The following is a 230,686-nucleotide window of genomic DNA, read 5'->3' as shown; positions in this document are numbered from 1 at the left end:
TTCGAATTCACCTCTTTCTTCAAATGCTTCAATAGCAGTACCAACACCAAAGAAACCAGGAACGTTCTGCTTAAGCTGCGACCAGGACCCTACAAAAGGAATAGCACGCAAATCTGAAAAATCTAATTTATCGCTTTGACCACGTTTACTGGGTCTACTACCTATATTGGTTTTAGCATAATATTTCAACGTACTCATACGCTCTAAATATCCTAAGAATTTAGGATGAGCTTTAAAGTCTGAATAGGTCTTATAACTAATTTCAGCAAGCTCTTCCATGGTTTTGCGATCTGCATCCGGGAAAGCTTTTGTTTTTTGGAAGAATACTCCATTGAAAATACCAGAACTCAACAACTGCTCTAAGTTGTATTGACAGGAATCTGGCGTACCAAAATTAGAACTAATGGTTTGTCCTTGTACGGTTAATTGAATTTCCTCATCTTCAATAGTTTCACCTAAAGAAGCATAGAATTGATGTGTTTTACCCCCACCACGTGCTGGAGGTCCACCTCTACCATCAAAGAATATTACTTTGATCCCAAACTCACGAGACACTTTTGTAAGCGCTTCTTTAGCTTTAAAAATACTCCAGTTAGCCATCAAATACCCACCATCTTTAGTACCATCACTAAAACCAAGCATAATGGTTTGCTTCATACCGCGCTCTTTAAGGTGTGCAGCATATGCAGGATTGGTATACAACTTACGCATCACTTCATGCGCAATTTTTAGATCTGGTACTGTTTCAAATAAAGGAACAATATCTACTGTAGGGTTCTCCCAACCGGTAAGATGAAACATAGAAAAGGCCTGCATGACGTTAAGACCAGTCTGATTGTTACTTATTATATAACGGTTACAACTGCGCTCCCCGTTTTGCGCTTGAATTTCACGCACAGCATACACACTCTCTAAAGTTTTACGAGCAATATCATCTTCTAAAGTTGCCGGATCTACTTCACCCTTAACATTTTGTAAAACTTCAATTTGCTGAGCTTCATCAAGCTCTAGATAATTATCAGGGAAAATACCCAGGTTATCTTTAGCACATTGTTTTACAATTTCTTCCATCACGTGCATATGCACTCTACTATCCTGACGGATATCTAAAACAGCAAAATGATAACCAAACATGGTTATTTTATTGAGTAGATCGTCAATTTCTTCTAAGAATAAACTTTCATGACGATCAATAACCAGTTTTCTGATTCGTTTAAGGGTAGCTTGCAATTCTTCTAATGAAACTTTTACCTCTGCATCTTTGACAGCAATACTATCAAACAGTCTGCGCTCTAAATCAGCAAGCGGCTCTTCGGTTCCATTAAATGTGATGCGACGACGCAACTTACGCACATCTCTATAGTAATTTTTAATAATAGTACTACGCAAACGAGAAGCGACTTTAAGTGTGATCTCTGTAGTTACAAATGGATTACCGTCGCGGTCACCCCCCGGCCAGAAACCAAGGTCGATCACTTCGTTATCAAAAAATTCTCCTTTGAAGACATTTTGATGCAGGTAGTTATAAATGTGGCTTGAAGCTTTATAAAAAACATTCTCCAAATACCAGATAAGACTTACAGCCTCATCATAAGGTGTAGGTTTTTCTTTTTTGAAAAACGGCGTTTTACCCAACTGAGATAATAACTTCTTGATCATCTCAAGATTGTTCTCACTAATAGCAGCACTCAGATCATTGATGATCCCAAGAACTGCCCCAGGATAAAATTGCGTGGGATGCGCTGTTAATACAGGACGAATTTTAAAATCTTGAAGATATGCTTTTAGATCTTCGGTTTTAGACTGCGCCTCTGCCTCTTCTTTAATGTTACGCAGGGTTCCGCGACCGTCCATATTGTTTACAGTGCGGTAGGCAGAATCTTCAATAGCATCAAAAAGCACGACTTGTCTTTCTATATACTGAATGAATCTAAACAATAAATCATAGCGGTCTTCTTCAGATACATCACGTTGATACTTTTCAAAGAAATAGTTTACAATTTTTTCTGGATTGTATTTGTTATCATAACCCCGAGTACAGATTCTGTCAAAAAGAGGTAACAACACCCCTGTATCTGTAATTCCGTGAAACGGAAGAGTCATAAATAAACTGTTGTAAACCTGGTACTTGGATTTTACCTGGTTATTAAAACGTTCTAGTTTTGGTTGTCTTGACATAAGTTAGTTTCTGATTTATAGTAAATAAAAAACCCTTTGCCAGTAAAGCCAAAGGGTATATTATATTAAAATATTCTTTGGTTTACTTTAAAGGTCTTGAAAAATACTGTGCATTAAGCGCTTTTTATCATTGATGCTTTCATCAAGAGATATCATCGTTTCGGTACGATAAACACCCTCAATATCATCTAACATAAAGATAATGTTTTTAGCATGCTCAGTATTCTTAGCACGTACTTTACAGAAAATATTGAACTTCCCGGTAGTAACATGTGCTACCGTAACATAAGGAATTTGATTAATACGCTCCAAAACAAATGTAGTTTGACTTGTTTTATTGATGTATATGCCTACATAAGCGATAAAAGAATAACCTAGTTTAGCATAGTCAAGCGTTAACGATGATCCTACAATGATACCAGCTTCTTCCATTTTTTTTACACGTACGTGAACCGTACCTGCAGAGATTAATAACTTTTTAGCTATATCTGTAAAAGGTGTTCTGGTATTCTCTATCAACATATCTAAGATCTGATGATCAACCTCGTCTAATTTGAATTTTGCCATTATTAATTGATTAAATTATATATAAATCAAAAATAACACAAAATCACTGAACAATTCACAATATATTGTTGCTTTTTACCGAAAACGTTGTAGGTAATTTGCCATTTACTTGAATTTCTTCAATAATATTTCCGATTTCAAAACTAAAATCAGCTGGAACACGTGGTTTTTTAGAGGCTAAGTCAATTTCTAAATGACCAATAAAGTCAACCAATTCAGCTATTTGCGCAATTTTAGGGATGAAATTCAGCTGATCTCCAACTAGTTTTTCTTCAAATTGAATGGCTATATCTGTCACTCCTATTTCGGGTAAATCTATATTGCGAATGATGTAGTCAAAAAAGCATTTTTTGTTCTCAGGAATAGAAAAATAGGAATTTGAGGAGGGCGTTTCTTCAGATTTAAGCAATAAAACCGACTCAAAAACGCGAATTAATGATAAAAACATAAAAACTCGGGTCGTTTCTCGGTCATAATCTCCCGGAAAATGACCCGCTTCAAAAAGTATAGTGGGTATATTTTTATGTTGAAGCGTATCGCCCACGCAATTGATATTAAAACCATCATCATACCGCCCTACAGAATCAGGTATAAACTCCTGAAGCATTTCGTTTAAATCGGAAATTATAGCCATACCCTTCTTTCGAGAATGGGTTACAGTACGCAGTGCATCCTGAGAAGGTGACAAAAAGGAAACTATTGCACTCTTGGGAGGCTTGCCAACTCCAAATATTGTACGCTGCCCGTGTAGGTTGAGACAGTAATCAGGTTTTAAGGAGGTGTAAAGCTCTTTAAGAATAAGGCTTTCTGGTTGTGTGCAATCTTGCGCATCCCGGTTAAGATCAACTTTATTTGCATTGATGCGTGTATAAGCCTCAGCTCCGTCAGGATTCAGCATAGGGACCATCGTGAACGTAAATTCAGTTAGAAGCCTATTAACCGTAGATTCTTCTTTATTACTATCAAACCAGTGAAAAAGATCAAAGAGCGCCTTGGTAGTTGTACTCTCGTTACCGTGCATCTGAGACCATCCTAGGATATTTATTGGCCCTGTACCAAATGTGACTTTAGAAATAGGTCTGTTTTCAACAGAATATCCTAAAACTGCTACAGAGAATAAGCCAGATAGCTTGTCTATTAAAGGTTGAATGTTATGGAGTGTAATATACCTCCCAATAAGGGCAGACTCTTTATGGCTGTTATGCCAATCTTTTAAAGCAGAATAATTCATCATAAAAATTGAATTACAAATGTAAACATTCAATTATTTACAATTGTAAACAACGTGGTTCAAGCTCTTTGTTTACAACTGTAAATGATTGCGAGCAGGTGTTTATGCATAATATCGGAAATATTCCTTAAGCTACAAATATGCATCTTAATTGATTTGTTTTAAGGATATTAATCAGCACTAATTGATGTATTAATTCAATGTATAAACTTGTAGTTCACAAATGTAACGTGTCAAATGGAATTATTTATTTTACATTTGTAACACTTAAAAAGCAATACCTATTTTACAATGGTAAACAGTGATCAATTTAGTAAGCGACTGCAAAAAGTGATGGACGAGTATGATTTAAATGCTACATCATTTGCAGATGCAATAGATGTAGGCCGTTCTTCTATATCGCATATTATTTCTGGTCGCAACAAACCAAGCTTGGAATTTGTCATGAAGATCATTGCAGCTTTTCCTGAAGTTGAATTGTATTGGTTATTGAATGGTAAAGGAAGTTTTCCTAAAAAATCTGCTGTAACTATCCCTCCTGGGAAAAACAGCGCGAATCAATTAGAAGCAAATTTTGAAGAGCAAAAAGAATCTGAGCAAAAAGAAACTAAGTACCAAACACCTCAGGAATATCAAAATCAGCCTGAATTAAGAACTGACTCAAATTCTGAAATAGAACGAATTGTTATATTCTATAAAGATGGAACCTTTAAAAATTTCTTACCCTAATCTCTAGTGTATAATTATCAGATCTTGATCATTAAGCCGTATTTTTACAGCACTATGATTAAGAGATTTATTTTACTACTTATAGCCCTGGCAACCTTAGTGGGTTGCTACGATCAGGAAAGAAATTGTACTGATTTTAAAACGGGTAAGTTTGAGTTTGAAACGTATTTGAATGGGGAAGTAGTCAAGACTACTTTTACGCGCAATGATACCCTTGAAATTGATTTTTACCAAGGCCAGGCAGATTCTTCAAATATTAGATGGATTAATGATTGTGAATACATAGCAGAAAAGATCAACCCCAGCTCTATGATAGATCACAAAGCGATCCACTTTAAAATATTAACTACCAAAGAAAACACCTATACGTTTGAATATGCACTTGTAGGTGAAACCAAAAAACAAAAAGGTACGGTAACAAAAATTGAATAGCTTCTGTAGCTAGGGTGTTTTGAAATACTATAAGCGGTTATACTACATTTCTTGAAGTGGAACCAAAATAATCTTCAATAACAGCGATTAGCTTGTTTTTATCTATAGGTTTAGTTAGATAAGTACTCATTCCGCAGCTCATACCTTCATTGATTGAATTTAAAGTAGTGTCAGCAGAAAGCCCCATTACTATAGTGTTTTTTTGAGTGCTTTTTATTTGCCGGGTAGCCTCAAAACCATCAATATCTGGCATATGTATATCCATAAAAATCAAATCATAATTTTTAGCTTTGGCTTTCTCTACGGCTTCAGTTCCATTATAAGCTATATCTGTACATAAGCCTATCTTTTTGAGAAGTTGAGATAAAATCACAACATTCAATTTATTATCGTCTACAGCTAAAATGTTTAGCTCTGGCAACGCTCTTTTGAAGTGCTCCTCTCTTTTTTCAGTTGGTGCTTGCAAACAATCAAATTTAAGATTGATTATAAACTCTGATCCTTTACCTTCTTCACTAGTGACTTCTATGTTTCCATTAAGAAGTTGAGTAAGATGTTGAGCGATCGCTAAACCTAATCCCCCTCCAGAGTGTTTTTTACGAGTGCCGGTATCGAGTTGTATAAAGCGTTCAAATATCTGACTTATTTTTTCTTTAGGTATCCCTATACCCGTATCTTTTATGGTTATTTTAAGATCTATTTGCTCATTAACCTCCTTTTCATCATATATAACGAGAATACTTCCTGAATTGGTAAACTTAATAGCATTGCTAAGGATATTGGTGATAATCTGTTCAAACTTAGCACGATCCCCCAAAGCAGTTTTACTTTTTGAAGAATTGACTTTCAAAGACAGATCAAGACCTTTATGTTCTATTATTTGATTGTGAAAAGAGACTATACTTTCTAATACAGAGGCGGGACTGAATTCTATATGAGCAACATCTACAAAACCAGACTCAATCCTGTCTAAGCGTAAAATATCATTGATTAAATTGAGTAAGGTTTTAGAAGACTTTTTTAAAAGTTCTAAATAATGTTCTTCTTCAAAATTAGTATTCCCAGAGTCTATAAGGTCTGTAATACCCACAATTGCATGGAGTGGTGTTCGTATTTCATGACTCATGTTAGATAGAAATTCTGACTTGGCGACAGATGCTAACTTTGCGTTTTCAGTTTGTTGTTCTAAAGCTGTGTTAACCAACTGTAGTTTTTTGTTGGTTTCCAGGGCCTCTTTAGTTGCAATGCGTGAATTGCTATTGAAGAATTGTAACAGCCCTATGCATAATGATAGTAACAAGCCAAATCCAAGTGCCAAATTAGCAACCTTAAGCTTGTCTGCAAAAATAGTAGGATCTGCAAATGTTAATTGAAAATGCCAAGATTCTTCGATGTCAGAATCCATAACCATCGAGGTATCAAAAATATATTGAGGATCATTTTGAGCGGCATCAAAGTTATTAAAGCTATAAAAAGCCGTTCCCTCTTCATCTTCAATTTTAATAGCAAAATCCTCTAAGTAATAGCTCAAACGATCAAATTCTGCATTAAAATTCATTCCACCAGTTACAGTTCCATCAAAAGTGTCATCAAAGTAAACAGGCACATCAATAAGAAAAGAATTACCCCCCTGTGATAGCTGTAGCCATTGCGTAATATTGGTAATTCCTTTTTTAGATTTTGTTTTCCAATCTGAATACCTATAGTCTAGCTTAGTGATATCAAGACCTATTGCAGATTGATTTTTCACTCTTGGATAAATGTCCTTAACAATACCTTCTTCAGAGATTAACTCTACAAAAGTGAGAGACTCATTTTGTCTAAGTAAGCGCTTTGCATCTTGTTTCCAAAAGTCATAATATTCACCATCGGTTTCTTGTATACGTTCTGCCAGATTATGAATGGCCTGTACATTGTTTCGAACCGTACGTTTAAAATCTTGAGCCGCAAGGCTCCCTGTAAGTTGTATTTGATCAGAAAGGTGTTGCGGTAGATCTGCCTTAAAATTCATATAAATAGAAATACACAGGCCTGCCGGTACCAAAAAACAGAGGAGGGAAATCCAATAGTGTTTCGTTGCTATTTTTTTGATCATTATATCCCCTGTACTTTCTGTTAATTAAAACTAAAATACTGAAATATTATGTAGTTCAGCAAAGAAAAAGGAACATTAATCGATTTGATTTTTTAAGACTTAAAACACATCTTCTATTTAGAATTATTCTTCGTAAGAATTCTATTTTGCTCCTCAAGAAGCTCATTCATCTTAGCAAGTAATTGAATGTTTTTAGGTGTTTCTACAGTTGGATTTTTCTCATCTTCACTCTTAGCTCGTAAGCTATTCATAAGCTTAACTATAGTAAAAACGACTAATGAAATGATGAAAAAATCTATAAAAACCGTGATTAATTCTCCGTATCCTATTGCAACTTGCTCAACTTCAGACCCATCAGTTTTTGTATAGGCCTCCCTTAAAATCAGTTGCTTGTTTGCAAAATTAACTCCGTCGGTAAGCAATGTTAAAGGCGGCATCATAACCTGCTTGACTAAAACATCTATAACTTTTTGAAAAGCCGCTCCAATTATGACACCTACGGCGATATCAACCATATTGCCTTTTACGGCAAAATTTTTAAACTCTTGTATTAAACCCATATCTTAAAATAATGACCCTTGAGTAGCGTCTCCTGTATCTTCATCGGTATCGTGACTAGATGAGCTTTCAGAATGTGAAGTTGATTCATCGGTAGTTTCTGATTCTTCAGGAACTTCCTCTTGGTAAGGCAGCGGGTCAAGTAAATTTATTTGTTTAAGTTTTTCTGTATAAAATTGATTTCCTAATGCATTGATTCCTTTAACTGCAATAAACTCTTCGATATCAACAGGTTCATTAGGTTTTTGATCTTTATTTCGTTCTTTGTAAAACACCATTTCTACCACAGGTCTGTATTGAGTTGAAATAAGCTCCAATTGCGTGTCAGCGTGATCAGAAACAAAGAATTCTTCTTTCTCAGGATTTTCAATAAGAAAACGTTTAACGTAATAACGCGCTCTGTTCCCGTCCCAGTAAATTGCTGATATTGGCTTCTCTGGAATCCATTTCTCAAGAACGATCATTTTATCGTCAAAACGGGTGGTCAATTCCGGAGTTATTGTTTTTGCAATTCCTTCTTGCGTTATGATAAGCAATCGGTCTTCTCCTTTAAATTCACCAAGCAGCTCCCCGCGACCATCAACATTTAGACGTTGAACCGTATCATCAAACCAAATTTTACGAGGTTTAAGTGTGGAAACTCCTTTCTCTTTTAGATCGATAGTTTTTACAGAATGCTTAGTAACCAGGTTTCCGTTGGCATTTCGACCTTTTATTAAAATATCTGAAAAATCAAGATCAAACTTCAGTTTCTTCACGTTTCCTACAGATCGTAAATACACCGAAACCACTTCAGCTTCACCATTAGGATTTGCAGAAAAATATAAGACCTGAGAACCCTTTTTCCCTTTAGTCATCGGATATTCCCGGTCACGTGTGGTGCTGGTAACATTAAAACGCTTCACATAAGTAGCTCCTCCTTTTCCGTCTCTATAAATCATATTATAGATGGTGCGCTTGTCTTTCTTCTTATATACTGCTACATGAATAATATCTTTCCCTATAAAAGTTTTACTATCCACTTTGGTTACCATCATATTACCTTCTTTGGTAAAAACAATGATATCATCAATATCTGCACAATCTGTAACGTACTCATCTTTTTTAAGCGAGGTACCTATAAAACCTTCTTTACGGTTTACATACAGCTTGGTGTTACGAATAATTACTTTTGAAGCTTCAATATCATCAAAAAGCTTGATCTCTGTTTTACGCTCCCTTCCTGCTCCATATTCTTTTTTAAGTCTTTTGAAATATGCGATGGCAAAATCAGTAAGATTTGCTAAATGATGCTTAACCGCTGCAATCTCATCTTCTAAGGCTTCTATTTTTTGCTGGGCCTTATCAATATCAAATTTTGAAATTCGCTTGATTCGTATCTCGGTTAGGCGTACCAGATCTTCTTCGATCACCGGTCTTTTTAAATGCGCTATGTGCGGCTTTAACCCTTCATCTATTGCATTCAACACACCTTCCCAGGTTGTTTCTTCTTCAATATCCCGGTAAATTCTATTTTCTATAAATATGCGTTCTAAAGAAGCATAATGCCATTGATTTTCTAATTCCTGAAGTTGAATTTCTAGTTCTTGGCGTAAAAGATCTTTAGTACGATCTGTAGATATTCGAAGCATTTCGGTAACACCTACAAAGAGCGGTTTATTATCTTCAATAACACAACCTAAAGGCGAAATAGAAACTTCACAATTGGTAAAGGCATAAAGTGCTCCAATTGTTTTGTCTGGAGAAAGACCTGCAGGCAAATGAACCAGTATCTCAACTTCTGAAGAGGTGTTATCCTCTATTTTTTTTACTTTAATCTTTCCTTTATCATTAGCCTTTAAAATACTATCGATCAGCGACGTAGTGGTTGTGCTAAAAGGGATTTCTGTTATGACTAAAGTGTTCTTATCAAGCTGACTGATTTTAGCTCTAACCCGAACTCTTCCGCCGCGCTTTCCATCTTTATAATCACTAAAATCTGCTTCTCCTGCAGAAGGAAAATCAGGTAAAAGTGTAAATTTTTTCCCCTGAAGATGTTTTATAGAACCGTCAATAAGTTCGTTGAAATTATGCGGTAAAACTTTTGTGCTTAAACCTACCGCAATACCTTCGGCTCCCTGAGCTAAAAGCAACGGGAACTTCACCGGAAGATTTATAGGTTCTTTGCGACGCCCATCATACGAGGATTGCCATTCCGTAATTTTTGGACTAAATAATACTTCAAGCGCAAATTTTGAAAGCCTGGCTTCAATGTACCTTGATGCTGCAGCGCTATCACCGGTTAAGGTGTTTCCCCAGTTTCCCTGCGTATCTATAAGCAAATCTTTTTGCCCCATTTGTACCATTGCATCAGCAATACTTGCATCTCCGTGGGGGTGATACTGCATGGTGTGCCCTACAATATTGGCCACTTTATTGTAACGCCCATCGTCAAGATCTTTCATGGAATGCATGATACGACGTTGCACGGGCTTAAAGCCGTCTTCTATTGCAGGAACTGCGCGCTCTAAGATTACATACGAGGCGTAGTCAAGAAACCAGTCTTTAAACATACCCGTTACCCGGGTAATGGTTTCGCCTGAATGTTCTTCTTCTGGATTGTCTAAATTTGGATCTTCGTAATTTTCGCTCATAGCTGTTTATCCGGGTAGATAAATATGGGGATTTTTAGCGTTTTAGTTTTCTAAAACGGGATCTAATTCTACTTTCAGGTTATTGATGATAAATTTTTGTCTGTCTGGGGTATTTTTACCCATATAAAACTGCAAAATTTCTTCGATTGATATGGCCTCATCAAGCATAATAGGTGCTAAGCGTATGCTATCACCTATAAAATGTTTGAATTCGTCCGGCGAGATTTCACCCAAACCTTTAAATCGGGTGATTTCTGGTTTACCGGTTAATTCTTCAATAGCATTTCTACGTTCCTGCTCACTGTAGCAGTATATGGTTTTCTTCTTGTTACGCACTCTAAAAAGTGGCGTTTCTAAAATATATAGATGTCCTTCTTTGATCAATTCCGGGAAAAACTGCAGGAAAAAAGTAATTAAAAGTAATCGAATATGCATTCCATCAACATCGGCATCTGTTGCGATCACAATATTATTGTAGCGCAAATCACCCATAGATTCTTCAATGTTGAGGGCAGATTGTAAGAGGTTGAATTCTTCATTCTCATATACGATCTTCTTACTCATATTATAGGAGTTGAGCGGTTTACCGCGCAAACTAAAAACCGCCTGTGTATTCACATCTCGGGATTTGGTTATAGACCCAGAAGCCGAATCTCCCTCAGTAATAAATAAGGTACTTTCTAAATTTCGCTCTTTTTTACTGTCGGTCAAATGAATACGGCAGTCCCGCAATTTTTTATTGTGAAGACTTGCTTTTTTAGCACGTTCTTTAGCCAGTTTTCTAATGCCGCTAAGTTCAGTACGTTCCCGCTCTGCCTGTAAAATCTTACGTTGCAGCTTTTCTGCCGTCTCCGGATTTTTATGCAGGTAATTATCAAGTTTGGTTTTTAGAAAATCATTTATATAAGTCCTTACGGTAGGCAGATCACCACCCATATCTGTAGAACCCAGTTTAGTTTTAGTCTGAGATTCAAAAACCGGCTCCATTACTTTGATACTTATTGCCGAAACAATAGATTTTCTAATATCTGAAGCATCATAATTTTTATTGTAGAATTCCCGTACCGTTTTTACCACCGCTTCACGAAAGGCTGCTAAATGCGTACCACCCTGAGTGGTGTTTTGACCATTTACAAACGAGTGATATTCTTCTGAGTACTGGGTTCTGCTGTGTGTAAGCGCAACCTCAATGTCGTCACCGCGTAAGTGAATGATAGGATATAAAATATCGGTCTCAGCGATACGATCGCCCAATAAATCTTTTAGACCGTTTTCTGAATAAAATTTTTCCCCATTAAAAACAATCGTCAATCCCGGATTGAGATAAACGTAGTTTTTAAGCATTCGGGCTACATATTCATTTCTAAACTTGTAATTTTTAAAAATCGCCTCATCCGGAATAAAAGTAATTTTAGTACCTTTTCTTCGTGAGGTTTCTTCTAAAAACTCTTCATCCTTTAGATTTCCGCGTTCAAACTCTGCTGCGGCAGATTTCCCGTCACGACTGGATTCTACTCTAAAATATTCTGATAAAGCATTAACCGCTTTGGTACCTACCCCGTTTAGACCTACAGATTTTTTAAATGCCCGGGAATCGTATTTACCACCGGTATTCATTTTAGATACTACATCTACAACTTTCCCCAGCGGGATACCACGACCATAATCCCGTACAATAACGCGAGTTCCCTGTATACTAACCTCTATGGTCTTACCAGATCCCATCACAAACTCATCAATAGAGTTGTCTAAAACCTCTTTCAATAAGATATATATACCGTCATCTGCACTCGTACCGTCTCCCAGTTTACCAATGTACATACCGGGTCGCATACGTATATGCTCCTTCCAGTCAAGAGATCTAATATTATCCTCGGTGTATTTTGTTTCTTCTGCCATAAATAAAGGGATGTACGCTAATATAGGACTTCATAAACGTTTATAAAAGCCGAAAAAGTCAAAGTAATTAACAAAGTTTTCAATATAAAAAAATGAAACCTTAAGTTGCTGAATATTAGAGGATACTTTCGCCGTTTAAATCTGTAGTTAAAACCTCGCTCATATAATCAAAAAACGGAAGTAAAAGTTTAAAGTGTGCTACTAGGCGTTCTTGAAAGTCATCAGCCAGTACTTCTTCATCGGTAAAGGCGTGTCTAACAAAGAAGTTTTTATTACGAATCAAATCTATATTAGCATCCTCTTTACTGAAACCCTTAGGAGCGGTCTTTACCTGACTCTCGGTATTGAACCCTCCATAAGCCTTTTTAAATTTAGCCTCACTAAGTATCTCGCGAATGGGTTCTGAATCGAGTTCAAACTCTTTTCTAATGCGTAACAAATCTACAGGCTCCGGCTTAAAAAAACCCCCACCTACAAAACTGGCCCCCGGCGCTATCTGAAAATAATAACTACCTCTACGGTGTACACCTTCTCTTGAGAAAATTGCACTACGTGTGGTTTTATAGGGCATTTTATTTTTACTGAAACGCACATCTCTATTGATTCTAAACACTTTTACACGCGCTATCTGATCAAAAGTATTCAGCTCATCAACTGTTGCTTTGCAAAAAGTTTTAAAATCACTTTCAAGATTTTTATACACATTTTTGTGAGCATCCATCCAATCTTTATGATTGTTTTCTTTCAATTCTTTTAAAAAAGGAAAATACGCTTTTGGAATTTGTACAGACATATCTGAATATAAATTAAGATGCTATTTTAATAAATTGAGGTTGTTTTGCGATAATTTACAACTGAAATATTTTTATTAGCTTAGTAGAATCAACCAAAAATAAACTATTATGACCACAATTAAACCTTCTAAAAGCTTCTGGATCGTTTCCGTAATTGCTGTCATATGGAATCTAATGGGCATTTTTGCTTTTATGAGTCAAGCCTTTATGAGCAGCGCTATGCTTGCAGAATTACCCGCTGAGCAAGCTGAACTTATTAGAAGTACACCGCAGTGGCTGACTGGTATTTTTGCCATTGCAACAGTAACGGGGTTGATAGGAAGTTTACTCCTCATGCTTAGAAAAAAGTCTGCTACTACCCTATTTTTCATTTCAGTTATTGGGGTTTTAATACAAATGGTGTATTCCTTTTTTGCTACTGAAGCGCTTCAGGTTTATGGTGTTGTTCAGGGGCTTGTAATGCCTCTAATGGTAATTATCATTGCCGTTTACCTCTATTTTTTCAGTAAAAAGAGTGCTGAAAAAGGATATTTAAATTAGAATTTCAAGTGAACCACCCATGTTCATTATAGCCATTTTTTTCGTTTAAAATAATAAAGTAATCCTATAAATACAGTGATCATAGCTCCCCATAAATAGAAATAACCATATTTAAAATGGAGTTCTGGAATGTAATCAAAATTCATCCCGTAAATACCGGCCATAAACGTTAGGGGGATAAAAATACTAGCCATAATGGTCAGCACCTTCATCACTTCGTTCATTTTATTACTTATGGTGGTCATATACATATCCATAAGCCCCCAGGTCATCTCCCGGTAAATATCAATACTATCCGTTACTTGCGTTACGTGATCGTATAAATCCCGAATATACGTGATCGTTTTTTCATCTATTAACGTACTGTCTATCTTCTCGAGTCTGTTTACCACTTCCCTAAAAGGAAATACAGCTTTTCTCAACCGCAAAACTTCGCGCTTTAACTCCTGAATATCTTGTGTGATGTCTTGTTCTGCAGTATTTGCAAAAAGAATATCTTCGAGAGATTCTATGCGATCGCTCATCGCCTCTATCAATGTAAAATAGTGGTCAACTACCGCATCCATAATTGCAAACATCAGATAATCAGAACCGGCATTTCGAACACGGCCTTTAGAATTTGCAATACGCTGCCGCAAGGAATCAAAAACATCACCATCTGCCTCCTGAAAGGTTATCAGAAAGTTTTCTCCTAAAACCAAACTGATGTGCTCGTTCATAAACGTACCGTGCTCATCATAATACAGCATTTTAAAAACGATAAAAAGGTAGTCTGGGTATTCATCTATCTTAGGCCGTTGATTGGTATCAACGATATCTTCGAGAATAAGCGGGTGTAAATTATAATGTTGGCCTAATTTTTCAATCTGATCAATTTGACTCAGACCATTTACATTGATCCACGATATATCACCGGGCAACTGCTTGTTAAAAGCTTTTGAAACATCATCAACTGTAATCGCAGTATACGTATTGGGAGAATAATCTATAAGCTCAACACTAACGTGTTTCTGTTCTTTAAATCCTGTATAGGTTAACGTACCCGGCACATCGTTCTGAATGATCTTATGTGCTCTTTTAATTTTGGGAAGTTTTGGAATTCTAGGCTTCTTGATCTTTAAACGCTTATTCATAGCTTTCATTTAATGACTAAAAATAGAAAAAGTCCGTCGAATGACGGACTTTAAATATTCTATATATTCAGAAATTATGCGTGTTGTAAGTCGTGCTTACCTTCGTTGATTTCTTCAATTACTTTTGCATTAAATGCGGGTAAATCATCTGGATTTCTACTAGTCACTAATGCTTCATCTACAACCACCTCTTTATCAACCCATAATGCTCCTGCATTTTGCAAGTCTTTCTTAATAGAGTTGAAAGAAGTTAATGTTCTGCCCGCTACAACATCTGCACTGATTAGTAATTGTGGCGCGTGGCAAATAGCTGCTACCGGTTTGTGTTGCTTGAAGAAATCTCTAATAAACACTAGTGCATCCTCATTACGACGCAATTTATCTGGATTTATTACTCCGCCTGGTAATACTAAAGCATTATAATCTTTAGCAGAAACTTCAGATAAGGTTTTATCTACAGTATATTCTTTTCCCCAATCTGTTGAAGCCCAAGCCTTAATTTTACCTGATTCTTCACTCACTATATGTACTTCAAATCCTTCTTTTTTCATCGCTTCTAACGGAGAAGTTAATTCTACTTCTTCAAATCCGTTTGTTGCTAATATGGCTACCTTTTTCATAGTTATATATATTTTGTTGGTTAAAATTTTAGTTCAATCCAAAGGTATGGCGCAACACCATCTTATGGGGTTAATGCCGGGTTAAAGCTTTTATTTACAAGGTTAAGCTTTGTTAAGGATTAGACGGTTTAACTTAAATTATAAAAAGGGATCAATCTAAAGTTACATTTTGAAGGATCAAGCCAGACGCTTGTGCAACATGAGTTAATTGATAAGGTATAGAACCGTCAAGACTTTTTTTAAAATTACTTAAAGACATTTCCCCGCTTCCCAGATCAAAAAGTGCTCCCATCATCAAACGTACTTGATGTCTTTTGAAACCAGCCCCCACTACCCGAAAAACATAAGAAGTTTTCGGGAAGAAATTAGCGGTATAAAGTGCATTGACCTCAATGACACAGTTTTCAATATGCATTAGCGTTTGCGCTTCAGGCGAAGCTTTATAAGCATAATTGCGGTAATCGTGTGAGCCAATCATCAGCTCAGCCCCTTTTTGCATGAGTTCGATATCAAGATTATGCTTATAATTTATCATAAATGGCGCACAAAATGGATGATTTTTAGTTCCAAAAGAAAACAGATAGATATATTCTTTAAGCTTGGGAGCTTGTATAATATGAGTAAGCTCTTTTTTAGGCGTTATCTCAAGTAATCGAATATCCTGCGGAAGGTTATCATTAAACGCATCAAAAAAATTTTCCATAATTAATGCTTCCTCTCTAAGAATGAGCTCAACATAGGTTTCATTTACCGAAACTTTGGAATCTGTACGTCCGGCTGCAATGAATTTAAAATTATTACGACCCAGTACATACTTTAAAGTACGCTGCATCATGCGTTCGACCGTGAGCAAATCAGGTTGTTTTTGCCAACCATGATATCTGAAACCCAGATATTGTATTTTGAGTAAATAGTAAAATTCTTTTCTAAACATATTTCAAAAATAAGATTATTCAAGCGAATGACTTTTGAGTTTAAAAAGGGAAAAATTCCCCCGCGGAAGGGGCTTTTGTACAAATACTATTCTATAAATTTGAAACTAAGACCAGAATGGTTTTATAGTATTACTAATTGAAACTAAAAGCTGAGTAGATTAATGCTCAATCAGTGCTTAACTTAGAAGATATGGTGAATAAGATTGAAATCGTAAATCAGATACGGGCACATAAGCAAAATGCAAATCTCAATTTCAGATTAAAGGAAGATACACACCGCTTTACCAAAGAATTATTTGCAACGCTTTTTAATTTTCCTAACGAATTGGAAGAAGATCTGGATCGGCTGGAGCGTTTGTTTGAAAATCTTGTAGAGCTTGCTTGCTGGGAACTCGATAAAAAATGCAGTAAAGTCTGGGATGATTATGTTGCTCAGCTCCCTGAAATACTAAGAAAACTGAATCTCGATGCAGAAGCTATCTATAAAAACGACCCTGCTGCAACTACCATTGAAGAAGTTTATTTGGCCTATCCTGGTTTTTACGCGATTGCTATTTACAGATTGAGCCACGCGTTGTATAAAAAAGGCTTCCCTATAGTTCCCCGTCTTATGACCGAATATGCACATCACGTTACCGGTGTAGACATCAATCCGGGAGCGGTAATTGGAGAACACTTTTTTATGGATCACGCAACCGGAATAGTAATTGGTGAAACTGCTATCATAAAAGATCACGTGAAATTATACCAAGGGGTGACTTTAGGCGCATTAAGTGTTGCAAAAGACTTGCAGGCTATTAAGCGTCATCCTACCATTGAAGATCACGTAACAATCTATGCAAACGCTACTATTCTTGGCGGAGACACCGTTATAGGAGCAAACAGTTTAATAGGTGGTAATGTCTGGCTTACTAAATCGGTACCGCCCTACTCTCTGGTTTCTCACAAACCCGAAATTCTTATTAGAGAACTGGAAAAAAAATAGGGGTCTTTTAAATTAAATTTCATGAACTATTCTATAGAACGCCTTATTGGCAATACACCTTTAGTTGAATCTAAAGTCTTACAGACCAACCCAAAAGTTAAACTATTATTTAAACTAGAAGGTCAAAATCCCGGTGGTAGCGTAAAGGACCGCGCGGCATTTAATATGATAACCGCTGCAATGGAACGCGGAGAAATTAATAAGGAGACTAAACTTATAGAAGCCACAAGTGGAAATACGGGAATTGCTCTGGCAATGATCGCCGCTATGTATGGTTTAGATCTTGAGATTGTAATGCCCGAAAATGCAACTAAAGAACGCGTACAGACGATGCGTGCTTATGGTGCAACGGTGATTTTAACTCCAAAAGATGTGGGTATTGAAGGAGCACGGGATTTCGCAGAAGCAAAAGTAAAAAATGAAGGCTATTTTATGTTCAATCAGTTTTCGAATCCTGATAATTGGAAAGCACATTATAAAACAACTGGTCCTGAAATCTGGAATGATACCGAAGGGAAAGTAACACATTTTGTTTCTTCTATGGGGACTACAGGAACAATTATGGGGACTTCTACTTATTTGAAAGAACAAAACGAATTCATACAAATTGTAGGCGTACAACCTACCGATGAGTCCAGCATTCCCGGTATTCGTAAATGGCCTCAAGAATATTTACCAAAGATATTTGATGCTGAAAAAGTAGATCAGGTTATTGAAGTTAGTGAAGCAGATGCTCGTGAGATGGCTAAGCGACTGGCTAAAGAAGAAGGCATTTTTAGTGGAATGAGCAGCGGTGGGGCTACTGTAGCAGCTTTACGCCTTTGTGAACAGCTAGAAGAAGGTATTGTCGTCTCGATTATTTGTGATCGCGGAGATCGCTATTTATCTTCAGATCTTTTTGATTGATCAGTTCTCTGCAACAACAATATATAGGATTTTTAAACACTCCGCAGTTACTGTTTAACCCGGATGAATTTCCGTATTCAAATTTTCAACTAACTGAAGTAAAAGAAAATCTTCCAAAAGATTTTAAAATGCCAGACTCTATTCGACTGGGTCAGCGTATGGAAGTTTTGATGGAAGCGGCATTAAGTTCTCACAGATATCAGATTTTATCAAAAAATCTTCAGGTTATTGCCAAAAAACAAACGCTGGGCGAGCTCGATTTTATAGTTAAAGATCTTACTTTAAAAAAGACCATTCATCTAGAAATGGTTTACAAGTTCTACTTCTACAGACCTGAACTAACCGGAAGTTGGATTGATAAGCTTATAGGTCCCAATGCTAAAGACGCGTTGCGTTTTAAATTAAATAAACTGAAATCTCATCAGTTCCCTATTCTTTATAGGACAGAAACAGCAAACTACTTGAAAACTTTAGATCTTAAAGCTGAAAAATTACTTCAACAGATGAGCTTTAAGGCTCAAATATATTTACCCCTAAATCATAAAATAAATGAGGTGAAAATCTCAAAAGACCCTATACAAGGTTTTTATTTTAGATTAGAAGAACTGAAATTTTTCAACAAAACTGATTTTAGTTTTTATATACCGTCTAAAAATGACTGGGTCTCCGCTCCTATTTTAAAAACAACACAAACAGACCGCTTTTCAGTTTTTTATAAAAAAATAAACGCTGCTCTAAAAGAACAGCGTTCGTGTATGTTTTGGGTTTTTGAATCTGATACTAAAGTCCAGAGACATTTTGCCACGTGGTGGTAACTAAATTTTACTTACACGTACAGCATTCATCCCTTTCTGACCACGCTCCAATTCGTAAGCCACTTTATCATTTTCATTAAGTTCGCCTTCAAGAATTCCACTAACGTGAACAAAATACTTTTCTTGATTTTCTGTATCTATGATAAAACCAAAACCTTTAGAATGGTCAAAGAAAGAGACTTTACCTTTTCTAAATTTAGCTTCTTCAGCTGCGATTTTATCTTCTTCAGTAGTTTTAGGAACACTAATCTGAATATCTTCGATATCTACTTCAACTTTCATTGCTGGATCTGGAGGAGTATCAGTTAGATTTCCATTGTGGTCAACGTAAGCAATCATATCTTCAAAATTTCCTCCTGTTGAGTTTGCTTTACGTGCTTCTTTGCGCTTCAATTTCTCTTCACGCTTTTTAATACGTTTTTTTTCTCGTTCTGTCTTACTATAGGTCTGTTGTGATTTAGCCATTATCTGTTTTAGGTGAATAAATAAATTAGTTTGAGAGAATTGAAAAGTACTGAAACGTGGATACTTTGAAAAATTGGAGACTGATCTAATATCTGATGCTGTCAAGAACTGCTTAAGCGGAATGCTTATAAAACTCAAACTGATGTAAAGATACGCTTTTTAAGCTTCACATTGACAGAACTCTCAATATAGATTAAAATACTACAATTATAGAAAGACATTAGATTTAGGCTCAATATTTGATATTAACCATAAAAACTTGTTTATAAGCTTATTTATATTAATTTTACAAGTTTAAAACCCAATTCAATCGATGAAAAACACTACCTTGTCAAAAATTTTAACAATTGTTTTTGTATTTATAGCTACCGCTTCTTTTTCACAGGATCGTGGAGTTGGTATTGGTACATTAGAACCACGTGCTACCCTTGAGGTTGCTGGTGCTGCTACATTGAGAGATGGTTTTGATATCAAAGTGATTGAACCATTAACCGATGAAGACAAATCTTCGTTTTTGATGCAAGAAAATAATTCCAATATTAGAAAATTAGATGTTAGTAATCCTACCGGTGCAGCTTTGGGTTATATTCAAAAATATGAGATTTACAATCCAAATGAAGACTGGGTGCGAGATCTCGATACTAGTATTGATGCCAATGATTTTGTAGTAAATACTATTTCTGCAAATTATGACCGAGAACTCGATATTGGTAATTATTCAACGATACCTTATTTCGCGGCTATCATAAAAACAAATTCTGATGGATCTTCAACTTGGCATATTACTGCTGATTTTCCCGCAGCAAACAACCTGGATAGTGATGAAATAGGAACGTGGACCATAACAACTTTAATTTACTCCAGAGATTTATCAAAGCAACTGGGCAAAATAGAGTACAATATGAATAATACGACTACCGGAAGCGTTTCAACCCCTATTATTAATTGATTATGCCTAAACCTCTATTATATATACTATGCTTGAGCAGTTTTGTTACCTATAGTCAGGTAGGTATAGGCATAACTAATCCCGAAGCAGCTTTGCATATTAACGGCGATATGCTCATCCAAAAAGAATTGATTAGAAGTCAGATAGATGAAGTTACTGCTACCGATGAGGAATTTAAGCTGTTAACACGTTTAACAAACTCAACTCCTATAGGAGAAGTGACCTATTTGGATCCTGATGATTTAACTGTAGCCCCTATAAATATTGTTAACTACCGTTTTTTTAATATAAATAGCGATAATCTTGAAAATGTTAATTTACAATACGATACAAGCAAGTATGTGATTGCTATATCAAATTTTCAATATATTGGTGACGGCATCGATAAGGGACCTAGTAACAGTATAGGAGCATTTGTAACGCGTGTTTTTCAGGAAAATAACACATGGCATTTAGAAATTAGAAACCGCTTTCTTGATCTGGCAGATACTAAGAGTGTTGAGTATAGACTTACACTTATAGTTTATGATAAATCGTATTATAAAGAGCTTCCTACAATTAGAGTGGATTTAAAAGGTAATAATACAGGGAGCACTACGGCTCCTGAAAACTTAAATTAATGCATTATAAAATATTCATACTCGTCACTTGTATTTGCGCTGCATTAAAAGTTTCTGCACAGGTAGGGATTAATACAACTAATCCGAGTACAGATGTAGATGTTAATGGTTTTACTATTATTGAAAAAAAACTATACCTCGAAGATCCTGGTGAATCAACTCAGATTAGAGGTTCTCGGCTTCTAATTCAGCGTACAGATAACTCCATAGTCCAATACAATCTCGATATAAGTAAATATGGACCAATAAACTATGCAGAACTTGTTCTAAAAGCAACAAACAAGAATGGAGTAGAAGATTTTGACACTAAGATCCCTATAGACCCTTATAATGTTACACTGCAAGGATACTATTTTTTAGATAATAATAATAATGGAACCTCAGTTATCACGCAGAGTACAAATGGTGACGATAAAATTGAAGGCTTTCAAGCGTACGCGTATAAAGGTTCTACAACTTGGCATATTAAAGTATTTGTCAACAATAGTATTTTCAGAGTAGCTGGAAATAATGACATAAAAGTTGATATTTATATTAACCTTATCATATTTAGAAAAGGGCTTTTAGCTAAAGAAATGAACGCTGTTGAAGTCGATTTAGAGAACAAGATAAATGGAACCGCTGAATTACCATCAGGCTTCTAAATCACGCTAAAGCTTCGTGTTCTTCTAAATCTTTTTGGAGGTCTAATTTTCTGAATTTTGGAGAAATGATTCCTGTAAAAACAACGGTAATAAGAGTCATACTTCCTCCAAAAACAACTGCTGTAACCGTTCCCATTAATTTTGCAGTCAATCCGCTCTCAAAAGCGCCTAACTCATTAGAACTACCTACAAACATAGAATTAACAGAAGCTACGCGTCCGCGCATAGCGTCTGGTGTTTTTAGCTGAAGTATGGTTTGCCTGATGATCATAGAAATCCCATCGGTTACACCGCTCATAAATAAGGCTGCTACAGACAACCAGAATGTGGTAGATAAACCAAATACGACAATACAAACTCCAAAACCAAAGATTGCCGCAAGCAATTTCATTCCCGCATTTTTGTATAAAGGAAAATAAGCCGAAGTAAACATAGTTATCAATGCGCCTACAGCTGGTGCTGCTCTAAGGATTCCAAAACCTTCAGGGCCTACTTCAAGAATATCTTGTGCATAAATCGGCAGCAGAGCCACAGCCCCACCAAAGAGAACAGCAACCATATCAAGGCTCAGTGCTCCAAGAACAGCTTTACTATTTTTCACAAAATGAATACCTTCTTTTAGACTTTGAAGAATAGGCTCTCCTAGTTTAGTATTCATTATAGGTTTTCTTTCAATCTGAGACAAACAAATTAAAGCAAATAGTGAAAAACCAAATATGACACACATCGACCAGTGTACTCCTATTAAGTTTATAGTAAAACCTCCTGCCGCAGGACCAACCACAGCTCCCATTTGCCAAACTGAACTGCTCCAGGTCGCTGCATTAGGATAAATCTTTTTGGGTATGATCAAGGCGAATAAGGAAAAGATCGTTGGGCCAAGGAATGCTCTTACGATCCCCCCTAAAAAAACAAGAAAATAAATAAAATACAGCGTGTTGTGAGTATCCAAGAATTGGGTAAACCGCGGCCAGGTCAACAAAAACAAGCCCATGCTAATTACCGAAAAACCTAATAAACATTTAAAAAGTAAGGAGCGCTTTTCGTTTTGGTCTACGATATGACCGGCAAATAATGCAAGAGATACTGCTGGTATAACTTCCATCAAGCCTATAATTCCAAGAGATAGCGGATTTTTTGTAATACTATATACTTCCCATTCGATGACCACAAATTGCATAGACCACGCAAAAACCATGGCAAATCGCATCAACAGAAACACATTAAACTCACGATACCTAAGTGCGGCATACGGATCTTTCTTTGCCATAATAGCTCAAATATATTTTGCGAAATTAGCGCTCAAATTATGAACGCTAAAGTAAATCGTGACAAGTTTTTAGCAGCAACCATTCCCCGGAATGCAAGGATCTGAAGCTGCATCCATTAAAGGTGTTGTTTGTTTACGATTAACTTTTTGTTTTTCATTAGTTTTAGACTCATCTAGCACTGGTAGAAGTTTAAAATACGTTTCTGACCCTTCAAGTTTATATAAAGTTGTGCTTTCAGCTTCGTAAGCAATTAAGACCGTTAACTTTTCAACATCAAATGATTGTTCAGCCAGCTTTAAAAGCTCTAAGAGTTTCTCCGGATGCAATCTGTGGTTAAAAGTTCCAAAAGGTTTTAGCTGTAGAACTAGATAGCTCTGCTTTTGAAATTTTCCATTTAAATCAATACTATTAGTGATCTGCTCCCCTATTTCTGTTATAGTAAAATGATTGGGAACTAATTTTCCGTTAGGCAATTCAAAACCTATTTTATAGGACTTACTTAGTAGCTTTTTAAATTCAGAAAAAGTGATAGACATAAAGTTTTATTAGAAATGAGCATATCGTTTCTCCTAAATTAGAAACTAACTCTGCTACTGGTGTTAAGTTATTGCAAAAAGATTCAAAGGTTAAATAAATATCTGTTTGGATAACTACCTTTACTATACCTAATTTAAAAGGTTTCGATTAAATTACATTTCATTAAAGTAAAGCCATGAACGTTGATAAGCAAAAACACCATGAAGAGCTCGTAAATACTCTTCAAAAATTACTCGTAAAAAATTATGACGCCGAGAAAGGTTTTATAAAAGCAATGCAAGAAATAAATCACACTGAACTCAAAGGTTTTATGCAACGCCAGGCCGCTAAGCGCAATCAATTTGCAAATGAACTCGACAAAGAATTACACGCCATTAATGCTAGTCCTGAAAATGAAGGCAGCATTGCCGCTAATCTTCATAGGTTCTGGATTGATGTAAAGAGTATTGTGAGTAAAGATGATATTTCTTCCGTTTTAGAGGAATGTCTAAGAGGTGAAAAAATAAGTGCTGAAGAATATGAGAACGCTTTAAAAGATTTTGAATTCTCTACGCACCTGCGTACACTAATAAATAATCAACTTTCTAAAATCTATAGAACTATTGAAGATTTGCAGCAACTAGAAGATATTTCTAAATTGCAATAACCTTATTTTAAAATATAATACCAAAGCCTCTGACGATTGATTTTCAATTATTAGAGGTTTTTTTATTTTTTTAAACACCCTAAACACATTATTAATTATTCAATAATTACTTAGCATATTTTTTAAATAAACATTTAAAAGGTTGTTTTTTACGGATTTAATACAATAATCATAATTTCATTTTCATAAATTTAAAGGAATCCAAAATAAATTGTGAATTATGAACACTTCTCAAAATCCTAGAAGAGATTGGTTAAAGAAAATGGCGTTTTCTGTTGGCGCAATTGCCGTTGCCCCTACTGCTTTATGGGCATCAACTGTAGAACAAGCACAACGAAATAATCAAAAATTCTTATATAAAAACACTGTATTTGATGAGTTTACACCGCCTAAATTCCCAGATCTGAGCACGGTTAAAGCTCGTTTAGTATGGAATGAGAATCCGTACGGTCCTTCTAAACTTGCTGCAAAAGCATTTCAGGAAGGGGTTTGGGATGGCAATCACTATTCATGGTCTTCTTTAGGGAGCTTAGTGCAAAAAATTGCAGATAAAGAAGGGGTTACTCCAGATCATATTATGATGGGGCCTGGTTCTTCTGATCTTTTAGAAAAAACAGCATTGGTATTATTTCAAGATGGCGGAAATGTGATCAGTGCAGATCCTAGCTATATGTCGCTGGTAAGCGTGGCAAAAGCTGCAGGAGGTTCCTGGAAAGCTATCAAATTAACTGCAGATTATCAGCACGACCTTGATGCAATGGAAGCTGCAATTGACGAGGATACTAAGTTGGTTTACATCACGAACCCTAACAACCCTACTGCTACCTTAACTGATACCGAAAAACTGAAAGATTTTTGTAGAAGAGTTTCTGATAAAGTCCCTGTTTTCGTCGATGAAGCCTATCTGGAATTAGCTCCAGAAGGTTTAGACGCTAGTATGGCTCCATTAGTTGCTGAAGGGAAAGATGTTTTTGTGACACGTACCTTTTCTAAGATTCACGGTATGGCAGGCCTTAGAATGGGGTACATGCTAGGTAAAAAAGAGTCACTTGAAGCTATAAATGAAATTACGCGTGGCGGTATGGGTATTACGGGACCTACCATTGATGCAGCTTCTGCCAGTATGGATGATTCTGAATATTTGACCATGTGTAAAGAAAAAATCAAAGAAGCAAGAGAGCATACTACTGCGTATTTAGACTCAAAAGGCTTTGACTATATGCCTTCTTCAACAAACTTTATCATCTTTCCAATAGATATGGAAGGTGATGTATTTTTAGAAAAAATATATGATAAAAGCGTTGTCGTGAGAGCTTTTAAATTTTGGGATCAAAACTGGTGTCGTGTAAGTATGGGTACTATGGAAGAAATGAAATATTTTACGGATGCTATAGACGATATACTGGTTTAATTATGGATGTCAATGTACAAAAGACATTGCTTTTCTTACTTTTTATAGGTTTAGGTTTACTTCTAAAATTAAAAATTAAGGAGAAAAAAGAACTAGCCGGTATCAAGATGATTATTTTAAATCTGGCACTTCCGGCTACAATCTTTATAGCACTGCTTTCGGTAAATGTAGAGGTATCTCTACTTGTTCTACCCGGTATAGCATTAGTACTCAATTTTTTTTTATTTCTTGTCACCCCTTTTCTTTTTCCATTTATTGGAATAAAAAAAGACAGTCCTAATTACAGAACTGCACAAATGCTTATCCCCTCTTTAGCACCGGGGTTGAGTTGTTTTCCTTTTATATTGGAGTATCTGGGCGAAGGCTTTCTTGCTAAAGCAGCAATGGCAGATCTTGGGAATAAACTATTTGTGCTTTTAATATTGTATTTGGTGGCGATGAATTGGCATTATAAAACCCAGAACATCACAAATAGATCTACCGGAGCAAAATTTAAAAGCCTTTGTATGGCAATGGTCTCTGAGCCTGTAAATCTTTTTATAGCTGCTGCGCTAATCCTTTTGTTTTTAGGAATAAATATGAACAGTATTCCCTTTTTATTCAGTGAGAGTTTAAGCAGATTGAGTTTATTAATGACTCCGCTTGTTTTGTTATTTATTGGACTTTCAGTAAACATCAAAAAACGTCAATTTGCTGAAATTATTTCTTTACTTCTTGTAAGAGCTGGTATCGTAGTTTTTTTAGCTATAGGATTAATAGTATTTGCAGATATAGGTATAGCTGAAGATAGATTGCTGCTTTTGGCTTTTGGATTGAGCGCTTGTAGCTTTTGGCCATTTGCACATATAGCTGCAGTTGACGCTCAGGAAAAGCGGGTTTTGAATAGCAGAAAAACATTCAATCAGAATTTTGCGATTAATATTCTGGCATTGTCGTTTCCGCTTTCTGTTGTTTTGATTTTAGGAATTTTATCTGCCGGAAATCAGATAGCAGACCTCTATACCTTGGTTATCTTAGCTTTAGGGCTTTTAGGATGCGGACTCATATACCCCCTATTTACAAAATTCAATCAAAAAAAGAATACCGAAGAGCTTCCTAATGTAACGGAAGCTGAGCAGCTATATAACCTTAAAAGAGTTTCTGAAAATTAATTTTAAAGATGCTATGCTAAATCTTTTGAAAACAAAAAGACCGGCAAATTGCCGGTCTTTTAATATTGATAGTTAAATCCAATTATCTCGGATCTAAAATAAGATCTATACGCTCTCTCAAATCTTGTAAATGATAACGACTTAAGCTATCACCTGTGCGGCTAATAGCACGAGTTACTAAACTTCTTAACGTATTTAACTCTGCACGAGAAACTGCTCTAATATCAGACTGACTCACATTTACACGAGTTGCGTTGCTACGGCCCTCTTGCTCTTTAGTCAATAAGTACTCCAGACGTTCTACATAAGCACGTTGTAAATTACGACGATACGTATCTATTTTTTTACCACTACGTAATTCACTAAAAATACCACTTCTTAGATCATTCATCATTTCAGTTAGCGTATATGCAGATTTTCCGTTTAAGGTTTCATTTTCAATCATACGCCCCATTCTTCCAAAATCTAGAACATTGTTCAATGTACGCTCCTGTACGCTTCTAACGCGCTCAAGATTTCCGTCACTTTCAATTCGATTTAAAATTTGGGTATCTACCATCCACTCTGGTGTTGTAAAAAGTTGGTTTTGTAAAAACTCCATACTTTCTTTCTGTCGTTCTTTTGGTACTGGTATGTAAACTACACCTTCTTGATCGTAGGTTTTGTTATACTCATAAACACCACCTATATTATTACTCACATGTCCCATATAGCGGTTAAACTGAGCTAAAACCTGACCATAAAGTGTTTCTAAATCATCATAATTTTTACCATCTTCAGCGGTCCACTTTATCAAATTAGGAACAATACGTTTTAAGTTCTCAATACCATAATTACTGGCTTTAACAGCATCATCACCAAGATCTTCAGTCTGAGAGCTTGGGTCAACTATATCCCACTGCTGTGCTCCAAAACGATACATAGGGTCACCGGCATGTTCTAAAATCCACTGATCCAGGATGGGTTTTTCTTCCATTCCTTTTTTATCAAGGATAGGTCTATAACCCCAGTTGATAGCATATTTATCATAAATACCAATGTTAGGCATCATAGAAACGCCCTCATCACCCGGTTGTGCGATGTAGTTAAAGCGTGCATAATCCATAATTGAAGGCGCTGTCCCATATTTTTCTGTAAAACTTTTAGAACGCAATGAATCTACAGGATAAGCAACACTGCTACCCATATTGTGAGGTAAACCGAGTGTATGTCCTACTTCGTGAGAAGAAACAAAACGAATTAAACGTCCCATAATCTCATCTTTAAAGGCCACACCGCGTGCTTCAGGATTAATTGCTGCGGTTTGAACGAAATACCAGTTACGCAAAAGCGTCATAACATTGTGATACCAGTTGATATCAGATTCTAAGATCTCACCACTACGAGGGTCACTTACGTGTGGTCCATTTGCATTAGGGATAGGTGATGCTAAGTAACGTACTGTAGAAAAACGAACATCCTCCGGAGACCATTCTGGATCTTCTGCTACAGAAGGAGCCTCTTTTGCAATTATCGCATTTTTAAATCCGGCTGCTTCAAAAGCTACCTGCCAGTCTTCGATCCCTTGCTTAATAAATGGAATCCACTTTTTTGGAGTTGCACGGTCTATGTAATAAACGATCTGCTTCTTAGGTTCTACCAGTTCACCAGCTTTAAATTTAGCCTCGTCTTCTGGTTTTACTTCTAACCTCCAGCGGTCTAAGTAACGCACTGTTTTACTTTCTTGAGCATCAAGACCATAATCTACCTGACCACGTGCAAACCAACCTACCCTCTTATCAAAATAACGACGCTCCATAGGTTTTTTAGGTAATAACACCATACTGTTACTCATTTCTACAGTAATAGAACCTACACTTTCATTACTTGGAGGGTTACCAGCATTGTATGTTTTTACGTGCCGTGCTTCAATATTTAAAGGATAACTTTTTAGACTTTCAATATAGCCTCTTCCTTTATCTACATTACGCACTTTATATTCTTCCCGATAATAGCTAGGAATGCCCATTGCCTGAACATCATCGGTATATAAATCATTAACCTGAATTACCGTACTCGTTGAATCTTTTCCTACTGTTTTTACATCAAAAGAAAAAAGTACCGGTTCAAAATTAGAATTGTTTACAGCCTCATGAATAGGTAATGAATCTGCAGCAAAAATCTGATGAGAGACAACACGCAATAAAACCTTCTTGTCGCGTTTTTCCCAACGTAGAACCTGAGTATTTGCTTTTCCTCCACCAAAACCTAAGCCTGATGCGGTCTTAGCAATACGGCTTACCATGAGCATCTCACGAGTAAATAGGCTATCTGGTATCTCGTAGAAGTAATCTTCATCTACTTTGTGAATAGTAAAAAGACCAGAATCTGAGACAGCTTCTTTGGTTATGACTTTATCGTAAGGCTTTAAGTCATCTTTTTTGTCTTTTTTTTCTTCGGAAGTTGCTGCGGTACCGTTCTTTTTATTTTGTTTAGTACTGGCGCATGAAACAACCGTAAGCATTGCAAACGTAAAAGCTGCAATAGGGTAAAGTTTTAATTTCATTTTTTTATATTAGAGTTGCGCCAATTTAAGACTCAGCAAAAAGAAACGCTGTTAAGAAATTCTTAACAGCGTTTCTTAAATTTAATAAAATGTAATTTTTAACAGTTTTATACGCTTAAAATAAATTTTCTACAATCTTTTTAGCGACCAACGGTATTTTTTTCACGACTTACTTTCTCTAAAATCTGTAAGTCTTCAGCATCAAAATTCAATTTTAGAGCTTCATCAAATGCTTTTAATTGAGATTCTTTAGTAGCGCTTACAATGGGTGCGGAGATTCCGGGTTGAGCCATGGTCCACGCAATACTTACGCCAGCTTGAGAGCAATTGTATTTATCTGAAAGTGTTTTTAAAGCTTTTAAAACAGCTGTTCCTTCATCATTAAAATATTTCTTTATAAAACGCTCTCGCTCTTTTCCCGAAGCATCAGCTGTATCAGTATATTTACCGGTAAGGAAACCACTTGCCAGAGTGAAATAACTAATTACCCCAAGATTATTTTCAATACAAAAGCGCTGATATTCCCCCTCAAAATGAGAACGCTCCAGTAAATTATATTCTGGTTGAATAACTTCATATCGTGGCAGGTTTTCATCTTCAGAAATCTGTAAAGCTTCTCGTAAAACTGCCAACGGAAAATTAGAAGCGCCCAATTCACGAACTTTACCAGAGTTGATCAGCGAGTTATAGGTTTTTAAGGTTTCGAGTTGTGGCGTACTGTCATCATATTTATGACTAAAATACAGATCGATATAATCTGTTTGTAAACGCTGTAAACTTAAATCTATTTGCTCATTGATATACGCATTAGAAAGGTCTGGACTTCCCTTTCCCATAGGGCTTCCTACTTTAGTTGCAACAATAACTTTATCGCGGTTTTTCCGTTCTTTCATCCACTCGCCTAGTATGGCTTCACTCTCTCCTCCTTCGTTTCCTTCAGCCCAATAAGAATACACATTGGCAGAATCAATAAAGTTTAAACCACGCTCTACTAATGCATCTAATAAATAAAAAGACGTTTTTTTATCTGCCGTCCACCCAAATACGTTGCCACCAAAAACTATCGGCGGTACGTATAAAGATGAATTTCCCAATTGTTTCAATTCCATAATTTCATATTTGAATTTTAAAATTACGAAATGCCTATAACTGCCTACATAAGGCTTATATAAAGTATTGTTAATCTGTATAAAACATAGCAACCACTAATAGAATGATATTATATTAGCGGATTACTTAACTAATTAATAGACATTATGAAAAATATAATCAGAGCTTTAATCGCCGGTTATGGTGCAAAGAAAATTGGTGGTGGAAGATGCGGTTGTATTGGTACAATTGTAGTTTTTGCAATACTTTACTGGTTATTGGGATACGTTTTTAAGGTTTTCTAAAATTTAAACCTAAAACTTTAGTCAAGTTCACTAAGGTGAAAATTAACCCGATCTCCCGGTTTCTTTTGAGCAAGTTTGCAAATTCCCATTTCTGAAATTTGAAGCACACGCGGATAACCACCAGTAACTTGACAATCTCTCAACAATGCGATAAGATTCCCGTTTGGTGTGAGCTGTACCGTTCCCGGTATCACCGGCCCGGTTAGAATACCTTTAAGATCGTTTTTAAATAATTCCCTAAATGGAATTGCCATCCGGTTTCCTTCTGGAGTTAATGTGAAATTATCAGTAAAGAGTTTTTTCTGAAGTTTTTGAGGTAATAACTCAAATTCAGGTCCTTTAAAAACGGGTATAGTATTGCTGAATAATTCTTGATCCTCAAAATTAACTCGAGCGCTCGCAATAGCTAAATTCCCAAGGGAATCTATTTCTAATTCATCACCATTAACAAGTCGTGAAGCAGAAGTTATGGTGGGGTATTGACTTCGACTTTCTAAAACTACCTCAGTCTTGACACCTCCCTGCACAGCAAAATAGCAACGCAATCCTTTTTTTAAGCCGCCAAAACGTAAAACAGAACCAGAATTAACCTGAAATGCTTTAGCATTTGTTATGGGCTCCTCATCTAAATACATGTCAAAGATGGCTCCACAGACCGCTATTTGTGTTTTAGATTGAAATTTCAATGTTGGGCCAGTCATCGTTATCTCTAGAACAGCAGCATCTGATTCATTATTAAGAAGTAAGTTTGCTTTTTTTGCTGAAAAACTATCCATAACACCACTCTTGGGCACACCATATTGAGCAGCATGCAACCTCCCTAAATCTTGAATCGTAGTGTAAAAACCAGCTTTTATGAGTTCAATTTTAGGCATGAGATTCTGGTTTTAATTCAAATATTCCATCCTCTATTTTCTGTTTAATTTTAGCGTATTCCTGTTTGGAAACTGAATAAAATTGAATTTGATCGCCAGCTTTAAATGGACACGGATTTTCAGTGTGTGCATTGAATAATTCCACAGGGCAATTTCCTATAATTTGCCATCCCGCCGGACTGCTATTCGGGTAAATTCCTGTTTGATTTTCGGCGATTCCCACAGCACCTTTTAACACCGATTTTCTAGGCTCATTTTTACGTGAAATCTTAAGCCGTTCATTCATCCCACCCAGATATAAAAATCCTGGTAAAAAGCCCATAAAATAAAGTGTATAAATAGGCTGTGTATGCAAGTGTATTATTTCTGATATAGTTAATGAATTTCTTCGCGCAAGTTCATCTAAATCCAACCCAAATTCAACATCATAACAAACCGGCAGTCTGTAAAGCTTGCCTTTAAAATCTTCAGAACTAATCCCTGTAAAGTCATAGCTTTTTAAAGCTCTAAAATCATTATAAATATTTTCTATTGAATAGTTGTAAATTATTAATAATGAATTATATGTGTTCACCACTTGAACTTTTGATTTAACTATTTGTTGCTGTAAAATTTGTTTTACGCTCAACAACCAGTTTAAGTTTTCTGGCGTTATATTGAAGTCCCACTGCAATAAAATCGCCTTTTCCCCCAGTCTGTTTATGCTTGGTTTTATTTGCAAATTACTGTTTGTATTTTCAGGTTATTTTTCTCTAATTGTTGCTTTAAATAACACGCAAGAGTTACCGCTTTTGGAGTATCTCCATGAACACAAATTGTATCGATTTTTGTACTCAAAACAGTCCCAGAAACGGTATGAATTTCATTCCTTTTCACCATGTTTAAAACGTGCTTAAAAAGCTTTTTTTCATCTTTGATTAACGCGTGGGGTTTGGCTCTAGAAACAAGGCTTCCGTCTGCTTCATAATTCCGATCTGCGAATGCTTCAAAGAGCAGTTTGATTTTTCCCTGAGCCCGTTGAGATAGTATAGAATTAAATGGCACATAAACCGGTGTATCAGGATAAAAACGAGCTATAAAATCAATAAAAAATTCAGCATAAACTGCGTGACTGGCACACAAATTATAAAGAGCACCGTGTGCTTTTATGTGATGCATCTCGATTTTATGAGTTTGACAAGCTTTCTTAACGCGATCTATTTGTTCTTTTAAAGAGCTTTCAAGTTGATAAAAAGGTATTTTGAGTTCAACACGTCCAAAATTAGCTCGATCAGGAAAAGAAGGGTGGGCTCCTACTCCAACAGCATTGCACTTAGCCAGCTTGACAACTTTATCAATTGTTGCTTCGTCCCCAGCATGACCTCCACAAGCGAGGTTACACGAACTGATAAACGGCATTAAATCTGCTTCGTTACCTATACCTTCTCCTAAATCACAATTGACATCTATTGTCGTCCTTATACTCATATCAATCCAAATACATTTAGAATTGCTCTTCCACCCAAAATAACAGTTACTACTAAAATAAAAATACTGATTGTATTTTTTAATTTAGAATTTCGATAAGATCCCAGTAGTTCACTTCTGTTTGCCAACCAGATCAGAATACCGGCGATTACGGGAAGTAAAATTCCGTTAGCAACTTGAGCAAACTGTATGACCTCAACAGGTTTGATTCCAAAAGCTGCCAGACCAACTCCCAAAATCAAAATGATCATCCAGGTCATTCTAAAATAAGTAGACTTTAAACCTTCACCCAATTTGAGACATCCCTGAGCCACATAAGCTGCCGCCAAAGGTGCTGTTATTGCAGAGGTTATACCGGCTGCAAATAAGCCTAAACCTATGCAATACCTTGCCGCACTCCCATATAAAGGCTCCAGGCTCTGCGCGAGACCCGTTGCTCCGGTAACGGCAGAACCGTTTAAAGCTGAAGCTGCTACAATGACACACATAGAGACCAAACCACCCAAAATAACGGCGACAATGGTATCACGTCTTGCTGCTGGTAAATCCTTTTTATTTTTCCATTTTTGATTAACGAGAGATGCATGCAAAAACAAGTTATAAGGCACTACAGTAGTCCCTACTAAAGCCACGATCATCAAAATACTTCCGTCAGGAAATGAAGGAATCAAGCTTCCTTTTAATAATGCTAAAAGATCAGGTTTTGTCAGGATGGCGGTTACCACAAAAGACACACTCATCAAGATGACCATAATCAGAAAGACTTTTTCTAAAACTTTATAATTTCCTATAAATAATAACACAAACGCTATAGCCCCTATCAATAAACTATACCAATTGATCGAAAATGAACCCATGTTAAGAACACCATTATTTCCAAGGGCTTGTAAGCCTAAAACCCCACCGCTGATGTTTCCGCCCTCATAAGCGGCATTTCCTATAACAATCGCTGCTAATACCAATCCTAAAATAAACTTGCGTAAAATCCCATCAGGTAATTGCGCTCTTAAAACTTGAGAAAGCCCTTTTTGCGTCACCAGACCTATACGAGCAGATGTTTCTTGCAAAACTACTGTCGCGATAATAGAAAGTGTCATCGCCCACAAAAGCGCAAAACCAAACTGAATCCCCGCTAGGGTACAAACGGTTACAGTCCCAGGACCTATAAATGCCGCGGCAACTAATGCCCCCGGACCTATATTTTTTAAAGGATTTCGCATATAAAGGCTTAAGCTCTTAAATATAAAAATTATGAAGCTACAGGACTAATGATAAGGCTATAAAAGGTTTTACAATAATTGAAAAACCTTGCATTTTAGATATAACTTACTCAATTTTAAATCCTTAATTTAGAAAGGAAAAGTAAAAACATGCGCTAATGAAAGATCAAAAGTCACAAACGCTAAGTGAATCGCTCAACCTCAATTACGCTTCAGATAATGGAGTTTGGTTACACCAGGGTAAAACGCTGCGTAAAATTGTGGGTACAGCGGGGATGCTGCTTCCTGTTTTATTATTAGCAAGCTCTCTAACGGTATTTGAAATGACCGGACCGTTAGAATCTATAAGTCATTATTATTACACACGCGCTGCTACTCTATTTACGGTGACTGTTAGTCTTATAGGTATTTTTCTAATTGTTTACAGCGGTGAAGAACCGGTTGATTTTTGGGTTTCTAATATCGCAGGGGTTGCTGCATTGTGTGTTGCATTTTTCCCTACTAATAATCTTGCAGAGTTGTGTTGCGATGCAGCAATGCCTTATGCAGTCACATATTTTGACGAATCACAAGAAGGTTGGAGATCGACTTTTCATTATGTAGCCGCAGCTGTATTTTTAGTTTCATTGGCTTTTATGTCGCTCTTTTTGTTTGTAAAATCAAAGATCCCAAAAGGGAAACGCTGCGAAGAGAAAGTACGTCGCAATAAAGTCTACCGCATCTGCGGAATCGTTATGATCGTTGCGCTTGTTGTTATTATTTTAGGATTGACTGACATTATATCTCCGGAAACTTACAACCGATTAAAACTTACATTCTGGATGGAAGCATTAGCGGTTGAAGCTTTTGGTTTCAGTTGGCTGGTAAAAGGAGAAGCCATTATGGGAGATAAACCGAATTAACAATTATTAAGAATAATTATTGTCGATTAAGAATTACTTTTCGAGCTAGAAATATAAAATAGTTTGATGAAGAATAGCCCTTTACTTTGGTCACTTTTAGTTATAATTTTATTTATAAGTTGCGATACTTCTGACGATTCAGAAGAAATTTCTGTACCTGAAAATCCTGCACTAGTTGTACAAATTAAAACCAATACTGCTACTCCTTTTATTGATTATATATTAGAAGTAGAGATTACAACGTCAAATCCTATTCAAGAAATTGAGGTAACTGATGATGGCAATGTATCCAATTCAGCAAAATCATCAGGAGAACCCAATGGTTTAGGAACTTCGGTTAAGCTTTATTTTAGCTATACAACATTAGGAACGCGCAATCTTGATTTTTTGGTCACAGATATTTACGGCCAGGTTGTACCCTTTAGTGAAACCATTACTGTTACTCGTGGAAACGCCGTACGCATTTTGTCTGCTGAAGTGATCTCGTTCTACAGAATGAATGAGACCTGGGATCCGGAGTTTACAGATACAGATATAAATAGGCTCGCAGATGTTGGGATTGCACTTCACAGATCAAAACTTAACGATCGTTTTGGCGGCACAGAGTATTCAAATTACAGATGGTTTACATCAGACTCCTACCCGAATCAATCTAATCTCTTTTTTGATTTTAGTGAAGAAGAACTTTATATAGATTTAAATAAACAAATTAGGGTAGGTATTGGAGACGATGATGGCGGAAATATGGGACAATCTTTATTCCCTGACTTTCCTGATTATAGAATTCTAGACCTAAAAGAATATAATATGATTCGCCCTAGTGAAATCATTCTAAAAGATGAATCTGTAAATTTTGAAATCAAATTTCGGGTTGAATGGCCTCAAAATTAAAGGGTAATGAAGAACAGTATTTAGATCTTATAAAATAATTATTTTTTCTAAAGTCCCTTAGACACAACCTTTAACCTTATAAGGCATCTTTAATGAAACGCAAAAGATGAATCTAAAATTGTCAATAATCGCTTTACTATTTATGTTCATAGGATGCGATGTGGAAAATGAAACTCAAAATGAGTCTGAAGAGCTAATAAATGGTATCTGGCAAAACACAGAAGCTTTTATAAGTTCAGGTGGACCTCAATATTGGATTGAGATAGAAGATGGAGAAGAAATTCAATTTCTATCAAATGGCACCTTTTCTTCTAATCGTTATACAGAATGTACTCGGGGAACTTTTTCAATAGAAGATTCTACATTGACTTTAAAATATGTTTGTCCTGATTTTGAGCCTACAGCAGCAAATGAAGATGGATTAATAACTTATTCTATAGCATATGAATCAAAAACTTTTTTACTTACTCCTACTAGCGGTCCCATTTGTACCGAGGGCTGTAGTTATAAATATCAAAAGGTAAAATAATAAAAGTCTACAATCATCAAAGTCTTAGTATTATCTATACATATGCAGTAAATAAGAAACCCCAAAGATTCTTGCGAAGCTTTGGGGTTTCAAATGAATTATTTTGGAGATAATTACTTCTTAATTTCTTCAAGCGTTACTTCGTTTCCTTCTTTATCTAAAAGCATCACTTCATCAAAGCCCATATCTTTAAATTGCTGATACTGCGTTGCTGCATCACCCACAACCAGATAAGCCATTTTAGACTCATCAAGATATTTGTTAGCCAATTCTTTGTGCTGCTCTAAAGTCATATTATTGATTGTAGCTTCTTCTTCAGCGATGTAATTAGGGTCAAGATCGTAAGCACTACGTTCCTGAAGCATTCCCAATAATGAACCTTGTGTTTCAAAGCGTCTTGCATTTGATTTGATTAACGCATTCTTAGTAAATGCCAGATCCTCTTCAGAAATCCCTGCTTTATAGTTAGCTATTTCATCTTTAAAGATAGAAACAGATTCACCGGTCGTATTGGTTCTTACACTTGAAGAAGCAGTAAACGTACCTGGGATTTTTGTTCCGCTAAACCCGGAACGGGCACCGTAGGTATATCCTTTTTCTTCACGTAGAATCAGATTCACATTACCGCTAAAGGAACCTCCTAATTTATAATTCATTACTTCGGCAGGATAGAAATCTTTATCTGTGCGAGGCATCGCTATATAACCAATATTAATAACAGATTGTTTTGCGTTAGGAACATCTACAAAATATAAAGATGCTTTATCACGATCATTCTTAATAGGGAACTCAGGAATTGTAACTTTTTTGGCTTCCCAGTTTTCTTTCAATCCGTCTAAAGCAGCTAGCGCCTGACTTTCTGAAATATCTCCTACTATATGGAAACGGCTCACAGATGGTGAAATATACTTGTTATAGTAGTTTTTTAAATCTTGAATAGTAATCGCTTCGACAGACTCAACTGTACCTGAAGTAGGTTGTGCAAGCGGATGATTCTCCCCATACAGCATTTTATTATAAACGCGGTTTGCAATCACATTAGGGTTTGCGTCAGAACGTTTGATCCCATTGATGGTGCTGGTTTTGATACGTGCAAATTCTTTTTCATCCCAGCGTGGTTCTAATAAGATCTCCTGTACCAGTGCCATTGTTGCATCAAAATTACGAGCAAGGGTATTTCCTCTTAAAACTATAGATTCATCTGTTGTGTACATGTTAATACTTGCTCCAAGACGATCTATCGCTTCTTCAAGCTCAAGCGGTGTTTTTGTCGCTGTACCTTCCATCATAATGTCGCTCATTAGATTTGCAACACCATTTTTACTAAGGTCATCTAATAAATGTCCCCCATCTATTACCAAACTAAAGTTTACCAAGGGCAGCTCATCCTGAACAATACCATAAACTTCCATCTCATTGGGTAAGTTAGCTGTCCAGGAATCCGGAATGTTCAGTTTTGGAGTTTCACCCATTTTAGGAGCTACAGAACGATCAAATTTAGAAGGTGTTTTTTCGATCTCTACATCAGCATCTACAACCTCTGTTTCAACATTTTCTGTGATTTCCTCTTCTACAACTTCTGCTTTTTCAGAATTTTCAGCTATTAATTCCACTTGACCTTTAGGTACAAAACTGGTTAGTATAAAAGGTTTTCCTTTAATATACTTATCATAAACGCGCATTACATCTTCAGCGGTAATTGCTTTAATATTCTCGATATCTTTCTCAATAAAACCAGGGTCACCGGTAAATACATCATATTGTGCCAGTTGGAAAGATTTACCTAAAACGCTACTTATTCCGTTATAAAAATCGGTTTCTAAACCTGCTTTTATACGTTCAATATCTGATTCTTTTACACCTTCTTCTTCAAAAAGTGCAAATGCTTTAGTAATACCGGTTTCTACACTGTCTAAATCCACACCAGAATTTGCAGTAACCGAAATTCTAAATTTTCCGGCGATCTGGTCAGAACCATTCCACGCATAAGGCTGTGAGGCCAATTCCATATCTTCAACCAGAACGCGATATAGCGGTGCATTTTTTCCATCAGAAAGAATCTCACCTAAAAAATCTAATGCATACGCATCGTCTGTATACTGCTCCACGGTAGGCCAAACCATATTGAGTTGAGGCGCTGTAGCAAAATTATCTTCATGATACAGGCGCTTGGTTTCATCAAGCGTTACATTCATAACATCTAAAGGAGTAACCTCTTGACGCTTTTTAATTTCACCAAAATACTTCTCTACAAGTTCTTTAGCTTTTCCTTCTTCAAAGTCTCCGGCAATAACCAGAGTAGCGTTATTAGGACCATAAAATTTATCATAAAACTCCTTGACATCTGCTACGGTCGCATTCTGAAGGTCTTCAAGTTCACCAATTACCTGCCAGCTGTATGGGTGCCCATCAGGAAATAAATTCTTGTCAATTACCCAACTGGTATGCCCGTAAGGATTGTTATCTACTCGCTGACGTTTTTCATTCTGAACTACTTCTTGCTGATTAGCAAAAGCAGATTCTGTAACTGTATTGATTAAGAAACCCATACGATCTGATTCTAACCAAAGAACAGTCTCAAGTGCATTATTAGGTACAACTTCGTAATAAACAGTACCATCTTGCCAGGTACCGCCATTTAGAGTACCACCTACATCCTGAATGGTCTTAAAGAATTGATCTTGCGGAACATTTTCAGATTCCTGAAAAAGCATATGCTCAAATAAGTGAGCAAATCCGGTACGCCCTTTTTTCTCACGGTTAGATCCTACACCATACTGAATAGCTACAGAAACAATAGGGTCACTCTTGTCTTGATGAAGTACTACATTTAAGCCGTTCTCAAGTTCATACTTTTCATAGTCGATAGATAGCTTTGCATCTGCGACATCCTTATCGGTTTCTTTATCTTCACAAGAAACCAGGGTTGCCACAAACAACGACAGCATTAGCGCCAGCGGAGTCCATTTTGTTTTGATCATTGATCTTAATTTTTGATTAATAAATGTTGAATACGTTCCTAAAACTTTTAGAAAAGACGCATTTAAAGTTTAAAAGTTACAAAAGTATTAGGTTTTATTTAACGATTTTTGAATTTTGATGCACATTCATCAAAAAAAATTATTAACCACAAGCAACCATCACGATCTAAGCTTCAATCTTGAATTGCTTCGGTAATGTGGTGTGATTCTATTTGAGATGAAGTTTCCAGATCTGCTATTGTTTTGGATACTTTTAAAATACGATCATACACTCTTGCGGAAAGATTAAGTTTTCCATAGCGCTTTTCAATAGCTCTTTAGAACCAGAGTCTAACGCACAATAGTTTCTGATTTGTTTTACGCTCATTGGTGCATTATTTTCAATGTGGGGTCTAGTTCTTCCTTATTATAGGGATGATAACTGAGTTTTAAAATTAGTTTCAACGCAATGAAAAAATATAATTGAGTGTCTTACAACCTACAATACCAGGTTACAAAAAAAGTGAAAAGTACCTGTCTAATTAAAACAAAAGCAATCTAGTAGTAATTCGATATTTATTGATTAGAATTTTCAATTCTAATTTTCTCTAATTCCTCTTGGGTAAGAACGCGAAATGAAAACTTATAACCTTCATAAATAGCAATACCATAAAAAAGCAAATCAATAGGACTAAACGTTTCTGACATCAATTCTGGAAGATAAGTGTAATCTAAATATAACATTGTTTCCAGAAGGCTGATATCCTGAGCATTTGCAATCACCCCCATAATACTAAAGATATTTCCTAAAACAACTGAAACAAAAGCAATCGCTCCTCCCCAAAAACCAAAGATCTGACTTACACCTTTACCAACTAATCTAATAGTGTAACCAACCCCTGCTCCGATAGCAACAGCCATATAGCCTATTTGAAAATCTGTAGCTACCGTGATCATCCCCCATAAAATAGCACCTATTAAGCCCGCTATTGCACCGCATATGACCGCCGGAATTAAATTCTCCTGACTTTTTATATAATCTAAATCTTCTTCAGAAAGTTTTTCTATTACCTGACTTAGCTCTAAACCTTCTGTTTCGTGAGCAACAATTTTTACTGAAGGATCTTCTTTAAAATCTATACACGTACTTTCAAAAGAGGCTTTTTGACTGGTGATTCCGCAAAGTAAACCTTCTTTCAAATTCATTTCGCGATTGGTACATTTTTTACAAAAAGCCAGTTGAGCATCTCGATTCATTGTTATGATTTTTAAGAATATTTAACAATAATGGCGAAAATCGTTAACAATATCAAAAAAACGTTTAGCAATAATTTCAGGAATTCTAATCCATTAAGATTAACAACTTGTAAACAAGTGATTTATATTTCACCCCAACCAACCATCACGATCCAGACTTCGATATTGAATCGCTTCGGTAATGTGGTGTGATTCAATATCAGATGTAGCTTCCAGATCTGCTATTGTTCTGGATACTTTTAAAATACGATCATACGCTCTTGCGGAAAGGTTCAGTTTTTCCATAGCGTTTTTCAATAGCTCTTTAGAACCAGAATCTAATGCACAATGCTTTCTTATTTGTTTTACGCTCATTTGTGCATTATAATGAATGTTTTCGCTTTCTCGAAAACGTTCTGTTTGCAATTTTCGGGCTTCGGTAACGCGTTTGCGTATTGCAATGCTGCTTTCTGCTTTGTGTTCATCAGACAATTTATCAAACGGAACAGGTGTAACTTCTATGTGAATGTCTATACGATCTAATAACGGACCGGAAACTTTACTCAGATAGCGTTGCATTTCTGCGGGAGTACTGGTCACGGGAGCACCGGGATCATTAAAATAGCCTCCGGGACTGGGATTCATACTGGCGACCAGCATAAAACTACTGGGATAGGTCACTGTAAATTTGGCTCTTGAAATGGTTACTTCCCGGTCTTCCAAAGGCTGGCGCATTACTTCGAGCACGGTACGCTTAAATTCGGGCAACTCGTCTAAAAACAATACGCCATTATGAGCCAGTGAGATTTCTCCCGGCTGTGGATAGGCACCGCCGCCAACTAACGCGACGTCAGAGATGGTGTGATGTGGACTGCGAAATGGCCGTTGTGCCATTAATCCCACATGTTCGCGCATTCTACCCGAAACGCTGTGTATCTTAGTAGTTTCTAAGGCTTCTCTTAAGGTCATTGGCGGTAGTATAGACGGCAGGCGCTTTGCTAGCATGGTTTTTCCTGCACCAGGTGGACCTATTAATATGATATTATGACCACCAGCAGCGGCAATTTCCATACAGCGTTTGATAGATTCCTGACCCTTTACATCGGCAAAATCAAACTCCGGATGCTCTAAGGCATTGAAAAATTCAGTTCGCGTATCTACAATCGTACGCTCGAGTTCCGCATCATTATCAAAGTGATCAATGACTTGTGCAATACTATCAATCGCGTAAACCTCCAGATCTTTTACAATAGCGGCTTCTCGAGCATTCTGACTAGGTAATAGAAATTTTTTAAAACCTTCTTGCTGAGCTTTTATTGCTATGGGCAAAGCGCCCCGAATAGGCTGCAGACTCCCATCTAGAGAGAGTTCGCCCATAATGATATACTCATCCAGATTCTCAGCCTTAATTTGTCCGCTGGCTGCTAGAATTCCAATTGCAAGGGTGAGATCATAAGCACTTCCCTCCTTGCGTAAATCTGCAGGAGCCATATTGAGTGTAATTTTCTTTCCGGGAATTTTAAATCCGTTGTTTTGAAGTGCAGCGGCAATACGGTAATTGCTTTCCCGAATCGCATTATCAGGCAATCCTACAAGATGATAACCAATGCCTTTGTCAATATTAACTTCGATAGTAATCGTAGATGCTTCAACGCCAAAAACCGCTGAGCCATAAACCTTTGTAAGCATAATTTCTAAGTTGGAATTTTAAAGAAACAATATTATTTCCATTTTATAAAAAATTATACCGCTCATTTTTAGAGGATTACAAAATTTTAAATTATAAACGTTCAATTAGAGAATCTGCCCATTTATGAGCTGGTTTTCCGAAGCATTCTATCAAATCATCAACTCCTATAATGCTTCCTTTAGCCAGACGGCCTAAAAGAGAAATATGCTGATGACTATTTCCGTTTTTGCTAATAATGCTTCCATCTTCAAGGGTGTGCAACCCCAGTTTATAACTCACGGGGTCAACGCGATTATCTTCAAGCAAATTTTGAATCAACGGACTTGAAACAGCAACGAGTTGAGGGGCATCGATCACTGAGTTTACCATAACCTGAGCGATGATAGATTGGTTGTTCTTCTCTAATTTCCATCCGTTTTCTACAGGTGTAATTGTCGGGTTGTTTACAAAATCGAGATTGAGAACACCGGCTTCTACCAATGCAATTAACTGTTGTAAACTCTTCACGGGCGGTCCATAAGAGTAGCGTTTACTCGCCTCTATATAGTTTACAACATCAACCATTGCCTCATCTGGTAAATTTAAATACGTATAATCGTGGTATAAAATTCCTAAAGCAAACCGCCAGACTTGTCCTAAACAGTAATCAAGACTAATAGCGGTCTTACCAAAAGCCATTTTCAGTAAATGCTCCATGGCTTCCAGTGCCGGTAAATCATGCTCTAAAATAAGTTCGTGAGCCGTATCTGCATCTTTGATCAACTGTACAGTGAGTTGTGATAATTCTTGAAAAGAAAGCTTATGTTTTCTACTATGCGCAGACATTCTTATATAAACTGAAGCCGTCATGTCTGCAAGTGCTTCGATTAAAAAGGAGGCATCTTTTATAGATGCTGCACGTTGCTCGGCTTTTTCAATAGCACGTATAAAAGATTGCTTTTCTTGAGCATTCGGTTTAAACCAATTATCTATAGTTGCACTTACAGGTTTTGGTGCAGGTGGCAACCCATTTAAGGAGAAAGCTATTAATTGTTTAGGGGCTTTCTCAGAAGGAATATACTGCCACTTAATAGAGTTTTCTTTTTTTATAAAATAACCGCCAAAACCAATACTCAATGCTCTTACCTGATCAACCATAGATAATCCAAAACCACGCAAAGCGACAGTTGTTTCAGCAGAAATTGAATCGGTTTCTAAGGCTCCTACAGGGTAAGGATCTTCATATAGTTTTAGATTATTTTCTTCAGCATGATCACCCCAGGTTTTCAATTGTTTTGAATCATAGGTAGGCTGGTGACCAATGGTTAAAACAGCTTCATCCACTTCAATCTGCTGCTCATCCTTAGTATAAACAATACACCCGGTTTCTGATGGTTCAATTTTAATTACCTCTTTCTGATAAAAATCGACCAAATCAGAACCTACTAAAGCTTCTCTAAACGTATTAAATCGCTCATTCAAATAACTACCAAGTTTTGCTCTTGCAGGAAAAACATCTTTTTCAGAATAATCATCATCAGTATTGGTTAACCATTTTTTATAACTGGGGAACTCCGGAATAAAAACATCATCAAAATACAAAGCCTCTCTTCCTGCTAAATTATTAGACAAATTGCGCTCGTGAACATTAGATAAATTGGTTCTTACTTGATTAGGTGTCCAGATCTGTCCAGCCCCGGGATATGCAGAAGCTTCAAATAAAACAACTTTCAACTTTTTACTTGAATTAGAGTTTTTCTTTGCGAGATAAAGACTCTCAAGAGCGGCTAGACCTCTCGGACCCACGCCTACGATTGCAATTTTATAAAGTTTTGACAAAGTATAGATTCAGATGTTTTTTATTGGGTAAATACGTTTTGTAAAGGTACAATTCACAGCGATCTCAGCCGCTAAACCCTGGATTCAAACCTATTAAGATTATCATAAAACTAAGCTTTTAGAATAACAACATTTAATTAATAAATTAAAGAGTGTTAATTTTAGTTAGGTTTAATATCTTAGCTCGTTTAGAATAAACTTTTTATGATTAAAAAGCGCGAGTTTTTAGGTGAGCTATTGGGTACGTTTGTAATGGTACTTTTTGGTATTGGTTCTGTAGCGGTGACTATTTTATTTGATGGATATCAAAGTATATTACAAATTGCACTTGCCTGGGGAATTGCTGTAACGCTGGCTATTTACCTCACCCGGCATCTTTCTAATGCGCATCTCAATCCGGCTGTAACAGTCGCTATGATTGCAAGTAAGCGGATGCCTGTCGGAAAATTAGTTCCTTATATTTTAGCACAATTCTTAGGTGCATTTTGTGCCGGGCTTTTACTCTATCTCCTCTTTAATCCATCCATTGTTGCTTTTGAAAGTACAAACGAAATTCTACGCGGAACTCCTGAAAGTGTAGCTACGGCAAAAATGTTTGGTGAATTCTACACACAGGCCGGTAGTACTGCTGTTGTGAGTTTACCCCTGGCCATTTTTGCAGAAGGTTTTGGTACTTTTTTACTGTTGCTGTTCATTTTTGGTTTTACCGAAGGAAGCAATGTAGGCAGGCCGCATCACACAATGGCACCTGTTTTTATAGGTATTACAGTTTCAATTATCATTTGTTTACTTGCACCCTTAACGCAATGCGGAATTAATCCTGCACGAGATTTTGGTCCCAGATTAGTCGCCTGGATGATGGGCTGGGGAAGCGCTGCTTTTCCCGATCAAGTAGGCGGATTTTTCTGGGTTTATATTCTCGCACCTACTGTTGGTGGCGTGATTGCTGGGCTATTTTTCACTAAAATCGTAGAACCGGCAATGCACGATAAAGCAAGCCAACAGCTTTAGTTTAATTTATAAACAAAAGATTCTAGAGGTTTTATATCCACACGAATTGTTCCCAAACCATTCTCTACTTTCAAGCTGCCGGTTTGTTTTTTATAAAGTTGATCCAGTACATCATAATCGCCATCAACGAATCCCCAGATTTCAATAATGTGCTGTGGAACCTGCAATTCAAATCCAAATGTATCGTAAGCATCAAAATTAGTAACCACTATTAATTTATCTGTTTCAGACCAGCGTACAAAAGAGTGCACCCGATCATTATACCATTCTGTATTTTGCCTGTTATGCCAATGAATATCTGCATAGTCTCCCATCACAGCAGAATTTTCTAGACTAAAATTCAAGAGACGCTTGTAAAAATCACGCAAGTTTAGTTCGTCATCTGTAGACGTTCCGCCATCAAATTTTTTATTATTTACCCATCTCGCAACTGAAGGAACACTACCATAATCAAAAATCGAAGTCCGCGTAGGGTCGCCAAAACCCAGATCTTCTTCAGCCGGTTCTCCCAATTCCTGACCAAAATAGATCATCACCGGTGATTTACTGATCAAAGCCAAAACTACCATCGCTGGTTTTCCTTTTTCTGCAGTACCTGCAAAATCAGGACTCGCAATACGCTGCTCATCATGATTCTCTAAAAAGTGCAACATATTGATCTCTATGTCTCGCTGATGTTCAATAATTGGAGCAAAATGATCGGTACTCCCATGACCTTGCATCACGTGTTTTATAGTATCGTATAATTCAACTTTATCGTAGAGATAATCCATCTTTCCTTTAAAAATATAATCTCTATATAATGACGGATTGTAAACTTCAGCCATCAAAAACGCATCTGGATTTTTCATTTTTATTGCTGAATTCATATAACTCCAGAATTCAACAGGAACCATTTCTGCCATATCAAAACGGAAACCATCTACACCCTTTTTAATCCAGAATAAGGCGATATCCTTAAATTGTATCCAGGAAGCAGGAACTTCTTTGTCTTTCCAGAAATTGGCATGCTGCTCAAAATCCCAGTGCCCGCTGTCTGCAGGTAACTCATCAAAATCTTTATGACCATCAGGACTAATCCCGTAATTGATTTTTACCGTCTCATACCAATCGTTCTGATCCGGTTGAGCAGCACGGCTACCGTTGCCTGTCCATTTTGCTGGCGATTCATTTAATTTTCCATCTGCTAGTGGATTCTCTTCACCGCCTAGAGGTTGATACCCATTTTGCCATTGTGGAACTTTAAAATCCTCACCAGGAATGTAATAAAAGTTATTGTCCTTTACATAGGCAACCTTATCGTCATCTTTAGTACCAAAAGCAAAACTACCTTTTGGAGTATTCAGACTTTCATACTTTCTCGCAACGTGATTGGGTACAATATCGATGATTACTTTCAATCCGTTTTTGTGAGTGCGTTTGATTAAAGCTTCAAATTCTTGCAGGCGTTTTGCAGGATTTACAGCCATATCAGGATCTACCTGATAATAATCTTTAACTGCATAAGGCGATCCTGCACGACCTTTTACCACGTCAGGGTCATCATTAGAAATACCAAATTCTGTATAATCTGTGATAACTGCGTGATGGGGTACCCCGGTATACCACACATATGTAACTCCGAGATCTTTTATTGATTTTAAGGCTTTAGCCGTGAAGTCGTTAAACTTACCCACCCCATTTTCTTCTAGCGTTGCCCAGGGTTTATTTGTTGTATTGGTATTTCCGAATAGGCGTGTAAATACATGATAAACAACTTCTTTTTTTGATGTGTTTTCAGTTTTCATAGTTGGTATTGGTTCTTCGCTTGTTTGATTTTTACAAGCCGTTAAACTAAGCGTTAATACGGTATAAAAAAGTACTTGTTTTACCATATTAGGTTAGTTCTATAATATATGGAGTTCTGGCAGGTACAGACAATTTTATTGATAAATCTAATACTTGGTTTGACAAAATCTCATTTCCTGCTTTACTTCCGTTTAAACCTTCTGCAAATTTTTGTAATGCTAGTATTTTTTTTGTCTTCGCGTTATTTATAATTACCATAACCCGTTTTTCTTCCTTTAGATACCTAAAATAAACATACACATTATCAACAGGAACAAAATGTAAAAATTTACCATAATGTACTACTGGTTTATCTTTCCGCCAATTTAAAAGTTTTTTAGTGAAAGCATGAAAACGTTCTTGGTAGGCATTGCGGCCATTTTTAGCTGTTGAAGGCAAAAATGCATTTTGCTTATGCTGCTTCCAACCTCCGGGAAATTCGTGTCGTATGTCGCCATCTCCATTATTCTTGTCGCCTTGCATCCCGATCTCGCTACCGTAATATAACTGTGGAATTCCCCTAGTGGTGCAAATAACAGTCAATGCCAGTTTATAAGCATTGAGATCACCACCACTTTGCGTATTAAAACGCTGTGTATCGTGGTTTTCTATAAAACGCATCAAATTATGCGGACTGGGATAAAAAAAGTCATTTACAAAAGTCTCGTATAAACTCTCTAAGCCTTTTACTTTTTTATGTTTTATATAAAAAATATCCTGAAGTGCGTTGTGTAACGGAAAATCTGTGAGACATGGTAATTGAGAATTATACTTTGCCATTTGGCCTATTTTACTGTCTTTTTGCCAATAAGCAAGCTGAGCTGAATTATGCAGCCATACTTCACCTGCAATGTTGAGGTTAGGGTATTCCGATTTAATGGCCAGCAGCCATTTTACAGCCGCTTCTTTGTCGTTATAGGTGAAGGTATCCACGCGAACTCCGTCTAAACCTACTTCTTCTATCCACCAGATCGCATTCTGAATGAGGTAATTTAAAACTAAAGGATTTTGCTGATTGAGATCTGGCATTGTAGATACAAACCAGCCTTTTTCATGCTGTTCCTTATCAAATACCGATGCATTCATATCAATAAGCGTTGTCGTTTTGTGAGTTGTATTAGTGAAATGCTCCCATTGGTTTAGCCAACCATCATTAGGCATATCTTTAATAAGCCAGTGCTCACTACCCCAATGATTGATAACATAATCTATTACTAATTTCATATTTCGCCCGTGAAGCTCATGAGAAAGTCTTTTATAATCTTCTAAAGTACCCAGACGTGCGTCTATTTTATAAACATCTGTTTGTGCATATCCGTGATACGAACCAGTGGCACTATTATTTTCGCACAAAGGTGTACACCACAACGTAGTAATTCCTAAATCTTTTAAATAATCGAGATTATTAATTATCCCCAGAATATCTCCACCGTGTCTTCCATTAAGATCGTACGGATTAGCTTTTTCAGAAAGTTGCTTAACTGAATTGATCAACGGATTTGCATGAGCAAAACGGTCTGGCATCAAAAGGTAAAAAACATCAGAACTATCAAAACTTATTCTGTTTGCTGAATCTTCAACTCTTGATTTAAACGCATAGAAAATTGTAAATTCTGGAAAATTCTCTTTTTGAAATTTAAAAAAATACATTCCTGCTTGAACTTCTGAGGTATCAAGAGTCACAAAAAGATAATTGGAATTTTGAGTCTTCTCGACCTGTAGTATATTCAGATCAGATGAACAGGTAATATTATATTCTGAAATACGGTCGCCATAAAAAAGCAGTTGAAGCTTTTTTATGTACATACCAGCCCACCAGTGCGGGGGCTCAACTCTTTTTAAGACATGACTAGCTTTCAAATGCTTCAGGTTATTGATAACAAACGTTCTCAAGATACATCAACATTTGCGTTTAGCAAATTAAAACGATTAAATCAAGTTATTTGTAAAACGGGTGTTTTTCCCCTTTATAACATAGAAGTTTATAAGTAATTTTATCTTGTATTAATCAATGATTGATACCGTTTAATTTCTAATTATTAGGGGAATTATATTTTAAACGTATTAATGATTTAGGGGTGAAAGGCACTCTGCGTGAGCAGGGTGTTTTTCTTTTTTAGATATTTTGTAAGAAATTGAAAAATCTTAAAACGATTTAGTATAAAATTAACATAATGAATTGTAAAATTATTTTGTAGCTTTACAATGTCATTGACAATTTAGGGGTGAAAGGCACTTTGCGCGAGCAAGGTGTTTTTCTTTTTTAACCCTTTTGTTACCTGTCGATTTATAGCTTATCTGCTGCACTATTCGTTAAGATCCTTCTTAACAATGTGGCATATAAAGGTTCATTTCCTACTAAAACGGTGATTATAGAGGCAGAAACGCTCGTTATGATCAAAGGAAGCATCATCCCATAATTTGCTGTCATTTCTACTGCCAGAACTAAACCGGTTAACGGTGCTCTTAGGGTTGCTGCAAAAATAGCTGCCATACCCGCAATAGCAAAACTTAAAGGGTTAATGCCTAAATCAGGAAACAGCGTGTTAAAACCAATACCCAAAAGCATTCCCAGTAATGCGCCCAGTGTGAGTAGCGGAAGAAATATTCCACCAGAAGTTCCTGTACTGTAACTAAATATTGACAGTAAAAAACGTATGCTAAATAAAAAAAATAAAACGACAAGACCCGGGCTATCTGTAAAAACTGAATTTATCAAATCATAGCCACCACCTATTAATTGAGGATATAAAATACCTACACCTGCAATCAATAATCCGGAGATTAGCGCAACTGGTAGTATTCTAGACTTTAGATAATGCTGCACAAAATTCATACTTGAGATCAGCATTTTATTAAAAACCAGCCCTATAATACCAAAAACAATACCTAATACACTAAACAACCAGTATTCTTTTAAAAGTGGAGCAGCAAAGGATTGAAGCACAAACTCTGGATTGTCTCCTAAAATCAAGCGACTTACAAAATCTCCTGTTCCCGCTCCTATCATTATAGTTGCAACCGAAAAAAACGTGAATTTAAAATGCTCATGCATTTCTTCAATCACAAATAGGATACCTGATAAGGGCGCATTAAAAGCCACAGAAAGACCTGCTGAAGCTCCAGCTGAAATAAGTGAATTATCTTCAACATCAGGTTGTCGGGTCAGGTCTTTGACCATTCTGCCAATATTAGCGCCTATTTGAATGGTAGGTCCTTCCCTGCCTAATAAAAGACCACTTCCCAAACTCAATATAGAAGCGATAAACTTTATGGGAATTACCCGCTTCCAACGAACAGGTCTCACGTTATCCAACGCACCTTCAATTTCCTGTATTCCACTACCGGAAGCCTCAGGAGCATATTTTTTAATTAAGTAAAGGGATAAAGCAATGGCGCAAACGGCACCCAATACTATAAAACAAATAGGTAGTATGTTTCCGGCTTGGGCACTTATCTGTATGACTTTACGATAATTTTCCAGATACACTAGAATAAGTCTAAAGCCTGATCCCAATATTCCTACAATACTACCAATACCAAAAGCGAGAATTAAAAGCCGGTAATTTTCGGCATTAGCAATATGAAATTGCTTATTAATGGCTGAACGTTTAACAGGATTTTTAAGATTGAGCTTCACCGGTCATTTCTTTTTTACATTCCCTAATCTCAATGATTTGAGTTTTTTCGGTTTCAAATTAAAGTGATAGCATCTTAGCTTAACCAATGTGCGAAAGTACAGCGTGAAAAGCTATGCAAACCTTTAAAAAAAGGCTAAGCAACGATTAAAATACTAAGATTGAACGATCACTGAAATCGTATTAAGTAAACGAAATTACAGAAAATATCGAAAGAAAGAAGATCGCTAAACACTAACTTGGTAAAACAATAATTAAACGTTCAGATGAATACATTAAACTGATCAATTTAATTTTATCAATACATAACCAGCCTCCTAACCTACTCCAACTGATTCTCTTTAGGCTTCTTCAGTTCCAGATTAAAACGATCTCTGCGTATCAGCGTACGTTTTCTAAATAACAGGAAAATAATATAGCCAAACCAACTAAAAATACCCACGAGCGCGACCCAGAAAATCAATTCTTGTGTTGATTTAAATTTTTTATAACGCAACTCAAAGATTACCAGTATAATAAATAAAATTCGAAGGTATATCAAACTCAAAAGAGGCTTTATTGTAAAGTTAGACACCTGAAACTACTCAATTTGCACGGTAAATCTGCCATGCATATATTAAAATCAGTTTCCTTTTTTAGAAGAAGATTCTTCTGCTGTTTGAATCGTGTTTAGCTTAGGGATTTAAACCCCATAAAAAAGCAGGTCAACATGACCCGCTTTAAACGTATTTGAAAAGGCATCTTTTACTACTCCTTAGAGGCTTCTATATATTCAATCACGCGATCTTCTAAAACAGCAAGTGGTAACGCTCCCTGACCAAGTACAACCTCATGAAATTTACGAATGTCAAAGCTTTTACCCAGTTCTTTTTCAGCTTTTGTTCTCAATTCAAGAATTTTATTCATTCCTATTTTATAAGCAGTTGCCTGGCCCGGCATCACTATATGGCGCTCTACCATTTTTACACAATCACTTTCTGCATTGGGTGTATTTTCTTTGTAATAAGTAATCCCCTCTTCACGAGTCCATTTTTTATCATGAATACCGGTATCAACAACCAGTCGGCAGGCACGCCATAATTCCATTGCAAGACGTCCAAAGTCGGCATACGGATCTTTATAAGCTCCCATTTCTTTAGGTAAATACTCACAGTACAGTCCCCAACCTTCTATATAGGGCGTGTAACCACCAAATTTTCTAAACTTCGGCAAGCTATCTAGTTCCTGAGCTATTGCCAATTGCATGTGATGACCAGGAATTCCCTCATGATAAGCCAAAGCTTGCATCTGGTATTTAGGCATAGCTTTCATGTCATAAAGATTTGCATAATAAATACCCGGCCGTGATCCATCTGAAGCTGGCGAATTATAAAAGGCTTTACCGGCACTTTTCTCTCTAAAGGCCTCTACGCGCTTAATAACAATTTCAGCTTTAGGCTTGGTGATAAATAATTCATCAAGACGACTACGCATCCCATCAATAATAGCTTTTGCTTGCTTCATATAAGCTGCTCTTCCTGCATCAGAATCTTCATAATAGAATTGATCATCACTTCGCATAAACTCAAAGAAATCCTGTAAGCTACCTTCAAAACCCACATTTTTCTTAATCATTTCCATTTCGGCATGAATACGAGCAACTTCGTCTAAGCCTAACTGATGAATCGCTGCTGCACTCATATGTGTAGTTGTAGACCTGTTTAAAGCAACGGCATAGTACTGATCTCCACGAGGAAACTTCCAAGCGCCATCATCTGTAGTAGCTCTAATCTTTTGATTATCTACGAAAGCAATCAACTCTTCATACGCAGGTTTTAAACTGTCTATTAAAGCTTCAGAAGCTTCTTTGATCAGCATATTCTGAGTCTCTTCATCCAACTTTAATTTTTCAATTTTAGACTGAAAATCGGCCAGAATGGGCATTTGCTCTGTAGATTTTTCAAATGGTCTTCCCTTTAGAATGTTTTTACTGTCATCTAAAACCCGGTCCAAAACAAATTTAGGAGGAATAATCTGATTGGTTTCGCGAATACTTAACTGATTCTGAAGCTCCTTAAATAAAGGCTTCACGCCTCTGATACGTTCAATATACGCTTTAGCATCACTGATGCTGTCTATACGGTGCTTATTTATTAAAAATGCCGGTACAGTCGAGTGTAAACCAAACATCTGATTCACCGGATAATTGTAAAATCGGTATTCATAATCCTCAATGGTATGCTCCAGATTGAGTTTGTATAATTCATAACTGATTGCTGTAACCGTATCAAGCGCTTCAACGTTAACCTCATTATTTAAATATCGCAAACGCTCTTTAGCTCGATCCAGTTCTTCGGCCATTTGACCTGAAGAAATATCATCCCATTTACCATAATTAGTTTTAAAGCCTAAACTCGTTTGCCATTGTGGCGATAGCGCCACATCTGCATCAAACTGCTCATCAAACCACGCATTAAGTGCCGCACTAGATGATGCGATCTCAACTTCAGTATAGGTATCAGTTTTTTTGGTATTGCATGAAATTACCAGTATCAAACATATGAACAAGAGTAAACGGGATACTATTTTCATAAAATCATTTTATTTTAAAACACTAAACTGAATTTCTGAATCACCAAAAACCGTATGCGTCTGTTTAGTAAAATCTTCTGCTCTAGCTTTATAAATATTAGGAACAAATGTCTGTGGATTTCGATCTATTAAGGGAAACCACGTGCTTTGAATCTGTATCTGAAGTTTATGTCCTTTTAAAAACGTGTGATTCACACCTTGTAGGGTTAGAGCAACTTCGGTTTTCTTGTTAGCTTCAAAGGCTTTAGGTTCACTGAAACTTTCCCGAAAACGCCCCCGCATTACTTCACTACGCACCATCATATGGTAATTTCCCATTTTAAGATACTTTTGAGTTTCTGGGAAATCTTCAGCGTCAGGAGGATATACATCAATCACTTTTACGACCCAGTCTGCAGCAGTACCTGTTGTAGCCACTTGCAGTGTTGCCAGTATTTCTCCGCTTAGAGTCATATCTTCGGATAACACTTCGGTTTCATAAACTAAAACGTCTGGTCTTCTGGCAGCAAAACGCTGATCATCGGTCATATATTTTCGAGGTGTAAACACCATTTTTATATCTTCTGAATACGGAACCGGTTTAGAGGGGTCACTCACAAATGCATTTGCATAATCTGCCGAAGCTGTTTCGGTAAGCATTTGGTTTTCGCCTAAATAAAAAGTTTTAGTTTCAGCAGCTTTTGGAGGCCATTGTGCATAGCTATCCCACTCTCGAGAGCCACTGTCATACATTGACGCTTCAGGGAAATCAATAGCACCCTTACCATTGTTTTTTAGAAAATGATTGAAAAACTTAGTCTCATAATCCTTTTGAAAATCTCTAGAAAGATGGTCTCCAAAATATACATTTCCTATCGCTTGACGCTCACTAGAACGCGCCCAATCGCCATGACTCCATGGACCGTAAACTAAAATATTGTAATTATCACTAGTCTCTTCTATCTTTCTGTAGGTGTTAAAGGGACCGTATAAATCTTCTGCATCAAATAAGCCACCTACAACCATCACTGCCGGTTTGATATCTTTTAAATGCTGAATAATACCACGGCTTCTCCAGAATTCATCATAATTAGGATGGTCTTTTATCTGCTGCCAGAACACGTTATCTTCTTTATAATACGCATCAAGATTAGTCAACGGACCTGCATCTAAAAAAAACTGATATTGATCTTCACTAGGCAAATCAGGAAATGCATACCACGGCTTGGTCACCGGTTTGTCTTTCAGATAACCAAAAAGCGAAATAGCTCTCCAATAGCTTTCTAAAAATGCACCATTATGATGAAAATCATCAAAAAAGAAATCTGAAATACACGCTTGCGGAGATACTGCCTTTAATGCCGGGTGCTCACTTAACAACGAATAGGTCGCATAAAAACCAGGGTATGAAATTCCCCAGGTTCCTACATTTCCGTTATTGTTAATTACGTTTTTAACTAACCAGTCAATCGTATCATAGGTGTCACTAGCCTCGTCAACTTGTTTTCCTTTTTTATTAGGAATATAAGCGCGCATATTATCGTAAACGCCCTCACTATTCCAGCGACCACGCACATCCTGTTGTACAAAAATATTTCCCTCTTCAACCATAAACTGGTTAGGGCCTATTCTGCCTTTAAAATTATCTTCTCCATAAGGTGCGCAACTGTATGGCGTACGCATCATTAAAATAGGATACTCCTGAGTTTTATCTTTTGGAGAATAAATAGTGGTATGCAAAGAGACACCATCACGCATTTCTATCATTACTTCTTTCTTGTCGTAATGTGCTCTTACATATTCTTCAGTCTGCGCCTGTATGGAACAAACAACAAACAATAGCATTAGGACAATGCATCTTTTAAGGTTCTTCATTTAGAGGTTTATTAAAATTAGTATTCGATTGTCGAATTCAAAATTGATTTCATTCCGAGGTATACCAGAGTCGCATCAAGATTTAATTTTTAAAATTGCTTATACCTTCTGCTAACCAGGCTTCAAATTCACCTACATCTGGTGTATAACCTACAGGCTGATTAAGTTCATTTTCATCTGTATCCAGTAATACATAATACGGTTGAGCATTGATTTTATAGTTTTTAATCTGAAAATCACTCCATTTATTACCTATAGTTTGTACACGTTTTCCGGTAGTTTCACTTACGTATTGCTCAGCTTCTGATAACTCCTCTTTCAAATCTACATAAAGTGAAATAAGCACAACATCATTTTGAAGTTTACCTAAAATCTGAGGTTCACCCCAAACGCGTTCTTCCATCTTACGACAATTAACACAGGCTTTACCTGTAAAATCTAAAAGCACCGGTTTGTTCTCTGCTTTTGCGAAAGCCATACCGGCATCATAATCTGTGAAAGTTATCAATTGATACGGACCGTATTCTGCTTCTTCCGGTAATTCTGAAACAGTACCAGCAGAACCACCTTTCATATACCCCACACCAAAAGGTGACTCACTGTAATTCATAGGTGGTGGGAAACCACTAATTAATTTAAGTGGCGCTCCCCAAAGACCTGGAATGAGATAAATAGTAAATGCTAAAACAAAAACACCCAGTATCATTCTGCCCGAAGAAATAGAATTTACCGGTGTATCGTGTGAAGTTCTTATTTTCCCAAATAAGTATAATGCTAACGCTCCAAAAATGGCAATCCAGATTGCTAAGAATACTTCACGTTCTAGTAAATGAGCCTGTAAAACAAGGTCAGCATTAGATAAAAATTTAAAAGCCAATGCGAGTTCTAAAAATCCTAAAACCACTTTAACAGAGTTCAACCAGCCTCCAGATTTGGGTAATGAATTCATCAAACCGGGGAACAACGCAAATAATGCAAACGGGATAGCGATGGCTAATGAAAAGCCCAGCATTCCTAAAATTGGAGCCAGACCACCTTCTGCAGCTGCTTGTACCAGAAGTGTTCCTACAATGGGTCCTGTACAACTAAAAGAAACAATTGCAAGTGCCAGCGCCATAAAGAAAATCCCGATAATACCCCCACGATCTGCTTTACGATCTACTGCATTTGCCCATGAATTGGGCAACATTATTTCAAAAGCGCCAAAAAATGAAATGGCAAATACCACAAGTAGAATAAAGAAAATGATGTTGAACCAAACATTTGTAGATAAAGCATTTAAGGCATCTGCGCCAAAAACACCAGTTACAAGGGTTCCCAAAAGCACATATATTACAACAATGAAAATTCCATACAAAATGGCATTTCTGCGGCCCACAGCAAGGTTTTTACTTTGTTTTGTAAAAAAGCTAACCGTCATTGGGATCATTGGAAACACGCACGGTGTCAATAAAGCTAAAAACCCAGATGCAAACGCTAGAAAGAAGATTGTCCACAGGTCTTGCTTTTCTTCTTGCTTTACTACTTCAGCAGCCGGTTTGATCTCTGCTACTTTTTCTTCAACCTTTTCCTGAATTTCTCCATAAGATTGAAACGTATTAAAATCGGTTAAAACGTTTCCGCTTTTATTTTCAATATCAAAAATCACATAGCGTTCTTCATTGATACAAACTTCTTTACAAACCTGATATTTAAGTATCAGTTTAACAAGATTTACACTTTTATCAGACACCTTAATCTTTTGAGTCAGACTCATAGCATTACTGAAAAAAGTTTCATCAACCTCAAAGATATCGCTGTAAACAGTCTCTGTCTCACTTTCTACAGTAGGACCTTCTAACGTGTAAGCTTCATCCGCTTTTAAATATTCTAGCTCTAGAGGCAACGAACCATCAGGATCTGTAAACTGGGAGTACACGTGCCATTCTGGCTCTATTTGTCCTTTTAAAACCAATGTATAGGTATCAGCTTCCCCGGCCTCTACTTGAGCGCTCCACAGCACAGGATCAATAGAACTGTTGGGGCCTCCAAACCCTTGAGCATTGCTCGTTAAATTACAAAGTAAAACACTTAATAGTAATAGGTATTTAATCATATTCTGCTGTAAATTTTACAAGATTAGAGGTTGTTGAATTTATTTTATAGCGGTCATCGGTGCGTTCACCTATTACCCAGATAATATCTTCTTGAGAACATAAAAGCCAAACAGCTTCTTTTTGAATTGTTGAGTATTTTAAATCTTTAAAGAACTTGCTCAGTTTCTTTTTACCCTTCATACCAAATGGATAAAAAGTATCACCTTCCTCCCACTTGCGTATCATTAATGGAAACTCTAAAAGATTGAGATCAAAATAAGCTTCATTAGTATTGGGTCGTTTAAAATCGTGTACGCTTTCTTTTTTTAGCTTTAAATCGGGTAACTGCAATTCGTGTTGTGCACTTTCAAATTTATATACTGAATTTTCTCGTTCTGTATTTTTAATTAATATCAACACATCCCGATCTTTAATCAGTCGGTAGCTTTTTGAAGCTACGTACTTTCCGGGTTGGGCATCTAATAACTCATAAATATCGTCCCAGGCTGTAAAATCAAAATTCTTTAAAAGTTGGTATAATACCGCTTTAGTATTAGGAGTGGCTTTAAGCTGCGCAATATTGAGATCATAACCTTTAAAAGATTGCGTTACGATTTTTGAAAATAGCAGTGCGGTATAGTCTTCCAGAAGATTTGCCGATTCTTGCAAATGCTGTTGGCTTTTTTTAAACTGGGTTAGAAACTGTGGTGCAGCCTCCTCTAATGCCGGGATCGCGTGATGTCTCAAATGATTCCGTAAATATTTATCAGCACTATTACTGCTGTCTTCTCGCCATTTGATGTTGTGTTCCTGCGCATATTTGGCAATTTCCTCTCGGCTAAAAGGCAATAAAGGCCTTATAATAAAATCACCTTTAGCTTCCATACCGGTGAAACCTTCTATGCCACTGCCTCTGCTAAGGTTAATTAAAAATGTCTCCAGATCATCTTTAGCGTGATGCGCTGTAACTACATAACTCAATTGGTTTTCTATACATACTTCTTCAAACCAAGTATAACGCAATTCACGAGCAGCCATTTGGGTTGAAACTTTTTCGGCTTTAGCGAAGGCTTCGGTATCAAATTTTTGAATATGAAATTTCACGTTTAAGTTAGCAGCTAATTGTTCTACAAAAACAGCATCTGCATCGCTTTCTTTTCCGCGAAGTGAAAAATTACAATGAGCAATCTCAAAATCCCAGTCATTTTTACTGAAAAGATGCGCCAAAACAACACTATCTAAACCTCCGCTTACCGCTAACAAAACTCGCTTGTTTTTAAGCTTAAAAAATTGGGATTCTAAATGTTCTTTAAAAGCAGTAATCATACGTAGTATAAACAATGCGGAGCCAATTTCCGCCAAAGCCGTAAATATACAATTTTAGGCTCCAAGAGTTCACAGACTTTGAGTGGAGTTTGTAATGCCTTTATGATAAATAAAATAGAAATTGAGATAGGTATTTAAAAGGAGTGGCTTAATAATTATTGTATTTTTAAAATCAGTCCTAAGTAACCTGAGTTACTTTTGAGTTTGGATCAAGACAGTATATTTGACCGCAAAACAAAAGATATTGAAACGGTATTTTCCCATCTTAAGTTGGTTACCTAACTATAAAAAAAGTTATTTATCAGGTGATATTTCTGCCGGAATAACCGTTGGGATCATGTTGATCCCACAGGGAATGGCCTATGCAATGATTGCTGGCTTACCACCGGTTTTTGGACTGTATGCTGCGCTTATTCCGCAAGTTATTTATGCGATAATGGGAACCTCGCGCCAACTGGCAATTGGCCCCGTTGCAATGGACTCATTATTAATCGCAAGTGGTCTGGGAGCACTTGCGATTACAGGAATAAATGAATACATCTCGATGGCTATATTTCTGGCCTTATTCATTGGGGTTATACAAGTTTTGCTTGGTTTTTTAAAGATGGGATTTTTGGTTAATTTTTTATCAAAACCTGTCATTAGTGGCTTTACTTCTGCCGCGGCCTTAATTATAGGCATCAGTCAGCTGAAGCATTTATTGGGAATCACCGTGACCAGTAACAAAACTTTACAGATCTTTCAACAAACATTTAATCAACTTGATGCGATTAATCCTATGGCCTTGCTTGTAGGCTTAAGTGGCATAGGAATGATGTTGCTCGTAAAACGCATTCATAGTCAGATACCGGCAGCAATAGTTGTGGTTATCTTGGGTATCGCGCTAGCCTATTTTACACCAATTACAAACTACGGATTAAAATTAGTCGGGAAAATCCCAGAAGGGCTTCCCGCTTTTAAAATACCAGATATTCCGTGGACGAGTCTTGGCGAACTATTTACGCTTGCACTGGCGATGTCTTTAATTGCTTTTATGGAAGTTGTTTCAATAGGAAAGGCTTTAGAAGAAAAGTTGAAGTCTAATAATATTAATGCCAATCAAGAACTCATCGCGCTGGGAACCGGAAATATTCTAGGTTCTTTTTTTCAATGCTATCCTACAACAGCAGGTTTTAGCCGTACGGCGGTTAACTTTCAAGCCGGTGCAAAAACGGGTGTTGCAGCTTTTATAAGCGCCGCTTTAGTTGCATTAACCCTACTTTTTTTAACGCCGGTATTTTACTATTTACCTAATGCGATTTTGGCTTCAATCATAATGCTTGCAATACGAAGTTTGATTGATTTAAAATACCCTAAAGAACTTTATAAAAATCAGAAAGACGAGTTCCTCTTATTGATGGCTACGTTTTTCATCACGCTGTTTGTGGGTATTCAGGAAGGAATTATTCTGGGTGTTTTATTCTCATTACTGCTGATGGTTTACCGCACTTCAAAACCGCATATGGCTGTTTTGGGTCAGATTAAAGGAACTACTTATTTTAAGAACATCAACCGTTTTGCAACAGATATCATAGATAGAAAAGACATTCTCGTAGTTCGTTTTGATGCGCAATTATTCTTTGGGAATAAAGATTATTTCTACAAACAACTTAAACGTCACATCAAGGCAAAAGGCTATGATCTCAAAACAATAATCATCAATGCAGAAGCCATAAATTATATAGACAGCAGCGCTATTTATATTTTAAAATTTCTCATTCTTGAATTGCGCCAACGCGAATTAACCTTGATGATCGCTGCGGCAACGGGTCCTACGCGTGATATACTATTTAAAACTGGTGTTGTAGATCTTCTGGGTCAAGAGAATTTATTTGTTCGGGTAGTTGAGGCTGTAGAATATGTAGACGGTGTACACCCCAGAACAGAAATTGAAGACCGCGTTTCTCGTCAAAAATATTAATCAATTGAATTTATAGGTGCCGGCTAATACTGCAAACCGATGCGGTTTATTGTCCTCTATTTCACCCTCGGTATAATTCCATTTTAAACCCATTGTAAAGCGTTTTTTAGCAAAAAATAAACCCACGTGGCCGTTGAGAATACTGTGATCTACTAAATCTCTGGGTACAACTTTTTCGCCGTAGGCGTTCGCATTTTCAATAGTAGCATTAAATACTGAAAAATTCATATTAAAACCGGCCTCAATAAAAATCTCTGTATTTCCGTTACCTAAAAGACTTTGCTGGCGCGCGACAGATTTTGAGATGGTTTCAAATTTTCCGAACCTAAAATATACTCCCGGTTCAATAAATGTGAAAATATTACCAGCTGAAACGCGAGTTATTCCATAAATATTCAGCCAGTTTTCAGTAAAAATATCCTGGGCATAATTGGCTCTTAAATTGAACCCAAATTGATTCGGAATTTGCTGCTCCCATTGATCCACAAAGATATCTTTTGAGAAGTATTCGTGAATAAAATTCTGTATTTCTCCTGCCTGCACAGCTGGTCCCAAAATTCCCAGGTCAATTTTCAACTGAAGATAAGAGCGTGTAAAACCATAGTTGGTCACAAAATCAAAATATCCCCAACCGGCATAGGGTTGTCTGGTTTTTACAATCTGATACGTACGTGCATAATCTGGTGTGAAAGCCTGTATATGTGCACCTATATGATGACTAAAAGCTTTCTTTTCAGGAAAAAGTTTGGAAATAAAATTTTCAGAATTGGGCCTCCATCCCATTCCAAGATGTATTCCGTAAGTGTAATGCCAGTCAGTGCGTGTCCCAAAAATGGTAAAATCGTTATCGTGACCTACCAAAACCTCATAACGGTAAACAGGCTCGGCTTGCGCTTGTAATTTTGAAAAGCAAAAACTTAAAAGTAAGAAGACTAAACCAGCCTGTTTTTTCATTCTTGCAAGCTAAGTTCTTTTATAAAATTGTACAAAAGCTTTTTAAAAATATAGAGCTAGTCTCTATTTTAGAATTTGAAGATGCGCAAAATGCTTATTCATTAACTTTATACTCAGTTTAAACAATTGTTTATGTCAAAATCCCGTGAACTTTCTAATCGTTTACAAGAAGTTATTATAGATGGTACCTGGATTGCCAATACAAATTTTAAAAACCAATTAGAAACTTTGAGTTTCAAAGTTGTTACTCAAAAGATTAAAAATTATAATACCGTTGCAGACCTTGCTCAGCATATACACTACTATATTAACGGCATAAAACAGGTTTTTAACGGTGGAAAGTTAACAATACAAGACCGGTATAGCTTTGATTTCCCTCCTATTAAAACGCAAAAAGATTGGGATTTTTTTCTTAATAGATTTTGGAAAGATACTTCTGAACTATGCGAATTGATAACCCAGTTATCTGACGAAAAACTGAACGCGGTTTTTGTAAAACAAGAATACGGAACTTACGCAAGAAATATAGAAGCACTAATTGAGCACAGTTATTATCATCTCGGGCAAATAACGCTTTTACTTAAGAAAGAATAGACAGGAAATGCTCTTATAATTACTCCGAGAAAACTCGTAATGTTATAGTTATAAAACCGACCTAATCAATGTGGAAAAGTATTTAAAGATCATACAAGATTCATTTTCCGGATATTTTAATTATCTGATTGATGAGATCACAAACCCGGGATGGACCAACTACTTCTATTGGCTCTTAGGTTTATCTTTATTGGTCTTTGCCTTAGAGATATTAATTCCGTGGCGAAAGAAACAACCCGTTATAAGAAAGGGCTTTTGGCTAGACGCTTTTTATATACTTTTCAATTTTTTTCTATTTTCCCTTATCGGCTACAATGCACTTTCTAATGTAGGAGTTGAACTTTTTAATGACTTTCTGGGACTCTTTGGAATCAATAATCTGGTAGCTGTAGAGATTCAGAGTTTTCCCGTTTGGGCACAGCTAGTCATTATGTTTATCATAGCCGACTTTATACAGTGGAATGTGCACCGCATGTTGCACAGAGTTCCTTGGCTGTGGAAATTTCATCAAGTACATCACAGTGTAAAAGAAATGGGTTTTGCGGCGCAGTTCCGGTTTCATTTTGTAGAAACCTTGGTTTATAAAAGCATTCAATATATTCCACTTGCGATGATCGGTTTTGGTATCGAGCAGTTTTTTGTGGTGCATATGCTTTCGGTATTTATAGGGCATTTAAATCACGCGAATCTTGATTGGAGCTACGGTCCTTTGGGTTACCTCTTCAACAACCCGCGTATGCATATCTGGCATCATGCTAAGAAACTACCACCTGAACATAAATACGGGATGAATTTTGGTTTAAGCCTGAGCATTTGGGATTATATTTTCGGTACGGCTTATATTCCGCAAAGCGGAAAGAATATAGAAATAGGTTTTGAAGGTGATGAGAACTTCCCCAAAGATTTTGCGGGCCAGATCACCTATCCGTTTAAAAATAAACTGAAAAATTAATTCATAGTTTATTTTGTGTATCATAGGTTACAGCCACAGCTTATAATCTTCACTATTTTTATCAAAATTCACGTTATGACTATTAAACAATTTGAATACAAGCCTCTGGCACATTTCTCTTATGCTATCTTAAGTGAGGATAAAATCGCTCTTGTAGATCCGGAGCGTGATCCTGCTGCTTATTATGCTTTTGCAGAAGAATATAATGCTAAAATCGTAGCGGTTTTTGAAACACATCCGCACGCTGACTTTATCAGCAGTCACTTGCAAATACATAAAGAAACCGGTGCTATTATATACAATAGCGAAAAATTAGGGGCCGGTTATACACATCAGCATTTTGATGAAGGCGATCATTTTAAAATGGGAAATGTAAATTTTAGTGCACTCAATACTCCCGGTCATAGCCCAGACAGTATTACGATTGTAGCCAAAGCAAAAGATAAAACTGCTTTATTTACAGGTGACACCTTATTTATTGGCGATGTGGGACGACCTGACTTGCGAGAAAAAGCCGGTAATCAAAAAGCCAAACGCAATGATCTGGCAAAGTCTATGTTTGATACCATGATGACAAAATTTAACGATCAGCCCGATAGCGCATTCGTATATCCCGCACACGGTGCAGGCTCACTTTGCGGAAAAGGCATGAGCGCAGATCAGACCTGGAGTACACTTGGCGAACAACGTGAGACCAACTGGGCTTTTAAAATAGACGAAGAAGAGTCGTTTATCAATCATTTACTCGATTCGCAGCCTTTTATCCCGCATTACTTTGGCTACAATGTAGATCTCAATAAAACAGGGGCTGCTACCCTGAGAAATGCTGTAGCAGATATTCCTTTCAATCTGTTTGAAACTGAAATTAATGGCGATGCATTGGTTATTGATACACGCAGCGAAGCAGACTTCAAAAAGGGTCACAAACGCAACAGCTTTAATATTATGGCACTAAAACCAGAGCACAAGTTTGAAACCTGGCTGGGGGCTATTGTAAAGCCTGAAGAGGAATTTAGTGTAGTTGTATCCTATGCGGCACACGTACACGAAGTGCTCGATCGTATTGCTAAAATAGGCTATGAGAGTCAGGTAAAGCGAGTAATAACTCTTGAATCGAATTTTGGTTTAACCCAAGAACTCATCGATCTTAAAGCTTTTAAACAAGATCCAAAAGCTTTTACGGTAGTAGATATAAGAAATACCAGTGAGACCGAAAGCGGGAAATTTTTTGATCACGCATTGACAATTCCTCTTCACGAATTGCGGGAGCGTACAGGCGAAATCCCAACCGAAAAACCTATTGTGGTACATTGTGCAGGAGGCTATCGCAGTGCCACGGGGAGCAGCATACTCGCAGATGCCTTAAAAACTCCAGTTTACGATTTAGGCGAAGCGGTTAACGAATTTAAATAAACCTAAGAAACAGGAAGTAGCTTAAAAAATCCTACTTCCTTTTTTAGTTGTTACGGGAATTTGAAAATACATCATTCTTAGAATTTGTAAACCTGTACTAATCAAATTTGTTCAACTCGCACCTGCTGTTCAATAGGAAAAACAGAAGGACCAAATTGATTAAAAACAGCAACATCAGCAGCATCTTTCCCTAGCCCAAGAATTACATAACCACCAGGCGAACCCAACTGCGTTGCATCAAACGTATACCAGCGGTTGCCTATATATGCTTCAAACCAGGCGTGCATATCCATAGGCTGCAAGTTGTGTAAATAACCTACTACAATACGTGCCGGAATACTCAAACTTCGGCATAACGCTATTCCTAAATGAGCAAGATCTCTACATACCCCATATCCGTTATTATTTACCTGTATTGCAGATAAAGGTTCATTATTGCTGCCGGGTATATAGCTTATAGTAGAACGCAACCAGTTTGTAATCGCAGCGACTTGGTTATATCCCAATAATTGATCCTGTGTAATATGCACGGCAAGTTCGTTAAAGCAATCAGATTCACAGTACCTGCTGGGTAATAAATAGCTCAAAACAGAATCAGGTAAATTCTGAATTTCTACAAACTCTGCTCCATAAGCCTCATCGCTGTAATCTGATGTTACTACCACTGAAGACGTGCTGATAGCGAACAGTCCGCATTGTGCAATTAGACGTTGACAAAGATTACCATAATGGTCTGTAAACTCAAAAACAGGTGTACCTGGTTTAATCTCATATTCCTGGTGTTCAACCCACTGTTGACTTCCGCTACGTGGTCTTAACATGAGAATAAACGGAGTGGGTGTTGAAATCTCAAATTTTAAATTACAACTTATTTTTAGACGCATAGATCAAAGTTAAAAGCACCCATTAGCAACTGCTTCATTAGGTATTGAGATCGAGAATAATTAAATTAATATTTCAACTAATATCGAATAAATGAAGCGCTTACAAATAAAAAATCTAACGAATTATAAATTATTATTGTATTCTTTAAAAACTGATTTTTAAATAGATAAATGCTAATACAGAGTCCTTAGATTACCAAACTCCCACTTTTTTAACTTGAAACTTGTAATAATTAGAAATTCTGTTACAAAAAGGGCAGATTTTGAGATGCAGATCAACTTTCAATCTTAAATCCTAAACGGTTTTATGATAGCTTAAAGCTATCTCTTACCAGCTTTTCAGCAACATATTAATCTATTAAGCAGATCGATTAGTATTTTACTTAACTATAAAAAAATCTATTAATAACCACGTATTCTTTACAAAATTCCTAAACCATTCAAGAATCTTAAAAAGCACACATAGCTTCCTTTTATTTTCATTTTAAAATGAAAGACATTTAACAAACTTTCCTTTTAAATAAAGGGATTAACAGCGATTTGGGTCGTAATTTTATAGTTATAAATCCCGTACAAAATGGATGTAGAATTACTTGCCCGATTACAGTTTGCCTTTACCATTGCCTTTCATTATATCTATCCTCCTTTAAGCATTGGGATTGGCCTTTTGATGGTTGTTTTTGAAAGTCTCTATATAAAGACTAAAAAAGAAGATTACCACATTCTTGCTAAATTCTGGACTAAAATATTCGCGCTTACTTTTGGTATTGGTGTGGTTACCGGTATTGTTATGGAATTTGAATTTGGCACCAACTGGGCAACCTATTCACGGTATGTAGGAGACGTTTTCGGAAGCGCCCTCGCTGCTGAAGGTATATTTGCTTTCGCTTTAGAAAGTGGGTTTTTAGGAGTCTTATTATTTGGTTGGAATCGTGTAAAACCGTGGGTACATCTGGTTTCAACAATTGGTGTTTTCCTGGGGTCTATGTTCTCTGCAATATGGATTGTGGTCGCTAACAGTTGGCAACAGACTCCGGCTGGGTATCACATCGTTGGCGAAGGGTTAATGGCAAGAGCAGAAATTACAGACTTTTGGGCGATGGTTTTCAACCCTTCTAGTGTAGAACGTATTGCTCACGTTTGGCTGGGAGCATTCCTGGCGGGTACGTTCTTAATTCTTAGCGTTCACGCTTATTATATTTTAAAAGGTCGTTTTGTAGCGATTTCTAAAAAGGCTTTTAAAATTACGCTTGTTGTTGCTACGGTTGCTTCATTGGCTCAACTTGTTGCCGGTCATGCTTCTGCAGATGGTGTTGCTAAAAATCAACCTGCAAAACTTGCTGCATTAGAAGGTCATTTTGAAAAAAAGGCCCCTGCAGATCTATATCTTTTTGGCTGGGTAGATAAAGAAAAACAAGAAGTCACCGGTCTCGCAATTCCCGGTGGGCTTTCATTTATGTTAGATCAGGATTTTGACACTCCGGTTACGGGTTTAAATGCTTTCCCTGAAGATGAACGCCCTTCACAGCTCAATGCGGTCTTTCAGTTTTATCATATTATGATTGCGATAGGTATGTTTCTTATAGCTTTAACCTTACTCGGCTCCTATTTACTTTTAAAGAAAAAAATATTCGATAAAAAATGGTTGCTTTGGGTATTTGTTTTTACAGCATTATTACCACAAATAGCCAATCAGGTCGGTTGGTTTGCTGCCGAAATGGGCAGGCAACCATGGGTGGTATACGGACTCTTACGCACAGACGAGGCATTCTCTCAAGCGGTTTCAGCAAACCAGATCCTGTTTTCGCTGATATTATTTATGGCTGTTTACGCCTTACTCTTCGTGCTTTTTGTTTATCTCTTAAATAAAAAAATAGAGCACGGACCGTATGAGGAAGCTGCAGATGATGACGGAGACGATGACCGTCCATTAACCAAAGAAATTTCAGAGGTAGTTACCGGCTAATACAGATATTATGGAAACAGTTTTAGGTATAGATTATCCCACTTGGTGGTTTTTAGTTATAGGAGGCTTATTTTCGGGCTATGCTATTTTAGATGGTTTTGACTTTGGTGCAGGAGCCTGGCATCTCTTCTTTAGAAAAGAACTCAGCAGACGCATTGCTCTTAACGCAGTAGGACCTGTTTGGGATGGGAACGAAGTATGGCTGGTTATTGGTGGGGGAGCGCTTTTTGCCGGCTTCCCAATTATGTATGCTACCTTATTTTCTTCGATGTATATTCCATTTATGCTCTTTTTAATCTTTATCATTTTTAGAGCGATTGCTATTGAATTCCGCGGAAAAGAAGAAATGCTATGGTGGCGTAAACTTTGGGATATTTGTTACAGTATTTCAAGTATAATGTTAGCTTTTTTACTTGGTGTAGTTCTGGGGAATGTATTGCAAGGAATAGCTATTGGAGAAAACTTTGAGTATGAGGGTGCCGGTTTTTTTGAATTTTTAAATCCTTATGCAATAATGACCGGTATCACTACACTGGCTTTATTTATGTCTCATGGAGCTATTTACCTTCTCCTTAAAACCGAAGGACGCCTTTTTGCCAAACTCACTTTTTTACTCAAAAAGGGAATGATCTTTTTTATGGTAAGCTTTGCGATTACAACACTCTACACGTTGCTTTATATTCCGCATTTATCTGATGATTTTAAAAGTAATCCATTGCTTTTTATAATACCTGTATTAACTTTTATGGCCATAGCAAACGTTCCTAGGCTGGCAAATAAAAAAAATTACAAACTGGCATTTTTCTTTTCATCGTTGACCATCAGTTTGCTTTTGGTTCTTGTTGCAATTGAATTATATCCTAATCTGTTATTCTCAACTGTAGATCCTAAATACAGTTTAGATGTCTATGAATCGGCTTCCTCACAACGTTCACTTGGAATTATGCTCCTGTTCGTCGCCATTGGAGGACCACTTGTATTAGGCTACACCTTTTTTGTATATCGAACTTTTAGAGGAAAGGTCAAGCTTGATGATCATAGTTATTAATACAGATCACCTGCAACAGATCAAAACAGTCTGCAATAAAATACAATAAAGAAATAGTAGAATCTTTTTTAAAAACCGCAGGTTTAGGGCGTGTTGAAGAAGGTTTTGAAAAATACATTGTAACAAAATTTATACATCACAATCTGTATTTTAGAGGATCCCGTGAAGCTTTATTGAGTGCTATACAAGAAGATTACAATACAAAACCACATATTGCGATAGAGATCAAATCCTGCTTTAAGGATGCTTATAAGGTGATTACACCCTCTTTGATAACTATACAGTCTATGCAAATAGCTGTAGTGCACATTTTAAGATTTCAGAATTTAAAAAATTGTTGAATTATGGGATCTGAAGCAAATCATTGAATAAAGTTTCATTCAATAGAAATGGACTTTTCTAAAGGGGTTTGTACTACAGGAAAGCTTAAAATGAAATAACAAGCTTTTCTAACCTTGTTATCTATATGGCTTCTGGGGGAGGTTTTGAGATAAATATAAAAGTCCCCTAATCAAGATTTATATTACTGATGTTTTAAAAATTGTGACAACCATAAATTCTAGTTATGCATCAAGCCTAATTATTTATAAGTATGTAACACGTGTTACGTAGACTTATTAGAAGTTTGTGGTTCTTTGTACAACCTTAAAAAAAATATATAAAAGAACCCCTTAAATCTAGCTATGAATTGGATTTACGATCCCTGGCCTTGGTATATAGCCGGCCCATTAATTTCACTAACCATGTTTATCTTGCTGTATGCAGGTAAGCAATTCGGAATGTCTTCTAATTTGAGAACGCTGTGTTCTGTTTCTGGTGCAGGTAAAGCAGCAGACTTTTTTAAATTCAATTGGAAAAAAGAACGCTGGAATCTTACCGTGATGGTAGGTGCAATAATAGGTGGTTTTATTGCCTCTCAATACCTCTCAAACAACACCGTTGAAATCGCTCCAGATGTCATTTCCAAATTGAATGTATACGGTATCAACAGCGCCGGAGAAGCTTATCTACCTACGGAACTTTTCAGTTTAGAAGCATTATCAAGCCTTAGGAATATAGCAATTCTGTTAATGGGTGGGTTTCTTGTAGGTTTTGGAGCGCGATATGCGGGTGGCTGTACATCAGGTCATGCCATTTCAGGCTTGAGCAACCTTCAGTTACCTTCACTTATTGCAGTAATTGGCTTTTTTGCAGGCGGTCTGTTAATGATTCACTTTATTTTTCCCTTAATTTTCACGTAATGAAAACCCTTGTATATCTAGTTATAGGTACTTTTTTTGGTATCCTAATGTACAAATCTGAAGCTGCTTCGTGGTTTCGTATTTTTGAAATGTTTGAGTTTGGAGCTTTTCATATGTATGGCATTATTGGCTCTGCGCTGGTTTTAGGTATTGTTGGCGTACAGCTCATCAAACGATTCAATATCAAGGCTATTGGCGGACAGGAGATGCAATTAAAACCAAAAAATAAAAGCATTGCTCGCTATGCTATTGGTGGCTTATTGTTTGGCTTGGGGTGGGCATTGGCAGGTGCTTGCCCCGGTCCTATGTATGTACTTGCCGGTGCAGGTTATGTTTCGATACTTGTAGTGATTTTCGGGGCATTGCTAGGCACCTTTGTTTATGGCTTGATCAAAGATAAACTTCCACACTAGCGAAATTATTTAGCTTTTCGATAGTTTTCTAAAGGAGGTTTTAGTCAAGAAGATTAAATGACTCTGAATTAAGCGTGTAAAGCTTCACCTTGAAATACTTAAAATTCCAGAATAAGGCCCAATGCTTTTAAGCGCGATTATCGCGTAAGTTTCCTATTTTTGCCGAAAAGTGAGTTTATGCTAATTATAGGAATTGCTGGTGGTACTGGTAGCGGTAAAACAACTGTTGTTAATCAAATTGTGCAGGAATTACCTGAAGGTGAAGTTACTGTCATCTCACAGGATTCTTACTATCGTGATACCTCACACCTCAGTTATGATGAGCGGGTTAAAATAAATTTTGACCACCCTAAATCTATAGATTTTGAATTGCTGTGTAAGCATCTTGAGCTATTAAAAAACGGGGAAACTATTGAACAGCCTGTTTATTCTTTTGTAAAGCACAACCGTACCAGTGATAAGGTGATTACACATCCTAGAAAGGTTGTGATTGTAGAAGGCATTTTGATCCTCACGCACCCTGAAATAAGAGAGTTGTTTGATATCAAGATCTTTGTACATGCTGATTCTGATGAGCGACTTATACGTAGGTTGAAGCGGGATATTGCAGAACGTGGAAGAGATTTGGAAGAAGTTTTAACACGATACCAGACCACGTTAAAACCCATGCATCAACAATTTATAGAGCCTACTAAAGAATATGCAGATATTATCATACCTTATAACCGATACAACAACGTCGCTATAGATATCGTTCGCAGTATTATAAATCAACGTTTGGTTTAACCTTAACACCTTTCTTGTGTCTGTATTAAAAAAACTCCGTCAGAAAAAGTGGTTTCGTATTTTGGGAAATAAATACGTGCTTATTTTGGTGATTTTCACAGTTTGGATGGTGTTTTTTGATACCAACTCGTGGTTCATTCACAAAGAACTTAACGATGAGATCGATAAGTTAAAAGGAAATCGTGCATATTTTAAACAAGAAATTAGATCTGACCGAAATCAGATCAATAAGCTTAAAGATTCTGAAGAACTGGAGCGCTTTGCGCGTGAAGAGTATTTGATGAAAAAAGAAAATGAAGAAATTTTTATCATTGAATTTGAAGACAGCTTAAAAACAGATAAAGATGGGTAAACATTTATTTTCTGAATTTCAACCGGTTTCTGCCAAAGCTTTTAAGCAAAAGATACAATACGATCTTGATGGCCTGGACTATAATAAAACACTCGTCTGGAATGCTCCCGAAGGAATACATATAAAACCCTTTTATCACAGCGAAGACACTACTCCACTCCCCATTCCCGGTCACCCACAAAACTGGAATATCGTTGAAGAGATTTTTATTCTAGATCCAAAGGTTTCTGCAAAAACGGCTACACTTGCGCTTTCTAAAGGTGCAGAATCCCTGCTTTTTAAAGCGGATGAGAAATTTAATGTAGATGAATTGGTTGATAATCTACCACAGCAAGAGTTGACGATCTATTTCAGTTTTAGTTTTTTGGATGCTGATTTCTTGACCGAATTGAGCCTAAAACTGAAAGCTAAAAATCACGTAGCTTTTTTAAATACAGATATTGTAGGCAATCTGGCACTGTCAGGAAACTGGTTTTCTAACCAGAAAAATGATTTTCAAAGTTTGGAAAAGGTTTTTTTAAACGCTGAAAACGATAACGTTATAGGTGTTGATTTAACAGGCTATCACAATGCTGGCGCAAACATGGTTCAGCAATTGGCTTATACGTTGGCACACGTCAATGAATATTTCAACCAGTATGGAGATGCTTTAAAAACCCAGACCATCACGTTTAAGATTGCTACAGGTTCTAATTATTTCTTTGAAATTGCAAAATTAAGAGCACTTCGGTTGGTTTTTGCAACGCTTGCAGAGGCATATAATTTGCCACATTCTTGCCACATTCTTGCTGTTTCCGCTTTGCGGAATAAAACCCTTTACGATTACAATACAAACCTTTTACGCACCACAACAGAAGCTATGAGTGCCATACTGGGTGGGGCTGATAGCTTTTGTAATCTGGCCTATGATGCGATTTACCATAGGACCAACAAATTTGGTCAACGAATTGCCCGAAACCAATTGCTTATTTTAAAGCACGAGAGCTATTTTGATCAAGTGGCTAATCCTGCAGATGGGGCGTATTATATTGAAGAATTAACGCAGCAATTCTCAGAGAAAGCAATCAGCCTTTTTAAAGAGATTGAAGCAGGCGGTGGTTTTATAACGCAACTTATAGACGGGAAAATTCAGAAGAAAATTAAAGAATCAGCTGTTAAAGAACAAGAGGCTTTTGATTCTGGAGAAAGGACTGTAATAGGCAGCAATGTATTTCAGAACACCGAAGATCAAATGAAAAATGAGCTTGAGATTTTTCCATTTCTGAAAATAAACCCGCGTAAAACTTTAATAGAACCTGTTATTCCAAAACGCCTGACAGAAGCATTAGAACAAAAACGATTAGAAGATGAGTAGAAAAAACCTGCAACATCTTAGCCTTAAAAAATCTACCAACAAAAAATCGGTTGATACATCTGTGGCGAGTACTGCAGAAGAAATTCTCATTAAAAAGGAATATTCTGAAGCTGATCTGGAAGAAGTTGAACACCTGGATTTTGCAGCAGGAATTCCTCCCTATTTACGTGGGCCTTACAGCACCATGTATGTGCGCAAACCGTGGACCATAAGACAATATGCCGGTTTTTCTACCGCTGAAGAAAGTAATGCATTTTACAGACGTAATCTTAAAGCGGGTCAGAAAGGACTTTCTGTTGCTTTTGACCTGGCTACGCATCGCGGATATGATAGTGATCACGAGCGTGTAGAAGGAGATGTGGGGAAAGCCGGTGTGGCTATCGATTCGGTTGAAGATATGAAACTGTTATTTGACCAGATTCCGCTAGATAAAATGAGCGTTTCGATGACGATGAATGGAGCTGTACTGCCCATTATGGCATTTTACATTGTCGCTGCAGAAGAGCAAGGCATAAAACCTGAGCAACTGCAAGGCACGATTCAGAATGATATTTTGAAGGAATTTATGGTGAGAAATACTTATATCTATCCGCCAAGTCCTTCTATGCGTATCATTTCAGATATTTTTGAATTTACAGCTAAGCAAATGCCTAAGTTCAATTCGATCTCAATTTCAGGTTACCATATGCAAGAAGCGGGTGCGACTTGTGATATTGAATTGGCTTATACGCTTGCAGGCGGTTTAGAATATTTGCGCACCGGTATCAATGCAGGAATGGATGTAGATAAATTTGCACCACGTCTTTCTTTTTTCTGGGGAATTGGGATGAATCACTTTATGGAAATTGCAAAAATGCGTGCTGCTCGTATGCTTTGGGCAAAGATCGTAAAGCAATTCAACCCTAAAAATCAAAAATCGCTTTCCCTGCGTACTCACTGTCAAACCAGCGGTTGGTCACTTACAGAACAAGATCCGTTCAATAATGTTGCGCGTACAACAATTGAAGCTGCAGCGGCTGTTTTTGGCGGGACTCAAAGTTTACACACCAATGCCCTGGACGAGGCTATTGCCTTACCTACTGATTTTTCAGCACGAATTGCACGTAATACCCAACTTTATTTACAAAAAGAAACCGAAATCACACGCACAGTTGATCCTTGGGCAGGTAGTTTTTATGTGGAACGTTTGACCCATGAAATTGCTAAAAAAGCCTGGAAGCATATTGAAGAGATTGAAGAGTTGGGCGGTATGACTAAAGCCATTGAAAAAGGAATCCCAAAACTACGTATTGAAGAAGCTGCTGCTCGTAAACAGGCCCGTATAGATAGTGGTAATGATTTGATTATTGGCGTTAATAAATATCAGTTAGACCAAGAAGACGATCTCGTTACACTTGAGGTAGATAATGATGCAGTACGTGCGTCTCAATTGCAACGACTTGAAAATTTAAAAGCCAATCGCAATGCTGAGGGAGTTGCAAAAACTTTAACTGATTTAACCGAATGTGCAAAAACAGGAACCGGTAATTTGCTAACTTTAGCTGTAACTGCTGCTCGAGAAAGAGCTACTCTGGGAGAAATATCAGATGCTCTTGAAAAAGCTTTTGGCAGACACAAAGCCCAAATAAAATCATTTAGTGGTGTGTACAGTAAAGAAATAAAAACAGATCCCGCTTTTGCTAAAGCCCAACAACTCGCAGATCGTTTTGCCAAACTCGAGGGGCGACGTCCCCGTATTATGATTGCTAAAATGGGACAGGATGGCCACGACCGAGGAGCTAAAGTTGTAGCGACCGGTTATGCTGACGTTGGCTTTGATGTAGATATTGGTCCGTTGTTTCAAACGCCCAAGGAAGTCGCAAAGCAAGCTGTAGAAAATGACGTTCATATATTGGGAATATCATCTTTAGCTGGTGGACATAAAACACTCGTTCCACAAGTTATTCAAGAATTAAAAGCACTCGAACGCGAGGATATTATGGTTATTGTAGGTGGTGTCGTTCCGCGTAAAGATTATCAGTTTTTATTTGAAGCCGGAGCAGTTGCCGTTTTTGGCCCCGGATCAAAAATCAGTGAGGCTGCAATTTCTATTTTAGAGATTTTACTGCAGACATTTGAATAGATTTTTATTTTAAATGTTATAAATACATATATTATGCTGTGAATTAAGATTCTATAAAGCAGAAATTTTCTAATTTTCTATTTTAACAAATTCATCAATCATGAAAATTAGTATTCACAGCTTAACCTTCTTCGTTTTTTTATTCGTTTCCAACTTTTGTAATGGTCAGGAAAAGGTGAGGGTTATTGAAAATCCCGATTATGAAGTAACCACCAGTGGAATCACGTACATCCAGCGTATAGAAACCACTCCTGAAGAAACCCGCGTCACCATCCATTCCAAATTTATTCCAGGATGGTGGGTCAATTTCACAAAAGACATCTATTTGCGGGATGCGGCTACGGATAAAAAATACATGATCAAAGAGGTGATAGATGCCAAATTTGATGAAAAACTGTGGACACCCGATTCTGGAGAACAATTCAACGAGCTCATTTTTGAACCGCTCCCCGCTTCTACTCAAACGATTGATTACGTAGATGCTTCCAATACTATCTTTGGGGTTTCACTTACTAAAAGCAGTTCTGAAACTACAAAAGAAGTACCATCAGATGTGATGAACTGGATTCAGGATGAAATAGCACAATCAGATCCAGCATTGAAGCGTTTTGATTCGGACAATTTTTTCAATAGAAAAATGGCGCGTATTGTGGGTTATATTAAAGGCTACGATCCCAGACTGGGTTTTGAAACCGGAATGATCTATATCGGCAATGAACTAACCCGGGAAGAATATCCTACAGTTGTAGAAATTGCACCTGATGGACGATTTGAAGCCGAAATACCGTTGATACATCCCGTAGAAACCTATATGGTCATTAATGAGAAAGGTTTTACCTATTATCTTGAACCCGGAACTACTCTGGGCCTTATTCTGGATTGGGGAGATTTTTTGCTTGCAGACCGTTATCGCAACCGCCGTTACGAATTTGAAAATATTGAATATCAAGGGCCGCTAGCTAAAATGAATCGGGAATTAAATGCATTTTCTCCCCTACGTCCTGATTACCGAGAAGAATTTCAAAAATGGGTAGGCACTCTTGCTCCTCTAGATTTTCAATCTAAAATCTTTAATCTATATACTCAAAATGAAGACAAACTAAACATATTCTTATCTGAAAATAGCATCTCCAAAAAAGCGAAGGATTTTCACCGAGCCAATATTAAGCTAATCGCCAGTACCTATATGTTTAATTACATACATCGCAGGGATTATTTGAAAAGGAAAGATACTACCCATGCCATTCTTCAACTTGAAGTGCCTGATTCCTATTATGAGAGCATGCAGACCTTATTACCAGTAAATCAAACTGCTGCTTTGGCTACTAATCAATATAGTACTCTAATAAACCGTCTCGAGTATACCAATGTATTTAGCAAAGTAGAACACGATTCACAACTTTCAAGATTTCGGGAACCAGAAAGAACGATACTGGAATATTTTGAAGAAGAAGGTATTGCTTTAGAAGAAAAGTATAAAAATTTTTTAAAACCAAATGACAAAAAATCGAAGCTTGATTCGTTGGAGCGAATAAAGTTGGCAAAAGAATTCAATGAAAAATATAAGACAGAATCGCAAGCATATTTTAAAAAATATGTAGAAGCCCCGCCCGAGGACAAAGCGCAAGTGGTATTGGATAAATGGAAGCAAAAAGACAGTTTGCTGGTCCATTTCTTTGGTGTTGAAAAAGATCTGGCCAGTGACATTATTAAAGTGCGCAGTCTTAAATTTTTCTTTGATTTTTGGGGAAAAGAAACTTCAGAGCTGGTCTGGGCAAGTCTTAAAGAAAATATAGGTAACCCGTTTTTAAAAGCTGAAGGACAACGGATTTATGAACAAACGTATCCTCAAGTATCAGATAATGAAATGATTGTAGATGCAGACATTCCTACAGCCGAAACTTTTAAAGAAAATACTCTTATTCTTCCTGAAGGGAAAGGCACTACTGCCTTCCGTAACATCACTGACCCATTTAAGGATAAAATTCTCTTTATTGATTTTTGGGCAACGTGGTGCGGTCCCTGCATAGGTACTATTGAAAGAATGAAGGAAACACGTAAAAAATATAAAGACAACCCTAATTTTGAGTTTATTTTTATTACAGATGAAAGTAGTACATCTCCTAAATATGAGGATTTTATCAAAGAACAAGAACTGGAAAACGTGTATCGAGTAGATCAGAGTACCTATCAGCGCTTTAGAGATTTGTTCAGTTTTAATGGGATTCCTCAATACATTGTTTTAGACAAAGCTGGTAACGTGGTTGATGCTGATTTTCAAATGCATGCATTTGATTTGGAGTTACCGAAAATCCTAGGGAAGTATAAGTAACTTAGAAAAATTGTAATTAGTAGATTAAATCGTGTGTTGAAAAATGTACTTTTAAAAAAAAAGTGATACGAATTACAAGAAACGAAAATGAATTATACCCATAAAATGCTACGCGATGATGCGCTAAAAGGAAAAACTATTGTTGTCACCGGCGGCGGAAGCGGTCTGGGAAAATCAATGACCAAATACTTTCTCGAACTGGGTGCTAACGTGGTAATCACTTCACGAAATTTAGATAAACTAAAAAATACTGCTCAGGAACTTGAGGAAGATACCGGAGGCAACTGTTTTGCCGTTCAATGCGATGTACGCCATTACGAACAGGTCGAGTCCATGAGAGATTCGATTGTTGAGAAATACGGCAGTATTGATGTTTTACTCAATAATGCCGCAGGTAATTTCATTTCACCAACCGAACGACTTTCGGCAAATGCTTTTGATGTGGTGATTGATATTGTTTTAAAAGGTAGTAAAAACTGTACGCTTGCTTTTGGTAAACACTGGATTGATAAAGGTGAAAAAAACAAAACTATTTTAAACATCGTAACGACCTATGCCTGGACAGGTTCTGCCTATGTAGTGCCCAGTGCAACGGCAAAAGCCGGCGTGCTGGCGATGACGCGCTCGCTGGCTGTTGAATGGGCTAAATACGGGATACGCTCTAATGCGATCGCCCCCGGCCCCTTCCCTACTAAAGGTGCCTGGGAACGTTTACTTCCGGGAGATTTGGCAGAGAAATTTGATCTTTCCAAAAAAGTGCCGCTACGTCGCGTGGGCGATCATCAGGAACTGGCTAATTTGGCGGCATATCTGGTTTCAGACTTTTCAGCTTATGTTAACGGCGAAGTAGTCACGATTGATGGTGGAGAATGGCTAGAAGGTGCAGGACAATTCAATCTTCTTAAAGACATTCCTGAAGAATTATGGGACCAGCTGGAAGCTATGGTTAAGGCTAAACGTAGTAAGTAAGGTTAATTTTTCTAGAAAGTTATTCGTGTATAAGTACTTGAATTTATAAAACACGATTTACTGAAGATTGATATCTCCTATAGACTAAACTTTTTTGTAATTAACGTAAAATAATCATTCACGAAAAAAACGATATTTATAGCTATATAAAATATTTTATACCAAAATATCGCTTATAACTAAGCATAAACTTTTAGAATATCACAGTATAAGTTACATAGAGCATTAAAAACCTGTTAACAAAAAGCATTTCATTTGCGGGTTATAAATTGTATTTTCGCACAACAATTCAGTCAAAAATTTATGGGTAAAATAATAGCAATTGCTAATCAAAAAGGAGGAGTTGGTAAAACTACAACCTCTGTAAACCTTGCTGCCTCTTTAGGCGTTTTAGAGAAAAAAGTACTTCTTATTGATGCAGACCCACAGGCTAACGCCACATCTGGACTTGGTATTGATGTAGAAACTGTTGAACTGGGTACCTATCAATTATTAGAACATTCGAGCAAAGCGGAAGAAACTATTATCAAAACAGATTCGCCAAATCTGGATTTGATTCCGGCACATATTGACCTGGTTGCTATTGAGATTGAACTCGTAGATATGGAGCAACGCGAGTATATGATGGCAAAAGCAATACGACATCTTAAAGATTCTTATGATTATATTCTTATAGACTGTGCACCATCACTAGGCTTATTAACGCTTAATGCGTTAACAGCTTCAGACTCTGTAATTATACCCATACAGTGTGAATATTTTGCATTAGAAGGTTTAGGAAAACTTCTAAACACAATAAAAAGTGTACAAAAAATCCATAATCAAATTTTAGATATAGAAGGCCTATTGTTAACTATGTTTGATTCTCGTTTACGCCTTTCTAATCAGGTGGTTGATGAGGTTCAGAAGCATTTTAACGAGATGGTTTTTGAAACTATAATACAACGTAACGTGCGCTTGAGCGAAGCGCCAAGTTATGGTGAAAGCATAATTAATTACGATGCCGGCAGTAAAGGTGCTGCAAATTACTTAAGTTTAGCACAGGAGATAATCACAAAAAATGACGCATAACGATGGCTAAAGCAGTAAGAAAACAAGCCTTAGGACGCGGTCTTTCTGCATTATTGAAAGACCCCGATAATGACATTAAAACTGCCGAAGATAAAGGTGCAGACAAGGTAGTGGGCAATATTGTTGAACTAGAACTTAACAATATAGAAGTCAACCCTTTTCAGCCACGAAGTAGTTTTAACGAAGATGCTTTAAAAGAATTAGCTTCATCAATACGCGAATTAGGGGTTATACAACCTATTACAGTACGTAAAATCGATTTTGATAAATATCAGTTAGTTTCCGGAGAAAGACGTTTTAGAGCTTCTAAACTCGTTGGCCTTGAAACCATACCTGCATACATACGTATTGCAAATGATCAAGAGTCATTAGAGATGGCTCTTGTTGAGAATATTCAACGGGAAGATCTTGATCCTATTGAAATTGCACTTTCCTACGAACGTTTAATTGAAGAAATAAATCTTACTCAAGAACAAATGAGTGAGCGCGTAGGTAAGAACAGATCTACAATCGCAAATTATCTGAGATTATTAAAACTAGATCCTATTATTCAGACCGGTATGCGTGACGGTTTTTTATCTATGGGACACGGTAGAGCTTTAATCAATATCGATAGCACTTCTGATCAATTAGATATTTATGAAAAGATATTAGAAAACTCTTTATCTGTACGTGCTACCGAAGCCCTAGTAAAAAGCTATAAAGAAGGTAAAAGTGTTAGTAAATCTACACCTGCAAAAAGTAAAACTCCAGAATATATTGAGAATGCAAAAAAGGAGTTTTCCTCATATTTTGGTGCTAAAGTAGATGTGAAAGTTGCTAACAAAGGCAATGGAAAATTAATTATTCCGTTTTCATCAGAAGAAGACTTTAAGCGACTTAAAAAACTAATTTCTGGTGCCAAATAAATTCCTGCTACTTTCATTTCTATTTCTATATTCGTTAAGCTATGCTCAGGAAACCGAGCCAGTTGCTCCTAAAATAGAAGCTGAAGAAATAGACGAAGCTTTTAAAGAATACGAACCTTTAAAACCTGCAAGAGCAGCTTTTTACTCTGCCATTTTACCGGGGCTAGGTCAAGCGTACAATAAAGATTACTGGAAAATGCCTCTCGTATATGGTGCTATAGGTACAGGAGTGGGTATTGCTGTTTACAATCACGACCTTTTTCAAAAATATCGTACGGCTTATAAAGATCGTATAGCTGGTAGAATTGATGAGTTTACAATTATAGCTGATGATGGCTCTATAACTCAAACTTTTACAGAAGATCAGTTAATCCGTGCTCAGGATTTTTACAGAAGAAATAAAGAACTTTCAATATTAATTACCGCAGGAATTTATGTTTTGCAGATTATAGAAGCAAACGTAGACGCCCACCTTTCTCAATATGAGGTTGAAGACCGTTTGAGCTTTTCTCCTTTTATGGAGCGCAACACATTTGATTACAACAACACCTTTGGTATGCGGTTAACTTATACTTTTTAGATTATGAAAATTGCCCTTCTTGGTTATGGCCGCATGGGAAAAACCATAGAAAAACTAGCTACAGAACGTGGTCATACAGTTGTTAAGACTATTGATCAAAATGATGACTATGATTTTAACGAGGCAGATGTTGCGATAGACTTTAGTGTCCCAGACGCAGCAGTAAATAATATTTCTGCTTGTTTAAAAGCTGGTGTCCCGGTAGTTTCTGGAACTACAGGTTGGTTAGCTAAGTATGAAGATATGGTTTCGCTATGCAAAAAAAACAATGGAGCATTTATATATGCATCTAACTTTAGTGTTGGGGTCAATATCTTTTTTGAACTGAATAAACAGCTTGCTAAAATGATGCAACATCTTAAAGATTATAACGTATCTATGACTGAAGTGCATCACATTCACAAACTAGATGCACCCAGTGGCACCGCTATAACGTTGGCTGAAGGAATCTTAGATCACTCTCACAATACAGACTGGGTTCTTGATAAAGAAGAAACTGATAAAATCACCATTAAAGCTGAACGTGAAGGTGAAGTTCCCGGTACACACACAATAAAATATGAGAGTCAGGTTGATGAAATAACCATTGAGCATAAAGCTCACAATCGCAACGGATTTGCATTAGGAGCGATTATAGCTGCTGAATGGTTAAGAGACAAAACCGGCGTTTACAGCATGAAAGATGTTTTAAATTTATCGTAACAAAATTTAAAAATTTTAACCAATACAACATTAAACCGCAATCGTTTCTGATACCAAAGAGACTTGCATATAAACAAAGAGACCGATGACACTAATGCAATGGTTTATATTTTTTCTGGCATTACAGGTAATTCATTTTTTAGGCACCTGGAAGCTTTATAAAAAAGCTGGAAGACAAGCCTGGGAAGCTTTAGTCCCCATATACAATGCCGTAATTTTAATGAAAATAATAGGTCGCCCGTGGTGGTGGACGATTTTACTGTTTATACCCATTGTCAATCTAATTATGTTTCCGGTTATTTGGGTAGAAACGGCGCGTAGTTTTGGTAAGAACACTACCACAGATACAGTTCTGGTTATTGTAACATTAGGATTTTACCTGTATTATTTAAATTATGTAGCGCATGTAACTTATAAAACCGAACGTTCTTTGGTTCCTAAAAGTGCTTCTGGAGAATGGGTGAGCTCTATTCTATTTGCAGTTGTTGCTGCTACCATCGTGCACACGTATGTGATGCAGCCTTTTACAATACCTACGGGCTCATTAGAGCGCACACTACTTATAGGAGATTTTCTTTTTGTAAGTAAATTTCATTATGGAGCTCGTACACCTATGACAACGGTAAGTTTTCCTATGGTTCATGATACGATTCCCGGCATTGGAGTTAAATCGTATTTAGATAAGCCACAACTCCCCTACTTTAGACTCCCGGGTTTTCAGGATGTTAAGCGTAGCGATATTGTGGTTTTTAGTTGGCCGGTAGATACAGTTAACCGGTTTTATGGTATGGATGATGGTAAGTATTACCACAAGCCCATTGATAAAAAATCCAATTACGTTAAACGCGCTGTGGGATTACCGGGTGATAGTTTAAAAGTTGTTGATGGTAAAGTATTCGTAAATAATGAACCTCTCGAATTACCAGATCGTGCTCAACTGCAATACAGCTATCAAGGTACTTCTAAAGGTGGCGGATTTAACGCAAAAAACCTATACGATCAATATAAAATTACAAATCTGCGATTCTATAATGCTACTCAGTTTGCTACCCAAGCGATAACCGATGAGAATGCAGAGCGCTTTAAAAATCATCCTAATGTTGCTTCTTTAGAAAAATTGATTGCCACTCCAGATCAAAAAGATCCTTCAATTTTTCCTAAAGGAAATGCGAGCTTAGGAAATCGTGATCAGATCGCTTCAGTATATATTCCAAAAAAAGGAGCTACCACCCCTATTTCAACTGAAAATTTACCGCTTTACAAGCGCTTGATTGAGATCTATGAAGGGGAAGAAATGGGTGAGCCACGAGAAATTAGCGTAAATGGAAATCAGGTTCTCTTGAATGGTGAGCCACTTTCTGAATATACTTTTAAACAAGATTACTATTGGATGATGGGTGATAATCGTCATAATAGTGAAGACAGCCGTTTTTGGGGTTTTGTACCAGAAAATCATATTGTGGGTAAACCGGTCTTTATCTGGTTTAGCTGGGATAGTAATGGTAAAGGCATTCTGGAAAAAATACGTTGGGAACGCTTGTTTACCACTGTAGGGGGTAACGGAAAACCAGTTTCCTATTTCTTATACTTTATAATCGCTTTAGTAGGTTATTTTGTTATTTCAAAAGTCATTAAAAACAAGAAGGCTAAATCCTAATTATTAAGTAAACAATACTAAAAAGCATCAATTCCTCAGGTTTTGATGCTTTTCGTTTTTGATGTCTTAAAAATTTGGATTTTAACATAATTAGCTAGGTATTATTCGACCTGTTTTTTAGCTTGTCACCTATGGAAACACAGGAAAAAAATACACGTACAGTTAAAAATAACGATACGGTGCAGGTACACTACACCGGTAAATTAACCAATGGTCAGATCTTTGACAGCTCTGTAGATAAGGAGCCTTTAGAATTTCAATTAGGTCAGGGACAAATCATTCCAGGATTTGAAAACGGACTTATTGATATGAAGGTTACTGAGAAAAAAACAGTAACTATTCCTGAAAGTGAAGCTTATGGAGAAGTAAGAAAAGATCTTTTTCAAGAGGTACCTAAAGCTGAATTGCCACCAGAAATAGATCCTCAGGTAGGCATGGGTCTTGTGGCTAAAAATCCTGACGGTAGTGAGCGTCAACTTCGTGTAGCAGAAGTACGTAACGAGAGTATCGTTATCGATGCAAATCACCCATTAGCTGGTCAGGATCTAGTTTTTGATCTTGAAGTGGTTGCTATAAAATAAGAAACTGAATTATTTATATAAAGTCCGTAAGCCTAGTGTTTACGGACTTTTTTTATGCCTAATTCTAAAACATACAACCTGTATTAACAAAATTATAGGATTCTCAAAAAAATAAATTGAAATAACACCTGTTATAAGTGTCTAACTAAATTTATGAATATAATGAGAACAATTAATACTGTTGCCCTATTAGGAGCGACCATACTTACCGTATCATGTGTGTCAAAAAAGAAATACACAGAACTTGAAACCAAATACGATGATACTCGGGTTTCGCTCACTAAAACACAAGTAGAAAAAGAAAAATTAGAAGCGAAATACAGCGCTATTGAAAATCGTGTTGCAGACTACAACAGTAAAATAAATTCATTAAGAGATGACAATTATCAAAAATTAGATCTTGTAGAAAATCTTGCTGTAATGTCTGAAAGTACCAAAGACAAAATGCGCGCTACTTTAAAAAATGCAGATCAGAATCAATTATCACAAGCTAAAAGCTTAGAAGATTCTATGAATCTTGCAATATCTTATAATTTGAAGAAAAATCTGGATGCCAGTGTATCTTCAGATGATGATATTCAAGTTGATATTGATGAGACTGTTGTAATGATTAATGTTTCAGATAAATTATTATTTAATAGCGGAAGCTACAGGGTCAGTAATAAGGCTGATAATTTATTAATGCGTCTTGCTGATGTTATAAATTCTGAACCGGCTATAGAAGTAATGGTTGAAGGTCATACAGATGATCAAACTGTAAAACCCGGAGCGTATATCATAGATAACTGGGAACTTAGTGTTGAACGTTCTACCGCTATTATTAGAGAACTACAAGACAAATACGGTGTTGATCCTAAAAAATTAATTGCTGCAGGACGTAGTAGTTATTTACCATTAGTTGATAATGCTACTAAAGAAGACCGAGCAAAAAATAGACGTACACGCATCGTAATTTTACCTAATCTTGATAAGTTTTTATCACTTGTAGGTAGTACAAACTAAGAGTACATTTTCTTTCTACTTGTAAAAAGCCGCCAATGTGCGGCTTTTTTTGTTTAGTAAAACGAATAAGTAAACATCCAGATTTTTAAGCTGTGTCTTAATGCCTAACTTTAAGATAGACGCCCTACCTCTATTAATCATAAAGTTTGAAATATGAAAGTGAAAGATACCTACCTAAGTAGTCTTATAAGAGAAGAACACGAATTTGATTTTGGAGTATTCTATTTCTTTGATGACTATATAATATCAGAAATAAATGAAGGCGAAATCTTTGAGTGGGATAAAGCTTGTGAAGTGATTATAGCTTGCAAAAAATTCTACAACAAGCATCAAAAAATAAACTATATATCAAATCGAATCAACGATTATTCTATAAAGCCTCAAGATTGGCTTACGTACTTAAATCAATATGATCTTTTAAATATATTTGCAGTTGTTATTCATCGCAAAACAGCAATACACAATCTAATTATGGAACGTCTTTTTTATAAAGGCGAGATATTTTCTTTTGAAAGTTTACTTGAAGCAGTTAATTTTATTCGTGAACAAGAAGACCTTGTTCATGTTACAGACTTCAAGAAACTAAAAGAAAAATAATATGGTTATACTCTTTGAACTTGCACTTATATGCGCAGGTATTTTACTAGGGATTACTACGCTTGATAAATGGGATGGCAGCACACAGATTTTTACAAAAGCTGCAAACACACTAAAACCTTTTGCAGCCGTCATAGGCGGAATATGCTTACTTATAGGTTTTTGGTTCTTATTCAGACCCTTCTGTACGTTTAGAGATATAATAGGTATTCTGGCAGGATTATCACTGCTAGGTGGTTCGTTTGAAAACAGCCAATCTCTTCAAGACTTCTTTAATAAATCTGCTGCATTTCTAAATCCATATAAAGTAATTATAGGAATCATCGCTTTAATTCTGGGTATCTTGGGACTTTTAAATATTGCTTTTATTTGCTAAAAGTAAATGATATTATGCTCAATTATAGTTCTACAAAAAAAGCTTCCAGAGATCGGAAGCTTTTTTTGTAAAAAATTTAGTTTTAATATTAAAGATCCTGATTAGTAGGACGTATTAAAATTTCATTTACACTGCTATGTTCAGGTTGTGTTAAAGCATAATAGATTGAGTCTGCAATATCTTGCGCCTGTAATGGAGTAAGGTCTTCAAACTGAGACATCATCTCTTGTACATCTTCATCTGTGATAGTATTAGTCAATTCTGTATCCACAAATCCTGGCTCTATAGCAGTTACTTTAGTATTATATTTTGGCCCCATTTCTAGACGAATTCCTTCACTTAATGCTCTTACAGCATATTTCGTGGCGCAATAAACGGCACCTGCAGGCATAATTTTTCTACCAGCAACAGAAGATATGTTAATAATGTGCCCTGATTTATTTTCTTTCATATCTGGGATTACACTAGCCACACCATTAAGAACACCCTTAATGTTAACATCTACCATTTTATCCCATTCATCTGTTTTCAAATTTTCAACAAATGAAAGAGGCATTAGACCAGCATTATTTACAAGTGAATCAACTTTACCAAATGTTTTATGTGTCTCATCAATTACTTTTTTCCAATCTTTTTTACTGGTAACGTCTGCAGTAACTACTAAAGCTCTACCTCCATCTTTTTCAATTGATGCTTTCAGTTCATTTAATCGATCAGTTCTTCTGGCAGTGATTACCAGATTTGCTCCTGCTTTAGCTAGTGTTTTAGCCGTAGCTTCTCCTATTCCGCTTGAAGCTCCTGTAACGATAATGGTTTTATTCTTTAGTTTCATAAGTAATGTTTTTTACAAAACTATAAACCCAACAGGTAGCAGAAGTTGACCTATGTTAGTTTAACCTGTTAATAAGTTTCAAATGATGTTAATCAGTGTTAATCAAGTACTGAAAGCTCTTTTCTGATTCTACTCAAAGATTCTGGCTTAATGCCCAGATAACTCGCGATTCTATAATTAGGAACCCGCTTTTCTATATTAGAATAAGTTTTACAAAAATCTAAATACCGTTGTTTACTGTTCTTTTCTAATCCCGCTTGTATACGAGCAGTCAAACTTATAAATGCTCTGGTTGTCTTGATCCTGAAAAATCGTTCAAAATTTGGTATTCGTTTATACAGTTCTTCCAGATTATTTTTCTTCAATCCTAAAACCAAAGAATCTTCTAAACAACTAACGCTCAATCGTGCTGGTGTTTCATTAAAAAAAGCCGAGAAATCACTTATCCACCAATCTTCAATAGCAAACTGCACAACAGATTGCTCTCCTGCTTCTGAAGTATGAAAAGCTTCTACACAACCTTCCACAACATAATATTCTGTATCTACAAACGAACCGGGCTGAATGAGAAACTCTTTTTTTCGCAATCGTTGCGGAGCTAGAATACTCTTAAACTCTTCAAATTCCTCATCAGAAATTTGAATAATTTCTTCTACGTGAGAACGTATAGATTCATACATAAACTAATGTTAGATAAATTCAAAAATATCAATTCTACTTATAACCTATTTTGATTGTGTATTGTTTAAGTAATATTTGGCAAAATGATTTTAAGTTTCATTATAAATTTAGCTTAAAAATCTCAGCTTAATTTTATGGATATTGCAATCATTGAAGTTTTTATTATCCTCGGTTTAACTATTTTCTTTTTTGTGACCGAACTCTTTCCTGTTGACAAGATTGCAATGTTTATTGTGGTTTCTTTGATCCTACTGGGTTTAGTTAGTCCAGAAGAAGGCATAAGTGGTTTTTCCAATTCGGCAACAATAACCGTTTTAGCTTTAATGATTATAGCAGTTGCGCTAGAAGATAACGGTGTTATAGCTTGGTTTGCTAAAGGGTTACAGCGTTTAAGCATACTCCCTCTACTCCTGCTCATTCCTGTTTTTATGTTTATAACCGCAGGTATTTCAGCATTTATAAGTACTACAGCAGTTGTAATTATCTTTATAAAGATCATCTTTCAACTGGCAGAACGTTATGGGATTGCTGCCGGAAAATTGTTGTTGCCGGTTTCATTCGCAGGTATTTTAGGCGGTAGTTGCACACTAATGGGTACTTCTACAAACCTCATTGTAAATTCTATAGCTCAAAACCGCGGAGTTGAAAAGCTTGGCTTTTTTGAATTTGCTCTTTTTGGATGTATTTTTCTTGTTATAGGTATTGTAGTAATAACTAGTGCTTCTCGCTTTTTACCTGCTAAAAATGCTTCTGAAAGTCTGGAGCTAGATTATAAGCTTGATGAACTCATCACTACGTTAACTATTAATGACGATTCTCCACTAATAAGTAAATCAATAAAAAATATTTCATTTTTAAATACACCTAATGTAACACTATTGAAACTCATTCGGGGTAGTGATGTTACAAATGCTCCCGGAAAATACATCACCTTAGCTCAAGGGGATCGCTTAGTGGTCATGGCAGATCTAGAAACGGTAGAACAAATTTCTGCCGAAGAAGGACTCTCTAAGAAAAATACCGAAAAATCAAAAGAGAATGAGGAAGAGAATCCAGAATCTGAAATCCATTTAGTGGAAGTTTTAATTTTGCCGGGATCTACTTTTATAGGGAATACGCTTAACAGTTTAAAGCGTTTTAAACTTGAAGGAGCATTACCCGTAGCAATTAAAAAACGAAAAAATATTCGCAACACACGAGAACGCCTAATTCGTAAAGATTTAGATCAGATTCGCATAAAACCAGGGGATCGAATTCTATTAGAAATAACTCAGGCAGAACTGAATACTTTAGAGAATTTAGAAGGTATTGTAATTCTTAGAACACATGAGCCCTTTGAACCCAAAAACAAGACCCGAAAGTATATAACACTTGCAATTTTATTGACGGTTATAGGTCTGGCAGCATCAGGTGTTTTAAGTATTTTGGCTAGTTCGCTTACCGGGATTGCATTGTTATTAGCAACTAAAAGCCTTGAGATGAATAAGATTTATCATAAAATTGACTGGCAAATTTTTTTCTTATTAGCCGGTATGATTCCATTAGGAGTTGCAATGACAAACAGCGGAGCAGATATTTGGCTATCTGAGCATTTACTTATGCTTTTTGAGGGGAAAGACAATTTATTTGTATTAGGGGCATTATTTTTAATAACAATGGTTTTAAGCGGTAGTATTTCAAACAATGCTACTGCGGTAATTATGACTCCTATTGCAATTACAGTAGCTAGCGGCTTAGATCTTTCTGCAAAACCTTTTATACTCGCAGTTATGTTTGCAGCAAATTTTAGTTTTTTCACTCCGGTAGGTTATCAGACTAACACCTTGATTTACAACCTGGGGATTTACAAATTCAAGCACTTTTTTATTATAGGTGGAATTCTCTCGATCATTCTTTGTGTTGCCGGTACGCTTCTACTTGCAACACTTTTATAAAGTAAACTACTCTGGGGCAAGCTTCGGAATATTAAATCCTTTTGCTATGCCAATAAAAAAGCAGCTATCTAAAAGAATCAGATAACTGCCCGTTTGTGATTGATTTGATTTTATCTTGAAAAATCAGCTTCCTATTATCAAGCTCTTTTCCTTAATAAAAGGAAGCAAGCCTAACACGTTCTAAAACATCTCGCCAACAGAGCCGGCAACTAGTTTTATACAAAATCTGAATTTTAAAGAACTTCTTGATTGATGTTATATAAAGTAGACGGACCAGTTAACTTTTTGTTACACTAAAATCAAAAAATAGTTGTTAAAGTAATGTAAACCACTGTAGATAGCTTTAAAGATTACCACTACATTTGTTCTTTTATGAAGAACCCCTTAGAAAATAAGAATATCACTTCTTTTAAAAACAAAGCTTTTACACTTTTTACAAAGGTTTTAAAGTATGTAGAAATCGGTTTTAGATTTGCTGCTTTAAAATTTCACAGTGCTATAAAAAGAAAATGGGTTCGTTACCCTTTACTCGTTATAGGTTCTTTTTTCTTTATATTTTCAATATTCTTTCTGAGTATTTATATGGGATTTTGGGGAGATCTTCCTTCTAAATATGAACTCACCCACTTAGAACAATCCTTAGCTACTCAACTGGTAGATCGCAACGGTAAAAACATAGGGAAATATTATATTTTTGATCGCAGACCTATAGGTTTTGATGAGATTCCACCACATTTAAAAAATGCCTTAATTGCTACCGAAGACGCTCGTTTTTACAAGCACGATGGTGTTGATAAATTGAGTTTGATGCGGGTGTTTTTTAAGACTCTTCTTATGCAAGACGAGTCTTCTGGAGGTGGTAGTACACTCACCCAGCAATTGGTTAAAAATATCTACGGAAGACCCGGCGGAGGAACTTTCAATCTGGTCATTTCAAAATTTAAAGAGTTTATTGTTGCCCAGCGTATTGAAGACGTATATACAAAAGATGAAATTATAAATCTCTACCTCAATACCGTTCCGTTCCCTGACAACACATACGGAATTGAAAGTGCCAGTCAGAAGTTTTTCAATAAAAACACAGAACTTTTAACCTTAAATGAGGCAGCAATATTAGTTGGGACTCTAAAGGCAAACAACAGTTACAATCCACGTGTACATCCAGACAGAGCTAAAAAAAGAAGAGATGTAGTTATCAATCAAATGCTTCGGTATAAGTATTTAAAACCTCGGGACACTGTTGGAATGGAGCGAGATACGATCGTTCTAAGTTATCAAAAAAGGACAGATTTAGGTATAGCACCTTATTTTAGAGAACTTATACGTAAAGAGGCTAAAGAACTCCTGAAAAATTATACTAAAGCAGACGGAAGCGCCTATGACCTTTATCAGGATGGCCTTATTATACATACCACCCTAGATAAGCAAATGCAAGAATATGCAGAAGCCGGAATGCGTGAGCAAATGGCAGCGTTGCAAACTCAATATGAAAAAGCATATGGCAACTATGCCCCCTGGAAACGCAAATCAATTTTAGAACCCAGCTTAAAAAAACTACCTTACTATAAAAAGTTAGTAAAAGATAGTATTTCTCAAGAAGCCCTTGAAGATTCACTTGATGTAAAAAGAAACAGAACAATATTTGACTGGAATAGTGATGAAACGACTCAATCTATTTCAGTGAGAGATAGCCTTGCCCATTACTTATCGCTTCTAAACTGTGGCTTTATAGCTCTAGATCCTGAGACCGGTGGTGTATTAGCATACATTGGCGGTATTGATTTTGAAAATTTTAAATATGACCACGTAAGTCAAAGTGAGCGTATGGTAGGATCTACATTTAAACCATTTGTTTACACAACTGCACTAGAACAAGGAGTTGATCCGTGTACTTATTATAGTGGAGAACAAGAACTTTACTATTTCAACAATAAAGAATGGTCACCATCAAACTCAGGTGGTGAGGGTGAAGATTTAAAATACTCCTTAAAAGGAGCTTTGAGTAATTCGGTTAACACCGTTGCTGTAAAAGTTTTGCTCGATGTAGGCATTGGTAAAGTTATTAATCAAGCCCATAAAATGGGGATTCCTTCAAAGTTACCTCAAGTCCCTTCACTTGCTTTAGGAACAGCTCAAATAAAAATGCGCGATCTGGCTTCTGCTTATACTTCATTTGTAAATGGCGGAAAACCAATGAAGCCTCTCTATATCACTAAGATTGTGGACCGTGCAGGTAAAACTATTGTAGATTTCACGCCAGAAACGCCAGAAAAATCTGTAATGCGCAATTTTACAAGGCAAGCAATGATAGAAATGATGCGTGGGACTGTAAGTGAAGGGACTGCAACCCGACTAAGGTATACATATAAGCTTAAAAATGATATTGCAGGAAAGACCGGGACCACTCAGGATAACAAAGATGGTTGGTTTGTAGGGATTACTCCTTATATGGTTGCAGTGACTTGGGTAGGAAACGATGATTATAGAATAGGTTTTAGTAGTACAGGTTTAGGTGCGGGTGCTAATTCGGCTCTGCCAATTTATGCAAAGTTTATGCAACGTCTTAATAATGACACGACCTATGCTTCTTTAACCAAACAACGGTTTAAGGCGCCATCTTCAGAAGTTGCTGATGCACTCAACTGCCCTCCTATTGTAAAAGACAGTACTTCACAAGTGCGTCAATTTTTTGAGTCTATATTTAGTAAAGAAGATCAAAAATTCAGAAAAAAGGTGTATCTGGATGATAATGGTTCTATCATAAGAACAGAAGAAGAGCCATTACCGAGCGAAGAAGAAGTTAATCAAGAAGAGGAAGAAGATACTAGAAAAGGATTCTTTTCGTTCTTAAAAAGGAAAAAGAAAAACGATGAGGATAATTAGGTTGGTCCTTATCATATAATTAAAAAAAACATAGATAAATGCTAAAGTTATCATAAAAAGTGCATTTTAATTTGATTTTACATTTATCCATGTTATAATACATCCTATTTACTTTAAAAAAATAAATTTCATATGAGACAACTCAAAATCACCAAGCAGGTAACCAATCGGGAATCAAAATCTTTAAACACCTATTTACAAGATGTAAGTAAACTCGATATGATTACCGCTGATGAGGAGGTCGAGTTGGCACAACGTATTCGTGAAGGCGATCAGATTGCTTTAGAACGATTAACGAAGGCTAATTTGCGTTTTGTGGTATCTGTTGCAAAACAATATCAAAATCAGGGATTAAAATTACCTGATTTGATCAACGAAGGAAATGTAGGTCTTGTTAAAGCGGCAAAGCGTTTTGATGAAACACGTGGTTTTAAGTTTATCTCTTATGCTGTGTGGTGGATTCGTCAATCTATTCTTCAGGCTATTTCAGAGCATTCAAGAACGGTGCGTTTACCGCTTAATAAAATTGGTACAATAAGCAAGATCAACAAAGCATTTTCTTATTTAGAACAAAGTTTAGAGCGTCCACCATCTGCAGATGAGATTGCAAAAGAACTGGATATGACTGTAGCTAAAGTAAAGTTAGCTATGAAGAATTCTGGTCGTAACCTTTCTATGGATGCACCCTTTAAAGAAGGTGAGAATGATTCTAATCTTTATGATGTACTAAAATCTGGTGAGTCTCCTAATCCTGATGCAGATTTGATGCAGGAATCTTTAGGAACTGAGATTGAGCGCGCTTTAGAAACATTGTCTCCTCGTGAGTCTGATGTAATCAAATTAAACTATGGTTTGGGTGGTGAGCAACCTCATACACTTCAGGAAATAGGTGAAATGTTTGATCTAAGCCGTGAACGCGTACGTCAGATACGTGAAAAAGGAATTAGAAGATTGCGTCACACTTCTAGAAGTAAAGTGCTTAAAACCTATTTAGGATAGGTTTTATCCTCGATTCAAAATAAAAAAATGCTCCGCAAATTGCGGAGCATTTTTTATTTCCTGTAACTTAAAGATTATTTATTCGATAACAATCTCAAAAGTTTGAGCAATATCAGTCTCTCCCCCTGCATTGCTTAAATCACCTTCACTTACACCTTCGGCACCTTTATTAGGCTCGTGACGTAGGGTAACGGTAAGCTGACCCTCTGAAGCGGTACCTGCAAGTAAGGTGAAATCAATTCCCACAGGATTGGTACTGCCATTAGTCAGATAGTCATTTTCAGTATCAGCATAACTTACAGTAGCATTAAGACCTGAACCAACCTGATAGAAAAACTGGTGTTCGTCTGCTTCCTCTTCAATCTCCTCATTGATAATTTCGGCAGGAGAAACAGTCTCGTTTTGAAGAAGAACTGAACCAGTATAGCTCATACCTGCTTGTAAAGAGCCAGAAACGTCTACAACAGGCTCGTCAGGACCATCACCATCAAGATCCTGTGAAGTAAGTGTAACGGTTTCTCCGGTTTGTGGAACTAAAGTTACTGTTATGGTTGTAATAACCTCTTCTTCATTGATGAGTTCAGGTGTATTGTCGTCGTCGTTTGAACAAGAACTAAATGTTAGTGTTGCTATAAACAGTAGACTTAGAATTTTTAGATTTTTCATGATTTAATTTGTATTTAATAATTGAGTTTAATTTGAATTCGAAAATTTCTACCCAAATCATCAGCAAAATAACGCTGACGATTTAAGTAATCTCTATAGGCCGTATTTAAAACATTATCTACATAGAGGCCTAAAGTCAGTGTAGATTGATTAAGCACCTTAAATTCTGCGGAAGATGCAATATGAAATAAGCTATAAGCAGCTGGAGATTCACTAATCTTTACAGTTTCAGTTACCTCAGAACCTGATTCGTTGATGTAATTCACCTGAAAATCATTATTAGGGAAACGGGTCTGCTTAAAAACACTTTGATTACGTAAGGAAACATTTAGATTATTCCATTCCGCTTTGCGGAAAGATAAAACCGTATTCACATTGGGCGCTGGCATATCAATTAAAGGTCGGTCGCGATCTAAATCCTGACCATTGACGTAGGCAAATGAAGTTTTAATATCAAACTTATCATTAAAGTAATAGGCTGCCTGAAGATCTACCCCGTACAAACGCGCATCAACCTGTCTATATTCATGGACCGGAAAAGCACCACGATTAGTGTACTGCACACCTATAGGTTCAAGTATAATAAAGTCGTTGATTCGGTTGTAAAAGGGATTAACCCCAAAAGTAAATCCACCGCTCTGACCATTAAGTTCCAGACTGGTCTTAAAGGACTGCTCCTGTTTGTTGCGCAAATCACCAAGTTCAATAATGGCTGCCGAATGATGCAGCCCGTCACTAAACAATTCTGCAGGGTTTGGCGCTCGTGAAGCAGAACTAAAATTGAGTTTTAAATCCCAATTGTTAGCAAACTGATACCTGCCTCCAAGAGTCCCGGAAAAATTATGATAATCGAATACCGGATTTACCAAGAGCTGATTGTCAAACTGCTCTACGATAATATCAGCAAAATCAACATCATAACCCCGATCTTCCCAGCTGCTATTGCGGTAAAACTTCTGTGCATCTATTTCACTAAAATCATATCTGAATCCTCCATCTAGTTTTATCTTCTCCGTAAGGTCGTATGAAGCCGTTGCATAGGTTCCAAAAGTATACATCTCATAATCAGGTATCAAACGTCTGATATCTGTTTCAGGATTCGGAAAATTTTCCTGATAGGAAGCTTCAACCCCAAAATCTGCTTTAAAATCAGATCGCGCATCATAGGCAAAATTACTTTGCAGGGTATGCGTGGTCAATTTTAGATCAAGACTGGGATCATTTCGCCCTCTCCTAATATCAAATTCCTTTCGGTTGTTTTGTTGAAAAGAATAATCAAGCGTTAATTTACCTGCTTTCTCAAAGCGTTTAAACATACTGAGTTTGGCCAAATGATGCCTAACATCCTGTTTAGGCGCATTGATATCATAGGTAAAATCCCTGATAAAAAAGGGCTCTCCGCTGTTTATAGCTCTTACCAGATCACTCACATTCCCAATATGACTTGCCCTCAAAATTCCTATTTCGGCATCATACATACTGTAATACGCGTCAAAACCGTAAGTGAACTTATCTAAACCAATCCCTACCGAAAAATCATTTTCAGAAACTCCCGTATTAGATAAAACATAGTCTGGTGATTCACGATCGCCCGAACGCTTGCGGGTACCCTGGCCTTGAATATAAAAGCCACTTTCATAAGCCTTCATCAAGGTTGAAGTAACCCCGTAGCCACGACCGTTTGAAGCTCCGCTAAGAATGGTTTTACCATACAGGGTGTCCTTGGCATGTGCTTTAGGAGATTGGGTAAGGATTACCCCTCCAACGGCATCACCGCCATAACGCAAAGCACTTGCTCCTTTAACAACCGTTATATTAGCAGCAGTATTAAGGTCCAGATTGGGAGCGTGCTCTACGCCCCACTCCTGATCTTCCATTCGCGTACCGTTATTGATAATAAGCACTCGACTGCTGTGCAAGCCCTGAATCACAGGTTTTACAACGGTACTTCCGGTATTGAGGGATGAAACACCCGGAATTTCACGAAGGGCATCCCCCAAACTTGCGTTGCTGTAATTTTCCAGATCATCGGTCTGTAAAAGTTGAGCAGCACTTGAGGCAGATCCTTTAGTGAGATTTTGTCCTTTTACAGTTACTGAATTGAGCTCCTCAGTGTGATGCTCGAGTTTAAAATCGCGCTTGACATCACCCGCTACCTCCACTGTAAATTCGGCAACCTCGCACTCGGGGTGAGTAATTGTGATCGTGTAGGTTCCCGCACATAAACCTTCTAATTTATAGTTTCCATCAAAATCAGATAGCGCATAAATCTCGAAGCCATTTACACTAAGGGTAGAATTTACTAATGCATCCCCATCGTGAAAATCACGCACGACACCGCTAATACTATAATTACATTGTTGAGCCTGTAGCTGAATCCCTAGAAATAGCATAAGCATCAAACTGAAAAATTTCATATTTGAAAAATTGTATCCTTTTACAGGATGATTATCAGTTTATTTAAAAAAGTTTTGGTGCAAATCAAAAATGTTTACAACACAAACTTGATAAGAAGACTGCTCTCATTATCTATAAATAACCCAATGGAATATGGGCTTAAACTGATACTGGTGGTGCTTTATTAAGCGAGATGCCAAAAGGAAACCGATTTATTTTATTAAAATCAGTATAAAAAAGCGAAGTATTATAAGATGCAACTGGCGGTTGCAATTGAAAATCATAAACAGGAGGTAAATCAAAATCTAAATTTTGTTTCTGTTTATGAGTAAGCAAACACAACTCACAATGCGATCCTTTTACAGAATCGTTGTCGTGAACGTATTTGTGGACATCTACAACTTTAAAAGCAAAAATAGCCAGTACCAGCAAAATGCTGAGGGCTGCTTTAAAATTTTTACTTTTTGAAATCATAGTGCGAAATTAAGACAAAGTTTCTAGAATGTATGAAACAAACTTACGATGAGCTGCCCTTTTGTTTGTGTATTAGTTACTTCGCGCATATACGAAAGTTCAGCTCTAAGACCAGATCTTATTTGATATCCCACTCCACCAAATAACCAAGTGCGGTTATAAAGGCTTACAGTCCGGCCATTATCTATTTGTTGCTGACCGTTAACAAAGACTTCGCCTGCGGCCCAAAGAAAAAATGTGTTAGGGCCCATCACTTTTTTATTCAATGGAAGTTTTGCATTTAAAAAATATCGGTATCGCGTTCTAAAATCTTGGTTTTCTACAAAGCGTTCTTCTAAACGAATGCGGTGTAATAATGCAATACGACCTTCAAAAAATTGATTATTCCAGATGAGATCTTGATACATTCTGTTCTCAAAGCTTTGCTTATTACTTGGACCAAACGTCCCACTATTAAAATAGGAGTAACCGGCAACTGCTCTTAGAGAAGAACCCGGAATCTTATAGGATAATCCCGCTCTTAAAATTAATTGCTGAAAATCATTGGTGACATTAAAACTACGTTGCTGCACGTCACCCATAATACCAAAATTACTTTCACCAAAATCTGTGTCAAAGAAATATCCGTACCAGGCACCCAATTCGTGATTACCTTTTTGAGCATTTACACCTTCAATTGAAAGCATTAAAAAAGCAAAAGCCAGTAATAATATTTTTGATTTATTAAAAGAATTGTGCATAAATAAAGACTATTGAGCCGGTACATTGGCGTACATCTGGCTAAGTTTGAGCCTTAATTTACGCATATAATCTTCTTCTAACCAGTCTTTATAATTCTTTGTGTTTTTCATAATACAATATGAATACAGACGTATGCGATATTGTATCTCTTCTTTAAGTTCCCGAGCTAGAATACGTGCATCAAAAACATCCTCTGTATTTTCAAAAACAATTTTTGCATGCTGATCTATAGAACGTTCAAGCGCTTCTTTAGACTTTAAGCCTTTTGCAAAAACATCTTCGTATTCTTTTTTAATATCAAAATCTATACGTTCACTATTACTGAATTGCGCTCGTAATTCTGGAGGCATAACATATTCAAAATTGCGCTCAATTTCTTCGTCACTCACAAGATTCTCAAGGTAGAAATCAGGATATAAGAAAATATCATTCCAATCCATAGGTGCGTCCCACAGACCGAAACGCGCCATATTATTACCTAAATCTATAACTTCAAATTTTTTCTTGTTTGGTAATACACGAGATCCCCTACCTATCATTTGAAAATACAAGGTTAACGATCGCGTTGCACGATTCAAAATAATAGTCTCTACCGAAGGTTCATCAAAACCTGTTGTCAAAATACTAACCGATGTTAAAATAGCATCTGGAGTATTTTTAAACCATTTCAAAATCTCTTTCCGCTCCTTATTGGTATGTGTGTTGTCTAGGTGTCTTACATCATAACCCGCTTCTTTAAAGGTCTCATATACATAACGCGAAGTATTGATCCCGTTATTGAAGATCAATGTTTTAGTCCCTTTGGCCCGCTCTTCGTAAGCCGCAAGTAGTTTTTCTTGCATACTGTGATTGGTATACAAGATTTCAGATGATTTTACGGTGTAATCCCCATTTATACCAACCTGAAGTGTTTTTAAGCCAACATCATACGTATGCATATTGGCTTTTGCTAAAAATCCTTTTTCAATTAAAGAACCTATACTCTCGCCTATTATAAGTTTACGGTAGTTGTCTTTCATAGGCAACTTCACGTTAGAACTCAATGGTGTGGCCGTTACTCCTAATATAAAAGCATCTTTAAAATAGCTGAATAATTTTCTAAATGAATTGTAATGCGCTTCATCAATAATGACCAGACCAATATCTTTTATATCTATTTGCTCATCCTGAAGGCGATTATTAAGAGTTTCAACCATCGCTACATAACACATGTAATCTTCATTCCCCTCAAGAGTTTTTACTTTGCTGTTGATGACCATATTTGGCACATCAAAGCCTTTAAGCATTTTTGAAGTTTGTGAAGAAAGCTCGATACGGTGTGTAAGAATAACAACTTTTTTCTTCTTTTCTGCAATGTATCTGCGTACAATTTCAGAAAATATAACTGTCTTACCACCACCTGTAGGAAGTTGATAAAGAAGGTTAAAGTCGTCAGACTCCTCCTCTATACAGTTAAAAATTCTATCAAGATCATTCAATTGATAGCTGTATAATTCTTTGCCGTTACTCGTGTCTTGCTCTTGTGCCTTTTTACTCAAAAGTTAGGTATATTTAAATGGTGAATTTTGCAAAAATAAGGCATTTAAAGGGCTTCTCGAAAAATTGCTATAGGAATTGTAGAATTAATAATTTTGACTAATTGTTTCCCCAAATAATAGCCGGAGATAGCCAAAATTTTAAAAGGGTGATAAAAACTTTAATTATCCCTACATAAAATTGAAAAAAATAAGCAAAGCACAACATTAGAAAATACCTAATCTGTTACCTTTGTGTCAAAATAAAACAGATCATTTTGAAGAATCCAAAAGCGATAAAACTTATAAATAAGCTCATTGATGAAGTTGAGCAAAACGGTATCATTACAAATACTGTTGTAGAAGATTTGCAAAACCTAAGACCGTTTGCGGTTGAAGAAAAGCGTCCTTTATTAGCAAAAACCATCAGATTGGTATTTGAACATATAGAAGCGTACCAGACTTTTGATATTCCTATTCCTGAGGAAGAGCCTATTGAAGGATATGAAGATTTACTTGAAGAGGAAGAAGAAACCACATTTGTTCCTGCTGAAAGTTTACTTTATTTACTTAACCTAGTTGCAGAACCTGAAAACAAGACTAACCGTCTTGACTTAAGAGCTTATGTTGAATCGCTACAAGAATATGCTGAAGAGCATTAATTGTATATAGCTTTAAAAAACAAAAAAACACCTGCTACAAGCAGGTGTTTTTTTGTTTTGCTCTAATGATAAACTTATTTCTTTGGTGGCTTAGAAGGTCTCACTTCTATTTTACTTGGTAACGTACGTGGATTCATTTTTAATAAATCTACAACTAATTCCCCTATATCTTCACTCTGAATTTTCCAATCATCTTTATTGGTAGGTTCATTACCATTAAAATGCGTAGCTACAGAACCCGGCATTATAGTAGAGACTTTAATATCATCTTGTCGTAAGTCTAACATAATTGCCTGAGAAAAACCGGTTAAACCAAACTTACTCGCATTATAAGCAGATCCATTTGCAAAGAAATTAGTTCCTGCAAGACTTGATATAGTAAAAATGTATCCCTTAGATTGTTTCAAAGCATTTAAAGAAGCTTTTACACTATAAAAAACACCTGTCAAATTGGTATCTATAGTTTCTTGCCACTGATCAACTGTCATATCTTCAATACTCGCAAAATGCCCTAAACCGGCATTTGCTACTAGAACATCAATTTGACCAAACTCTGCAATAACAGCATCTACGGCTTGGATTTGACTTTCCATAGAACGCACATCTGCTTTTACACCTAGTGCCTTTCCCTTACCATTTTTATTTAGCTCTTCAGCAGCTTTTTCTGCAGCAGTAATTGTACGGCTGGTTATAGCTACATTCATTCCTAATTCTAGAAGAGCTTCTGCAACTCCTCTACCAATTCCTTTTGTTCCCCCTGTTATTAAGGCAACTTTATTTTTAAATTTCTCCATATCCTAAAAATAAGGGTAATTGAAGTTTTAACACGATTGGCTAAATTAAAGTTTTCATAAATATGAAGTTTTATAACAATATTAGCACCGCAATTTTGTTAGCGCATTAACCATACGTTATATTTGCAAAAAAATAAATGAGTCAGAACACCAAAACTAAAAAAAAGTCTAGGATCAGACTTTTACATCAATATTATAAATTCACAGGATTTTATTCTTTTTTAGGCGGCAGTCTCAAGAAAGCACTTACTCCTATTGTGTTATTTGTAATAGCGCTTCTTTGTGTTCACTATTTTGTTATTGACATTAACGATCTGTTGATTAAAATGACAGATACTTTCCCTCCTTTTTGGGTTCTTACAGTCTTTTTTATTTCTGAAAGTATTCTCGGGCTTATTCCACCAGAGATCTTTATTGCTTGGAGTGATAAGATGCCAGACCCTATATTGTATCTTTCTTTAATTGCTGTATTATCTTATACTGGTGGTATTATAAGTTATTTTATGGGTAGAGCATCAACCAGAATTAATGCTGTACACGAATACCTTGAAGTTAAGATGGCAAAGCACCTTAAAAATGCCCGAAAATGGGGCGGTTTTTTGATCGTTGTAGGAGCTATTCTGCCAGTTCCTTTTGCTGTCAGCAGTATGGCTGCAGGAATGATTAAATATCCATTTATTAATTATTTACTTTTCGGCTTGTTGCGTTTTGTGCGCTTTGCAATTTATGGAGCCGCAATATTCAATTTAGTTTAAATGATCAAAGCTTTCCAGATCATCAGTATTTTAGAAGGAATCTCGTTACTTCTTATATTGTTTGTTACTATGCCTTTAAAATATGGTTTTGATAATCATGGTCCCAATCAGGTAATTGGTATGGCGCACGGACTTTTATTTTTAACCTATGTAGTACTAGCTATTTTAGTAAAGTCAGAATTGAACTTGAATTTTAAGACATTGCTTATTGTTTTGGTTTGCTCTATCATTCCTTTTGGAACATTCTGGATGGATAAACGTTACTTAAAAGGAAAAGCATAAAGCAAGCTAATTATGAAAGCATTTATAGTTTCGATATTAATTTTAGTTTCTGGCTTTGTTTCAGCTCAACAAACCGAAAAACCTTTAGTTAAATTAGATACTCTAAAAGATGGATTCACCTATGATATTAGATATGCTAGCGATAATAACTTCTTAAAAGAAGCTTTCTACGATTGTGCCGCTTGTTATTTAAGACCAGAAGTTGCCGAAGCCTTAAAAGAAGCCAATCACTACTTCTGTGAAAAAGGGTATCGTATCGTGCTTTTTGACTGCTACAGACCGGTGAGTGCTCAGAAAAAAATGTGGGCTGTTTACCCAAATCCACAATATGTTGCAAATCCATATACTTCGGGCTCCGTTCACAATCGTGGTGCAGCAGTAGATATAAGTCTTGAAAAATTAGACGGTACTCCGGTTGATATGGGTACTGATCACGACTTTTTTGGCAAAGAAGCACATATAGATAATAGGACGCTCCCAAAAGATGTTTTGGCTAATAGAAAATTACTTCAGGAGGGAATGATACGCTTTGGCTTTGAGACTATTCGTACAGAATGGTGGCATTTTAACTACAAAAAAAATTACTCTTACAAAATCATCGACTTCGATTTTGAATGTAATTAACAAGCTTCAATAAAATTTCAGAATCAACTTCTAATTACTATTAATTCATTTTATTTAGGTTAATATTAAACAATTCGCGTTTTCACCACTTATAGACTGCGAAAAAAGCAATTTTAAAGCTTAATTTTTCACCGTAATACACAAAATTATCTTTATAGTGAGGTAATTCTTTTTGATAATAATTCTTAAAATCACTCGGTTTTGACCCGGATTTTCCCAAATCCTTGTTAAAAGACAGTAGCTCAAAAACCGACCACTCTTTTTCCACGTAAGTTTCAATAAGTATTAATAACCAAAGAAACTCAAATTATGAAAAAGAAAAAATCAATTGAGGTAACAACTCAAACTGTAGGTAGAAACCGCAGAAACTTTTTAAAAGTAAGTGGTCTTGCTATAGCAGGTTCAGGTTTATTGTTAGCATCATGTAGTGATGACGATGATAACGGAAATATGTTAGGCGGTACTTTTGATTTAGGTACTGGTGACGTAGGTGTTTTAAATTATGCTTATGCTCTAGAACAACTAGAAGCCGCTTTTTATACTAATGTAGTGAACGGTTCTTTTTACGCCAGTGCCTCTGCTGATGAAAAAGCAATCTTATTAGATTTATACAATCACGAAGTAAATCACCGTGAATTCTTTAAAGCCGCTATTGGCGCGAATGTTCCTATGGAGCAACAACTTACCGCTGATCTAGAATTTGATTTTAGCTCTGTAGATTTTGGCAACAGAGATTCAGTATTAACTACTGCTAGGATATTAGAAGATACAGGAGTTAGTGCATACAATGGCGCTGGTCAATATATCCAGACTGCTGCTTATCTTACTTTAGCTGGTAAAATTGTGTCTGTAGAAGCACGTCACGCTGCAGCTATAAGAACAATAATTAATGGTAGTGCAGATTACACTGCATTTGCCGGAGACGATATCATAGATGATAACGGTCTTGACTTGGCTGAATCACCTGCAGATGTTATTTCTAAAGCAGGAGGGTTCTTTGTAACTCCATTTACATACAAAAACCCACAAGCGTAATTACTAACCATTAAAAAAATACCGAAATGAATTTAATAAAATTTTTAGACGAATTTACTACTGATAAATTACAAGAACCTAACACATCCAGACGTGCAATGTTTGGTCAATTAGGAAGCTTGACAAAAAAGGCTGCAATCGCTGCTGTACCATTTGGATTGGCTACAATGTCTAACAAAGCTATGGCTCAATCTAGCTCTAGTGTTGTTGATGTTTTAAATCTAGCTCTTACGTTAGAATATCTTGAAGATGAATTTTATGCTATGGCTCTAGATTCTGGTGTTCTTTCAGGAAACGCTAAAGCAGAAGCTATATACATGCAAATCTCAAAGCACGAATCACAGCATGTTGATTTCTTAACTGCTGCAATAGAAGGTGCAGGCGCTACACCAGTGGCAAAACCTACTTTTGATTTTACAGTTGATGGTGCTTTTGATCCATTCAATGATAATGGTGCTGGGCAAGCAACAGCTTATGCACAATTATTAGCGCTAGCTCAAGCATTTGAAGATACTGGAGTACGTGCTTATAAAGGTCAGGCTGGAAACCTAATGGGAAATCCGGGTGTTCTAACTGCCGCTTTACAAATACATTCAGTTGAAGCTAGACATGCATCAGAAGTAAGAAGACTTCGTGGTCTTGAGGGATGGATTACAGGAAACCAAAGAGGAGCTGGCATGCCAGAAGCTACACAAGTTGTATACGACGGAGCTACTACCGAAGCGAATATTATGCAAGGTGGTTTAGATGTTACAACTCTTGGTTCTGGATCTCCATTTACTGTTGATGCTTCTACTCAAGCATATGACGAGATTTTAACTGGTGATGAGGCTGTAGCAATAGCAAGTCTATTTATAGTATCATAACAATTAAGTTTCTTTTGTGAATGCAAAAACCCTGCTTTTATTATAAAGGCAGGGTTTTTATAGTTTAAACTATGTTATAAATAAAAAACTCCCGAAGTGTAGTACTTCGGGAGTTTTTTTATTTGATCTAAAAAAGAAGCTTATTTCTTCTTCTCCACCTTTGCAGGCTCATTTAATTTTTTTGTTAGTTCTAAAGACAATGCAGAACGCTCAAATTTTAATTTACCGGCACCTGATTCTAGGATTACAGTAGTGTCATTCAAGTCTAAAATTTTTCCGTGAAGCCCGCTTTTAGTTATTACACGATCTCCTCTTTTTAATTCTTCAGCAAATTTCTTTTCATCCTTTTGACGTTTCATTTGTGGGCGTATCATAAAAAGATACACAACAGCGATCATTAAAAGAATGGGTAAAAAGCTTGTTAATTGTTCCATTTATAGTTGCTTAGCCGTTTGTTGCAGCAGGACCTTCAGTAGGCTGTACAAAAGCGGTGATTTTTACAGTTTCAGATCCTTTTTCAGTATTAGATTTTACAGTAACAACTTTAGTTACCGAATTTAAACCACTACCGTTATATTTTACCAAAAGTTCTCCTGTCTCACCTGGTTGGATAGGCTCTTTAGGATAACTTGGTACGGTACACCCACAAGTACTTGTTGCATCAACAATCACTAAAGGTGCCTTACCGGTATTTTTAAATTTAAATACATGCTCTACAGCTGTACCACGTGCGATATTTCCAAAATCATATGCACTTTCTTCAAATTCCATCGAAGGAAAAACAGTAGCATCTGCATCACGAGTTGCTGCCATTTCTACATTTTCTCCTTTTACTTTGTCTGATGCGTTGTCTTTACAACTTGTAAACGCTAATGCAGCCACTAGACCAACTGCAAGAAATGCTTTTTTCATAATAGTTTTATTTTTTAGGAATTCAAAAATACAATTTTATTTATTACTCAATCAAGCCCCTACCTGCTTTGTTTAGCCTGCTTTCCTTCTTATATTTTTTAACCAGACGATCTAAGACACCATTCACAAAAATGCTACTCTTAGGTGTTGAATATTCTTTAGATAATTCTAAATATTCATTAATTGTCACTTTAATAGGAATTGATGGAAATCTTAAGAATTCGCAAAGTGCCATCTTGATCAATATCTTGTCTAAAGCAGCTATACGGTCCTGATCCCAGTTAGGTGTATTTCCTAAAATCTCTGCCTCGTATTCTTCATTATTGCGAGCGGTACGCAATAAAAGGTCTTTTGCATATTGACGATCTTCTTCGTCTTTATATAATTTAGGAATAAGTGTACTTTCTGGAGAATTAGGCTTAATCTTCCCAAGGCGCTTAACAATCGTTGTATTTACAACAGGTAGATCATCTACCCAAGTAATACGATAATCCTCTAGATAATCGTAAAGTTTGTCGTTAGGAGCTACGAATTCGCTAAAGAAATCGATAACAAAATCGCGGTCTCTTTTAAAATCTGATATAGTATCAGACATATAAGATTCATAAAAGTCGCTCTTCATAAGTTCGTTATAAATTAAAACAACGTACTCATTATCAAGCCTCCAGTTATTAAGCTTTGCTTTCTTTAGTTCTTTCTGAAGCAATTCGTTCTCAGAAAGTTTGACTAAAACTTCGTTATTAATGAATTTAAGATTGGGGTTTTTTTCAGATTCTGTAGCCAGCATTTTAAGCTGAGAACGCTCCATCATATCCTTTGCATGCGCGTGAATTTCAACAACCAGATCTATCAATACCAGATAGAGATCGTACATCTGAGCGGTACTCGCGTTCAAGAATTTTTCTTCTTTAAGCAAATCAGGTTGTTCTGACTGACTTAAAGCGTAAAGTGCTTGCATTACTTTGATGCGAATGTGCCTTCTGTTAAGCATAATTTTAAAGAACTTAGGTTGTTTGAGATTATCATAACTTAGAGCTGAACGGTAGTATACCGAAAAGTTCAAAAACGTCGCAAAAATACATTTTATTAGGGTTCTAACCACCCTAATTACTTTTTTATCTCAAAAAACTCTGTACGCGTTTTACAGTCTAAACACGTATCTTTGCCCGGCTCTATTTAAAAAAGACTTATGGTCAAAACCTTAGGTTATGAGCCTCCCCGAAGAACTACGATTTATGAAAGAACTTCAACATCTCAATAAGTATTTTAAAAAATACAAATGGAAGCTCATTTTGGGCTTTTTTATTGTTTTGATAGCCCGCATATTTGCCATACTTACGCCTAAATTTTCTGGCGATATGATTAAGTATGTAGAAGATTATTTGAATAACGGTGGTGAATTGAGTGCCTTGAAACACCAACTACTTGTTACGCTTTTGATGCTTTTGGGAGCTGCCCTACTTTCAGCATTTTTTACGTTTCTTATGCGGCAAATGTTTATTGTTGTTTCCCGCTATATGGAAGCAGATCTCAAAAATGAAGTCTACGAGCAGTATCAAAATCTTTCCCTCAATTTTTACAAGAAAAATCGTACCGGTGACTTGATGAATCGTATAAGTGAAGACGTGAGTAAAGTGCGTATGTATCTAGGCCCTGCTATTATGTATGGCGTTACTACTGTGATACTTTTTGCAACAGTGATACCCTATATGTATTACAGCGCGCCAGAACTTACGTTGTATGTACTGATCCCGTTACCTATCTTATCGGTTGCTATTTATCAGCTCAGCCGAATGATTCATAAACGAAGTACGGTTGTTCAACAATATTTATCGCATTTGAGCACTTTTACTCAAGAATCCTTTAGTGGTATCGGGGTGATTAAAGCCTATGGAATAGAACCGCAAACTTATAAGAATTTTGAAGAGCTAAGCGAAACTAATAAGGACAAAAACCTAGATTTAGTAAAAGTTCAGGCCTTCTTCTTCCCTTTAATGATTGCTTTAATTGGCGTAAGTAACCTATTGGTAATCTATATAGGTGGTAAAAAATATATAGATGGAAGCATCCCTGATCTAGGCGTTATTGTAGAGTTTCTTATTTATGTAAATATGTTAACCTGGCCTGTGGCTTCTGTAGGATGGATCACTTCATTAGTACAACAAGCCGAAGCTTCACAAAAGCGTATTAATGAGTTTCTCAATGAGAAACCAGATATCGTAAATCATACAAAAGAACACACACCTATCAACGGAAGTATTCGTTTTGACAAGGTTACATTTACGTACGAAGACACCAATATTACAGCCTTAAAAGACATTTCTTTTGAAGTAAATAAAGGAGAAACTTTAGCCATTATCGGCAAAACCGGTTCTGGTAAATCTACTATCTTAGAGTTGATAGGTCGCCTATACGACACTACACATGGAACGATAAGCATAGATAGAACTCCTATCGAAAAACTCAATCTAAAAGACTTGAGAACCGCTATAGGTTATGTTCCACAAGAAGCTTTTTTGTTTAGCGATAGTATTAAAGAGAATATCAAATTTGGTAAAAAAGATGCTTCTGATGAAGAAGTTATAGCAGCAGCTAAAAATGCTGTTGTACATAAAAATATAGTTGATTTTTCTAAGGGCTATGATACAATTCTAGGAGAACGGGGGATTACCTTAAGTGGTGGGCAGAAACAGCGTGTTTCTATCGCTCGTGCCATAATTAAAGATCCACAGATTCTTTTATTTGATGACAGTCTTTCTGCAGTAGATACGGAAACCGAAGAAGAAATTCTATCAAATCTGAAAAACATCTCTGCCGATAAGACTACAATTCTTGTAAGTCACCGTATTTCATCAGCTAAAAATGCCGATAAAATTATCATTCTTGAAGAAGGAGAGATCATTCAGCAAGGTAATCATGAAGATTTGGTAAAACAACCGGGTTATTATCAAGAACTTTACCGCAAACAACTTGATGAAAAAGAAATGGAATAAAATTTTGTACACCAACTAATTTTTTTCCATTTTTGACAGAATAAAGCGTATTAATTAAACCAAGATTATGAGCAATAATGAAATGAAGGGGAATGATGAGATATTCTCGAAAGTGTTAAGAGCAGGGCGTCGCACCTATTTTTTTGATGTACGATCTACGCGTGCAGGAGATTATTACCTAACCATTACCGAGAGTAAAAAATTCACAAATGACGATGGTTCCTTTCACTACAAGAAACACAAAATTTATCTTTATAAAGAAGATTTTGATGGTTTCTCTGAAATTTTAAATGAAATGACCAGCTACATCCTTAATGAAAAAGGAGAAGAAGTAATTAGCGAGCGTCACCAGAGCGATTATGTTAAAGAAGAGGACAAAGAGCCTGTTTTTGAAACAAAATCTGCAAAAGCATTTACAGATGTAAGTTTTGACGATATTTAAAAAATTGACAACTTAGATTTTAAAGCCGCAGTATTTGCGGCTTTTTTTATGCTTCAATTTAAAGCATTCAAAATTTCGAACAATAAATTATGCTATAATAGTTACGTTTTTTAAGCTTTTAGTATAAATGGAAAAATGGTTTAGTTTTAAAATTGATATCTTTAAAATCGTTTCTAACACATGCCTCGCGGGCTCGCCCCCGAAGCATGTGTTAGGAACAAATTTTCAAAATAGCGGCAAGCCTTAGAGCATTGTATTAGAACCTTTGGCCGTGCCAATAAACCATTTTATAAAATATGAAGCAAACGCTACTTAGAGTTTTTCTACTCCTGTTCATTCCTTCTACCTATGCACAAGTATCGCACCCTACACTAGACTATTATTTACCGGATAATGTAAGTTACAATCCCAAAATTCCAACGCCACAACAGCTTTTAGGCTATGTTCCTGGTGAGTGGCATGTAAGCCATGACTTGTTGGTGAGTTATATGAAAAAAATGGCTGCAGCTTCTCCTCGCATTACTATTGAAAACCGCGGAAGAACATTTGAAGGCAGACCCATATTACTATTAACAGTTACATCGCCCGAAAACCATAAAAATATTGCTGAAATCAAAAAGCAACACGCAGCGCTTGCTGAGAGTGGTTCTGAGAGCTTAGATACAGAATCTATGCCTATTATAACCTATCAAGGGATGAGTATTCACGGTAATGAAGCCAGCGGCTCTAACGCAGGTTTATTAGCTATCTATTATTTGGCTGCTGCAGAGGGTCCCGCAATTGATTCGATGTTAAAAAATGTTGTGATTTTATTTGATCCTTCTTTTAACCCTGATGGTTTACAACGTTTCTCCTACTGGGCAAATACTAATAAAAATCAAAGCCTTACTTCAGATCCACAAGATAGAGAATATCGCGAAGTATGGCCGGGTGGACGCTATAATCATTATTGGTTTGATCTTAACCGGGACTGGCTTCCGGCAGAATTACCAGAATCTCAGGCACGTATTAAAACCTATCACGCTTGGCATCCTAACATTTTAACAGATCATCACGAGATGGGCAGCAATTCTTCGTTTTTCTTTCAACCGGGAATTCAAAGTCGTACACATCCTTTGACTCCTAAGCTTAATCAAGAGTTAACTGCAGAAATTGGGAAATATCATGCAGCGGCATTCGATAAAATTGGTTCGTTTTATTATACCGAAGAAGATTACGATGATTTTTACTACGGAAAGGGTTCAACTTTTCCAGACATTAATGGTGGTATAGGTATTCTTTTTGAACAAGCAAGTTCACGTGGGCATATACAAGAAACAGACAACGGATTGCTTACATTTCCTTTTACCATAAGAAATCAATTTACTGCTTTTCTTTCAACCCTTGAAGCAGCACAAGCCATGCGTACTAAACTTCTCAATTATCAACGCGATTTCTATGCTAACTCGAGATCAGATGCAGGTGGTGATGCTTATATTTTTGGCAGTAAGAATGATCCTGCTCGTGCAGCTCACTTAGCGCAGTTACTACAGCGTCATCAAATTTCAGTTTATGAATCTGATAAAGATTATGAATCAAAAAATTTAAAATTTTACAAGAATAGTAGCTATGTGGTGCCTAAAAATCAAAAACACAGCAGACTTCTTAAAGGCATGTTTGAAAAACGTACAACTTTTGAAGATAGTCTTTTTTATGACATTTCTGCCTGGAGTTTTCCGCTGGCATTCAATCTTGATTTTAGTGAGAATGCACCCTCAAGTTTGGCTAGTTCTAAAATAGATAGCGTGTCGCTTCCAACACCTTTAACGCTATCCAAAAGTGATTATGCTTATTTACTTCCGTGGGGAGGTTATTACGCTCCACAGGCATTAAACGATATTTTAAATGCAGGTTTACGTGCTAAAGTTGGGATACAACCTTTTACTTCAGGAGGAGTTAGGTATGATTATGGTACGGTAATGATTCCTGTACAGAATCAAAAAATAAATGCTGAAGAATTAAATCAATTTTTAGATAAAGTAGCTAAAGATGCTCATCTTGCCATAGATCCTGTAAAAACCGGCTTAACGAAAGGAATTGATCTAGGAAGCCGAAAATTCATCGCATTAGAGCCTCAAAAAATAGCACTTTTAGTTGGCGATGGAATTAACGCAACGGACGCAGGAGAAATCTGGCATCTTTTAGATACCCGTTTCAACATCAGCATCACAAAATTAGATACTAGAAGTTTAAGCAGAACTGATCTATCTAAATACACAACACTCATAATGCCTACAAGTGGCTGGGGTGGTGGTATAGACGAGTCTAGCGCTGATAAAATTAGTGAATGGGTTCGCAATGGTGGAAACTTCATTGGTTTTAAAAATGCTGCTCGCTGGATGAAACGTCAGGGATTAATTGACTTCACAACCGTGGAAACCGAAAATCCTGCGACTGATGTTACTTTTGAGCAACGCAGAGATTTCAATGGAGCTCAGGTTATAGGTGGTGCTGTTTTTAAAGCAAAAATAGATCGCTCCCACCCTATTGCTTTTGGATATGACTCTTCAGAAATTAATCTTTTTAGAGATACAACACTCTTCATAGAGACTGATGAAACCAGCTATAAAAATCCTATAACATATACTGATGAACCTTTAGTAAGTGGTTATATAAGCGATATAAATTATGAAGCTATTAAAGGGACCAGACCATTTGTGCAGCAGTCTAATGGTAGTGGTAATGTAATTCTATTTACAGATAATACCAATTTTAGAGCATTCTGGTATGGTACTACAAAACTATTTATGAATGCTATTTTCTTTAATAAAGCTATGTAAGCAGCATATATTTAAAATAAAAAAGCTCGTGTAGATAATTACACGAGCTTTTTTATTTTAAGTACATTATTAATCACGAGCATCCTGTCTAAAATCAGGAAAACCATTTTCGTCCCAGCCAATAATTCGTGCACGAGTATGTCTGTTGAAATCGTATAGCGAATTGCCTCGTATTTGCTCGTAAACACGGGCGTGATAAATCATAACATCTTCTTGATCATCTTCAGATTTTGTAAAAGAATTATGTCCGGGTCCAAAACGTCTCACTTCAGCATTAGTATAAAAAACCGGTTCTTTAGACTTGTTCCAAGATTCTTCATTCATCAAATCTGCATCTTCATCAGCCCACAATAAGCCAACTGCATAGTTAGAATCTGTTGCACTTGCAGAATACGTGACAAATATTTTACCATTGCGCTTAAGAACTGCCGGACCTTCATTTACTATATATCCTATACGCTCCCAATCAAATTCTGGATTGGTAATAATGATTTCTGGCCCCTTCAGTTTTGTAGGTGTTTCCATCTCAGACATTACCAGTGATGTTCCTTCGGTTATATTTTGTGCCCAAATTAAATAACGCTTTCCATTATGTTCAAAAGACGTCGCATCAAGTGAGAAAGAATCATGCTCTGTAGCAATTTGACCTTCTTCTACCCAATCACCTTCTGTAGGGTCCTGAGCATCTGTAGAAAGTGCAAACATGCGTATTTTCCAAACATCTTCAACTTCGCCGGCAGCAAAATACACATACCATTTACCATCTATTTTATGCAACTCGGGAGCCCAAATATGATGCCCCATATTTCCGGTTTCATGTTTGGTCCAGATAACGTGAGGTTCAGCTGTTCCTAATCCATTAATAGTATTAGCTTTTCTAATTTCAATACGATCATATTCAGGAGCTGTAGCAATAAAATAGTAGGTACCATCAGTATCTTTATAAACCCACGGGTCTGCTCGCTGCCCTACTATAGGATTGTTGTACGGCATTTCTTCTACCTTATTTTGGGCAAGCGCTTCTTCAATAATAACCTCTTTATCTGTTTCTTTTTTACAGGAATTGAAAATCATTAAAACTGTAAAAAGACCTAAAAGTGAATACTTGTGAAAACTGAAAATTTTAGATATCATATTTTATGGAGTTTATGGCTGTTTTAAAAGTGTCTGATTTACATTTATAAAACAATAATACGAAATCCTCTGAATTAATTTAAAATTAAAACGAATTAAGGATTAAGCATCGCTACATCGGCCACGGTTCTAAACCCACTATGATCTGTAGAAGAGTCTAATGCTTGCCCCATACGCGCAGAAATACGATAACTCGCACAATAAGAATCGTCACAAAGAAAAGATCCTCCTTTAATTACTTTTTCTGGCTGATACAGGTTTTCTGGATTGTAAGATTCTAAAGGTCCCTGAGGATTTACTACTTCATTACCTAAAATATCCTTATAATAGCGAACAGAGAACCAATCTTGAGTAATTTCCCATACATTACCAGACATGTCAAAGATACCTAATGAATTGGGATCGTAAGTAGCAACAGGTGCTACATAGGAATACCCATCTTCAGCAGAATTTTTAGTGGGAAAAGTACCTTGCCAAGTATTTGCTTTGGTACTTAAATCCGAATCATCATTACCCCAGGTATATATTCCTCCGGACATTTTACCATGAGCGGCAGCTTCCCATTCTGCCTCTGTAGGTAATCGACGATTTACCCATTTACAATAAGCTAAAGCATCTTCATAAGTTATGTGAACTACCGGGTAATTATCTTTTCCTTTTATGGTACTTTCCGGGCCTTGCGGATGCTTCCAGTTAGCTCCAATTTTCCATGCCCACCACTGCGTATAATTGTTCAGATCTGTTACGCTAGCTACATTTCTATTAAAAATTAAAGAACCGGGTTTGAATATACTATCTGCAGGTTTTGGAGTTCCGGCAGGTAAGGTTTTTTTCATTTCTTCCCAATCAAGAGGTCGCTCTGCAGTAGTGACATATCCTGTAGCTTTTACAAATTCTCTAAACTGAGCGTTTGTTACTTCGGTTTTATCTATAAAAAACCCATCTACGGAAACCGGATGAGCTGGTTTCTCCCGAGGTAATGCAAGTTGGTCTCCGGCCTGAGCACCTTGTGTAAAATGGATACCGGAAACCCAAACCATATCTTTTGGAGTTTCAATACTATCGGGTTGTTTGACAATTAATTTTACAATAGGCTCTTTTTCTAATACAGAATTTACTTCTCTATTTTTTACATTTTCGTTTTTGCAGCCAGCAAGAAAAAGCATTGCTGAACTCAAGACTAAAAATTGAATGGATCTATTTAGTATCATATTGTTCAAATTTAATATTATCAAAATAAATAAATGAGGAATTATAATTTCTCATTAACTAAATTTTAAAGCTACCTATTAAACTTAAGCCAATTCCCAGACTAAAATTGGTCATTAATGTAGTTAGAGATAATTTTATATTATTCTAAAAAATAAAACTATGTTATTCAGCGGAGATAATCATTTTTTCAAGACTTTAAACACATTACTCAAACGTTATAAATTTAGTAATCAAGAGCTTGAAAGCCTTCAAAAGGTAAAAAAGACCGAAATTATTAGTTTGGCGTATACTAATGATGGTGGTTTTGATCTGAAAACTGGGGATTATCATGATGAAGACCATCCTGTTAATTATAAACTAAGAATTTATTATAAAGATCAACGGAATAATTCTACAAAAATGTTGGTTATGCTTCCTTCTACTGCTGAAGAATTTACTCCGGAAGTGAAGGCATACCAATTGACTAAATCTGTAAAAAGTCAGTTATTGTAAAGTCAATCTTTCAATATAAAGGAATTGGAGCCTTTTTGTCGATCTATAGAAAATAACGTACTAATTAATCCTAAGTGAGAAAATCCCTGCGGAAAATTACCCAACTGGGCTCCTGATGGACTTAATTCTTCTGAGAATAGGTCTAAGTGATTACCATAACTCATTAATTTCTGAAAGTATCTGGAAGCTTTCTCTACTTCTCCACCACGAGATAAGCACTCGAGATACCAGAAAGAACCAATAGTGAAAGCGCCTTCACGCTCTTCACTTTTTACAGGGATGCTGTCGTGAAGGTTTCGGTACACCAAAACCTCATCAATGATGAGCTGATCTTCAATTACCTTGCGAGTCTTTAACCAGCGCTTGTCATACGGACTTATAAACTTCATTAACGGCATCATCAGCAATGAAGAATCTACGGTTTTAGCTCCTTTAAAGTGAACATAGCTTTGTAGTTTTTCGTCCCAAAAATTATCATAAATATCTTTAAAAATAAGATTTCGGTTTTCTATCCATTTGGTAACGTCTGTGGGTAATGAACGCTTTCTAACCAACCGGATAGCGCGGTCAAGAGCGACCCAACACATCAATCTTGAATATAAGTAATGCCTTTTCACTTCTCGTACTTCCCAAATACCATGATCTGGCGACTCCCAGTTTTCGCAAACAAAATCAATAAGTTTTTCAACGTTTTTCCAGAATGAATACATCACCTGCTGACCGTATTTGTCAAACAAATAAATCGTATCCATTAATTCACCAAAAACATCTAACTGCAACTGACCAGTTGCCGCATTTCCGATACGTACAGGTTTTGAGCCTTTATAACCATCAAGATCTAACTCTTCTTCATCCAAGTCGCGCCTGCCATCTATGCGGTACATAATCTGTAATTCTACATCTCCATTTATATCTGCATCTATACGCTCATAAACCCACTTCATAAAATCTGATGCCTCATTTATAAAGCCTAATCTCATAAAAGCATACATGGTAAATGCCGCATCTCTAATCCAAACGTAACGATAATCCCAATTCTTATCACCACCTAGAGTTTCAGGTAAAGAATATGTGGGTGCGGCAATAGTTGCACCATATTTAAAACTTGTGAGCAGTTTTAATGTGATTGCAGAACGCTTCATATGCTGCGCAAAATCTCCTTTATAAGTACAGGTTTTAATCCAGTTCTTCCAGAATTGCAGCGTTTCATCAAGCTTATTTGCTATAACTTCTCTGAAATGACTATCATACCTATAGCTTTCTTCTTCAGTATCACTTTCAATGATAAAATATGCTTCCTCCCCTTCATTTAATTGAAACTCGTTGCTTATGCTTTCTCCCTTTTCCAAAGGCACAGAGGCTGAAACTTTGAGTCCTTTGTCAAAATTTTTATTTGTAAAACTTAGGGTATGTTTATCTAATAGTTGAGTTTCGGTTGAAATTTTACCATAGTTGAGTTGCACCTTGATATCGAGATCAAAATTTACGCTTCCGCGGATAACTTCAATCTTCCTTATCAGTTGATTGGGAACTTCTTTCCCAATCCCAATAGGCATAAAATCTGTAAACTCAACAGTATAGTTTTCTGATAAAAAACGGGTGGTCAACACACTGGTGTCTAATACATATTCCTGAAAACACTTTGTAAAATTCCCCTTTGGTCGTGTAACAAAATATCCTCCTTTATTTCGATCTAAAATTGATCCAAAAACGGAATGTGAATCAAACTCAGGAAAGCTCATAAACTCAATTGCTCCTTCTTTTTGAATTAATGCACAGGTCCTACAGTTTCCTATCAATCCATACGATTCAATTGCCGGGTACTCAGAAAAATCAATCATTTATAAGTTTGCTTATTTTGTATTCATATCGTTAAACTGAAAAATTACTGATAAACGCGGCCAATTCTATTAAAATTAAGGTAAATTCTATTGATTTAGAACGGACTTTAAAAATTCTCAAAATCATAAAATCTTGTAAAAAACCCACACGCTTCGGGAGATCGCAAAAAATAAATTTAACTTACTTCAAGTTTTAAGCTATAAAGAAAATAGCTTTTAAATTAGAGGAAAACCAAGAAGTGTATAAATCTCGATTATCGAGTAAATACTACAAATGACACACGAATTTAAAGAACTCATTAATACAGCTTTCACCTACTATAAAGACCATCAAAAATGTGTGATGGCAAGCGTGGTTGATTTAGATGGCTCTTCATACCGAAAACCAGGTGTGCGTATGCTTATTTCTGAAAGTGGTATCATGACTGGCGCTGTCAGTGGTGGCTGTGTTGAGAAAGAAGTATTGTTTCAGGCTCAAGAAGTTTTTGAAACCGAAAAAGCCAAAATGATGACCTATGATGGTAGATATCGCTTAGGCTGTGAAGGTGTGATTTATATTTTAATTGAACCTGTAGTTATTAATGACACGCTTTTTGAAGAATTAAATAAAGAGTTTAAAAATCGAACCTACTTCAAACTAGAATCGTTTTACAAAAGATCAATAGAAGATGTCTCTCAAACTTTGGGAACTCAGGTTATTTTAAGTAATGGCGAGAAACTCAGTTTATCTTCTATTTCTGCTGAGCTATTCCATACAGAAAGTAGTCTGGTTTATAAGCAAGAATTGCCTCCTTTGTTTCAGGTTTTTTTGTTTGGATCTGAACACGATGCAGTTCAGTTAGGGATTACAGCATCACAATTAGGCTGGCAAGTCACGATAATTGCGTCTCCAAAAGATCCTAAAACCGATGCTAACTTTCCGGGAGTCTATCAAGTGCTACACTTAACGCCTCAGGAAGCCGCTGCGCTTATCATTGATGAAGAATCTGCTGTGGTTCTTATGAACCATAACTATGCGACAGACCTCAACTTTTTAGTAAACATAATAGATAAAAAACCTAATTATATAGGTGTTTTAGGAAGTTCAAAAAGGCGTGAAAAACTATTCAACGAACTTATAGACTATAAACCCGAACTATTTGAAGAAACCTTAGACACTATTTACGGACCGGCAGGGATTGATATAGGAGCAATTACTCCACAAGAGATCGCTCTTTCTGTTACTGCTGAAATTTTAGCCCTCAAAAGAAAACGCGAAGTACAATCGCTACGGGACAAAAATAACCAAGCTACTTCTAAAAATAGCTAGTAATAGACTGAAAAGTCGCCGCACAAAAAAGGCATTAACTGGTTCAGTTAATGCCTTGTTAAATATCAAAAGTGACGGCTTAAGCAACTCCGGGTTCTTTTTCTGCTACTATTAATTTTTCTGGCGTAATTGGTAAATCACGCATGCGCTTACCGGTGGCGTTGAATATCGCATTGGCAATAGAAGCTGCAACACTGGTAATACCGAGTTCACCAACACCTTTAATTCCCATTTTATTTGCGATCTTATCTTCTTCCGGTAAAAAGATGACATCAATATTTGCCATATCCAGATTTACTGGTACATGATAATCTGCAAAAGAACGGGTGATGAAGTTACCGTAATTAGGTTCAACTTTTGTTTGTTCTGCTATTACCATACCGGCCCCCATCACACAACCACCAATTATCTGACCGAAAGCCGTCTTAGGATTAAGAATTTTTCCGCAGGAAGCTACATTGAGCATTCTTTTAATTCTAAATACTCCGGTGTCTTTATCCACCCAAACTTCGGTAAAATTGGCTCCAAAAGAAAATACTGAATGATTCTTGAACTCTTCATCAGGTTCTGCCGTTCCTTCAGCCTCAAAAGAAGTGAGGTTTCCGGATCGCATCAGTTTAGCGAGACCGGCATCAGCAATCTTTAAACCAGATTTTTCTTCTAAAGAAGCAATAGCATTTTCACAAGCTGCCCGTGCTCCGTTTGAAAAAGAAGCGGCACCCCAAGAACCGCCGGAACCCAGAGTTTTAGGAAAATCTGAATCGCCTAGTTCTACATCAACCTGCGCTACAGGAATATTTAAATACTCTGAAGCAGTCTGCGCGATAATGGTATAACTACCCGTACCAATATCTGTTGCATCCATTTGAATGGTTGCAAACACCTCACTATCCTTAAGTTCTAAAATAACTTTAGCAGAAGTCTTCTGATAAGGAGCACGTCTTGAAGCTCCACTTACACCATAACCCACAAGCCAGTTTCCTTCTTCTTTAGTTCCTGGTTTTTGCGGTCTGTCTTCCCACCCAAATTCTTTAGCTCCTATCTTAAGACATTCATTGAGTAATCTTGAAGAAAAAGGTTTATCACTGCTGGGATCAACTTGTGTATCGTTCTTAACCCTAAAATCTACAGGATCCATTTTTAATTTCCACGCCATTTCATCCATAGCAGATTCTAATGCAAAACTACCGGTTGCTTCTCCTGGCGCGCGCATAGCAAACGGAGTTTGTAAATTCATAGGCATCAAACGGTGTCTTACTTTATTATTTGGTGTTTTATATAACATCTTTGTAACTGTACCACAAGATTCTTGAAACTCTTCATATGTTGAAGTATGAGATAAAGTATCGTGTGATAAGGCCGTTAAGCTCCCGTCTGACTTAGCTCCCACTTGTATTTTTTGTTCGTTACGCTGTCTCAGGTTAGTATTGGTAAACATTTGATTTCGCGTGACGGTCATTTGTACCGGCCTGCCTAATTGCTTAGAGGCCATGACTCCCAAAATCACATGTTGTTTTGCGTGAAGTTTTGACCCAAAACCCCCACCTACAAAAGGTGCTATTACACGTACATTTTTCTTTTCGATCTGAAAAGTATCTGCGATAGTTAGGGTTGCATCGTCAATTATTTGTTGACTTGCATAAGCCTCTACATTTCCATTATTCCACGAAGCAATAATCGCGTGAAGCTCCATCGGATGATGATGTTCAATCGGTGTATTATATATCTGTTCTAGTGTGACATCTGCTTCTGCCAATCCCTGTGATATATCTCCTCTCGAATAATCAGATTTTTCTGTGGGTCTGTAAGCTTTAGCTCGAGAACTGTCAAAATCAATATCGGGCTTCTCTTCGCTGTATGTATATTTTACTAAACTTGCGGCATATTGTGCCTGCTCAAAAGTTTCTGCAATAACGAGACCTACATATTCTCCGTAATAATGCACATCAGCACTTTGCAATACCGGCTGAATGCTTGAGGTTGAAATGGCAGGTAATTCTTCATCATATTGCTTCAGTTTATCTGCATTCTTATAAGTAAGTACTTTAATAACTCCTTTTTGTTTTTCGGCTTCGCTGGTATCTATAGCTGTAATTGTTCCTTTAGCTATTGTACTGTTTATGCCTTGTGCATAAGCCAAATTCTTCACATTAAACTCTGAAGCGTATTTGGCTAGCCCCATCACCTTAAGCCGACCTTCTACACGGTCTATAGGGTTTCCCGTTCCTATTGATATATCTGTATTCATTTCTTTAAATTTTGTGGTGGTTAACTACTAAGCTGTTTTTGCAAGCGCTTGCTCCAATGCTCTTACAATCGCTTTTTTACCCATTGTAACCTTATACTCATTATCTGAAAGGGTTTTTGCATCCCTTAGAGCGAGTTCAGCCGCCTGTTCAAAATTGGCCTTTGTTGGCATTTTTCCGGTTAAGAACGCTTCAGCTTTAATTAGTTTCCAAGGTTTGTGAGCAACCCCACCCATAGCAAGACCAATATCTGTGATTTTTCCTCCGGAAATTTGAAGTCCTGCTGCAACAGAGATCAAAGCAAAAGCATAACTGCTGCGTTCTCTTATCTTAAGGTAATGGTAGTTGGATTGAAATTTAGGACTTGGTAAATCTATTGCAGTGATAATTTCTCCCGGAAGCATCGTATTATCTTTTTCAGGCTGATCTCCCGGTAATCTATGGAAATCTGTAAACTCGATAGTTCGGGAGGTTCCTCCTGGTTTTTGGAGGGTTACTGTAGCTTCTAATGCTGCCAACGCCACACACATATCTGAAGGGTGAGTCGCTACACAGCTTTCGCTCCATCCAAAAATGGCATGTTTTGAATTAGCCCCTTCTAATGCACCACAACCACTGCCCGGCTCTCGCTTGTTACAAGGCATTGATACTTCAAAAAAGTAAGGGCAACGCGTGCGCTGTAATAAATTACCGCCGTTTGTTGCCATATTACGAATCTGCGCCGTAGCAGCAGATAACATGGCCATAGACAGCAGCGGATAGTTTTTTCGAATATCAGGATGATTTGCGGTTTCTGAATTGCTAAGCATCGCGCCTAGTGTAAAACCTCCAGTATCGTTAGATGTTATTGTATTAAAATCAAGATCTGCCACTTCAATGATTTGTGAAGGTCTTTCGACATCTTCTTTCATCAAATCAACAAGGTTTGTTCCGCCTCCCAGATATTTTGAATCACTATTAGTTACAGAAGCAGTCAAAGCCTCTTCTATTGTTTTCGGTTGGGTATATGTAAATGGTCTCATAATTTGTTTTTTTGATCTGTCTTTTGAAAAATCAAGAGACATTAATCAGGATGAAGAAAAATAGATTCAAGAATTGCTCGCCTCATTCATTTGCTCTGTAGTAGCAAACTTCCATTTTGGTTTTTCTTCAACACCAGATTGTACTTCTTTTATAGCCTGCACGATATTATTATAAGCTCCACAACGGCAAATATTACCAGATATACGCTCTCTGATTTCTTCCTCAGAAAGTTCTAGATCGCTTTTGACATTGGTAAAATCTTTAGTTACATAACTAGCCTCTCCATTCTTAGCTTCATCCAATAAAGCTACAGAAGAACAAAGCTGTCCCGGCGTACAATACCCACATTGAAAACCATCATGTTTTAAGAAGGCTTGTTGCATAGGGTGTAATTCAGAATGATCTGCAAGGCCTTCAACTGTAGTGATCTCTTTGTCTTTACAAGTAGCTGCGAGAGTAAGGCAAGAAAGCTTACGCTTACCGTCTATCATCACAGTACAAGCTCCACATTGACCGTGGTCGCATCCCTTTTTTGTTCCTGTTAAATTTAAGTGTTCGCGTAGTGCATCTAGTAACGATGTTCTAGAATCTAGAGTTAGGGGTTCTACTTTGTTATTAACGTGAAGATTTACTTCGACTTCGTTTAAAAAAGCATTTAATGCTTTAGGCAAATCTGCAATTGTAGTGTTTCCGAATAATTCTGAAGTAAAATAAGATGAAGCCATAACGCTGACTCCTGCAGCAGAAACTTTACCTAGAAATCGTCTTCTTGAATCCCCAAAAAGTCCTAGCTGATTTAAAATCTGTTCTTCATCTTCTGTTAATTTTTCATTTTCGGGAGATACGTTTTTGTCGAGCTTTTTCATGAGCAATAGATTGTAGTTTTAAGATAGTTAATTGAACTGCTTCAAAATAGATATGCAATACATCGCATTTCAGAAGAAAAAACTATCAACTACAAGTTATTACTTAAACAAATGTTTCGGTTAAAAACAGTACTAAATGTCTCTTAAGGAAATTAATATGAATTCATAAATATTTAAATAAACAGGTAGTTTTTGAATGTATGCATTGTATTCCAGGATTAAAAGAAAACATTTTGTTTGCAGATTGAGATTTAATATTGAATTTTTGAAAATATTCTAAATACTTATGTATAAGCAATCAGCTTTATATTTTGTTACCCAGTTAATTTGGGTTTACACCTTGTTAGTTCCTGTAGTTTCTTTTAGTCAAGAACCCACTTCGGATTTTAAGCATACTAATGCGCTTATAAATGAAACCAGCCCTTATTTGCTTCAACATGCGCACAATCCCGTAAACTGGCAACCATGGAGTGAAGCCGCATTTGAGCAAGCTAAATCTAAAAACAAACTGGTCATTGTGAGTATTGGTTATTCTTCTTGTCACTGGTGTCATGTTATGGAAGAAGAAACTTTTTCGCAGGAAGATGTTGCTCAGGTAATGAATAAAAATTTTATCAACATTAAAGTTGATCGTGAAGAGCGCCCTGATGTAGATCAGGTTTATATGACGGCAGTACAACTTATACAAGGGAGTGGAGGCTGGCCCCTTAATGTAATCGTTTTACCTAACGGAAGACCTCTTTATGGCGGTACCTACCACACAAAAGCAGACTGGATTAAACTCTTAAACTCTCTATCTAAAACCTATAAAGAACAACCAGAAAAAGCCACTGAATTCGCAAATCGACTGGCTGCTGGTATCCAGGAAAAAAATGATTTAGGTATCAAAAATGAACCTGTTTTCTTTTCAAAAAAATTATTGAATGAAACTATTAATACTTTAAAAGAAAATTGGGACTTGAAGTATGGTGGTTTAAAAGGACAGCAGAAATTTATGCTTCCGGCTAATCTCAACTTTTTGTTAGACTATGTAACATTAAGTAACGATGCGCAAGCAAAAGAATATACAAACCTTTCGCTAGATAATATTGCTTTAAGAGGAGTTTACGATCACGTAGATGGTGGCTTTTTTAGATATAGTATAGATGAAAAATGGCAACTGCCACATTTTGAGAAAATGCTTTATGATAATGCGCAACTTTTAAGTGTTTATGCTAATGCCTATAAGGTTTTCAAAAAGCCACTTTATAAAGAGCGTATTGAAGAGACCTATAAATTTTTAAGTACCATTTTTAAATCAAAAAGCGGTGCATATATAGCTGCACTAGATGCGGATGTAAATGGTGAAGAAGGTGCTTATTATTTATGGAAGCTTGAAGAATTAGAAGCTATAATAACAGATCGATTTGAGCTATTTAAAGCTTATTATAACATTTTTGAATCAAATGTAGTAGAATCTGAAAGCTATCATTTGTTTGCAACCGAAACGAATTCAGAATTCTGTGAAAATCAAAATATCTCTGAAGCTGAATTGATCAATCTAAAAATACAATGGAAGACCAACTTGCAGCAGTGGCGTCATCAAAGACAACTGCCACGTAAAGACGATAAGATCATTATATCTTGGAATGCATTATTGATTTCCGGACTGGTAGATGCATATGAAGCGCTTGGTGATGCTAAATACCTCAACGAAGCTCAGAAAATTTACACCACACTTTTAAAGAATGCTTATATCACTCAAAATCTGATGCATTCCTATAAAAAAAACAGCAAGCCCGATGATGGCTTTTTAGATGACTATGTTTTTATGACTAAAGCATCTTTTGATTTATATTCTGCAACAACTGAATTGAAATATCTGGATCAAGCCACTAAATTTCTTAATCAGACCAAAGAAAAATTTTCTGATAATGAATCTGTGTTTTATAAGTTCAATTCTGGTGAAAAATTGATATCTAAGATCATTACCACGAATGATGGGGTTCAACCTTCGGCAAACTCGATAATGGCACAAAACCTTCTCAAGCTTGGTCACTTTTATTATAATGAGGGTTATTTAAATGAATCTAAAAAAATGCTGACGGCGATTCACGAAAAGGTCACATCTTTTCCCGGAAATTATTCCCAATGGTTTACGCTTCAACTCAATATGACCTATCCGTATTATGAGATAGCTGTTGTCGGCAAAGATACGCCTACTCTACTTTCAGAATTCAATACAATGCATTTACCTAATACAATTCTTGTAGGAAGCAGTAAAACTCAAAATCAAGAACTTTTTGAAAGTCGTTTTGTAGCCGGAGAAACCTATATTTATGTTTGTGAAGAAAAGGCTTGCAAATTGCCCGTAAAAACCGTCAATGAGGCTATAAACCAGATGGAAACCGAAAATTATTAATTATGCGAATCACATTACTACTGCTTTTTATCTTATCGGGTTCTGGGTTGTTTTCCCAAAAAACATATCACTTTGATTATATGCTAGAGACTAACCATATCCTGTATAAGGATTCTGTTAAGATTAAGCATCGCCCTTTTAAAACTGAAACTATATCTCAAAAAAGATATCTGCTTACTAATTCTAAAGACAATTCGTATCTGGCAATTCTTACTGAAAAAGATAGTTTGCATTATAACCTACAATTTAAGGAACAGGATAAAATTAAGGCTGATATAATTTTATTAAAAAATGAATTTGATATCGCTGAACGTATCAATATACCTTGTAAATATGTTCTTACTAACAAAAATCACTTTCAATATCAAGTGAAGAATTATGCATTTCAGAAACTCCATGACACCGTGATTGGTTCAACACTACTTCATCAACTCGTCCTTAAGTCGGTTAAAAATAAAACCATTAAACGAAACAAATTAGGAGAGTTATATTACCTTATTGATACGGTAAAACTAGCTGATAATTTACCTGTTTTAGAAAACGTTACAGCATACGAAGAATGGAAAACCGAGACTAGCTCACTACCTAATGGGCTTCTGAAAGAAACTTATTTTAAAGACTTTTATGGATACATTGATTACAAACAAACGGTGATAGATTTTAAAGTGGTAGATAAATATATATGGATTGAAGAGCAATGTTTTTAGATTAATCATGCCCATAAAAAAACCCACCTGATCAGGTGGGTTTTTCATTCTATATATTTAAGGTTTTATGCAAGATCTTCAAGTCTTTTAATCGTATTTAGAGATTTTTCTACCTCTAATTTTTGATTAGTGATCATTGAAGTAATTTCTGGAGTAAAGTTTTTACTGTCTAAAACTTCTTGATATTCTTCAACGCTTGCTTTCTCGCCACGAATGCATTCTTCTAAAATTGCTTCATCCTTATCTGAACTCAATGATTCTTTTACATTCATCCAAGTTCTGTGTAAAGTTCCTGCAGCACTTCCTGATTCTTTAGGTTTTTCATTGAGGTTTACTAAAACATCACTAATCTCTGTTGCAAAGCGATTGCGTAAAGCAGATTTATTTTTTAAATATTCCTTCAGATTTACATCTTTGGCTTTTACCATAGCTTCTTTATAACCTTTTTCAGCATCATAGTTTTTCTCTAATAAATGTTGAAGATTGGTCACAGTTTCTTCGTGAGACTTTTCTCTTGCTTTTTCTATTGTAGTTTGCATAATATATATTGTTAGTTAAACATTTTTAATAAGACTATTTATTTTTAACAATAATAAACCCCATTAAATTTCATATATAAAATTACAAGAGATACAAGCTTTAATTATTTAAATTAATACAGTTTAACGTCTTTGCGTTAATTTAACTTAAGCGATAAGGCTCAAATAATTAAATCTGGATTTTCGCATAAATAGTTTTTAACTTGCTCGTTTAGCAAGAGCCGGAAAATTATGAGCACAACACCGAAAACTTCTAAACAAAAAGAATATAACGACTTTGGCTTGGGAGAAAAAGCGACTGCTGGGCACTACAGGGTTTTAAACAAAGACGGTTCATTCAATATCAAAAAGGAAAACGTGGCATTTTGGGAGAAAATAAATTTCTTTCATGCTTTGGTCTCTATGAAGTGGATCAAGTTTTTTGCAATTGTTCTTGCAACCTATTTCTGTGTCAATCTCATTTTTGCTTCAGTTTATATGCTGATAGGTATTGAACATCTCACTGGTATATATGGTACAACTCCTGTAGAACAATTTGTAGAAGCCTTCTTTTTTAGCGCGCAAACCATCACAACTTTGGGTTATGGTCAGGTTGCTCCTACTGGAATTTTAGCCAATATTGTTGCTGCTACCGAATCTATGATGGGACTTCTGGGTTTTGCACTGGCAACCGGGATGGTTTACGGGCGATTTTCTAAACCGGCTGCAAAATTAAAGTACAGTCAGACTGCAGTAATTGCTCCTTACCGTGATATTAATGGATTTATGTTTAGAGTTGTTAATCCGCACGGAAATCAATTGCTTGAAGTTGAAGCCAGCGTGTCTTTGTCTATGCTTCGAGATAGTTCTCCATTACGCGATTTCTTTACTTTAGATCTAGAACGCTCTAATGTGGTGCTGTTACCAGCAGCCTGGACAATCGTTCATCCTATAACAGATGACAGTCCGTTTTATGGGATTTCACAAACAGATTTATTCCGAAAGGATGCTGAAATCATAGTTGTTATTAAAGCCTTTGATGAAACGTTCTCTCAATCGGTTTATTCTAGATCTTCCTATAAATTTTCTGAAATAGAATGGGGTGCAAAGTTTACCTATCTAATATCCCATAAAAATGGAAAATCTTCAGTAGATGTGAGCGGAATCAGTAAAACCGAAAAAGCCAGCCTCAATTAATACTGACTAAGAATACTTTTAAAGTTTCATTAAATAGGCCGCCTTAAAGGCTGTAGATTAATATGTTTGTAAGAATTACCTAGATACGCAATTCAACTAAAACAAAACCCATTCTGAATTTATGAGAAGATCCCTTTTTGAATTTATTTATAAACTACGGAATATTCTTGCTCAAAAATTCAAGCAATACAATACAAATCTACCCTATATTTTAACGGTTATTATTGCCTTAATAATTGTTATTGTAGGCACCAATCTTTTTATAGAGTTAACAGATACATTAGAGTCAGAGACACTTTCTTCCTGGGATACTGCAATTACAGATTATGTGCTATCGTACAGAAATCCTGTACTTACTAAATATTTTATGTTTGTGACAGATGTAGGCGATTTATACGGCTACCTGATTGTTTTAGGAATCTTTTTTGGAGTTTCGTTCTTTGTGTTCAAAAAGTGGAAGTATGTTTTACAAACAACACTTGTCCTAGCATTAGCATCGGTTTCTAATGTTATTTTAAAGCGTTTTATAGATCGTGCTCGCCCTAGTATAGAACATTTAGTTTCTGTAGAAACATTGAGTTATCCTAGTGGTCACGCTATGAGTGCGATGGCTTTTTATGGGTTTCTAATATACCTGTTTACTCAATTTAAAATGAATAGGTTTTTAAAAATAGCTACTATCACCATATTAACTATACTGCTATTAAGTATTGGAATCAGCCGAATTTACTTAGGTGTTCACTTTCCTTCTGATATCGCAGGCGGATTTATAGCAGGATTTATCTGGGTGATCTTTTGTATTCTTTTATTTAATATCATCGAACTTTTTAAAAAAGATCCTCAAACAAAAGCTTAAAGCTTTTTAAAATGGATAACCGATTGCGAAGTTGAGAATGGGGTTCTCAAAATCCCAAGACCAGCGCTGGCCTTCGGCTAAACTAGGATCGTGAAATGGTGCTGCAAGATCTAAACGAATCACAAAACTCTGAATATCTACACGCATCCCAAAACCACCACCTATTCCCAACTGGTTGATAAAATCACTACCAAATGTATCGCCTTCTAAAGCTTCATTATCTGTGGTATTCCATACATTACCGGCATCTACAAAAAATGCTCCCTGAAGCAAGCTAATCAACGGAAAACGGTATTCCAGATTAGCTTCTAAACGCAAGTTCCCGGTCTGATCATAATAACTGTAAGTCTCACTATCATCTGGCTGATAAGTCCCCGGACCAAGAGAACGGGTTCTAAAAGCCCTTACACTATACGGGCCACCAGCAAAATACTGTTTGGTATACGGTACAACATCTGAGTTTCCATAAGGGATGCCCACACCTGCAAAAAGACGGGCTGCAATGGTTTGTTTTTCTGCAAAATTAAAATGGTAGCGTATGTCTCCATCAATACGCGCAAACTGAGCATACTCTAACCCAAAGATAGTTTGAGGCTTATCTCCGCCTGCAATTAGACTCAAGCTGTTTCCTGCAGTCTCAAAGTTTCCATTAAAATAAATCTGGTGCTTTTTACCCGTATCAACCATTCCATTATAAATAAAAGAATAGGTCAAACCCGATATAAACTGCTGATCAAAACTGGTTTGTAAAAAGGGATTTGCCTCAAGAATGTCGTCAAAAGCATCAGTCGTATTAGCCAGTGAAACATAATTTATAGAGACCGGATTGATCTCGTGCGTCACATACTTATTAGCTTGCCACACATAACCAAATTTAGCTTCTACAGAACCTAGTGTAAAATATTGGGTTCTATTTAAATACGAGACGCCCAACTCCATTTTGGTCTTGGGAATATCATATTTAAAATAATTCTTAGAGATCTCAATAGGAAAGAGCATTCTTGGAAAAATAAGCGAACTACTCACACCCAACTGAATGCTTGAAGAACCCTGATTGTTTCCTGATCCTCCTACTTGTATCTCATACGCTCCGTCTAAAGAGATATTGAGAGTTTCTCCTCCTTTAAACAAGTTTCTATTGATAAACGTAAGACCCAGTCCCGGACCGGAGAATCCGTTAGATTTAGTTACCGCCTTGACCTCTGCACGTACTGCTCGCTTATTTAATGGCGATAAGTAAATATTTGCTGCTAGCTGCCCCAGACTATCTTCATCTTTATTTTCTAACTCGTCATACCTAATATTTACAAACTTGTATGCTCCTATAGATCCCAGACGCCTCCCTGTTGCTTTTGAAGTTGCCGGACTGTACAGATCACCTTCTTCAATTAAAACAAATGGGTCTAAACGTTTTGGTTTAAAATACACTTCATCTTGAATAAAATCTTTTTTTGCAAAGCGTGTGGTATCTAATTGAGTACTGTCTACATCTACCCGATTATTAGGAAAAATATTCACCTTCGCTATTTTATAAGGTACAATAGATTTCTGCGGTACATCTTTTTTTAATCGTAAATAGAGATCGAATTTCTTGTTTTTATACTGATTGGTATCGGTTTCAAAAATCAAAAAACTAGAGTTAAAATTGTAATATCCTTCACCTTTTAAATAAGCATCAATACGTTCGCGCTCTGCTTTCATCGCATTCAAACTGAAACGCATATCAGGTTTTATTAAAGTTTCTGATAAAGAGTTCTGAATTTTACTATAAACTGGTAAAGTATCTGTATCTAACTGAAAAGTTTTAAGACGATAGGGTTTTGATAAGCGTAAACGATAAATCGCTTCAGCCTCTTTATTAGTCGTGTCTCTTACGATCTCAGAATTTGCAACGCTGTAAAAAAAACCTTTATTTTCTAAACGATTCAACAGAATTTGCTCCATCTCATACGTCTGAATATCTGACGCATAAACAGGTTCTTTACCCATTTTTTTATTGAGAAATTTGTTTATAAAGCCGGGTTTTTCTCTATTAGCTTTATAATGAAAATACAAACCGGGATATCCTCCTAAAACCGAACTCACCGGCTCTGGCCGCAATGCAGCTTTTAAGTCTAGCTCTATATCATCAAGATCATTAACTACAGAATCTGGTGTGAGTATAACTGTTTCTTTAGTATATAAAAATTCATCATCAGGTATAAAACGCTCTACCGAACAGCTGTAAAGAAACAGCACAGTTAGAAGTGCAAGAACAATTTGAGCCGTACTTATCGAAAAAATTATTTTTGTATTATTCATTCGTTTCATCTTCCTCTTCGTTTTTTGCAGGAAACATGGATTGCCATAATTCTGTAAACTTGTTAAACTCCCGTGTAAACAATAATGAAATTCCGTTTACGATTATCTGACCATCAATAATATTCTCAAACTGACTTCGTCTATATCCGCGTAAGCGATACCTACCATCTTCGGTTAGTAAATACTCTATACTCACATTTCCTACAACAGGTGCGGTTCCGTTCTCAGAATTACCACTGCCCTGAAGGTCTACTGCGCTACCTACACTTACTACAACACGATCATCAAACAAACTTTTTTGAGCTGCAATATCAAGTGTCGTACGGTCTTGAGGTGCACTACCCTGGTAATCTGTATAACTGTCCAGACCAAAATTGAGGTCAAAACCAGTATTCCCTAATAATTTATCTGAAAATACATTTAACTGATCTGAAATCGCATCATTGAGGTTATCACGAGCTATGCTAGCTGTTCCGCCACCACTACCATCGCTTGAAGAACTCGGAAAAAAGCGGTTAAGAACTAATAATGAAAAAACTTGTTTGTTGAGTTCATTCTCCTGCTGATTCAACTGCTGAACACGACTGTAAACTTGGCCACCTACAGCCCCCCTACTCGCCTCAGGAATATCAAGACTAAAGTTGATCACCGGTTTCATCAATTCACCATTAATGTTAATATAAACCTGAAAAGGCACCTGTTGACGGTATTGCATTTGCGTACTAATGTCTGCCCCGCTAGTTTGTGAAGCCATTAAGCCACTCGCTGAAGTCTCAACACTATAATAAGCTTTGATATCCAGATCGGCATCAAACGGGTCTCCAGACCATGTAATACGACTGTCTGGTGCGAGCTCAAACCTCCGGTTTACCAGATTGTACAGGTTCATCTCATAATGACCATCTGTAACATCATAACGACCGCTAAGTGTCATTCTTCCGTTAGGATACATATCAAACTCAAGATCACCCGTACCACTTACCTGAAAATTATCTCCTGTTTGCTCATCAATGATCAGATTGAATTTGGCTCCTTTTTCAATTTTAAAGGTTGCATCAATTGCAAAACCAGAAACAGTGTAAGACTCCTCCTCCCCGTTAGTCAAAATAGCATCAGGGTTTTCTTTATTTACAAAAATTACAACCCCATCCTTTGACTCGATCTGCACCTCAGAAGGAGGAAGCACATAAGTAACATCTGTCTCAGAATTCATCGTTAAGTCTAATTCTATTTTAGGAAGATTTAAATCTCCAGTGATTTTTGTATCTGCGTCAAAAACCACTGTGCCGTAAACTAAATCAAAATCTTCTTTGGTTGAGTTGAGAGCTTTAAAGTTTTGAGCTTTCATCGTAAGATCAAAAGTGGGGTTTACAAAGCTTTTGGTACCTACTTCCCCATCTACGATAATGGAGTTTGAGCTGGCATCCTGTATTTTAAAGTCATTAAAATAAACCGCTTCGTTATCTACCCGAATTTCTTCATTGGCTAATAAAAAGGGAGCATTAAGCTTTGTGATTTTAAATTGGGCATCGTTAAATTTAAAATCACCATCATATTTAGGCTCTAGAGTGGTTCCGCTTAATGACATTTTACCACTTATAGTTCCTGAAGCTTCAGATAATTCACCCATAGAAAAGTTTTCTAAAGCTTTAATGTCAAAACGATTAAGATCTAGATTCATAGCTATAGATGCTGCGGTTTCTTTTGCAGTATAATTACCGGTAAGATCCATATCTGCTACACCTTCTTTTATTTTTAGATCAAAATCATATCCATTATTCCCAATGGAATTTCCGGTAGCAGTAAGCACCCCCATATTAGTTTCTACTACTTCAAAATCAACAATTTTAAGATCTAAAACCATGCCGGGGCTTGTGTAAGGGTCCTCAACAGCAAACTGCCCGCTGAGTTTACCTCTTGCAAGAGACTCTTCAGGATTAAGCAGTGACATAATATTTGCTAGTTTAAAGTTGGTAAAGCTCACACCCAGATGTTCTTTTGAAATACCTGGAAGATCATTACCCGCTTCAATCTGCTGATCTTTATAAGACATTATAAAATCTTCAAAAATGGTATTAGACTCTGTGAGGATAATGCTATTATTAGGGTTTATATCCCATTTTTTCGTATTAAGAATAAAATCTTCAGGATCAATACTTATCTTAATGTTGTCTTCCTCAAGCATTATTTTAGATAACACATGCATCAGTTTTTCTCCATCATGCATAGACAAGAAATCTAAATACATCATACTGTTTGTGACCCTTCCGCCCAGGCGCGTATTTTGCATATCTACAGGACCGGCGATGAGTTCTTTCAGCCCTAACCCAAAATCCATATTCTCTTTATCAGAGCGCATTTTAATAGCCAGACTATCTATCGTGTAACCATTATAATTAATATACGGTAATTCAATATCTGCGATAAGTGTACGTTTGTATTCATCAAAATCGACTGCTATATCAACGGTATCTAGCTCTCTAAGATTTGGTATAAAAACTTCGCCTAAGATAGGTGCCTGATGCACAGAACCCCGTATTTTCATCAATACAGGATCTGCAATAGTATCCATTGTGGGGTTCTTGTCTAAATACCGTTTAAAGTGATTCTGAACAGCGGTTAAGAATTGTTGCGGACTAGCATTAGACTCTAAGTCTAAACTTAGAATTCGGTTACTAATATCTAAAGATGTTGTATCAGGTTTTACAAAAGCGGCGATATCTAGATCACCTAATTGATAAGCTTTATTGTCATAAACGGCGACTCCCCTATTAATCTCAGACTTGATCTCATAATCTTCAGGAACTCCTTTAAAATAGCCCTTAAGTGTAAAAGCTGTTTTAATATTTTGCCCTGTTAAACCCAAAGCTTGCAAATCTGCACCAATAAGGTCTAAATCAACAGTGGCGGCAGACGCTATAGAATCTAAACTTACTGACGCATCTAACTTCATGTTCAGATTCTCGTCTTTATAAGTTGAAGCTAGATTACCTGCTCCATTTTTAAATGTTCCGATAAGGTTGAGGTCTTTAAATGTATAATCATTAAAGCCCAAACTATCAATTGTTGCTTTTAAGGTTGCATCCAGATCATTTAGCGTACTTCCAGAGCCTGTTGCGGTAAGTTTCATATCTAAAACGCCCAACATCTCATTTTGCATCAAATTCCCCAACTGAATTTGTGTAGCAACAACATCTCCTTCAAAATTTATAGCATCGCTAAAACCAGCAGTACCGTTTAAACTTACTGACCCTTCTGTGGTTGTTAGTTTACTTTTGGTAATGACCTTAGTCATATTTCCTTTTAAAGAACCAGCAAGCTGAACTTTTTTAGGCAATTGAACGCCTAACTCTTGCTCATTTAAAAACCGGTTCAGATCAGTTTTTATACTATTAATTTTATAAACTGGAATATTAAAAGCGATTTTATCAGGCTCTGTGGCATTGTAAATAGATCCCTGAAGACTTAAATTGGTCTGATTACCCCAGTTAAAACGGGTAGGTTTTATATCTAAAGCATCAAGACTCCCAGTCATACTCAGGCTACCGGTTAACAAACGCTTACTCAACGTTGCCATATATTCATTCCTTCTTAAGTCTGGCTGAAACCTAAAAACGGTATTCAGATCTGCTACAACTTTTGGTATTTGTAAATTAAGTTGAGCTGAACCGGGGTTTTCAATTAATCCATCTAAAGATTTATAGGTGAGTTTTCCAGCTCCCTGAAGTGTATTTTGATTTAGCACAAGCGATAAATTACTGAAATCAAGATTGTGATCTGTAGCATTCAAATTAAATGCTAACTCCTTCAAATTTAAACCTGAAGCCTCAGTGAAACCAGCCGAATTAAAATCAGCATTAAATGTTTTGTTCTTCAACTGAATATTTTCGATATCCAGATTTAAATCGGTTATCGCAATGGCACTCGTATTAAAAATACCAGGAGTGACTTGTGCACCGTCTAGTGTATAATTTATGATATTGTCGGAAAGATTTATACGGCCAACTATTAAGGTAAACTCCGGCCAAACTGAAGTTGGTGCTGTTGCTGTTATTGTTTTATCAGCTATAGGTTTTTCAACAGTTATCATTGCTACTTGAACAACTGAATTATTGAGCAATACATCCCCTATTTCAACATAACTAGTTTGTAGATCAATTTGTGGAATATCAGTCTCAAAATCACCTAATTCCGCTACCGCAGCAATACCGTCTGGTACTGAAGTATAATCTATCGTAACCTTATTAATTCTTAAATCTTTTACGCTGAACTTCGGCATAGGAACTTCAGAAGAATCATCAGAAACCGGAAAAGGCTTTGTTTGCTTATAAACTACCTTAGTATCATTAAGATAAACATCACCTACTTCAAAACTCATATTCTCAAGATCTGTCTTACGCATATTGATTTCCAGTTCTTTGAGGTTTAAACGGGCTTGAATACCGCCTACGTTATCAAAATAATTAAGATCAAAATCTTTAAAGGTAAAATCACCTAAATTGAATTGAAGGGCTGTAGTATCGGCGGCTGCTTGATTTACTCTTGTTGTATCAGTAGTTGCAAAAGCATCTATTAAAAACTGATAATTAAATCCTGCAACGGAATCTTTTCTAATAATATTGGCTTTAAGACCTTCCCAGGCCACATCATCTACACCTATTGCTCCACCATTGATTATTGACCATAATGGTATTTCTGCTTCAAGATGTTTACTATAGACCAGCGTGTCTCCTTTTGTGTCCTCTAGGTAAAGTCCATCTAAAGAAATATTTCCATCAAAAGTGACAAAAAGCTTTTCAATTTGAACTTCTGTATTGGTCTTGTTTGTAATATAATTGATTGCTTTATCTACAATAATGCCTTGTCCCCAAGGACTACGAATAAAAAGTACCAGAAGTAAAAGTAGAATAAGAATAACCGCAAGTGTCTTACCAAGAATTCTCAGGATTTTAAAAAAAATGCGTTTGCTTTTTTCACTCATAGATACGGTACTAACAAAGCTATTAGTTACAACAACTTTGAAAATGCTAAATTACTATTAATACTAGCGCTCTATGCACGGTAACCTATTAAAACCTTGTTATAGTTTTCTATAAATGCAGTTAAAAACACACAGAAAACGATGGCGAAACACTAGCTTACTAAAAAGAAAAAATTATGAGCACTAAAGAAAAAACAAAAGCAGATTATAATTCTGACCTAACTAAAGAAGATTTAGACGTTTTAAACCAAAAAAATATACATAAAGATGGAGGGGTTGACGAGCAGTTGCGTGATCGTGTAAAAGACGTAGATTTTACTGGTAAAGACTTAGACATCCCAACAGGAGAGAATACTACTGATATCAAAGACGAAGAAAACAAATTATACAGCCAGGGAGGTTCTAGAAACAACAATCTCGAAGAACAAAAAGGTGAATTGTAATCTTACACTAATGATCCATAAAAGAAAGAGCCGCAAATTGCGGCTCTTTCTTTTATATAATCCTGGTTATTCTTTCACAATCATCAAGTTTGCTTTTACTCCTGTCAGTAAATTCCATTCATTAGAGTTTATCACATTTCCTGCATCGTCATAAATTATAAACGCCGCAGTATTAGGTCCTGAAGAACCTTGGTTTAAAGCTTTAAATGAAATTCTATTAAAACCGGGTTTCAACGGAATATAAAAACTTGACCACGAATCAGTAAGCCAAATACTAGGTACTACAATTTCGTCATTGACCAACACAGCAACACGATCTCCATCAACAAACTGATAATCTCTACACATTATTTTTACCTGCTGTGCTCCGCTATGAAAGGTTCCTAAATCCTGATCAGATTGATGTGCAGGCTTTTCAGAACGGTCGCTTGTACGATTTGCTTCGCGTTCATTCATAATATCTGTATAACGTTGTCCGGCATCAGCAAAGTCTTCTAATTTCAGCATATAAAAATTAGTAGACTCTGGTGCTTTTAAAGTTGGTCGCTCTACCAGTTTACCATCTGAATCTAAAGTAAGGCCTCCTCTTGATGCAGGTATATCCGGTTGAGCTTTTGGAAGATCAGCAGGGACTGGTGTAGGTGTTCCTGCCGAATCTTCTACAGCTGGAATTTTAAATGAACCCGATGAATTATCAATCTGCGCATGCATAGTAAAACTCATCACTATGAATGCAAACAAGAGCCCTAACGTCTTGCCGTGTTTGTTAAAATGAGAATTATATTTTAGTAAACTTTTCAAATGTTATTTTTCTAACAATAATTACGTGTATTGCTGTAATATGTTGCAATGCACACAAATTTAATTTTTAATAGTGAAACAGAAATCGTGCCAGTAGTTTTTAGCTAAAAATTATACTTTATAATTTTCTTAAAAAATCGTAAATTCAAAATAAAAAACTCAATATAAGCTTATGAAAAGTTACAATTCCTCAATACAAACTGGTTTTCCTGCTCTTTTTAAATTTATATTGATTTTCACAGGAATACTTTTTATACAGAATAACGGTTTTGCACAAGAAACCGATCAATTGATCGAATATAAGGGAAGTGTTGTTGATCAAAGTAACGGAGAGCCGCTACCGTTTGTAAATCTGGAAATTACAGGTACTAACATTGCTACAGTAACCAACTCAGAAGGTGATTTTTCTCTTAAAATAGAAAAACCGATGCCAAATGCTAAAGTATCGGTCACCTATCCCGGTTATAAAAAGCTACTCATCATACTAGCAGATCTCACAAAAATTAAAAACACCATAGAGCTAGAGCCACAGGCGTTAGAGCTTGATGAAATTAACATTACCCGACCAAAAGATGCAAAGAGCCTGATGGCTAAAGTTTTTGCCAACCGAAAAGATAATTATCTCGAAGAGCAAACCTATATGACCGCTTTTTACAGAGAAGCTATAAATAAGCGTAATAGAAGCGCGTCTCTCGCAGAAGCTGTCGTAGCTATAAAAAAACAAGCATATACCAATGCAGGCAATGATCTTGTGGCTATTTATAAAGCCCGTAAAAGCACTAATTATAATAGACTTGACACTGTAGCTATCAAATTACAAGGAGGCCCTCTAAATGCATTATATGCAGATCTTGTAAAATATCCTGAATATTTTATGACTTCAGAATCGTTGAATAATTATGAGTTCGAATTTGGAGAGTCGCTTATGAATGACGGAAAAATGATCTACGTAGTAAACTTCAAACAGAAGAAAACCGTTTTAGATCCTTTATACTACGGTAAAGTCTATATCGAATCTAAAACCTATGCTTTGACTAACGCTATTTATAATCTTAATGTTGAAAATAGAAAGTTGGCTTCTGCTTTATTTGTTAAGAAAAAACCCAATCGCGTCAAGGTTTATCCTACTGAAATAAGTTATCGCGTTGACTACCGAAACACAGACGGTAAATGGTATTACAGCTATAGTAATGTAAATCTGGAATTTGTTGTTAACTGGAAGCGCAAGTTATTCAATAACAAATATCGAATAACAAGCGAGATGCTTATAACCGATTGGGATCAACAGATAGATGCAGAATCTGTTTCTAACCGAACAAAATTCAAACCGAGTACAATTCTGGCTGATGAAGCTTCAGGCTTTGCCGATCCTGATTTCTGGGGAACCTACAACGTCATAGAACCCGAAAAGTCAATTCAACAAGCTATCGAAAAAATTCAAAAGCAAATTAAAAAATAAGAGAATTTAGAAGGTGTTGAGGGATACAACATTCTAAATTTGGAAGCGATTGAAACTGAGGCACGCTAGTTGATACATTTTCAATTATTAACATAAAAATGTATCATTATGAAAACTTCTACAAGTGTAAATGCAGGATCTATGGCAGACATTGCCTTTTTGATGTTGATTTTCTTTTTAACCACCACAACTATTGAGACTGACAAAGGTCTTGATCAGAATTTGCCACAACCTTGCGAACAGGAGGATTGCTCATCTAAAATTGCAGAACGTAATATTTTTCAGATTTCGGTAAATGATGAAGGTGATTATTTGATTCAAAATTACGAAATGCAACTCTCAGAATTGAAACAAGAATTGATTGACTTTGTTGAGAATGTAAACAACTCAGAAGTAATGCCCGCTTCTTCCGAGAAAGCTTATGTGAACTTGGATGTTTCTAGAAGTTTAAACTATACAGATTATATTCTGGTGCTAGATGAGGTTAAAGCTGCTTATAAGAGTATGAGAGAAAACTATAGTCAGAAGGAATTTAATAAGAACTATACACAACTTTCGGTAGTAGAGACAAAGCACATTCTCAAAAAATACCCATTGCAATTAGCAGAATCAACAATGACTGCAACGATCAACCCGTAATTTGATTTCGCCCTTTGATCTCTTTGGCAATAACATCTGAGAATTTTTTAAGGTTATAAGGTTTGGTTATGACATCGTTCATACCACTCTCTTTAACCTTTTGTTTTACATAGGATGCTTCGGCAGCAGTTAAGGCTATAATAGGCGTTGATTTGTCAAATACACGTATGGCTTTTGTGGTCTCATAACCATTCATACCCGGCATATTTATATCCATCATTATCATATCATAATGATGTTTACGTGTGCGTTCTAAAGCTTCTTCGCCATTTTGAGCTTCAAATATGATGGCATTTTGATTTTCGAGAACACGCCTGGTAACCAGTCTATTGATTTTATTATCATCTACAATTAAAATACGCAGGTCTTTAAGATTGGTAAGTTCTAAATCCCCTTCAGATTTTTTAGCTTCTCTCTTCCCTATAACTTGCAGCAGCGTAGCTTCAGCAAATTCTATAGTAAATGAGAAAATGCTTCCCTGCCCCGGCTCACTCTTAAGCTCAATATCTGAGCCCATTTTATTCAATAGTTTACGCACTATAGGAAGCCCTAAACCGGTTCCTTTGTTGTCTGACTGAAGATCATCTAACTGACTGAATTCATCAAATATAGATTCGTGCTTTTCCTTAGGAATACCTATACCGTTATCTTCAATTTCAAACTGAATCTTATACTTACCGCTACTCAAAAGCTTGCTATGAAGACGAATAGCAATGATTCCTTTTGGGGTAAACTTTACAGCATTACCCAAAATATTAAGCAAAATCTGAGAAATTCTTCTAGAGTCTCCTACAACATAATTAGGCATAGAAGAATCAACATCACAGATAATCTTACAATTTGAATTTTTTAAGCTATTCTGTTGAAAACTACCTACAAGCTCTTCAACCAACAATTTTACATTAAAAGGTTTATTGATTAGCTCAAAATTATCATCCTCTAGCTTAGAAATATCCAGTAAGTCATTAATAATATCAAGTAAGTGGTCTGCACTAAATTTTAACGAGCCTATCTCATCTTTGTATTCTGCAAAAGCATCCTTCTTTTCCAGTATTGAAATGATACCCGTAACTCCATAAAGTGGTGTACGCATCTCATGACTCAATGTAGAGAAGAATTTAGTTTTAGAACGCTCACTTTTCTCTGCCCGGTCTTTTGCCTTTTTTAAATGTCTGTTGTTGAGTTTTAAGTTTTTAATAAGACCTAATCTTAAGCGCTCACTGTAGAACAAATAAGCCAGAAACAAAACCATGAGACCTATAATAGATCCTAAAAGAACAGACTGTGTCTTTTTACGCTGTAAATCCTGATCTAAAATTTGCTGTTTTAATTCCGCATCATTGCGAGCTCTTCTAAACTCTTCAGCTTCCATATGAGCCTGAGCTAATTGAAAAGTCTCATGACTTTTAACCTGCTCTTTATTTTTAAAATAAAAAATATAGCGCTTGTAAACTTCTAGGGCTTGTTTGGGTTTACCATATGTGGTAAGAAAATCTGCAAACTTACTATAGAAATCAAGCGCCAGATAATCCATCTTCTTTTCTTCAGTTAAATCATAAGCTTTATTATAATATACTAAAGCTCTATCTGGAAAGTCAAGACCCTTATAATAATCACCCCAAAGAATATTTAAATAAACCAGAGGGTCATTGTAATAGAAATAGTCACCATCATAGCTTTTTTGTGCTTCCTTTAGATAAGGATACATCATTGTATAATTCTCCTCTTCTCTATATAACTCAGCAATATTTAAAGCTGCATCTAAAAATTCTCCATCATTAAGACGACGTTGAATTTTTAATGATTCTTTATAATAGCTTAATGCCTGATCTCTCGTTTCTGGATATTCTGATAGACTAGCCGCTAAATTATTGTAGCCCCATGCAATTAAAGTATCATTCTTAGAAAGCTTTGCAAAATGTAATGCTTTTTTAGCGTAGTCAAAAGCAGGTACAGAGTCCTGTAGTTGATCGTAAGTAATACTTAATAAATTATAGCCATGAAAAAGAAAACCGTTCTCATTTCTTTTTTCTGCCTCATTTATAAGAGAAGAAGCCATTTCTATAGCCAGATCATATTCTTTGTTATCTGTAACCTTTAGAATGCTATCTACTTGTTTTTGAAGATTTGGCTTCTGGTAACTTAATACATCCTTAGAATCAATTGCTCCACTAGCAGTATAAAAACAACATAGTGAGAATAGAGCAATTAAAATTGTAATGGACTTACGTTTCAATGAGTTGGGATTTAAAACAAGTCAAAACTAATAGTTTTTGTCGATAAAAATAACATTTTATCCTAAAAATATTTATTTCAAATACATAACTACCTGTTTTTTAAATTAATAAATAAATATATTGAATAAATTCTATCAGTTTTTGTAGTAAATATACTACGCTCTAAAATGAATTTTCTTCATTTTTACTGACTTTAGAAATCGTTTATATTTGCGCTCTCAAAAAAATCTAAATGAATATTGTTATAAACCCAACATACTTTCCTGATATTATTACCACAGCATCTATTATTCAGGCAGATAATGTAACTCTTGAAGTCTGTGATAATTATCAAAAACAGAGCTATAGAAACCGAATGTATATAGCCACAGCAAACGGTAAGTTGCTTCTCAATATTCCTATAAAACACACAAAAACAGAAGGTCATAAGAAAACTGCAGAAGCTTTAATGGAGAATAATTTCTTATGGCAGCGGCAACATTGGCGCTCTATTGTGATAGCATATAGAACCTCTCCTTTTTTTGAGTTCTATGAAGACGATTTGTATCCTCTATTTCACAAAGCGTATAATTCACTATTAGAGTTTAATCGAGCAAGTATTACCTGCATATTAGAAATGCTCGACTTAGACATAGATTTTACACGTACTCAAGAATACATAAAAGAATATTCTGACAAGACTGATCTACGATTTTTAGCAAACGCAAAACGAAAAGATAAATTAGAAATACCCGCTTACAGGCAGGTTTTTGATGAGGCAAATGGTTTTATACCGTATCTGACCGTTTTAGATCTCATCTTTAATCTGGGGCCTGAAGCAATCACTTACTTGAAGAATTTAGATTTAAAATTATAAATTCAGTACCGCCTCAATAGGAAAATGATCTGAATATTCAACATCAAAAGTTTTAAATGCTGAAACTTCAATTTGAGGATCTGGTAAGATAAAGTCTATTCGCAACGGAATTATATCAAATATGAACGTGCGACCAAAACCACTACCCTGTTCCACAAAAGCATCTTTTTTATCCCCGCGAATCTTATGGTAGGTGTAAGAGAACACCGTATTATTAAAATCACCGGCAACAATTTTCTTATACCTGCAATTCTTCTGGTGAGTCAAGAATAAATTCGTTTGTTCTTGTTGCTTTTTAAAGGATCTTCCCAACCTTCCTATCAATGACTTCGTATTTTCTTTTTCAAGAGCTCCTAGCTCAGGAGTAAGTGCCAGAGACTGCATATGCATATTATAAATACGTAAGGTGTCTTTATCTTTTACAATATCAGCAAATAGTGCATTATTAAAACTACTTTCAAATTCGAGCGAACCAGTTTTGACAATTTTATATTTTGAATAAATAGCTTGTCCGTTAAGGTGCTTCCCCTCTTTTTCACCAAAATAAGAATACGGGTAATCTAATTTTGGTGCGCCACGTTTAGAAAATTCCTGAAAACAAATGACATCAGGGTTTGCCTCTTCAATAAGATCTGCAATACCTTTTTTTATTTCTTCAGAAGAAAAGTTTTCACTTCTAAAAATGTGTGCGTTATAACTGAAGATTCGAAGTTGGTTTTGAGTTTTCACAATTTGATCAGGCTCTTTTCCTGAGCTTATTTTATACAAACTACTTCCCTGAAAAAACCAAATAATCAATACTAATGCTGAAAGTATAAGTTGCTTTTTAAAAAGCAATAACCAATATATTACAAACAAAATATTTGCAGTAATTAATAGGGGAATAACCAAAGTTAAAACTGATAAAGGAGGAAAAATCTTAGGCGGAAAATAAGGCAAGATATAGCTTACAAGTAGTAAGACAGCAAATAAGCTATTGATTAAAAAGACTAGTTTATTCCATAGACTTAGCTTCTTCATTAAGTATCTTTTCCGGCTTTAAAGAGAAAATCTTTATCTTCTTTAGAAAGACTGTCGTAACCACTTTTGCTTATCTTATCTAAAATAGTGTCTACACGTACTTGCTTTTCACTTTTAGACATACCAGAAGTTGCACGCTTAGTCGCAGTAGATCTGTTCTTATATACAGTCTTCATTTTTGCCCTCTTCTCTGATTTTGGTCTTGGTTTAAAATAGCTTGTAATAGCATCCATACATCGCTCCCACCAAGCACCTATATCATTTCCTTTGCCTAGTTGCTGCGCATAAATATATCCAAAGATTGCTCCGCCTACATGCGCAAGCAATCCACCTGCATTACCTGATGTTGGGATTTGTATCAAATCGGTAAGCACAACAAACACACCTATATGCCAAAGCTTGACATTAAAGAAGATAATACGTACTTCAGTATTAGGCGTATATGTAGCTATAAAGATCATTATCGCTCTTACCGCTGCACTAGCACCTACCAGATAAGCGCTTGAAGTGATCAGTACCGGAAATAGATTATAAGCAGTAACAAATAAAATTCCGCCAGCTAAAGCTCCAAGAAGATAAATGGTTAAAAAGCGTTTTTCAGTAAAAAGATTTAAAACTATCTGACCAAACCAATATAAAATGAGCATATTCCAGAAAATATGCCAGAAACCACCGTGCAAAAATGCATAGGTTATCAAAGACCAGGGTTGTATTATTAATCTACTCAGATCTGTAGGCAGACTAAACCATTGAGTAATAATCGCACCCGAATTGAGCACCCATTCTAAAAGCGCAAAACCTATCCAGATCAACACATTGATCACGATAAGTTTTACAACAATATTTGCTGTTTTAAATTGATAACTTAGACTGGGACTTGCCATATTTAATACCAGCGTTTATCGTTAAAACTATTCTTTTTCCAATACCACATCATTATAAATCCGAATAGAGCACCTCCTATATGAGCAAAGTTTGCAATGTTTCCTCCAAAGATTGAAAAACCGGTAACACCAGAAAACAAATCTAAAAGGATTAAACCGGGTATAAAAAACTTAGCCTTGACCGGGACCGGTAAAAATATAAGCATCAGTTCTGCATTAGGAAATAACATCCCAAAAGCCACTAAAACACCATATATAGCTCCTGAAGCCCCTACTGCCGAAGTAGAAAATGCTTCTATCATACCTCTTACTTTATCAGGGTCTCCTACATTAGGATACGAATACTGACCTGATTGTTGAATGCTTGTAAATGCTTTGTTCAGAGTATCAGCTATCTCTCCTGGAGTCAAACCCGCGTTTATTAAAACGTCGTAACCAGCTTGATAATGATAATATCCAACCAGAGTATGTATCAACGCAGCACCTAAACCTGCAGAAAAATAAAAGAAAATAAATTTATTACGACCCAGCATTTGCTCTACAGGGCCACCAAATGCCCACAACGCATACATATTAAAAAGAATATGAAAAATACTGCTCTGGTCGTGCATAAACATATGCGTAAAAGGCTGCCAGAATTGAAAATTAGGATTTTCAGGAAACCACAGTCCAAAGAGTTGAACTGCGTTAGGTAATAAAAACTGTGATCCTAAATAAAAGATCACGTTAACGATTAAAAGTACTTTTACAGTTTCGGTTATTCTACCCATCAATCTGGTTTGAAATGTTTAAACGCGGTAATGCGTTTTTAATTATGCGTTAAATTTACGATCCAGCTCGTCTACAGTAAGCGTAATAAACGTTTTTTTAAGAAATGGAGACATCGTAGGTTCTGTACAGGCAAATAATTTGTTGACCAAATGCTCTCTGGACAATTCATCTAACTTCTCTCCGGTTTTTACAGCCATACTTTTTGCCATGCTCTTTGCTAAAACATCTGTCTGACTAAAACCAGTATCAGGCACTTCTTGTTCCACATCGCTTAACAACTGTTCTAAAACTATTGAAACCTCACTCTCCTGAATACTCGCTGGTATTCCTGAAACCTCAAGAACTCCATCTTCAGGCATACTGAGTGCAAAACCAGTATTTTCTAAAGACTCTTTTAAGTCTTTAAATATCGCTAATTCTGCGGGAGAATAATTTAGTCGTAAGGGAAAAAGCAATTGCTGACTTACTGATTCTTTAACAGTAATATTCCGAAGGAATTCTTCATATAAAACGCGTTGATGTGCTCGCTGTTGATCTATTAGCATCATACCGCTCTTTATAGCACTCACGATATATTTATTATGTAGCTGATAGGTATTTGCTGAATCACTATCTGTTTCTTTTAAATCTTTAAATCCTTTGCTCTCGTGTTCTACGAAAAGGGATTCTGTTTCCGGTTCATTTTCTATTTGTAAATGACTGAAAGAATTAGAACTGTTTCTTTTATCAAGTCCGTCATAAAGATTTTCCCATCCAGCTGCATTTTTCTTCTCATAATGAGGAGTTCCGCTATAACTACTGGTCTTTACCTTCTGCTCTTGCTCAAATGGATTAAAGCTACGATCAACGTCTACTTTGGGAACTTGCGCTTCTTTATTTTTATACGAATATGGAGTATCCATATTAGATTCCCGGTTAAAATCAAGCACAGGAGCGATATTAAACTGCCCTAAACTATGCTTTACTGCAGCGCGTAAAAGTGTATAGATCGCATGCTCATCCTCAAATTTAACCTCAGTTTTAGTGGGGTGAATATTGATATCTATTGATTTGGGATCAACTTTTAAATAAATGAAATAACTCGCTCTGGCACGATCTGGTAACAAACCATCAAAAGCAGCACTCACCGAATGATTTAAATACGGATGCTTAATAAAGCGATCATTAACGAAGAAAAACTGTTCCCCTTTAGTCTTTTTTGAAAATTCAGGCTTTACAATAAATCCATCTATATCTACAATCTCTGTTTCTTCGGTAACCGGCACCAATTTCTCATTGGTTTTTGGTCCAAAGACCCCTACAATGCGCTGACGCTTATTTGCTATAGGCAAATTGAATAACTCACTGTCGTTGTGATACAACATAAATGCGATAGACTCGTGGGCTAGAGCTACACGTTGAAATTCGTCAATTATATGACGCAATTCTACAGAGTCTGATTTGAGGAAATTCCGCCTTGCAGGAATATTGAAAAATAAATTTTTTACGGCTATCGAAGTACCTTGAAGTGTCGCACAAACCTCCTGAGATTTGATAACACTACCTTCTATTTCTATTTGAGTTCCTACCTCTTCACCTTCAGTTTTAGTTTTAAGTTCTACGTGAGCAACTGCAGCTATTGAAGCCAAAGCCTCTCCTCTAAAACCTTTTGTGTTTAATGCAAAAAGGTCATCTGCAGAATTGATTTTTGAAGTGGCATGACGTTCAAAACTCAGACGCGCATCTGTAGTACTCATCCCTTTACCATTATCTATAACCTGTACTAACGTACGTCCGGCGTCTTTAACAAGCAATTTAATTTGTGAGGCCCCGGCATCTATAGAATTCTCTAATAACTCTTTTACCACAGAAGCTGGTCGCTGTACTACCTCCCCGGCAGCTATCTGGTTTGCTACATGATCGGGTAAAAGCTTAATTATATCAGACATGAAGTGTGTTTACTTAAGCCCTGAAGATACCTATAACAGGTATTGCGGGTGTCGTTTAATTATAAATTGAGCTTGAGAATTTTAATTAATTATTGCCCGAAGAAAATACTCAAATCAAAATCGATAACAACTAAAAATAGAAAAACGAGTACAAGAACTATATACAAGGTAATACGGTTTGCACGTTGATCAGGATTGTATTTAAAATCGTCTATTGCAGTATTGAACTTAGATTTTAAACCTTTTGACTCTAGCGTAGCTTTGCGGTATTTATCAAATTTAGATTCTAACTTGTAAGGACTACCTTCTCCCTCATAATAACGAGGACTATAGCTGTATTTTTTATTCTTGCGTGTTTTTAAAATTCCCATAATTCCTAAAATTCAAAGTTACAATAATTGGTAGAAAGCTATGCAAAGCTTCAGACTTTGATATTCAAAAAGCATTCCAAATTTTGATGGATTGCTTTAAGCTAAAGTTACACAAACAATTGCAATATGATTTTTAGAAGTTTTATTGACTAAAACTTTGCGTCTTTACGCAATTGTGCCATTTTAATTGCAGCAACAGCAGCTTCTACACCTTTGTTACCGTGCTGGCCGCCACTACGATCTATAGCTTGCTGCATGGTATTATCGGTAAGAACACAAAAAATAACAGGAATATCGCTCTGTACATTCAAGTCTTTTATCCCCTGCGTTACGCCGTCACAAACAAAATCAAAATGCTTCGTTTGCCCTTGAATAACGCTTCCTACAGCAATAACCGCATCGAGCATATCATAACTCTGCTGCATTTTTTTACAACCGTAGATCAATTCAAAACTTCCCGGAACATTCCATCTTACGACGTTTTCTTTAAGTACACCGCAATCTAATAAGGTATCAAAAGCACCTTGAAAAAGACCTTCGGTGATGTCATGATTCCATTCAGAAACAACAATCCCAAACCGAAAATCTTTCGCGTTTGGGATTGTTGCTTTATTGTAAACAGACAAGTCTGTTGTAGCCATAATGTATATTTTTTATTCAGCTTCTGTCATACCTAAATATAAAGGTACGTTTGCTGCTTCTGCAGACTCGCTATAATCTTCTTTAATAGTATTTAAGAAAGAAGCTGCTTTATCATTTTCTCCAAGAGCTATTGCAGTTTGTGCAGCTTTCATTAAAAAGCGTGGTGTTGTAAAATCATTTGTACTCATTTCTGCAGCTTCCTTATAATAAGAAAGTGCATCTTCAGGTTGCTCCAGCTGCATAAATGCGTCACCTATAGCTCCTTTAGCAAGAGGCGCAAGCATCATATCATCACTGCTAAAATCTTCTAATTGATCTATAGCTTCCTGATATTTATTTGTATTCAAAAAAGCCATACCTGCATAATAATGTGCAAGATTACCGGCTTTTGTGCTTCCATAGTTATCTATGATATCAAGAAAACCATATTTACCTTCACCTCCATTAAGAGCAAGGCTAAATAATGAATCTTTCTCAACACTACCTTCTATAGCTTCGTTAAAATAATTCTGTGCCTGATACATCTCATTAGATGCTTCAAGTTCTTTAGGCTCTTGAATGAATTTTTCAAATGCCAGATATCCCAACACTGCAAGTACAATTACTGCAATCCCAATGAAAATAGGTTTTTGATTTTCTTCTACCCAAGCTTCGGTTCTGGTTGCACCTTCATCAAGTGAATCAAAAACTTCTGCCGTTGCACTTTCTTCATGCACCTGCTCCTCTACTTCTTCTTTGGTCTTAGGTTTATAACCCCTTTTTTGATATGTGGCCATACTTTAACTTTTGTTGGGCGCAAAAATAAAATTTTTATTCAATATTAATAGCGTATTGTTTTGTTATTTTTCAATAATTTGCATACGCTTCTATTATATTTCAACCCTTTATTTTACAAGGATTTAGCATTTTTAAACTTGCATATCACCTTATGATTCTCAAAGCTCTTTCGCTTATTAACTATAAAAATTTTGAAACTGCGTCTTTTACACTCGATTCAAAAATTAACTGTTTTGTAGGAAATAACGGAGTGGGTAAAACAAATGTACTTGATGCGGTTTACCATCTTTCTTTCGGTAAAAGCTATTTTAATCCCATTACCACACAAAACATCAATCACGATGCAGAGTTTTTTGTAATTGATGGAGTTTACGAGAAAAATGAGCGAGAAGAAAAAGTTATTGTTAGCGCAAAACGAGGTCAAAAGAAAGTGATTAAGCGTAATGGCAAAGTTTATGAACGCTTTTCTGATCATATCGGTTTTTTGCCGCTTGTCATCATTTCTCCGGCAGATCGCGATCTAATTATCGAAGGCAGCGAGACACGTCGTAAGTTTATGGATGGTGTAATTTCACAAAGTGACAAAAACTATCTCGACACGCTGATCAAGTACAACAAGACACTTTCTCAGCGCAATGCATTACTTAAATATTTTAGTGCAAACCACACGTTTAACCCAGAAACTTTAGCGATTTACAATGAGCAAATGACTGCTCTGGGAAACGTTATTCATACCAAGCGTAAAGACTTTCTTGAAGCCTTTATTCCTATTTTTAAAAAACGTTATGCAGCAATAAGTGGTGATAAAGAAGAGGTTAAACTGAAATATAAAAGTCAACTGAACGACACGCCTCTTGACCATCTTTTCTGTGAAAACCTGAAGAAAGATCGCGCGTTGCAATACACTAGTGTAGGTACGCATAGGGATGATTTAAGTTTTAAGATTGAGTCCCACCCCATCAAAAAATTTGGTAGTCAGGGTCAGCAAAAATCATATCTCATCGCTTTAAAATTAGCACAGTTTGATTTTATAAAAGCACAAAGCAACACCACACCTATTTTGTTATTGGATGATATTTTTGATAAGTTAGACGAAAGTCGGGTGATGCAAATAATCGACCTGGTGAACGATGAGAATTTTGGGCAATTATTTATAAGTGACACCCACGCAGACCGTACAGAAGCAATCGTAAAAGAGATACATCAAACTTATAAACTCTTTAAACTTTGAAAAAAATACTAGTTAGCATTTTAACATTAGCTCTTTTTAGCTGTGCAGAAAACGATCCTGAAGAGCAGCTTAAAAACCTAAATGGCTATTGGGAAATAAAATCTGTTGACTCTCCTTATGGAAATGACAGACATTATAAATTTAACGAGCGAGTAGATTATATAGAACTTAAAGACACTATAGGTTTTAGAACTAAAGTGCTTCCGCGCATAGACGGCACTTTTGTAAAAAGCGATACAAAAGAAACTGTTATCGCAAGAATAACAAATGATTCATTACGTTTAAATTACAGCACTCCATTTGATAATTGGACGGAAACTGTACTAAAAGCAGATGGCAACCAATTACAGGTCAAAAACAACCGAGGTATGATCTACACCTATTCTAAATTTGAAAAAATAAATTACCTTGAGACAAGCTCACGAGACATTCGTTAGAAATAAATTTTTAATTTCAAGGCAAGCCCAGTGGTATTAAATCCTTTGGCGGTGCCAATAAATATAACCGATTAATGGCTAGACGAGACGCAGACCCAAAATCTATACGAGATGTACTGGGCGCATTTGTAGAAAAAAATAAACTTCAAAAAGGAATTGACAAAGTAGATGTCGCCGAAGCCTGGCGCGATGTAATGGGACCCGCCATTGTAAAATACACCACTCAGATAAAATTAGACGGTGATCGCCTGATCATTCAATTGAGTTCATCTGTGCTAAGAGAAGAATTAAGTTATGGTAAAGAAAAAATTCAACGCAATCTAAACGAAGAATTAGGCAGAGAAATCATCAAGAAAGTGATTTTGAGATAGCTAAATAGGCTAATAATAGATATAAAAAAAGCGGCTAAAAAGCCGCTTTTTTTATATCTAATTGATAAAGAATTTAGAACAACTCTCTACCTGAAAAATGAAAAGCACCTTCAATAGCAGCGTTCTCATCGCTATCACTACCGTGTACTGCATTTTCACCTAAAGAAGTAGCATATAGTTTTCTAATTGTACCTTCTGCAGCATCAGCAGGATTAGTAGCACCTATTAAAGTTCTAAAATCTTCAACAGCATTTTCTTTTTCTAATATAGCAGCAACAATAGGTCCTCTGCTCATAAACTCAACTAGCTCGCCATAAAAAGGACGCTCGCTGTGCACTGCATAAAACTCCTTTGCATCTGCAACAGTCATCTGAGTTAATTTTAAAGCTACAATACGAAATCCTGAAGCTGTGATTTTTTCTAATATTGCACCGATGTGTCCATTTTCAACAGCATCTGGCTTAATCATGGTAAACGTTCTGTTTGTTGCCATTTTTTGTGTTTTAATAATTTTGCTTTTTCAATATCGAAGCAAAACTTCTTGTTTTTAAAATCGGTGCAAAAGTAATTCTTTTAATTACAATAGCGAATGGCTAAGCAATTATTAATACTCTTGTTGAATTTCGCCTAAAATCTCACCTTCTGTACCGATAATTTTCATATCTACAGTGTTTAAATTCAAGTCTATATCTACAAGACCATAACTACGAACGCTCACTACCTTACCCACTCGGTATCTATTGGGTTCACCATTATAAGCCGTGTAAGAATGTGTTAATCCACTAGAAGTAAAATCAATTAGCGGATAAGCAAGGTCTTTCATGTTTTTTTTAGAAAATTCTGAAATATGCCTATCGCCGCTTAAAACCAGAACGGCATTTGCTTTTGACCTTTTTACTGCTTTGATAAATCGCTTTACCTCCTTCGGAAAATTACCCCAGGTTTCAAAACCATGTTCAGCACTCAAAAGTTGAATACTGCTCATAATGATTGTAAAGTCTGTTTTTTCTGAAAGTTCTTCTTTAAACCATTGCCATTGTTGCTCTCCTAGAATAGTTCCATTTTTTTTACGACGCGGCTCATAGCGCTTATTAGGATCTGCCGAAGCATTAAGCGGTGTTCTAAAATAGCGTGTATCTAAGACGATTACCTTTATAGACTTACCAGCTTTTACATAGGTTTTTGAATTGTAAACCCCTTCTCTATTTCTTGAGGGTGCATCATCAGCAACGCCTAAAAAGTCTAGGAATAAATTCTGACTTTGACGCTTTTTTGCATAGTCAGCTCCCCCATCATTTATACCATAATCGTGGTCATCCCAAGTCCCTAGCACTTCGGTATTCGCTATAAAATTTTTATAAGCGGGGTTACGCTTTTGAACCGTATACATCTCTTCCATATTTGACATATCTTCGGTATCTGCATAAATCACATCACCACCCCAGATAAATAAATCAGGATCTCGGTTGCCCATATCTTCCCAAAACGGATTGGCTAAATCTACCTTATTACAAGAACCAAAGGCGATTCTAAAAAGATTTATATTTCGCTCTTGAGCTTCTGAGAAACTAAAGTTAAAAAGCGTTATTGAGAGAAGAAAAATATTGGTTTTAGAAATTTTAATCATTTAAAGTAAGAGTTTAGAGTACTTCAAAAATAAGGTTTCCCATATTAAGTCTAAATGAAGAAATTGTATATTCGCCTCCTATGAAAGAATCAGAATTAGCCTTACTTAAGGAGCTATTAGCTACACCAAAAAAAATTGTAATTATTCCTCATAAAAATCCTGATGGTGATGCTATGGGTTCTACACTGGCTCTCTATCAGTATTTAATTAAAATAGGGCACACAGCTAATGTTGTTACTCCTAACGATTACCCCAAATTTTTAAAGTGGTTACCTTTTGAAAATACTGTTATAAAATACGATTTACAAAACAAAAAGGCAGTAAGACATATAAAAGAGGCAGAACTTATTTTCACACTAGATTTCAACGCATTATCGCGAGTTGCAGAAATGGAACCTGCTCTGCAAAAAGCTAAAGCTCAATTCATAATGATAGACCATCATCAACAGCCAGACGATTACGCTGTTGTAACATATAGCGACACTTCAGTTTGTGCTACCTGTCAAATGGTTTACCATACATTTGAGATGCTCAACGCTACAGATTTAGTTGATGCAGATATGGCAACATGTCTCTACACTGGGATTATGACCGACACCGGCTCATTTAGATTTAGATCAACAACAGCTACTACACATCGTGTTATTGCAGATCTTATAGAAAAGGGCGCTGATAATGCATTTATACACGAGAAAATTTATGATGCTAATAATTTTTCACGATTACAATTATTAGGTACAGCACTTACAAACCTGCATCGTTTAGAAGAGTTTAAAGCTGCTTACATCACACTTTCTCAGGAAGAATTAGACGCTCACAATTATCAAAAAGGAGACACCGAAGGTTTTGTGAATTATGGGCTTTCATTAGAGCACACTGTTTTAGCGCTGATTTTTATCGAAAATAAAAAGGAAGGAATAATTAAGATTTCTTTACGTTCTAAAGGTGACTTCTCGGTAAATTTAATGGCACGTGAACACTTTGAAGGTGGTGGTCACAACAACGCCGCAGGAGGAAAAAGCGATCGTTCTTTAGAAGAAACCGTTGCATATTTTATTAGTATATTACCACAATACAAAGACGCTTTAAATGAATAAACTCATTGGCTTAATACTCGTACTTTTTCTGGTAATGGCTTGCAAAACTCCTGAAGCCCGCAGACCTGTAAGCCATTCTAGCGGTTCTTACATTGATGCTTCTATTGCTCGTAATAAAAAATTAAATAAAGCTGATGAAGCCGCAATTAAAAAATTGATGGCCGCAAATCCGCAGAACGAGTATTTTACTTCAGATAAAGGGTTCTGGTATTATTATAATGTAAAAGATACTACAGCTTTACCCACCGCAGACACCGGTGATTTAGTCACTTTTGATTATCAAATAAATTCTCTTGATGGCAATCCTATAGTTACCCAAGCAGAACTTGGTCCGCAAACCTATCAAATAGAACAAAGTAATCAAGATCTGATTTCCGGATTAAAAGACGGACTCAAATTGATGAAAGAAGGAGAGACCGTTACTTTTTTATTGCCTTCCCATAAGGCTTTTGGATATTATGGGTATGAAGATAAAATAGGGTCAAACCTACCTATTCAAACCCAAGTAACGCTAAATGATATAAAACAAAGCAATACTGAAAATTAACTATGAAGAAAGCTTCCATTTTTGCATTCTTAATTCTTTTTGGTCTGGTAGCCTGCTCTGATGACCAATACCCAAACCTACAAGATGGCTTATATGCCGAAATCAAAACCAATAAAGGTACGATGGTCGTTCAGCTTTACTATGATAAAGCTCCTGCAGCAGTAGCAAACTTTGTATCGTTGGCTGAAGGCAACAATCCGCTTGCAGATTCAATCTATAAAGGCAAACCGTACTATGACGGTATAACCTTTCACCGCATTATTAAAGATTTTATGATTCAGGGAGGTGACCCTACGGGTACCGGAAGCGGAGGCCCCGGTTATAAATTTCACGATGAATTCAGTCCAGAACTCAAGCATGATACTATAGGTGTCCTTTCTATGGCAAATTCTGGATATGGAACCAATGGCAGTCAATTTTTTATCACCGATGCTCCTACTCCACACCTTGACGGATATGATGCTGAAGACAATTTAAAAAACTGTGAGAATCCACAAATAGGTTGCCATACCGTTTTTGGACAGCTTATTTTAGGCTTTGATGTTTTGAAAAGTATTACTGAAGTTGAAATGAAAGATCCTCGAAGAGGAAAGCCCAAAAGACCAGTAACTATAGAATCTGTAAAAATTATTAGAAAAGGAAAAGATGCACGTCACTTTGAAGCTCCAGAAGTCTTTACAGAAGAAATAGATAAAAAAGCTGAAGAAATAGAGCAAGCAGCAGCTGCCAAACAAAAACTCAAAGAAGATCAAAAAGCAATTTTTGAAGAACAACGTAAAAATGCAGATACGCTAGAAAGCGGCTTAGCATACTACATCACACAAAAAGGAACCGACGTTAAACCCAAGCGCTCTCAAAAAGTAAAAGTAAATTATGCAGGTTATTTTGAAGATGGAGAATTGTTTGACAGCAATATACTTTCCTGTGCTGAAGAATGGAATATGCAAACGCGACCTAAAGAAGATATGTATGTGCCTTTAACCATCCCATACGGCCCTGAAGCACAAATGATCGCCGGCTTTAAAGAAGGAATTCAGCAACTCAATTATGGTGACAAAGCCACCCTATTTATTCCTTACTACTTAGGTTATGGGGAGCGCGGTTATCGTGTGATTCCACCGAGAACAAATTTGGTATTCACTGTAGAATTACTTGATAATCGAGAACCAGAGAATGAATAACATACAAGTTATCTGACAATAAAAGTGCTTCTACAGGGGTAGAAGCATTTTTTAGTTTAGGCAAAATTGCTCGTCATTTTGACTGTAAATGTTAAAAGAAATGGGGCTTATTGTTAAGCTCTTCTAAAATTGAATAAGCTTTTCTTAAAACGTCATTAAAGGCGCTAAAAATTGCTAATCTTTCCAGTTCATTAAAAAAGAGAACAAATGATTACATTCAAAAAAAATATAATAACACTTGCACTAACTGGTGCTTTAGTAGGAGGATTTAGTCTTACGGCTGCGGCTCAACAAACTCAGGCTGCTGCAAGTGTTAAAGCGCAAACTAATGTTACGACAGCAGAGCTGAATAAATTTGCTGATGCATTTCAGGAAGTGCAGGTTGAAAATCAGGCTGCTCAGCAAAAAATGATGGGCGTGATAAAGGAAGAAGGTTTAGATGTGCAACGTTTTACCGAGATTCAAAAAGCGCAAATGAATCCGGAAGCAAAAGTTGAAGCTACAGATGAAGAGCTTAAAATGCACGCAGCGGTAGTTGCAGAACTCAAAAAAATGCAACCTGCACTAGAAAGCAAAATGCAAGAGATCATTGCTGATCACGGTCTTACTTTAGATCGTTATAAGGCAGTTGCCATGGCTTTACAACAAGACAAAAGCTTACAGCAAAAATTTCAAGGCATAATGATGAAGAAACAAACTGAAGGATAATATTTCAGATAAATTCATTGAAAAATAAAAGGAGTTGCATCGCTGCAACTCCTTTTTTTATGTCTTCAGTTCAACAATTAATTTTTAGCAGGAATATCCTTCAAAATTTCTTGGACAAAAGTCCAGAATTTTTGCACCGAAGAAATACTCGCACGTTCATCTGGAGAGTGAGCACCTCTAATGGTTGGGCCAAAAGAAATCATATCCATGTCTGGATAGTTTTGACCTAGAATACCACATTCTAATCCGGCATGACAAGCAGCTACGTGTGGCTCTTCATGATTGATCTTCTTATACTTTTCAACTAAAACCTTTAAGATAGCGCTGTCCATATTGGGTTTCCATCCCGGGTATTCCCCACTTAAAGTAACTTCACAACCTATCAGTTCAAAAACACTTCTTATTGTATTAGCTAAATCGGTACGAGAAGATTCGACAGAAGAACGCGTTAAACATAAAACTTCGAGTTCGCCATTACGCACTAAAACCCGAGCTACATTATTAGAAGTTTCCACAAGACCTTCAATATCTGGACTCATACGGTAAACACCATTCCATACTGCTTGTATCGCTTTTAGAAAGCCTTCTTGCACACCTAGACTCATAACGTTCTCAGGAAGGTCAATTGAATCTAGGCTAATTTTTAAATTTGGCTCTAAGGTTTTATATTCTTCCTGTAATACTTCAGCAAACTCCTTTATATCACTTTTAAAAGCTTCCTCGTGAACCGTATCTATACAAAATATCGCCACGCTCTCTCGTGGTATAGCATTGCGCAATCCACCACCATTTACTTCGCTGATGCGTAAGCCATAATTCTCAAAACCGTCTAATAAAATGCGGTTCATAAATTTATTAGCATTCCCCAGACCTTTAATAATATCCATCCCAGAATGACCTCCTTGCAATCCGTTTACGGTTAGTTGAAAACCGGTTTTTGCTTCTTCAACGGGCTCTTGTTTGTATGTACGCGTAGCGGTGATATCTACTCCACCAGCACATCCTACCCCAATCTCATCATCTTCTTCGGTATCTAAATTGAGTAAAATATCGCCTTTAAGGACACCACCCTTCAATCCCATTGCTCCGGTCATACCAGTTTCTTCATCAATTGTAAACAAAGCTTCTAAAGCAGGATGTGATATATCTGTACTTTCTAATAAAGCCATTATGGTTGCAACACCCAGACCGTTATCTGCACCCAAAGTGGTTCCTTCAGCTTTAACCCAGTCTCCCTCTACTTTCATTTGTATTCCTTCTGAATCAAAATCAAACTGCGTTGCATTATTTTTCTGATGAACCATATCGAGATGAGATTGCAAAACAACCATTTGTCGATCTTCAAGGCCAGCCGTAGCCGGTTTTCTGATGATTACGTTTCCTACTTCATCAACTAGTGTTTCTAGATTTAAACCGTCGCCAAATGCTTTCATAAAGGCAATCACACGCTCTTCGTGTTTAGAAGGTCTGGGTACAGCATTGAGGTCTGCAAACTTTTGCCAAACGGCTTGGGGCTCTAGCTGTCGTATTTCAGTATTTGTCATAAAATCATTTTTTTGCAAAGGTACTGGTTCTCTTTGAGTCGTTGTTAAATTTGATAAACTACCTTTGGAAGTAATACAGAACAGAACCAAAAGTTAATCTTGGCTTAAACCTTTTTATGCTGAAAATACTCTGATTATCTTAATCAAAACAAACATGTTATTATGAAAAAATTAGATCAACAAACCGTAGAAGAACGCCTCAATAAATTGGAAGGTTGGGAATATAAAAATGATGCTATTCATACTTCTTTTGAGTTTGAAAACTTTAAAGAAGCCTTTGCCACTATGACACGCATTGCTTTTGAAGCAGAATTGCAACAGCATCACCCAGACTGGACTAATGTTTACAATACATTAAACATATCACTGTCTACCCACGATGCAGACGGCGTTACTGAAAAAGACTTTAAACTCGCTCATACTATTGAAGCGTTACTAGGAAACCAGTAGAATATTCTACCTTATTTTTAAACTGAAATAAGACTTTTTGTAAAGCCTATTTTTGTTAAATTTACCGCCTTTAAAAATCTGAATTATGGGAAGAGCATTTGAGTTTAGAAAAGCTCGTAAAATGAAGCGCTGGAGCGCAATGGCTAAAGCCTTTACTCGAATAGGAAAAGACATTGTTATGGCCGTTAAAGAGGGCGGTCCTGATCCTGATTCTAATTCACGTCTACGAGCAGTTATACAAAATGCTAAGAGTGTAAACATGCCAAAAGACAATATTGAGCGCGCCATAAAAAGGGCGAGTGATAAAAGTCTGGGTGAATATAAAGAAGTTCTTTTTGAAGGTTATGCTCCTCACGGAATTGCGATTCTTATTGAGACGGCTACAGACAATAACAACCGTACTGTTGCTAATATCAGGTCCTATTTTAATAAGTGCAACGGAAACCTAGGAACATCGGGTTCTGTTGAATTCATGTTTGATCACACCTGCAACTTTAGAATTAATGCTGAAGGTATAGATGCTGAGGAACTCGAACTAGAACTTATAGATTATGGTGCAGAAGAAGTTTTTGAAGATGAAGACGGAATTCTGATATACGGACCTTTTGGAAGCTTTGGAGCTTTACAGTCTTACCTAGAAGAAGCAGGACACGAAATCCTCTCTAGTGGTTTTGAACGCATTCCTCAGGTGACTAAGAAGCTAACTGCGGAAGAAGCTGAAGATGTAGAAAAGCTTTTAGAAAAAATTGAAGAAGATGACGATGTACAAAACGTTTATCATTCTATGGATGAGAGCTCATCTGATTCTTAATAATTGAAATCTATAAAGATTTTAGAAAAATAGGGGCAAATGCCCCTATTTTTATTGTTTAACTTTTGAGAGAAGATTATACTTAAATTTATAACTAACTAAAATATAGTTAGTTATGAACACTTTAAAATTAGGATCTGTTGATAATGGAAAGCTTCCGCAAAATAAAGAAGAATTTTTAAAGCCTTACCACCGGTGGATGGCAACGAAACTCAGAAATAAAAAGCAATTTAGAGATGAAGCTAACTATAAGTGGCAAGATTTTAAGGAAGTTGAAGGGCAAGATGTTTTTAGATTGCAACGTTTTTTAAAATCTAAAGGTTTTTTTCCTAATGCTCAATTGAGTGGGATTTTTGGTTATGGTACACAGGCAGCAACACGGCTTTTTCAAGAGTATGTCTACTCCATCGAAGGGAAAATTCAATAGGTACACCTGACGGAATCGTAGGTCCTAGAACCTGGAGTCATATTGAGCGGTGGGAGTCAAATGGGATTATCAATAAGTGGGCTAAAAATGATGTAAACAATCCTGCTAAAGAGTGTAAATTTTGGTTTAAAATCCTGAATGAAGCAAAATCTTATTATATATCAAACTTCAATAATATTCTGAATGATGTAGAAAACTACCCAAAATCATCTGATACATTTAGTCCAAAAAATTGGCATTTTGACCCAAACAATGCGCATTTAATTGGTATACGCCGAAATCAAGACAAACAGATTGAAAAACGAGAGAATGACGATCTCTTTGTTTTATTGATTAAGGGACTTGCTTTTACGTTTTGGGGAAGCACAGATCCAAGTGCAGCAATGACAAATCGAAGTGACGAAGCCTTTCTCGTTGAAGGTCAACATAAATATCGTTTAAGCTGGCATAAAATCTCTAGTGCTCAAAAAATCTATAAAGCTCTTAGACCGTATTCAAAAGGAGTATTGGTGTATAGAGATAAAATTGCAAAAAATGCACTTACCGATGCAGATATAAAAGCAGGCCTTGATGAACCCAATACGACTATAAATATTCACTGGTCTGGTGATGGAAACACTAATTTTTCTGCTGGTTGCCAGGTTATAGCTGGTAGAAGTTATATTGACCCTGATGGCACCTTAATTGACTGTAGTCCTTATTCTGCTATTTCTTATTCCGGTCTTTCTAATGGTCAAACACATGGTGCTTATAATGTATTGAGTGATCTGGTGGTTTGCTATAATAAGCTAGGTGATGATACCGTATGGTATACTCTGGGAAGAGAAAACAATCTTAAAGAAATCGTTAATACTTTTCCTATTGATTTTCTTGAAAAAACACTAAACCAGCTTAAAAATATCTAGATTCTTATAATCAAAAACGGCTTCGAAATATCGAAGCCGTTTTTGATTTTTATTTAGCGATGTTGACCGCTCTGGTCTCTCGTATAACCGTTATTTTTACTTGACCGGGATAAGTCATATCTGTTTGTATTTTCTGTGAAATTTCAAAAGACAAAGCTGATGCTTTTTCATCATTCACTTTTTCACTTTCAACAATAACACGAAGCTCTCTACCCGCCTGAATCGCATAAGCTTTTTTAACACCGGCAAAACCAAACGCAATATCTTCAAGATCTTTCAATCGTTGAATATAAGAATCTAGAACCTGACGTCTTGCTCCCGGTCTTGCCCCGCTAATTGCATCACAAACCTGAACTATAGGCGCCAACAATGTTTTCATTTCTATCTCGTCGTGGTGCGCACCAATTGCATTACATACATCTGGCTTTTCTCCATATTTTTCAGCCCACTCCATACCTAATAATGCGTGAGGCATTTCACTTTCAGTTTCTGGAACTTTACCTATATCGTGTAAAAGACCGGCACGTTTAGCGAGTTTAGGATTAATACCCAACTCAGAAGCCATTGTAGCACATAATTTAGCCACTTCTCTACTATGTTGTAATAAGTTTTGACCGTAAGAAGAACGGTATTTCATTCTACCTACCGCTTTAATCAATTCAGGATGCAAACCGTGGATACCAAGATCTATTACTGTACGTTTACCAACTTCAACAATTTCCTGTTCAATTTGTTTTGTAGTTTTTTGAACCACTTCTTCTATTCGCGCAGGGTGAATCCTTCCGTCTGTTACTAACTTGTGCAATGATAATCTGGCAACTTCTCTTCGTACACTATCAAAGCAAGAAAGAATAATCGCTTCTGGGGTATCATCTACTATGATCTCAACTCCGGTAGCAGCTTCGATAGCTCTAATGTTTCGACCTTCACGACCTATGATACGCCCTTTTACATCATCACTTTCTAAGTTAAAAACAGAAACACAGTTTTCAACAGCTTCTTCTGTACCAATACGTTGAATGGTGTTAATGATAATTTTTTTAGCATCCTGCTCAGCAGTAAGTTTAGCTTCTTCCATAGCATTTTGAATAAATGCCATTGCATCACTTTTAGCCTGATCTTTTAAAGATTCTACTAATTGCTCTTTTGCATCGTCTGCAGATAAACCAGAAATCACTTCAAGCTGCTGTACTTTACTTGCGTGAAGTTTATCTATATCAGATTGACGCTTATCAAGATATTCAAGACGATCATCATAATCTTTAACTTTAGCCTCTATCTCTTTGTTTAACTTTTTATTTTTAGCGAGTTCACTACTTACTTGTGATTCTTTATCACGTGTGCGCTTCTCTGCATCATTTATTTTTTTGTCACGCGACAAAATTACTTTTTCGTGCTCAGATTTAAGTTCAATAAACTTTTCTTTAGCTTGAAGAATTTTGTCTTTTTTAATAGACTCTCCCTCACTTTTAGCCTCTTTTACAATATTAGCTGCCTCTTTTTTGGCATTACTAACAATCTGTGAAGCGTTATTTTTTTCTAGCAATTTTGCTAATAAAAATCCTAGTGTGCCAGCTATTAAGATGACCCCTACGATTATAAGTACTGTATTTCCCATTGAGTTTGTATATATAAAAAAAGCCTACATTGGTAGGGTTTTGTGTAAACTCCTTAAAATAAATCATAGGACTAACGAGCTGATCAAGAATCCGTTCTAAGACGGCGCGCTTTTACAACTCAGACTCATCCCTCTTAAAGAATATAGTGTTGAGTTTACCAAAAAATATAACCAATGTAGGCAGTAAGTATTCTATTTTAAAGAACGTTAGGATAACTGACTTTTAACGAGTAGCTCCAGATTTTTAAGCTGTTCTACAGCTTCTGAACTTTCCCCGCTTCCGTCTAAATCCTGTTGTATTGCTTTTGAAGCAAATTGTAAAGCACACATTGCTAAAACATCTTGCTTATCTCTAACAGCATAACTTTGCTCAAATTTTTTAATCATTACCTCAATTTCTTTCGCTGCTTTGCGTAAGCCTTCTTCCTGTTGAGGTTTTATAGTTAAAGGATAAACCCGGTCTGCAATAGATAATTTAATTTTTAAATGTTCAGACATATCCTTAGTTCTAATCTGCAAGTTGTGCGATGCACGCATCAAGTTCTCGCATCATAGTATTTATTTTGAGCTTGGTCTCCCGTTTATATTCGTTACTGCCCAGCATTGCATTAGCAGTTTTAAGTGTACTGTATTTAGCTTCCCAATTTTCCAGAAGAATCTTTAAATCTTCCTGCTCGTGCTTCAACTGCTCATTTTCAGTCGTTAATACTTCATTTTGACGCTGAAGCTTCTGGTACCGATGCACTAATTTGCTAATTACATTTTGCAACGCATCTACACGCTCCAACAGTTCACTCATAACCTAATTTTAACAATGCTTAGTCTCACAAAGTTAACATTCGCTTATTAATATCCCAATACAATCTATTATATTTTTAATGCTTGTATTTACCTCCCGTAACAAATTGAATTTTAATTTTATAGCTTTCAACAGATTACATAGGTATTAGACATAAGACTATTTTTACAATACAAGCTTATAGTAACAAATAGTCTGCACCTAATAAATATCACTTACAATAATTAGATTGCCGTAGCGATTTACACAGTAGGTCTTCACAAAATATTTATCTTAGCTTTTCTATGAAAAAAAGAATTACACTCCTATTATTAACTATAAGTTTTGCTTTAAAAGCGCAATCTGATTTCCCTCAAAATGAATTTATTCCACCATTAAGAATACCTACTGTATTTGCCGGTACTTTTGGAGAATTGCGCAGCAATCACTTTCATAGTGGCCTTGATATAAAAACACAACAGCGTACTGGACTTGATGTTCTGGCAAGTGCAACGGGTTATGTAAGCAGGATTAAAGTCTCTCATTATGGTTACGGTAAAGCACTTTATATCACGCACCCTAATGGATATACTACGGTTTATGGTCATTTAAATGCATACGAACCTACCATCGAGGAATATGTAAAAGCTAAACAGTATGAAGCCGAAAGCTACGAAATAGAACTTTTTCCTAATCCTGATGAGCTTCCGGTAACTCAGGGAGATTTGGTAGCTTATAGCGGCAATACAGGTGGAAGTGGTGGTCCGCACGTTCATTTTGAAATACGAGATAAAAATGAGCGCCCGCTAAACGCGCAACTCTTTGGTATACAAGCACCAGATCATCGCGATCCTTTATTAAAAGATTTGGTCGTTTATCCAATAAGCGACAGCAGTCAGGTGAATCAATCTCAAAAGCAACAGCGTTTACGTTTTGCAAAACAACCTGACGGAACCTTTTTAAGCGAAAAGATCAACGCCTATGGCCCTATTGGATTTGCTTTGGGAACTGTTGACCAGCAAGACGGTGCAAATAACAATAATGGTATCTATAAGATTGAAACCACACTGAATGGAGAAAAGACATTAGAAGTTGAGATGGACAAATTCTCTTTTGCAGAGACACGCTATCTCAACCGAATGATAGATTATGCACTTTTTGAAGGTGAACGCGACCGAGTTCAAAAGCTATTTATTGAGCGCAACAACCCATTGAGTATTTACAAATTTGAGAAAAATAAGGGCGTTTTAAATCTAACTCAAACCGGTAATTCTTCTATATACACCATTACAGTTTCAGATATACAAGGAAATACGAGCAAACTGGTTGTACCTATAAATATTAAAAAGGATACTATTTTAACAACTAAGAACAAAAAAACTAGTCCATATTTTGTTCAAGCAGATGCGAGTCAGAATTTTGAAGTTGGTGATTGGGACATTTTCATTCCAGAAGGTTCATTCTATGATGATTATTCCCTTGACATTTCAGCAAATACAGATGCTTTGCATCTTGATGAAGATTTAATTCCTGTACATAAATACATCAGACTTGCGTATGATGTTTCTGATTTTCAGTCTCAAGATCGTGAAAAACTTTACATAGGCAGAGTAAATTATAAAGGTCTACTTCGCTTTGAAGGAGCAAGACTTGAAGACGATCACATTACTGCAACCGTTAATGCATTAGGAGATTTTAAATTGGGGTTAGACACCAAACCTCCTAAAATCCAATCTTTAGATTTTACAGATGGAAAATGGATATCGAGTTTAAATACAATAAGCTTTAAAATTACTGATCAAGACACGGGTATAAAAAGCTATCGCGCTACCATCAATGGGGAATTTGCTTTGATGGAATATGAATACAAAAAAAACCTGCTCACCTATAACTTTGAAGATGATATAAGCAGCAGTGGTGCAAATGCATTCAAACTCATTGTGATTGATAATGTAGGAAATAGTACTACTTTTGAAGCAACCTTTTATAGAAAATAAACCTATTGAAAGCGCTACCCCATTATTTATTTTTACTTTTTTGCTTTGGGGTCGCTCCAGCTTTACTTGCACAGACAGCAACTTTAAAAGGTATTGCCTTTGATCAAATTAATATTCCACTATCTGATGTTAATATTTCGTATGCCGATGGAGGAACACTTACCGATGAAAGCGGATTCTATTCTTTAGAAATTCCTGCAGAACGCGTTATCACGGTTCGGTTTACACACGTAGGATTTAAGACTTTAGAAGTTAAATTTTCCCTTCAGAAAAATGAGCTCTTTGAATTTAATCCTGTTTTAAATACAAAGATTGAGCAAATAAGCGAGGTTGTTATTTCATCTGAAAATCAAGATAAAATAGAGGGTATCGTGAGTCTAAACCCAGAAACTGTTCGCAAAATACCCGGTGCAAATCCCGGAGTTGAAAATCTATTGCAATCCCTACCCGGAGTAAGCTCTAATAATGAATTGAGTACCCAGTATGCTGTGCGTGGTGGAAATTATGATGAGAATCTGGTTTATATAAATGATATTGAAGTCTACCGACCCTTTTTGATACGCTCTGGCCAACAAGAAGGACTAAGCATCGTCAATTCTGATTTGGTAAGGAATATAGATTTTAGTGCCGGAGGATTTCAGGCTAAATATGGAGATAAATTATCTTCGGTTTTAGATATCACGTATCGCCGGCCGGTAGATTTCGCAGCTTCTGCAGATCTCAGCCTGCTGGGTGTTAATTTTTCTGCTGAAGGCTTGAGTAAAAATAAAAAGTTTACTGCACTTGTAGGCGCCAGGTATTGGGATAATAGCCTTTTGGTAAATGCTAAACAAACTGAAACAAATTATAAACCCAGATTTACAGATCTACAAACCTACTTTACCTATACCTTCAATTCTAAATTTGAATTAGATTTTTTAGGAAATATAGGTATAAACAGGTATAGTTATCAGCCGCAAACCCGCCAGACAAACTTTGGTACTCTAGCAGATCCCATAGCACTCATTGTGGCTTATAACGGCCAGGAAGAAGATAAATACGAGACGAATTTTGGAGCCATCTCAGGAACATATAAGCCTAATGGTAATCTAAACCTGAAGTTAACAGCCTCTTCCTATCACACGCAGGAGCAAGAACATTATGATATTAATGCGCAATATGCTTTAGGGACACCCAACACAAATATAAGAGATGATTCCGGCGGTGAAGTAGATTTTACAAGAGCAATAGGTTCGCAGCTTACACATGCTCGTAATAATTTGGATGCTTTGATTGTAAATATTCAACATAAAGGGCAGTATCAAAAGGGAAGCGATCAGCTAGATTGGGGGTTAAAATATGCAAGGGAATCAATTCGTGATCGCTTGCAAGAATATGAGATTATTGATTCTGCCGGGTTCTCAATTAGACCACCACTTGAAGGATTGACTAATCAGCAGCCTTATGAAGCATTTGATGCTCCACTAGAGCCCTTTAGTTCAAGGAGAGCACAGAATGATGTGTTAATTGATAGAGTTTCGGGATATCTGCAGTATAGCAAGCTTCTCAATTGGAATACTGCCAAAGCCTGGTATAATCTAGGTATACGCAGTCAACTATGGACGGTAAGCGGACAGGATATCGCTTCTAAAACCCAAGAAGTTGTGAGTCCGCGTGGACAATTCAGTCTAAAACCGAATTGGAAAAATACAGATATGGTTTTTAGGCTATCAGCCGGAATGTATCATCAGCCTCCTTTTTACAGAGAATTGCGAGATATGCAAGGGCAAGTTGTTCCTGATGTGAAAGCACAGCAAAGCATTCATCTAGTAGCCGGAAACGACTGGAGTTTTAAACTTTGGGATCGGCCTTTTACACTTACTAATGAAGCATATTACAAATTTTTAAGCGATGTAAATACTTATACTTTAGAGAATGTAAGAATACGATATAGAGCAAAAAATGATGCGGAAGCCTACGCTTATGGATTTGATCTTAGATTATCTGGAGAGTTCGTACCGGGAACAGAAAGCTGGATTAGTCTGGGATTCCTAAAAACGGAAGAAAACATTCAAAACCGCGGTTATATTTCCCGGCCAACAGATCAACTGCTTAAATTGGGCTTTTTATTTCAGGATTATGTGCCCACGATTCCTGATTTGAAATTGTATCTCAATATGGTTTATCAAACTGGTTTACCCGGTGGATCACCTAATTATGCAGACCCTTATATATATCAAACTCGTTTACCGTTTTATTTTAGAGCCGATGTTGGATTTGCCTATACAATTATAAATCCCAAAAGTACTTTTGAGAAAAACTCGATTTTTAAAGAACTTAGTCTCGGCTTGGAAATTTTCAACATCTTTGATCGCAAAAATAGCATCACCAATACGTTTGTAAGGGATGCTGCTACTCAACAACAGTATGCTGTGCCAAACTATCTAACACCTCGTGTTTTTAATTTAAAACTCAGAGCTAGGTTTTAATTATGCAATAAATTCTTTTAAAGTAGATACAACATAATCAACTTCTTCTTGGGTATTTTCGTGAGAAAAGGAGAAACGAATAGAAGGCTTGTCTAACTTATCTTTAGATAAAAACGCATTTAAAACGTGACTTCCTTGATCACTTCCGCTCTGGCAAGCACTACCTTTAGAACATGCAATTCCCTTTAAATCTAACTGAAATAAAAGCATTAAAGCTTTATTAGGAGGCACCGGTAAACATACATTCAATAGTGTATAAGTGCTAAGGGTTCCGTCGTGACAGTTTCCATTAAAATTTACTCCTGGAATATTGTTCTCGAGCTGCTCCTTAAAATACCATTTGATTTTTTCTATATGCTTACGTTCAGTATTAAGATTTTCCTGAGCTTTTATCAGTGCAGTTTCCATACCTGCAATATTATGCACTGGCTCTGTTCCTGCACGGCTTCCGCGTTCTTGACCACCACCAAAAATCAAAGATTTAACTTTACTATTTTTCCGAAGAAAAGCAAAACCAACACCTTTTGGTCCGTGAAATTTATGAGCAGCTGCAGCGATAAAATCAACTGGAATTTCAGTAAGATTCAAATCAAAATGACCTACCGATTGTACCATATCACTGTGAAATAATGCATCGTGAGTTTTTGCCAATTTAGATACCGCTTCGATATCTAACATATTACCGATTTCATTATTGATATGCATCAGGCTTATTAAAGTCTTTTCTTTTTTTTCTACTAATAAGGCTTCAAGGTTGTCCATATCAACACTACCACACTCTTTAATTTTAACCATAGAAACCTCGATGTTGTAAGCCAATTGTAAATGCTCTACCACATGAATTACGGCGTGATGTTCAATAGGACTCGTGATAATATGACGCACACCAAGATCACGTACAGCACTATTGATAATAAGGTTATCTGCCTCAGTACCACCGGAAGTAAATACAATCTCTGCAGGAGTTACGTGTAAATAACCTGCGATTGTTTTTCTAGCCTGTTCTATAATTGTTTTTGCTTTACGCCCTACAGCATGGGTTGAAGAAGGATTACCCGGGACATTGCGCATAACTTCAATCATACGATCTAATACTTCAGGGCGAATAGCTGTAGTTGCAGCATTATCAAAATATACTTGCGTCATCATTAAAATTTAGAGGCACAAAATTAACTAGAATAAAATTATTTAGACCTCATTAACGTTAGTAAAGTTCAATTCGGTTATTTTTGCCCAAAATCATTTACCGCGCTATGAAAAAGCACCTGTTTTTACTATTTTATACATTGCTATTAACTTCTTGTGATGACGGTGATGTTATTGTCACTTCATTTGATTTTAGTGATCAAAATGTAGCGTATTGTTCTACTGTAGATAACAACGAAACAGAAGTTACTAACTATATTTTTTATAAAATAAATCCGGATACAAACGAAGCTATCGCTTTTAGAATTAGTACAAGTGATCCTATTTTAACCGAGCCTAGCGGAACAAATACATACATTTATACGCTAGGAAGTAGTTCTTCAACTTTTGTTTCTTACCGTATTTTTAATAATCCTGTAACTTCAGATTATTTTTGTTCTGAATTACCACCGACCCAACCTACCGTTTCTAAAGAATATAAAAGTGCAGAAGGCACAGTGACTATAGTAACTCAAGGAGATTATGATGACAACGATGGTATTGATGCCGAATTTGAGATGACATTATTAGGCGAAACTGACTACGACGGGGATGGAATACCCAACTATTATGATTTTGATGATGATGGTGATAATATCCCAACAATTAATGAAGGAGTTGCTTTTAATGAAGATGGGTCAATAGACATAGAAGGATCATTAGATACTGACGGTGATGAAATCCCTGATTTTTTAGATCCTGACGATGATGGCGATGGTGTGCTAACTATAAATGAGGATAAAGATAGAGATTTAAATCCTTCAAATGATCAAACAGTTGATGGTGTCCCTGATTATTTAAATGATACTGAAACAACAGATTACGAAATAAATGAATATAGACTTCATAGCTTTGCATTAGATAATATCACATTGACAATCAATTTAACAAATCTTGTTTTCGTTAATGAAGATGGTAGTGAAACCATACGCCAACAAGAACTTTATTTTGGTGAACTTAACGCTGGGTCAGAAACAACAACAGTAAAACCAGAATTTCTAAATTAATTTTGATAAATATAAATTTCTGTAGCTCCTAAACCGTATTTCTGGTAGTCTGCATCATAGAATTTAATATTTTCATATCTAGAAAAGAGGTACTCAAGTTCTGCTTTCAAAACTCCGGCTCCTACACCGTGAATAAAAACAACCCTTTGAATACGCTTTTTTAATGCAAACTCTAGCTTATGCCTGGCCGTATCAATCTGCAGGTTTAATTTATCGTGAGAAGACATACCTCGCTCATTTGAGGTAAGTTGATGAATATGTAAATCTACTTCCATTGGAGGTATTACACCTTTAAGCTTTTGAGTAGTACTTTTCTTCTTTTTATAAGCTTTTTCCTTTTCAGAAATCAAGGCCTCAAAGTCATCGAGTTCCTCAATCTCTAAATCATGATTAGGAACAATTTCTTTTGTGTTTACTTCAAATTCAAAACCGTCTTCTGTAGAAATAAAAATCCTTTCTCCTAAAATTTTCGTAATTACACCAGACAAGTCATCGTCTAAAAGTGTAACTGACTGACCTATTTTGAATTGTGAAATCATTATTTAACTATTAATTCGACAAAAAGCACTAAAAACACTTTGAACAACTCAATTCATATTGTAAATTTAGTATCTTCGCAAAAATATTCCTTTATGAGAAATTTTTACTCCAAATTATTCTTTTTAATGCTGCCAATCTTGGCTTCGGGTCAATTGTATATTGGTGAAGGCTCAAGCAACTCCTATGTTTATAATAAAGGAGAAATTGTTTTTGTAACTCAAGATGTAAATCTTCAAGGGGATCCAGATCAAGAGGGTGGTAATTTTTACCTCAGAGAAGAAGGGCAATTGATACAAGGGAATGAATCCAGTTTAAATGAAGGTAATGGTATCGTATCTGTTTTTCAACAAAACACAAGAAATAAATGGGATTATCATTACTGGTCTTCTCCTGTAGGAGACCCTACAAACACTATTCCTCTAAGCAACACAGGTACTAATGGTTTTGGAAACTCTGACGGAAAAGGGAATTCTCGTTTTTATCAACCTGATGATAATAATGGTGGTATTTATCAGCCGCTCAGTGAGACTTCTATAGAGTCAAATCCTGTCCCATTCATTGGAGGTTATGATAGTCAAATAGTTTCAGGTAGTTATGAGATACCATCTTATTGGCTTTATAAATTTGTAACATCAAATAGTTATGGGCAATGGAGAAAAATTGATGGAACAACATATAGCCTTAATCCCGGAGAAGGTTTTACTATGAAAGGGATTGGTACAGATATTTCTATAGCTGGTGTTGAACGATCTCTTGATTTTAGAGGGCGCCCTAATAATGGCACTATAAAGGTAGCTGTTGCAAATGAACAACTCACCCTTGTGGGAAACCCATATCCCTCTGCTATGAATTTATCGTATTATTTATTATATAATTCTGGGCAAAGTGTTACTGGTTGTAATTTACCCTATCGATCAGAAATAACTCCTACTTCGGGTAATCAGGTAATTACCGGTGCTGCTTATTTTTGGGAGTCTGATCCTACTGTTCAGTCACATTATGTTAAAGATTATCAAGGAGGTTATGGAACATTCACTCCAATAGATTGTAGTTATTCTGGAAGTTACGCACCTGCAATTTTTGTTAAGGCTACAAATGAAGGTGAAAGAGCTTTAGAACCCGTTCCTAATTTAGATCAAAATGGTGATCCTATTTATGTTGATGGAAATGGTGATCCAATACACGCTGATGAAAATGGCATTCCTTATGAGTTTGTACCAGATTATGATACAGATGGTAATCTTCAATATGATGAAAATGGTGAAATAATTTATGAAATGCAAACAATAGCTACAGGTAAAACTGGAGAAACCATTGAGCGACGTTTTGCTCCAGTTGGCCAAGGTTTTTTTATTGAAGGTACTACTAGTGGTTTTGCTACTGCACTTAATGCATTTAGAGTTTTTGTTAAAGAAAGTATTCCTAATAAATCTCAATTTAAACAATCTTCATCAACTACCTCTACTTCAAAAATAGCTAAAAATAGTGTTGCTAACGAAGCATCTGCATTGAAAGCCGGAGCAGTGAGTTACGATCAGGATGGCTTCTTAATTTTACCTGAATTTAATATTGAAATCCTTATAAACGATTTATATATAAGACGCATCAAAAGTATTACTTATGATGATTCTACCTTAGGTTTTGATAATGCAAAAGACGGAGATAATATATCTGAACTGAATACAGATATAAGTTATGTAGTTGAAAATTCAGAAAGATCCGTAATAACTAATGTTTTTCCTTACGAAATAGATGTAAAATTACCTTTAAAAGTTTCTGGAGCCGCTGAAATTAACACCTATGAAATGCAAGTCTCCGAATTAAACTTCACTCCAGACGAGAGCATTTATCTTCACGATAAGCAAACTGATGAATATCACGATATCTTAAACGAATCTTATGAATTTGAACTAGAAAAAGGCACGTATACAAATCGATTTGAAATTGTTTTTAAAGATGCTAAGACTCTTGACGTAGAAGAAATTGAAGAAGTTAAACGCTCTTTTAATATCTATCAGAACAATGGTAGAGCTGAATTGACTGTATTAAATCCACTAGAAACTGAGCTGAAAGAAATCAACGTTTTCGACATTAGCGGTCGTTTATTGGTATCTAAATTAAATGAAGGTACAAACTCAAAAGTTACTATTCCTTCTGGCGCTTGGAGTGATGGAATCTACATAATACGCGTAACAACTCGTGAGAATATTGAATATTCTAAAAAAATATCTGTTAAAAATCTAAAATAAATTATGGAAGAGTATATGCTTCCTTGTCTTACTAAGAAGTATTTTGGCTTTGAGTGTATGGGTTGTGGTTTACAACGATCTTTAGTGGCTCTTTTTAAGGGCCATTTTACTGAAGCATTTTCACTATATCCTGCTATATTCCCACTAGTATTTTTAGGCATTGCCATTGGGGTTAATATTTTTTTTAGTTTAAAATATGCTAATCGTATCATTTCATTTTTGGCAATCTTATCTGTAACAACTATTATTGTAAGCTATATCCTTAAACTAACAACCTAATATGGAACAACAAAAATTACCTAACGCAACAATATCTTTAATTTTAGGAATAATCTCTTTTATTGCCTGCTGCTTCAGTTCTGGCTTTGGAGGAGTAATACTCTCAGCTATTGCTCTCTATCTTGCCAATAAAGACAAAAAAGTAGCCGAAAAAAATCCTGAGCTTTATGAAAATTATGGTCAAGTTAAAACTGCCAGAATTATTGCAATCATCGGTTTAGCACTATCTATTATAATATCAATTATATGTTTAATTTTTATTATAATATTTGGTAGCGTAGAGGCTATACAAGAATGGGCCATAGAAATGCAAAATGCTCAAGCATAAATACAATTACAATTGAAATATAAAGTCTGAAAACGTATGTTTTCAGACTTTTTTTATTTTAACAAATCAACAAAAATCTTGACAATTGTATTGGTTATTCTTCTCAAACGAATGTCTACTTTTGCCAAATTAAACACGCTTAAATGGCTTATCAGTTAGATACATATTTAAAAGATTTTACAGAATACATTGAGAATTGGGGAATCGTTCCTTTCTATGCTGAAATGCTTTCGGTTTTCATCAATGGTTTTATTTTTATTCTACTTCTCGCGCTATTAGATAAACTTCTTAAAAGAGTTATAGTTGAGGTCTTTAAAGTATTTAGCAATAAAACAAAGACTTCTTTTGATGACTTTTTAATTCTTACTAATTTTCCAAGATATATAGCTCATATTATTCCGCTAGCTATATTTAAGTGGTTCTTTATTCAGCTTTTAGTAGATTATCAAGTTACTTTATACTGGCTATTAAAAGCCTTTAATATTTATGTAATTCTTCTGATATTAAAAATCTTAAGGAGTTTACTTAGAACCTCAAGAGATTATTTTCAAACTAAAAAAGAATTCCACGATAAACCCCTCCAAAGTTACCTTCAGGTAACGATGTTGTTTTTATGGGGTATAGGTATTTTCTTTTTTACACTAGAAATTTTTGATAAAAACGCAATGAATTTTGTATTACAGCTGGGAGCTGCATCTGCTGTGATACTACTCATTTTTAAAGATACCATATTAGGTTTTGTAGCTTCAATACAAGTTTCTATCAATGATATTGTTCGCATTGGAGATTGGATAACGTTTAGCAAGTATGGTGCAGATGGTTATGTTACTGAAATAAACCTTGCGACCGTACGCGTACAAAACTGGGACATGACCTTTACTACAATTCCCACCTACAGTCTTATTTCTGATTCTTTTCAGAACTGGAGAGGAATGCAGGAAAGTGGTGGTAGACGTATCAAAAGATCAATAATGATTAAACAAAACTCAGTCAAGTTTCTAACTTCTAACGAACTATCTGAACTCAAAAAAATACAACTCGTAGCTCCTTATATTGAACATATGGAGAAAGAAGTCATTCGCAGCAATCGTAAGCACGATGTTGACGACAGTCTTGCTATCAATGGACTCAATCAAACAAATCTAGGAGTTTTCAGAAAATACATTGATGCTTATTTGTATGAACACCCGGGCATTAATAAAGATATGTTTATGATGGTTAGGCACTTACCTCCTACTTCTCAGGGTATTCCTATTGAGATCTTCTGTTTTAGCAGTGATAAGCGCTGGGAAAATTATGAACTTATCCAAGCAGATTTATTTGATCATATAATTGCTGCTGTACCCTATTTTAATCTGGAAATCTTTGAAGAACCTTCTTCAAAAGATATTACAAGTTTCTTAACGCAACAACAGGATTATAAAAGTTAGCTTACACAAAATTGAAACTTGAAGTTTCATTAACCTTACTAACCTAACCCGAATGACTTTTAAAAACGTTCTCCAAATTCTTGGGGGTATTGCTGTTGTGCTTACACTTGTGCCATTTGTTGCGGCAGATTATTGGTGGATACGTGTTTTTGACTTTCCGCATATGCAGCTAACTATTTTTACAGCTATAGCTACAATAGCTTATTTAATGAAGTTTGATATTAAATGGGCTAAGGATTACGCTTTTATGGCAATTATGATAGCTTGCCTTACCCTACAAGCCATTAAAATTTACCCCTACACTCCCATTTCTCCATTTGAAGTTTTAAATTCAACTGAGGATAATACAGAAAGTCAATTTAGTGTTTTGGTATCTAATGTTTTACAGAAAAACAAAAATCATAAACTCCTTTTAAAGGAAGTAAAACAAAAAGATCCGGATATTTTACTTCTCTTAGAAGCAGATACAGTGTGGCTCAATGCAGTTAATAATAAACTAAAAGAAGAATATCCCTTTTATAGAGGTGCCCCTATTAGCAATACATATGGTATGCTTTTGTATTCAAAATTACCCCTCATCAATCCAGAAGTTCATTATCTCATAGATGATAGCATACCATCTATTGATGCTCAAGTTCAATTAAAATCAGGTGATAAAATTCAACTTTACGCAATACATCCTACTCCCCCTATGCCGCAACATAATACACGCTCTACAGATCGTGATGCAGAGATGATGAAAACTGCTTTTAAAAGCAGAAAATCTAAATTACCAGTATTAGTAATAGGTGATTTCAATGATGTCGCATGGTCAGAATCAACAGAACTCTTTAAAGAAGTTAGCGAGCTACTCGATCTTCGAATTGGCAGAGGCTTATTCAATACGTTTAGTGCAGATAGTAATATTATGCGTTGGCCCTTGGACCATATTTTTGTTTCAGAGCACTTTAGAGCTGTCGAGGTATTAAGAGGATATGACATAGATTCTGATCACTTTCCTGCATATGCAAAACTCAGTTTAGAACCTGAAGGAAAGGACTATCAATTACCTAAACTACCCACGGAAAGTCAACTTAAAAATGCTTATGAAATTATAGAAAAAGAAGCTACTCAAAAAGACACTAAGCAATAATATTCATGCAGACCGATACAACTAAAACGCTATCAGAATCCTTTAATAACTTCTATAATAATTTTATAGATCAATTACCTGGGATAGGTCTTGGCTTGCTTATCATAATTTTAGGTTTATTGCTAGGAGCTTGGATTGGCAATTTTGCTAAAAGGCGAATCTCTCAGCAAACAAAAGATCCTCTGATGAGTCGGTTTTTAGGCAAAGCGATTCGTATTACCTTTTTTATAATTGCCGTGATGCTGGGTTTAAAAGCCGCCGGACTTGGAGCTATTGCTACAGGAATATTAACTGCTGCAGGAGCAAGTGCTGTCGTTTTAGGTTTTGCATTTAAAGACATTGGAGAAAATTTTATCGCAGGAATTATTTTAGCTTTCAACAGACCTTTTAATGTGAATGATACTGTTGAAATAGGCGAGAATTTTGGTAAAGTAAAAGCACTAGAATTTAGATATACAAAACTTAAAACTTTTGACGGAAAAGATGTCTACATCCCCAATAGTGATGTACTCACAACACCGGTGACTAATTATACAGAAGACGGTTTTTTCCGATGGACGTTCATAATTGGTATTGCTTATGAAGATAATATTGACGAGGCTAAACGTGTTGTTATGGAAGCTCTTAAAGCCGAACCTAATGTTATAGAAGACGAGGAGCACGAGAATTTTGTTATTGAGGACGAATTAGCTACCAGCACGGTAAACTTAAAAGTTTTTTTCTGGGTTGATACTAAAGACTTCCGAAGAATGGCTCTAATCACAAAAGGTAATGTGGTTCGCAAAGTAAAAGAAGCACTTGAAGACAATGGCTTCTACATGCCTGCAGATATTCAAGAAATTAAATTGTATGGTGCTACAAAAGATTCACCTTTCCGTTTTGAACAAGCACCTATTTCTCCTAAAATTGAAAAAACAAAATAATAAACTGAGTAAATCACGTTTTTCAAGCATTTAAAAAATTAAATCTCAAATACAACCAAATTCTTAAGACTCGCTTAAACCAAATACCACAAAGTTGTTGATACCACTAATCCTGTAGCAGCAATTAAAGTGGTTAAAACAGACCAAGTCTTAAAAGTTTGTTTTTCGGTGAGGCCTAGATATTGTTTTACTAGCCAAAATCCGCTATCATTTACATGAGAAAATATAGATGCTCCTGCAGCAATCGCTATGACTAATATAGCTAATTGCATTTCTCCATAATCTGCAGCAGCAAGTAACGGGCTTGTTATGCCTGCTGCCGTAATCATGGCAACCGTAGATGATCCTTGCATAACACGTACAATAGCAGCAACTAAAAAACCAAAAACCACTGGTGGAAAATATTCACTTGAAAGTGATGCTGCGATCCCTTCTCCTATTCCTGTATCTATTAATATTTGTTTAAATGCACCTCCAGCACCAGTTAATAAAATAATCACTCCGGCTGGATATAAGGCCTTAGTTGAAATTTTCAATAATTCTTCTTTAGCAACATTTCTACGAATGCCTAAAACATACCACGCAATAATGTTTGCCAATATTAATGCGGTAAATGGATGTCCTAAAAGAGCTATTAAAAAAGAAATTGGTTGGGGTATTGACCAATCTTCAACCAACGGACTCGTAAATACGGTGTTTAGTACTATTAAAAATATAGGAAGAAATATAATACTCAAAATAGTTCCTGCGGAAGGTAATTCTGTTTTTGACTTTTCTTCTTCAAAAGATTCATATGGTGCATCTATATGTATTCTTTTTGAAATAAATTTTGCAAAAAACGGACCTGAAATCGCTGCTGTAGGAATACCGGTTACAAAGCCAAAGACAATCACCCAGCCTAAATTTGCTCCTAAAATATCCGCAACGGCAATAGGCCCCGGCGTTGGCGGAATAAATGCATGCGTAACAGCCAAACCAGCCAAAAGCGGCAAAGCATAAAGCAACAAAGACTTCTTAGTATTTCGCTGCAGTGCGTATATCAATGGAATTAAAATGATAAATGCCACATCAAAAAACACAGGTATAGCAATAAAAAAACCTGCCAGCATAATTGACCAGGGGGCTTTTTTAATTCCGAATTTTGATAAAAGATACTGGGCCAATTGTTGAGCTCCACCAGAATGTTCTAACACTGCTCCAAAAAGCGAACCTAACCCTACTACTGTTGCGACAAAACCTAACGTTCCTCCCATTCCTGTAGTGATCGAATCTAGAATACTATCTGGATTTAGACCACTTAACGCTCCTACTACAATACATACAATAAGTAATGCTAAAAATGCTTGGAGCTTCAATTTCAATATTAAAAATAAGAGTAAGGCTATGCCTGTAATAACAGCAAATAGAAGCTGGTAATCCATAATTTTATGAGTCTAGTTTTTGCAGAATTTCTTCAGTAATAGCTTCGGGAGTCTGATCTATTGAAACATGTATCCCGTAATCAGCTTTTTCTAACGTGTTAATTTGAGAATGCAAAAGATCTGATTTAAAAAAATGATTTTTTCTCGCATTTAATCTGGATTCTAAAACTTTAAAACTCCCGTCTAAAAAAACCCATTTCACATTAACTTTAGAAGACAGTGTTTTTCTGTACGATTCTTTGAGAGCAGAACAGGCCAAAACCGCTCCTGCTTCGGTTTTCCATTCGGTTAATTTTTTCGCTAAAGTTTGCAACCAAGGTTCGCGGTCAGCATCGTTAAGTGCATAACCTGCTTTCATTTTATCAACGTTCGCCTGAGGATGATAGTCATCTGCATCCTTAAAAGGAATATCTAATTTGTCAGCTAAAAGTCTCCCTATAGTTGTCTTTCCTGAGCCGGATACACCGGCTACAATAATCAAATTACTCATAAATCTAAAGTTGGATTTTCTGAATCAGTTCCCGGAAGGTGTAATTGAAAACCTAAACGGTCATTCATTTGTCTAATAAAATGTGTAGCCAGCAAAGGAGATTCTTTTTCAACGTTCTGGTGAATAAAAAAATCTATTTTTTCGATTCCCGCTTCAATCCAAGTTTCTAAGCGATCTACCCACGCATCTAACCTCTCATAATCACTAGGATGATTAGCACCTACAAAACGTATAAACGCCTCGCTATTAGTCATTCTCATATGCATAATATCTCTTCTTCCGGCAGTATCTACGAGTACATTAGCAATATTATTTTCTTCTAATAAATGATATAATTTCTGAGAAACTGCTTCATTATTAAACCAGTCAGTGTGCCTAAATTCAATTGCCAACGGTACTTCATTAGGCCAAGCTTCAACAAACTGCTCCACCCTATCCCAGTTTTTAGGCTGAAAATTATTATGCATTTGTAAAAACACACAACCTAGTTTCTCCTTTAATAATAAAGTATGATCTAAATATTCTGGCAATAGCTCTGCGGCACTGATCAAACGCTTTAAATGACTGATGTTTTGGGTTATTTTAGGAAAAAACTTAAAGTTAGCAGGAACTTTATTATACCACTTTTCAAATTGTTCTTTCGGAAAAAGTCTATAAAAAGTAGCATTCAATTCAATTGAATTGAACTGTCTCGAATAATAAGCTAATTCATCTTTTGTACCTCTGGGATAAAAACCTTTTAAGTCTTGTTTATTCCATTTTGCACAACCTACGTATAATTCTACTGGCTTTTTCGTAGCTTTACTGTTGAGTAACACTTCAGTATCCGGATGGTCCGAAGGTAAAGTAAAATCTATGCTTCCGGGATCATCTACTTTTCCAAATTTCATTTTAACTGACTTTAAAGGTGATTAAAAACTAAATTAGGACAAGCACTAATATAGCAATAGCTTAAATATATAATTTGCAACTGTAAAAACACGTTTAAGGAGTAAGCTATTCGGTTTTTTAATAACTATTATTTTTGTAAATCTAATTTTGACTGAATAAATAGTAATAAATTTCGGCCATAAATAATGACACAACAGCAACTCTAATTGAATTATGAAATCCTATTCCTTCCTTTTTTTGCTCTTTTTTTCTTTAACTCTTAGTGCACAAGAAGAAATTCTCTTAGATCTCTATGATCATAATGCAGATGAAATAATAGCCCATTACATTGAGAAAACTGGCGGCGCCGAAGCCTGGTCTGAGGTTGAAGCTACAAAAATGAAAGCGAGTTTAACTCAAGGAGAATTAACGATACCAATCACAATTTACAATACAAAAGAAGGTAAACAGGCAATAATTGTTGAATACAACGGTAAAAAAATAACCCAAATGGCTTTTGATGGTGCTACTATGTGGACCACAAATTCTACGACGATGGAACCCGAAATATCTTCTGATGATATGAGAAAAAATATGATGCTCAAACGCAATGATTTTCCTTCTCCATTAATCAATTACAAAGAAAATGGTTACAGCGCAACATATATGGGTACAGTTGCTAAAGATGGCTTAGTTACTTTTAAGGTTAAACTTACTCAAGAACCCGTTTTTGTAAACGGAGAGGAAAAAACCAATGAAAGCTATTATTTTTTTGAAACAGAAAATTATTATCCTATAGCTATAGATGCTACTCAAATGGGACAACCAGTAAATATAAAAATGAGTAATTATACAGAGGTTGAAGGACTATACTTTCCCTTTAATTTAAGTCAAAACGGACAACCAATAACTATAAGAGAGATTATCATCAATCCAGAAATAGACGAGAGTATTTTTACCTTTCCTGTAAAAGATTAAAAGTTTTAAATAGGTATATAAGGCATTGAATATTTTAAATCTTAATGTCAATCTAAAAACTCAAAAAAGAGCGATTAATCGCTCTTTTTACCTTAAATCGGTCCATTTTTTGCACTTTCGCCTTGTTTTATGTAAATTTTAAGGAATTTTAGAAATGAAAATTATCTATTATGAGTTCTTTAAAAAAAATGAAATATTCAAAACAATTAATCGGTACTAGTCTTGTTTGGTTAACAGGAATGGGAATGATCACATTTGCAATCGTAAATTCTTCTTCTATTGAACAATTAGCACAACTTAAATATATACCTGTTTATACAGTCATAATATTATCTAGTTTGTGTCTGGGATTGTGCCACTATTTATACTGGCAAGATTATAAAACCTAATTCTTGTCTTCAAGTAAGGGTACAAATCTAAACTCGCCATATTCCTTCTTCTCAAATTCAGTCTGACTTTTTCTAATAATACGAGTCATTGTCTGTACTTCATCCCCTACGGGAATAATTAACTTACCCCCTATTTTTAGCTGAGCTAACAAGGGTTTTGGTATAAACGGTGCACCCGCAGTGACTATTATTCCATCAAAGGGAGCAAATTCTGGCATCCCTAAATATCCGTCTCCAAAAGTGAGTCGTTTAGGTCTGTAGCCCAATTTTGATAAGAAATTCTTAGTCTTTCTAAAAAGTTCTTGCTGGCGCTCTATACTGTAAACTTTAGCACCTACTTCACAAAGAACTGCTGTTTGATACCCGCTGCCTGTACCTATTTCTAATATTTTATCACCTTTCTTGATCTCAAGCAATTCGGTCTGAAAACCTACGGTAAAAGGTTGAGAAATAGTCTGATCTGCAGCAATAGGAAATGCCTTGTCCTGATAGGCATGATCTTCAAAACTGCTGTCCATAAAAAAATGTCTGGGTATTTTACGTATCGCGTCTAATACAGCTGTATTAGAGACCCCTTTCTTTTCAACGACCTGAGCGAGTAAGCGACGTTTACCTTGATGACGAGTAGTATCCTTCATACTGCTAAAATAAGGAAACCTATAAGCGTAATCCTAGTCAAAATGCTTCATTTTTTTAACAATGTGCTTTGCGCTTTCAATCTGCCTGAGAAAGCCTATTTTTGTATAGCACAATCTAAAATCATACTGTTTTCTTTTAGATTGAATTCTTAAAAAATAAATCCTTCCTAAGGAAAAAATATACGATATATTATGCTAAAAGCCGGCGTACTGGGTGCAGGTCATCTGGGAAAAATTCACTTAAAACTTTTACAGCAATCTGAAGAATATGATCTGGTTGGTTTTTATGATGAGTCTGAAGAAACTGCTAAAGCGGTCTCGAGTGAATTTGGCTATCACAGATTTATGACTATTGAAGCTTTAATAGAAGCTTGTGATATGGTTGACGTTGTTACACCCACCACTCATCACTTTGACTGTGCTGAGCAAGTTATTAAAGCCGGTAAGCATTTGTTTATTGAAAAACCAATTGCACAAACCGTTGAACAAGCTGTAGCTATTCGCGAGCTTGCAAAGAAACACCGCGTACGCGGTCAGGTAGGACACGTAGAGCGTTTTAATCCGGCGTTTACTGCGGTGAATCATCTGATAGAAAACCCAATGTTTATTGAGGCACATCGTCTGGCAGAATTCAACCCGAGAGGTACGGATGTCCCAGTAGTGCTCGATCTGATGATTCACGATATCGATGCGATTTTAAGTGTTGTAGACAGTAAGGTTAAGCATATTTCAGCTTCCGGAGTTTCAGTAATTAGTGATACTCCAGATATTGCTAACGCGCGAATTGAGTTTGAAAATGGCTGTGTAGCTAATCTTACTGCAAGTAGAATTTCAATGAAAAAAATGCGTAAAGCACGGTTTTTCCAAAAAGATGCATACATCTCTGTAGACTTCCTGGAAAAGAAATGCGAAGTAGTCAGAATGAAAGATGCACCACAAAATCCTGATGATTTTGCGATGATTCTTCAAAATGCAGAAGGGGTTAAGAAACAAATATATTTTGATAATCCTGAAGTTGAACCGAATAACGCTATTTTAGATGAATTAGAAGCTTTTGCTAAAGCGATACAACAAGACACCACTCCTGTTGTTAGCTTAGCACAAGGTACCGAAGCGCTTCGTATTGCTATGAAGATCATTGCTGATCTTTAGTTACAAGTGAACCAGGACTAAAATCTAAACGAATTTTAATTTCGATTATCGGGTAAAAGCTGCTCAATACTATATGATCGCTATTTTAAAGAAAGAATTTCATTCATTTTTTGCATCGCCTGTAGGCTATCTTGTTATAGGCCTTTTTCTTGTTTTAAATGCGTTGTTCTTATGGGTATTTGACAATGATTTCAACCTGTTTGATTACGGTTTTGCAGATCTCACTCCTTTCTTTCAACTCGTACCGTGGATCTTTATCTTTTTGATTCCGGCAGTGACGATGCGTAGTTTTAGTGATGAGTTGCGTTTAGGAACGTTAGAATTGTTGCTTACTCGACCTATTAGTAAAGTACAACTAGTCCTTGGTAAATTTTTTGGCGCATTACTACTTATTGTTTTAGCAGTGCTTCCTACTCTGGTATATGTTTATGCCATTGACCAACTGGGCAATCCACAAGGTAATTATGACCTTGGTGTTTTAATAGGTTCCTATTTAGGCTTGTTGTTTTTAGCTTCTGCATATACTGCGATAGGTGTTTTTGCCTCTATCCTTTCTGAAAATCAAATTGTAGCTTTTATCAGTGCTGCTTTTTTGTGTTTCCTATTTTTATTCGGTTTTAATGCTCTAGCCGATGTTTTAAACAGCTCTTTCTTTAGAAATTTAAGTTTACAGAATCATTTTGAGAGTATCAGTCGGGGTGTAATTGACAGCCGAGATCTTATCTATTTTATAAGTTTAACCGCTTTTTTCATCGGTGCTACTGTTTTTAAGCTTGAACACAAAATCAGATAACATGAAGCAGAACACTAAATATTTATTGTTTCTGATTATTATAGTCGGTATTTTATTTGTTTCAAAAACAGCTCATTTCAGAATAGATCTGACTGCAGATGGTAGATATACGTTATCTGAAACTTCAAAAGATATTATTGCGAAAGCTACAGGTCCAGTAATTGTTGATGTATTTCTTGAAGAAAATGTGCCGGATGCTTTTTTAAAATTACAGATTGAAACCCGTCAACTTCTTGAAGAATATGCTTCGGCAAATTCAAATATCAAATATGCTTTTGTAAATCCTGTTCCAGAAGGTGCAGTTGTAGAACAAGTTGCAGAAGATTTCAATAACCGTGGTATGCGCCCTGAACAGGTACAATTGCGAAATAATGGTAAAGTAAGTCAGGAGTTTATTTTTCCGTGGGCTATTGCTTCCTATAAAGGCCGGACAGTGCCTATTCCATTATTAAAAAAGACTTTAGGTGCCAGCCCCGATGAATTGGTTAGCAGATCGGTTCAAAATCTGGAATATGCTTTTTCCGATGCTTTTTATAAGCTGCTTAACCCAAAAAGTAAACGCATCGCTGTTTTAAAAGGAAATGGTGAAATGCAAGATAAATACATCGCAGATTTTTTTAAAACGCTGCGCGAAAGCTACTTTATTGCACCTTTTCCAATAGATTCAATTTCAGCAAAGCCAGATACTATAATGGCTGCACTCAATAAATTTGACTTAATCGTAGCTGCAAAACCTACCAAAGCATTTACAGACCTTGAGAAATATGCTTTAGATCAATACACCATGCAAGGTGGTAAATCACTTTATCTCCTAGATCAGGTTGCGATGGAAACTGATAGCCTGTACCGCAATAATGGTATGGCTCTCGCTACGGCAAGAAGCTTAAACCTAGATGACTTTTTCTTTAAATATGGAATACGTATCAATCCGGTTTTAGTCGAAGATTTATATGCTGCTCCACTTGTTTTAGCAACTGGTGAGGGTAATGATTCGCAATATTCGCAATTACCTTGGTTTTTCTATCCGCTGGTTACACCAGAAGAAAATCACCCTATAAATACAAATATTGACAATCCCGTGTTTTTTAAATACGCCAATCAGATTGATCTTCTTGATACTTCTGTAGAAAAAACAGTATTGCTTCAAAGTTCTGTTTTATCAAAACTGGATGGTGTACCACTTCCTATTAGTCTTGAATCAATCACTACAGAACCAAGTCCAGAAAACTATAGTGCCGGAAGTCAAAATTTAGCAGTCTTGCTAGAAGGAGAATTTACTTCTGCTTTTAAAAATCGCATTCTTCCAATTGAGAAGAGTCAGATTCCTTTTCGTGAAAGCGCTATAAGAAAAACTGCAATGATCGTTGTTGCAGATGGAGATTTGATAAAAAATGATTTGGATCAATACGGCCGTCCTTTAGAATTAGGTTTTGACAAGTTTACCTTTAAAGAATACGGAAATAAAGAATTTTTACTCAACGCAGTCAACTACCTTTTAGACGACTCTGGTCTTATTAACATTAGAAGCAAGAATATTGTGCTTCCTGCACTAGATATTCAAAAAACAACTAATGACCGCTACACTTGGCAAGCCTTGACAATAGGGCTTCCGCTGGCTATGCTTTTATTTTTTGGCGTTATTTATACCTATTTGAGAAAGCGCCGTTATAACTCGTAAGTGTTGATAAGTTTGTTTCGGCAAAAAAGCCTATTACGATATCTTTGTGAGGCTGCAAATTCAGCTTTAAAAAATTATTACAACCAATTGAATTCAAGTTTTGGCTTCTAGTCAAACCGCATAAATAGCTATTTCTTATGAAATTTATTGTATCGAGTTCTTACCTTTTGAAACAATTACAAGTCTTAGGTGGAGTAATCAATAACAGCAATACCCTGCCTATATTAGACAATTTTTTGTTTGAGTTAGATGAAAACATTTTGAAGGTTTCTGCTTCTGATTTAGAAACAACAATGATTGCTACACTAGATGTAGAATCTGATGATAACGGAAGCATCGCTGTACCGGCTCGTTTGCTTTTAGACACGCTAAAAACATTTCCTGAGCAACCATTAACGTTCGTAGCAGGTGATAACAACACAGTTGAAATCAGCTCTAATCACGGTAAATATGCATTAGCATATGCTTCTGGTGAAGAATTTCCTAATGCTGTAGAACTTGACGATCCTAGTACGGTAAGCATCCCGGCTGGAGTTTTAGCAACAGCAGTGAGCAATACTATCTTTGCAACGGGTAACGACGATCTAAGACCGGTAATGAGTGGTGTTTTCTTTCAGTTTGACACAGAAGGTTTAACATTTGTAGCAACAGATGCTCACAAACTTGTAAAGTATGGTCGTACTGATGTAAAAGCAAATCAGACCGCAGAATTCATTATGCCAAAAAAACCTTTGAATCTTCTAAAAGGAATTTTAGCCGCTAGTGATGATGATATCAAGGTAGAATATAACGACTCGAATGCAAAATTTAGCTTTGATAACGTTCAGCTACTTTGCAGGTTAATTGATGGTAAGTATCCTAATTACGAAGCAGTAATTCCTAAGGAGAACCCTAATAAACTTATTATAGATCGTAATCAGTTTTTAAATTCTGTACGTCGTGTTTCTATTTTTTCTAATAAAACTACGCACCAGATTCGTTTAAAAATTGCAGGAGCAGAACTTAATATTTCTGCTGAAGATATAGATTACAGCAATAAAGCAGAAGAGCGTTTAACATGTGATTATCAGGGAGACGACATGCAAATTGGTTTTAACAGCCGTTTTCTGGTAGAAATGCTCAATAACCTTAACGCTAACGACGTTTCTCTAGAAATGTCACTTCCTAATCGCGCGGGGATTTTAACTCCGGTAGATGGGCTAGACGAAGGTGAAAAAGTAACCATGTTAGTAATGCCAGTAATGCTTAATAGTTAAGAAGGATAAGTAAGTACCTTTTATTGTAAAAGCGTCCTTGTATTAAATCATAAGGGCGCTTTTTGTATTTAAAAAATAGCAACCTATTGTTCATTAACTGATTTCAATGTAAATTTTAGAACCTTTAGATCTTAAATTATTTCTTTTCCCCTGAAAATTAAATATTCACTTTGTATGAAAAGAGATATTTTTTCAGGTATCGCATTAGGACTTCTTGTAGGAGTTTTAATAGGCCTTTCAATCACTCAAGTTACCGGAATAATTCTTGGCGCCTTAACTTCTGGAATTACTACATTAGACTGGACATAGAGTTGAATGAATATTATTGCAAGTTGTTAACTTAGCAATTATGAGACGTAAAGCCAAACATTACACCTTAGAGTTTAAGCAAAAAGCAGTAGAATTAAGTTATGCCAAAGGCAGTATAGCACAGGTTTGTGAAGACTTAGATATATTACCTGTTGTCTGGCGTAAAGAGCAAAAGAATTATGGTAAAAATAGTTTTCCCGGCCGGGGTAATCCTAAAATGACCGATGAACAAAAAGAGATAGCTCGTTTAAAGAAACAGCTTAAAGAAGCCGAATTAGAACGTGATATCCTAAAAAAGGCAATTGGCATCTTTTCCGCGAGCGACAAGAAAAATACAGGTTCATAAAACAGCATCGTATGAAATTTCCTGTTGAGAAGATGTGCACTATGTTAGCAGTAAGTAAAAGCGGTTATTACCACTGGTTGAAATCTGGTCCCAGCACCCTTTGGAAAGAAAATCAGAAGCTCTCTTCATTAATCAAAGGTATATTTGAAGACAGTCACCAGAGCTATGGAGCTCCTAGAATAAAAGCTGAATTGAAAGCTTTAGGTTTTAAGGTGTCAAAGCCACGGGTATCCCGTATGATGAAGGCAAACTACTTATATGTCAAGAGAAAGCAAAAGTTTAAAACAACCACCACCAGTAACCATAAATATCCCATTGCACCAAACTTGTTGAACCAATGCTTTAATGTAGCTAGGGCTAATCAAGTATGGGTAAGCGATATTATTTATGTTCAGACCAAACAAGGTTGGAGTTACCTAACAGTGATCATTGATTTATTTAATAGAAAAGTTATAGGATGGGCTTTAAGTGATACCCTAAATACCGAAGATACTGTTATAAAAGCCTGGCAGATGGCTATTAAAAATACCACACTCACACAACCTTTGATATTCCATTCAGACCAAGGTATTCAGTATGCCAGCCAAGGATTTACTAATCTACTTAAAAGCTATAATGGCCTGGTAAAACAATCTATGAGTCGGAAAGGAAACTGCTGGGACAATGCCGTGGCGGAATCCATTTTTAAATCTCTAAAAGTAGAATGGGTATATTGGCATAAATACAAGCTTAGATCACAAGCAGAGTTGTCTATCTTTCAGTGGATAGAAACCTGGTACAATACTAGAAGAAGACATTCTTATTTAGGAAACAGAACCATTAAAGAATTTGAAATAGATATGTATAATCAAAAACTAGCAGCATAGTCACTCAACTTAAAGTCCAGTTTTTTGTTGCAAGTCCACTTATTTGATTTTAATAGTTATGAATTTACAGATGAGACTTTAGCTGCGCATTACGTTTTAGCATCACAGTTAACGACTTTTACAAACTAAAAATGCCCGTAATTGAAAGGGCATTTTAAATCTAAGCTCTTTAAATTAGTTAAACGTATACTTCAATCCCGGACCATCACAAACATTCCAAGTACTTTCTAAACTGTCAGAACTAGTATATTTTAAAAGTTCTACTTTATCTCCGGTACAATTTCCTATCAATTCACTCTCAGAATCGTGTACGAACTTGAGGTATTTATCACTATTGATCATTACGATATCAAAATCTCCTTCTGAAATCAAAGTATTTCCATCACTCTTTCTAACTTTTTTAAAACGCATTCCTGATCCTAAAGTATAGGTTTCTTGCCAAGACATTTCATCACCAGTGGTTTCTGAACCTCTTACCTGACCGCTCATCTTTACCAAATTCAATTCTACTGAAGTTTCTTGTTGAACCAAATCTGCTGTAGTTCCGTTATCATCTGTACAAGAAACAAACAGACCTAAAAAAAGCGCTACTGAAGCAATTTTTATATTCATTGTTATCTATTATTTCCTATTAGACGCAAAAATAATAAAAAGGTTGCGTCACAATATCATAAAAAAAAGACCGATTAAACTAATAATCGGTCTTTCAGATATTTATAATAAAAATAATTTATACACGTGGAAGATCTCCATCACCTTTAAGCGGTAAATCTGATTTTCCCATCAAATATTTATCAACGTGATGAGCAGCTTGTCTACCTTCTGAGATGGCCCATACAATTAAAGACTGGCCTCTACGTGTATCACCAGCAGCAAAAACTCCAGGTACGTTAGTCATATAGTCTTCAATAGAAGCTTCAATATTTGTTCTGGCGTCCATTTTTACACCTAACTGTTCAGCAATAGTTGGCTCACTACCTGTAAAACCAAGTGCCAGTAAAACCATATCTGCTTTCCATTCTTTTTCCGTACCTGGGATTTCAGAAAGATTAGGTCGCTCTCCCGGTTTGTGAGTCCATTCTACTTCTGCAGTAACAAGACCGGTTAAATTACCAGCATCGTCACCAATAAATTTCTTTGTAGAGATAGAAAAGAAACGCTCTGCTCCTTCTTTGTGCGAACTACTTGTGCGTAAACGCATCGGCCAATATGGCCAAGGCTGATTCGCAGGGCGGTCTGTAGTTCCCTTACTCATAATCTCAAAATTGTTTACGCTCTTTGCGCCGTGTCTGATAGAAGTACCAATACAGTCACTTCCGGTATCTCCACCACCAATAACAATTACATCTTTATCAGTTGCTTTAATGTCTTCCCCTTCCCAAGTCAGACCATCTACACGACGGTTGTTTTGTGGTAGAAAATCCATAGCTTGATAAATACCTTTTAAATCAGAACCCGGTATTGGCAAATTACGTCTTACTGTAGCCCCCGTAGATAAAACTACTGCATCAAATTCTGACTTTAATTCATCAGCCTTAATATCTTTACCTACATGAACACCACATTTAAAAACGATTCCTTCTTCTTCTAAAACAGCCAATCTTCGATCTATCACGCTTTTTTCCATTTTAAAATCAGGAATTCCATAACGCAACAAGCCTCCGGGTTTCTCATCACGTTCAAAAACAGTTACAAGATGCCCGGCACGATTTAATTGTTGTGCAGTTGCAAGACCAGCAGGACCAGAACCTATAACAGCAACACTTTTTCCTGTTCTATTGTTTGGTGGATTAGCTTTTACCCAACCATTTTTAAAAGCTTCTTCAGCAATATTTTTCTCAATATTCTCAATTGTAACAGGGTCTTCGTTAATTCCTAAAACGCAAGCCTCTTCACAAGGAGCAGGGCACAATCTACCTGTAAACTCAGGGAAATTATTCGTTCCGTGTAAAATAGTTGCTGCTTCTTCCCAACGCTCGCGATAAACGGCGTCGTTAAAATCTGGAATTAAATTCCCTAGTGGACAACCACTGTGACAAAATGGAATCCCACAATCCATACAACGTGCACCCTGATTTTTAAGCTCAGGCTTATCTAGCGGTATGGTAAATTCTTCATATTTCTGAATCCGTTCCTCAACAGGTTTGTACGGTTCAATCTTTCTTTCGTATTCTAAAAATCCGGTTACTTTTCCCATGATTCTATTTATTCCGTTAAATCTGTTAATTTTTCTTCTTCTTCAAGTCTTATTAAAGCTTTACGATATTCTTCAGGTAAAACTTTTACAAACTTAGGCAAGTAAACATCCCAGTTCTCTAAAATGCGCTGTGCTAAAGAACTTTGTGTATAATTGTAGTGATTTGTAATCAACTCTTTAAGCTGAACCTTATCTTCCTCTTCAGTTATAGGGTCAAGATTTAAATCAGTAGCATTACATTTTCCTATAAAGGTTTGATCTTCGTCAAGAACATAACCAATACCACCGCTCATTCCTGCACCAAAATTACGTCCTGTTTTACCAAGAATTACAGCAACACCACCTGTCATATACTCACACCCGTGATCACCTATACCTTCTACTACAGCTATTGCACCACTATTTCTAACACAAAAACGCTCTCCGGCAACACCATTAAAATAAGCCTCACCACTAGTTGCCCCATAAAGCGCAACGTTACCTATGATGATGTTCTCATTAGCTTCAAAAGTTGCTTCTTCTGGCACTTTTATAATTAATCGTGCTCCAGAAAGACCCTTACCTACATAATCATTAGCATTACCATCTATCTTCAAGGTTAAACCTCGTGTGGCAAATGCTCCAAAACTCTGACCTGCAGAACCTTTAAAATTAACCTTTAACGTATTATCTGGTAACCCTTGCTCACCATAGATTTTTGATATTTCGTTACTTAAAATAGCACCTACTGCACGGTTTAAATTTGTAATATCAAGATCTAACGTAGTTTTTTCCTTACGGAACAAAGCGGTGTGCGCTAGTTCTATTATTTCAAAATCTATAGCTTTTTCTAAATGATGGTTTTGAGATTCAGTATTATAAATCTTCACACCTTTAGGAACTTGAATATCATGTAAAATAGGAGATAAATCAATACCTGCAGCTTTATAATGTTCTACTGCTTTGTTACGGTCTAATTTATGGGCTTGACCTACCATTTCATCAACGGTACGGAAACCAAGTTGCGCCATTATCTCTCTTAATTCTTCAGCAATGAAATACATAAAGTTAACCACATGTTCCGGCTGACCTTTGAATTTCTTACGCAATTCAGGATTCTGAGTTGCAATACCTACAGGACACGTATTTAAGTGACACACACGCATCATTATACATCCTGAAGCTACTAATGGAGCAGTCGCAAAACCAAATTCTTCTGCTCCTAATAAACAAGCTACAGCAACATCACGTCCCGTTTTTAATTGACCATCACATTCTAAACGAATACGGCTACGTAAATCATTAAGAACTAGTGTTTGTTGTGCTTCTGCGATACCAAGTTCCCAAGGTAAACCGGCGTGACGTAATGAAGTTAAAGGAGATGCTCCTGTACCTCCATCAAAACCAGATACTAAAATCACATCTGCCATTGCTTTTGCAACACCAGCTGCAACTGTACCAACACCTACTTCTGATACTAATTTAACGTTAATACGTGCTTCTCTATTTGCCGATTTAAGGTCATAAATTAATTGAGCTAAATCTTCAATTGAATAAATATCGTGATGCGGTGGTGGTGAAATTAGTCCTACATATGGCGTACTCTTACGAGTCTTCGCAATAAACTTATTTACTTTTTCACCAGGTAATTGACCACCTTCTCCAGGTTTAGCTCCCTGAGCCATCTTAATCTGAATTTCGGCAGCACTTGTTAAATAGTTACTCGTTACTCCAAAACGACCTGATGCAACTTGCTTAATAGCAGAATTTCTCCAGTCACCATTAGGACTCTTATAAAAACGCTCTGCATCTTCTCCTCCTTCTCCACTGTTACTTTTACCACCAATACGGTTCATTGCAACAGCAAGATTCTCATGCGCTTCTTTACTAATAGAACCATATGACATTGCTCCCGTTTTAAAACGCTTTACAATTTCTGTCCAAGGTTCTACTTCTTCAATAGGAATAGGATCGTAATTAGAAAACTCAAATAAACCACGTATTGTCATCAACTGTTTTGACTGCTCGTTTACAAGTTTTGAGTATTCTTTATAGGTCTTAGGATTGTTTTGACGTACAGCTTCCTGAAGTTTTGCTATAGAAAGCGGATTAAACATATGTTTTTCTCCGTTACGTCTCCAACGGTAATCTCCACCTATTTCTAGATCTAAATTTCCTGAAATATCCTTTCGTTTAAACGTACGATTATGACGTTTAGCAATTTCCTGCTCAACTTCATAAAGACCTATACCTTCAATACGGCTAGGGGTATTTGGAAAATATTTTTCTATAAGTTTAGAGTTAAGTCCTAAAGCTTCAAATAGCCTAGAACCACGGTAAGAATTCAAGGTAGAAATACCTATTTTATTCATAACTTTAACTACACCCTTACCTACAGCTTTATTATAGTTTTCAACAGCTTCCTGAAAGTTTACACCCTCTAAGTTACCTGCTTCAATTTCTTTCTGTATAATCTCATTTACCATATATGGATTAATAGCACTTGCGCCATAACCAAATAGTAAAGCAAAATGATGCACCTCACGAGGTTCTGCAGATTCTACTATAATACTCATTTTAGAACGCTGGCCGCTTCTAAAAAGGCCACTGTTTAAATAAGAACAACCTAAAAGAGCAGGAATAGGTGCCATTTCTGCATTTACACCTCTATCTGATAAAATCAAAATAGTATGACCTTCATCAATTCCTTTTGAAGCTTGAGCGACCATTTCCTCTAAAGCATCTTCAAGTCCATTTAACCCACGATTCGATTCATAAAGCATCGGTATGGTCTTAACCTTAAAGTCAGGATTGTCATAATTTTTGATCTTATCAAGATCCTCTTTAGAAATAACCGGATTCTGAATTCTAATTTTCTTACAGTAATCTGGAGTAATCTCCATTAGGTTAGTATCTGGTCCTAAAGTAAGACTTAAGTCTGTGATCAACTCTTCACGAATACCATCTAATGGTGGGTTTGTTACCTGTGCAAACAACTGCTTAAAATAGTTGTATATAAGCTGTGGTCTGTCTGATAATACTGCTATTGGTGTATCTGATCCCATAGAACCTATAGGCTCTTTACCCTTATTTGCCATTGGCAAAATAATAGTCCTGATGTCTTCTTGAGTATATCCAAAAGCATTTTTACGCAAGTCAAAAACAGTATCTTCTAATTTAAAGTCAACATCTCTATAAGGGATGTCTTTTAAATTCACTCTATTCTTATCTAACCAAGCTTGATAAGGGTTTTGTGTAACAATACTTTCTTTAACCTCTTCATCATTTACAATCCGTCCGGCTTTCATATCTACTAAAAACATTTTACCAGGCTCTAGTCTACCGTGGAAAGCAACATTTTTAGGTTCAATATCAAGAACTCCGGTTTCTGAAGACATAATTACATCTCCTGTTTTTGTTACAGTATATCTAGAAGGTCTCAAACCATTACGATCCAGTACCGCACCTATATAATCACCATCTGTAAAAGGAATAGACGCCGGACCATCCCACGGTTCCATAATACAGCTGTTAAATTCATAAAATGCTTTTTTCTCAGCACTCATATCTTTATGCTTTTCCCAAGCTTCAGGGACAAGCATCATCATAATTTCTGGTAAAGATCTACCTGACATTAAAAGAAGTTCTACAACCATATCCATAGAAGCAGAATCAGATTTTCCTTTTAATATAATAGGAAACAATTCTTTGATCTCTTCACCAAACCACTCACTCTTTAAAAGCTCTTCTCTACTTCGCATACGCGAAACATTACCACGTAGAGTATTTATCTCTCCGTTGTGACACATATATCTAAAAGGCTGGGCTAGATCCCAGGTAGGGAATGTGTTTGTTGAAAATCTCTGATGCACAAGTGCTAATCTCGTAGTAAGATCTGGATCTAATAAGTCTGTATAATAGTATTTAATATCCTCAGGCATCAGAAGACCCTTAAAAATAAGTGTCTTATTAGATAGACTTGGAAGATAAAAATAAGAACGCTCAGAAAGTTTACTCTCTAATATAGTATGTTCTGTAATTTTACGAGCAGTATAAAGTTTTATCATAAACTCACGCTCTTCCATATCAGCGCTAGGCTTACCAATAAAAATTTGCTCTATATGAGGTTCAACACTAGCAGCAATTGCACCCAGATAACCTGCATCAACTGGAACTTTTCTCCAGCCTAGTAAAACTAATCCTTTAGCCTTAATTTGGTCTTCAAATACTTTTTTACAATAAGCACGCTGATTTTCTTTCTTAGGTAAGAAGACATTACCCATTGCATATTCTCTTGCTTCAGGAAGTTCAAAATCACAATTTTTCTTAAAAAAATCATATGGTATATCTATAAGTATACCGGCACCATCTCCTGTTTTACCGTCACTACTTACTGCTCCACGATGTTCTAATTTTTCTAGAATTTCAAGTGCCTTATGAATTATACCATTAGACTGCTTTCCTTCAAGACTACAAATGAACCCCGCACCACAATTCTCGTGCTCCCATTCTGGTGAATATAAACCTTGTTTTTCCATAAATTTTTTGCTCTTTATTAAAGACAGAATTATAAAGCTATTCAATAAACTGAAATGCCAATAATTTTAGAGAATAAGATTTTTATTATTTCGATTTTCATAAAATAAGCACTATAAATTATAAAGAAATCAAAAAATAGCTTTTCTTTTTGATGAAAACGAAATGGGTTTTTGGTTAAAAATGCTCTTTTCTTCAATAATTATTTAACGTCAAATCTTAAGCGAATGTTAACAATTGACGTTTTTGATGCTTTTTTACCTCAATTTTTACCAATAATTAACAAAAACTGCACATTAAACATAAATAATATCACAATTTAAATCTATCGAAATCGGTTTCGAGTAACATACCCTAAAAAATTAGGGGGTATAATTATCGAAACAATAAAAATTTGACCAACACCCCTATTTTTTTAGGGGCAGTTTTAAATAATACCTAGTTTAGCATCTCACCAATTAATCAATTTAAAAAATGAAAAAATTAATTTTACCTGTAATGCTATGCTTAGGTATTTCTGCCTTTGCTCAAGAAGAAGAAACTTCATGGACTGATGGATTCACATTATCTGGATCTATTGACGCGTATTTCAGACAGAACATTACTACTCTTAATAAGGTTACTGACCAAGGATACCCTGCACCAGGATCTTCTTTTGCAAACCAACCGGGTTTTGCTTTAGGTATGGCAAATGCAATATTAAGCTATGAAAAAGGAAATGTAGGAGCTGTTGCAGATCTTGTTTATGGTCCTCGCGGTACAGATGCTGTTTTTGCATCTACAACTGCAAGTTCAAGTATTGTTAACCAATTGTATGTGTATTGGAACGTAAGTGAAAGTGTTACTTTAACTTTTGGTAACTGGAACACGTATTTAGGGTATGAAGTTATTTCACCAGCCGCAAACTTCAACTACTCTACTTCTTACATGTTCTCTTATGGACCATTCTCACATTCTGGTCTTAAAGCAGATTTTGCTTTAGATGACAACTGGAGTGCAATGCTTGCTGTAATGAACGCAACAGACTTCACAGACTTTAACCCTTCGGGAAGTTATACGTTTGGAGGTCAGTTAGGATACTCTACAGACAGTGGTAGCACTTTCTTAAACTTGTTATACGGAGATCAAGATGGAGATTACACAGACCAAGGTATGGGAGAAGGCGTAGGATCTACTTTTCAAGTTGACCTGACTACAGGTTATGATTTAAGCGACTCTTTTTATTTAGGATTAAATGCTACCTATAATACTACAGAAGCTGGAGATTTAGCTGACGATTATGGATTTTACGGTGTAGCCCTTTATGCTCAAGCTGCTTTAAGCGATTCTTTCTCTTTAGGGTTACGTCCTGAATATTTTAGTCAGTTTGGAACTGGTATTAATGATTTTGATGCTATCGGTGGTTCGGATGCAGAAGGAGATGCAAATGTATTTGCGGTTACCTTATCTGGTAATGCAAAAGTTGGTCCTTTGACAATTATTCCCGAATTTAGATTAGATTCTGCAAGTGAAGATGTATTTCTTGACTCGTATGACGGAACTCCTACTTTCACTGGTAGCCTAGGTTCTTTCTTACTTGCAGCCGTATATTCATTTTAATACAGCAATATGACATTTAGACTTTCAATATTTTTTCTACTAGTAATAATTTCTTCATGTAGTGATGAAAATTTAGAAATTAGAGATAACAATAATTCTATAGAGACTTTGAATGTGATGAATCTAGAATTACCTAATGATCGGATTCTGTCATATTCTATTGTAGATGGACAAAATATTTTAGAAAATGATATTATACTGACCAATACACAAATAGAAAATTTAAAAAACGGTGTGTATTTATCTTATGATAAAACAGATTCCGCTCAGAAGGGTGCTATCGGCATAAGTTCTTGGAGTTGGACAAATAGCACTGTAAATTTTCATATAACTTACTTGGCACAAAGTTCTAATATTTACAGTGCTATTAACCAGATTTCTGCTGCTACAAATATCACATTTAATGAAAGTTCATCAGGGAATTATATTGATTTTGTAATAAGTGATAAACCTGGAATAAGCTATTCATTCCTTGGAATGCAAGGAGGTAGACAAACTATTCATCTATCATCTGGAGCCTCTGACGATACTGTTATCCATGAAATAGGCCATGCATTAGGATTATTTCATGAGCAAAGCAGGACAGACAGAGACGATTACATCACCATAAATTGGAATAATATCGATTCGTCCAATCATAGTCAATTTGAATCAAAGTTTGTTCAAAATTTTGGATTATTTGATTTTAATTCTATTATGATATACGGGTCATATAATGGGTTTGCTTTAACATATGGTGTTCCAACAATGACTAAATTGGATGGTTCAACTTGGACTCGTTCCGCTTTATTATCTTATGATGACAAGAAAACACTTCTTGATATGTATCCCGGTGCAAATAAAATTAATAAACACTCATCTAATCTATCAAAAATGGATATTGGTGTTAATTCACAAGGAGATGTTGTATTTGCCACCAAAAATCGTTTTAACGTAGATATTTATAAAAATAATTCTAAAATTCAAAGTATTAGAACTAGTGATTCTAAAAGATTAGATATAACAGATAGTGGCTCGATATTGGTTTCAGGCTCCTTTATATATGGTTTTGGTAAATATAGGAATTATGAGATGAAAGATATATCCGCAGGAGGTGGGTCTATTTATTGTTTAGCTTCTAATAGCAAAGAAAATTCACTTTTCAAAAAAATAAATGGTAGCTGGACTAAGATAATTAACTGTTCCGCAGACAGATTAACAGTTGATAATAGTGGTAAGGTTTGGCTGATAGCTGGCACTACCTTATCCCAATATGATGAATCTAACAACATTATTGAAAATATTACCACTTACGATTATTTAGGACCATATGGTTACTTTTTTGATATAGGCTCTGCGGGATCAAGCATTTATATTACTACAAAAAATTCAAAAAATAGTAATAACTCTATATTAAAATATAGTGACTACAGTAACCTTTTAATTACACAACCTTCTCCTACAGGTATTGGGGGTATAAGCAATCTTGATGGTGACGGAAATGGAAATATATGGTATTGATATTCATTTTAACCTAAACTAAATTTTACAATGAAAAAAATTGAAGCAATTATTAGAAAATCAAAATTCTCAGCTGTTAAAAAGGCTTTACATGAAAAAGGAGTGAACTTTTTCTCCTATTGGGATGTAACCGGCCTTGGAAACGAGAAACACGGTCATGTATATCGTGGTGTATCTTATAGTACCAGTGATATACAGCGAAGATATTTGTCAATTGTTGTAAATGATGATTTTGAACAGGCTACAATTGCTGCAATTCTTGACTCAGGCGCTACTGGAGAAGTTGGAGATGGTAAAATATTTGTCTCTGAGGTACAGGAAGCTTACCGAGTAAGAACCGGCAAAAAAGGGCCAGATACTTTAAACTAAAACTAATTAATCTATACAAATGAATTTTATGGCTTATATGTTATTACAAGAACCAGCAGATGCTGTTCAGACTGCTGTAGATGCTATCAATGCAGATTTAGGTATTCTTTGGATCATCATAGCAGCAATCTTAGTATTCTTTATGCAAGCAGGTTTCACCTTAGTCGAAACCGGTTTTACAAGTGCTAAAAACGCTGGTAACATTATTATGAAAAACATAATGGACCTTGCAATTGGATCATTAATGTTTTGGGTGGTAGGTTACTCTATTATGTATGGTGGAGAATCTATACTTGGTGGTTTTATGAGAAATCCTGCAGAACTCGCTTTTTTCAATCAAGATGATTGGCACAACCTGTTTTTTCAAACAGTATTCTGTGCTACAGCAGCAACTATTGTTTCTGGAGCAGTTGCAGGACGATTTAAGTTTTCTTCTTATTTAATTATCTCTGTTGTGTTAACTACATTCATCTACCCGGTTTCAGGTAGTTGGTTATGGCCTTTTGATGATCAGGCTTGGTTAAACAATCTTGGATTTATTGACTTTGCAGGTTCAACAATTGTACATGCTGTAGGTGGTTTTGCCGCTTTAGTTGCTGCAAAATTAGTTGGCCCTAGAATAGGAAAATATGGTCCTAACGGAGAAGTAAACGTAATTAGAGGACACAACTTACTATTAGGAGCTCTTGGTGTATTCATCCTTTGGTTAGGTTGGTTCGGTTTCAACGGTGGATCACAATTAGCTTTTGGTGGCGAAAATTCAATCGCAGTAGGAAAAGTTATAATAAACACAAATATTGCTGCTGCAATAGGAGCGGTAACTGCACTATTTTTAACTTGGATGCGTTACGGAAAACCAGACATTTCTATGACTCTAAATGGTGCTTTAGCCGGTCTTGTAGGTATTACCGCTGGTTGTGGTAATGTTGATGCATTTGGAGCACTTGCTATAGGTTTTATCTGTGGTATTGTAGTTGTATTATCTATTGAATTCATTGACAAGAAACTTAAGATTGATGATCCTGTAGGAGCTGTATCCGTACACGGTGTATGTGGTTTCTTAGGTACTGTTTTAGTAGGTGTTTTTGCTACTGAAGGTGGTGTTCTTTACGGAGGTGGCTTTGGCCAACTTGGTGTTCAATTCTTAGGATCTATCTCTATGATAGGCTGGGCCGTGTTAGCTTCTTTCATAGTATTATTTATAGTTAAGAAAACTATAGGTCTACGTGTTTCTGAAAAAGAAGAAATAGAAGGCTTAGACGTACACGAGCATGGTACTGCTGCTTATTATAATGGTGAAGATGAAGAATAAATTCAACCATATATAAATTAAAAGCCCTGCACTATTGCAGGGCTTTTTTTATGAATATCATTTCTAAATTATTTTAAAAACTGAATACTTAAAGGATAATAAGTAGGTTCTCCATTAGAAGCCTTAATAGCATTTATTATAGGAAATATTAATACCAAAATTCCCAGCACAATAAACCCTAGTATCCCAAGACCTAAAAGCAAAATAAGAGGTATACATAGTATTGAATAAATAAAAATACTTATCTGAAAATTAATTATCTGCTTTCCGTGTTCATCCATTTGCATCACTTTATCTTTCTGTGTTAACCATAAAATTAACGGAACGATAAACCCTCCTACCCCGGTTACAAAATCTAATAGTTGACTCAAATGAGCAACTACTAATAAATTTCTATCTTCTCTAAGCATCATAATGTATTGATTTTTTGATTGTTCACAATATTAGTATCAAAATTCTAGATAGTGTTACACCTATCTCTGCTACCTCTTTTCGATTATGGCACGCTACTTGTAATTATAACAATGTACCATCCAAAATTATTAAAAAAGAGTACAAACAATTTAAATCTAGAACTTATGAAAAATCTAATTTACCTTTTTGTTGGCCTGTTAACAGGCTTAGGTCCTGCAACTGCAGAAACCTTGGATGATACCTCAATTAATAGATACTATGACGGTAGCCGTTATATTTTTGTAGAAGATGGTGTTGAATTTTCGGTTTATCCAGATGGAGAATTTGATTTCGTTTTACCACAGGTTGCTCAAGGCGTTAATGTGAACGTAAATGCAGGTCCTGTAAATATTAGCTATAACTCAGGTTACAATTATGATCCATATGTACAATATGATGATTATGGTGCTGTAATTCAAGTTGAAAGTGTACCCATCTATTATGATAACTGGGGTAGAATCACCCAAGCAGGAAATGTCTATATAAATTATAGAAATAATAGAATCGTCAATGTTGGTGGCTTAAATATATATTATAGTGGAGCTCGTTTTTCACACGTAACTGGCTATATCAACATATACAACAGAAGATATGTGTATCACCCATATCATAACCTCTTTTACAGGCCATTTTTTGACAGATGTTTAGTTTATAACACACCATATAGAAGATACTATCGTCCTGTACGTTATGATTATGCTTATCACAGAAGTCACTATGCTCAAGGGTATCGTAATGGGTATAGAAATGCATATCATGATTTTAAAAGACCAAAAGGTCGTGTTGCACACAACAATGCTAGACGCGGTAGCTATTCCAGAGCAAGAGCTCAGGCTCATAATACAAGAAATTATTCTGGCAGATCAAGCTCTAGTCGTAATACTATAGCAAATAGAACTAGTAGAAGCAACAGCAATTCTAGACAAGCTCGCAGTACGAATACTACTCAAAGAAGGTCTAGTAATAATAATGCTATTATCAATAATAGATCTAATAATACTGTAAACAGAAATGCAAGGGTTACAAGTCGCTCTCATAATTCAGCTCGCGCTAATAATTCTGCAAGAAATTCGATTAAAAATGAAAGAACTAATAATTCTAGTCGAAATAACACGATAAAAAGAGCAAATCAACAACGTTCTGTTGCTCAAAGAAGCTCAAATAATCGTAATATTGCAACTCCTAGAAAAGCTAACGCACAACGCTCAGTTGTACAACGTAATTCTAGTAGTCAGCGTAAAGTACAAAGCGCTCAGCGAACTGTAGCAAAAAGAGCTCCAAGCCCGCAACGTAGCGTACAACAACGCTCACAAACATCTCGTAGCAGTAATGCTGCAAGAACTAATAGAAGTACTCAAAAAAATGCTTCTTCAAGAAAATCTAGAGGTAACTCAAGATCAAGAAGAGGTAATTAAAATATAAACGGTTTGGTTGGTTAGTTGGAAGGTCCCGCACTTGATTTTATTCAGGTCGGGATTTTCTCCTTAATAGGTATTGGTTTAACCAATTATTGATTTCATTAGAAATATTGAATTTGTAAACAATGATCAAATAAGCCAAGCTTAAAATAACCGATTTCACTCCTATAGACACAATAGGGTGCCACTCAAAATCCAAAAAGAAAAACACCAATCCTAATATCCCTACAATACCGGTTAAGAACAATGTTTGCTTTGTAAAAGGATGCATTTTAAATTTTTTAAATACGACCACTATTTTTGAGAAAGCATAAACAACTGAAGCCATAAATGTAGCTATGGCCGCTCCGTTAATTCCCAGTTTTGGTATAAATATAAGATTGAGACTCACAGCTACAGCAACAAGGATTACTCCTAATACCAAAACAAGCCGGTAATAATCGCTATTGTATAAAATTGCATTATTATTTCCCATTAGATTGTCTACCAACTTTGCCAAAGAAATTAGAAATACTACATACAACCCCTTACTATAAGAAGGATCAAGTAATAAATATAAACTTTGAATGTTACAGATAATTAAAAGAAAGATCAAACCAGAAATTGCGTAAAGCGTTATAGAACTCTTTTTATATAAATCTTTAAGTTCTATGAATCTTCTTTCATTCAAATAATTTGCAGTTAATGGATATATAATTTGATGCATTGCTCTCGCAGGAACTGCTATAACTGCAGCAATATATATACCCACAGAATAATAGGCTACATTTTCAATAGGCACAAGTTTTCCCAACATAAACATGTCTATTTCAAGAATCATTACTGCTATTGAGCCTGCAATAATGATCAATACACTATATTTTAAAATAGAACTCCATTCTTTAGGAATCGAAATCCGTAACCGAGGTCTGCGTAATTTGAAGGCATAACTCATCATTATCGCCATTCTCAAAAGATAAACGACAGCAACCCCATATAAAAAACCTTCGGTAGTAAGTAATTCAAAAGCAAAGAGAATCAGCAAAGTCATAATACCTAAACGATGAAAAACTTCGTTCATCATATTGCCAAAAACACTCTGCAATTGTGTTTTTGACCAGGCATAACTAATTTCAAAATAAGCCATTGCAAAAGCAATAATTCCTATAAGAAATGCATAAGGACGTACGATTTCATTTTTAGAGGCTAAAAAGTCAACCAGTTGATCGTAAAAAATTGAAACAACAATAGAAATAGGAATCAAAACTACAATTGGCATAACCAGCATAAACGACAGAAAATCATCTTGCTTACGCCCGCTGTAAGATGAATAGAACTTAATCATTGTGTTTTGCACTCCCAAAGCCACAAATGGCATTGCTAATGTTGCAGCACTCAATAGAAAACCAACCAAACCGTAATATTCGTCTTTAAAAAAATGCACGTATAACACGAGCGTGTTCAACGCTCCTATACCAAAACCCAGATAGGTTGTGATTAAATTTCTAAAGGATTGTGAAGCTACAATGCCCATATTAATATTAGATTGAATATATAAGTTGGGCCAGATCTTTAGTCAAATTCTTTCTGGAATATACATCAACAATCCCAATTGTTGATGGAATTCCGGTGCCTTTAAAAAGCTCGTACTTTGCTTGAATTAGTTTTTTTAATTCTTGTTTTTGCTGATAATTAAAATAAACTCCACCCTCTGATTTCTCTAAAATTGAATCAATATCAGAATGCTTTGGTCCTATTGCAAGTATAGGTCTTCTAGCCGCCAAATATTCAAATAGTTTTCCTGGAATAATTGCTTCGGTTTCCTGAGAATCTACCTCTATCAAAAGTAGCAGCTGAGCACTATGCTGTTTTTGTAAAGCTTCTGAATGACCTATATAACCGGGAAGTGATAAATTATCACCTAAATCCCTCTCTTTAATTGAATCTATTACTGAGGTTCCTACTCTACCTGTCAATTCAATTTTTAAATCTTTTGAAAATTCAGGTAATTCTGTGACTAATTCCTGAAGTACATCCCACAAAATTTTAGGATTTCTATCTTCTAGTAAAGACCCGATATGAGCTAACGTAAAAGTAGTATCTAAACTTGTTTTCGGCATATCTTCATCATCAAAACCGTTTGTTATACAACTTATAGGTGTACTTGTCGTTTTTTCAAAATCAGACTGTGTGGTAGGACTAGTCACAAGTATATGATCTGCCTTATTTAAAACTTCAAACTCTAGGTTAGCGTGTTTCTTAGCAGCCCAGTTTGTAAGTCTTAATTTTTTTTGATAACCAATAGTTGTCCATGGATCCCTAAAATCTGCCAGCCAAGGCAAATTTGTTTGCTTTTTTAAACCTAAACCTATTAAATGCAAACTATGCGGTGGACCGGATGTGATAATGATATCTACCGGATTCTTTTTTAAATAGCTTGACAAGAAGTTAACCGAAGGTTTTACCCACCATATTCGGGCATCAGGAACAAAAAGATTTCCCCTCACAAAAAGCATCAGCTTTTGAAGAAAACTCTGTTTAGCATTTGGTTTTATTATTCCTGAGCTTATTTGACGTGTGCTTTCTTTTGAAAATAATTTTGCTAGACCGTAGGGTTCTAAAATAGGTTTTTTGATGATTTCAATCCCTTTTGGAATTTCATTTTCCAAGCTCGAATCTTGTATAGGATAATGTGGATTTTCTGGAGTATATACCACAGGTTCTACATCAAAATCTATTAAATATTTTACAAACTTCAACCAGCGCTGAACCCCGGGACCTCCTGCCGGAGGCCAATAATAACAGATGATCAACGCCTTTTTCACAGAACTAAAATTTTATTTTTAAGGCTTTAAAACCTATTGAGCTATAGTCTCAGAATCTAAATCTTTTTTAGATCTTTTAATATAAAAAAATACAGCGCCTATTATAACTAAAACCAGAAGAATATTACTAACTAAACTAATTTTACTACCCGTTTTAACAACCTGTGGCTCAAACTTAAATTCTATAATATGATTTCCGGCAGGAACCACCATTCCTCTTAATATATAGTCTGCTTTAAAATGATTTGCTTTATTTCCATCAATATATGCATTCCAACCATTAGGATAATATACTTCGCTAAAAACAGCTAAACGATCCATATCAGAATTAGATTGATACTTCAAGTAGTTAGGTTGATGATCGATCAAATTTATAGAAGCCGTAGAATCCTGAGGAAAGATCTTGCCTGAAATCTCATCTGCAAATTGTTTTTGAACTACTGCAGTTTGTTTAGTATTTAAACTATCTAAAGAAAGAATTTCGGTATCTGCATCAGCTACTATTTTTACATTTTGCACAAACCAAGCATTTCCATTTGCTTGTGGGTTTATCTGTACTTGCTCTGCCCCTTCTTCATTTTGTGTAATTATATATTTTACGTTGAGTAAGTTTAACGGTTTGATGTTACCATTATATAAATAGAACTCAACCAGATCTTGCAAACGCGCTGGCTTAGCACCGTGATAACCTCCTATAGAACTGTGAAAATAACTCGTACGTGCACCATTAAGACCTATACTTTGCTCATAAACACGATATCTTGTTGTATCCTGCAAAATTTGCTGATCTGCCTGTGTTGCCTGAAAAGGTTTTTCAACAATGCGAGCAGCCATAAAATTCTCTGTATTCACATAACGACGGTCAACCTGAACCAAGTCAAATACGATAAGAATCGCCATTACAAGAATAACTTGAGTTTCTGAAACTTTCTTTTTCAAGTAAAACCAAATCAATCCGGCAGCGATTAATACCAATACTAAAGTTTTTATAGTATCGCTCACTAAAAGTGCTTTTCGGTCTTCTTTTACTGCATTTATAAATTCCATTCCATAATTCTGAATGAAAAATGCATCGTTTCCGCCGGAAAATGAAAAAAGACTTCCATTAAACAGAAGAATAATCAGTGATAACCCTCCTGTGATTATTGTTGTCCACTTCAGAGCGTTTAATTTATGTTCTTTAGATTCGGTTTTCTGAAGTATTTTATACAACCCAAAAACTGCTAATACCGGAACACATAACTCTAATATTACTTGAATAGAAGTAACTGCTCGAAATTTGTTGTACAGTGGGAAATAATCAATCCACAGGTCAGTAAACCACGATAAATTACCGCCAAAACTTAATAATAAAGAAAGTAATGTACCACCGATAAGCCACCATTTGAGTCTGCCTTTTACCATAAATAAACCTAATACGAACAGAAAAACAATTACTGCGCCCAGATAAGCCGGACCAGAAACACCGGGTTGACTTCCCCAGTAATACAAACCAAATTGTCCAAAAATTGAAGGTACTTGAGTTGCAGGAACTCCTTGTTTTTTTAAGAATTCTGTAAAGGCACTGTCTTTTTTGTAAGGTTCAGAATTAGATCCTCCATATAAACCAGCTATAAACAAATCTAATGATTCTGAAATACCATAACTGTATTGATTAATATACGCTTTATCTAACCCACCCACGTCAGTTTTAGGATTTCCGTCTGGAGTTATAGTTAATTCACTTTTTCCTCGTGTACTAAAAGCGCTATATTCTGAAGTTGCCATTAAATTTGCAGCATTAGTACCGATTGCAAGACCAACAGCAAGTATCAAAATACCTACACTCTTAAAGAAATGTGGTAACTCTTTTTTACGAAAAGCATCAATAAGATAGGCTGCTCCTAAAACCATTACCAGAAGCATCAGGTAATAAGTCATTTGCATGTGATTGGCTACAATTTCTAAAGCCATCGCAACAGTGGTGAGCACAAAACCCCAAATATATTTTTTACGAAAGGTGAGAATGATTCCGCCTAAAACCAGCGGCATATAGGCAATTGCGTGTGCTTTTGCATTATGACCAACACCAAGAATTATAATAAGATAACTTGAAAAGCCAAAAGCCAGTGCTCCCAATCCTGCGTAGCGCCAATCTAGTTTAAGCACAAGTAACAATATGTAAAAACCTATAAAATATAAGAAAAGATAATCTGCAGGCCTAGGTAAAAAACGTATGCTAAGATCTAAACTTTTTATCCAGTTAAAAGGATATTTTGCTCCTAGTTGATAGGTAGGCATTCCTCCAAATGCCGCATCAGTCCAATACGGTTCTTCTCCTGTTTGCTCTCTGAAATCCATTTGCTCTCTAGCCATCCCGCGATATTGTTGTATATCGCTTTGAAACATTTTTTTACCAGAAAGCACCGGACTAAAATAAAGCAATGCCGTTACTATAAAAACCAAAACCACAGCGAGGTGTGGCCCTATTTTTTTTAAAGAAAAATTCATAAATATTTGCTAGAAACTAGAGAGCGAAAATTAGTCAATTTCTTCGTAATCGATATATTCACCCACGTTTTTATTTGAAGTATGCTCGCGTCTGGGAACTTCGTCAATCACTGTTTCTCCTTCAGGTTTAGGAGGTTGATTTTGAGAAGAGTATCCCTGAGCCATATTTTGAAAACGCTCTCCTGCTTTTTTAGCTATATAACGCATAATATATGGTGCTAACAGTCTAAAAAGAATGCGTAGACCAAAAAATATAAGGAGAATTATAAGAAGGGTTTGTATAAATTTCATCTGTACGGTATTTGAAACAAAATTAACCATTAAGCTTCTTTTTAGACTTAAAAAAAGAATAAAAACCAAATCTTAGGGTTCTATTTCTATCTTTAGGCTATCTCTTATTTTTACACTATGTTTGTCTGATTAGGGATTTAATCACCTAAACTTTAAACCTAAATATTTCAGGATTATGCCAGCTAAATTGATTTTTAGTTTAACCTTCTTGTTTTGCTTTTGCACGCAACAAGCTAAATCTCAGTACACTGAAACACTAAACTCCAATCGCCCCGGTCAATCTCAAGGTGCTTTTGCAGTAGGTCGTGGTGTATTTCAGGCAGAAGTGGGCGCTACAATGGGAAAAGAATCTCATAATCTTTTAAACACTGAGACTGATAATATTGGTGGTGAATTTCAATTTAGATATGGAGCTATAAAAGAGCAACTAGAATTTAATCTTAGTGGATCTTATCTATATGAGGAAATCAATCCAACTTCAGGAGCAACTGAACCATATAGCCATAGCGGCTTTCCTATCGTTACTGCAGGTGTAAAATATTTGCTATATGACCCTTATAAAAACTATGAAGAAAAAATAAATGTTTATAGTTATCACGCAAACAGAGCTTTTAAGTGGCGTACCTTAATACCCGCAGTTTCTATTTATTCTGGCGCTAACTATGTTTATGAGGATAACAATCCTTTTTTACCAGAAAGTCAGTCTGGTTTTACACCTAAGGTCGTGGCCATTACGCAACACAATTGGGGTCGCTGGGTTTGGGTAAATAATTTTATATACGACCAGTTTTTAACCGATTATCCTACCAAAGCATGGATAACTACAATGACACATTCCTTTAACCCAAAAATTGCTGCATTTGCAGAATTTCAGGTTATTATGAGTGATATTTATGCTGATGATTTGTTCCGGTTTGGTGGAGCTTATCTAATCACCAAAGATTTACAAGTAGATATAAGTGCATTAATTAATTTTAAAGAAACACCAAATCGCCAACAACTGGGACTGGGTCTTTCTTACCGTCTTGATTTTCATAGTAACGACGAGTTACTTCCGCAGAAATAAAAATACGGTTACCTTTACAAGCTATATTACTCGAGCAGAATGATTACAATTAAGGAAATGAAAACGAAACAGGAATTGACACAATTTGTCAAATTCCCGTTCTCACTATATGATAAAAGCACAAATTGGGTTCCGCCATTAGTTAATGACGAACTCGAAAGCATGGATCCAGAAAAGAATCCTGTTTTTAAAAATGCCGAAGCGCGCTTTTTTCTGGCTTTTAAAGAAAACAAGCCTGTAGGACGCATCGCTGCTATCATTAATCATATTGAAATCAATGAGCAGGGCAAACCAAAAATGCGTTTTGGCTGGTTTGATGTTATTGATGACCTTGAAGTTACTAAAGCCTTGATTTCTCAGATTGAAGAAATAGGAAGAACTAATGACCTTAATTGGATTGAAGGTCCCGTAGGTTTTAGCAATATGGAAAAAGCCGGGATGCTAGTAGAAGGTTTTGAGTATCTCAATACTATGATCACGTGGTATAACCACCCCTATTATAAAGAGCATTTTGAGAAGCTAAACTTTGAGAAAGCTTCAGAATGGGTAGAATATAAAATTCAGATTCCTGAAAAATCTCCTGAGAAAGTAGAAAAGTTTGCTCGAATAATTACAGAGCGTTACAAACTAAAATTGATTCATTTTAATAACAGCAAAGAGATTTTGCCTTATGTAGATGATATGTTTGGGTTACTGAACAAAACCTATAACGATCTCAGCACATTTGTTCCTATTCAACAATACCAGATCGATCACTATAAGGATAAGTACATCAAGTATATCAATCCACATTATATAAAATGTATTGAGAATGCTGAAGGAAAATTAATTGCCTTTGCAATCACAATGCCTTCATTTAGTAAAGCGCTTAAAAAAGCTAATGGAAGTTTATGGCCTTTTGGTTTTATACACCTTTTAAAAGCCCGTAAACAAAATGATACTGCAGCTTTTTACCTGATAGGTATTGATCCTGAATATCAAGGAAAAGGAGTGACAGCTGTTATATTTCAAGCGATGCAAGATCTATTTTCTGCTAACGGAATTACACAGGTTGAAACAAATCCTGAGTTAGAAGAAAACAAAGCCATACAACAGCTTTGGAAAAAATATGACCACGTTTTACACAAAAGAAGAAGGACTTATAAACGTAATTTATAAGCCCTTTATCAAGTTTTGGCAAACGCCAAATTAAATTTTTATTAGTCTAAAAGTTCAAAACTTACCTGAATCTTAGAAGTGATAGTTAATTCACCTGGAGCAAGTGTTCTCTGAGTTGAATCCATTTCTGCCATTGCCATTTTATACATAGGCTGAGGTTGTGGTGAACTGGTACCCTGCTCCGCAATCAATAAAGCTTTGCCTATATTTTGGCCTAGTACGCCAGCATATTCTCTTGCTTTCTCTTTAGCATTTGCTACAGCTTTCTTACGTGCTTCAGCCTCATATGCTTGCATTTTAGAAGAAGAAAACTCAACACCATTTATTGTATTAATACCAGAAGATACAAGACCAGACATAATCTTATCATATTTAGACAAATCTTTCAGTTTTACTGAAATAGTCTGACTCGCTTTATAGTTATAAGTCTTTGTATTATATTCGTAATTCTTATTAAGATTCACATATTCTGTTTGTACCTGATTCTGAGGAATATTCATTTTCAATAAGTAATCAAGCACTTTATCTACACTAGCATCATTTTCAGCTTTAACGGTTTTAGCGTCTTTGCCTTCGGTTTGAACACCCATACGTATAGTAACTTCGTCAGGCACTGCAATAACTTTACCTTCTCCTGTTACACTTACTGTTGGTTGAATTTGCTGAGCCTGTGCCATAGTTGACATAGCGGTAATTGCAAGAATTAAAATAGATTTCATAATAGTTGTTTTATTTTCTAATACAAACGCAAGAGGCGTGCCATTATAGTTTACCGGTTTTGCTGAGCACAAATAAAATCACTATAGGAATTGCTAAAAGACCTACCATCAAGGTGTTAATCTGAAGCAATATCGGTGCCATTAACAAAGTAATAACATAACCCCCTACTGCCCCGCCAAAATGTGCATCGTGACCTATATTGTCATTATTGGCACGCATCCCATAAATAGAATACAATAAATAGCCTATTCCAAAGATATATGCCGGGATTGGTACTGGTATTAAGATCATATACAAGCTCATATCTGGGTTGAGTAAAATAGCTGAATATAAAATACCGGATACTGCACCGCTGGCTCCTACAGCCGTATAATGATATTCATCCTTATGAAAATAATAAGAAAGTAAATTCCCCAGAATTAAACTCCCTAAATAAATAATTACAAATTCCCAATTCCCTAAAAGATTAATAACAATTGGAGCAAAAAAATAAAGGGTTAGCATATTAAAAAACAAGTGAGAGGTACTCACGTGCAAAAACCCCGAGGAAAGAATACGTATTTGTTCCCCCCTGCGCACTGCCCCTGTATTAAACTTATATTTTTCAAAAAAAGAATAATCATTAAAACCTTTCATTGAGATCAATACATTGATACCAATAACAACAACGGTTATTAAATTTAAATCACCCATAAAAGCTCTAATTTTGGGGTCAAATATACCTATATTTGCGCACTATGAGCATCTAAAACGTAAAGGCTTTTGATGAGCAATATTGTTTTAAAATTTTACTTTTTATATGCTTATTTGCCCCATAATTTAAAAATTAAGCTTTATGCAATGGCTAATCTTTTGGCTGGTTTACCCGCTTTTGTGGTTGATCTCAAAACTTCCGTTCTGGCTATTTTATAAGGTTTCTGATGCTGTTTTTGTATTGGCTTATCACATTGTAGGTTACCGCCGAAAAACAGTTACAAAAAACCTAAAACTAGCATTTCCCGAGAAAGAAGAATCTGAAATAAAAAAAATAGAAAAACAGTTTTATCGCCATATGTGCGATATGTTTCTCGAGATGATAAAATCGATATCTATCTCTGCTGAAGAATTGCAAAAGCGTTTTCAATTTGACGATTTGACAATCATTGAAAAACTAGCAAAAGAACAACGAAGTTCGCTAATTGTTATGGGACATTATGCGAGTTATGAATGGCTAACGGCGCTTCAGTTTTATTTTGATCACAGCGGATACGGAATATACAAACGCATAAAAAATCCGTATTTTGATAAACTCATTCACGATATACGTGAAAAATGGAATTCAAAATTACTCGCTAACAAAGAAGCTACTTTTATTATAAGAAAACAGCAGCGTGCAGGTAAAATGGCTACCTATGCATTTATTGCTGATCAATCTCCAAAAACTAGACGTAATCAATATTGCACCAATTTTTTAGGTCAAAATGTCCCGTTTTTTACGGGTGTAGAAAGACTCGCAAAATCTGAAAATATGCCAGTGATTTATCTAGCGGTAGATAAAGTAAAACGAGGGTTTTATAAAGCATCTTTTAAAGTAATTACCGAAGAGCCAAACTCAGTACCTGATTATGATATTACAGATGCTTTTGCCGAACATCTGGAAAATCAAATCTACAAAGCTCCCCAATACTATCTCTGGACGCACAAGCGCTTCAAACACGCAGAATAAACCATAGGTTTAAAATAAAAAAATCCTTAGTTCTGATTAGTAAACTACTTCAAGGCAAATACGCAAAACGTTTAACTTCGCAATTCATTTTTAGAACTAGACGAGTCTCGAAGCGTTTTAATCTCGATTATTGAGTAAATCAAAAATAAGGAATATGATTTATCTGTTTTTTAAAATTCTTTGAAATAAAGTTAGTTCGATCAACAGACTTAAAATTTTACTTTTGAAAACTACCAACTAAATACCCGCTATTTCTTTGATCTCTGAGATCATATCATCTGCAGTTTTATCAGCTTCTACTTGTGAGCAAGCTTCTGTATAGATACGAATTATAGGTTCTGTATTCGATTTTCGAAGATGAACCCAATGCTTTTCAAAATCAATTTTTACACCGTCTATTGTATTTACATCCTCTTTGATATAACGCGTTGCAATTGTCTTTAAAATAGCATCTACATCTAGAGTTGGAGTTAGCTCTATTTTTTTCTTGCTCATAAAATAAGCAGGATAACTTGCTCGTAGCTCGCTTACTTTCATCTGTTTTTTAGCCAAATGCGTAAGAAATAAAGCAACGCCTACTAAAGCATCGCGACCATAATGTGATTTAGGGTAGATAATCCCACCATTACCTTCACCACCTATAATTGCGTCTACTTCTTTCATTTTTGTAACCACATTTACCTCTCCTACAGCCGCCGCATAATAGATGCCGCCGTGTTTCTGAGTAACATCCCTAAGTGCTCTAGACGAACTTAAATTAGAAACCGTATTACCAGGATTCTCGCTCAATACATAATCTGCACAAGCAACCAGTGTATATTCCTCACCAAACATCTCCCCTGTTTCATCAATAAAAGCTAAACGGTCTACATCAGGATCTACTACTATTCCTAGATCTGCGCGCTCTTCTGGAACCAGTTTACAGATGTCTCCTAAATGCTCTTTTAAAGGCTCAGGATTATGCGGAAAGTCTCCGTTAGGATTGCAATATAGTTTTTCAACTTGTACGCCCAGACGCTCTAAAAGCATTGGGATTGCGATACCTCCTGTTGAATTCACTCCGTCAACCACAATTTTAAATTTGGCAGCTCTAATGACATCTTCATCAACTAATTCTAGTTCTAAAATTTCGTCAATATGAATATCAATATATGCGTCATTTTTGTGAATATCGCCTAAATTGTCTATTTCGGCATAAGCAAAATCTGAAGCTTCAGCGATCTTTAGTATTTCAGCTCCGGCTTCAGCATTTAGGAACTCTCCGTTTTTATCTAATAATTTCAATGCATTCCACTGTTTTGGATTATGAGATGCAGTCAGAATAATTCCTCCATCGGCGTGCTCTAATTGAACTGCAAGTTCAACTGTAGGTGTTGTTGATAGATCAAGATCTACAACATCAATTCCCATCCCAACAAGTGTTTGCATAACCAACTGTTGAAGCATCTCACCACTAATACGAGCATCACGCCCTACCACAACACGGTATTCATCTTTATTACGCTGTTTTTTAATGAAAGTTCCGTACGCCGAAGCAAACTTCACAGCATCAATAGGTGTTAGGTTCTCACCGGGATTGCCACCAATGGTTCCGCGTATTCCTGAAATAGATTTTATTAGGGTCATAAGTATGTTTCTTGAATTTAGTAAAGCTTAATAACTATTGCTATTGGCAAATATAGCATTAAAGTTATTCCCTAAAATTCTTCATATTACAACACCTCTTTAATCACACCCCTAAACATCTGTTTTTCAAAGTAATTAAAATTTGATTTGATGTTATGGTTCGATTTTTAGTAGTGTTCTTTTTCTTATGTATTGCTTTAAAAGCAGGTGCCCAAGATGATCTTCAGGGGCGTTTTTATCAAATAGGCTATAATGTAGGCTATGCCTCTGTTGATAATATCATTTTTAGAGATGACGATTATTACTACGAAGTGTATCTTCAGAAAATCCAAATCTTATATCGCGCAAAGTCGGGTGTTTTAGACTATGATTTCATCTTTCAGCCTGAAATCAACAGAGCCCAGCATAAGCTTTTCAACCCTTGGTTTGCAGGGAATCCTAAACAGTATAGTGCGTATCGTGAGCGCTTGATGCGTTATAAATTTATCAATGAATATGTTTTTAATTGTGGTCTGATCATCAGAAAATCTATTACTGAAAAGCTTAATATGTACGCTCTTGCAAGTATAGGTCCAGGTTATTTTGATGAAGATTCTGAGCGTATGGCTAAGGGTATTGGTTTCTCTGATAATTTGGCATTAGGAATCAACTTTCAGTTTTTTAAGAGATTTGTTTTAGATAGTAGAATAGGTTTTAGACATGTTTCTAATGCAGAAATTAAACAACCTAATGAAGGTTATGACGCGCTAGAGCTTAATCTTGGTATTGCTTATAGATTGTAAACAATTACCTCAAATGCTAATGCAGGCTTATAGCAATAATTTGTAATTTAAGCCTGTGAATTATTTAGCGCATATATACCTGTCTGGCGATGACCCGCTACTTACCATCGGTAATTTTATGGCAGATGGCATAAAAGGAAAACAATACAAAACCTATTTACCACAACTTCAAAAAGGTATTTTGTTGCACCGCAGCATAGACAGTTTTACTGATAGTCATCCCATTGTAAAACAAAGTACAAAACGTCTTCATAGCAAGTATAGTCATTACAGCGGTGTGATTGTAGATATTTTATACGACCATTTTTTAGCAAAGAATTGGAAAAATTATGCTACCACTCCTTTGTCTAGTTATATCGAAAATTTTTACGACAGTCTTGATGAGTATTTTGAGTTGCTTACTCCGGGAATTCAGAGAATGATACCACATATGATCGCAGATAACTGGTTACTGAGTTATGCCGAAATTAGTGGTATTGCAACTGTTCTCTACAATATGAACCGCAGAACTAAGAATATTAGTGGTATGGATCGCGCTGTTGAAGACCTTCAGCTGCACTATCACGATTTTGAAAATGAATTCACCTTATTCTTCGAAGAATTACGTCAGTTTTGCGAACAACGGCTTTTAGAATTAGAAGATCAATTCCATACTTAAACCTATCCTTAAATATGATTAAAATTACTAATCACTGGTTTCTTTTCTTATTACTTTTAATACTGGTTAGTTCTTGTAAAACTGAACAAAAAGCTCCGCGTGAGATTCAGCGTGGGAAGCTTGCAGACAGTATTATGGTGGTTTCTGCACGAGAAGAAGCTTCTCGTATAGGTGCCGAAATTTTAAAAAATGGAGGTAATGCTTTTGATGCGCTTATAGCTGTAGACATGGCTTTAAATGTTGCCTATCCTTTTGCCGGAAGTTTAGGTGGTGGTGGTTTTATGGTATATCGTAAAGCCAATGGCCAGATTGGAAGTATAGATTATCGCGAAAAAGCCCCTATGGCAGCTACATACGATATGTATCTCGATGAAGAAGGAAATCCTATTGATTCTTTAAGTCGGCAAGGACCACTCGCTGTAGGTGTTCCCGGTAGTATTTCTGGGATGTTTGCTATTAATGAGAAACTAGGTTCTATGCCTATGTCAGAAATTTTAGAACCGGTTATTCAATTGGCTAAAAATGGTTATGCTATAACCGAAAATCAGTTGAATAGATTTCAAAAATATGCTCCTGTATTTGATCAGGTGAATGGAAAAGAAATCCTGTATTCTATTGGCTTTCACGAAAACGACACTCTTAAGATTGAAATCGGTAATTTCATTAAAAACCCTGTTTTAGCAGAAACATTACAGCGCATTGCAGATAATGGAAAAAGCGAATTTTATGAGGGTGAAACCGCTCAAATATTAGTTGATTTTATTGAAGCCCACGGTGGGATCATCACGCTTGAAGACCTTAAGAATTATGAAGCAGTATGGCGTAAACCCATAACTTCAACATATAAAAATCTTAAAGTAATAGGGATGCCTCCCCCATCTAGCGGTGGTGTGTGTCTCGCTCAGATTTTTAAAATGCTTGAACCTTATGATATGCAAGAATATGGTCATAATACAGTAAAAAGCATTCAGGTAATCACCGAAGCAGAACGCCGAGCCTATGCTGATCGTAGTTTCTTTTTGGGCGATCCCGACTTTAATGATATTCCGATTGATAGCCTTACTAGTAAAGCCTATGCTTCCCGTCGTATGCAAAACTTCAGTTTTGAAAAGGCGACACCTTCTGCAGAGATCAATCATGGCGTAATTAGCGGCTATGAATCTATGGAAACTACTCATTTTTCGATAATAGACCAGTATGGTAATGCAGTGGCACTTACAACTACTTTAAACGGTGCTTACGGCTCAAAACTTTATGTAGACGAACTTGGCTTTTTCTTAAATAATGAGATGGATGATTTTAGCGTAAAGCCGGGTGAGCCTAATATGTTTGGCCTTATAGGAGCTGCAGCAAACAAAATTGAACCTCAAAAACGCATGTTGAGTTCGATGACACCTACTATCGTTGAGAAAGACGGCAAACTCTGGATGACAGTGGGTACGCCAGGTGGTTCTACAATTATAACTTCTGTATTACAGACTATTCTAAATGTTGCAGATTATAATATGGGAATGCAGGAAGCTGTAGATGCACCGCGTTTTCACCATCAATGGTTACCAGATGTTGTGACCTTTGAGCCAGATGCCTTTGGGGAAGAAATACTGAATAGCTTGCAAAATAAAGGCTATGAAATTCGCCAGGAAAATAGCGTGATTCTAGGAAAAGTTGACGGGGTTTTAGTTTTACCTGACGGAACTTTAGAAGGTGGCGCAGACCGTCGTGGTGATGATATGGCTGTTGGTTTTTAAAAGAACAACTTCAATTATACCCTATTTAAGCTATATTTTAAATTATAATTCATATAGTGTATATTTTAATTTATAACCTATTTAATGTATATTTGAATTTATAATCTATTTAGTATATAACTTAATTAATATTATGAGAGCTGTATTAACAGGAGATATCATAAACTCAAGAGAAGAAATAGGATGGCAACAAGAGCTTGTTGCAATTCTTGATCAGTATGGGACGTCTCCAAAATATTGGGAGATTTACCGCGGTGACAGCTTTCAGTTAGAAGTTGATGCTGCGAAAGCTCTCAAAGTGGCAATACATATCAAAGCTGTAATAAAAATGCGTACCGAACTCGATGTACGTATTGCTATCGGGATTGGAAATAAAACCTATACAGCCGCACAAATAACTCAGGCGAATGGAAGTGCTTTTATCCATTCCGGGACGGCATTTGATGCTATTAAAAATAATACTTTAGTCCTTCAGTCTGATTATAAAGATTTTGACGAAACGCTCAACATAATGCTTGCATTAGCTACTCTAACTATGGATAACTGGCCACCGGTAACCGCAGCTATCGTAAAAGCCCGTCTAGAAGCGCCAGAGCTTAATCAAACCGAGTTGAGTAAGCAACTGGATAAAGCACAAAGTGCAATCAGTAAAGCGCTTAGCAGAGCCGGTTATGACGAGGTTACAAAAATGCTTACGTATTATAAAAAACAAATCGAAACGCTATGATAGCTCTCGCATTAAAATTATTACTCGCTCACATTCTAGGTGATTTTGTTTTGCAACCTACAAAATGGGTAAAGCATAAGACTAAACACGGCTGGAAATCAAAATATTTACTTGCTCATATAGGTGTCCACCTACTGGCATTACTTATTCTTTTGCAATTTAAACTCAACTACTTATTAGGGGTTTTAGTTATTATTGTTACCCATTATGCTATTGATGCGCTAAAAATAAAATTCACTACAAAAAAGAATAGTAGAAAGCTTTTTATGGCAGATCAAGTTGCGCATTTACTGGTCCTTAATCTGGTTTTGTTTTACTATAAACCTTACTCTTTAAATCTCAACACGCTCTTTCAACCTAAATTTTTATTATTAGTGTTTCTATTACTTTTTGTGACTTTCGTTTCCGGAATTTTAATAAAAGTAATTTTACAACCTTGGCAAAATGCCATCGAACCTACTAAAAAAGAAAAGCAAAAAAGCACCTCTTTGGCGGGAGCCGGAAAAATAATAGGTATTCTAGAACGTCTATTTGTATTTGCTTTTATTCTACTGAATGCCTGGTCTGCAATAGGATTTCTGATTGCGGCAAAATCTGTATTTCGTTTTGGAGATTTAACCGAAGGAAAAAATCGCCAACTTACCGAATATGTCTTAATAGGAACTTTATTGAGTTTTGGTATCGCGATAGGAGCAGGATTATTGTTTAATTACTTAAGTCAATTGTTTGAAAGTCAGTAGAATTTTTATATTATAAATAACTTAAAAGAATCTGTTTTGATACTTTATTATGTACTTCTCTCATCTCTAAATTAAAACACTGAACATCAAATCTATTCTAAAAATAATTTTAAATAAGAACTAATAATTCTTATCCATAAATCAACGCGCCTCTTTCCGTAAAACCTCAAGAGGCGAGCTCCTGATAACGCTTCGGCTGTTTGCCAGTCCTATGACAACAACCAGCGCGGTTATACCCGGCAGCAAGACACCAAAGGGCACCCAGCTTGGAATAAAAGTCGTGTCAAATGCAAAATAGGCCAGCAGCAGACTTCCTATCAGCGATAGTAAAATCCCTGAAAGACTGCCTAAAAGTCCCAGATACAGGTACTCAAGCCCCTGAATGCGTAAAATCTGTTTGCTTTTGGCTCCCATTGTTCTTAGTAAAACGCTTTCGCGAATGCGTTGGTATTTGCTGGTTCGTACCGCTCCAAGCAACACGATAATCCCTATCAGAATACTGAAAAACGCCATAAAGTTGATAATATAACTGATTTTGGTAAGTAAATCTTCTATCACATTAAGCACCTGACGCAAATCGAGAATGGAAACATTGGGATAGTCTTCAACCAAAATACGTTGAATCGATGCCGAAACTTCAGAGTTAGGCACCTGAGTGGTAATCACTCCAAATTGTGGCGCCTGCTCGAGAACCCCGGCCGGAAACACCACCGAAAAATTGAGTTGCAGACGGCTCCAATCCACCAAACGGATGCTGCCTATAGTTGTTTCTAAGAGCCGTCCCTGCACATTAAAAGTAACCCGGTCGCCGATAGCCACGACGGCATCCTGTGCAAAATTATCACTCACCGAAACGGGCACACGTTTAGTCCCTGCATCTATTCGCGGAGTAAAAGTGCCTTCCTTTAAACTTTCGGAACCAATCAGCGAGTCGCGATAAGTTGTACGAAATTCGTGATTGAGAATCCATCGGCTTATTTGTGAAGTCGTATCGGTTTTCAGGTCAGTGACATTACGCCCGTTAATGCTGTGTACCCGCATCGTCACAATGGGAACGGCGTCAAGAGGTTTCAGACCATTCGCTTTTAAAGTTTGGGCTACTTCGGTCATCTGATCGCGCTGTACATCGAGCAAAATCATATTAGCCTGCTGCGCACTGCTGTCGAGATTGGCTTGTGCCAGCAACATATCTTTGGTAAAATACAGGGTACTTATCAAAAAGGAACCTACACCAATAGCCAACACCAAAACTACCGTTTGATTACGGGGACGGAATAAATTACGTAAACTTTGACGCGAGGTAAAACTCCACGAACTGGGAAAATAACGTCGCAACAAGCGCATAAAAAGACGGGCAATTCCTGCAAGAATACTGAAGGTGACCACAATGCCGCCGAGAAAAGCCAGCGCATACCTCCAGTCACCCAGTAACCACAACGAAAATAAAAAGATAAATAGCAGGATGATTACCGAAACTAAAATAGCGGTACTCCTTGACTGACTTCCTGCATCCTCAGTAAATCGAAGAGTTTGTAAAGGCGAAACATATAGCGTGCTTAGCAAAGGATACAGAGCAAAAAGCACAGACATAAACATCCCGATAAAAACACCCAGGATGATTACTGGTAAAGACCAGGTGATCTGAACATCTACGGGCAGTAAACCTTCCAGCAACACCGGAAATAATTGTTGCAAAGCAAGCCCTGCGAACGTACCTAAAATTCCGCCAAGTAAGCCAATGGCTGCAATCTGAATCAAATAAATTAAAAAGGCCTGCTTTCGCGTAGCGCCCAGACATTTTAAAACCGCCACCGAACGCAATTTCTCCCTAATGTAAATAGTGGTCGCACTGGCAATACCGACACAGCCTAGCAATAAAGCTACAAAGCCTACGAGGTTTAGAAATTTACCAAAGTTCTCATAGCGCCTGCCCAAACGGTCGCTGGTTGAAGTATGTGTGTCCAAATCAGCTTCTGCGGCATCAAGTCGCTCCCCAACCGCATCTTCAAGAAGCTGCATATCTGCTTGTGGGGCTTTGAAGTAATACTCATAATCGATACGGCTGCCCAGCTGCACCAAACCCGTTTGTTCAACATAGGAATAGGAAATTACCACCGGCGGAGCAATGGCACTAAATACCGCATTACTACCGGGTAGATTTTTGAGTTCGCCCACCACCGGGAGACGTACTGCTCCAAGTTTTACCGTGTCCCCTACTTCAATATCCAACTGAAGCATTACTGTAGCATCAACCAGGGCTCCGTTAAGTTTTCCGAAGTTTCTTCCGGCAGTTGTGGGCTCTGTTTCGATTTCACCATAAAAGGGGAAACCGGGTGTGATACCACGTACCTGAAGCAATTTGGTTGCTCCGTTTTTAGGAAATAAAGCCATCGAGGCAAACGAAATCTCTTCCGCGTCTGCGCCACCTAAAGAATCTACAATTTGCAACGCTTCTTCGGTCAAAGCATTATCGCTGTCAATTTTAAAATCGGCACCCATAAGGGCCTTCGACTGCAGGGCTATGTTATCTTTTAAGGTTTCACCAAACGACTGTATCGAAACAATAGCCGCGACACCCAGCACAATCGAAACCATAAACAAACTCAGTTTGCCCGCACTGGCCTTAAAATCTCGCCAGGCCATCTTAAATAGCCAGGCTGCACCTGCTGTCATTCCTCCGTTTTTACTCATACCGCTGCGCTTGTGAGATTTGCAATCTTTCCGCCCCTGATGGTCAGTATATTTTGGGTTTTCCGCGCCAGTTCCATATCGTGGGTAACAAGGACCAGTGTGGTACCCAACTCCTTGTTGAGTTCAAAAAGCAAATCGACTACTTTAGCTCCGGTTTCAGCATCCAGATTTCCGGTGGGTTCGTCTGCAAATAAAATTTTGGGTTCGTTAGCAAACGCCCGTGCCAGAGCAACCCGTTGCTGCTCCCCTCCCGAAAGTTGTGTGGGATAGTGATCGCCGCGGTCGCCTAAACCTACCTTTTGAAGCTGGGCTTCTGCCTTTTTCGCGGCTTGTCTGTCACCTTGTAGTTCCAGCGGAACGGCCACATTTTCCAAAGCGGTAAGCGTGGGCAGCAATTGAAAATCCTGAAACACAAAACCCACATCGCGGTTGCGCAACACAGCACGCTCATCTTCCGAGAGACTGCTCAATTCAGTGCCATTTAAGATGACACTACCTCCATCGGGACGATCGAGGCCGGCGCACAATCCCAGTAGTGTGGTTTTCCCGCTTCCAGACGGACCTACGATGGCAAATGTTTCGTTTTCTGTTATACTAAAGTTAATATCTTCAAGTACCTTTAGCTTTTTAGAGCCACTGGTATAGCTTTTTTCTAAATTTGAAATTTCTAATATGGAAGTCATAGCATACGTGGTTTTGAGCGCAAACCGCAGGTTTTGGCTTTTCAGCAAAATAAACAAATGCTTGTGATAAAGAATAGACTCCATCTGCTAAGCCTGTTAATCTTTTGTTGTTTTTTAGGCGGAATGATTCTGCAATCGTGTAAAGACAACTCAAACGCGTCTTCCGGCGAAACTGAAAAATCCCAAACCGAGGAAACCGCCACAACCGAAACCGATAGCACTTCAAAAACCATTTTATTTTTTGGCGATAGTCTAACCGCCGGTTACGGACTTGAAGATGCCGATAATGCCTTCCCGGGTTTGATTCAGGATCGTATAGACAGTCTGGGGCTCGATTATACCGTAATCAATGCCGGATTGAGTGGCGAAACCACCGCTGGCGGAAGGAACCGACTGGAATGGGTACTGGAGCCTGATGTGGATATTTTTGTTTTGGAATTGGGTGCTAATGATGGCTTACGCGGAGTACAAGTTGCTGAAACGCGGGAGAACCTGCAGTGGATGATTGATCAAGTTAAAACCGAAGCTCCCGAGGCCAAAATCGTGTTAGTTGGTATGCAATTACCACCCAACCTGGGCACCGAATACACCCGGCATTTTAAAAAATTATTTCCCGAATTAGCTGAAAAAAATAATATTACCCTCGTCCCCTTTTTACTGCAAAATGTGGGCGGTGTAGCACGTCTTAACCAAAACGACGGCATTCACCCCACTGCCGAAGGTCATAAGCTTGTGGCTGAAAATGTATGGCCTGTTTTAGAACCGCTTCTAAACGAATAAAGTTATCTATTTTTTGAAATTTTCATGAGTACCCACCACCCTACTGAACTTGAAAAACTCTACGATTACCTTAACGATGAGGAAGATGCGCGTACCTGTAAAGCCATAGGTGACGATGCCTGCCGGGAGACTCCTAAAAATTACTTTTTAATCTTAATCAGCAATATGCTGACTTCGCTTGGGGATACGCTGAGTAATCCCAAAACGGTTCTCACCTGGGTAATGAGTTATGTAAATGCTCCGGTGATGCTCATCAGTTTTATTGTTCCCATTCGCGAATCGGGATCTATGCTGCCGCAATTGTTTATTGCACATTACATCAGGAAGCGCCCCGTACGTAAATACATTTGGGTGCTGGGTTCCGTTTTACAATTTCTGGCAATTGCAGGAATCGGTTTTGTAGCCCTGTCTTTTGAAGGAAATATCGCCGGCTGGCTTATAATACTATGTCTGGTGGCTTTTAGTCTTTCGCGTGGCCTGTGCTCCATTGCCTTTAAAGACGTTTTAGGCAAGACCATACCCAAGACCAAACGCGGTAGATTAAAAGGCTATACCGCCTCGGTGAGTGGTGCGCTGGTACTGGCAGCTGGACTCTTTATTTTATATAAGTCTAAAGATAATGTGGGCATTGATTTTTACAGCTACCTCATCTTTTTTGCAGCCAGCCTCTGGCTTATTGCGGCACTTATTTACGCGAACATTCAGGAATATCCGGGAGAAACCGAGGGTGGCAAAAACGGACTCAAAGAAGCCTGGGAACGCCTGGGTTTATTAAAAGAAGACAAGCATTTTCGCAATTTTGTTATCACGCGTTCGCTGCTACTCTGCTCAGCATTAACCGCGCCCTATTATGTTCTTCTTGCGCAGCGTTATGTGGGAAAAGAGGCTTATCTACTGGGGCTTTTTATAATCGCTAACGGAATCGCCTCGATAATAAGTGCTCCGGTTTGGGGCAAAATGGCCGATAAATCCAGTAAAAAAGTAATGACCTACTCTGCCATTCTCACGGCCAGTCTGGGATTACTTGTTGTTGGAATTATTCAGTTTTTACCGGCGCTTAACGATAAGGTCTGGTTGTACCCTGTCGCCTTTTTCGTTTTAGGAATCGCGCATCAGGGTGTTCGGCTGGGTCGTAAAACCTACATCGTAGATATGGCAGAAGGCAACCACCGTACCGATTATGTTGCTGTGAGCAATACGCTTATTGGCTTTATACTGCTTATTGCAGGTGGTTTGAGTGCTTTAGCTTCGCTTATTTCGGTTGAAGGCGTAATCGCTATACTTTCGGTTCTAGGTATTTTAGGAGCGATTAAAAGTACTACATTACCTGAGGTGGAGTAATTATTCTCTCGAAAATTCGGAGTACATTTTTCTGACTCAACTTTCGATCATTAGGCAGTCCAAAGATTATTTTAATCTCGATTATCAGGAAACAAAAAAGCCACGTTTTAAGTGGCTTTCGTTTAATTTATATCGGCTGCATCCTCGATGCCCTTAGATACTTTCAGATTACTTCTTTTTAGAAGCAGTCTTCGCTGGTTTCACAGCTGCAGGCTTGGTTGCCTGTTTTGCTGGAGCCTTTTTAGCAGACTTGTTTTGTGCCATTATATTCTCGTATTAATAATACTAATGTACTGCGAAAAACAATCCGTTTTAAAGATTAACACAGCTCTTTTAGTTAATTTTATAGTTAAATTTTCAAACCCTTTTCATTCTTCTTAGAAAAACTGAAAAATGACTAATCCCAATAAAATAGAGGCTTATTTCGAGCAGGAGCATAACTTTAAGAAGGCGCTTTTAAAACTTAGAGCTGTTTTTAAACAAACTGAACTCATAGAAAGCTTTAAATGGAACAGTCCGATCTATACATTAGACGGCAAAAACGTCGCAGGGCTCGCACGATTTAAAAATCATTTTGGGGTTTGGTTTTTTAACGGAGCCCTTTTAAAAGATGCTGAAAACAGACTGCATAATGCGCAGGAAGGTAAAACCAAAGCCTTGAGGCAAATGCGCTTTGAGTCTGAGTCTGAGATTGACAGTGAGATTCTACAGGCTTATTTACAGGAAGCTATAGCTAACCAAAAGAAAGGATTAGTCATCAAAGCAGCTAAACCGGTTAAAAAACTTTCAATTCCGGTAAAATTAAAAGCTGCTTTTTCTAAAAATCCGCCGCTTCAAAAGGCTTTTAATGCACTCACCCCCGGAAGACAAAAAGAATATGCTGAGCATGTAGGCAGCGCCAAACAAGAAAAAACGCGTTTATCCCGTCTGGAAAAAGCTACACCCCTCATTCTTGAAGGCAAAGGTCTTCATGATAAATACAAAAACTGCTAACTATGGCTGAAAATAAAAACCAACCAACAACCCAATCGGTTACGGCATACTTGGATGCTGTGGAGCACGACAAACGCCGTGCAGATGCCTATACGCTTTTTGAACTGTTCAACCGCATAATGCCTGAGCCTGCTGTGTTATGGGGAGAAAGCCTCATCGGTTACGGAAGCTATCACTATAAATACAACAGCGGCCGTGAAGGCGACTTCTTTTTGACCGGCTTTGCACCCCGCAAACAGAATATTTCGGTTTATATAATTCCGGGGTTTGAACGCTTTTCTGATTTACTAAGTCAACTTTGGAAATACAAAACCGGGGCTTCCTGTTTGTACATCAATAAACTTGAAGATATTGATCTGCAGGTTTTAGAAAAACTCATCAGGGAATCTGTGGCCGTTATGCGTGCCAAATATGAAAATAAAGATTGATTTGCTGCGTTATTGCACCAGCCAACTTAATTAAACTTATGCGTTACAACTTATTCCTTTCGGTCTTACTGATGATTTTGATTACCGGATGCGCTTCAGTAAAACAAGAAGACATCAACTATATACAAGGTGATTACACGGCTTCTGCAAAAGAACCAAAACTGAACATTTTTCAACCTAAAGATTCTTTAGTTCAGCACGATGTTCTCATTTTTGTTCACGGCGGTAACTGGAACAGCGGCAATAAAGAAACTTATTCCGTTTTAGGTAGAAATTTTGCTGGTAAAGATTATGTAACCGTCATTCCCGGGTATACATTGAGTCCGTTTGGGAATTATGATCAAATGACTCTAGAGATCGCTAAAGCCATAAAATGGACGCACGAGAACATCGCAAATTACGGAGGAAATCCTGACCGTATTTTTTTAATGGGACATTCTGCAGGTGGTCACCTTGCAGCCTTAGCGGTTATGAACCCAAAATATATGGACAACACAGCCTTCATAAAGGGAATCATTCTCGATGATGCTGCCGGTTTAGACCAATATTCGTATTTACAAGAAAATCCACCAACCAATGATGAATACTATGATGTCACCTGGACCACAAATCCTGAAGAATGGAAGAATGCTTCGCCTTATTATTTTTTAGACGAAAACACACCACCTATTCTCACATTTTTAGGCACCAAGACCATTCCATCCTTATATTACTATAATGATCTGTTTCATCAAAAATTGCTGGAATTTCAACCGGAAGCAAAACTTATTATTCTAAACAAAAAGCACGTAGCCATGGTCACGCAGTTCTTCTCTCCATTGAGTTCCCGCTTTGGAGAAATACAAGAATTTACAGAAGGTGTTCAGTAAATCAACTTGGGCGAGCCCGAGACTATTAAAAGGGATTAGTTTTTTTACTTTGACGCAAGCCTCATAACATTTAGACCTCGATTATCGAGTAATAATTTTTCAAGTTATCATAAAAAAACCGCTTCTAAATGAAGCGGTTTTTTTATATAGAATTCTGAATTTCTAATCTTCTTCGGCAATGATTTTGTTCTGCTTAAACGGTCTTACAATCAGTCTGGCTGCTTTATCATAATTGATGTAGCTATACGTCCAGTTGAAAAAAGTAACCATGCGGTTTCTAAAACCAACTAAAAACCAAAGGTGAATAAACATCCAGATAAACCAGGCAAAAAATCCACCAAAATGAATCTTACCCATATCTACAACAGCCTTATTTCTCCCTATAGTCGCCATAGAACCTTTGTCAAAATATTTAAACGGATTCAGTTTTTCTCCACGTAACATCTTTTTAAAATTCTTTGCTAAATTCTTTCCTTGCTGAATAGCGGGCTGAGCTAACTGCGGATGTCCTTTAGGGTATTCCTCACTTTCCATCAAAGCGATATCTCCTATCGCATATATATTTTGAAAACCGGCAACACGGTTATACACATCAACTTTATAGCGATTGAGTTTAGGCAACAAAGAAGTTGCTTCAAACCCATCTATTGAAGCTCCCGTAACACCGGCAGACCAAATAAATGTCGCGGTATTGAAAGACAGATCATCTTTAGTAGTCACTAAATTATTCTCATAATTCCCAACAAAAGTTTCCAGGTGAATGGTCACCCCCATATCTTCTAAGAACTTCTGAGCTTTTTCAGAAGACTGTTTGCTAAAAGGGGGTAAAACCCGGTCAGCTCCTTCAATCAGGTGAATTTCTATCTCGCTAGTATCCATATCTGGATAGTCTGCCTGCAACACATTAGATTTTAACTCTGCTAAAGCTCCACTGAGTTCTACCCCCGTTGGGCCTGCTCCGGCGATTACAAATCGTAACAACTCTTTACGTTTTACCGGATCTTCAGTGCGGTTAGCTTTCTCCAGATTCTCAAACATCAAACTACGAATGTTGAGCGCCTGTGGTAAGCTTTTCATCCAAATCGCATTTTCTTCAATGGTTTTGTTTCCGAAAAAATTAGTACGGGTTCCGGTTGCAATAACCAAATGATCGTAGTGCAAATCACCAATATCAGTACGTACTTTTTGAAGATTGGTATCTATTCGGTTTACTTCCGCAAGGCGGAAATGCATATTTTTTTGTTTCCTGATAATCTTCCTCAACGGATAAGCTATAGATTCTGGCTCTAGACCCGAGGTTGAAACTTGGTATAATAAAGGTTGAAAAGTGTGAAAATTCCTCTTGTCTATAAGTACTACCTGGTAGCCTGTTTTTTTGAGGTTTTTAATGAGATTCATTCCGCCGAAACCCCCACCAATTATGATGATTCGAGGTTCTTTAGTATCAGGGATGTTCATGATTAATTATTTATAACAAAGTTAAAGTACAGCCGGCAGAACTCTTAATGTTTATCATTATTTTAGCTTTACCTGTAACATATTATCTCTATTATGTACAAATAGGCAACTAACAATTTATTATTTGGATCCGCAACTTGAAAAACAATTTGTAACCCAGCTAGAAGCGAACCAGAATATAGTGCATAAGATCTGCCGGTTGTATACTCATGACCAGGAGTCGCACAATGATTTGTTTCAAGAAATAACCATTCAATTATTTAAAGCATATCCAAAATTTAGAGGAGACTCTAAGTTTACAACCTGGATGTATCGTGTAGCGCTCAACACGGCAATTACACTCTATCGTAAATCTAAACGTAGTATAAAAACGCAGGATTATGAGAGTGTGATGTTTAAAATCGCAAGTACTGAATATGATAATACGGTTGAAGAACAACTAAAATTGATGTACAAGGCGATTAGACAACTCAATGATATTGATAAGGCACTGGTATTTTTATATCTCGAAGACAAACCCTATAGTGAGATATCAGAAACTTTAGGTATTACAGAAGTTAATGCCAGAGTTAAAATGAACCGGGTAAAAGGAAAGTTGAAAGACTTATTAAATGTGTAGCAGCAGATGGATGAACTTGAATTTTTAAAAAAAGACTGGAAGCGCCAAGAAGCAGATCTTCCTAAAATTAGCGGTGATGCTATCTATAAAATGATACATAAACGCTCTTCATCATTGATGAAGTGGATTTTATATGTATCTATATTTGAATTTATATTGTGGACTTTCATTAATGTTTTAACAATAAATAACAAAACCTGGGAATCACTTCGTAAAATTCATTTGTTTGAATTTGAAATCATTTCTGTACTGCTTCAGTATATAGTTTTAGGTTTCTTTATATTTATCTTCTATAAAAATTATAAAGAAGTACAAACTACAGACAGTACCAGACATCTTATGAATCGTATTCTTAAGGTACGCAGAACAGTGAATTTTTATGTAGCGTACAACCTTATATTGATGTTTGTCGTTGGGCTTATAGTCTTTTTTGCAATGCTCTATTTTGATCCTGAATTTGAAAAAATAATGATTACTGCAGATGACGGTTCTCAGTCTATTCCGTTAGGTTTTATTGCATTATTTATAGGAGGTCTTCTACTATTAGTATTTATGCTTTGGCTATTCTATAAACTGCTTTATGGTATTTTATTAAAGCGTTTAAAGCGCAATTATAAAGAGCTCAATAAGCTCGAATTGAGAGATTAACTTAAACATAAAAAAGTCTGCTTTATCAGCAGACTTTTTTATGTTTATAAATATTAAGTCTTTTAATTAAAAAACTTAATATTTAAGAAAATCATAGCCTTTTTTATAAGTCTATTAACAGGCTCTACACCTATTTTTGTGACAAACAACCTTTTATGCAAGCAACACTACGCTTAACCCTACTTGTTGTGCTTCTTACAGGAGCATCTTTACGTGCCCAAGAATATACTACTCAGAATATTAAAAAAATCATTACTGATTTTAAAAATGATGCTCGCGGACCTTATTTACGCATTCGCTGGTTCTGTGAAGACGGTACAATGCGTGAACCTAAAGATCCTTGCCCGGAAGGTGTTGACGGAATCCAACATGCGAGTTACAAAAAAGAAACTGAAAATCTCGCCGCTCGTAATCATCTTTATTTTGGTGAAATTTTAGCTGCTGCAGATAATAAAAAATTCTGGGATGCGGCTAATGATCATAGCAGATTGAAGCAATATCAATTGGGTAATTATCTAAAAAGTGTTGACAACGGATGGATTTTAGAAAAAGCACAATTTTACCGCGGTGCCATACAGTCTGAAGATGAAGAAGCATGGGGTATTGATTTTTTCAATTGGTTACTAAAAGATGACAAGCGACTAGAAGCTAATTACTATTTAATAAGACAAGCTCTTAAAGATATTCCACACGCGGGTGATGATAACATTGCACAACGTATGCGTAGTGAATCTAAAGTGATTGCAGAAGAGTTTCCAAAATTTATGGACTTACGTGTAAAAATTCACGGTCAACCTGATGTAAGTGATGTGGCTTTAGTTCAAAATTTTAGAGAAGAGTACAATGATGAACTTTCTCCAGAATTGAAAACGGAATTCAAAAACTTACTAGAAACACTTAATGAGTACTACGCTCCTATCAATTTAGCCAAGTTGAATAGCCAGGTTGCTGGAGTAAAAAGTGATCTTGAAGTTAAAAATCAACTTCTCGAGTTCACCACAAAATTTGATAACAATACGCCGGCATACTCTGTAATTCCGGAAATCAGCGATATGCTTTGTAATATTCGCACACAAATTACTCAAGTGCAACGCGCTCAAGATCGTTTGACTCTACTTGATGTTTCGCTTAAACTGGAAGAAATGCTTCTCAAAAAATCTGGAGATTGGGAGCCTGAAACCCTTAAAGAACTTTTAGATAAAGTATATCATTTAAGTTATGCTACAGCAGGAACCGGACTTCTTGAAGTTTGGGAATGGGAAGAAATTGAAGGTATAGTTGCACCTATAAATTATACAACTGTTTCTTTATCTGAACTCAATACTATTCTCAACACTTCACGTAACACAGTGCAATGGAGTGCTGCTATGGCAAAAGCTAATTACGATAACATAGTAGAAAAATATACCGCTTTTGAGCCGCTTGCAGCAGGATTTATAGACGATCGTGTACGATCTTCCGTAGCGCTTCCTTTAGGAAAAACAGTTAGTGAATTGGGTGATTTTATAAACAATAAATCAAATCTTGAAAACAACGTAATGGATATAGCAAACCAGAGCGCCATTCATGGATTAAATCCCGGTTATGCGATGGGCGAATTGGTTGTTGTTCCAGGCAATCCTGATGGAATAGAAGTCTCGAGCAATAAAATTTACATATTTAAGCGCCCACCTTCTGATCTAAAACCTGTTGCCGGTATTGCAACGGTTGATGAGGGTAATCTAGTTTCTCACGTGCAATTACTAGCCAGAAACTTAGGGATTCCTAATGCTGCACTTATAGATTCTAACCTTGAAGATCTAGAGGCTTATAATGGCAAAACGGTGTTTTATGCGGTTTCTAATAAGGGAACAGTGATTATTAAACCTGCAGATAATATGTCTGCTGAAGAAAAAGATTTATTCTCTGTAGCAGAACGCAGTCGCGAAAAAATTGCAGTTCCTATTGAAAAAATAAGACTAGATAAAAAAAGTATTCTCAATATGCGCGATATCGATGCTTCAGCGAGTGGTATTCTGGCAGGCCCAAAAGCGGCCAATTTAGGACAACTGAAGAAAATGTTTCCAGAGCACGTTGTTGAAGGTCTAGTGATTCCTTTCGGTATTTTTAGAGATCATATGGATTTGCCTATGCCGGGACAAAATAAAAGTTATTGGGAATTTTTAACCGAAATGTTTGCTTCAGCAGAAAAAATGCGTGCAAATGGTACAGCCGCGGCACAAGTAGAAGATTTTCAGCTTAAAAAACTAGCAACATTGCGTGATGCGATCAATGCGATGCAATTAAAACCACAATTCATCAGCGAGTTACGCAATTCTTTCGCTTCTATTTTTGGTAAGCCTATAGGTCAGGCTCCTGTATTCTTACGCAGTGACACCAATATGGAAGATTTGAAAGAATTCACCGGTGCCGGTTTAAATCTTACTTTGTTCAATGTAGTTGAAGAACAGAAAATACTAGACGGAATTAAAAAAGTATGGGCATCACCATACACCGAACGCAGTTTTAAATGGCGTCAGGTTTATTTATCAAATCCGGAAAATGTTTTTCCATCAATTCTAGTGATTCCTAGTGTAGATGTAGAATACAGCGGTGTGATGATCACAAAAGGTATCAATGAAGGTACTGATGAAGATCTAACTGTTGCCTTTAGCCGTGGTGCGGGTGGTGCCGTAGATGGTCAGGCAGCAGAAACCAGATTAATCACCACAAGCGGAAACAGGTTGCTTGCTCCAGCCCGTCAACCAGATTATATCAGACTTCCGGGAACTGGTGGAACACAGGGATACAGCACCACTTTTGAGTCTAAAATTTTAAGTGAGCAAAATATTGAGAGTCTGCGTGAAGTAGCTCAAGAAATTCGGGCCAAAATACCAGAAGAAACTAACACCAATCCTGAAGGTGCTTATGATGTAGAATTAGGCTTTCAGGATGATAAAGTCTGGTTGTTTCAGATCAGACCTTTTGTTGAAAATAAAAATGCGTTGAGTAACGGATATCTAGATTCGATTTCTCCTAAAAGTAACTCAGATGAATACATTGAAATGGATGCAAAACTCTAACAGGTTTTCTACTTTAATTTTAACATCACAGCATATTTCAGAAAACAACTATTTAAAGAAAAACTATGAAAAAAATCCTACTCTTTGTACCCGTAATCTTGATCACACTTGCATTTTCGGTACCCAATAGCTTCTACCCTATTGATGGTTATGAACGAACCGGTATAGATCGCCTCGCTTATCTTCAAAAGATCGTAAGAGACAGCATCAAATACACACGTATTCCTGCCGGAGCGTATTTATCTATTGATGATATTAAGCTGAACTTGACTAATAAAGCCGATAGCGCTATTGCTTATATGAAAGAGGATCCCGACTTTCAGAAGAAGATAGGTGGTTTGTTTTATGGTCTGGACCAGAGTTATTCTATTTCGGTACTCGATATGACCGACTCTACCAATCTGAAATATGCAGCGCGTAATGAAACACGTGGTTATCAACCGGGTAGTGTGGGTAAACTTGCCATTCTAATCGCAATGTTTGACCAACTTGAAAAATTATGCCCTGATGATTGGGGTGCGCGCATCAATTTATTAAAATACAAACGCGTAAAAGGTGGACCATTTGCAGTTTACGACCATCACACCATCCCTATTTATGATATTGAGAATGATAAGCTGACTAAAAGACAAGCCCAGCAATCTGATGTTTTTAGCCTATTTGAGTGGATAGATCATATGGTTGCTGTGAGTAATAATGGAGCAGCGAGTGTGGTTTACAGAGAAGCTCTGTTACTTAAAGTATTTGGTGAAAAGTATTTTGACCTAACGGATGAGGAGGCTATGCAATGGTTTAAAGATACAGACCGTAGCGAAGTAACCAGATTAGCAAATGAGGTGGTGAATGAGCCCTTACGCAAAATGGGAATCACTGAAGATGAATGGCGACTAGGTGGATTTTTTACTAACGGTGGAGAGCGCTATGTAGGAAGAATGGGGGGTAGCATCGGTTCACCAAAAGGTTTGATGAAATTCTTAATTAATCTGGAGCAAGGTAAGGCGGTTGATTCACTTTCTAGCTTAGAGATGAAGCGTATTATGTATCAGACCGAGCGTCGAATTCGCTACGCATATTCACACGATTTAGATTCTGCTGCCGTATACTTTAAAAGCGGAAGTTTTTATAAATGTGATAAAAGCAAAGGTGCTTGCGGGGACTATGCCGGTAATGTTTTTAATTATATGAATTCGGTTATAATTGTAGAGCATCCTAATGGAGGGCCCAAATATATTGTGTGTTTGATGACTAATGTACTCCGTAAAAATTCAGCTACAGACCATATGTATCTTGCCGGAAGAATAGATAAAGCTATACAAGAAGAAGTTGCAGAAAGTAAAACAACTGCAACCGGACAGTAATTATAAAACTATTAATTGATACAATACAAAGCTCTTTAGAACATATCTAAAGAGCTTTTTTATGTTTCTTGAAAAACGCAAAAGGAAAAAATAGATAAAATCTTGAGAAAGCCCTGATATTACTGCCGAAAAGTAAATTTATCAAACAACACATAATGTTCCTGCGTGGGCCATTCTGTCCCCATAAAAGAAAGATTCTCTAAACTACAATAAGCAGAAAATTTCATTTTGGTATTTACTTCGGTTTGTAAGGTTTTTAAGAGTTTATTATTTAGGTACCACTTGATCAAGTACTTGCCACCTACATCGGCCAAGCTTATTTTAAAATCTGACCAAGCATTCATCTTAACTTTAAATTTTTCAGATGAAAATGGGTTGCTTTGCGAAGTGCAATACACTACAGCTTCATCATTTTCAGCGTTTAACTTAGCTCGTAACTGAGGCTTTCCAGAGCCAATTTCAAAATCAAATTCATAGACCTGTTTGCCACTATGATATAAAAATGCTCCTATACTAGAGCGTGCATGCTCTTCAAAACGTGAAACAAATATCCGCCAGGAATAATTGCCTACACCAAAATCTTTACGCCGCGTATGTCTTTTCACACGGTCTTGACTCCCAGCTCGGGTTGTGATCTTTAACTTATTACTTTCAATGGAATATGATTTGGGACTATTTGAAGAATCATCTTTCCACAATGCATCAAAATCAGTTGGAGAATCAAAATTCTCAATAAAAGGAATCGCTAATGATTTCATTTTAGCTTTTTTGTCAGAATATGATTTACAGCAATTGAGGCTCATAAAGCCTATAATACA

General features: G+C 36.3%; 202 protein-coding genes, 1 other RNA gene and 1 pseudogene (1 of these 204 only partly in view). 112 read left to right on the top strand and 92 right to left on the bottom strand.

Annotation, left to right across the window (positions count from 1 at the left end; all coding sequences use genetic code 11):
• The 3 genes from DSM03_RS08470 to DSM03_RS08460 form a co-directional block, all read right to left on the bottom strand.
• Positions 1–2,178, bottom strand: the 5' portion of a protein-coding gene (locus DSM03_RS08470; protein WP_128763105.1) for a phosphoenolpyruvate carboxylase. Its footprint begins 408 nt before the window's first position; 2,178 of the gene's 2,586 nt are visible here — the first part of the coding sequence; its start codon is at positions 2,176–2,178; its stop codon lies off the left edge, out of view.
• 87 nt (positions 2,179–2,265) lie between these two features.
• Entirely contained in the window at positions 2,266–2,745 is a 480-nt protein-coding gene (locus DSM03_RS08465; RefSeq protein ID WP_009780242.1) for an Lrp/AsnC family transcriptional regulator, read from the bottom strand.
• A gap of 55 nt (positions 2,746–2,800) precedes the next feature.
• Positions 2,801–3,979, bottom strand: coding sequence for a M14 family zinc carboxypeptidase (locus DSM03_RS08460; RefSeq protein ID WP_236643942.1), 1,179 nt, complete (start codon positions 3,977–3,979; stop codon positions 2,801–2,803).
• Positions 3,980–4,267: 288 nt separating this feature from the next.
• On the opposite strand from DSM03_RS08460, the gene DSM03_RS08455 reads away from it, so the two are divergent.
• Together DSM03_RS08455 and DSM03_RS08450 are read left to right on the top strand one after the other, a co-directional pair.
• Positions 4,268–4,705 carry a helix-turn-helix domain-containing protein gene (locus DSM03_RS08455; protein ID WP_128763104.1) on the top strand — a complete coding sequence of 146 codons (438 nt, stop codon included), beginning with the start codon at positions 4,268–4,270 and terminating at the stop codon, positions 4,703–4,705.
• A 54-nt stretch (positions 4,706–4,759) separates the two neighbouring features.
• Entirely contained in the window at positions 4,760–5,137 is a 378-nt protein-coding gene (locus DSM03_RS08450) for a DNA topoisomerase IV (protein WP_128763103.1), read from the top strand.
• A 37-nt stretch (positions 5,138–5,174) separates the two neighbouring features.
• Here DSM03_RS08450 and DSM03_RS08445 read toward each other — a convergent pair whose 3' ends face one another.
• The 5 genes from DSM03_RS08445 to DSM03_RS08425 all read right to left on the bottom strand — a co-directional run bounded on the left by DSM03_RS08445 (position 5,175) and on the right by DSM03_RS08425 (position 13,115).
• Positions 5,175–7,148 carry a response regulator gene (locus DSM03_RS08445; RefSeq protein ID WP_161567073.1) on the bottom strand — a complete coding sequence of 658 codons (1,974 nt, stop codon included), beginning with the start codon at positions 7,146–7,148 and terminating at the stop codon, positions 5,175–5,177.
• A gap of 197 nt (positions 7,149–7,345) precedes the next feature.
• Positions 7,346–7,792 carry a large conductance mechanosensitive channel protein MscL gene (gene mscL / locus DSM03_RS08440; protein WP_128763102.1) on the bottom strand — a complete coding sequence of 149 codons (447 nt, stop codon included), beginning with the start codon at positions 7,790–7,792 and terminating at the stop codon, positions 7,346–7,348.
• A gap of 3 nt (positions 7,793–7,795) precedes the next feature.
• Positions 7,796–10,423 carry a DNA gyrase/topoisomerase IV subunit A gene (locus tag DSM03_RS08435; protein WP_128763101.1) on the bottom strand — a complete coding sequence of 876 codons (2,628 nt, stop codon included), beginning with the start codon at positions 10,421–10,423 and terminating at the stop codon, positions 7,796–7,798.
• A gap of 42 nt (positions 10,424–10,465) precedes the next feature.
• The gene (locus DSM03_RS08430) at positions 10,466–12,322 is read right to left on the bottom strand and encodes a DNA topoisomerase IV subunit B (protein WP_128760879.1); all 1,857 of its coding nucleotides are present in this window, start codon (positions 12,320–12,322) and stop codon (positions 10,466–10,468) included.
• A gap of 115 nt (positions 12,323–12,437) precedes the next feature.
• Positions 12,438–13,115, bottom strand: coding sequence for a DUF2461 domain-containing protein (locus DSM03_RS08425; RefSeq protein WP_128760880.1), 678 nt, complete (start codon positions 13,113–13,115; stop codon positions 12,438–12,440).
• Between the two features lie 109 nt (positions 13,116–13,224).
• Here DSM03_RS08425 and DSM03_RS08420 point away from each other — a divergent pair, with 109 nt between their 5' ends.
• Positions 13,225–13,656: a hypothetical protein gene (locus DSM03_RS08420; RefSeq protein WP_128760881.1), complete on the top strand. Its 432-nt coding sequence runs from the start codon at positions 13,225–13,227 to the stop codon at positions 13,654–13,656.
• A 26-nt stretch (positions 13,657–13,682) separates the two neighbouring features.
• Here DSM03_RS08420 and corA read toward each other — a convergent pair whose 3' ends face one another.
• The 3 genes from corA to DSM03_RS08405 form a co-directional block, all read right to left on the bottom strand.
• Positions 13,683–14,789: a magnesium/cobalt transporter CorA gene (corA, locus tag DSM03_RS08415; protein ID WP_128760882.1), complete on the bottom strand. Its 1,107-nt coding sequence runs from the start codon at positions 14,787–14,789 to the stop codon at positions 13,683–13,685.
• A 74-nt stretch (positions 14,790–14,863) separates the two neighbouring features.
• Positions 14,864–15,409 (bottom strand): type 1 glutamine amidotransferase domain-containing protein, encoded by a 546-nt coding sequence (locus DSM03_RS08410; RefSeq protein WP_128760883.1) that lies wholly within the window; start codon positions 15,407–15,409, stop codon positions 14,864–14,866.
• Positions 15,410–15,560: 151 nt separating this feature from the next.
• Positions 15,561–16,343 (bottom strand): tRNA pseudouridine synthase A, encoded by a 783-nt coding sequence (locus DSM03_RS08405; protein WP_128763100.1) that lies wholly within the window; start codon positions 16,341–16,343, stop codon positions 15,561–15,563.
• 191 nt (positions 16,344–16,534) lie between these two features.
• Here DSM03_RS08405 and epsC point away from each other — a divergent pair, with 191 nt between their 5' ends.
• Genes epsC through DSM03_RS08390 form a run of 3 tightly spaced genes read left to right on the top strand, consistent with a single transcriptional unit; the run spans position 16,535 to position 19,050 of the window.
• Positions 16,535–17,329 carry a serine O-acetyltransferase EpsC gene (epsC, locus tag DSM03_RS08400; protein ID WP_128760885.1) on the top strand — a complete coding sequence of 265 codons (795 nt, stop codon included), beginning with the start codon at positions 16,535–16,537 and terminating at the stop codon, positions 17,327–17,329.
• Positions 17,330–17,350: 21 nt separating this feature from the next.
• On the top strand, positions 17,351–18,235 hold the full coding sequence (cysM, locus tag DSM03_RS08395; RefSeq protein ID WP_128763099.1) for a cysteine synthase CysM: 885 nt from the start codon (positions 17,351–17,353) through the stop codon (positions 18,233–18,235).
• Positions 18,232–19,050 carry a DUF1853 family protein gene (locus tag DSM03_RS08390; RefSeq protein WP_128763098.1) on the top strand — a complete coding sequence of 273 codons (819 nt, stop codon included), beginning with the start codon at positions 18,232–18,234 and terminating at the stop codon, positions 19,048–19,050. Before cysM ends, DSM03_RS08390 begins: the two co-directional genes overlap by 4 nt.
• Here DSM03_RS08390 and DSM03_RS08385 read toward each other — a convergent pair whose 3' ends face one another.
• Positions 19,051–19,515: a cold-shock protein gene (locus DSM03_RS08385; RefSeq protein WP_073100854.1), complete on the bottom strand. Its 465-nt coding sequence runs from the start codon at positions 19,513–19,515 to the stop codon at positions 19,051–19,053.
• Positions 19,516–19,843: 328 nt separating this feature from the next.
• Here DSM03_RS08385 and DSM03_RS08380 point away from each other — a divergent pair, with 328 nt between their 5' ends.
• The 3 genes from DSM03_RS08380 to DSM03_RS08370 are packed head-to-tail and all read left to right on the top strand — an operon-like array spanning position 19,844 to position 21,728.
• On the top strand, positions 19,844–20,464 hold the full coding sequence (locus DSM03_RS08380) for a hypothetical protein (RefSeq protein WP_128763097.1): 621 nt from the start codon (positions 19,844–19,846) through the stop codon (positions 20,462–20,464).
• 32 nt (positions 20,465–20,496) lie between these two features.
• Positions 20,497–21,084 carry a hypothetical protein gene (locus DSM03_RS08375; RefSeq protein WP_161568055.1) on the top strand — a complete coding sequence of 196 codons (588 nt, stop codon included), beginning with the start codon at positions 20,497–20,499 and terminating at the stop codon, positions 21,082–21,084.
• A complete protein-coding gene (locus DSM03_RS08370) occupies positions 21,084–21,728 on the top strand; it encodes a hypothetical protein (RefSeq protein ID WP_128763096.1) in 645 nt (214 codons plus the stop codon). Before DSM03_RS08375 ends, DSM03_RS08370 begins: the two co-directional genes overlap by 1 nt.
• Position 21,729: 1 nt before the next feature.
• Here the strand turns inward: DSM03_RS08370 and DSM03_RS08365 are convergent, their stop codons facing one another.
• Complete coding sequence (locus DSM03_RS08365) at positions 21,730–22,998, bottom strand: MFS transporter (protein WP_128760891.1); 1,269 nt, start codon at positions 22,996–22,998, stop codon at positions 21,730–21,732.
• Between the two features lie 69 nt (positions 22,999–23,067).
• Entirely contained in the window at positions 23,068–23,535 is a 468-nt protein-coding gene (locus tag DSM03_RS08360; RefSeq protein WP_128760892.1) for a DUF6428 family protein, read from the bottom strand.
• 176 nt (positions 23,536–23,711) lie between these two features.
• Between DSM03_RS08360 and DSM03_RS08355 the strand changes: the two genes are divergently transcribed.
• The 3 genes from DSM03_RS08355 to DSM03_RS08345 all read left to right on the top strand — a co-directional run bounded on the left by DSM03_RS08355 (position 23,712) and on the right by DSM03_RS08345 (position 26,744).
• Positions 23,712–24,182: a ferritin-like domain-containing protein gene (locus tag DSM03_RS08355; protein WP_128760893.1), complete on the top strand. Its 471-nt coding sequence runs from the start codon at positions 23,712–23,714 to the stop codon at positions 24,180–24,182.
• 220 nt (positions 24,183–24,402) lie between these two features.
• Positions 24,403–25,593, top strand: a complete 1,191-nt coding sequence (locus DSM03_RS08350; protein ID WP_128760894.1) for a pyridoxal phosphate-dependent aminotransferase — start codon at positions 24,403–24,405, stop codon at positions 25,591–25,593.
• Positions 25,594–25,595: 2 nt separating this feature from the next.
• Positions 25,596–26,744: an AEC family transporter gene (locus DSM03_RS08345; protein WP_128763095.1), complete on the top strand. Its 1,149-nt coding sequence runs from the start codon at positions 25,596–25,598 to the stop codon at positions 26,742–26,744.
• A gap of 82 nt (positions 26,745–26,826) precedes the next feature.
• Here DSM03_RS08345 and DSM03_RS08340 read toward each other — a convergent pair whose 3' ends face one another.
• Positions 26,827–29,289 (bottom strand): zinc-dependent metalloprotease, encoded by a 2,463-nt coding sequence (locus tag DSM03_RS08340; RefSeq protein WP_128763094.1) that lies wholly within the window; start codon positions 29,287–29,289, stop codon positions 26,827–26,829.
• A 140-nt stretch (positions 29,290–29,429) separates the two neighbouring features.
• The gene (locus tag DSM03_RS08335; protein ID WP_128763093.1) at positions 29,430–30,398 is read right to left on the bottom strand and encodes an aldo/keto reductase; all 969 of its coding nucleotides are present in this window, start codon (positions 30,396–30,398) and stop codon (positions 29,430–29,432) included.
• A 147-nt stretch (positions 30,399–30,545) separates the two neighbouring features.
• On the opposite strand from DSM03_RS08335, the gene DSM03_RS19035 reads away from it, so the two are divergent.
• Positions 30,546–30,683, top strand: coding sequence for a hypothetical protein (locus DSM03_RS19035; RefSeq protein ID WP_164918219.1), 138 nt, complete (start codon positions 30,546–30,548; stop codon positions 30,681–30,683).
• Between the two features lie 17 nt (positions 30,684–30,700).
• Here DSM03_RS19035 and DSM03_RS08330 read toward each other — a convergent pair whose 3' ends face one another.
• Genes DSM03_RS08330 through DSM03_RS08315 form a run of 4 tightly spaced genes read right to left on the bottom strand, consistent with a single transcriptional unit; the run spans position 30,701 to position 34,245 of the window.
• Entirely contained in the window at positions 30,701–31,558 is an 858-nt protein-coding gene (locus DSM03_RS08330; protein ID WP_128760898.1) for a 5-oxoprolinase subunit C family protein, read from the bottom strand.
• Positions 31,551–32,279, bottom strand: a complete 729-nt coding sequence (pxpB, locus tag DSM03_RS08325) for a 5-oxoprolinase subunit PxpB (RefSeq protein ID WP_128763092.1) — start codon at positions 32,277–32,279, stop codon at positions 31,551–31,553. Before pxpB ends, DSM03_RS08330 begins: the two co-directional genes overlap by 8 nt.
• A complete protein-coding gene (gene pxpA / locus DSM03_RS08320) occupies positions 32,270–33,025 on the bottom strand; it encodes a 5-oxoprolinase subunit PxpA (protein ID WP_128760900.1) in 756 nt (251 codons plus the stop codon). The genes pxpB and pxpA overlap by 10 nt, the downstream gene beginning before the upstream one ends.
• Positions 33,022–34,245 (bottom strand): Nramp family divalent metal transporter, encoded by a 1,224-nt coding sequence (locus tag DSM03_RS08315; protein ID WP_128760901.1) that lies wholly within the window; start codon positions 34,243–34,245, stop codon positions 33,022–33,024. The genes pxpA and DSM03_RS08315 overlap by 4 nt, the downstream gene beginning before the upstream one ends.
• Positions 34,246–34,403: 158 nt before the next feature.
• Between DSM03_RS08315 and DSM03_RS08310 the strand changes: the two genes are divergently transcribed.
• From DSM03_RS08310 to DSM03_RS08300, 3 genes are all read left to right on the top strand, one after another.
• Positions 34,404–35,147: a hypothetical protein gene (locus tag DSM03_RS08310; RefSeq protein ID WP_128760902.1), complete on the top strand. Its 744-nt coding sequence runs from the start codon at positions 34,404–34,406 to the stop codon at positions 35,145–35,147.
• Positions 35,148–35,213: 66 nt separating this feature from the next.
• Positions 35,214–36,038 (top strand): hypothetical protein, encoded by an 825-nt coding sequence (locus DSM03_RS08305; RefSeq protein WP_128763091.1) that lies wholly within the window; start codon positions 35,214–35,216, stop codon positions 36,036–36,038.
• A 142-nt stretch (positions 36,039–36,180) separates the two neighbouring features.
• Entirely contained in the window at positions 36,181–36,567 is a 387-nt protein-coding gene (locus DSM03_RS08300) for a hypothetical protein (protein WP_128763090.1), read from the top strand.
• 113 nt (positions 36,568–36,680) lie between these two features.
• On the opposite strand, the gene DSM03_RS08295 is transcribed toward DSM03_RS08300, so the two are convergent.
• From DSM03_RS08295 to DSM03_RS08275, 5 genes and pseudogenes are all read right to left on the bottom strand, one after another.
• Positions 36,681–39,548, bottom strand: a complete 2,868-nt coding sequence (locus DSM03_RS08295; protein ID WP_128763089.1) for a M16 family metallopeptidase — start codon at positions 39,546–39,548, stop codon at positions 36,681–36,683.
• Positions 39,549–39,721: 173 nt separating this feature from the next.
• Positions 39,722–39,933 (bottom strand): annotated as a pseudogene (locus tag DSM03_RS08290) (magnesium chelatase subunit ChlI family protein); the annotation flags it as partial.
• A 170-nt stretch (positions 39,934–40,103) separates the two neighbouring features.
• A complete protein-coding gene (locus tag DSM03_RS08285) occupies positions 40,104–40,784 on the bottom strand; it encodes a hypothetical protein (RefSeq protein ID WP_128760906.1) in 681 nt (226 codons plus the stop codon).
• 129 nt (positions 40,785–40,913) lie between these two features.
• Positions 40,914–42,452, bottom strand: coding sequence for a YifB family Mg chelatase-like AAA ATPase (locus DSM03_RS08280; protein WP_128760907.1), 1,539 nt, complete (start codon positions 42,450–42,452; stop codon positions 40,914–40,916).
• Between the two features lie 91 nt (positions 42,453–42,543).
• Entirely contained in the window at positions 42,544–44,271 is a 1,728-nt protein-coding gene (locus tag DSM03_RS08275; protein WP_161567074.1) for an FAD/NAD(P)-binding protein, read from the bottom strand.
• Positions 44,272–44,475: 204 nt separating this feature from the next.
• On the opposite strand from DSM03_RS08275, the gene DSM03_RS08270 reads away from it, so the two are divergent.
• Positions 44,476–45,282 (top strand): MIP/aquaporin family protein, encoded by an 807-nt coding sequence (locus DSM03_RS08270; RefSeq protein WP_128760909.1) that lies wholly within the window; start codon positions 44,476–44,478, stop codon positions 45,280–45,282.
• Here the strand turns inward: DSM03_RS08270 and DSM03_RS08265 are convergent.
• The 8 genes from DSM03_RS08265 to tilS all read right to left on the bottom strand — a co-directional run bounded on the left by DSM03_RS08265 (position 45,279) and on the right by tilS (position 58,573).
• Complete coding sequence (locus DSM03_RS08265) at positions 45,279–47,069, bottom strand: alpha-amylase family glycosyl hydrolase (protein ID WP_236638832.1); 1,791 nt, start codon at positions 47,067–47,069, stop codon at positions 45,279–45,281. The two genes, DSM03_RS08270 and DSM03_RS08265, sit on opposite strands and share 4 nt — an antisense overlap.
• A gap of 88 nt (positions 47,070–47,157) precedes the next feature.
• A complete protein-coding gene (locus DSM03_RS08260) occupies positions 47,158–48,969 on the bottom strand; it encodes an alpha-amylase family glycosyl hydrolase (RefSeq protein WP_262707731.1) in 1,812 nt (603 codons plus the stop codon).
• A 427-nt stretch (positions 48,970–49,396) separates the two neighbouring features.
• The gene (clcA, locus tag DSM03_RS08255) at positions 49,397–50,749 is read right to left on the bottom strand and encodes a H(+)/Cl(-) exchange transporter ClcA (protein WP_236638803.1); all 1,353 of its coding nucleotides are present in this window, start codon (positions 50,747–50,749) and stop codon (positions 49,397–49,399) included.
• A 320-nt stretch (positions 50,750–51,069) separates the two neighbouring features.
• Positions 51,070–51,243 (bottom strand): hypothetical protein, encoded by a 174-nt coding sequence (locus DSM03_RS18970; protein ID WP_161568054.1) that lies wholly within the window; start codon positions 51,241–51,243, stop codon positions 51,070–51,072.
• Between the two features lie 251 nt (positions 51,244–51,494).
• Complete coding sequence (locus DSM03_RS08250) at positions 51,495–53,318, bottom strand: DUF885 domain-containing protein (protein ID WP_128760912.1); 1,824 nt, start codon at positions 53,316–53,318, stop codon at positions 51,495–51,497.
• Positions 53,319–53,327: 9 nt separating this feature from the next.
• Entirely contained in the window at positions 53,328–55,172 is a 1,845-nt protein-coding gene (locus DSM03_RS08245; RefSeq protein WP_128763088.1) for a CocE/NonD family hydrolase, read from the bottom strand.
• Positions 55,173–55,254: 82 nt separating this feature from the next.
• Positions 55,255–57,267, bottom strand: coding sequence for a protein-disulfide reductase DsbD family protein (locus tag DSM03_RS08240; protein WP_128760914.1), 2,013 nt, complete (start codon positions 57,265–57,267; stop codon positions 55,255–55,257).
• The gene (gene tilS, locus DSM03_RS08235) at positions 57,260–58,573 is read right to left on the bottom strand and encodes a tRNA lysidine(34) synthetase TilS (RefSeq protein ID WP_128763087.1); all 1,314 of its coding nucleotides are present in this window, start codon (positions 58,571–58,573) and stop codon (positions 57,260–57,262) included. Before tilS ends, DSM03_RS08240 begins: the two co-directional genes overlap by 8 nt.
• Positions 58,574–58,817: 244 nt before the next feature.
• On the opposite strand from tilS, the gene DSM03_RS08230 reads away from it, so the two are divergent.
• A complete protein-coding gene (locus tag DSM03_RS08230) occupies positions 58,818–60,533 on the top strand; it encodes a SulP family inorganic anion transporter (protein WP_201740423.1) in 1,716 nt (571 codons plus the stop codon).
• Here DSM03_RS08230 and DSM03_RS08225 read toward each other — a convergent pair whose 3' ends face one another.
• Entirely contained in the window at positions 60,534–61,487 is a 954-nt protein-coding gene (locus DSM03_RS08225; RefSeq protein ID WP_128760917.1) for a lipid A-modifier LpxR family protein, read from the bottom strand.
• A 132-nt stretch (positions 61,488–61,619) separates the two neighbouring features.
• On the opposite strand from DSM03_RS08225, the gene DSM03_RS08220 reads away from it, so the two are divergent.
• The 3 genes from DSM03_RS08220 to DSM03_RS08210 all read left to right on the top strand — a co-directional run bounded on the left by DSM03_RS08220 (position 61,620) and on the right by DSM03_RS08210 (position 64,446).
• The gene (locus tag DSM03_RS08220; protein WP_128760918.1) at positions 61,620–62,081 is read left to right on the top strand and encodes a DUF1572 domain-containing protein; all 462 of its coding nucleotides are present in this window, start codon (positions 61,620–61,622) and stop codon (positions 62,079–62,081) included.
• A gap of 70 nt (positions 62,082–62,151) precedes the next feature.
• Entirely contained in the window at positions 62,152–63,033 is an 882-nt protein-coding gene (locus tag DSM03_RS08215) for a sterol desaturase family protein (RefSeq protein WP_128760919.1), read from the top strand.
• 75 nt (positions 63,034–63,108) lie between these two features.
• Positions 63,109–64,446, top strand: a complete 1,338-nt coding sequence (locus DSM03_RS08210; protein ID WP_128760920.1) for an MBL fold metallo-hydrolase — start codon at positions 63,109–63,111, stop codon at positions 64,444–64,446.
• 101 nt (positions 64,447–64,547) lie between these two features.
• Here the strand turns inward: DSM03_RS08210 and DSM03_RS08205 are convergent, their stop codons facing one another.
• A complete protein-coding gene (locus tag DSM03_RS08205; RefSeq protein WP_128760921.1) occupies positions 64,548–65,330 on the bottom strand; it encodes a transglutaminase-like domain-containing protein in 783 nt (260 codons plus the stop codon).
• Positions 65,331–65,907: 577 nt separating this feature from the next.
• Here DSM03_RS08205 and DSM03_RS08200 point away from each other — a divergent pair.
• The 19 genes from DSM03_RS08200 (at position 65,908) to DSM03_RS08110 (ending at position 85,387) form a co-directional block, all read left to right on the top strand.
• The gene (locus DSM03_RS08200; protein ID WP_128760922.1) at positions 65,908–67,296 is read left to right on the top strand and encodes a cytochrome ubiquinol oxidase subunit I; all 1,389 of its coding nucleotides are present in this window, start codon (positions 65,908–65,910) and stop codon (positions 67,294–67,296) included.
• A 10-nt stretch (positions 67,297–67,306) separates the two neighbouring features.
• Positions 67,307–68,344 carry a cytochrome d ubiquinol oxidase subunit II gene (gene cydB, locus DSM03_RS08195; protein ID WP_128760923.1) on the top strand — a complete coding sequence of 346 codons (1,038 nt, stop codon included), beginning with the start codon at positions 67,307–67,309 and terminating at the stop codon, positions 68,342–68,344.
• A 683-nt stretch (positions 68,345–69,027) separates the two neighbouring features.
• The gene (locus tag DSM03_RS08190) at positions 69,028–69,585 is read left to right on the top strand and encodes a YeeE/YedE family protein (protein ID WP_128760924.1); all 558 of its coding nucleotides are present in this window, start codon (positions 69,028–69,030) and stop codon (positions 69,583–69,585) included.
• A complete protein-coding gene (locus DSM03_RS08185) occupies positions 69,585–69,998 on the top strand; it encodes a DUF6691 family protein (RefSeq protein ID WP_128760925.1) in 414 nt (137 codons plus the stop codon). The genes DSM03_RS08190 and DSM03_RS08185 overlap by 1 nt, the downstream gene beginning before the upstream one ends.
• Before the next feature lie 177 nt (positions 69,999–70,175).
• On the top strand, positions 70,176–70,784 hold the full coding sequence (udk, locus tag DSM03_RS08180; RefSeq protein WP_128760926.1) for a uridine kinase: 609 nt from the start codon (positions 70,176–70,178) through the stop codon (positions 70,782–70,784).
• 16 nt (positions 70,785–70,800) lie between these two features.
• Positions 70,801–71,136: an FtsB family cell division protein gene (locus tag DSM03_RS08175; protein ID WP_420813127.1), complete on the top strand. Its 336-nt coding sequence runs from the start codon at positions 70,801–70,803 to the stop codon at positions 71,134–71,136.
• Positions 71,129–72,490 carry a methylmalonyl-CoA mutase subunit beta gene (locus tag DSM03_RS08170; protein WP_128760927.1) on the top strand — a complete coding sequence of 454 codons (1,362 nt, stop codon included), beginning with the start codon at positions 71,129–71,131 and terminating at the stop codon, positions 72,488–72,490. Before DSM03_RS08175 ends, DSM03_RS08170 begins: the two co-directional genes overlap by 8 nt.
• Positions 72,483–74,612 (top strand): methylmalonyl-CoA mutase, encoded by a 2,130-nt coding sequence (gene scpA, locus DSM03_RS08165; RefSeq protein WP_128760928.1) that lies wholly within the window; start codon positions 72,483–72,485, stop codon positions 74,610–74,612. The genes DSM03_RS08170 and scpA overlap by 8 nt, the downstream gene beginning before the upstream one ends.
• Before the next feature lie 100 nt (positions 74,613–74,712).
• A complete protein-coding gene (locus DSM03_RS08160) occupies positions 74,713–76,944 on the top strand; it encodes a TlpA family protein disulfide reductase (RefSeq protein ID WP_128760929.1) in 2,232 nt (743 codons plus the stop codon).
• A gap of 87 nt (positions 76,945–77,031) precedes the next feature.
• The gene (locus DSM03_RS08155) at positions 77,032–77,913 is read left to right on the top strand and encodes an SDR family oxidoreductase (RefSeq protein WP_128760930.1); all 882 of its coding nucleotides are present in this window, start codon (positions 77,032–77,034) and stop codon (positions 77,911–77,913) included.
• Positions 77,914–78,216: 303 nt separating this feature from the next.
• Positions 78,217–78,984, top strand: coding sequence for a ParA family protein (locus DSM03_RS08150; RefSeq protein WP_128760931.1), 768 nt, complete (start codon positions 78,217–78,219; stop codon positions 78,982–78,984).
• Between the two features lie 2 nt (positions 78,985–78,986).
• A complete protein-coding gene (locus tag DSM03_RS08145) occupies positions 78,987–79,892 on the top strand; it encodes a ParB/RepB/Spo0J family partition protein (protein WP_128760932.1) in 906 nt (301 codons plus the stop codon).
• Positions 79,882–80,472: a DUF5683 domain-containing protein gene (locus DSM03_RS08140; RefSeq protein ID WP_128760933.1), complete on the top strand. Its 591-nt coding sequence runs from the start codon at positions 79,882–79,884 to the stop codon at positions 80,470–80,472. Before DSM03_RS08145 ends, DSM03_RS08140 begins: the two co-directional genes overlap by 11 nt.
• Positions 80,473–80,475: 3 nt before the next feature.
• Positions 80,476–81,174, top strand: coding sequence for a 4-hydroxy-tetrahydrodipicolinate reductase (gene dapB / locus DSM03_RS08135; protein WP_128760934.1), 699 nt, complete (start codon positions 80,476–80,478; stop codon positions 81,172–81,174).
• A gap of 85 nt (positions 81,175–81,259) precedes the next feature.
• Entirely contained in the window at positions 81,260–82,831 is a 1,572-nt protein-coding gene (gene lepB, locus DSM03_RS08130; protein WP_128760935.1) for a signal peptidase I, read from the top strand.
• Positions 82,832–82,962: 131 nt separating this feature from the next.
• Complete coding sequence (locus DSM03_RS08125; protein WP_128760936.1) at positions 82,963–83,412, top strand: FKBP-type peptidyl-prolyl cis-trans isomerase; 450 nt, start codon at positions 82,963–82,965, stop codon at positions 83,410–83,412.
• Positions 83,413–83,574: 162 nt separating this feature from the next.
• The gene (locus DSM03_RS08120; protein WP_128760937.1) at positions 83,575–84,414 is read left to right on the top strand and encodes an OmpA/MotB family protein; all 840 of its coding nucleotides are present in this window, start codon (positions 83,575–83,577) and stop codon (positions 84,412–84,414) included.
• A gap of 153 nt (positions 84,415–84,567) precedes the next feature.
• Positions 84,568–85,011 carry a hypothetical protein gene (locus tag DSM03_RS08115; protein ID WP_128760938.1) on the top strand — a complete coding sequence of 148 codons (444 nt, stop codon included), beginning with the start codon at positions 84,568–84,570 and terminating at the stop codon, positions 85,009–85,011.
• A 1-nt stretch (position 85,012) separates the two neighbouring features.
• Positions 85,013–85,387: a hypothetical protein gene (locus tag DSM03_RS08110; protein WP_128760939.1), complete on the top strand. Its 375-nt coding sequence runs from the start codon at positions 85,013–85,015 to the stop codon at positions 85,385–85,387.
• A gap of 88 nt (positions 85,388–85,475) precedes the next feature.
• Here the strand turns inward: DSM03_RS08110 and DSM03_RS08105 are convergent, their stop codons facing one another.
• Together DSM03_RS08105 and DSM03_RS08100 are read right to left on the bottom strand one after the other, a co-directional pair.
• Positions 85,476–86,219, bottom strand: a complete 744-nt coding sequence (locus tag DSM03_RS08105; protein ID WP_128760940.1) for an SDR family oxidoreductase — start codon at positions 86,217–86,219, stop codon at positions 85,476–85,478.
• Between the two features lie 98 nt (positions 86,220–86,317).
• Positions 86,318–86,899, bottom strand: a complete 582-nt coding sequence (locus DSM03_RS08100; protein ID WP_128760941.1) for a Crp/Fnr family transcriptional regulator — start codon at positions 86,897–86,899, stop codon at positions 86,318–86,320.
• Between the two features lie 135 nt (positions 86,900–87,034).
• Here DSM03_RS08100 and DSM03_RS08095 point away from each other — a divergent pair, with 135 nt between their 5' ends.
• The 3 genes from DSM03_RS08095 (at position 87,035) to DSM03_RS08085 (ending at position 92,716) form a co-directional block, all read left to right on the top strand.
• Positions 87,035–88,834 (top strand): SLC13 family permease, encoded by a 1,800-nt coding sequence (locus DSM03_RS08095; RefSeq protein WP_128760942.1) that lies wholly within the window; start codon positions 87,035–87,037, stop codon positions 88,832–88,834.
• A gap of 372 nt (positions 88,835–89,206) precedes the next feature.
• The gene (locus tag DSM03_RS08090; RefSeq protein WP_128763086.1) at positions 89,207–91,717 is read left to right on the top strand and encodes a transglycosylase domain-containing protein; all 2,511 of its coding nucleotides are present in this window, start codon (positions 89,207–89,209) and stop codon (positions 91,715–91,717) included.
• Between the two features lie 132 nt (positions 91,718–91,849).
• Positions 91,850–92,716, top strand: a complete 867-nt coding sequence (locus DSM03_RS08085) for a sigma-70 family RNA polymerase sigma factor (protein ID WP_028375116.1) — start codon at positions 91,850–91,852, stop codon at positions 92,714–92,716.
• A gap of 78 nt (positions 92,717–92,794) precedes the next feature.
• On the opposite strand, the gene DSM03_RS08080 is transcribed toward DSM03_RS08085, so the two are convergent.
• The 5 genes from DSM03_RS08080 to DSM03_RS08060 form a co-directional block, all read right to left on the bottom strand.
• Positions 92,795–93,382: a type 1 periplasmic binding fold superfamily protein gene (locus tag DSM03_RS08080; protein ID WP_128760944.1), complete on the bottom strand. Its 588-nt coding sequence runs from the start codon at positions 93,380–93,382 to the stop codon at positions 92,795–92,797.
• Positions 93,383–93,396: 14 nt separating this feature from the next.
• A complete protein-coding gene (locus DSM03_RS08075; RefSeq protein ID WP_128760945.1) occupies positions 93,397–95,799 on the bottom strand; it encodes a TonB-dependent receptor in 2,403 nt (800 codons plus the stop codon).
• Positions 95,800–95,938: 139 nt separating this feature from the next.
• Positions 95,939–96,253, bottom strand: coding sequence for a hypothetical protein (locus DSM03_RS08070; protein ID WP_128760946.1), 315 nt, complete (start codon positions 96,251–96,253; stop codon positions 95,939–95,941).
• A 23-nt stretch (positions 96,254–96,276) separates the two neighbouring features.
• On the bottom strand, positions 96,277–96,993 hold the full coding sequence (locus DSM03_RS08065; RefSeq protein ID WP_128763085.1) for a DUF2490 domain-containing protein: 717 nt from the start codon (positions 96,991–96,993) through the stop codon (positions 96,277–96,279).
• Between the two features lie 9 nt (positions 96,994–97,002).
• Positions 97,003–98,532, bottom strand: coding sequence for a DEAD/DEAH box helicase (locus tag DSM03_RS08060; protein ID WP_128760948.1), 1,530 nt, complete (start codon positions 98,530–98,532; stop codon positions 97,003–97,005).
• Between the two features lie 254 nt (positions 98,533–98,786).
• On the opposite strand from DSM03_RS08060, the gene DSM03_RS08055 reads away from it, so the two are divergent.
• The gene (locus tag DSM03_RS08055) at positions 98,787–99,170 is read left to right on the top strand and encodes a hypothetical protein (protein WP_128760949.1); all 384 of its coding nucleotides are present in this window, start codon (positions 98,787–98,789) and stop codon (positions 99,168–99,170) included.
• Between the two features lie 74 nt (positions 99,171–99,244).
• Here DSM03_RS08055 and DSM03_RS08050 read toward each other — a convergent pair whose 3' ends face one another.
• Complete coding sequence (locus tag DSM03_RS08050) at positions 99,245–99,964, bottom strand: SDR family oxidoreductase (RefSeq protein ID WP_128760950.1); 720 nt, start codon at positions 99,962–99,964, stop codon at positions 99,245–99,247.
• 137 nt (positions 99,965–100,101) lie between these two features.
• On the opposite strand from DSM03_RS08050, the gene DSM03_RS08045 reads away from it, so the two are divergent.
• From DSM03_RS08045 to DSM03_RS08025, 5 genes are all read left to right on the top strand, one after another.
• The gene (locus tag DSM03_RS08045) at positions 100,102–100,719 is read left to right on the top strand and encodes a YqaA family protein (RefSeq protein WP_128760951.1); all 618 of its coding nucleotides are present in this window, start codon (positions 100,102–100,104) and stop codon (positions 100,717–100,719) included.
• On the top strand, positions 100,720–101,001 hold the full coding sequence (locus DSM03_RS08040) for a DUF3817 domain-containing protein (RefSeq protein WP_128760952.1): 282 nt from the start codon (positions 100,720–100,722) through the stop codon (positions 100,999–101,001).
• Between the two features lie 12 nt (positions 101,002–101,013).
• Positions 101,014–101,625 carry a M15 family metallopeptidase gene (locus tag DSM03_RS08035; RefSeq protein ID WP_128760953.1) on the top strand — a complete coding sequence of 204 codons (612 nt, stop codon included), beginning with the start codon at positions 101,014–101,016 and terminating at the stop codon, positions 101,623–101,625.
• Positions 101,626–101,934: 309 nt separating this feature from the next.
• Positions 101,935–102,660 carry a ferritin-like domain-containing protein gene (locus DSM03_RS08030; RefSeq protein WP_128760954.1) on the top strand — a complete coding sequence of 242 codons (726 nt, stop codon included), beginning with the start codon at positions 101,935–101,937 and terminating at the stop codon, positions 102,658–102,660.
• Between the two features lie 26 nt (positions 102,661–102,686).
• On the top strand, positions 102,687–103,526 hold the full coding sequence (locus tag DSM03_RS08025) for a ferritin-like domain-containing protein (protein WP_128760955.1): 840 nt from the start codon (positions 102,687–102,689) through the stop codon (positions 103,524–103,526).
• Between the two features lie 140 nt (positions 103,527–103,666).
• On the opposite strand, the gene yajC is transcribed toward DSM03_RS08025, so the two are convergent.
• From yajC to nusB, 3 genes are read right to left on the bottom strand one after another with little or no spacing between them, the layout of a single operon-like run.
• A complete protein-coding gene (gene yajC, locus DSM03_RS08020) occupies positions 103,667–103,960 on the bottom strand; it encodes a preprotein translocase subunit YajC (RefSeq protein ID WP_073097317.1) in 294 nt (97 codons plus the stop codon).
• A 10-nt stretch (positions 103,961–103,970) separates the two neighbouring features.
• On the bottom strand, positions 103,971–104,438 hold the full coding sequence (locus tag DSM03_RS08015) for a DUF1573 domain-containing protein (protein WP_128760956.1): 468 nt from the start codon (positions 104,436–104,438) through the stop codon (positions 103,971–103,973).
• A 43-nt stretch (positions 104,439–104,481) separates the two neighbouring features.
• On the bottom strand, positions 104,482–105,429 hold the full coding sequence (nusB, locus tag DSM03_RS08010) for a transcription antitermination factor NusB (protein ID WP_201740422.1): 948 nt from the start codon (positions 105,427–105,429) through the stop codon (positions 104,482–104,484).
• 244 nt (positions 105,430–105,673) lie between these two features.
• On the opposite strand from nusB, the gene DSM03_RS08005 reads away from it, so the two are divergent.
• The 3 genes from DSM03_RS08005 to DSM03_RS07995 all read left to right on the top strand — a co-directional run bounded on the left by DSM03_RS08005 (position 105,674) and on the right by DSM03_RS07995 (position 110,692).
• Positions 105,674–107,431 carry an ABC transporter ATP-binding protein gene (locus DSM03_RS08005; RefSeq protein WP_128761316.1) on the top strand — a complete coding sequence of 586 codons (1,758 nt, stop codon included), beginning with the start codon at positions 105,674–105,676 and terminating at the stop codon, positions 107,429–107,431.
• A gap of 67 nt (positions 107,432–107,498) precedes the next feature.
• Positions 107,499–107,873: a PUR family DNA/RNA-binding protein gene (locus tag DSM03_RS08000; RefSeq protein WP_128760957.1), complete on the top strand. Its 375-nt coding sequence runs from the start codon at positions 107,499–107,501 to the stop codon at positions 107,871–107,873.
• 296 nt (positions 107,874–108,169) lie between these two features.
• Positions 108,170–110,692: a M14 family zinc carboxypeptidase gene (locus DSM03_RS07995; RefSeq protein WP_128760958.1), complete on the top strand. Its 2,523-nt coding sequence runs from the start codon at positions 108,170–108,172 to the stop codon at positions 110,690–110,692.
• Positions 110,693–110,761: 69 nt separating this feature from the next.
• Here DSM03_RS07995 and DSM03_RS07990 read toward each other — a convergent pair whose 3' ends face one another.
• Positions 110,762–111,826 (bottom strand): glycoside hydrolase family 43 protein, encoded by a 1,065-nt coding sequence (locus tag DSM03_RS07990; RefSeq protein WP_128760959.1) that lies wholly within the window; start codon positions 111,824–111,826, stop codon positions 110,762–110,764.
• 95 nt (positions 111,827–111,921) lie between these two features.
• Positions 111,922–113,037 (bottom strand): formylglycine-generating enzyme family protein, encoded by a 1,116-nt coding sequence (locus tag DSM03_RS07985; RefSeq protein WP_128760960.1) that lies wholly within the window; start codon positions 113,035–113,037, stop codon positions 111,922–111,924.
• Between the two features lie 160 nt (positions 113,038–113,197).
• Between DSM03_RS07985 and DSM03_RS07980 the strand changes: the two genes are divergently transcribed.
• Positions 113,198–113,530 carry a hypothetical protein gene (locus DSM03_RS07980; protein ID WP_128760961.1) on the top strand — a complete coding sequence of 111 codons (333 nt, stop codon included), beginning with the start codon at positions 113,198–113,200 and terminating at the stop codon, positions 113,528–113,530.
• Positions 113,531–113,532: 2 nt separating this feature from the next.
• Here the strand turns inward: DSM03_RS07980 and DSM03_RS07975 are convergent, their stop codons facing one another.
• Entirely contained in the window at positions 113,533–115,371 is a 1,839-nt protein-coding gene (locus DSM03_RS07975) for a glycoside hydrolase family 15 protein (RefSeq protein WP_128760962.1), read from the bottom strand.
• 274 nt (positions 115,372–115,645) lie between these two features.
• On the opposite strand from DSM03_RS07975, the gene DSM03_RS07970 reads away from it, so the two are divergent.
• Positions 115,646–116,680: an XdhC family protein gene (locus tag DSM03_RS07970; protein ID WP_128760963.1), complete on the top strand. Its 1,035-nt coding sequence runs from the start codon at positions 115,646–115,648 to the stop codon at positions 116,678–116,680.
• A gap of 79 nt (positions 116,681–116,759) precedes the next feature.
• Here DSM03_RS07970 and DSM03_RS07965 read toward each other — a convergent pair whose 3' ends face one another.
• From DSM03_RS07965 to DSM03_RS07955, 3 genes are all read right to left on the bottom strand, one after another.
• On the bottom strand, positions 116,760–118,928 hold the full coding sequence (locus DSM03_RS07965; RefSeq protein ID WP_128760964.1) for a xanthine dehydrogenase family protein molybdopterin-binding subunit: 2,169 nt from the start codon (positions 118,926–118,928) through the stop codon (positions 116,760–116,762).
• A 27-nt stretch (positions 118,929–118,955) separates the two neighbouring features.
• On the bottom strand, positions 118,956–119,948 hold the full coding sequence (locus DSM03_RS07960; protein ID WP_128760965.1) for an FAD binding domain-containing protein: 993 nt from the start codon (positions 119,946–119,948) through the stop codon (positions 118,956–118,958).
• A 66-nt stretch (positions 119,949–120,014) separates the two neighbouring features.
• The gene (locus DSM03_RS07955) at positions 120,015–120,815 is read right to left on the bottom strand and encodes a 2Fe-2S iron-sulfur cluster-binding protein (RefSeq protein WP_128760966.1); all 801 of its coding nucleotides are present in this window, start codon (positions 120,813–120,815) and stop codon (positions 120,015–120,017) included.
• A 286-nt stretch (positions 120,816–121,101) separates the two neighbouring features.
• Here DSM03_RS07955 and DSM03_RS07950 point away from each other — a divergent pair, with 286 nt between their 5' ends.
• Both DSM03_RS07950 and DSM03_RS07945 read left to right on the top strand, forming a co-directional pair.
• On the top strand, positions 121,102–123,216 hold the full coding sequence (locus tag DSM03_RS07950) for a thioredoxin domain-containing protein (protein ID WP_128760967.1): 2,115 nt from the start codon (positions 121,102–121,104) through the stop codon (positions 123,214–123,216).
• 2 nt (positions 123,217–123,218) lie between these two features.
• Complete coding sequence (locus tag DSM03_RS07945; RefSeq protein ID WP_128760968.1) at positions 123,219–123,923, top strand: hypothetical protein; 705 nt, start codon at positions 123,219–123,221, stop codon at positions 123,921–123,923.
• 65 nt (positions 123,924–123,988) lie between these two features.
• On the opposite strand, the gene DSM03_RS07940 is transcribed toward DSM03_RS07945, so the two are convergent.
• A complete protein-coding gene (locus tag DSM03_RS07940) occupies positions 123,989–124,462 on the bottom strand; it encodes a ferritin-like domain-containing protein (RefSeq protein ID WP_128760969.1) in 474 nt (157 codons plus the stop codon).
• 231 nt (positions 124,463–124,693) lie between these two features.
• On the opposite strand from DSM03_RS07940, the gene DSM03_RS07935 reads away from it, so the two are divergent.
• Both DSM03_RS07935 and DSM03_RS07930 read left to right on the top strand, forming a co-directional pair.
• The gene (locus DSM03_RS07935; protein WP_128760970.1) at positions 124,694–125,638 is read left to right on the top strand and encodes an ion channel; all 945 of its coding nucleotides are present in this window, start codon (positions 124,694–124,696) and stop codon (positions 125,636–125,638) included.
• A 121-nt stretch (positions 125,639–125,759) separates the two neighbouring features.
• Positions 125,760–126,494 (top strand): phosphatase PAP2 family protein, encoded by a 735-nt coding sequence (locus DSM03_RS07930; RefSeq protein WP_128760971.1) that lies wholly within the window; start codon positions 125,760–125,762, stop codon positions 126,492–126,494.
• A gap of 6 nt (positions 126,495–126,500) precedes the next feature.
• On the opposite strand, the gene tamL is transcribed toward DSM03_RS07930, so the two are convergent.
• Both tamL and DSM03_RS07920 read right to left on the bottom strand, forming a co-directional pair.
• Positions 126,501–128,795 (bottom strand): translocation and assembly module lipoprotein TamL, encoded by a 2,295-nt coding sequence (tamL, locus tag DSM03_RS07925; RefSeq protein ID WP_128761317.1) that lies wholly within the window; start codon positions 128,793–128,795, stop codon positions 126,501–126,503.
• Positions 128,788–133,776: a translocation/assembly module TamB domain-containing protein gene (locus tag DSM03_RS07920; RefSeq protein WP_128760972.1), complete on the bottom strand. Its 4,989-nt coding sequence runs from the start codon at positions 133,774–133,776 to the stop codon at positions 128,788–128,790. The genes tamL and DSM03_RS07920 overlap by 8 nt, the downstream gene beginning before the upstream one ends.
• Before the next feature lie 176 nt (positions 133,777–133,952).
• Between DSM03_RS07920 and DSM03_RS07915 the strand changes: the two genes are divergently transcribed.
• Complete coding sequence (locus DSM03_RS07915) at positions 133,953–134,219, top strand: hypothetical protein (RefSeq protein ID WP_128760973.1); 267 nt, start codon at positions 133,953–133,955, stop codon at positions 134,217–134,219.
• 66 nt (positions 134,220–134,285) lie between these two features.
• Here DSM03_RS07915 and DSM03_RS07910 read toward each other — a convergent pair whose 3' ends face one another.
• Complete coding sequence (locus DSM03_RS07910; protein ID WP_128760974.1) at positions 134,286–135,020, bottom strand: hypothetical protein; 735 nt, start codon at positions 135,018–135,020, stop codon at positions 134,286–134,288.
• A gap of 172 nt (positions 135,021–135,192) precedes the next feature.
• Here DSM03_RS07910 and DSM03_RS07905 point away from each other — a divergent pair, with 172 nt between their 5' ends.
• Both DSM03_RS07905 and DSM03_RS07900 read left to right on the top strand, forming a co-directional pair.
• Positions 135,193–136,479 (top strand): carboxypeptidase-like regulatory domain-containing protein, encoded by a 1,287-nt coding sequence (locus tag DSM03_RS07905; protein WP_128760975.1) that lies wholly within the window; start codon positions 135,193–135,195, stop codon positions 136,477–136,479.
• Positions 136,480–136,587: 108 nt separating this feature from the next.
• On the top strand, positions 136,588–137,118 hold the full coding sequence (locus DSM03_RS07900; protein ID WP_128760976.1) for an ExbD/TolR family protein: 531 nt from the start codon (positions 136,588–136,590) through the stop codon (positions 137,116–137,118).
• Here DSM03_RS07900 and DSM03_RS07895 read toward each other — a convergent pair.
• Positions 137,108–139,354 (bottom strand): tetratricopeptide repeat-containing hybrid sensor histidine kinase/response regulator, encoded by a 2,247-nt coding sequence (locus DSM03_RS07895; protein ID WP_128760977.1) that lies wholly within the window; start codon positions 139,352–139,354, stop codon positions 137,108–137,110. The genes DSM03_RS07900 and DSM03_RS07895 overlap by 11 nt on opposite strands.
• A gap of 233 nt (positions 139,355–139,587) precedes the next feature.
• Between DSM03_RS07895 and DSM03_RS07890 the strand changes: the two genes are divergently transcribed.
• A complete protein-coding gene (locus DSM03_RS07890; RefSeq protein WP_128760978.1) occupies positions 139,588–140,211 on the top strand; it encodes a WbqC family protein in 624 nt (207 codons plus the stop codon).
• On the opposite strand, the gene DSM03_RS07885 is transcribed toward DSM03_RS07890, so the two are convergent.
• The 7 genes from DSM03_RS07885 to DSM03_RS07855 all read right to left on the bottom strand — a co-directional run bounded on the left by DSM03_RS07885 (position 140,206) and on the right by DSM03_RS07855 (position 146,603).
• On the bottom strand, positions 140,206–141,231 hold the full coding sequence (locus DSM03_RS07885) for an endonuclease/exonuclease/phosphatase family protein (RefSeq protein WP_128760979.1): 1,026 nt from the start codon (positions 141,229–141,231) through the stop codon (positions 140,206–140,208). The genes DSM03_RS07890 and DSM03_RS07885 overlap by 6 nt on opposite strands.
• Positions 141,231–142,115 carry a rhomboid family protein gene (locus tag DSM03_RS07880; protein WP_128760980.1) on the bottom strand — a complete coding sequence of 295 codons (885 nt, stop codon included), beginning with the start codon at positions 142,113–142,115 and terminating at the stop codon, positions 141,231–141,233. The genes DSM03_RS07885 and DSM03_RS07880 overlap by 1 nt, the downstream gene beginning before the upstream one ends.
• A 2-nt stretch (positions 142,116–142,117) precedes the next feature.
• Positions 142,118–142,885: a rhomboid family intramembrane serine protease gene (locus tag DSM03_RS07875; protein ID WP_128760981.1), complete on the bottom strand. Its 768-nt coding sequence runs from the start codon at positions 142,883–142,885 to the stop codon at positions 142,118–142,120.
• A gap of 42 nt (positions 142,886–142,927) precedes the next feature.
• Positions 142,928–144,814: a DNA mismatch repair endonuclease MutL gene (gene mutL, locus DSM03_RS07870; RefSeq protein ID WP_128760982.1), complete on the bottom strand. Its 1,887-nt coding sequence runs from the start codon at positions 144,812–144,814 to the stop codon at positions 142,928–142,930.
• Between the two features lie 89 nt (positions 144,815–144,903).
• Positions 144,904–145,185, bottom strand: coding sequence for a riboflavin synthase subunit beta (locus DSM03_RS07865; RefSeq protein ID WP_128760983.1), 282 nt, complete (start codon positions 145,183–145,185; stop codon positions 144,904–144,906).
• A gap of 149 nt (positions 145,186–145,334) precedes the next feature.
• Positions 145,335–145,826, bottom strand: a complete 492-nt coding sequence (gene ribH / locus DSM03_RS07860) for a 6,7-dimethyl-8-ribityllumazine synthase (RefSeq protein WP_128760984.1) — start codon at positions 145,824–145,826, stop codon at positions 145,335–145,337.
• A gap of 12 nt (positions 145,827–145,838) precedes the next feature.
• On the bottom strand, positions 145,839–146,603 hold the full coding sequence (locus DSM03_RS07855; RefSeq protein ID WP_128760985.1) for a tetratricopeptide repeat protein: 765 nt from the start codon (positions 146,601–146,603) through the stop codon (positions 145,839–145,841).
• A 152-nt stretch (positions 146,604–146,755) separates the two neighbouring features.
• On the opposite strand from DSM03_RS07855, the gene recF reads away from it, so the two are divergent.
• The 3 genes from recF (at position 146,756) to DSM03_RS07840 (ending at position 148,643) form a co-directional block, all read left to right on the top strand.
• Complete coding sequence (gene recF, locus DSM03_RS07850) at positions 146,756–147,835, top strand: DNA replication/repair protein RecF (protein ID WP_128760986.1); 1,080 nt, start codon at positions 146,756–146,758, stop codon at positions 147,833–147,835.
• Complete coding sequence (locus tag DSM03_RS07845; protein WP_128760987.1) at positions 147,832–148,272, top strand: lipocalin family protein; 441 nt, start codon at positions 147,832–147,834, stop codon at positions 148,270–148,272. Before recF ends, DSM03_RS07845 begins: the two co-directional genes overlap by 4 nt.
• A 74-nt stretch (positions 148,273–148,346) precedes the next feature.
• Positions 148,347–148,643, top strand: a complete 297-nt coding sequence (locus tag DSM03_RS07840) for a DciA family protein (RefSeq protein WP_128760988.1) — start codon at positions 148,347–148,349, stop codon at positions 148,641–148,643.
• A 73-nt stretch (positions 148,644–148,716) separates the two neighbouring features.
• Here the strand turns inward: DSM03_RS07840 and DSM03_RS07835 are convergent, their stop codons facing one another.
• Together DSM03_RS07835 and DSM03_RS07830 are read right to left on the bottom strand one after the other, a co-directional pair.
• On the bottom strand, positions 148,717–149,136 hold the full coding sequence (locus DSM03_RS07835) for a nucleoside-diphosphate kinase (RefSeq protein ID WP_073097393.1): 420 nt from the start codon (positions 149,134–149,136) through the stop codon (positions 148,717–148,719).
• A gap of 111 nt (positions 149,137–149,247) precedes the next feature.
• Complete coding sequence (locus DSM03_RS07830) at positions 149,248–150,270, bottom strand: alkaline phosphatase D family protein (RefSeq protein WP_128760989.1); 1,023 nt, start codon at positions 150,268–150,270, stop codon at positions 149,248–149,250.
• 80 nt (positions 150,271–150,350) lie between these two features.
• Between DSM03_RS07830 and DSM03_RS07825 the strand changes: the two genes are divergently transcribed.
• From DSM03_RS07825 to DSM03_RS07810, 4 genes are all read left to right on the top strand, one after another.
• Positions 150,351–151,367, top strand: coding sequence for a DHH family phosphoesterase (locus DSM03_RS07825; RefSeq protein WP_128760990.1), 1,017 nt, complete (start codon positions 150,351–150,353; stop codon positions 151,365–151,367).
• Positions 151,360–151,914 carry a gliding motility-associated peptidyl-prolyl isomerase GldI gene (gene gldI, locus DSM03_RS07820; protein ID WP_128760991.1) on the top strand — a complete coding sequence of 185 codons (555 nt, stop codon included), beginning with the start codon at positions 151,360–151,362 and terminating at the stop codon, positions 151,912–151,914. Before DSM03_RS07825 ends, gldI begins: the two co-directional genes overlap by 8 nt.
• A gap of 2 nt (positions 151,915–151,916) precedes the next feature.
• Positions 151,917–153,095: a peptidylprolyl isomerase gene (locus DSM03_RS07815; RefSeq protein WP_128760992.1), complete on the top strand. Its 1,179-nt coding sequence runs from the start codon at positions 151,917–151,919 to the stop codon at positions 153,093–153,095.
• A 207-nt stretch (positions 153,096–153,302) separates the two neighbouring features.
• On the top strand, positions 153,303–153,803 hold the full coding sequence (locus DSM03_RS07810; RefSeq protein WP_128760993.1) for a DUF4168 domain-containing protein: 501 nt from the start codon (positions 153,303–153,305) through the stop codon (positions 153,801–153,803).
• A 77-nt stretch (positions 153,804–153,880) separates the two neighbouring features.
• Here the strand turns inward: DSM03_RS07810 and DSM03_RS07805 are convergent, their stop codons facing one another.
• Positions 153,881–155,347: an aminoacyl-histidine dipeptidase gene (locus tag DSM03_RS07805; protein ID WP_128760994.1), complete on the bottom strand. Its 1,467-nt coding sequence runs from the start codon at positions 155,345–155,347 to the stop codon at positions 153,881–153,883.
• Between the two features lie 162 nt (positions 155,348–155,509).
• Here DSM03_RS07805 and DSM03_RS07800 point away from each other — a divergent pair, with 162 nt between their 5' ends.
• From DSM03_RS07800 to DSM03_RS07785, 4 genes are all read left to right on the top strand, one after another.
• Positions 155,510–155,797 carry a 4a-hydroxytetrahydrobiopterin dehydratase gene (locus DSM03_RS07800; RefSeq protein WP_128760995.1) on the top strand — a complete coding sequence of 96 codons (288 nt, stop codon included), beginning with the start codon at positions 155,510–155,512 and terminating at the stop codon, positions 155,795–155,797.
• 85 nt (positions 155,798–155,882) lie between these two features.
• Positions 155,883–156,608: a YebC/PmpR family DNA-binding transcriptional regulator gene (locus tag DSM03_RS07795; RefSeq protein WP_128760996.1), complete on the top strand. Its 726-nt coding sequence runs from the start codon at positions 155,883–155,885 to the stop codon at positions 156,606–156,608.
• 115 nt (positions 156,609–156,723) lie between these two features.
• The gene (locus DSM03_RS07790) at positions 156,724–157,035 is read left to right on the top strand and encodes a peptidoglycan-binding domain-containing protein (protein ID WP_128760997.1); all 312 of its coding nucleotides are present in this window, start codon (positions 156,724–156,726) and stop codon (positions 157,033–157,035) included.
• A 383-nt stretch (positions 157,036–157,418) separates the two neighbouring features.
• A complete protein-coding gene (locus tag DSM03_RS07785) occupies positions 157,419–157,940 on the top strand; it encodes a hypothetical protein (protein WP_128763084.1) in 522 nt (173 codons plus the stop codon).
• A gap of 49 nt (positions 157,941–157,989) precedes the next feature.
• Here DSM03_RS07785 and rny read toward each other — a convergent pair whose 3' ends face one another.
• The 4 genes from rny to DSM03_RS07765 form a co-directional block, all read right to left on the bottom strand.
• Positions 157,990–159,558, bottom strand: coding sequence for a ribonuclease Y (gene rny, locus DSM03_RS07780; protein ID WP_128760999.1), 1,569 nt, complete (start codon positions 159,556–159,558; stop codon positions 157,990–157,992).
• A gap of 46 nt (positions 159,559–159,604) precedes the next feature.
• Positions 159,605–159,713: non-coding RNA, 6S RNA (gene ssrS, locus DSM03_RS07775), on the bottom strand.
• Positions 159,714–159,765: 52 nt separating this feature from the next.
• A complete protein-coding gene (locus DSM03_RS07770) occupies positions 159,766–160,056 on the bottom strand; it encodes a cell division protein ZapA (protein ID WP_128761000.1) in 291 nt (96 codons plus the stop codon).
• Between the two features lie 10 nt (positions 160,057–160,066).
• Complete coding sequence (locus DSM03_RS07765; RefSeq protein ID WP_128761001.1) at positions 160,067–160,357, bottom strand: MreC domain-containing protein; 291 nt, start codon at positions 160,355–160,357, stop codon at positions 160,067–160,069.
• 284 nt (positions 160,358–160,641) lie between these two features.
• Between DSM03_RS07765 and DSM03_RS07760 the strand changes: the two genes are divergently transcribed.
• Positions 160,642–162,333, top strand: coding sequence for a M23 family metallopeptidase (locus tag DSM03_RS07760; protein WP_128761002.1), 1,692 nt, complete (start codon positions 160,642–160,644; stop codon positions 162,331–162,333).
• 5 nt (positions 162,334–162,338) lie between these two features.
• Entirely contained in the window at positions 162,339–164,801 is a 2,463-nt protein-coding gene (locus DSM03_RS07755; RefSeq protein ID WP_128761003.1) for a TonB-dependent receptor, read from the top strand.
• Here the strand turns inward: DSM03_RS07755 and DSM03_RS07750 are convergent, their stop codons facing one another.
• Positions 164,802–165,947: a cysteine desulfurase family protein gene (locus tag DSM03_RS07750; protein WP_128761318.1), complete on the bottom strand. Its 1,146-nt coding sequence runs from the start codon at positions 165,945–165,947 to the stop codon at positions 164,802–164,804.
• Positions 165,948–166,054: 107 nt separating this feature from the next.
• On the opposite strand from DSM03_RS07750, the gene DSM03_RS07745 reads away from it, so the two are divergent.
• Positions 166,055–166,993, top strand: coding sequence for a hypothetical protein (locus DSM03_RS07745; RefSeq protein WP_128761004.1), 939 nt, complete (start codon positions 166,055–166,057; stop codon positions 166,991–166,993).
• Here the strand turns inward: DSM03_RS07745 and DSM03_RS07740 are convergent.
• Positions 166,990–167,532: a Smr/MutS family protein gene (locus tag DSM03_RS07740; RefSeq protein WP_128761005.1), complete on the bottom strand. Its 543-nt coding sequence runs from the start codon at positions 167,530–167,532 to the stop codon at positions 166,990–166,992. The two genes, DSM03_RS07745 and DSM03_RS07740, sit on opposite strands and share 4 nt — an antisense overlap.
• Before the next feature lie 93 nt (positions 167,533–167,625).
• Between DSM03_RS07740 and DSM03_RS07735 the strand changes: the two genes are divergently transcribed.
• The 6 genes from DSM03_RS07735 (at position 167,626) to DSM03_RS07710 (ending at position 173,874) form a co-directional block, all read left to right on the top strand.
• Complete coding sequence (locus DSM03_RS07735; protein WP_128761006.1) at positions 167,626–169,782, top strand: T9SS type A sorting domain-containing protein; 2,157 nt, start codon at positions 167,626–167,628, stop codon at positions 169,780–169,782.
• A 3-nt stretch (positions 169,783–169,785) separates the two neighbouring features.
• Entirely contained in the window at positions 169,786–170,061 is a 276-nt protein-coding gene (locus DSM03_RS07730) for a DUF2752 domain-containing protein (protein ID WP_128761007.1), read from the top strand.
• 1 nt (position 170,062) lies between these two features.
• Positions 170,063–170,389: a CCC motif membrane protein gene (locus DSM03_RS07725; RefSeq protein WP_128761008.1), complete on the top strand. Its 327-nt coding sequence runs from the start codon at positions 170,063–170,065 to the stop codon at positions 170,387–170,389.
• 143 nt (positions 170,390–170,532) lie between these two features.
• Complete coding sequence (locus DSM03_RS07720; RefSeq protein ID WP_128761009.1) at positions 170,533–171,819, top strand: mechanosensitive ion channel family protein; 1,287 nt, start codon at positions 170,533–170,535, stop codon at positions 171,817–171,819.
• Positions 171,820–171,871: 52 nt separating this feature from the next.
• The gene (locus DSM03_RS07715) at positions 171,872–172,951 is read left to right on the top strand and encodes an endonuclease/exonuclease/phosphatase family protein (RefSeq protein WP_128761010.1); all 1,080 of its coding nucleotides are present in this window, start codon (positions 171,872–171,874) and stop codon (positions 172,949–172,951) included.
• A gap of 5 nt (positions 172,952–172,956) precedes the next feature.
• The gene (locus tag DSM03_RS07710) at positions 172,957–173,874 is read left to right on the top strand and encodes a mechanosensitive ion channel family protein (protein WP_128761011.1); all 918 of its coding nucleotides are present in this window, start codon (positions 172,957–172,959) and stop codon (positions 173,872–173,874) included.
• A gap of 74 nt (positions 173,875–173,948) precedes the next feature.
• On the opposite strand, the gene DSM03_RS07705 is transcribed toward DSM03_RS07710, so the two are convergent.
• Genes DSM03_RS07705 through DSM03_RS07695 form a run of 3 tightly spaced genes read right to left on the bottom strand, consistent with a single transcriptional unit; the run spans position 173,949 to position 176,675 of the window.
• The gene (locus DSM03_RS07705) at positions 173,949–175,295 is read right to left on the bottom strand and encodes a GntP family permease (protein ID WP_128761012.1); all 1,347 of its coding nucleotides are present in this window, start codon (positions 175,293–175,295) and stop codon (positions 173,949–173,951) included.
• A 4-nt stretch (positions 175,296–175,299) separates the two neighbouring features.
• The gene (locus tag DSM03_RS07700) at positions 175,300–175,785 is read right to left on the bottom strand and encodes a gluconokinase (RefSeq protein WP_128761013.1); all 486 of its coding nucleotides are present in this window, start codon (positions 175,783–175,785) and stop codon (positions 175,300–175,302) included.
• A complete protein-coding gene (locus tag DSM03_RS07695) occupies positions 175,782–176,675 on the bottom strand; it encodes a DUF72 domain-containing protein (RefSeq protein WP_128761014.1) in 894 nt (297 codons plus the stop codon). The genes DSM03_RS07700 and DSM03_RS07695 overlap by 4 nt, the downstream gene beginning before the upstream one ends.
• 214 nt (positions 176,676–176,889) lie before the next feature.
• Here DSM03_RS07695 and DSM03_RS07690 point away from each other — a divergent pair, with 214 nt between their 5' ends.
• Positions 176,890–177,633 carry an outer membrane lipoprotein-sorting protein gene (locus DSM03_RS07690; protein WP_128761015.1) on the top strand — a complete coding sequence of 248 codons (744 nt, stop codon included), beginning with the start codon at positions 176,890–176,892 and terminating at the stop codon, positions 177,631–177,633.
• A 170-nt stretch (positions 177,634–177,803) separates the two neighbouring features.
• Positions 177,804–178,022, top strand: a complete 219-nt coding sequence (locus tag DSM03_RS07685; RefSeq protein WP_128761016.1) for a hypothetical protein — start codon at positions 177,804–177,806, stop codon at positions 178,020–178,022.
• On the opposite strand, the gene DSM03_RS07680 is transcribed toward DSM03_RS07685, so the two are convergent.
• Positions 178,019–178,660 carry a protein-L-isoaspartate(D-aspartate) O-methyltransferase gene (locus DSM03_RS07680; protein ID WP_128761017.1) on the bottom strand — a complete coding sequence of 214 codons (642 nt, stop codon included), beginning with the start codon at positions 178,658–178,660 and terminating at the stop codon, positions 178,019–178,021. The genes DSM03_RS07685 and DSM03_RS07680 overlap by 4 nt on opposite strands.
• Positions 178,661–178,852: 192 nt before the next feature.
• On the opposite strand from DSM03_RS07680, the gene DSM03_RS07675 reads away from it, so the two are divergent.
• The 6 genes from DSM03_RS07675 to DSM03_RS07655 all read left to right on the top strand — a co-directional run bounded on the left by DSM03_RS07675 (position 178,853) and on the right by DSM03_RS07655 (position 185,060).
• A complete protein-coding gene (locus DSM03_RS07675; RefSeq protein WP_128761018.1) occupies positions 178,853–179,812 on the top strand; it encodes a Gfo/Idh/MocA family protein in 960 nt (319 codons plus the stop codon).
• Positions 179,813–179,885: 73 nt separating this feature from the next.
• Positions 179,886–180,605: a gliding motility-associated ABC transporter permease subunit GldF gene (gene gldF / locus DSM03_RS07670; RefSeq protein WP_128761019.1), complete on the top strand. Its 720-nt coding sequence runs from the start codon at positions 179,886–179,888 to the stop codon at positions 180,603–180,605.
• Position 180,606: 1 nt separating this feature from the next.
• The gene (gene gldG / locus DSM03_RS07665; protein WP_128761020.1) at positions 180,607–182,283 is read left to right on the top strand and encodes a gliding motility-associated ABC transporter substrate-binding protein GldG; all 1,677 of its coding nucleotides are present in this window, start codon (positions 180,607–180,609) and stop codon (positions 182,281–182,283) included.
• Positions 182,284–182,420: 137 nt separating this feature from the next.
• On the top strand, positions 182,421–183,539 hold the full coding sequence (dnaN, locus tag DSM03_RS07660; protein ID WP_073097459.1) for a DNA polymerase III subunit beta: 1,119 nt from the start codon (positions 182,421–182,423) through the stop codon (positions 183,537–183,539).
• A gap of 174 nt (positions 183,540–183,713) precedes the next feature.
• The gene (locus DSM03_RS19205) at positions 183,714–183,848 is read left to right on the top strand and encodes a hypothetical protein (protein ID WP_262707730.1); all 135 of its coding nucleotides are present in this window, start codon (positions 183,714–183,716) and stop codon (positions 183,846–183,848) included.
• A gap of 16 nt (positions 183,849–183,864) precedes the next feature.
• Positions 183,865–185,060 (top strand): IS3 family transposase gene (locus DSM03_RS07655; RefSeq protein ID WP_128761021.1). Its coding sequence is split into 2 segments (ribosomal slippage): positions 183,865–184,138 and positions 184,138–185,060, totalling 1,197 coding nucleotides; the frame shifts between segments, so codons are not numbered across the junction.
• A gap of 174 nt (positions 185,061–185,234) precedes the next feature.
• On the opposite strand, the gene DSM03_RS07650 is transcribed toward DSM03_RS07655, so the two are convergent.
• The 3 genes from DSM03_RS07650 to gltB all read right to left on the bottom strand — a co-directional run bounded on the left by DSM03_RS07650 (position 185,235) and on the right by gltB (position 191,774).
• Complete coding sequence (locus DSM03_RS07650; protein WP_128761022.1) at positions 185,235–185,672, bottom strand: hypothetical protein; 438 nt, start codon at positions 185,670–185,672, stop codon at positions 185,235–185,237.
• A 118-nt stretch (positions 185,673–185,790) separates the two neighbouring features.
• Positions 185,791–187,257 carry a glutamate synthase subunit beta gene (locus DSM03_RS07645; protein ID WP_128761023.1) on the bottom strand — a complete coding sequence of 489 codons (1,467 nt, stop codon included), beginning with the start codon at positions 187,255–187,257 and terminating at the stop codon, positions 185,791–185,793.
• Between the two features lie 8 nt (positions 187,258–187,265).
• Entirely contained in the window at positions 187,266–191,774 is a 4,509-nt protein-coding gene (gene gltB, locus DSM03_RS07640; protein WP_128761024.1) for a glutamate synthase large subunit, read from the bottom strand.
• Positions 191,775–192,246: 472 nt separating this feature from the next.
• Here gltB and DSM03_RS07635 point away from each other — a divergent pair, with 472 nt between their 5' ends.
• The 4 genes from DSM03_RS07635 to DSM03_RS07620 are packed head-to-tail and all read left to right on the top strand — an operon-like array spanning position 192,247 to position 196,552.
• The gene (locus DSM03_RS07635; protein WP_236638805.1) at positions 192,247–193,371 is read left to right on the top strand and encodes a porin; all 1,125 of its coding nucleotides are present in this window, start codon (positions 192,247–192,249) and stop codon (positions 193,369–193,371) included.
• A 9-nt stretch (positions 193,372–193,380) separates the two neighbouring features.
• Positions 193,381–194,871, top strand: coding sequence for a M12 family metallopeptidase (locus tag DSM03_RS07630; RefSeq protein WP_128761025.1), 1,491 nt, complete (start codon positions 193,381–193,383; stop codon positions 194,869–194,871).
• Between the two features lie 30 nt (positions 194,872–194,901).
• Positions 194,902–195,240, top strand: a complete 339-nt coding sequence (locus tag DSM03_RS07625; RefSeq protein ID WP_128761026.1) for a P-II family nitrogen regulator — start codon at positions 194,902–194,904, stop codon at positions 195,238–195,240.
• Between the two features lie 28 nt (positions 195,241–195,268).
• Positions 195,269–196,552, top strand: a complete 1,284-nt coding sequence (locus DSM03_RS07620) for an ammonium transporter (RefSeq protein ID WP_420813125.1) — start codon at positions 195,269–195,271, stop codon at positions 196,550–196,552.
• Positions 196,553–196,620: 68 nt separating this feature from the next.
• On the opposite strand, the gene DSM03_RS07615 is transcribed toward DSM03_RS07620, so the two are convergent.
• Positions 196,621–196,965 carry a DUF4870 domain-containing protein gene (locus DSM03_RS07615; protein ID WP_236638806.1) on the bottom strand — a complete coding sequence of 115 codons (345 nt, stop codon included), beginning with the start codon at positions 196,963–196,965 and terminating at the stop codon, positions 196,621–196,623.
• A gap of 165 nt (positions 196,966–197,130) precedes the next feature.
• On the opposite strand from DSM03_RS07615, the gene DSM03_RS07610 reads away from it, so the two are divergent.
• Entirely contained in the window at positions 197,131–198,420 is a 1,290-nt protein-coding gene (locus DSM03_RS07610; protein ID WP_128761027.1) for a hypothetical protein, read from the top strand.
• 46 nt (positions 198,421–198,466) lie between these two features.
• On the opposite strand, the gene DSM03_RS07605 is transcribed toward DSM03_RS07610, so the two are convergent.
• Genes DSM03_RS07605 through DSM03_RS07590 form a run of 4 tightly spaced genes read right to left on the bottom strand, consistent with a single transcriptional unit; the run spans position 198,467 to position 204,008 of the window.
• Positions 198,467–199,936 (bottom strand): lipopolysaccharide biosynthesis protein, encoded by a 1,470-nt coding sequence (locus DSM03_RS07605; RefSeq protein ID WP_128761028.1) that lies wholly within the window; start codon positions 199,934–199,936, stop codon positions 198,467–198,469.
• 7 nt (positions 199,937–199,943) lie between these two features.
• Entirely contained in the window at positions 199,944–201,227 is a 1,284-nt protein-coding gene (locus DSM03_RS07600) for a glycosyltransferase (RefSeq protein ID WP_128761029.1), read from the bottom strand.
• A 33-nt stretch (positions 201,228–201,260) separates the two neighbouring features.
• Positions 201,261–203,717, bottom strand: a complete 2,457-nt coding sequence (locus tag DSM03_RS07595) for a YfhO family protein (RefSeq protein ID WP_128761030.1) — start codon at positions 203,715–203,717, stop codon at positions 201,261–201,263.
• A gap of 30 nt (positions 203,718–203,747) precedes the next feature.
• Positions 203,748–204,008, bottom strand: coding sequence for a DUF4834 family protein (locus DSM03_RS07590; protein ID WP_236638808.1), 261 nt, complete (start codon positions 204,006–204,008; stop codon positions 203,748–203,750).
• A 175-nt stretch (positions 204,009–204,183) separates the two neighbouring features.
• On the opposite strand from DSM03_RS07590, the gene DSM03_RS07585 reads away from it, so the two are divergent.
• Positions 204,184–205,074 (top strand): transporter, encoded by an 891-nt coding sequence (locus tag DSM03_RS07585; protein WP_128761032.1) that lies wholly within the window; start codon positions 204,184–204,186, stop codon positions 205,072–205,074.
• A gap of 39 nt (positions 205,075–205,113) precedes the next feature.
• Positions 205,114–206,232, top strand: coding sequence for a GNAT family N-acetyltransferase (locus DSM03_RS07580; protein WP_128761033.1), 1,119 nt, complete (start codon positions 205,114–205,116; stop codon positions 206,230–206,232).
• 41 nt (positions 206,233–206,273) lie between these two features.
• Here DSM03_RS07580 and DSM03_RS07575 read toward each other — a convergent pair whose 3' ends face one another.
• Together DSM03_RS07575 and DSM03_RS07570 are read right to left on the bottom strand one after the other, a co-directional pair.
• Complete coding sequence (locus DSM03_RS07575) at positions 206,274–206,951, bottom strand: SIMPL domain-containing protein (RefSeq protein ID WP_128761034.1); 678 nt, start codon at positions 206,949–206,951, stop codon at positions 206,274–206,276.
• Between the two features lie 43 nt (positions 206,952–206,994).
• On the bottom strand, positions 206,995–207,645 hold the full coding sequence (locus DSM03_RS07570) for a rhomboid family intramembrane serine protease (RefSeq protein WP_128761035.1): 651 nt from the start codon (positions 207,643–207,645) through the stop codon (positions 206,995–206,997).
• A 142-nt stretch (positions 207,646–207,787) separates the two neighbouring features.
• Here DSM03_RS07570 and DSM03_RS07565 point away from each other — a divergent pair, with 142 nt between their 5' ends.
• Positions 207,788–208,657 (top strand): lysophospholipid acyltransferase family protein, encoded by an 870-nt coding sequence (locus DSM03_RS07565; RefSeq protein ID WP_128761036.1) that lies wholly within the window; start codon positions 207,788–207,790, stop codon positions 208,655–208,657.
• A 237-nt stretch (positions 208,658–208,894) separates the two neighbouring features.
• Here DSM03_RS07565 and glmM read toward each other — a convergent pair whose 3' ends face one another.
• Entirely contained in the window at positions 208,895–210,283 is a 1,389-nt protein-coding gene (gene glmM / locus DSM03_RS07560) for a phosphoglucosamine mutase (RefSeq protein ID WP_128761037.1), read from the bottom strand.
• A 155-nt stretch (positions 210,284–210,438) separates the two neighbouring features.
• Here glmM and DSM03_RS07555 point away from each other — a divergent pair, with 155 nt between their 5' ends.
• The 5 genes from DSM03_RS07555 to DSM03_RS07535 all read left to right on the top strand — a co-directional run bounded on the left by DSM03_RS07555 (position 210,439) and on the right by DSM03_RS07535 (position 214,938).
• Positions 210,439–211,065: an acyloxyacyl hydrolase gene (locus DSM03_RS07555; RefSeq protein ID WP_128761038.1), complete on the top strand. Its 627-nt coding sequence runs from the start codon at positions 210,439–210,441 to the stop codon at positions 211,063–211,065.
• 55 nt (positions 211,066–211,120) lie between these two features.
• A complete protein-coding gene (locus tag DSM03_RS07550) occupies positions 211,121–211,723 on the top strand; it encodes an acyl carrier protein phosphodiesterase (RefSeq protein WP_201740420.1) in 603 nt (200 codons plus the stop codon).
• 14 nt (positions 211,724–211,737) lie between these two features.
• Positions 211,738–213,471, top strand: a complete 1,734-nt coding sequence (gene ggt / locus DSM03_RS07545) for a gamma-glutamyltransferase (RefSeq protein ID WP_128761039.1) — start codon at positions 211,738–211,740, stop codon at positions 213,469–213,471.
• 133 nt (positions 213,472–213,604) lie between these two features.
• A complete protein-coding gene (locus DSM03_RS07540; RefSeq protein WP_128761040.1) occupies positions 213,605–214,198 on the top strand; it encodes a transcriptional regulator in 594 nt (197 codons plus the stop codon).
• Positions 214,195–214,938: a DUF3307 domain-containing protein gene (locus tag DSM03_RS07535; protein WP_128761041.1), complete on the top strand. Its 744-nt coding sequence runs from the start codon at positions 214,195–214,197 to the stop codon at positions 214,936–214,938. Before DSM03_RS07540 ends, DSM03_RS07535 begins: the two co-directional genes overlap by 4 nt.
• A 141-nt stretch (positions 214,939–215,079) precedes the next feature.
• Here the strand turns inward: DSM03_RS07535 and DSM03_RS07530 are convergent, their stop codons facing one another.
• Positions 215,080–217,629, bottom strand: coding sequence for an ABC transporter permease (locus DSM03_RS07530; protein ID WP_236638811.1), 2,550 nt, complete (start codon positions 217,627–217,629; stop codon positions 215,080–215,082).
• Positions 217,626–218,312, bottom strand: coding sequence for an ABC transporter ATP-binding protein (locus DSM03_RS07525; RefSeq protein WP_128761042.1), 687 nt, complete (start codon positions 218,310–218,312; stop codon positions 217,626–217,628). Before DSM03_RS07525 ends, DSM03_RS07530 begins: the two co-directional genes overlap by 4 nt.
• Positions 218,313–218,369: 57 nt before the next feature.
• Here DSM03_RS07525 and DSM03_RS07520 point away from each other — a divergent pair, with 57 nt between their 5' ends.
• The 5 genes from DSM03_RS07520 (at position 218,370) to DSM03_RS07500 (ending at position 222,723) form a co-directional block, all read left to right on the top strand.
• Positions 218,370–219,092, top strand: coding sequence for an arylesterase (locus DSM03_RS07520; RefSeq protein ID WP_201740419.1), 723 nt, complete (start codon positions 218,370–218,372; stop codon positions 219,090–219,092).
• Positions 219,093–219,116: 24 nt separating this feature from the next.
• Positions 219,117–220,433 (top strand): MFS transporter, encoded by a 1,317-nt coding sequence (locus DSM03_RS07515; RefSeq protein ID WP_128761043.1) that lies wholly within the window; start codon positions 219,117–219,119, stop codon positions 220,431–220,433.
• Positions 220,434–220,826: 393 nt separating this feature from the next.
• The gene (locus DSM03_RS07510) at positions 220,827–221,426 is read left to right on the top strand and encodes a YdeI/OmpD-associated family protein (protein WP_128761044.1); all 600 of its coding nucleotides are present in this window, start codon (positions 220,827–220,829) and stop codon (positions 221,424–221,426) included.
• 2 nt (positions 221,427–221,428) lie between these two features.
• Positions 221,429–221,854 (top strand): DUF1801 domain-containing protein, encoded by a 426-nt coding sequence (locus DSM03_RS07505; RefSeq protein ID WP_128761045.1) that lies wholly within the window; start codon positions 221,429–221,431, stop codon positions 221,852–221,854.
• Positions 221,855–221,892: 38 nt separating this feature from the next.
• Positions 221,893–222,723: an alpha/beta hydrolase gene (locus DSM03_RS07500; protein WP_128761046.1), complete on the top strand. Its 831-nt coding sequence runs from the start codon at positions 221,893–221,895 to the stop codon at positions 222,721–222,723.
• Between the two features lie 162 nt (positions 222,724–222,885).
• Here DSM03_RS07500 and DSM03_RS07495 read toward each other — a convergent pair whose 3' ends face one another.
• Positions 222,886–224,181: an NAD(P)/FAD-dependent oxidoreductase gene (locus DSM03_RS07495; RefSeq protein WP_128761047.1), complete on the bottom strand. Its 1,296-nt coding sequence runs from the start codon at positions 224,179–224,181 to the stop codon at positions 222,886–222,888.
• Between the two features lie 124 nt (positions 224,182–224,305).
• Here DSM03_RS07495 and DSM03_RS07490 point away from each other — a divergent pair, with 124 nt between their 5' ends.
• From DSM03_RS07490 to DSM03_RS07475, 4 genes are all read left to right on the top strand, one after another.
• Positions 224,306–224,800, top strand: a complete 495-nt coding sequence (locus DSM03_RS07490) for an RNA polymerase sigma factor (protein ID WP_128761048.1) — start codon at positions 224,306–224,308, stop codon at positions 224,798–224,800.
• A 6-nt stretch (positions 224,801–224,806) separates the two neighbouring features.
• The gene (locus tag DSM03_RS07485; protein ID WP_128761049.1) at positions 224,807–225,448 is read left to right on the top strand and encodes a hypothetical protein; all 642 of its coding nucleotides are present in this window, start codon (positions 224,807–224,809) and stop codon (positions 225,446–225,448) included.
• Positions 225,449–225,603: 155 nt separating this feature from the next.
• Entirely contained in the window at positions 225,604–228,510 is a 2,907-nt protein-coding gene (locus DSM03_RS07480) for a PEP/pyruvate-binding domain-containing protein (protein ID WP_128761050.1), read from the top strand.
• A gap of 65 nt (positions 228,511–228,575) precedes the next feature.
• Positions 228,576–229,868: a serine hydrolase gene (locus DSM03_RS07475; RefSeq protein WP_128761051.1), complete on the top strand. Its 1,293-nt coding sequence runs from the start codon at positions 228,576–228,578 to the stop codon at positions 229,866–229,868.
• Between the two features lie 119 nt (positions 229,869–229,987).
• Here the strand turns inward: DSM03_RS07475 and DSM03_RS07470 are convergent, their stop codons facing one another.
• Entirely contained in the window at positions 229,988–230,626 is a 639-nt protein-coding gene (locus tag DSM03_RS07470) for a hypothetical protein (RefSeq protein ID WP_128761052.1), read from the bottom strand.
• Positions 230,627–230,686: the final 60 nt, after the last annotated feature.

The sequence above is a fragment of the Leeuwenhoekiella aestuarii genome, from assembly GCF_004104055.1.
GTDB lineage: Bacteria > Bacteroidota > Bacteroidia > Flavobacteriales > Flavobacteriaceae > Leeuwenhoekiella > Leeuwenhoekiella aestuarii.
Note: the sequence above shows the minus strand (reverse complement) of the source record. Positions and strands in the feature narration are given on the sequence as shown.

Bases quoted from the DNA above. Each gene is read 5' to 3' on its own strand.
- DSM03_RS08465 (WP_009780242.1), bottom strand. From the start codon at position 2,745: ATGGCAAAATTCAAATTAGACGAGGTTGATCATCAGATCTTAGATATG.
- DSM03_RS08460 (WP_236643942.1), bottom strand. From the start codon at position 3,979: ATGATGAATTATTCTGCTTTAAAAGATTGGCATAACAGCCATAAAGAG.
- DSM03_RS08455 (WP_128763104.1), top strand. From the start codon at position 4,268: ATGGTAAACAGTGATCAATTTAGTAAGCGACTGCAAAAAGTGATGGAC.
- DSM03_RS08450 (WP_128763103.1), top strand. From the start codon at position 4,760: ATGATTAAGAGATTTATTTTACTACTTATAGCCCTGGCAACCTTAGTG.
- DSM03_RS08445 (WP_161567073.1), bottom strand. From the start codon at position 7,148: ATGAATTTTAAGGCAGATCTACCGCAACACCTTTCTGATCAAATACAA.
- mscL (WP_128763102.1), bottom strand. From the start codon at position 7,792: ATGGGTTTAATACAAGAGTTTAAAAATTTTGCCGTAAAAGGCAATATG.
- DSM03_RS08435 (WP_128763101.1), bottom strand. From the start codon at position 10,423: ATGAGCGAAAATTACGAAGATCCAAATTTAGACAATCCAGAAGAAGAA.
- DSM03_RS08430 (WP_128760879.1), bottom strand. From the start codon at position 12,322: ATGGCAGAAGAAACAAAATACACCGAGGATAATATTAGATCTCTTGAC.
- DSM03_RS08425 (WP_128760880.1), bottom strand. From the start codon at position 13,115: ATGTCTGTACAAATTCCAAAAGCGTATTTTCCTTTTTTAAAAGAATTG.
- DSM03_RS08420 (WP_128760881.1), top strand. From the start codon at position 13,225: ATGACCACAATTAAACCTTCTAAAAGCTTCTGGATCGTTTCCGTAATT.
- corA (WP_128760882.1), bottom strand. From the start codon at position 14,789: ATGAATAAGCGTTTAAAGATCAAGAAGCCTAGAATTCCAAAACTTCCC.
- DSM03_RS08410 (WP_128760883.1), bottom strand. From the start codon at position 15,409: ATGAAAAAGGTAGCCATATTAGCAACAAACGGATTTGAAGAAGTAGAA.
- DSM03_RS08405 (WP_128763100.1), bottom strand. From the start codon at position 16,343: ATGTTTAGAAAAGAATTTTACTATTTACTCAAAATACAATATCTGGGT.
- epsC (WP_128760885.1), top strand. From the start codon at position 16,535: ATGGTGAATAAGATTGAAATCGTAAATCAGATACGGGCACATAAGCAA.
- cysM (WP_128763099.1), top strand. From the start codon at position 17,351: ATGAACTATTCTATAGAACGCCTTATTGGCAATACACCTTTAGTTGAA.
- DSM03_RS08385 (WP_073100854.1), bottom strand. From the start codon at position 19,515: ATGGCTAAATCACAACAGACCTATAGTAAGACAGAACGAGAAAAAAAA.
- DSM03_RS08370 (WP_128763096.1), top strand. From the start codon at position 21,084: ATGCATTATAAAATATTCATACTCGTCACTTGTATTTGCGCTGCATTA.
- DSM03_RS08365 (WP_128760891.1), bottom strand. From the start codon at position 22,998: ATGGCAAAGAAAGATCCGTATGCCGCACTTAGGTATCGTGAGTTTAAT.
- DSM03_RS08360 (WP_128760892.1), bottom strand. From the start codon at position 23,535: ATGTCTATCACTTTTTCTGAATTTAAAAAGCTACTAAGTAAGTCCTAT.
- DSM03_RS08355 (WP_128760893.1), top strand. From the start codon at position 23,712: ATGAACGTTGATAAGCAAAAACACCATGAAGAGCTCGTAAATACTCTT.
- DSM03_RS08350 (WP_128760894.1), top strand. From the start codon at position 24,403: ATGAACACTTCTCAAAATCCTAGAAGAGATTGGTTAAAGAAAATGGCG.
- DSM03_RS08345 (WP_128763095.1), top strand. From the start codon at position 25,596: ATGGATGTCAATGTACAAAAGACATTGCTTTTCTTACTTTTTATAGGT.
- DSM03_RS08340 (WP_128763094.1), bottom strand. From the start codon at position 29,289: ATGAAATTAAAACTTTACCCTATTGCAGCTTTTACGTTTGCAATGCTT.
- DSM03_RS08335 (WP_128763093.1), bottom strand. From the start codon at position 30,398: ATGGAATTGAAACAATTGGGAAATTCATCTTTATACGTACCGCCGATA.
- DSM03_RS19035 (WP_164918219.1), top strand. From the start codon at position 30,546: ATGAAAAATATAATCAGAGCTTTAATCGCCGGTTATGGTGCAAAGAAA.
- DSM03_RS08330 (WP_128760898.1), bottom strand. From the start codon at position 31,558: ATGCCTAAAATTGAACTCATAAAAGCTGGTTTTTACACTACGATTCAA.
- pxpA (WP_128760900.1), bottom strand. From the start codon at position 33,025: ATGAGTATAAGGACGACAATAGATGTCAATTGTGATTTAGGAGAAGGT.
- DSM03_RS08315 (WP_128760901.1), bottom strand. From the start codon at position 34,245: ATGCGAAATCCTTTAAAAAATATAGGTCCGGGGGCATTAGTTGCCGCG.
- DSM03_RS08310 (WP_128760902.1), top strand. From the start codon at position 34,404: ATGAAAGATCAAAAGTCACAAACGCTAAGTGAATCGCTCAACCTCAAT.
- DSM03_RS08305 (WP_128763091.1), top strand. From the start codon at position 35,214: ATGAAGAATAGCCCTTTACTTTGGTCACTTTTAGTTATAATTTTATTT.
- DSM03_RS08300 (WP_128763090.1), top strand. From the start codon at position 36,181: ATGTTCATAGGATGCGATGTGGAAAATGAAACTCAAAATGAGTCTGAA.
- DSM03_RS08295 (WP_128763089.1), bottom strand. From the start codon at position 39,548: ATGATCAAAACAAAATGGACTCCGCTGGCGCTAATGCTGTCGTTGTTT.
- DSM03_RS08285 (WP_128760906.1), bottom strand. From the start codon at position 40,784: ATGAATCGAGATGCTCAACTGGCTTTTTGTAAAAAATGTACCAATCGC.
- DSM03_RS08280 (WP_128760907.1), bottom strand. From the start codon at position 42,452: ATGCTTACAAAGGTTTATGGCTCAGCGGTTTTTGGCGTTGAAGCATCT.
- DSM03_RS08270 (WP_128760909.1), top strand. From the start codon at position 44,476: ATGATTAAAAAGCGCGAGTTTTTAGGTGAGCTATTGGGTACGTTTGTA.
- DSM03_RS08265 (WP_236638832.1), bottom strand. From the start codon at position 47,069: ATGAAAACTGAAAACACATCAAAAAAAGAAGTTGTTTATCATGTATTT.
- DSM03_RS08250 (WP_128760912.1), bottom strand. From the start codon at position 53,318: ATGAAAATAGTATCCCGTTTACTCTTGTTCATATGTTTGATACTGGTA.
- DSM03_RS08245 (WP_128763088.1), bottom strand. From the start codon at position 55,172: ATGAAGAACCTTAAAAGATGCATTGTCCTAATGCTATTGTTTGTTGTT.
- DSM03_RS08240 (WP_128760914.1), bottom strand. From the start codon at position 57,267: ATGATTAAATACCTATTACTATTAAGTGTTTTACTTTGTAATTTAACG.
- tilS (WP_128763087.1), bottom strand. From the start codon at position 58,573: ATGATTACTGCTTTTAAAGAACATTTAGAATCCCAATTTTTTAAGCTT.
- DSM03_RS08225 (WP_128760917.1), bottom strand. From the start codon at position 61,487: ATGAAAAAACAGGCTGGTTTAGTCTTCTTACTTTTAAGTTTTTGCTTT.
- DSM03_RS08220 (WP_128760918.1), top strand. From the start codon at position 61,620: ATGTCAAAATCCCGTGAACTTTCTAATCGTTTACAAGAAGTTATTATA.
- DSM03_RS08210 (WP_128760920.1), top strand. From the start codon at position 63,109: ATGACTATTAAACAATTTGAATACAAGCCTCTGGCACATTTCTCTTAT.
- DSM03_RS08205 (WP_128760921.1), bottom strand. From the start codon at position 65,330: ATGCGTCTAAAAATAAGTTGTAATTTAAAATTTGAGATTTCAACACCC.
- DSM03_RS08200 (WP_128760922.1), top strand. From the start codon at position 65,908: ATGGATGTAGAATTACTTGCCCGATTACAGTTTGCCTTTACCATTGCC.
- cydB (WP_128760923.1), top strand. From the start codon at position 67,307: ATGGAAACAGTTTTAGGTATAGATTATCCCACTTGGTGGTTTTTAGTT.
- DSM03_RS08190 (WP_128760924.1), top strand. From the start codon at position 69,028: ATGAATTGGATTTACGATCCCTGGCCTTGGTATATAGCCGGCCCATTA.
- DSM03_RS08185 (WP_128760925.1), top strand. From the start codon at position 69,585: ATGAAAACCCTTGTATATCTAGTTATAGGTACTTTTTTTGGTATCCTA.
- udk (WP_128760926.1), top strand. From the start codon at position 70,176: ATGCTAATTATAGGAATTGCTGGTGGTACTGGTAGCGGTAAAACAACT.
- DSM03_RS08170 (WP_128760927.1), top strand. From the start codon at position 71,129: ATGGGTAAACATTTATTTTCTGAATTTCAACCGGTTTCTGCCAAAGCT.
- scpA (WP_128760928.1), top strand. From the start codon at position 72,483: ATGAGTAGAAAAAACCTGCAACATCTTAGCCTTAAAAAATCTACCAAC.
- DSM03_RS08160 (WP_128760929.1), top strand. From the start codon at position 74,713: ATGAAAATTAGTATTCACAGCTTAACCTTCTTCGTTTTTTTATTCGTT.
- DSM03_RS08155 (WP_128760930.1), top strand. From the start codon at position 77,032: ATGAATTATACCCATAAAATGCTACGCGATGATGCGCTAAAAGGAAAA.
- DSM03_RS08150 (WP_128760931.1), top strand. From the start codon at position 78,217: ATGGGTAAAATAATAGCAATTGCTAATCAAAAAGGAGGAGTTGGTAAA.
- DSM03_RS08145 (WP_128760932.1), top strand. From the start codon at position 78,987: ATGGCTAAAGCAGTAAGAAAACAAGCCTTAGGACGCGGTCTTTCTGCA.
- dapB (WP_128760934.1), top strand. From the start codon at position 80,476: ATGAAAATTGCCCTTCTTGGTTATGGCCGCATGGGAAAAACCATAGAA.
- lepB (WP_128760935.1), top strand. From the start codon at position 81,260: ATGACACTAATGCAATGGTTTATATTTTTTCTGGCATTACAGGTAATT.
- DSM03_RS08125 (WP_128760936.1), top strand. From the start codon at position 82,963: ATGGAAACACAGGAAAAAAATACACGTACAGTTAAAAATAACGATACG.
- DSM03_RS08120 (WP_128760937.1), top strand. From the start codon at position 83,575: ATGAGAACAATTAATACTGTTGCCCTATTAGGAGCGACCATACTTACC.
- DSM03_RS08115 (WP_128760938.1), top strand. From the start codon at position 84,568: ATGAAAGTGAAAGATACCTACCTAAGTAGTCTTATAAGAGAAGAACAC.
- DSM03_RS08110 (WP_128760939.1), top strand. From the start codon at position 85,013: ATGGTTATACTCTTTGAACTTGCACTTATATGCGCAGGTATTTTACTA.
- DSM03_RS08105 (WP_128760940.1), bottom strand. From the start codon at position 86,219: ATGAAACTAAAGAATAAAACCATTATCGTTACAGGAGCTTCAAGCGGA.
- DSM03_RS08100 (WP_128760941.1), bottom strand. From the start codon at position 86,899: ATGTATGAATCTATACGTTCTCACGTAGAAGAAATTATTCAAATTTCT.
- DSM03_RS08095 (WP_128760942.1), top strand. From the start codon at position 87,035: ATGGATATTGCAATCATTGAAGTTTTTATTATCCTCGGTTTAACTATT.
- DSM03_RS08090 (WP_128763086.1), top strand. From the start codon at position 89,207: ATGAAGAACCCCTTAGAAAATAAGAATATCACTTCTTTTAAAAACAAA.
- DSM03_RS08085 (WP_028375116.1), top strand. From the start codon at position 91,850: ATGAGACAACTCAAAATCACCAAGCAGGTAACCAATCGGGAATCAAAA.
- DSM03_RS08080 (WP_128760944.1), bottom strand. From the start codon at position 93,382: ATGAAAAATCTAAAAATTCTAAGTCTACTGTTTATAGCAACACTAACA.
- DSM03_RS08075 (WP_128760945.1), bottom strand. From the start codon at position 95,799: ATGAAATTTTTCAGTTTGATGCTTATGCTATTTCTAGGGATTCAGCTA.
- DSM03_RS08070 (WP_128760946.1), bottom strand. From the start codon at position 96,253: ATGATTTCAAAAAGTAAAAATTTTAAAGCAGCCCTCAGCATTTTGCTG.
- DSM03_RS08065 (WP_128763085.1), bottom strand. From the start codon at position 96,993: ATGCACAATTCTTTTAATAAATCAAAAATATTATTACTGGCTTTTGCT.
- DSM03_RS08050 (WP_128760950.1), bottom strand. From the start codon at position 99,964: ATGGAGAAATTTAAAAATAAAGTTGCCTTAATAACAGGGGGAACAAAA.
- DSM03_RS08045 (WP_128760951.1), top strand. From the start codon at position 100,102: ATGAGTCAGAACACCAAAACTAAAAAAAAGTCTAGGATCAGACTTTTA.
- DSM03_RS08040 (WP_128760952.1), top strand. From the start codon at position 100,720: ATGATCAAAGCTTTCCAGATCATCAGTATTTTAGAAGGAATCTCGTTA.
- DSM03_RS08035 (WP_128760953.1), top strand. From the start codon at position 101,014: ATGAAAGCATTTATAGTTTCGATATTAATTTTAGTTTCTGGCTTTGTT.
- DSM03_RS08030 (WP_128760954.1), top strand. From the start codon at position 101,935: ATGAAAAAGAAAAAATCAATTGAGGTAACAACTCAAACTGTAGGTAGA.
- DSM03_RS08025 (WP_128760955.1), top strand. From the start codon at position 102,687: ATGAATTTAATAAAATTTTTAGACGAATTTACTACTGATAAATTACAA.
- yajC (WP_073097317.1), bottom strand. From the start codon at position 103,960: ATGGAACAATTAACAAGCTTTTTACCCATTCTTTTAATGATCGCTGTT.
- DSM03_RS08015 (WP_128760956.1), bottom strand. From the start codon at position 104,438: ATGAAAAAAGCATTTCTTGCAGTTGGTCTAGTGGCTGCATTAGCGTTT.
- nusB (WP_201740422.1), bottom strand. From the start codon at position 105,429: ATGCTTAACAGAAGGCACATTCGCATCAAAGTAATGCAAGCACTTTAC.
- DSM03_RS08005 (WP_128761316.1), top strand. From the start codon at position 105,674: ATGAAAGAACTTCAACATCTCAATAAGTATTTTAAAAAATACAAATGG.
- DSM03_RS08000 (WP_128760957.1), top strand. From the start codon at position 107,499: ATGAGCAATAATGAAATGAAGGGGAATGATGAGATATTCTCGAAAGTG.
- DSM03_RS07995 (WP_128760958.1), top strand. From the start codon at position 108,170: ATGAAGCAAACGCTACTTAGAGTTTTTCTACTCCTGTTCATTCCTTCT.
- DSM03_RS07990 (WP_128760959.1), bottom strand. From the start codon at position 111,826: ATGATATCTAAAATTTTCAGTTTTCACAAGTATTCACTTTTAGGTCTT.
- DSM03_RS07985 (WP_128760960.1), bottom strand. From the start codon at position 113,037: ATGATACTAAATAGATCCATTCAATTTTTAGTCTTGAGTTCAGCAATG.
- DSM03_RS07980 (WP_128760961.1), top strand. From the start codon at position 113,198: ATGTTATTCAGCGGAGATAATCATTTTTTCAAGACTTTAAACACATTA.
- DSM03_RS07975 (WP_128760962.1), bottom strand. From the start codon at position 115,371: ATGATTGATTTTTCTGAGTACCCGGCAATTGAATCGTATGGATTGATA.
- DSM03_RS07970 (WP_128760963.1), top strand. From the start codon at position 115,646: ATGACACACGAATTTAAAGAACTCATTAATACAGCTTTCACCTACTAT.
- DSM03_RS07965 (WP_128760964.1), bottom strand. From the start codon at position 118,928: ATGAATACAGATATATCAATAGGAACGGGAAACCCTATAGACCGTGTA.
- DSM03_RS07960 (WP_128760965.1), bottom strand. From the start codon at position 119,948: ATGAGACCATTTACATATACCCAACCGAAAACAATAGAAGAGGCTTTG.
- DSM03_RS07955 (WP_128760966.1), bottom strand. From the start codon at position 120,815: ATGAAAAAGCTCGACAAAAACGTATCTCCCGAAAATGAAAAATTAACA.
- DSM03_RS07950 (WP_128760967.1), top strand. From the start codon at position 121,102: ATGTATAAGCAATCAGCTTTATATTTTGTTACCCAGTTAATTTGGGTT.
- DSM03_RS07945 (WP_128760968.1), top strand. From the start codon at position 123,219: ATGCGAATCACATTACTACTGCTTTTTATCTTATCGGGTTCTGGGTTG.
- DSM03_RS07940 (WP_128760969.1), bottom strand. From the start codon at position 124,462: ATGCAAACTACAATAGAAAAAGCAAGAGAAAAGTCTCACGAAGAAACT.
- DSM03_RS07935 (WP_128760970.1), top strand. From the start codon at position 124,694: ATGAGCACAACACCGAAAACTTCTAAACAAAAAGAATATAACGACTTT.
- DSM03_RS07930 (WP_128760971.1), top strand. From the start codon at position 125,760: ATGAGAAGATCCCTTTTTGAATTTATTTATAAACTACGGAATATTCTT.
- tamL (WP_128761317.1), bottom strand. From the start codon at position 128,795: ATGAATAATACAAAAATAATTTTTTCGATAAGTACGGCTCAAATTGTT.
- DSM03_RS07920 (WP_128760972.1), bottom strand. From the start codon at position 133,776: ATGAGTGAAAAAAGCAAACGCATTTTTTTTAAAATCCTGAGAATTCTT.
- DSM03_RS07915 (WP_128760973.1), top strand. From the start codon at position 133,953: ATGAGCACTAAAGAAAAAACAAAAGCAGATTATAATTCTGACCTAACT.
- DSM03_RS07905 (WP_128760975.1), top strand. From the start codon at position 135,193: ATGAAAAGTTACAATTCCTCAATACAAACTGGTTTTCCTGCTCTTTTT.
- DSM03_RS07900 (WP_128760976.1), top strand. From the start codon at position 136,588: ATGAAAACTTCTACAAGTGTAAATGCAGGATCTATGGCAGACATTGCC.
- DSM03_RS07890 (WP_128760978.1), top strand. From the start codon at position 139,588: ATGAATATTGTTATAAACCCAACATACTTTCCTGATATTATTACCACA.
- DSM03_RS07885 (WP_128760979.1), bottom strand. From the start codon at position 141,231: ATGAAGAAGCTAAGTCTATGGAATAAACTAGTCTTTTTAATCAATAGC.
- DSM03_RS07880 (WP_128760980.1), bottom strand. From the start codon at position 142,115: ATGGCAAGTCCCAGTCTAAGTTATCAATTTAAAACAGCAAATATTGTT.
- DSM03_RS07875 (WP_128760981.1), bottom strand. From the start codon at position 142,885: ATGGGTAGAATAACCGAAACTGTAAAAGTACTTTTAATCGTTAACGTG.
- mutL (WP_128760982.1), bottom strand. From the start codon at position 144,814: ATGTCTGATATAATTAAGCTTTTACCCGATCATGTAGCAAACCAGATA.
- DSM03_RS07865 (WP_128760983.1), bottom strand. From the start codon at position 145,185: ATGGGAATTTTAAAAACACGCAAGAATAAAAAATACAGCTATAGTCCT.
- ribH (WP_128760984.1), bottom strand. From the start codon at position 145,826: ATGGCTACAACAGACTTGTCTGTTTACAATAAAGCAACAATCCCAAAC.
- DSM03_RS07855 (WP_128760985.1), bottom strand. From the start codon at position 146,603: ATGGCCACATATCAAAAAAGGGGTTATAAACCTAAGACCAAAGAAGAA.
- recF (WP_128760986.1), top strand. From the start codon at position 146,756: ATGATTCTCAAAGCTCTTTCGCTTATTAACTATAAAAATTTTGAAACT.
- DSM03_RS07840 (WP_128760988.1), top strand. From the start codon at position 148,347: ATGGCTAGACGAGACGCAGACCCAAAATCTATACGAGATGTACTGGGC.
- DSM03_RS07835 (WP_073097393.1), bottom strand. From the start codon at position 149,136: ATGGCAACAAACAGAACGTTTACCATGATTAAGCCAGATGCTGTTGAA.
- DSM03_RS07830 (WP_128760989.1), bottom strand. From the start codon at position 150,270: ATGATTAAAATTTCTAAAACCAATATTTTTCTTCTCTCAATAACGCTT.
- DSM03_RS07825 (WP_128760990.1), top strand. From the start codon at position 150,351: ATGAAAGAATCAGAATTAGCCTTACTTAAGGAGCTATTAGCTACACCA.
- gldI (WP_128760991.1), top strand. From the start codon at position 151,360: ATGAATAAACTCATTGGCTTAATACTCGTACTTTTTCTGGTAATGGCT.
- DSM03_RS07815 (WP_128760992.1), top strand. From the start codon at position 151,917: ATGAAGAAAGCTTCCATTTTTGCATTCTTAATTCTTTTTGGTCTGGTA.
- DSM03_RS07810 (WP_128760993.1), top strand. From the start codon at position 153,303: ATGATTACATTCAAAAAAAATATAATAACACTTGCACTAACTGGTGCT.
- DSM03_RS07805 (WP_128760994.1), bottom strand. From the start codon at position 155,347: ATGACAAATACTGAAATACGACAGCTAGAGCCCCAAGCCGTTTGGCAA.
- DSM03_RS07800 (WP_128760995.1), top strand. From the start codon at position 155,510: ATGAAAAAATTAGATCAACAAACCGTAGAAGAACGCCTCAATAAATTG.
- DSM03_RS07795 (WP_128760996.1), top strand. From the start codon at position 155,883: ATGGGAAGAGCATTTGAGTTTAGAAAAGCTCGTAAAATGAAGCGCTGG.
- DSM03_RS07790 (WP_128760997.1), top strand. From the start codon at position 156,724: ATGAACACTTTAAAATTAGGATCTGTTGATAATGGAAAGCTTCCGCAA.
- DSM03_RS07785 (WP_128763084.1), top strand. From the start codon at position 157,419: ATGACAAATCGAAGTGACGAAGCCTTTCTCGTTGAAGGTCAACATAAA.
- rny (WP_128760999.1), bottom strand. From the start codon at position 159,558: ATGGGAAATACAGTACTTATAATCGTAGGGGTCATCTTAATAGCTGGC.
- DSM03_RS07770 (WP_128761000.1), bottom strand. From the start codon at position 160,056: ATGTCTGAACATTTAAAAATTAAATTATCTATTGCAGACCGGGTTTAT.
- DSM03_RS07765 (WP_128761001.1), bottom strand. From the start codon at position 160,357: ATGAGTGAACTGTTGGAGCGTGTAGATGCGTTGCAAAATGTAATTAGC.
- DSM03_RS07760 (WP_128761002.1), top strand. From the start codon at position 160,642: ATGAAAAAAAGAATTACACTCCTATTATTAACTATAAGTTTTGCTTTA.
- DSM03_RS07750 (WP_128761318.1), bottom strand. From the start codon at position 165,947: ATGACGCAAGTATATTTTGATAATGCTGCAACTACAGCTATTCGCCCT.
- DSM03_RS07745 (WP_128761004.1), top strand. From the start codon at position 166,055: ATGAAAAAGCACCTGTTTTTACTATTTTATACATTGCTATTAACTTCT.
- DSM03_RS07740 (WP_128761005.1), bottom strand. From the start codon at position 167,532: ATGATTTCACAATTCAAAATAGGTCAGTCAGTTACACTTTTAGACGAT.
- DSM03_RS07735 (WP_128761006.1), top strand. From the start codon at position 167,626: ATGAGAAATTTTTACTCCAAATTATTCTTTTTAATGCTGCCAATCTTG.
- DSM03_RS07730 (WP_128761007.1), top strand. From the start codon at position 169,786: ATGGAAGAGTATATGCTTCCTTGTCTTACTAAGAAGTATTTTGGCTTT.
- DSM03_RS07725 (WP_128761008.1), top strand. From the start codon at position 170,063: ATGGAACAACAAAAATTACCTAACGCAACAATATCTTTAATTTTAGGA.
- DSM03_RS07720 (WP_128761009.1), top strand. From the start codon at position 170,533: ATGGCTTATCAGTTAGATACATATTTAAAAGATTTTACAGAATACATT.
- DSM03_RS07715 (WP_128761010.1), top strand. From the start codon at position 171,872: ATGACTTTTAAAAACGTTCTCCAAATTCTTGGGGGTATTGCTGTTGTG.
- DSM03_RS07710 (WP_128761011.1), top strand. From the start codon at position 172,957: ATGCAGACCGATACAACTAAAACGCTATCAGAATCCTTTAATAACTTC.
- DSM03_RS07705 (WP_128761012.1), bottom strand. From the start codon at position 175,295: ATGGATTACCAGCTTCTATTTGCTGTTATTACAGGCATAGCCTTACTC.
- DSM03_RS07700 (WP_128761013.1), bottom strand. From the start codon at position 175,785: ATGAGTAATTTGATTATTGTAGCCGGTGTATCCGGCTCAGGAAAGACA.
- DSM03_RS07695 (WP_128761014.1), bottom strand. From the start codon at position 176,675: ATGAAATTTGGAAAAGTAGATGATCCCGGAAGCATAGATTTTACTTTA.
- DSM03_RS07690 (WP_128761015.1), top strand. From the start codon at position 176,890: ATGAAATCCTATTCCTTCCTTTTTTTGCTCTTTTTTTCTTTAACTCTT.
- DSM03_RS07685 (WP_128761016.1), top strand. From the start codon at position 177,804: ATGAGTTCTTTAAAAAAAATGAAATATTCAAAACAATTAATCGGTACT.
- DSM03_RS07680 (WP_128761017.1), bottom strand. From the start codon at position 178,660: ATGAAGGATACTACTCGTCATCAAGGTAAACGTCGCTTACTCGCTCAG.
- DSM03_RS07675 (WP_128761018.1), top strand. From the start codon at position 178,853: ATGCTAAAAGCCGGCGTACTGGGTGCAGGTCATCTGGGAAAAATTCAC.
- gldF (WP_128761019.1), top strand. From the start codon at position 179,886: ATGATCGCTATTTTAAAGAAAGAATTTCATTCATTTTTTGCATCGCCT.
- gldG (WP_128761020.1), top strand. From the start codon at position 180,607: ATGAAGCAGAACACTAAATATTTATTGTTTCTGATTATTATAGTCGGT.
- dnaN (WP_073097459.1), top strand. From the start codon at position 182,421: ATGAAATTTATTGTATCGAGTTCTTACCTTTTGAAACAATTACAAGTC.
- DSM03_RS19205 (WP_262707730.1), top strand. From the start codon at position 183,714: ATGAAAAGAGATATTTTTTCAGGTATCGCATTAGGACTTCTTGTAGGA.
- DSM03_RS07650 (WP_128761022.1), bottom strand. From the start codon at position 185,672: ATGAATATAAAAATTGCTTCAGTAGCGCTTTTTTTAGGTCTGTTTGTT.
- DSM03_RS07645 (WP_128761023.1), bottom strand. From the start codon at position 187,257: ATGGGAAAAGTAACCGGATTTTTAGAATACGAAAGAAAGATTGAACCG.
- gltB (WP_128761024.1), bottom strand. From the start codon at position 191,774: ATGGAAAAACAAGGTTTATATTCACCAGAATGGGAGCACGAGAATTGT.
- DSM03_RS07635 (WP_236638805.1), top strand. From the start codon at position 192,247: ATGAAAAAATTAATTTTACCTGTAATGCTATGCTTAGGTATTTCTGCC.
- DSM03_RS07630 (WP_128761025.1), top strand. From the start codon at position 193,381: ATGACATTTAGACTTTCAATATTTTTTCTACTAGTAATAATTTCTTCA.
- DSM03_RS07625 (WP_128761026.1), top strand. From the start codon at position 194,902: ATGAAAAAAATTGAAGCAATTATTAGAAAATCAAAATTCTCAGCTGTT.
- DSM03_RS07620 (WP_420813125.1), top strand. From the start codon at position 195,269: ATGGCTTATATGTTATTACAAGAACCAGCAGATGCTGTTCAGACTGCT.
- DSM03_RS07615 (WP_236638806.1), bottom strand. From the start codon at position 196,965: ATGATGCTTAGAGAAGATAGAAATTTATTAGTAGTTGCTCATTTGAGT.
- DSM03_RS07610 (WP_128761027.1), top strand. From the start codon at position 197,131: ATGAAAAATCTAATTTACCTTTTTGTTGGCCTGTTAACAGGCTTAGGT.
- DSM03_RS07605 (WP_128761028.1), bottom strand. From the start codon at position 199,936: ATGGGCATTGTAGCTTCACAATCCTTTAGAAATTTAATCACAACCTAT.
- DSM03_RS07595 (WP_128761030.1), bottom strand. From the start codon at position 203,717: ATGAATTTTTCTTTAAAAAAAATAGGGCCACACCTCGCTGTGGTTTTG.
- DSM03_RS07590 (WP_236638808.1), bottom strand. From the start codon at position 204,008: ATGAAATTTATACAAACCCTTCTTATAATTCTCCTTATATTTTTTGGT.
- DSM03_RS07585 (WP_128761032.1), top strand. From the start codon at position 204,184: ATGCCAGCTAAATTGATTTTTAGTTTAACCTTCTTGTTTTGCTTTTGC.
- DSM03_RS07580 (WP_128761033.1), top strand. From the start codon at position 205,114: ATGATTACAATTAAGGAAATGAAAACGAAACAGGAATTGACACAATTT.
- DSM03_RS07575 (WP_128761034.1), bottom strand. From the start codon at position 206,951: ATGAAATCTATTTTAATTCTTGCAATTACCGCTATGTCAACTATGGCA.
- DSM03_RS07570 (WP_128761035.1), bottom strand. From the start codon at position 207,645: ATGGGTGATTTAAATTTAATAACCGTTGTTGTTATTGGTATCAATGTA.
- DSM03_RS07565 (WP_128761036.1), top strand. From the start codon at position 207,788: ATGCAATGGCTAATCTTTTGGCTGGTTTACCCGCTTTTGTGGTTGATC.
- glmM (WP_128761037.1), bottom strand. From the start codon at position 210,283: ATGACCCTAATAAAATCTATTTCAGGAATACGCGGAACCATTGGTGGC.
- DSM03_RS07555 (WP_128761038.1), top strand. From the start codon at position 210,439: ATGGTTCGATTTTTAGTAGTGTTCTTTTTCTTATGTATTGCTTTAAAA.
- ggt (WP_128761039.1), top strand. From the start codon at position 211,738: ATGATTAAAATTACTAATCACTGGTTTCTTTTCTTATTACTTTTAATA.
- DSM03_RS07540 (WP_128761040.1), top strand. From the start codon at position 213,605: ATGAGAGCTGTATTAACAGGAGATATCATAAACTCAAGAGAAGAAATA.
- DSM03_RS07535 (WP_128761041.1), top strand. From the start codon at position 214,195: ATGATAGCTCTCGCATTAAAATTATTACTCGCTCACATTCTAGGTGAT.
- DSM03_RS07530 (WP_236638811.1), bottom strand. From the start codon at position 217,629: ATGAGTAAAAACGGAGGAATGACAGCAGGTGCAGCCTGGCTATTTAAG.
- DSM03_RS07525 (WP_128761042.1), bottom strand. From the start codon at position 218,312: ATGACTTCCATATTAGAAATTTCAAATTTAGAAAAAAGCTATACCAGT.
- DSM03_RS07520 (WP_201740419.1), top strand. From the start codon at position 218,370: ATGCTTGTGATAAAGAATAGACTCCATCTGCTAAGCCTGTTAATCTTT.
- DSM03_RS07515 (WP_128761043.1), top strand. From the start codon at position 219,117: ATGAGTACCCACCACCCTACTGAACTTGAAAAACTCTACGATTACCTT.
- DSM03_RS07510 (WP_128761044.1), top strand. From the start codon at position 220,827: ATGACTAATCCCAATAAAATAGAGGCTTATTTCGAGCAGGAGCATAAC.
- DSM03_RS07505 (WP_128761045.1), top strand. From the start codon at position 221,429: ATGGCTGAAAATAAAAACCAACCAACAACCCAATCGGTTACGGCATAC.
- DSM03_RS07500 (WP_128761046.1), top strand. From the start codon at position 221,893: ATGCGTTACAACTTATTCCTTTCGGTCTTACTGATGATTTTGATTACC.
- DSM03_RS07495 (WP_128761047.1), bottom strand. From the start codon at position 224,181: ATGAACATCCCTGATACTAAAGAACCTCGAATCATCATAATTGGTGGG.
- DSM03_RS07485 (WP_128761049.1), top strand. From the start codon at position 224,807: ATGGATGAACTTGAATTTTTAAAAAAAGACTGGAAGCGCCAAGAAGCA.
- DSM03_RS07480 (WP_128761050.1), top strand. From the start codon at position 225,604: ATGCAAGCAACACTACGCTTAACCCTACTTGTTGTGCTTCTTACAGGA.
- DSM03_RS07475 (WP_128761051.1), top strand. From the start codon at position 228,576: ATGAAAAAAATCCTACTCTTTGTACCCGTAATCTTGATCACACTTGCA.
- DSM03_RS07470 (WP_128761052.1), bottom strand. From the start codon at position 230,626: ATGAAATCATTAGCGATTCCTTTTATTGAGAATTTTGATTCTCCAACT.